Annotated in this window: 206 protein-coding genes, 7 tRNA genes and 3 rRNA genes (2 of these 216 cut by a window edge); 132 read left to right on the top strand and 84 right to left on the bottom strand. The window is 59.2% G+C overall.

Annotated elements, in window-relative coordinates; genetic code table 11:
* Both purU and fdhA read left to right on the top strand, forming a co-directional pair.
* Window positions 1-379, top strand: the end of a protein-coding gene (purU, locus tag AC06G5_RS27955; RefSeq protein WP_085716468.1) for a formyltetrahydrofolate deformylase. 479 nt of this gene lie to the left of the window's left edge; 379 of the gene's 858 nt are visible here — the last part of the coding sequence; the start codon falls outside the window, past its left edge; the stop codon is at window positions 377-379.
* A gap of 129 nt (window positions 380-508) precedes the next feature.
* Window positions 509-1,708, top strand: a complete 1,200-nt coding sequence (gene fdhA / locus AC06G5_RS27950; RefSeq protein WP_413424824.1) for a formaldehyde dehydrogenase, glutathione-independent — start codon at window positions 509-511, stop codon at window positions 1,706-1,708.
* A 70-nt stretch (window positions 1,709-1,778) separates the two neighbouring features.
* On the opposite strand, the gene AC06G5_RS27945 is transcribed toward fdhA, so the two are convergent.
* Genes AC06G5_RS27945 through AC06G5_RS27935 form a run of 3 tightly spaced genes read right to left on the bottom strand, consistent with a single transcriptional unit; the run spans window position 1,779 to window position 3,724 of the window.
* Window positions 1,779-2,453 (bottom strand): anti-sigma factor, encoded by a 675-nt coding sequence (locus AC06G5_RS27945; protein ID WP_413703905.1) that lies wholly within the window; start codon window positions 2,451-2,453, stop codon window positions 1,779-1,781.
* Window positions 2,450-3,076, bottom strand: a complete 627-nt coding sequence (locus AC06G5_RS27940; protein ID WP_413424820.1) for a sigma-70 family RNA polymerase sigma factor — start codon at window positions 3,074-3,076, stop codon at window positions 2,450-2,452. The genes AC06G5_RS27945 and AC06G5_RS27940 overlap by 4 nt, the downstream gene beginning before the upstream one ends.
* A gap of 54 nt (window positions 3,077-3,130) precedes the next feature.
* Entirely contained in the window at window positions 3,131-3,724 is a 594-nt protein-coding gene (locus tag AC06G5_RS27935; RefSeq protein WP_480458614.1) for a fasciclin domain-containing protein, read from the bottom strand.
* Window positions 3,725-4,033: 309 nt separating this feature from the next.
* Here AC06G5_RS27935 and AC06G5_RS27930 point away from each other — a divergent pair, with 309 nt between their 5' ends.
* Window positions 4,034-4,594: a DUF2780 domain-containing protein gene (locus AC06G5_RS27930; RefSeq protein ID WP_413424816.1), complete on the top strand. Its 561-nt coding sequence runs from the start codon at window positions 4,034-4,036 to the stop codon at window positions 4,592-4,594.
* A gap of 1 nt (window position 4,595) precedes the next feature.
* Here AC06G5_RS27930 and AC06G5_RS27925 read toward each other — a convergent pair whose 3' ends face one another.
* On the bottom strand, window positions 4,596-5,483 hold the full coding sequence (locus tag AC06G5_RS27925; RefSeq protein ID WP_413703906.1) for an acyltransferase: 888 nt from the start codon (window positions 5,481-5,483) through the stop codon (window positions 4,596-4,598).
* A gap of 164 nt (window positions 5,484-5,647) precedes the next feature.
* Between AC06G5_RS27925 and rloA2 the strand changes: the two genes are divergently transcribed.
* A complete protein-coding gene (gene rloA2 / locus AC06G5_RS27920) occupies window positions 5,648-6,148 on the top strand; it encodes a retropepsin-like aspartic peptidase RloA2 (RefSeq protein WP_413424813.1) in 501 nt (166 codons plus the stop codon).
* A gap of 12 nt (window positions 6,149-6,160) precedes the next feature.
* Here rloA2 and AC06G5_RS27915 read toward each other — a convergent pair whose 3' ends face one another.
* The 8 genes from AC06G5_RS27915 to AC06G5_RS27880 form a co-directional block, all read right to left on the bottom strand.
* On the bottom strand, window positions 6,161-6,790 hold the full coding sequence (locus AC06G5_RS27915) for a glutathione S-transferase (RefSeq protein ID WP_413424811.1): 630 nt from the start codon (window positions 6,788-6,790) through the stop codon (window positions 6,161-6,163).
* Window positions 6,791-6,917: 127 nt separating this feature from the next.
* Window positions 6,918-7,130, bottom strand: coding sequence for a hypothetical protein (locus AC06G5_RS27910; RefSeq protein ID WP_413424809.1), 213 nt, complete (start codon window positions 7,128-7,130; stop codon window positions 6,918-6,920).
* Window positions 7,127-8,257: a PepSY-associated TM helix domain-containing protein gene (locus AC06G5_RS27905; RefSeq protein ID WP_480458613.1), complete on the bottom strand. Its 1,131-nt coding sequence runs from the start codon at window positions 8,255-8,257 to the stop codon at window positions 7,127-7,129. The genes AC06G5_RS27910 and AC06G5_RS27905 overlap by 4 nt, the downstream gene beginning before the upstream one ends.
* 72 nt (window positions 8,258-8,329) lie before the next feature.
* Entirely contained in the window at window positions 8,330-10,768 is a 2,439-nt protein-coding gene (locus tag AC06G5_RS27900) for a TonB-dependent siderophore receptor (protein ID WP_480458612.1), read from the bottom strand.
* Between the two features lie 176 nt (window positions 10,769-10,944).
* The gene (locus tag AC06G5_RS27895; protein ID WP_413703907.1) at window positions 10,945-11,919 is read right to left on the bottom strand and encodes a FecR domain-containing protein; all 975 of its coding nucleotides are present in this window, start codon (window positions 11,917-11,919) and stop codon (window positions 10,945-10,947) included.
* Window positions 11,916-12,434: an RNA polymerase sigma factor gene (locus AC06G5_RS27890; RefSeq protein WP_413424801.1), complete on the bottom strand. Its 519-nt coding sequence runs from the start codon at window positions 12,432-12,434 to the stop codon at window positions 11,916-11,918. The genes AC06G5_RS27895 and AC06G5_RS27890 overlap by 4 nt, the downstream gene beginning before the upstream one ends.
* Before the next feature lie 227 nt (window positions 12,435-12,661).
* A complete protein-coding gene (locus AC06G5_RS27885) occupies window positions 12,662-13,369 on the bottom strand; it encodes a 3'-5' exonuclease (protein WP_413424799.1) in 708 nt (235 codons plus the stop codon).
* Window positions 13,366-15,306, bottom strand: coding sequence for a putative nucleotidyltransferase substrate binding domain-containing protein (locus AC06G5_RS27880; protein WP_413424797.1), 1,941 nt, complete (start codon window positions 15,304-15,306; stop codon window positions 13,366-13,368). Before AC06G5_RS27880 ends, AC06G5_RS27885 begins: the two co-directional genes overlap by 4 nt.
* A 252-nt stretch (window positions 15,307-15,558) precedes the next feature.
* On the opposite strand from AC06G5_RS27880, the gene AC06G5_RS27875 reads away from it, so the two are divergent.
* Together AC06G5_RS27875 and AC06G5_RS27870 are read left to right on the top strand one after the other, a co-directional pair.
* Window positions 15,559-16,017: a response regulator gene (locus AC06G5_RS27875; RefSeq protein WP_413703908.1), complete on the top strand. Its 459-nt coding sequence runs from the start codon at window positions 15,559-15,561 to the stop codon at window positions 16,015-16,017.
* A gap of 366 nt (window positions 16,018-16,383) precedes the next feature.
* Window positions 16,384-17,295 carry an EamA family transporter gene (locus tag AC06G5_RS27870; protein ID WP_480458611.1) on the top strand — a complete coding sequence of 304 codons (912 nt, stop codon included), beginning with the start codon at window positions 16,384-16,386 and terminating at the stop codon, window positions 17,293-17,295.
* 74 nt (window positions 17,296-17,369) lie between these two features.
* On the opposite strand, the gene AC06G5_RS27865 is transcribed toward AC06G5_RS27870, so the two are convergent.
* On the bottom strand, window positions 17,370-19,547 hold the full coding sequence (locus AC06G5_RS27865; protein ID WP_413424791.1) for a malate synthase G: 2,178 nt from the start codon (window positions 19,545-19,547) through the stop codon (window positions 17,370-17,372).
* Between the two features lie 546 nt (window positions 19,548-20,093).
* Between AC06G5_RS27865 and AC06G5_RS27860 the strand changes: the two genes are divergently transcribed.
* Window positions 20,094-20,612 carry a glycine cleavage system transcriptional repressor gene (locus AC06G5_RS27860; RefSeq protein ID WP_413424789.1) on the top strand — a complete coding sequence of 173 codons (519 nt, stop codon included), beginning with the start codon at window positions 20,094-20,096 and terminating at the stop codon, window positions 20,610-20,612.
* Between the two features lie 215 nt (window positions 20,613-20,827).
* On the opposite strand, the gene rarD is transcribed toward AC06G5_RS27860, so the two are convergent.
* The 5 genes from rarD to AC06G5_RS27835 form a co-directional block, all read right to left on the bottom strand.
* Entirely contained in the window at window positions 20,828-21,715 is an 888-nt protein-coding gene (gene rarD / locus AC06G5_RS27855; protein ID WP_413424787.1) for an EamA family transporter RarD, read from the bottom strand.
* Between the two features lie 199 nt (window positions 21,716-21,914).
* A complete protein-coding gene (locus AC06G5_RS27850; protein WP_108231659.1) occupies window positions 21,915-22,889 on the bottom strand; it encodes a serine/threonine protein kinase in 975 nt (324 codons plus the stop codon).
* 209 nt (window positions 22,890-23,098) lie between these two features.
* On the bottom strand, window positions 23,099-25,000 hold the full coding sequence (locus AC06G5_RS27845) for a PhoX family protein (protein ID WP_413424783.1): 1,902 nt from the start codon (window positions 24,998-25,000) through the stop codon (window positions 23,099-23,101).
* Window positions 25,001-25,066: 66 nt separating this feature from the next.
* Window positions 25,067-25,831, bottom strand: a complete 765-nt coding sequence (locus tag AC06G5_RS27840; protein ID WP_413424781.1) for a TOBE domain-containing protein — start codon at window positions 25,829-25,831, stop codon at window positions 25,067-25,069.
* Window positions 25,832-25,894: 63 nt separating this feature from the next.
* Complete coding sequence (locus AC06G5_RS27835) at window positions 25,895-26,635, bottom strand: ComF family protein (protein ID WP_413424779.1); 741 nt, start codon at window positions 26,633-26,635, stop codon at window positions 25,895-25,897.
* Between the two features lie 92 nt (window positions 26,636-26,727).
* On the opposite strand from AC06G5_RS27835, the gene bioB reads away from it, so the two are divergent.
* The 7 genes from bioB (at window position 26,728) to AC06G5_RS27800 (ending at window position 33,831) form a co-directional block, all read left to right on the top strand.
* Window positions 26,728-27,783 carry a biotin synthase BioB gene (gene bioB, locus AC06G5_RS27830; RefSeq protein WP_413424777.1) on the top strand — a complete coding sequence of 352 codons (1,056 nt, stop codon included), beginning with the start codon at window positions 26,728-26,730 and terminating at the stop codon, window positions 27,781-27,783.
* Between the two features lie 159 nt (window positions 27,784-27,942).
* Window positions 27,943-29,121: an 8-amino-7-oxononanoate synthase gene (gene bioF, locus AC06G5_RS27825; protein WP_413424775.1), complete on the top strand. Its 1,179-nt coding sequence runs from the start codon at window positions 27,943-27,945 to the stop codon at window positions 29,119-29,121.
* Window positions 29,114-29,845 (top strand): alpha/beta fold hydrolase, encoded by a 732-nt coding sequence (locus AC06G5_RS27820; RefSeq protein ID WP_413424774.1) that lies wholly within the window; start codon window positions 29,114-29,116, stop codon window positions 29,843-29,845. The genes bioF and AC06G5_RS27820 overlap by 8 nt, the downstream gene beginning before the upstream one ends.
* Window positions 29,838-30,650, top strand: coding sequence for a malonyl-ACP O-methyltransferase BioC (gene bioC, locus AC06G5_RS27815; protein ID WP_480458610.1), 813 nt, complete (start codon window positions 29,838-29,840; stop codon window positions 30,648-30,650). Before AC06G5_RS27820 ends, bioC begins: the two co-directional genes overlap by 8 nt.
* Complete coding sequence (bioD, locus tag AC06G5_RS27810; protein WP_413424770.1) at window positions 30,647-31,327, top strand: dethiobiotin synthase; 681 nt, start codon at window positions 30,647-30,649, stop codon at window positions 31,325-31,327. Before bioC ends, bioD begins: the two co-directional genes overlap by 4 nt.
* Window positions 31,328-31,450: 123 nt before the next feature.
* A complete protein-coding gene (locus AC06G5_RS27805) occupies window positions 31,451-31,747 on the top strand; it encodes a pyrroloquinoline quinone biosynthesis protein PqqE (protein WP_413424768.1) in 297 nt (98 codons plus the stop codon).
* A 278-nt stretch (window positions 31,748-32,025) separates the two neighbouring features.
* A complete protein-coding gene (locus tag AC06G5_RS27800; protein ID WP_480458609.1) occupies window positions 32,026-33,831 on the top strand; it encodes a phenylacyl-CoA dehydrogenase in 1,806 nt (601 codons plus the stop codon).
* 79 nt (window positions 33,832-33,910) lie between these two features.
* On the opposite strand, the gene AC06G5_RS27795 is transcribed toward AC06G5_RS27800, so the two are convergent.
* Window positions 33,911-35,698 (bottom strand): hypothetical protein, encoded by a 1,788-nt coding sequence (locus AC06G5_RS27795; RefSeq protein WP_413703915.1) that lies wholly within the window; start codon window positions 35,696-35,698, stop codon window positions 33,911-33,913.
* Between the two features lie 1,107 nt (window positions 35,699-36,805).
* Between AC06G5_RS27795 and AC06G5_RS27790 the strand changes: the two genes are divergently transcribed.
* The 4 genes from AC06G5_RS27790 to AC06G5_RS27775 all read left to right on the top strand — a co-directional run bounded on the left by AC06G5_RS27790 (window position 36,806) and on the right by AC06G5_RS27775 (window position 44,299).
* Window positions 36,806-38,947 carry a cytochrome-c peroxidase gene (locus AC06G5_RS27790; protein WP_480458608.1) on the top strand — a complete coding sequence of 714 codons (2,142 nt, stop codon included), beginning with the start codon at window positions 36,806-36,808 and terminating at the stop codon, window positions 38,945-38,947.
* A 151-nt stretch (window positions 38,948-39,098) separates the two neighbouring features.
* Window positions 39,099-40,391 (top strand): GGDEF domain-containing protein, encoded by a 1,293-nt coding sequence (locus AC06G5_RS27785; protein ID WP_413428472.1) that lies wholly within the window; start codon window positions 39,099-39,101, stop codon window positions 40,389-40,391.
* Window positions 40,392-40,476: 85 nt separating this feature from the next.
* Window positions 40,477-42,273, top strand: coding sequence for an acyl-CoA dehydrogenase C-terminal domain-containing protein (locus tag AC06G5_RS27780; RefSeq protein WP_413703916.1), 1,797 nt, complete (start codon window positions 40,477-40,479; stop codon window positions 42,271-42,273).
* Window positions 42,274-42,520: 247 nt separating this feature from the next.
* Window positions 42,521-44,299 carry an acyl-CoA dehydrogenase C-terminal domain-containing protein gene (locus tag AC06G5_RS27775; RefSeq protein WP_480458607.1) on the top strand — a complete coding sequence of 593 codons (1,779 nt, stop codon included), beginning with the start codon at window positions 42,521-42,523 and terminating at the stop codon, window positions 44,297-44,299.
* 227 nt (window positions 44,300-44,526) lie between these two features.
* Here the strand turns inward: AC06G5_RS27775 and AC06G5_RS27770 are convergent, their stop codons facing one another.
* Window positions 44,527-45,456: a LysR family transcriptional regulator gene (locus AC06G5_RS27770; RefSeq protein WP_413703918.1), complete on the bottom strand. Its 930-nt coding sequence runs from the start codon at window positions 45,454-45,456 to the stop codon at window positions 44,527-44,529.
* Between the two features lie 169 nt (window positions 45,457-45,625).
* Between AC06G5_RS27770 and AC06G5_RS27765 the strand changes: the two genes are divergently transcribed.
* Both AC06G5_RS27765 and AC06G5_RS27760 read left to right on the top strand, forming a co-directional pair.
* Entirely contained in the window at window positions 45,626-46,909 is a 1,284-nt protein-coding gene (locus AC06G5_RS27765) for an aspartate aminotransferase family protein (protein ID WP_480458606.1), read from the top strand.
* Between the two features lie 206 nt (window positions 46,910-47,115).
* The gene (locus AC06G5_RS27760; RefSeq protein ID WP_003228885.1) at window positions 47,116-47,274 is read left to right on the top strand and encodes a YqaE/Pmp3 family membrane protein; all 159 of its coding nucleotides are present in this window, start codon (window positions 47,116-47,118) and stop codon (window positions 47,272-47,274) included.
* A 75-nt stretch (window positions 47,275-47,349) separates the two neighbouring features.
* On the opposite strand, the gene AC06G5_RS27755 is transcribed toward AC06G5_RS27760, so the two are convergent.
* From AC06G5_RS27755 to AC06G5_RS27710, 10 genes are all read right to left on the bottom strand, one after another.
* Window positions 47,350-49,176, bottom strand: coding sequence for a S9 family peptidase (locus AC06G5_RS27755; RefSeq protein WP_480458605.1), 1,827 nt, complete (start codon window positions 49,174-49,176; stop codon window positions 47,350-47,352).
* Window positions 49,142-50,314, bottom strand: a complete 1,173-nt coding sequence (gene pqqE, locus AC06G5_RS27750) for a pyrroloquinoline quinone biosynthesis protein PqqE (protein WP_480458604.1) — start codon at window positions 50,312-50,314, stop codon at window positions 49,142-49,144. The genes AC06G5_RS27755 and pqqE overlap by 35 nt, the downstream gene beginning before the upstream one ends.
* Entirely contained in the window at window positions 50,286-50,561 is a 276-nt protein-coding gene (gene pqqD / locus AC06G5_RS27745) for a pyrroloquinoline quinone biosynthesis peptide chaperone PqqD (protein ID WP_008017387.1), read from the bottom strand. Before pqqD ends, pqqE begins: the two co-directional genes overlap by 29 nt.
* A complete protein-coding gene (gene pqqC, locus AC06G5_RS27740; RefSeq protein ID WP_413428556.1) occupies window positions 50,558-51,310 on the bottom strand; it encodes a pyrroloquinoline-quinone synthase PqqC in 753 nt (250 codons plus the stop codon). The genes pqqD and pqqC overlap by 4 nt, the downstream gene beginning before the upstream one ends.
* A gap of 152 nt (window positions 51,311-51,462) precedes the next feature.
* Window positions 51,463-52,374: a pyrroloquinoline quinone biosynthesis protein PqqB gene (gene pqqB, locus AC06G5_RS27735; RefSeq protein WP_480458603.1), complete on the bottom strand. Its 912-nt coding sequence runs from the start codon at window positions 52,372-52,374 to the stop codon at window positions 51,463-51,465.
* An 81-nt stretch (window positions 52,375-52,455) separates the two neighbouring features.
* Window positions 52,456-52,530 carry a pyrroloquinoline quinone precursor peptide PqqA gene (pqqA, locus tag AC06G5_RS27730; protein ID WP_003444522.1) on the bottom strand — a complete coding sequence of 25 codons (75 nt, stop codon included), beginning with the start codon at window positions 52,528-52,530 and terminating at the stop codon, window positions 52,456-52,458.
* 158 nt (window positions 52,531-52,688) lie between these two features.
* Window positions 52,689-55,118 carry a pyrroloquinoline quinone biosynthesis protein PqqF gene (gene pqqF, locus AC06G5_RS27725; RefSeq protein ID WP_480458602.1) on the bottom strand — a complete coding sequence of 810 codons (2,430 nt, stop codon included), beginning with the start codon at window positions 55,116-55,118 and terminating at the stop codon, window positions 52,689-52,691.
* Window positions 55,119-55,166: 48 nt separating this feature from the next.
* Window positions 55,167-55,961: a carbon-nitrogen hydrolase family protein gene (locus AC06G5_RS27720; RefSeq protein WP_413424136.1), complete on the bottom strand. Its 795-nt coding sequence runs from the start codon at window positions 55,959-55,961 to the stop codon at window positions 55,167-55,169.
* Between the two features lie 12 nt (window positions 55,962-55,973).
* Window positions 55,974-57,656, bottom strand: a complete 1,683-nt coding sequence (locus AC06G5_RS27715; protein ID WP_413424138.1) for a flavin monoamine oxidase family protein — start codon at window positions 57,654-57,656, stop codon at window positions 55,974-55,976.
* A gap of 170 nt (window positions 57,657-57,826) precedes the next feature.
* Window positions 57,827-58,288: an Lrp/AsnC family transcriptional regulator gene (locus AC06G5_RS27710; protein WP_413424140.1), complete on the bottom strand. Its 462-nt coding sequence runs from the start codon at window positions 58,286-58,288 to the stop codon at window positions 57,827-57,829.
* A gap of 185 nt (window positions 58,289-58,473) precedes the next feature.
* Between AC06G5_RS27710 and AC06G5_RS27705 the strand changes: the two genes are divergently transcribed.
* Together AC06G5_RS27705 and AC06G5_RS27700 are read left to right on the top strand one after the other, a co-directional pair.
* Window positions 58,474-60,828, top strand: coding sequence for a glucose/quinate/shikimate family membrane-bound PQQ-dependent dehydrogenase (locus AC06G5_RS27705; protein WP_480458601.1), 2,355 nt, complete (start codon window positions 58,474-58,476; stop codon window positions 60,826-60,828).
* A gap of 210 nt (window positions 60,829-61,038) precedes the next feature.
* On the top strand, window positions 61,039-61,656 hold the full coding sequence (locus tag AC06G5_RS27700; protein ID WP_413424144.1) for a zinc metalloprotease: 618 nt from the start codon (window positions 61,039-61,041) through the stop codon (window positions 61,654-61,656).
* A gap of 164 nt (window positions 61,657-61,820) precedes the next feature.
* Here AC06G5_RS27700 and AC06G5_RS27695 read toward each other — a convergent pair whose 3' ends face one another.
* From AC06G5_RS27695 to rpsU, 6 genes are all read right to left on the bottom strand, one after another.
* Window positions 61,821-62,117: a DUF3077 domain-containing protein gene (locus AC06G5_RS27695; protein ID WP_413424146.1), complete on the bottom strand. Its 297-nt coding sequence runs from the start codon at window positions 62,115-62,117 to the stop codon at window positions 61,821-61,823.
* 383 nt (window positions 62,118-62,500) lie between these two features.
* Window positions 62,501-62,577 (bottom strand) — tRNA-Ile (locus tag AC06G5_RS27690).
* A 15-nt stretch (window positions 62,578-62,592) separates the two neighbouring features.
* Window positions 62,593-66,339 carry a bifunctional diguanylate cyclase/phosphodiesterase gene (locus AC06G5_RS27685; protein ID WP_413424148.1) on the bottom strand — a complete coding sequence of 1,249 codons (3,747 nt, stop codon included), beginning with the start codon at window positions 66,337-66,339 and terminating at the stop codon, window positions 62,593-62,595.
* Window positions 66,340-66,463: 124 nt separating this feature from the next.
* Complete coding sequence (gene rpoD, locus AC06G5_RS27680) at window positions 66,464-68,311, bottom strand: RNA polymerase sigma factor RpoD (protein ID WP_413424149.1); 1,848 nt, start codon at window positions 68,309-68,311, stop codon at window positions 66,464-66,466.
* A 67-nt stretch (window positions 68,312-68,378) separates the two neighbouring features.
* A complete protein-coding gene (gene dnaG / locus AC06G5_RS27675; protein ID WP_480458600.1) occupies window positions 68,379-70,346 on the bottom strand; it encodes a DNA primase in 1,968 nt (655 codons plus the stop codon).
* A gap of 480 nt (window positions 70,347-70,826) precedes the next feature.
* The gene (gene rpsU, locus AC06G5_RS27670; RefSeq protein ID WP_002551877.1) at window positions 70,827-71,042 is read right to left on the bottom strand and encodes a 30S ribosomal protein S21; all 216 of its coding nucleotides are present in this window, start codon (window positions 71,040-71,042) and stop codon (window positions 70,827-70,829) included.
* Between the two features lie 199 nt (window positions 71,043-71,241).
* On the opposite strand from rpsU, the gene tsaD reads away from it, so the two are divergent.
* Entirely contained in the window at window positions 71,242-72,267 is a 1,026-nt protein-coding gene (gene tsaD / locus AC06G5_RS27665) for a tRNA (adenosine(37)-N6)-threonylcarbamoyltransferase complex transferase subunit TsaD (protein ID WP_008017404.1), read from the top strand.
* 23 nt (window positions 72,268-72,290) lie between these two features.
* Here tsaD and plsY read toward each other — a convergent pair whose 3' ends face one another.
* Complete coding sequence (gene plsY / locus AC06G5_RS27660) at window positions 72,291-72,860, bottom strand: glycerol-3-phosphate 1-O-acyltransferase PlsY (RefSeq protein WP_007993197.1); 570 nt, start codon at window positions 72,858-72,860, stop codon at window positions 72,291-72,293.
* A 74-nt stretch (window positions 72,861-72,934) separates the two neighbouring features.
* On the opposite strand from plsY, the gene folB reads away from it, so the two are divergent.
* Together folB and folK are read left to right on the top strand one after the other, a co-directional pair.
* Window positions 72,935-73,291, top strand: coding sequence for a dihydroneopterin aldolase (gene folB, locus AC06G5_RS27655; protein WP_008017405.1), 357 nt, complete (start codon window positions 72,935-72,937; stop codon window positions 73,289-73,291).
* Complete coding sequence (gene folK, locus AC06G5_RS27650; protein WP_413424154.1) at window positions 73,282-73,800, top strand: 2-amino-4-hydroxy-6-hydroxymethyldihydropteridine diphosphokinase; 519 nt, start codon at window positions 73,282-73,284, stop codon at window positions 73,798-73,800. The genes folB and folK overlap by 10 nt, the downstream gene beginning before the upstream one ends.
* A gap of 81 nt (window positions 73,801-73,881) precedes the next feature.
* Here folK and AC06G5_RS27645 read toward each other — a convergent pair whose 3' ends face one another.
* The 11 genes from AC06G5_RS27645 to AC06G5_RS27595 all read right to left on the bottom strand — a co-directional run bounded on the left by AC06G5_RS27645 (window position 73,882) and on the right by AC06G5_RS27595 (window position 88,068).
* Window positions 73,882-75,111, bottom strand: coding sequence for a multifunctional CCA addition/repair protein (locus AC06G5_RS27645; RefSeq protein WP_413424156.1), 1,230 nt, complete (start codon window positions 75,109-75,111; stop codon window positions 73,882-73,884).
* A gap of 63 nt (window positions 75,112-75,174) precedes the next feature.
* Window positions 75,175-76,737: a SpoVR family protein gene (locus AC06G5_RS27640; RefSeq protein WP_480458599.1), complete on the bottom strand. Its 1,563-nt coding sequence runs from the start codon at window positions 76,735-76,737 to the stop codon at window positions 75,175-75,177.
* Window positions 76,734-78,005 carry a YeaH/YhbH family protein gene (locus AC06G5_RS27635; RefSeq protein ID WP_413424160.1) on the bottom strand — a complete coding sequence of 424 codons (1,272 nt, stop codon included), beginning with the start codon at window positions 78,003-78,005 and terminating at the stop codon, window positions 76,734-76,736. The genes AC06G5_RS27640 and AC06G5_RS27635 overlap by 4 nt, the downstream gene beginning before the upstream one ends.
* Window positions 78,006-78,211: 206 nt before the next feature.
* Complete coding sequence (locus AC06G5_RS27630; RefSeq protein WP_008051612.1) at window positions 78,212-80,134, bottom strand: PrkA family serine protein kinase; 1,923 nt, start codon at window positions 80,132-80,134, stop codon at window positions 78,212-78,214.
* A 297-nt stretch (window positions 80,135-80,431) separates the two neighbouring features.
* Window positions 80,432-80,761 (bottom strand): thiosulfate sulfurtransferase GlpE, encoded by a 330-nt coding sequence (glpE, locus tag AC06G5_RS27625; RefSeq protein ID WP_413424162.1) that lies wholly within the window; start codon window positions 80,759-80,761, stop codon window positions 80,432-80,434.
* Between the two features lie 33 nt (window positions 80,762-80,794).
* Window positions 80,795-81,676: a symmetrical bis(5'-nucleosyl)-tetraphosphatase gene (locus tag AC06G5_RS27620; protein WP_413424164.1), complete on the bottom strand. Its 882-nt coding sequence runs from the start codon at window positions 81,674-81,676 to the stop codon at window positions 80,795-80,797.
* The gene (gene apaG, locus AC06G5_RS27615; RefSeq protein WP_413424166.1) at window positions 81,676-82,056 is read right to left on the bottom strand and encodes a Co2+/Mg2+ efflux protein ApaG; all 381 of its coding nucleotides are present in this window, start codon (window positions 82,054-82,056) and stop codon (window positions 81,676-81,678) included. Before apaG ends, AC06G5_RS27620 begins: the two co-directional genes overlap by 1 nt.
* Before the next feature lie 115 nt (window positions 82,057-82,171).
* Window positions 82,172-82,990, bottom strand: coding sequence for a 16S rRNA (adenine(1518)-N(6)/adenine(1519)-N(6))-dimethyltransferase RsmA (gene rsmA, locus AC06G5_RS27610; protein ID WP_413424168.1), 819 nt, complete (start codon window positions 82,988-82,990; stop codon window positions 82,172-82,174).
* Complete coding sequence (gene pdxA, locus AC06G5_RS27605; RefSeq protein WP_480458598.1) at window positions 82,987-83,976, bottom strand: 4-hydroxythreonine-4-phosphate dehydrogenase PdxA; 990 nt, start codon at window positions 83,974-83,976, stop codon at window positions 82,987-82,989. The genes rsmA and pdxA overlap by 4 nt, the downstream gene beginning before the upstream one ends.
* Window positions 83,973-85,289 carry a peptidylprolyl isomerase SurA gene (gene surA / locus AC06G5_RS27600; RefSeq protein WP_413703927.1) on the bottom strand — a complete coding sequence of 439 codons (1,317 nt, stop codon included), beginning with the start codon at window positions 85,287-85,289 and terminating at the stop codon, window positions 83,973-83,975. Before surA ends, pdxA begins: the two co-directional genes overlap by 4 nt.
* On the bottom strand, window positions 85,270-88,068 hold the full coding sequence (locus tag AC06G5_RS27595; protein WP_413424174.1) for an LPS-assembly protein LptD: 2,799 nt from the start codon (window positions 88,066-88,068) through the stop codon (window positions 85,270-85,272). Before AC06G5_RS27595 ends, surA begins: the two co-directional genes overlap by 20 nt.
* Window positions 88,069-88,198: 130 nt before the next feature.
* Between AC06G5_RS27595 and AC06G5_RS27590 the strand changes: the two genes are divergently transcribed.
* Genes AC06G5_RS27590 through AC06G5_RS27580 form a run of 3 tightly spaced genes read left to right on the top strand, consistent with a single transcriptional unit; the run spans window position 88,199 to window position 90,655 of the window.
* Window positions 88,199-89,218, top strand: a complete 1,020-nt coding sequence (locus tag AC06G5_RS27590; protein WP_413424176.1) for an aminoglycoside phosphotransferase family protein — start codon at window positions 88,199-88,201, stop codon at window positions 89,216-89,218.
* Window positions 89,215-89,886, top strand: a complete 672-nt coding sequence (murU, locus tag AC06G5_RS27585; RefSeq protein ID WP_413424178.1) for an N-acetylmuramate alpha-1-phosphate uridylyltransferase MurU — start codon at window positions 89,215-89,217, stop codon at window positions 89,884-89,886. Before AC06G5_RS27590 ends, murU begins: the two co-directional genes overlap by 4 nt.
* Before the next feature lies 1 nt (window position 89,887).
* A complete protein-coding gene (locus AC06G5_RS27580) occupies window positions 89,888-90,655 on the top strand; it encodes a TerB family tellurite resistance protein (protein ID WP_413703928.1) in 768 nt (255 codons plus the stop codon).
* 39 nt (window positions 90,656-90,694) lie between these two features.
* Here AC06G5_RS27580 and AC06G5_RS27575 read toward each other — a convergent pair whose 3' ends face one another.
* Window positions 90,695-91,684 (bottom strand): alpha/beta hydrolase family protein, encoded by a 990-nt coding sequence (locus AC06G5_RS27575; protein WP_413424182.1) that lies wholly within the window; start codon window positions 91,682-91,684, stop codon window positions 90,695-90,697.
* Between the two features lie 73 nt (window positions 91,685-91,757).
* Here AC06G5_RS27575 and AC06G5_RS27570 point away from each other — a divergent pair, with 73 nt between their 5' ends.
* From AC06G5_RS27570 to trpE, 10 genes are all read left to right on the top strand, one after another.
* Window positions 91,758-94,154, top strand: coding sequence for a PAS domain-containing sensor histidine kinase (locus AC06G5_RS27570; RefSeq protein ID WP_480458597.1), 2,397 nt, complete (start codon window positions 91,758-91,760; stop codon window positions 94,152-94,154).
* Between the two features lie 46 nt (window positions 94,155-94,200).
* Entirely contained in the window at window positions 94,201-94,854 is a 654-nt protein-coding gene (locus AC06G5_RS27565) for a response regulator (protein ID WP_413424186.1), read from the top strand.
* A gap of 343 nt (window positions 94,855-95,197) precedes the next feature.
* Window positions 95,198-96,322, top strand: a complete 1,125-nt coding sequence (locus AC06G5_RS27560) for an ABC transporter ATP-binding protein (RefSeq protein WP_413424188.1) — start codon at window positions 95,198-95,200, stop codon at window positions 96,320-96,322.
* Window positions 96,323-96,370: 48 nt separating this feature from the next.
* Window positions 96,371-97,414: an ABC transporter substrate-binding protein gene (locus tag AC06G5_RS27555; protein WP_413424190.1), complete on the top strand. Its 1,044-nt coding sequence runs from the start codon at window positions 96,371-96,373 to the stop codon at window positions 97,412-97,414.
* Between the two features lie 182 nt (window positions 97,415-97,596).
* Window positions 97,597-98,844, top strand: a complete 1,248-nt coding sequence (locus AC06G5_RS27550) for an ABC transporter permease (protein ID WP_057396328.1) — start codon at window positions 97,597-97,599, stop codon at window positions 98,842-98,844.
* A gap of 12 nt (window positions 98,845-98,856) precedes the next feature.
* Entirely contained in the window at window positions 98,857-99,681 is an 825-nt protein-coding gene (locus AC06G5_RS27545; protein WP_008017428.1) for an ABC transporter permease, read from the top strand.
* A gap of 242 nt (window positions 99,682-99,923) precedes the next feature.
* On the top strand, window positions 99,924-101,072 hold the full coding sequence (locus tag AC06G5_RS27540) for an iron-containing alcohol dehydrogenase (protein WP_413703930.1): 1,149 nt from the start codon (window positions 99,924-99,926) through the stop codon (window positions 101,070-101,072).
* A gap of 90 nt (window positions 101,073-101,162) precedes the next feature.
* Entirely contained in the window at window positions 101,163-101,837 is a 675-nt protein-coding gene (gene rpe, locus AC06G5_RS27535) for a ribulose-phosphate 3-epimerase (protein ID WP_413424195.1), read from the top strand.
* Window positions 101,834-102,652, top strand: coding sequence for a phosphoglycolate phosphatase (locus tag AC06G5_RS27530; RefSeq protein WP_413424197.1), 819 nt, complete (start codon window positions 101,834-101,836; stop codon window positions 102,650-102,652). The genes rpe and AC06G5_RS27530 overlap by 4 nt, the downstream gene beginning before the upstream one ends.
* 69 nt (window positions 102,653-102,721) lie before the next feature.
* A complete protein-coding gene (trpE, locus tag AC06G5_RS27525) occupies window positions 102,722-104,203 on the top strand; it encodes an anthranilate synthase component I (protein ID WP_413424199.1) in 1,482 nt (493 codons plus the stop codon).
* Window positions 104,204-104,274: 71 nt separating this feature from the next.
* Here trpE and estP read toward each other — a convergent pair whose 3' ends face one another.
* On the bottom strand, window positions 104,275-106,185 hold the full coding sequence (estP, locus tag AC06G5_RS27520) for an esterase EstP (protein WP_413424201.1): 1,911 nt from the start codon (window positions 106,183-106,185) through the stop codon (window positions 104,275-104,277).
* A 408-nt stretch (window positions 106,186-106,593) separates the two neighbouring features.
* Between estP and AC06G5_RS27515 the strand changes: the two genes are divergently transcribed.
* From AC06G5_RS27515 to AC06G5_RS27500, 4 genes are all read left to right on the top strand, one after another.
* Window positions 106,594-107,187, top strand: a complete 594-nt coding sequence (locus AC06G5_RS27515) for an aminodeoxychorismate/anthranilate synthase component II (RefSeq protein ID WP_007980194.1) — start codon at window positions 106,594-106,596, stop codon at window positions 107,185-107,187.
* Window positions 107,188-107,196: 9 nt separating this feature from the next.
* Window positions 107,197-108,246 carry an anthranilate phosphoribosyltransferase gene (gene trpD, locus AC06G5_RS27510; protein WP_223548332.1) on the top strand — a complete coding sequence of 350 codons (1,050 nt, stop codon included), beginning with the start codon at window positions 107,197-107,199 and terminating at the stop codon, window positions 108,244-108,246.
* Window positions 108,243-109,079, top strand: a complete 837-nt coding sequence (trpC, locus tag AC06G5_RS27505; RefSeq protein ID WP_008017435.1) for an indole-3-glycerol phosphate synthase TrpC — start codon at window positions 108,243-108,245, stop codon at window positions 109,077-109,079. Before trpD ends, trpC begins: the two co-directional genes overlap by 4 nt.
* Window positions 109,080-109,225: 146 nt before the next feature.
* Entirely contained in the window at window positions 109,226-109,927 is a 702-nt protein-coding gene (locus AC06G5_RS27500; protein ID WP_413424204.1) for a lipoate--protein ligase family protein, read from the top strand.
* A gap of 10 nt (window positions 109,928-109,937) precedes the next feature.
* Here the strand turns inward: AC06G5_RS27500 and crp are convergent, their stop codons facing one another.
* A complete protein-coding gene (gene crp, locus AC06G5_RS27495) occupies window positions 109,938-110,582 on the bottom strand; it encodes a cAMP-activated global transcriptional regulator CRP (RefSeq protein WP_322615055.1) in 645 nt (214 codons plus the stop codon).
* 228 nt (window positions 110,583-110,810) lie between these two features.
* Here crp and AC06G5_RS27490 point away from each other — a divergent pair, with 228 nt between their 5' ends.
* Window positions 110,811-111,233, top strand: a complete 423-nt coding sequence (locus AC06G5_RS27490; protein WP_007994936.1) for an OsmC family protein — start codon at window positions 110,811-110,813, stop codon at window positions 111,231-111,233.
* 239 nt (window positions 111,234-111,472) lie between these two features.
* Window positions 111,473-112,264, top strand: coding sequence for an adenosylmethionine decarboxylase (speD, locus tag AC06G5_RS27485; RefSeq protein WP_007986012.1), 792 nt, complete (start codon window positions 111,473-111,475; stop codon window positions 112,262-112,264).
* A 194-nt stretch (window positions 112,265-112,458) separates the two neighbouring features.
* Here speD and coq7 read toward each other — a convergent pair whose 3' ends face one another.
* The 6 genes from coq7 to hemJ all read right to left on the bottom strand — a co-directional run bounded on the left by coq7 (window position 112,459) and on the right by hemJ (window position 117,078).
* Window positions 112,459-113,106 carry a 2-polyprenyl-3-methyl-6-methoxy-1,4-benzoquinone monooxygenase gene (gene coq7, locus AC06G5_RS27480; protein ID WP_008051652.1) on the bottom strand — a complete coding sequence of 216 codons (648 nt, stop codon included), beginning with the start codon at window positions 113,104-113,106 and terminating at the stop codon, window positions 112,459-112,461.
* A 210-nt stretch (window positions 113,107-113,316) separates the two neighbouring features.
* Window positions 113,317-113,655: a histidine triad nucleotide-binding protein gene (locus AC06G5_RS27475; protein ID WP_007906873.1), complete on the bottom strand. Its 339-nt coding sequence runs from the start codon at window positions 113,653-113,655 to the stop codon at window positions 113,317-113,319.
* An 80-nt stretch (window positions 113,656-113,735) separates the two neighbouring features.
* Window positions 113,736-114,524 (bottom strand): SDR family NAD(P)-dependent oxidoreductase, encoded by a 789-nt coding sequence (locus tag AC06G5_RS27470; RefSeq protein ID WP_413424207.1) that lies wholly within the window; start codon window positions 114,522-114,524, stop codon window positions 113,736-113,738.
* A gap of 61 nt (window positions 114,525-114,585) precedes the next feature.
* Entirely contained in the window at window positions 114,586-115,551 is a 966-nt protein-coding gene (locus tag AC06G5_RS27465) for a DUF805 domain-containing protein (RefSeq protein WP_413703932.1), read from the bottom strand.
* Window positions 115,552-115,644: 93 nt separating this feature from the next.
* The gene (locus tag AC06G5_RS27460) at window positions 115,645-116,613 is read right to left on the bottom strand and encodes an NAD(P)H-dependent flavin oxidoreductase (protein ID WP_413424211.1); all 969 of its coding nucleotides are present in this window, start codon (window positions 116,611-116,613) and stop codon (window positions 115,645-115,647) included.
* Between the two features lie 33 nt (window positions 116,614-116,646).
* Window positions 116,647-117,078 carry a protoporphyrinogen oxidase HemJ gene (hemJ, locus tag AC06G5_RS27455; protein ID WP_008017444.1) on the bottom strand — a complete coding sequence of 144 codons (432 nt, stop codon included), beginning with the start codon at window positions 117,076-117,078 and terminating at the stop codon, window positions 116,647-116,649.
* A gap of 135 nt (window positions 117,079-117,213) precedes the next feature.
* Here hemJ and argC point away from each other — a divergent pair, with 135 nt between their 5' ends.
* Entirely contained in the window at window positions 117,214-118,248 is a 1,035-nt protein-coding gene (argC, locus tag AC06G5_RS27450) for an N-acetyl-gamma-glutamyl-phosphate reductase (RefSeq protein WP_413424213.1), read from the top strand.
* A gap of 166 nt (window positions 118,249-118,414) precedes the next feature.
* Window positions 118,415-118,765 (top strand): iron-sulfur cluster insertion protein ErpA, encoded by a 351-nt coding sequence (erpA, locus tag AC06G5_RS27445; RefSeq protein WP_007906865.1) that lies wholly within the window; start codon window positions 118,415-118,417, stop codon window positions 118,763-118,765.
* 68 nt (window positions 118,766-118,833) lie between these two features.
* Here erpA and AC06G5_RS27440 read toward each other — a convergent pair whose 3' ends face one another.
* Together AC06G5_RS27440 and AC06G5_RS27435 are read right to left on the bottom strand one after the other, a co-directional pair.
* Complete coding sequence (locus AC06G5_RS27440) at window positions 118,834-119,925, bottom strand: anhydro-N-acetylmuramic acid kinase (RefSeq protein ID WP_413424215.1); 1,092 nt, start codon at window positions 119,923-119,925, stop codon at window positions 118,834-118,836.
* 3 nt (window positions 119,926-119,928) lie between these two features.
* Window positions 119,929-121,347 carry a peptidoglycan DD-metalloendopeptidase family protein gene (locus AC06G5_RS27435; protein ID WP_413424217.1) on the bottom strand — a complete coding sequence of 473 codons (1,419 nt, stop codon included), beginning with the start codon at window positions 121,345-121,347 and terminating at the stop codon, window positions 119,929-119,931.
* 211 nt (window positions 121,348-121,558) lie between these two features.
* On the opposite strand from AC06G5_RS27435, the gene tyrS reads away from it, so the two are divergent.
* The 55 genes from tyrS to bfr all read left to right on the top strand — a co-directional run bounded on the left by tyrS (window position 121,559) and on the right by bfr (window position 164,027).
* Complete coding sequence (gene tyrS, locus AC06G5_RS27430; RefSeq protein ID WP_057396307.1) at window positions 121,559-122,758, top strand: tyrosine--tRNA ligase; 1,200 nt, start codon at window positions 121,559-121,561, stop codon at window positions 122,756-122,758.
* Window positions 122,759-123,252: 494 nt separating this feature from the next.
* A 16S ribosomal RNA gene (locus AC06G5_RS27425) occupies window positions 123,253-124,789 on the top strand.
* Window positions 124,790-124,910: 121 nt separating this feature from the next.
* Window positions 124,911-124,987, top strand: a tRNA-Ile gene (locus AC06G5_RS27420).
* Window positions 124,988-124,996: 9 nt separating this feature from the next.
* Window positions 124,997-125,072, top strand: a tRNA-Ala gene (locus tag AC06G5_RS27415).
* A gap of 239 nt (window positions 125,073-125,311) precedes the next feature.
* Window positions 125,312-128,203 (top strand): 23S ribosomal RNA (locus AC06G5_RS27410).
* Between the two features lie 156 nt (window positions 128,204-128,359).
* Window positions 128,360-128,475 (top strand): 5S ribosomal RNA (gene rrf / locus AC06G5_RS27405).
* Together the 16S, 23S and 5S rRNA genes with 2 tRNA genes alongside form the textbook arrangement of a ribosomal RNA operon.
* A gap of 136 nt (window positions 128,476-128,611) precedes the next feature.
* Window positions 128,612-129,571 carry a bifunctional biotin--[acetyl-CoA-carboxylase] ligase/biotin operon repressor BirA gene (gene birA, locus AC06G5_RS27400; protein WP_413426416.1) on the top strand — a complete coding sequence of 320 codons (960 nt, stop codon included), beginning with the start codon at window positions 128,612-128,614 and terminating at the stop codon, window positions 129,569-129,571.
* Window positions 129,561-130,310: a pantothenate kinase gene (locus tag AC06G5_RS27395; RefSeq protein WP_413426418.1), complete on the top strand. Its 750-nt coding sequence runs from the start codon at window positions 129,561-129,563 to the stop codon at window positions 130,308-130,310. Before birA ends, AC06G5_RS27395 begins: the two co-directional genes overlap by 11 nt.
* Before the next feature lie 7 nt (window positions 130,311-130,317).
* Window positions 130,318-130,758, top strand: a complete 441-nt coding sequence (locus tag AC06G5_RS27390) for a hypothetical protein (RefSeq protein WP_413703933.1) — start codon at window positions 130,318-130,320, stop codon at window positions 130,756-130,758.
* Window positions 130,759-130,901: 143 nt separating this feature from the next.
* Window positions 130,902-130,986, top strand: a tRNA-Tyr gene (locus AC06G5_RS27385).
* A gap of 24 nt (window positions 130,987-131,010) precedes the next feature.
* Window positions 131,011-131,084, top strand: a tRNA-Gly gene (locus tag AC06G5_RS27380).
* Between the two features lie 26 nt (window positions 131,085-131,110).
* Window positions 131,111-131,186 (top strand) — tRNA-Thr (locus AC06G5_RS27375).
* A 172-nt stretch (window positions 131,187-131,358) separates the two neighbouring features.
* Window positions 131,359-131,434: transfer RNA gene (locus AC06G5_RS27370), tRNA-Trp, on the top strand.
* 45 nt (window positions 131,435-131,479) lie between these two features.
* Window positions 131,480-131,848: a preprotein translocase subunit SecE gene (gene secE / locus AC06G5_RS27365; RefSeq protein WP_008018201.1), complete on the top strand. Its 369-nt coding sequence runs from the start codon at window positions 131,480-131,482 to the stop codon at window positions 131,846-131,848.
* 9 nt (window positions 131,849-131,857) lie between these two features.
* On the top strand, window positions 131,858-132,391 hold the full coding sequence (gene nusG, locus AC06G5_RS27360; protein WP_007984405.1) for a transcription termination/antitermination protein NusG: 534 nt from the start codon (window positions 131,858-131,860) through the stop codon (window positions 132,389-132,391).
* A gap of 117 nt (window positions 132,392-132,508) precedes the next feature.
* Complete coding sequence (gene rplK / locus AC06G5_RS27355; protein WP_007933726.1) at window positions 132,509-132,940, top strand: 50S ribosomal protein L11; 432 nt, start codon at window positions 132,509-132,511, stop codon at window positions 132,938-132,940.
* The gene (gene rplA / locus AC06G5_RS27350; protein ID WP_003186095.1) at window positions 132,940-133,635 is read left to right on the top strand and encodes a 50S ribosomal protein L1; all 696 of its coding nucleotides are present in this window, start codon (window positions 132,940-132,942) and stop codon (window positions 133,633-133,635) included. Before rplK ends, rplA begins: the two co-directional genes overlap by 1 nt.
* Before the next feature lie 198 nt (window positions 133,636-133,833).
* Window positions 133,834-134,334 carry a 50S ribosomal protein L10 gene (gene rplJ, locus AC06G5_RS27345; RefSeq protein ID WP_007970413.1) on the top strand — a complete coding sequence of 167 codons (501 nt, stop codon included), beginning with the start codon at window positions 133,834-133,836 and terminating at the stop codon, window positions 134,332-134,334.
* A 75-nt stretch (window positions 134,335-134,409) separates the two neighbouring features.
* Window positions 134,410-134,775: a 50S ribosomal protein L7/L12 gene (gene rplL, locus AC06G5_RS27340; protein WP_007970414.1), complete on the top strand. Its 366-nt coding sequence runs from the start codon at window positions 134,410-134,412 to the stop codon at window positions 134,773-134,775.
* A 220-nt stretch (window positions 134,776-134,995) separates the two neighbouring features.
* Window positions 134,996-139,069 carry a DNA-directed RNA polymerase subunit beta gene (gene rpoB / locus AC06G5_RS27335; RefSeq protein WP_008018199.1) on the top strand — a complete coding sequence of 1,358 codons (4,074 nt, stop codon included), beginning with the start codon at window positions 134,996-134,998 and terminating at the stop codon, window positions 139,067-139,069.
* A 64-nt stretch (window positions 139,070-139,133) separates the two neighbouring features.
* Window positions 139,134-143,333: a DNA-directed RNA polymerase subunit beta' gene (rpoC, locus tag AC06G5_RS27330; protein ID WP_057400628.1), complete on the top strand. Its 4,200-nt coding sequence runs from the start codon at window positions 139,134-139,136 to the stop codon at window positions 143,331-143,333.
* Window positions 143,334-143,549: 216 nt separating this feature from the next.
* Complete coding sequence (gene rpsL, locus AC06G5_RS27325; protein ID WP_003186084.1) at window positions 143,550-143,921, top strand: 30S ribosomal protein S12; 372 nt, start codon at window positions 143,550-143,552, stop codon at window positions 143,919-143,921.
* A 108-nt stretch (window positions 143,922-144,029) separates the two neighbouring features.
* On the top strand, window positions 144,030-144,503 hold the full coding sequence (rpsG, locus tag AC06G5_RS27320; protein WP_007970418.1) for a 30S ribosomal protein S7: 474 nt from the start codon (window positions 144,030-144,032) through the stop codon (window positions 144,501-144,503).
* A gap of 30 nt (window positions 144,504-144,533) precedes the next feature.
* Window positions 144,534-146,639 (top strand): elongation factor G, encoded by a 2,106-nt coding sequence (gene fusA / locus AC06G5_RS27315; RefSeq protein WP_007970420.1) that lies wholly within the window; start codon window positions 144,534-144,536, stop codon window positions 146,637-146,639.
* A 30-nt stretch (window positions 146,640-146,669) separates the two neighbouring features.
* Window positions 146,670-147,863, top strand: a complete 1,194-nt coding sequence (gene tuf / locus AC06G5_RS27310; RefSeq protein ID WP_008018195.1) for an elongation factor Tu — start codon at window positions 146,670-146,672, stop codon at window positions 147,861-147,863.
* A 158-nt stretch (window positions 147,864-148,021) separates the two neighbouring features.
* Complete coding sequence (gene rpsJ / locus AC06G5_RS27305; protein WP_003186070.1) at window positions 148,022-148,333, top strand: 30S ribosomal protein S10; 312 nt, start codon at window positions 148,022-148,024, stop codon at window positions 148,331-148,333.
* Between the two features lie 80 nt (window positions 148,334-148,413).
* Window positions 148,414-149,049, top strand: a complete 636-nt coding sequence (rplC, locus tag AC06G5_RS27300) for a 50S ribosomal protein L3 (protein ID WP_007955641.1) — start codon at window positions 148,414-148,416, stop codon at window positions 149,047-149,049.
* Window positions 149,050-149,061: 12 nt separating this feature from the next.
* Window positions 149,062-149,664: a 50S ribosomal protein L4 gene (rplD, locus tag AC06G5_RS27295; RefSeq protein ID WP_003228735.1), complete on the top strand. Its 603-nt coding sequence runs from the start codon at window positions 149,062-149,064 to the stop codon at window positions 149,662-149,664.
* Window positions 149,661-149,960, top strand: coding sequence for a 50S ribosomal protein L23 (rplW, locus tag AC06G5_RS27290; RefSeq protein WP_002555488.1), 300 nt, complete (start codon window positions 149,661-149,663; stop codon window positions 149,958-149,960). The genes rplD and rplW overlap by 4 nt, the downstream gene beginning before the upstream one ends.
* 14 nt (window positions 149,961-149,974) lie before the next feature.
* Window positions 149,975-150,799 (top strand): 50S ribosomal protein L2, encoded by an 825-nt coding sequence (rplB, locus tag AC06G5_RS27285; protein WP_008018194.1) that lies wholly within the window; start codon window positions 149,975-149,977, stop codon window positions 150,797-150,799.
* A 16-nt stretch (window positions 150,800-150,815) separates the two neighbouring features.
* The gene (gene rpsS / locus AC06G5_RS27280) at window positions 150,816-151,091 is read left to right on the top strand and encodes a 30S ribosomal protein S19 (protein WP_002555486.1); all 276 of its coding nucleotides are present in this window, start codon (window positions 150,816-150,818) and stop codon (window positions 151,089-151,091) included.
* Window positions 151,092-151,102: 11 nt separating this feature from the next.
* Complete coding sequence (gene rplV, locus AC06G5_RS27275) at window positions 151,103-151,435, top strand: 50S ribosomal protein L22 (protein ID WP_003103908.1); 333 nt, start codon at window positions 151,103-151,105, stop codon at window positions 151,433-151,435.
* A gap of 13 nt (window positions 151,436-151,448) precedes the next feature.
* Window positions 151,449-152,135 carry a 30S ribosomal protein S3 gene (gene rpsC / locus AC06G5_RS27270; RefSeq protein WP_007970424.1) on the top strand — a complete coding sequence of 229 codons (687 nt, stop codon included), beginning with the start codon at window positions 151,449-151,451 and terminating at the stop codon, window positions 152,133-152,135.
* A 12-nt stretch (window positions 152,136-152,147) separates the two neighbouring features.
* On the top strand, window positions 152,148-152,561 hold the full coding sequence (gene rplP, locus AC06G5_RS27265; protein WP_003228729.1) for a 50S ribosomal protein L16: 414 nt from the start codon (window positions 152,148-152,150) through the stop codon (window positions 152,559-152,561).
* A complete protein-coding gene (rpmC, locus tag AC06G5_RS27260; RefSeq protein WP_002555481.1) occupies window positions 152,561-152,752 on the top strand; it encodes a 50S ribosomal protein L29 in 192 nt (63 codons plus the stop codon). The genes rplP and rpmC overlap by 1 nt, the downstream gene beginning before the upstream one ends.
* Before the next feature lie 2 nt (window positions 152,753-152,754).
* Entirely contained in the window at window positions 152,755-153,021 is a 267-nt protein-coding gene (gene rpsQ, locus AC06G5_RS27255) for a 30S ribosomal protein S17 (RefSeq protein ID WP_003176419.1), read from the top strand.
* Between the two features lie 23 nt (window positions 153,022-153,044).
* Window positions 153,045-153,413 (top strand): 50S ribosomal protein L14, encoded by a 369-nt coding sequence (rplN, locus tag AC06G5_RS27250; RefSeq protein ID WP_002555479.1) that lies wholly within the window; start codon window positions 153,045-153,047, stop codon window positions 153,411-153,413.
* Window positions 153,414-153,424: 11 nt separating this feature from the next.
* Entirely contained in the window at window positions 153,425-153,739 is a 315-nt protein-coding gene (rplX, locus tag AC06G5_RS27245; RefSeq protein ID WP_003176416.1) for a 50S ribosomal protein L24, read from the top strand.
* 22 nt (window positions 153,740-153,761) lie between these two features.
* On the top strand, window positions 153,762-154,301 hold the full coding sequence (gene rplE, locus AC06G5_RS27240) for a 50S ribosomal protein L5 (RefSeq protein ID WP_003210069.1): 540 nt from the start codon (window positions 153,762-153,764) through the stop codon (window positions 154,299-154,301).
* A gap of 13 nt (window positions 154,302-154,314) precedes the next feature.
* Entirely contained in the window at window positions 154,315-154,620 is a 306-nt protein-coding gene (gene rpsN, locus AC06G5_RS27235) for a 30S ribosomal protein S14 (protein WP_003176414.1), read from the top strand.
* Window positions 154,621-154,829: 209 nt separating this feature from the next.
* On the top strand, window positions 154,830-155,222 hold the full coding sequence (rpsH, locus tag AC06G5_RS27230; RefSeq protein WP_003186040.1) for a 30S ribosomal protein S8: 393 nt from the start codon (window positions 154,830-154,832) through the stop codon (window positions 155,220-155,222).
* Between the two features lie 12 nt (window positions 155,223-155,234).
* On the top strand, window positions 155,235-155,768 hold the full coding sequence (rplF, locus tag AC06G5_RS27225; protein ID WP_003176412.1) for a 50S ribosomal protein L6: 534 nt from the start codon (window positions 155,235-155,237) through the stop codon (window positions 155,766-155,768).
* A gap of 10 nt (window positions 155,769-155,778) precedes the next feature.
* Window positions 155,779-156,129 (top strand): 50S ribosomal protein L18, encoded by a 351-nt coding sequence (rplR, locus tag AC06G5_RS27220; protein ID WP_003186037.1) that lies wholly within the window; start codon window positions 155,779-155,781, stop codon window positions 156,127-156,129.
* Window positions 156,130-156,132: 3 nt separating this feature from the next.
* The gene (gene rpsE, locus AC06G5_RS27215; RefSeq protein ID WP_003186035.1) at window positions 156,133-156,633 is read left to right on the top strand and encodes a 30S ribosomal protein S5; all 501 of its coding nucleotides are present in this window, start codon (window positions 156,133-156,135) and stop codon (window positions 156,631-156,633) included.
* 2 nt (window positions 156,634-156,635) lie between these two features.
* Entirely contained in the window at window positions 156,636-156,812 is a 177-nt protein-coding gene (gene rpmD / locus AC06G5_RS27210; RefSeq protein WP_003176408.1) for a 50S ribosomal protein L30, read from the top strand.
* A 3-nt stretch (window positions 156,813-156,815) separates the two neighbouring features.
* Window positions 156,816-157,253 carry a 50S ribosomal protein L15 gene (gene rplO / locus AC06G5_RS27205; protein ID WP_003228720.1) on the top strand — a complete coding sequence of 146 codons (438 nt, stop codon included), beginning with the start codon at window positions 156,816-156,818 and terminating at the stop codon, window positions 157,251-157,253.
* Window positions 157,254-158,582, top strand: coding sequence for a preprotein translocase subunit SecY (gene secY, locus AC06G5_RS27200; protein WP_003228718.1), 1,329 nt, complete (start codon window positions 157,254-157,256; stop codon window positions 158,580-158,582). It begins immediately after the preceding gene.
* Window positions 158,583-158,606: 24 nt separating this feature from the next.
* A complete protein-coding gene (rpmJ, locus tag AC06G5_RS27195) occupies window positions 158,607-158,723 on the top strand; it encodes a 50S ribosomal protein L36 (protein ID WP_002555468.1) in 117 nt (38 codons plus the stop codon).
* 130 nt (window positions 158,724-158,853) lie between these two features.
* Window positions 158,854-159,210, top strand: a complete 357-nt coding sequence (gene rpsM / locus AC06G5_RS27190; RefSeq protein WP_009045849.1) for a 30S ribosomal protein S13 — start codon at window positions 158,854-158,856, stop codon at window positions 159,208-159,210.
* Between the two features lie 30 nt (window positions 159,211-159,240).
* On the top strand, window positions 159,241-159,630 hold the full coding sequence (gene rpsK, locus AC06G5_RS27185) for a 30S ribosomal protein S11 (RefSeq protein ID WP_002555466.1): 390 nt from the start codon (window positions 159,241-159,243) through the stop codon (window positions 159,628-159,630).
* Window positions 159,631-159,648: 18 nt separating this feature from the next.
* Window positions 159,649-160,269 (top strand): 30S ribosomal protein S4, encoded by a 621-nt coding sequence (gene rpsD / locus AC06G5_RS27180; RefSeq protein WP_003176404.1) that lies wholly within the window; start codon window positions 159,649-159,651, stop codon window positions 160,267-160,269.
* A gap of 22 nt (window positions 160,270-160,291) precedes the next feature.
* Window positions 160,292-161,293 carry a DNA-directed RNA polymerase subunit alpha gene (locus AC06G5_RS27175; protein ID WP_007970428.1) on the top strand — a complete coding sequence of 334 codons (1,002 nt, stop codon included), beginning with the start codon at window positions 160,292-160,294 and terminating at the stop codon, window positions 161,291-161,293.
* Between the two features lie 42 nt (window positions 161,294-161,335).
* A complete protein-coding gene (gene rplQ / locus AC06G5_RS27170) occupies window positions 161,336-161,722 on the top strand; it encodes a 50S ribosomal protein L17 (RefSeq protein ID WP_007970429.1) in 387 nt (128 codons plus the stop codon).
* Window positions 161,723-161,959: 237 nt separating this feature from the next.
* Window positions 161,960-163,414, top strand: a complete 1,455-nt coding sequence (locus AC06G5_RS27165; RefSeq protein WP_413426431.1) for a catalase — start codon at window positions 161,960-161,962, stop codon at window positions 163,412-163,414.
* Between the two features lie 148 nt (window positions 163,415-163,562).
* Window positions 163,563-164,027, top strand: coding sequence for a bacterioferritin (bfr, locus tag AC06G5_RS27160; RefSeq protein ID WP_007970123.1), 465 nt, complete (start codon window positions 163,563-163,565; stop codon window positions 164,025-164,027).
* A 64-nt stretch (window positions 164,028-164,091) separates the two neighbouring features.
* Here the strand turns inward: bfr and uvrA are convergent, their stop codons facing one another.
* Complete coding sequence (uvrA, locus tag AC06G5_RS27155; RefSeq protein ID WP_413703934.1) at window positions 164,092-166,926, bottom strand: excinuclease ABC subunit UvrA; 2,835 nt, start codon at window positions 166,924-166,926, stop codon at window positions 164,092-164,094.
* 191 nt (window positions 166,927-167,117) lie between these two features.
* Here uvrA and AC06G5_RS27150 point away from each other — a divergent pair, with 191 nt between their 5' ends.
* Window positions 167,118-168,515, top strand: a complete 1,398-nt coding sequence (locus tag AC06G5_RS27150; RefSeq protein ID WP_413426435.1) for an MFS transporter — start codon at window positions 167,118-167,120, stop codon at window positions 168,513-168,515.
* Between the two features lie 9 nt (window positions 168,516-168,524).
* Window positions 168,525-169,043: a single-stranded DNA-binding protein gene (locus AC06G5_RS27145; RefSeq protein ID WP_413426437.1), complete on the top strand. Its 519-nt coding sequence runs from the start codon at window positions 168,525-168,527 to the stop codon at window positions 169,041-169,043.
* 100 nt (window positions 169,044-169,143) lie between these two features.
* Here AC06G5_RS27145 and AC06G5_RS27140 read toward each other — a convergent pair whose 3' ends face one another.
* A complete protein-coding gene (locus tag AC06G5_RS27140; protein ID WP_413426439.1) occupies window positions 169,144-169,692 on the bottom strand; it encodes a cysteine hydrolase family protein in 549 nt (182 codons plus the stop codon).
* A 101-nt stretch (window positions 169,693-169,793) separates the two neighbouring features.
* Here AC06G5_RS27140 and AC06G5_RS27135 point away from each other — a divergent pair, with 101 nt between their 5' ends.
* The 3 genes from AC06G5_RS27135 to AC06G5_RS27125 all read left to right on the top strand — a co-directional run bounded on the left by AC06G5_RS27135 (window position 169,794) and on the right by AC06G5_RS27125 (window position 172,850).
* Entirely contained in the window at window positions 169,794-170,786 is a 993-nt protein-coding gene (locus AC06G5_RS27135) for a GlxA family transcriptional regulator (RefSeq protein WP_413703935.1), read from the top strand.
* A gap of 206 nt (window positions 170,787-170,992) precedes the next feature.
* Window positions 170,993-172,102 (top strand): DUF3182 family protein, encoded by a 1,110-nt coding sequence (locus AC06G5_RS27130; protein ID WP_413426443.1) that lies wholly within the window; start codon window positions 170,993-170,995, stop codon window positions 172,100-172,102.
* Window positions 172,092-172,850, top strand: a complete 759-nt coding sequence (locus AC06G5_RS27125) for an alpha/beta hydrolase family protein (protein WP_413426445.1) — start codon at window positions 172,092-172,094, stop codon at window positions 172,848-172,850. Before AC06G5_RS27130 ends, AC06G5_RS27125 begins: the two co-directional genes overlap by 11 nt.
* Before the next feature lie 139 nt (window positions 172,851-172,989).
* Here AC06G5_RS27125 and AC06G5_RS27120 read toward each other — a convergent pair whose 3' ends face one another.
* The 4 genes from AC06G5_RS27120 to AC06G5_RS27105 form a co-directional block, all read right to left on the bottom strand.
* Window positions 172,990-173,976 carry a lysylphosphatidylglycerol synthase domain-containing protein gene (locus AC06G5_RS27120; RefSeq protein WP_480458596.1) on the bottom strand — a complete coding sequence of 329 codons (987 nt, stop codon included), beginning with the start codon at window positions 173,974-173,976 and terminating at the stop codon, window positions 172,990-172,992.
* Window positions 173,963-175,255, bottom strand: coding sequence for a cardiolipin synthase ClsB (gene clsB / locus AC06G5_RS27115; RefSeq protein WP_480458595.1), 1,293 nt, complete (start codon window positions 175,253-175,255; stop codon window positions 173,963-173,965). Before clsB ends, AC06G5_RS27120 begins: the two co-directional genes overlap by 14 nt.
* On the bottom strand, window positions 175,252-176,016 hold the full coding sequence (locus AC06G5_RS27110) for an endonuclease/exonuclease/phosphatase family protein (RefSeq protein ID WP_413426453.1): 765 nt from the start codon (window positions 176,014-176,016) through the stop codon (window positions 175,252-175,254). Before AC06G5_RS27110 ends, clsB begins: the two co-directional genes overlap by 4 nt.
* A 265-nt stretch (window positions 176,017-176,281) precedes the next feature.
* Entirely contained in the window at window positions 176,282-177,493 is a 1,212-nt protein-coding gene (locus AC06G5_RS27105; RefSeq protein ID WP_413703937.1) for an MFS transporter, read from the bottom strand.
* 230 nt (window positions 177,494-177,723) lie between these two features.
* Between AC06G5_RS27105 and AC06G5_RS27100 the strand changes: the two genes are divergently transcribed.
* Window positions 177,724-179,853: a mechanosensitive ion channel family protein gene (locus AC06G5_RS27100; RefSeq protein ID WP_413703938.1), complete on the top strand. Its 2,130-nt coding sequence runs from the start codon at window positions 177,724-177,726 to the stop codon at window positions 179,851-179,853.
* A gap of 108 nt (window positions 179,854-179,961) precedes the next feature.
* Here the strand turns inward: AC06G5_RS27100 and AC06G5_RS27095 are convergent, their stop codons facing one another.
* Window positions 179,962-184,278 (bottom strand): DNA glycosylase AlkZ-like family protein, encoded by a 4,317-nt coding sequence (locus AC06G5_RS27095; protein WP_480458594.1) that lies wholly within the window; start codon window positions 184,276-184,278, stop codon window positions 179,962-179,964.
* 324 nt (window positions 184,279-184,602) lie between these two features.
* Here AC06G5_RS27095 and AC06G5_RS27090 point away from each other — a divergent pair, with 324 nt between their 5' ends.
* Together AC06G5_RS27090 and AC06G5_RS27085 are read left to right on the top strand one after the other, a co-directional pair.
* On the top strand, window positions 184,603-185,487 hold the full coding sequence (locus tag AC06G5_RS27090) for a sugar nucleotide-binding protein (protein ID WP_413703940.1): 885 nt from the start codon (window positions 184,603-184,605) through the stop codon (window positions 185,485-185,487).
* Entirely contained in the window at window positions 185,480-186,409 is a 930-nt protein-coding gene (locus AC06G5_RS27085) for an NAD-dependent epimerase/dehydratase family protein (protein ID WP_413427373.1), read from the top strand. The genes AC06G5_RS27090 and AC06G5_RS27085 overlap by 8 nt, the downstream gene beginning before the upstream one ends.
* A 184-nt stretch (window positions 186,410-186,593) precedes the next feature.
* Here the strand turns inward: AC06G5_RS27085 and AC06G5_RS27080 are convergent, their stop codons facing one another.
* The 5 genes from AC06G5_RS27080 to AC06G5_RS27060 all read right to left on the bottom strand — a co-directional run bounded on the left by AC06G5_RS27080 (window position 186,594) and on the right by AC06G5_RS27060 (window position 190,774).
* Window positions 186,594-187,292, bottom strand: coding sequence for an OmpW/AlkL family protein (locus AC06G5_RS27080; protein ID WP_413427372.1), 699 nt, complete (start codon window positions 187,290-187,292; stop codon window positions 186,594-186,596).
* A gap of 237 nt (window positions 187,293-187,529) precedes the next feature.
* Complete coding sequence (locus tag AC06G5_RS27075; protein ID WP_057400609.1) at window positions 187,530-188,048, bottom strand: DUF3299 domain-containing protein; 519 nt, start codon at window positions 188,046-188,048, stop codon at window positions 187,530-187,532.
* A gap of 11 nt (window positions 188,049-188,059) precedes the next feature.
* On the bottom strand, window positions 188,060-189,325 hold the full coding sequence (locus AC06G5_RS27070; protein WP_413703941.1) for an ABC transporter permease: 1,266 nt from the start codon (window positions 189,323-189,325) through the stop codon (window positions 188,060-188,062).
* A gap of 1 nt (window position 189,326) precedes the next feature.
* Window positions 189,327-190,037: an ABC transporter ATP-binding protein gene (locus AC06G5_RS27065; protein WP_008018167.1), complete on the bottom strand. Its 711-nt coding sequence runs from the start codon at window positions 190,035-190,037 to the stop codon at window positions 189,327-189,329.
* 146 nt (window positions 190,038-190,183) lie between these two features.
* Entirely contained in the window at window positions 190,184-190,774 is a 591-nt protein-coding gene (locus AC06G5_RS27060) for a DUF2796 domain-containing protein (protein ID WP_413703942.1), read from the bottom strand.
* 135 nt (window positions 190,775-190,909) lie between these two features.
* Between AC06G5_RS27060 and AC06G5_RS27055 the strand changes: the two genes are divergently transcribed.
* Entirely contained in the window at window positions 190,910-191,251 is a 342-nt protein-coding gene (locus AC06G5_RS27055; protein ID WP_413703943.1) for a hypothetical protein, read from the top strand.
* 103 nt (window positions 191,252-191,354) lie between these two features.
* On the opposite strand, the gene trxA is transcribed toward AC06G5_RS27055, so the two are convergent.
* The 3 genes from trxA to AC06G5_RS27040 form a co-directional block, all read right to left on the bottom strand.
* The gene (gene trxA / locus AC06G5_RS27050) at window positions 191,355-192,227 is read right to left on the bottom strand and encodes a thioredoxin (protein ID WP_085718203.1); all 873 of its coding nucleotides are present in this window, start codon (window positions 192,225-192,227) and stop codon (window positions 191,355-191,357) included.
* 173 nt (window positions 192,228-192,400) lie between these two features.
* Complete coding sequence (locus AC06G5_RS27045; protein WP_413427368.1) at window positions 192,401-193,054, bottom strand: class I SAM-dependent methyltransferase; 654 nt, start codon at window positions 193,052-193,054, stop codon at window positions 192,401-192,403.
* Entirely contained in the window at window positions 193,051-193,515 is a 465-nt protein-coding gene (locus AC06G5_RS27040) for a hypothetical protein (protein WP_413427367.1), read from the bottom strand. The genes AC06G5_RS27045 and AC06G5_RS27040 overlap by 4 nt, the downstream gene beginning before the upstream one ends.
* A gap of 127 nt (window positions 193,516-193,642) precedes the next feature.
* On the opposite strand from AC06G5_RS27040, the gene nrdR reads away from it, so the two are divergent.
* The 12 genes from nrdR to AC06G5_RS26980 all read left to right on the top strand — a co-directional run bounded on the left by nrdR (window position 193,643) and on the right by AC06G5_RS26980 (window position 202,494).
* Window positions 193,643-194,107 (top strand): transcriptional regulator NrdR, encoded by a 465-nt coding sequence (gene nrdR, locus AC06G5_RS27035; RefSeq protein WP_003228656.1) that lies wholly within the window; start codon window positions 193,643-193,645, stop codon window positions 194,105-194,107.
* A complete protein-coding gene (gene ribD, locus AC06G5_RS27030) occupies window positions 194,104-195,237 on the top strand; it encodes a bifunctional diaminohydroxyphosphoribosylaminopyrimidine deaminase/5-amino-6-(5-phosphoribosylamino)uracil reductase RibD (RefSeq protein WP_413703944.1) in 1,134 nt (377 codons plus the stop codon). Before nrdR ends, ribD begins: the two co-directional genes overlap by 4 nt.
* 47 nt (window positions 195,238-195,284) lie before the next feature.
* A complete protein-coding gene (locus tag AC06G5_RS27025; protein WP_480458593.1) occupies window positions 195,285-195,950 on the top strand; it encodes a riboflavin synthase in 666 nt (221 codons plus the stop codon).
* Between the two features lie 16 nt (window positions 195,951-195,966).
* The gene (gene ribBA, locus AC06G5_RS27020) at window positions 195,967-197,058 is read left to right on the top strand and encodes a bifunctional 3,4-dihydroxy-2-butanone-4-phosphate synthase/GTP cyclohydrolase II (RefSeq protein WP_057400602.1); all 1,092 of its coding nucleotides are present in this window, start codon (window positions 195,967-195,969) and stop codon (window positions 197,056-197,058) included.
* Between the two features lie 91 nt (window positions 197,059-197,149).
* Window positions 197,150-197,626 carry a 6,7-dimethyl-8-ribityllumazine synthase gene (gene ribH, locus AC06G5_RS27015; RefSeq protein ID WP_003228649.1) on the top strand — a complete coding sequence of 159 codons (477 nt, stop codon included), beginning with the start codon at window positions 197,150-197,152 and terminating at the stop codon, window positions 197,624-197,626.
* Window positions 197,623-198,123 (top strand): transcription antitermination factor NusB, encoded by a 501-nt coding sequence (gene nusB / locus AC06G5_RS27010; RefSeq protein ID WP_007970164.1) that lies wholly within the window; start codon window positions 197,623-197,625, stop codon window positions 198,121-198,123. Before ribH ends, nusB begins: the two co-directional genes overlap by 4 nt.
* A 28-nt stretch (window positions 198,124-198,151) precedes the next feature.
* The gene (gene thiL / locus AC06G5_RS27005) at window positions 198,152-199,117 is read left to right on the top strand and encodes a thiamine-phosphate kinase (protein WP_413427365.1); all 966 of its coding nucleotides are present in this window, start codon (window positions 198,152-198,154) and stop codon (window positions 199,115-199,117) included.
* Complete coding sequence (locus AC06G5_RS27000; RefSeq protein ID WP_057400600.1) at window positions 199,114-199,617, top strand: phosphatidylglycerophosphatase A family protein; 504 nt, start codon at window positions 199,114-199,116, stop codon at window positions 199,615-199,617. Before thiL ends, AC06G5_RS27000 begins: the two co-directional genes overlap by 4 nt.
* A gap of 51 nt (window positions 199,618-199,668) precedes the next feature.
* A complete protein-coding gene (locus AC06G5_RS26995; RefSeq protein ID WP_413427364.1) occupies window positions 199,669-200,409 on the top strand; it encodes a substrate-binding periplasmic protein in 741 nt (246 codons plus the stop codon).
* 251 nt (window positions 200,410-200,660) lie between these two features.
* A complete protein-coding gene (gene ribA, locus AC06G5_RS26990; RefSeq protein WP_008018152.1) occupies window positions 200,661-201,278 on the top strand; it encodes a GTP cyclohydrolase II in 618 nt (205 codons plus the stop codon).
* Window positions 201,275-201,694 carry an MFS transporter gene (locus tag AC06G5_RS26985; protein ID WP_480458592.1) on the top strand — a complete coding sequence of 140 codons (420 nt, stop codon included), beginning with the start codon at window positions 201,275-201,277 and terminating at the stop codon, window positions 201,692-201,694. Before ribA ends, AC06G5_RS26985 begins: the two co-directional genes overlap by 4 nt.
* Window positions 201,694-202,494, top strand: coding sequence for a cobalamin-binding protein (locus tag AC06G5_RS26980; protein ID WP_413427362.1), 801 nt, complete (start codon window positions 201,694-201,696; stop codon window positions 202,492-202,494). Before AC06G5_RS26985 ends, AC06G5_RS26980 begins: the two co-directional genes overlap by 1 nt.
* Window positions 202,495-202,591: 97 nt before the next feature.
* On the opposite strand, the gene AC06G5_RS26975 is transcribed toward AC06G5_RS26980, so the two are convergent.
* The 4 genes from AC06G5_RS26975 to AC06G5_RS26960 all read right to left on the bottom strand — a co-directional run bounded on the left by AC06G5_RS26975 (window position 202,592) and on the right by AC06G5_RS26960 (window position 207,745).
* A complete protein-coding gene (locus AC06G5_RS26975) occupies window positions 202,592-204,475 on the bottom strand; it encodes a TonB-dependent receptor domain-containing protein (protein WP_480458591.1) in 1,884 nt (627 codons plus the stop codon).
* A gap of 153 nt (window positions 204,476-204,628) precedes the next feature.
* Window positions 204,629-206,527, bottom strand: coding sequence for a 1-deoxy-D-xylulose-5-phosphate synthase (dxs, locus tag AC06G5_RS26970; RefSeq protein ID WP_413427360.1), 1,899 nt, complete (start codon window positions 206,525-206,527; stop codon window positions 204,629-204,631).
* A 91-nt stretch (window positions 206,528-206,618) separates the two neighbouring features.
* Window positions 206,619-207,506 (bottom strand): (2E,6E)-farnesyl diphosphate synthase, encoded by an 888-nt coding sequence (gene ispA / locus AC06G5_RS26965; RefSeq protein WP_413427359.1) that lies wholly within the window; start codon window positions 207,504-207,506, stop codon window positions 206,619-206,621.
* Window positions 207,503-207,745 carry an exodeoxyribonuclease VII small subunit gene (locus AC06G5_RS26960; protein ID WP_007970180.1) on the bottom strand — a complete coding sequence of 81 codons (243 nt, stop codon included), beginning with the start codon at window positions 207,743-207,745 and terminating at the stop codon, window positions 207,503-207,505. Before AC06G5_RS26960 ends, ispA begins: the two co-directional genes overlap by 4 nt.
* 413 nt (window positions 207,746-208,158) lie before the next feature.
* Here AC06G5_RS26960 and AC06G5_RS26955 point away from each other — a divergent pair, with 413 nt between their 5' ends.
* The 7 genes from AC06G5_RS26955 (at window position 208,159) to AC06G5_RS26925 (ending at window position 219,864) form a co-directional block, all read left to right on the top strand.
* Entirely contained in the window at window positions 208,159-208,950 is a 792-nt protein-coding gene (locus tag AC06G5_RS26955; protein WP_413427358.1) for a YfaP family protein, read from the top strand.
* A 39-nt stretch (window positions 208,951-208,989) separates the two neighbouring features.
* Window positions 208,990-210,702, top strand: coding sequence for a DUF2138 domain-containing protein (locus AC06G5_RS26950; RefSeq protein WP_480458590.1), 1,713 nt, complete (start codon window positions 208,990-208,992; stop codon window positions 210,700-210,702).
* Window positions 210,699-211,337, top strand: a complete 639-nt coding sequence (locus tag AC06G5_RS26945) for a DUF1175 domain-containing protein (RefSeq protein ID WP_413703948.1) — start codon at window positions 210,699-210,701, stop codon at window positions 211,335-211,337. Before AC06G5_RS26950 ends, AC06G5_RS26945 begins: the two co-directional genes overlap by 4 nt.
* The gene (locus AC06G5_RS26940) at window positions 211,334-215,899 is read left to right on the top strand and encodes an alpha-2-macroglobulin family protein (protein WP_480458589.1); all 4,566 of its coding nucleotides are present in this window, start codon (window positions 211,334-211,336) and stop codon (window positions 215,897-215,899) included. The genes AC06G5_RS26945 and AC06G5_RS26940 overlap by 4 nt, the downstream gene beginning before the upstream one ends.
* A gap of 16 nt (window positions 215,900-215,915) precedes the next feature.
* Entirely contained in the window at window positions 215,916-217,520 is a 1,605-nt protein-coding gene (locus AC06G5_RS26935; protein ID WP_480459936.1) for a DUF2300 domain-containing protein, read from the top strand.
* A 3-nt stretch (window positions 217,521-217,523) separates the two neighbouring features.
* Window positions 217,524-218,336 (top strand): YfaP family protein, encoded by an 813-nt coding sequence (locus tag AC06G5_RS26930; protein ID WP_413423585.1) that lies wholly within the window; start codon window positions 217,524-217,526, stop codon window positions 218,334-218,336.
* Window positions 218,337-218,625: 289 nt separating this feature from the next.
* Window positions 218,626-219,864, top strand: coding sequence for a tyrosine-type recombinase/integrase (locus AC06G5_RS26925; RefSeq protein WP_480458588.1), 1,239 nt, complete (start codon window positions 218,626-218,628; stop codon window positions 219,862-219,864).
* 166 nt (window positions 219,865-220,030) lie between these two features.
* Here the strand turns inward: AC06G5_RS26925 and AC06G5_RS26920 are convergent, their stop codons facing one another.
* Entirely contained in the window at window positions 220,031-220,288 is a 258-nt protein-coding gene (locus AC06G5_RS26920) for a hypothetical protein (RefSeq protein ID WP_480458587.1), read from the bottom strand.
* Complete coding sequence (locus AC06G5_RS26915; protein WP_480458586.1) at window positions 220,289-220,621, bottom strand: hypothetical protein; 333 nt, start codon at window positions 220,619-220,621, stop codon at window positions 220,289-220,291.
* A gap of 318 nt (window positions 220,622-220,939) precedes the next feature.
* Between AC06G5_RS26915 and AC06G5_RS26910 the strand changes: the two genes are divergently transcribed.
* On the top strand, window positions 220,940-221,353 hold the full coding sequence (locus tag AC06G5_RS26910; RefSeq protein WP_480458585.1) for a hypothetical protein: 414 nt from the start codon (window positions 220,940-220,942) through the stop codon (window positions 221,351-221,353).
* Window positions 221,353-221,907, top strand: a complete 555-nt coding sequence (locus AC06G5_RS26905) for a hypothetical protein (protein WP_480458584.1) — start codon at window positions 221,353-221,355, stop codon at window positions 221,905-221,907. Before AC06G5_RS26910 ends, AC06G5_RS26905 begins: the two co-directional genes overlap by 1 nt.
* 315 nt (window positions 221,908-222,222) lie before the next feature.
* Here the strand turns inward: AC06G5_RS26905 and AC06G5_RS26900 are convergent, their stop codons facing one another.
* Window positions 222,223-223,116 carry a phage integrase N-terminal domain-containing protein gene (locus AC06G5_RS26900; RefSeq protein ID WP_480458583.1) on the bottom strand — a complete coding sequence of 298 codons (894 nt, stop codon included), beginning with the start codon at window positions 223,114-223,116 and terminating at the stop codon, window positions 222,223-222,225.
* Between the two features lie 1,067 nt (window positions 223,117-224,183).
* On the opposite strand from AC06G5_RS26900, the gene AC06G5_RS26895 reads away from it, so the two are divergent.
* Window positions 224,184-224,534, top strand: a complete 351-nt coding sequence (locus tag AC06G5_RS26895; protein ID WP_480458582.1) for a DUF6694 family lipoprotein — start codon at window positions 224,184-224,186, stop codon at window positions 224,532-224,534.
* A gap of 229 nt (window positions 224,535-224,763) precedes the next feature.
* Here AC06G5_RS26895 and AC06G5_RS26890 read toward each other — a convergent pair whose 3' ends face one another.
* The 3 genes in view from AC06G5_RS26890 to AC06G5_RS26880 are tightly spaced (each overlapping or abutting the next) and all read right to left on the bottom strand, a layout consistent with a single transcriptional unit that may run on beyond the window.
* On the bottom strand, window positions 224,764-225,747 hold the full coding sequence (locus AC06G5_RS26890; protein ID WP_480458581.1) for a hypothetical protein: 984 nt from the start codon (window positions 225,745-225,747) through the stop codon (window positions 224,764-224,766).
* A complete protein-coding gene (locus AC06G5_RS26885) occupies window positions 225,744-227,087 on the bottom strand; it encodes a restriction endonuclease subunit S (RefSeq protein WP_480458580.1) in 1,344 nt (447 codons plus the stop codon). Before AC06G5_RS26885 ends, AC06G5_RS26890 begins: the two co-directional genes overlap by 4 nt.
* On the bottom strand, window positions 227,080-228,566 hold the 3' portion of the coding sequence (locus tag AC06G5_RS26880; RefSeq protein WP_480458579.1) for a class I SAM-dependent DNA methyltransferase. Its footprint extends 61 nt past the window's final position; 1,487 of the gene's 1,548 nt are visible here — the last part of the coding sequence; the start codon falls outside the window, past its right edge; it ends in the stop codon at window positions 227,080-227,082. The genes AC06G5_RS26885 and AC06G5_RS26880 overlap by 8 nt, the downstream gene beginning before the upstream one ends.

Genomic DNA, 228,566 nt, shown 5'->3' with positions numbered 1-228,566 from the left:
CATTGAAGAGTCCGGTGCCGAACTGGTGATCCTTGCGCGCTACATGCAAGTGCTGTCGCCGGAGTTGTGCCGCAAGCTCGATGGCAAGGCGATCAACATCCACCACTCCCTGCTGCCCGGTTTCAAGGGCGCCAAGCCCTATCACCAGGCCTACAACAAGGGCGTGAAGCTGGTGGGCGCCACGGCGCACTACATCAACAACGATCTTGACGAAGGGCCGATCATCGCCCAGGGCGTCGAGGCGGTGGACCACAGCCATTACCCGGAAGATCTGATCGCCAAGGGGCGGGATATCGAGGGGCTGACTCTGGCGCGGGCGGTTGGTTATCACATTGAGAGAAGGGTGTTTCTGAACGCCAATCGTACGGTCGTTCTCTAGGTTTTTGGGGGGGCTTGCCCGCGAAGAGGCCCTCACAAGCAACACAAGAAACAGCATCTGTACCCGAGCATTTAACGCGCTGCCTGCCTGGGCAACGCGGTTCCATAAAAACAACAGCGAGGTGAAAGCATGTCTGGCAATCGTGGTGTGGTGTATCTCGGCGCTGGCAAGGTCGAAGTGCAGAAGATTGACTATCCGAAAATGCAGGACCCGCGCGGCAGGAAGATTGAACACGGTGTCATCCTGCGTGTGGTCTCCACCAATATCTGTGGTTCCGACCAGCACATGGTGCGCGGTCGCACCACCGCTCAGACCGGTCTGGTGCTGGGCCACGAGATCACGGGTGAAGTGATCGAGAAGGGCAGCGGTGTCGAGAACCTGCAGATCGGCGACTTGGTGTCGGTACCTTTCAACGTTGCCTGTGGCCGTTGCCGTTCGTGCAAAGAGCAACATACTGGCGTCTGCCTGAGCGTTAACCCGGCGCGTCCGGGCGGTGCCTATGGCTATGTCGACATGGGTGACTGGACCGGTGGCCAAGCCGAGTACGCGTTTGTACCGTATGCCGACTTCAACCTGCTGAAACTGCCGGATCGCGACCGGGCCATGGAAAAAATCCGTGACCTGACCTGTCTCTCCGACATCCTGCCCACCGGTTACCACGGCGCAGTGACTGCCGGCGTCGGCCCTGGCAGCACCGTGTACATCGCCGGTGCCGGCCCGGTTGGCCTGGCGGCTGCCGCTTCCGCTCGCCTGCTGGGCGCTGCGGTGGTGATCATTGGTGACGTCAACCCGATCCGCCTGGCCCATGCCAAGGCTCAGGGTTTCGAAATCGCCGACCTGTCAACAGACACCCCACTGCACGAACAAATCGCTGCACTGTTGGGCGAACCGGAAGTGGACTGCGCCGTCGATGCGGTAGGCTTCGAAGCTCGCGGTCACGGCCATGCCGGCGTGAAACACGAGGCTCCGGCCACCGTACTCAACTCGCTGATGGGCGTGGTTCGCGTCGCTGGCAAAATCGGTATTCCTGGCCTGTACGTAACCGAAGATCCGGGTGCCGTGGACGCTGCCGCGAAAATGGGCAGCCTGAGCATTCGCTTCGGCCTGGGCTGGGCCAAATCCCACAGCTTCCACACTGGCCAGACACCAGTGATGAAGTACAACCGCCAGTTGATGCAGGCGATCATGTGGGACCGCATCAACATCGCCGAAGTGGTGGGCGTTCAGGTGATCAGCCTGGATCAGGCTCCACAGGGTTATGGCGAGTTCGACGCCGGCGTGCCGAAGAAGTTTGTGATTGATCCGCACAAGATGTTCAGCGCAGCTTGAGTCTTCACGCAAAATGAAACGGCGACCTTCGGGTCGCCGTTTTTTATTGCGATTTTTTGATCTTCTGCTTTCACAGTGCCGCCAACGCCCCTTGGTACAGCACCGGCCCAGTCGGCTGCCCGGTCGGCGAACCGCCCTTCGGTTCCAGACTGACCGCCAGCGCAATCGGCTTGCCGATCAGCGCTTTCTGCGCCTCGCTCAATTCGACCTTGCCTTTGCCTCCAGCCGGAATCACGCCGAGGGAGATCGGCTTGCCGTCCGCCGGAATCGCCCACAACTCCAGGCTTTGCCCGGGTTCGACAGCCGCCAGCGTCAGCGGCTCGACTTGCAGGTAATTCTCATGGGCCTGCACACGCAACGCCGGTTTCGCGTCGGCGTTGACCAGCGTGGCGCTGTAGCGGGCGTCGTCGGAGATGTAGTGAACTCCGAGAATCACTGCAATCAACAGTGAGCAAAGCGCCGCCGACACTCGCAGCCAGTTCCAGAACGGACGCTTCTGCGGCACGTGCAGCACTTGTGGTTCGATCCGTTCGGTAATGCCTTGCCAGACGCGATCCGGCACCGGCTGCTCAGGCAGGGCTTCGGTCAGGCTGACCAGGCTTTCCTGCCACTGTGCCAGTTCGGCGCGCAAGGTCGCATCCTCCAGCAACAGCTGTTCGAAACGACGACGCGCGGTGGCGGGCATCAGGCCAATGGCATAGTCGGCGGCGAGGGCGCGGCGCAGGGTCGGGGTTTTATAGTTCATGATTCAAGGCACCTGCGCAGGCGCTCCATGCCGCGGCGGATCCAGGACTTCACCGAGCCCAGCGGCGCGGCCAGGTGTTCGGCCAACTCGGAACACGACAGTCCCTGGAAATAAGCGACGGTAATCGACTGGCGCTGCATGCCGTCGAGGCTGTCCAGGCAGCGGCTCAAGGCACTGGCCTCACGGGCACTGTCCAGTTGCTCCTGGGCCGATGGACTTTCATCCACAAGCATCTGTTCTTCGAGATCACTCAAGGGCCGATCACGGTGTTTGCGCAACTGGTCGATGGCTTGATTCCGGGTGATGTTGATCATCCAGGTCAACGGCGCCGATAGATGCGCTTCGTAGCGCGAGGCGTTGTTCCAGATGCGCACGAAGCTCTCTTGCAGCACCTCTTCGGCCAGGTCCGAACGGCCCATGAAGCGCAGCGCTACCCCGTGCAGACGCGGGCCGACGCTGCGGTACAGCGTCTCGAACGCGCGGCGGTCACCCAGTGAGCACTGGGCCAGCAGTTGCCTGAGCTGATCGGTGTCGGTGATTGGAATGGCGGTTCTCCCGGAAAGCAGGGCAGGGGGCCGGTTGCAGGCAGAGGTTAGTTCACGGCGCGCAGTTGTTCCATTCACGGCGAACACCTCGGGAGGACCGCCGCCCCCGATGCACGGGGACGGCGGTACGGTTCAGCTTTTCGGCATCAACACCTTGTCGATGACCTGGATCACCCCATTGGACTGGTACACGTCATAGGTGGTGATGTCGGCGACGTCACCTTTTTCATCCTTGATGGTGATGTTGTGCGGGCCGTTCATCATCGCCCACAACTTGCCGCCAGCAACGGTGGTGAGCTCGGTTTTGCCGCCACCGGCCTTGATCTTCTCGGCCAGGGTGGACATGTCGAGTTTGCCGGCGACCACGTGGTAGGTGAGGATTTTGCTCAGGGTGGTCTTGTTTTCCGGTTTGAGCAGCGTATCGACGGTGCCGGCGGGCAGGGCGGCAAAGGCTGAATTGACCGGGGCGAACACGGTGAACGGGCCTTTGCCCTTGAGGGTGTCGACCAGACCGGCGGCTTTTACCGCGGCGACCAGGGTGGTGTGATCGGCGGAGTTCACCGCGTTATCGACGATGTCCTTGCTCGGCAGCATGGCCTGGCCGCCGACGGTCACGCTGTCATGGCTCGTGGTTGCCGCTTGTACGGTATTCAGGGCGAAAGCACCGCCAAGGGCCAGGGTCAGCAGGCTGGCAATCAACGGTGTTTTGATCGTAGTGCGTTTCATGGTGATGATCCTTTGGTGGGGAATCGGCCAGGAATGTCTGTCCGTGCTTGATATACGGGCGTGGGGGCAGGCTGGATGCAGTGCGTGGGAAAATATTCTGCCGAACCTGATCCCTGTAGGAGCGAGCTTGCTCGCGATGGGCTCAAAGGCAACGCGTTTATCCAGACAGCCCGCGTCATCGTTGACGTCCATCGCGAGCGAGCTCGCTCCTACAGGGGATGGGTGGCTGGGAACAATGCCGGGGGATATCAGTCCAAAGCACAGTTTTTCGCCGCCCATTGCCGGGCGGCGTTCATAGAGGATGTCTGAATGAAGATTTCACGCGGTTTTGTCCTGGCATCGCTCTTGACCCTGGTGGTCAGCCCGGCCTTTGCCCAGTTCAACCTGAGCGATGCGGCCAATGCCATTTCCGGCATGAAGGGCGGCAATGCCGCGACCGATACCGCGCCGACCCCGGAAGCGGCGGACCTGCTGGGCGCGCTCACTGAATTGAACATCACCCCTCAGCAAGCCCTTGGCGGCGCCGGGGCGATGCTGGGGCTGGCGAAGAACCAGTTGAGTTCGACCGACTACTCGGAACTGGCCAAAAGCGTGCCGGGTATCGACATGCTGTCCGGCGGTGGCGAGCTGGGTGCGCTTGCCGGACTGCTCGGCTCCACCGGCAAGGCCGCAGGCCTGGATAACGCCTTGGGCAACGTCAAGAACACCAATGACCTGAACAATGCCTTTAGCGCCTTGGGCATGGACAGCGGCATGATCGGGCTGTTTACCCCGGTGCTCCTGCAATACCTCGGTCAGCAGGGCGTTGGCGGTTCGCTGCTGAGCAATCTGGGCAGCATCTGGGGCCCGGGCATCGGCACCGGTAGCTGATTCAGCGGCGCTCGGTGCGCAAGGCGTCGATGTGCCGGTCCTTTTCGATCCAGAGCTGGTTGACCCAGTTCTGGGTTTTTTCGCGAAACAACGGATCGTTTTCGTAGTCGCCCTGCCACAGCGCGGGGTCGAGTTCGCGGGTCTGGATATCGATGATGACCCTTGGCACATTGCCGCTGATCAAGTCCCAGAACCCCGGAATGTTCTGCTGCGGGTAAACCACCGTCACATCGAGGATCGCGTCCAGCTGTTCACCCATCGCCGCCAGCACAAAGGCCACTCCGCCGGCCTTGGGCTTGAGCAGATGATTGAACGGTGACTGTTGCTGGGCACGTTTCGCCGCCGTGAAGCGGGTGCCTTCGAGGTAGTTGACCACCGTCACCGGTTGGCGCTTGAACAGTTCACAGGCCTGTTTGGTGATCTCCAGATCCTTGCCCGCCAGTTCCGGGTGTCTGGCCAGAAACGCCTTGCTGTAGCGCTTCATGAACGGATAATCCAGCGCCCACCACGCCAGGCCCAGGAACGGCACCCAGATCAGCTCTTTCTTGAGGAAGAACTTGAAGAACGGCGTACGCCGGTTTAGCGTCTGGATCAGCGCCGGGATGTCGACCCAGGATTGATGGTTGCTGATCACCAGGTACGAGGTGTCACGGCGCAGATCGTCACCGCCGCGGATGTCCCATCGGGTGGGGATACACAGGCGGAAGATCAGCTTGTCGATCTCGGACCAGGTCTCGGCAATCCACATCACCGACCATGAAGCGTAATCGCGAAAGCGGCCAGGCAGGACCAGCTTGAGCAGGGCAAACACCATCAGCGGTCCGATCAGCACCAGGGTGTTGAGCAGAAGCAGCAGGGTCACGAAACAGCCGGTGAGCAGGCGGCGCATAAGTCACTCGTGGAAGCGGTTGGGCGCGCAATGATAAGCAGCTTCGGGCGACAGGCCAAATCGGTGGTGACGAATGTTTCACCTTTGGGCCGGTAACCTTGTGGGAACGATCAAGCGAACGGCGGTCTAAATTCCCGCTGTTCACTCTCATGGAAGCCCATCACGTGAAATCCCTCCTTGCAGTGCTCTCCCTCATCGCCCTGCCGGTCATGGCCGCTGAACCCACCCTCTATGGGCGTTACGAATACATTGCCCTGCCGGAAATCGGCGGGCAGGTCCTCAAGGCGAAAATGGACACCGGCGCCCTGACCGCGTCGCTGTCGGCCAAGGACATCGAAACCTTCAAGCGTGACGGTGAGGACTGGGTGCGTTTCCGCCTTGGCACCAAGGATGCGAACAACCAGGTCTACGAACACAAGATCGCGCGCATCAGCAAGATCAAGACCCGCTTCGAAGAGGAGGATGACGAGGCGGCAGCACCCACCAAGCGGCCGGTGGTTGATCTAGAATTGTGCCTGGGCAACGTCAAGCGCACGGTCGAGGTCAACCTCACCGATCGCAGCAGCTTCAACTATCCATTGTTGATCGGCGCCAAGGCCTTGCGTGAGTTTGGGGCGGCGGTGAACCCGGCTCGGCGGTTTACGGCCGACAAGCCGGATTGCTGATCTTTTGAAGGCTTAAATCTTCGGCATCGTCGCAATCATCGAAGGTCGCTGACTCACCTCGAAATACCACTGCGCGAGTTGCGGATTCGCCGTACGCCAATCCAGATCCGGGTGGCGCAGATCCAGGTAACCCAGTGCACAGGCTACGCTGATCGCAGCCACGTCGAAATGGCAGGTCAGCTCGGCAATCGCGTCTTTTTCCAGCAGCGCCAAGGCACGGCGGATTTTGTCGCGCTGGCCGTCGAGCCATTCGTCCCAGTGTTTCTCCGGGGCGCGCAGGGCGACTTCGTAGCGCACCAGCACGGCTGCGTCCATGATTCCGTCGGCCAGCGAAGCGAGGGTCAGGCGCCGCCAGCGGGCCGAGCCTTCGCGGGGGATCAGCGGATTGCCGACGTGCTGCTGATCGAGGTAGTCGAGGATGACCCGGCTGTCGTGGATGACATTGCCATCGGCCAGGCGCAGCGCCGGGATTTTACTCAGGGGGTTGTCGTCGATCAGGGTCAGGTCCGGGCTGACAGGGGTGAGTACGCTGTTTTGCAACGCCACGCGGTTCTGTTGACCGGTTTCGTGCAACAGCACCATGACTTTGCGAACGAAGGGAGAGAGCGGGTTGTGGTACAGGGTCATGCTCGGGGCGGACATGGCAACGTCTCGATCGGTGGCAGTGTCGGGCAGCATAGCGCGTTGTGGCGGGAGCTCAATATCCCTTGTAGGAGCGAGCTCGCTCGCGATGCACCCGAGAACACCTCGGGGTATCAGTCTTCCAACATCATCGTTGACGACCATCGCGAGCAAGCTCGCTCCTACAGGGTGGCAGGAGGCCCCGCAGGGCAACAGCGGCGGGGATGCCCAAGCCGAGCCAGCTCAGCGAATCCCACACACCATCCCCGAGCAACGCGGCAAACAACCCTGCCGCGCTGAACAGGGCGATGACGATTGGGGTGCTGAACACTTTCCAGAAGTTCGACTGCCGGGGCTTCATGCCACGCTCTCCGCTTTTTCCAGCACAGGCCGGGCAGCCTTGCGCCGCACTACCCACAGGTACACCCCGCTGCCGAGCACGATGATGGTCAGCACATCCAGGGTCGCCCAGAGGATTTTCATCGGCATGCCGCCGTAGTCACCGAAGTGCAGTGGCTGCGACATGCCCATGACGTCCATGTACCACGGTCGTTCGGCCACGGCGGTGACTTGCAGGGTGCTGGCGTCGATCAGTACGGGTGTCAGCAGGTGTGAAGTCAGGTGCGTGCTGCCTTTCATGAACACCGCGTAATGGTGCTCGCTGGAAAACCGCGTGCCGGGGAAGGCGATGAAGTCCGCCTGCATGCCCGGCGCAACCTCCTCGGCGATGTCGAGCAGACGGGTGGCCGGTGCCAATTGCGTCAGGGGTGGCGCATCGCGGTATGGCGCGACCATCGCGCTCAGGCTGTCGTTGCGCCACGCGGCAATGATCAGGTCGGCGCTGGCACTGACCACACCCGTCACGCCGACCACCAGTGCCCAGGTCAATGTCACCACACCGATCAGGTTATGCAGGTCGAGCCAGCGCAGGCGCGTGGATTTGTCCTGGCGCACGGTGGCGAACTTCAAGCGACGCATGAACGGCAGGTACAGCACCGTGCCGGAAACGATCGCAACAACGAATAGAACCCCCATGAGCGCCAGCAGCAACTTGCCCGACAAGCCGGCGAACATGTCCACGTGCAGACGCAGCATGGTCAGCATGAAGCCGCCGTTGGCCGATGGCGTTTCCAGCGCTTCGCCGGTACGGGCATCGAGCATGAAGGTATGGGACGAGTTCGGCTCGGTGCCGGCGGTCGCGGCCATGATCGTCAGCACCGCGTTGGGCTCATCGTCCTCGAAGCCGAAGTACTGCATGACTTCACCGGGGCGATGTCTCTCGGCCGCCTCTGCCAGTTGCTGCAAATTCAGGTGTGGGGTGTCCGCCGGCATTGCCTTCACTTCGGGTGCATTGCCCAGCAAGTGGTCGATCTCGTGGTGAAAGATCAACGGCAGGCCGGTCAGCGCCAGCAGCAACAGGAACACCGTACAAACCAGGCTGGTCCAGGTATGGACAGCGGACCAGCGGCGAATTGTTTTACTTTTCATTTCATGGCCTTCAGAAAAACCAAAGCCGTCCACGAAGGACGGCCTGGTCGTTGGGCGTGTCAGCTCAAGGCGTTACCACTTGTAGTCGACGCTGGCCATTACGTTGCGACGATCGCCGTAATAGCAGTAGAAACCATCACAGGTCGAAATGTATTCCTTGTCGAATACGTTATTGGCATTGACCGCAACGCTGACGCCCTTGAGCGAGCTGTTCAGGCGACCCAGGTCGTAGTGGACGGCAGCATCGTAGACGGTATAGGAGTCGGAGTGGCCGTCTGATTTATCGCGTACGAACTCCATGCTGCCGATAGCGATGTTGTCGGTTTCTCCGACGTAGCGCACGCCGAAACCAAGTCCGAAACCATCGAGAACCCCGGTATGCCAGGTGTAGTCAGCCCAGGCTGAAGCCTGATTTTCCGGAGTCAATGGCAGAGGACGGTTTTGGTCCAGTGGACTGGTGACTTTGGTCATCTTGGTGTTGGCGTAGGTATACGCGGCAGTCAATTTCAAGTTCTCGTTGACGTTGCCAATTGCTTCCAGCTCGAAGCCACGCACTTTGGCTTCACCCAGTGGACGCGATACGCCGAGAGTGTCATTGAGCACGATGTCTTTGCGGGTCAGGTCATAGGCAGCTGCTGTAAATAGCATATCGCTGCCTGGAGGCTGGTACTTGATACCCACTTCGTATTGCTTGCCAGTGCCAGGGCGGAACGCCTCACCATTGGCGCCACCGGGTTCGGCTTGAAATGACTCGGCGTAGGAGATGTAAGGTGTGAAACCGGAGTCGAAGACATAGCTAAGGGCCGCGTTGCCGGTGAAGGCCGTGTCGTCGCGGGTGTCCTTGGCATTGTTCATGTTGTAGAAAGTCGTATCGGTGTGCAGCCAGTCCTGGCGGCCGCCCAAAGTCAGGCGCCAGTTGTCGAGGGCTATCTGGTCCTGAATGTACAGGCCTGTGTCATGGGTTTTCTGGTTGTAATCATTGAACGCGGTATAGCTGACGTTACTGAAGTCCTGGCCGTAAATCGGAGTGTTGATATTGCTGGGCGGCGCGCTGCCGAACAGCCATTTGTAATTGGTATTCACACGTTGGTGGTCAAGGCCCAGCAGCAGTGTGTGCCTGATTGAGCCGGTGTCGAAGTCTGCCTGGAAATTGTTATCCACGGCGAACTGGCTGATGTCTTCGTTGACGATGTTGGCACCTCGGGCCACCGTGCCATCGTCACTGACCGAACCGTTAAAACCGCCAGCGGTTATGCCTTGGAAGGACAGGTCGCTCTTGGTGTAGCGCAGGTTTTGACGGAACTGCCAAACGTCGTTCATCTGGTGCTCAAATGCATAACCCAGCGCGTAATAGGTTTTGTCGTAGAACTCCCAGTTCGGATCACCGAGGTTCTCGTGGAATTTCACCTCGCCAGCAGGCGTTGAAAGTTTGGTGCCTTGTACTGGAAGGAACTGGCTGGTGTTGCTGGTATCGTCACGATTGAACTGGCTGAGCAAGGTCAATTTCGTGTCCGGGTCAATATTCCAGGTCAGGCTGGGCGCGATGTTGTAACGCTTGTCTTCGTTGTGATCGATGGTGGTGTTGCTATCACGCACCACACCGCTGACGCGGTATAAAAATCGCCCTTCATCGTCAATTGGACCGGTGCTATCGAAACTGATCTGCTTGCGCTGATAGCTGCCAATCTGCAATTGCACTTCGTTGCTTGCAAACTCCTCAGGGCGGCGGCTGACCATGTCGATCAATCCACCGGGAGGTGTCTGGCCGTAAACTGAAGACGCAGGGCCTCGCAGCAAGGCTACGCGCTCCAGATCCCAGGTTTCAATCTTCGGCATGGCGTAAGTGCCCTTTGGCAGCGGCAAGCCATCGAGGAACTGGGTGGGTTCAAATCCGCGCACTTTTAGCCATTCGGCACGGCTATCGCTGCCATAGCTGCTGGCCACAACCCCGGGCATGTAACGCACAGCGTCATCCAGGTTCTGTACTGCGCGGTCCTGCATCTGCTCACGAGTGGCAACAGAGATCGAGCGCGGAACTTCGGCGAGCGTCGTATCGGTTTTGGTCCCGGCTGCTGTGCGATTGGCGAGATAGCCTTGCACGGGGCCCCAAGCACTTTCATCGTCACCGTTCTGTCCGGTAATGCTTGTGACCGGCAAATCAAGGGTGCCTTCCGGTACCGCCACCAGGCTGTAGGTGCCTGCACTGCTCTGCTCCAGTTGCAGGCCGGTACCACGCAGGGCTTCACGCAGGGCGCCGGCTGCGTCGAACTGGCCTTTGACTGGCGCCGAGGTTTTGCCCACAGCCAGGGATGGGTTCAACGCCAGGGCCAAGCCGGCCTGGCTGGCGATCTGGTTCAGGGTGTTGGCCAACGGAGCGGACGGCAAGTTGTAGGCGCGAACGCTGGAAGCCTGTTCAGCGGCGAACAGTGGGCTGCTGGCCAAAGGGGCGCACAAGGCAATGGCGAGCGCCAGCAAACCGGGGCGCAACAGGGTGTCTAGCGAACGGGGCATACGGCGGCTCCTGAATGGAAATATTTCTCAATTGCCTGTGTGCCGAGCGAGAATTGAAAAGTGATAGGGATGGATAAAAATAATTTCGATTCAGTCTTTGGCTTTTGTAGGCGCTGGCTTGCCAGCGATGCGCTCACAAGCACCGCGTAGATCCAGTGAGCGGCGTGGATGCCTGTTCAGGGTTTGTTGCCGGCCTTGGCCACGACCTTCACCCACCATTGCGTGTGCTGTTCGATCTGCACCGGCAGGGTTGGCAGCAGGGCATTGAGCGCCAGGTCGGTATCGCGCAGCGGGAAACTGCCGGTGATGCGCAGGTCGGCTACCTCCGGCGCGACGCCGACGTAACCGTTTCGATAGCGGCCGATTTCATGCACCAGATCTTCCAGCCGCGTGTTGTCTACCACCAGCATGCCGCGGGTCCAGGCATCCGCGCCGAGGTTGACGGCCAGAACCGGGCCCAGGCCGTTGTTGCGGATCAGCACCTGCTGGCCTTCGCGCAGGATCTGTTCGTCCGGATTGGACTCCGGATGAACCGCCACGGCCGACTGCAACACGCTCAGGCGTGTGCCTTCTTCTTCGCGCTTGACCAGAAACCGGGTACCCAGCGCACGCATACTGCCTTCGCGGGTTTCGACGATGAACGGCCGGGGATCGCCATGACCGGTTTCCACCAGGATTTCGCCTTCCTGAAGCACGATGCGTCGCTGCCTTTCATCGAAGCGCACATCCAGGGCACTGTGGGTGTTGAGATTGATCAGCGTGCCATCAGCCAGGCGCAAGGTGCGCTGCTCGCCAACGGCGGTGCTCTGGTCGGCCAGCCAATAGTCGATCGGCAGGTAACGTGGCCCGGTGAACAGCGCCAGGCCGATCACCGCAACGATACCGGCCACACCACTGCCAAGTTTGCGCACCCGTCGACGAATGCCTTCGCGCGATTGCAGCAGGGCCGTGCGAGCCGGGCCGCTGGCCACGCTGAAACGCTGGTCGAGCATGCCCAGTTGGCGCCAGGCGCGGGCGTGTTCTTCGTGGGCCGCGTGCCACCTGGCGAACTCTTCGCGCTCCACCGGGTTGGCGGAATCCATGGACAATTGCCAGGCAATCGCCGCGTCGAGCACCTTGGCCGATACCGGTTTGGAACCGAGCGGATTCATGTCGGCTCACCATATAGCGCGATGTAGCACTGGCGAATACCCTGGGCCAGGTACTGGCGCACCCGCGGCACCGACACGCCGAGACGCTCGGCGATTTCCGCGTGGCCGAGGCCGTCGAGACGGTTGTAGAGGAACGCCGCCCGGGCCTTGCTGGAGAGCTTGCCGAGCAATCGATCGATGTTTTTCAGGTCTTCGAGGATCATTTGCTGTTCTTCCGCCGACGGTTGTTCGGCTTCGGGAACCAGCATCAACTCAGTGAGGTAAGCCTGCTCCAGCGCGGCACGCCGGAAATAATCGAACAGCAGGCCCTTGGCAATCGCCACCAGGAATGCCCGGGGCTCGCGCGGGGCCTTCAGTTCTTCGCGGCCCAGCAAGCGCACGAACGTGTCCTGGCTCAGGTCTTCGGCGCGTTGTGGGCAGGCGACGTTGCGTCGAAGCCAGGCCAATAGCCAACCGCGATGGTCGCGATATAACGCACCGACGAGCTCACTTTGAGGGCTTGGGACTGACGACACGCCGCATTACCGATTGGGAAATATTAACTAACGAGAACTGTTCGCGATTGTGGCAGAGGCAGGGGAGGTAAGCAATTGGCGTTGGTCGGGTGGGAGTTTAGCGACGGCCCCTGTAGGAGCGAGCTTGCTCGCGATGGACGCGAACGGTGACGCGTGCTGTCTGGAAAAATGCGTCGCCTTCAAATTCATCGCGAGCAAGCTCGCTCCTACAGGGGGGGGCCTGAAGGTCAGAAGGAGGGCGCCTGCTGCCGGCGCTTCCACTGACTTAACCGCTGCTGCAAATTCAACGGGCTATGAATCTGCTGCTGCCGCGCGCGGCTGAACAGAATCAGCGCCAGTTCAGCGGTGGCCAGGGCGTCGGCGCTGGCGTGGTGGCGCTCGAAGACTTCAAGCTTGAACCAGTCGATCCAATCGTCCAGCCCCGCCTCGCGAATGTGTGCCTGGGGGCACAGCAGGGGTGCAATGTCCGCCACGTCCAGAAACGGATGCTGCAACTTGAAACCCAGATGATCTTTCAGCGCACGGCCGAGCATGTGCTGGTCAAACGGCGCGTGGAAGGCCAGCACCGGACTGTCACCGAGGTACTCCATCAGGTCGAGCAGCGCTTCTGCCGGGTCGCTGCCTGCCGCAATGGCGCTGGGGCCAATACCGTGGATCAGCACGCTGGGGCCGAGTTTTACTTGCGGGTATTGCAGGGTGCGCTCGAACTGCTGGCGAAAGTCGATGGCCCCGTCCTCGATCACCACCGCGCCGATGGACAACACGTGGTCCTTGTTCAGGTTCAACCCGGTGGTTTCCAGATCGAGCACCACCCAGCGCTGCTCGCGCAGACTGCACTGCGCTAGGTCGGCAGCAGTCGGCAAGCGTTCCAGCCGATGTTGCAGATGGGCAGGCAAGGTGGGTGGCGTCGGGCGCAACCAGGAAAACAGACTCATAGCTGATACCGCAAGGTCAGGCTGCTTTGCAGGCGTTGTGCCTGGCGCAGGGACTCACGCAGGATGCGTCGGTCCAGATGGTTGAGGCTGTCGGGATCGACCCGGTTCGAGTAGGGAAAATTCTCTCGGGTCTGTAGTTGATGTTGCTGCATGCGGGTTTGCTGGATGAAGTGATAGGCCTCTTCGTACGCGGCACCGTCCAGGGGGTCGATGACTTCCCTGGCGACCAACTGGCGAAAACGCTCCAGTGTGTTGTTCGCTTCGATACCGTGAGCCAGGGCCAGCAGCCGGGCACCGTCGACAAAGGGTGCCAAGCCCTGAATCTTCAGGTCCAGGCTGGCCTTTTCGCCATTTTTGCGTGTCAGCACGAACTCGCGGAAACGCCCTACGGGCGGGCGATTGCGCAGCGCATTTTCGGCCATCATGCGCTGGAACAAGCGGTTGTCACCGACCTGATCGAGAATGCCCCGACGCAACTGCTCGCAGCTTTGTTCGCTGCCCCAGACCACGCGCAAATCGAAATAGATGCTCGAACCCAGCAGGTTCTCCGGGGTTGCCTCGCGGATAAACGCCGCAAAGCGTCGCGCCCACTCGGCCCGGGACAGGCACAGCTCCGGGTTGCCGGCCATGATATTGCCCTTGCACAAGGTGAAGCCGCACAGCGCCAGGCTCTGGTTGATCTGCTGGGCAATGGGCAACAGCTTGCCGCGAATCTCGGCGGCATGGGCCGCATCCCTGGCTTCGAACAGAATGCCGTTGTCCTGATCGGTGTGCAGGGTCTGCTCGCGGCGGCCTTCACTGCCGAAACACAGCCAGCTGAACGGCACGCCGGGGTCGCCTTTTTCGGCGAGGGTCAGTTCGATCACCCGGCACACGGTGTGGTCGTTGAGCAAGGTGATGATGTGGGTGATCTGCGTCGAAGACGCGCCGTGGGCCAGCATCCGCTCGACCAACTGGCCGATTTCGCCCCGCAGCGCCACCAGGTTTTCCACTTTCTGTGCATTGCGGATAGTGCGGGCCAGGTGCACCAGGTCGACCCGTTGCAGGGAAAACAGATCGCGCTCGGAAACCACGCCGCACAAGCGTTGGTCTTTGACCAGGCAGACATGGGCGATGTGACGCTCGGTCATGGCAATCGCGGCGTCGAATGCACTGTGATCCGGCGACAGGAAAAACGGCGCCCGGGTCATGTGCCTTTCGATGGCTTCATTGAAATCACTGCTGCCATCGGCCACGGCCTGACGCAGGTCGCGCAGGGTGAAAATCCCCTGTGGCGCCTTGAGTTCATCGACCACCACGATGCTGCCGACCTGTTGTTCGTGCATCAGCGTCACGGCTTCGCGCAACGGCGTCTGCGGGGCGCATGTCACCGGGTGGCGCATGGCCAATTCGCCCAGTCGGGTATTGAGCGAATATTGGGTGCCGAGGGTTTCCACGGCTTTTTGCTGCACTTGCTGGTTGACCTGATCCAGCAGGCTACTGACGCAACGCAGGGCGAAGTTGCGGAAGGTGTCCGATAGCGAAAACAGGCGGATGAACGCCGGCTTGTTCAGTTGCAGGCAGAAGGTGTCCTCGCCGGCCAGGTGCTCGGTGCGGGTCGCCCGCTCACCCAGCAATGCCGCGAGTGGGAAACATTCGCCGGTGGTGATCTCGAAGACCGTCTCGGTGCCACCTTTTGCCGTATGCGGACGTTCGCCCACGACCCGGCCTTGCTTGACGATATAGAAGTGCTCGACCGGGCCGTCGGCGGGTTTGATGATGCTCTCGCCAGGGGCGTAGAAACGCAGCTGACATTGCTCGACCAGATACGCCAGGTGAGCGTGTTCCATCTGATTGAAGGGCGGGAAGCGCTGAAGGAATTGCAACGTGCCCTGGATGTTCTGCAACACCGCGGTTTTCCCTGCCTGTGTGAAGGCGTCCGCTTTACTCATAACCATTACCGCAGTCTTTTTTGAATTGTTGTTGTCGGATGACTCAACCATGGTCGGCCCCTACGGTCAGGGTGCCCATTGGACGTAAGTCTAGGTAGGCAATGAGTGTGACGGAATGTCAGAAAAACCTTACGCAATTGAGAGAAAAATCGCTCTATCCTGCTATAGGAAAAGTCTCCGACGAAGTGCAAATTGAAGGTCTCTTAGCGATGTCTCACCACTGTGCTAGGGAATTGAACTGAACATGTAGGGAACGCCATGTCCGACCACGATATTTTGAGTGACGCCGAGCGGGAAGCGCTCAGTGCCGTCATGCTGGAACCTGACTTGCCGCCGCAACGGGTGCTGATCGTCGACGATGATAAAGACGCCCGGGAGCTGTTGTCAGAGATCCTCGAGTTGCAGGGCGTTCGCTGCATGACTGCAGTCAGCGGCGAAGCGGCATTCAATATCCTGGTGGCTGAGGCAGAGATCAAAAAGCCCTCGATCGGTTTGATGATCACCGACCTGCGGATGGGCCATGTAGACGGGCTGGATCTGATCCGCCAGATACGTGAATCGGTTCGGGCGGCGTTGCCGATCATCATTGTCTCGGGAGACGCCGACGTGAAGGATGCAATCGCCGCGATGCATTTGAGCGTTGTGGACTTTCTGCTCAAGCCGATTGATGCCGAGCACCTGGTGGCACTGGTAAAGCACGAACTGGACATTAAATAACTGATTTTCTGTAATTATTAATTACAGGTTTTAGTTGTTTTTGTTAATTCAAATTGTAAATGAAGTTGTTCGTTTTATTTGCGAAAAAACTCCTCACAAATAGCTTGTATGTTCTTTCGGTGATTCAGTTATCGTGCGCTGCGTTGAAAGCCAATGCAGGCATTTATCTAATGTCGTCCGTGGTTTATGGGAACTGTCGTAGCGCTATAAAAGTTACCGATTTTACTCCCCCTGCTTTAGTGGTTTGAGCATGCCGGTGGTCGTCGTGTATTCAATCTGCGGTTAGTTCGTGCAGACAAAATACTGTCAAAGATCAGGTCATCGCTCTTCCCGGGTTGTGTGGGTGTGTATCGCAATGAGGACGATATGATAAAGAAAATGGAATTTCGCGATCTTGTACTTATTATCGGTGTGACAGTCATGTGGGGCAGCAATTTTACGGTAATTGATATCAGTCTTGACGGTATCGATCCGTTCATATTGACCGCGTTGCGCTTTACTTTCTGTGCGCTGCCGCTGGTGTTCTTCATCCCGAAACCGAAAGGTGTCAGTACGTTTGTAACTATTCTCTACGGTCTGTTGTTTGGTATCGGAATGTGTTGGCTGATGAACTATGGCATGTTTCTTGGCGTTAGTGCCGGCGTGACATCTTTGCTCTTGCAGTTCAGTGCTTTTTTCACGGTCATCTGGGGGGTGCTGCTGTTTGGCGAGAAAATGACGGGAATACAAGTGGCCGGCATTCTCATGGCGTTGCTGGGGCTGATGTTCATTATTCATGTAACAGACGGTTATGCCGAAAGTCTTGGACTTTTTCTGATACTCCTCGGCGCACTGTTCTGGAGTTTGTGCAATGTGCTGGTCAAGAAAAGCAAAGTGGTTGATATATTTTCCTTTGTCGTTTGGTCGAGTCTGTATGCAACACCTCCTCTATATCTGATGACTTACTGGGTCAAGGGAGCGGCCCCTTTCCAGGCGTTGCTAACAGACATGACTGCTCCGGTGCTGGTATCTGTCCTGTTCCAGGCCTATGTGGCGACGGTATTCGGGTATTGGGTGTGGAACCGAATGATTGAGAAGTATCCGGCGAGCCAGGTTGCACCGTTGTCAGTGATTGTTCCGATATCGGGTATCTTGACGTCGTGGTATGTACTCGACGAACCCATTGGTGGCGAAAAACTGTTTGCTCTCGTCATCACAGTCGTTGGAATTGCTTTGTTCATGAATGCATCGAAAATAGGCCATCACATCGCTGCCAGCGCGTTGCGTTACAGGAAGTAGCTCTACATTCTCAGGACGCAGAAACAAAAATCCCCCGGTTTTTCAACCGGGGGATTTTTGTAGAGAGAGCGGGCTTACAACCCGTTCTTCGCTTTGAACTCGCGACGACGACGGTGCAGGACCGGCTCGGTGTAGCCGTTCGGCTGTTTGGTGCCTTCGACCACCAGTTCGACCGCCGCCTGGAAGGCGATGTTGCTGTCGAAGTTCGGGGCCAGCGGGCGGTACAGCGCGTCGCCGGCGTTCTGACGGTCAACCACCGGCGCCATGCGCTTGAGGCTTTCCATGACCTGGTCTTCGGTGACGATGCCATGGCGCAGCCAGTTGGCGATGTGCTGGCTGGAAATACGCAGCGTTGCACGGTCTTCCATCAGGCCGACGTCGTTGATGTCCGGCACCTTCGAACAGCCGACGCCCTGGTCGATCCAGCGCACCACATAACCGAGAATGCCCTGGCTGTTGTTGTCCAGTTCGTTCTTGATCTGTTCGGCGGTCCACTGCGGGTTCACCGCCAGCGGGATGGTCAGGATGTCGTCCACCGAAGCATGCGCACGTTTGGCCAGTTCGGCCTGACGGGCGAACACGTCAACCTTGTGGTAATGCAGCGCGTGCAGCGCAGCGGCAGTTGGCGATGGTACCCAGGCGGTGTTGGCACCGGCCAGCGGGTGAGCGATTTTCTGTTCGAGCATCGCCGCCATCAGGTCAGGCATGGCCCACATGCCCTTACCGATCTGTGCGCGACCTTGCAGGCCGGTGCTCAGACCGATATCGACGTTGGAGTTCTCGTAGGCGCCGATCCATTTTTCCGCCTTCATGTCCGCCTTGCGCACCATGGCGCCTGCTTCCATGGAGGTGTGGATTTCATCGCCCGTGCGGTCGAGGAAACCGGTGTTGATGAACACCACGCGCTCGCTTGCCGCCTTGATGCAGGCCTTGAGGTTGATTGTGGTACGACGCTCCTCGTCCATGATCCCGACTTTGAGGGTATTGCGCGGCAGGCCCAGCACGTCTTCGATGCGACCGAACAGCTCGTTGGTGAACGCTGCTTCTTCAGGGCCGTGCATCTTCGGCTTCACGATATAGACCGAGCCGGTGCGGCTGTTCTTGCGCGAGCTGTTGCCGTTGAGGTTGTGGATCGCCGACAGGCAGGTCACCAGGCCGTCGAGAATGCCTTCCGGCACTTCATTGCCATCCTTGTCGAGGATCGCGTCGATGGTCATCAGGTGACCGACGTTACGCACGAACAGCAACGAACGACCGTGCAGGCTCAGTTCACTGCCATCGACAGCGGTGTAGGTGCGGTCGGCGTTCATGGTACGGGTAAAGGTCTGACCGCCCTTGGCGACGCTTTCGGACAGATCGCCCTTCATCAGGCCGAGCCAGTTGCGGTAGATCACCACCTTGTCATCAGCGTCGACGGCGGCAACCGAGTCTTCGCAGTCCATGATGGTGGTCAGCGCGGCTTCCATCAGGATGTCTTTGACACCGGCGGCGTCGGTCTGGCCGACCGGGGTGCTGGCGTCGACCTGGATTTCGAAATGCAGGCCGTTGTTTTTCAGCAGGATCGCGGTTGGTGCAGTGGCATCGCCCTGGAAGCCGATCAGTTGAGCGTCGTTGCGCAGGCCGGTGTTGCTGCCGCCTTTAAGGGCGACTACCAGTTTGCCATCAACGATCTTGTAGCCGATGGAGTCGACGTGGGAGCCGGCCGCCAATGGCGCCGAGTCGTCAAGGAAGGCGCGGGCGAAGGCGATGACCTTGTCACCGCGTACCTTGTTGTAGCCTTTGCCTTTTTCCGCGCCGCCAGCTTCGCTGATGGCGTCGGTGCCGTAGAGCGCGTCATACAGCGAACCCCAACGGGCGTTCGAGGCATTGAGCGCAAAGCGGGCATTCATCACCGGCACCACGAGTTGTGGGCCGGCCATGCGGGCGATTTCGTCATCGACGTTTTGCGTCGTCGCCTGGAAATCGGCCGCTTCTGGCAGCAGATAACCAATGTCTTGCAGGAAGGCTTTATAGGCCACGGCGTCGTGCGGTTGACCGGCACGCGCTTGGTGCCAGCCATCGATACGAGCCTGGAAATCATCGCGTTTGGCGAGTAGGGCTTTGTTCTTCGGCGCCAGGTCATGGATGACCTTGTCGGCACCGGCCCAGAACTTATCGGCGGTGAGGCCGGTACCGGGAATGGCTTCGTTGTTCACGAAGTCGAACAGGACTTTGGCGACCTGCAGGCCACCGACTTGAACGTGTTCAGTCATTGCTTGCCTCACTCTGCTCAGCTATTTCGCTTTTCAGCTCTTCAATTTAACAATGAAGCCTTTGGCCATTTAAACCACAAACCCCTCTACCAGTACATGCCCATGACGGGCGGCTGGGTTGGGACCAATCAACGGCTTGGGGCCTTGCTGACAGGGCTTTCAGGGTTGCGAACGTGCCTGCGGCAGACATCGATCCAACATTATGTAGTGCGCGCTGCGGCATACTACATGATGAATTGCGGTTGTGAAAATTAGACTAATTACGTCGTTCTGCGACCCCATGACGCATTGCGGTCACGTCGGGGATCGTGATGTTCTCAAAAAACTATTGGATTGTTCCAGTTAAATATCAAAAGTTGTACACGATTTGTTGTGTCTTTCGCCTCGGTGGTGCCTGCATTCGCGAGCAAGCCCGCTCCCACAAGGGCCAGCGCAATCATTGTGGGAGCGAGCCTGCTCGTGAAGGCGCCGGACCTGTCGGCGCAGGTTCAACCCTTGCCTATACTTGTTTTTCCAAAACAGAAAACATGACCAGAGGGCTGCGCCATGGACCATCTCGTACTCACCGTTTTTGCTCCGGACAAGCCCGGGCAAGTCGAGCGCATTGCCCAATGCATTGCCGAGCACGGCGGCAACTGGCTGGAAAGCCGCGTGTCGCGCATGGCGGGACAATTCGCCGGCATTCTGCGGGTGGGCGTACCGGCCGAGGCCTACGACGAATTGGTCGATGCCCTGCAGGGCTTGTCCGCCCAGGGCATTCGCGTGTTGGTCGCCGAAAGCAGCATCGAACAATCCTGCACCTGGAAGCCGATCGCCATGGAACTGGTGGGCAATGATCGACCGGGGATCGTGCGTGACATCACACGCTTGTTGAGCGAGCAGGGGGTGAATCTGGAACGACTGGTCACCGAAGTGCGCCCGGCACCGATGAGCAGCGAGCCGTTGTTCCATGCCGAAGCGATTCTTGCTGTCCCGCTGACGTTGTCGCTGGACGTACTGCAATCGCGCCTGGAAACCCTGGCCGATGATCTGATGGTCGAGTTGGTGCTGCGCAGTGATCCCTGATCAGGTTATCCAAGTTAAACGTGCACCGGCCTGTGGATAACCTGTAGAGACACACCGCCAGGCCACGCCGACCGGGGTTCTTCAGGACTTGATCAAAAAACCAGCAGTTTCAGCCACTTGCGCACAATCGGCGGGGATCACGCTGTGGATAACCTTGGGAAGGATCAACGCAGGCCACGGGAGACGTGGCCTGTAGGGGGTTGTGTGTTTTTTGATCAGCTGCGGCGACGCAAACTGAGCCACGCATCAACGCTGTAAACCGCCAGGCCGGCCCAGATAAACATGAACGCCACCAGGGTGCTGGACGACAAGTGCTCGCCAAACAGCAGGACCGCTTGCAGCAGCACCAGTGTCGGTGCCAGGTACTGGAGAAAACCCAGTGTCGTGTAGGGCAAATGCCGTGCAGCGGCGTTGAAGCAGACCAGTGGCACCAGCGTGATCGGGCCGGCGGCCACCAGCCACCAGGCTTGGGACGTGGTCCAGAATTCGGCCTGGGCGCTGCTGGCCGTCGGGTTGAGCAGCAACCAGCCGAGGGCAATCGGCACCAGCATCCAGGTTTCCACCACGAGCCCCGGCAGTGCCTTGACCGGTGCCTGCTTGCGAATCAGGCCATAGAAGCCGAAGGTCAGGGCCAGCACCAGCGACACCCACGGCAGGCTGCCGACTTGCCAGACCTGTTGCGCCACCCCCACAGTCGCCAGACCGACGGCAATCCATTGCATGCGCCGCAGCCGTTCGCCGAGGATCAGCATGCCCAGCAGCACGTTCACCAACGGGTTGATGTAGTAGCCGAGGCTGGCCTCCAGCATGCGGCCGTTGTTCACCGACCAGACGTAGGTCAGCCAGTTGGCTGCGATCAGCGCACCGCTCAGGGCCAGGATCGCCAGCCGTCGCGGGTTTTCCCGCAGCTCGCGCCACCAGCCGGGATGCTTCCAGACCAGCAGCAACAAGGCACCGAACAGCGCCGACCACAGCACCCGGTGGATGATGATTTCCACGGCGGGCACGCTGGCGATGGCTTTGAAATAGAGGGGGAAAAGCCCCCAGATGATGTAGGCACTCAGGCCTAGAATGTACCCGCGACGCGGGTTGGCGGCTTGCATGCAGAATCCTTGCTTAGGCAGCTAACAAAGAGGGGGATTGTAAGGAGATTTTGTGTGATGTGCTGATACATGTAGGAGCGAGCTTGCTCCGGGCGGCGTTCCGACGATGGTCGTCCACGATAACGCGGGGAACCTGATGCCCCGCGGTGTTCTCTGATTTTTCGCGAGCAAGCTCGCTCCTACAGGGTTTGAGGGTGAATCAGAAGAGTTTGAGTGGCTCTTCATTGAGTGCCGCCAGTTGCTCGCGCAATGCCAGCACCTGATCACCCCAATAACGCTCGGTGCCGAACCACGGAAAGCTGCGGGGAAATGCGGGGTCGTCCCAGCGGCGGGCGAGCCAGGCGCTGTAGTGCATCAGGCGCAAGGCACGCAATGGTTCGATCAAGGCCAGTTCACGCGGGTCGAAGTCGTGGAATTCGTTGTAGCCATCCATCAGTTCCGACAACTGGCTCAGGCAATCCTGGCGATCGCCGGCGAGCATCATCCAGATGTCCTGCACCGCCGGGCCCATGCGGCAGTCGTCGAGGTCGACGATATGGAACATCTCGTCGCGGCACATCATGTTGCCGGGGTGGCAGTCACCGTGCATGCGGATGTTCTGGTGCGGCGTGTTGCTGTAGGCATCTTCCACACGCTTGAGCAGATCGCGGGCCACCGACTCGTAGGCCGGCAGCAGGCTGCGGGGGATGAAGTTGCCGTCGAGCAAGGTATTGAGTGAGTCATGGCCGAAGTTTTTCACCGCCAGTGCTTCACGGTGCTCGAACGGCCGTGTCGAGCCAACCGCATGCAAGCGGCCGAGCAACTGGCCAAGGCGATACAGTTGATCGAGGTTGCCAGGCTCCGGTGCACGGCCGCCACGGCGGGGGAACAGGGTGAAACGAAAACCGTTGTGTTCGTGCAGGGTTTCACCGTTGTGGATCAACGGCGCCACGACCGGCACCTCGCAGTCGGCGAGTTCGGCGGTGAACTGGTGCTCTTCCAGAATCGCTTCGTTGCTCCAGCGTTGCGGCCGGTAGAACTTGGCGATCAGCGGCTCGGCGTCTTCGATACCGACCTGATAGACGCGGTTCTCGTAGCTGTTGAGCGCCAGGATGCGCGCATCGCTGAGAAAGCCGATGCTTTCGACGGCATCGAGCACGAGGTCTGGCGTAAGGGTTTCAAACGGGTGGGCCATGCTGACTCCTGCGCGCAGCAGGTTGCTGCGTCCGGCCAGGCATGGTAGCGCAGACGGCGCGGTTTTAGGGGGTGGGCTTGAGATGTGCGGTGTTTGGGCTGACGCCTTCGCGGGCGAGCCCGCTCCCACACTGGATCGTTGGTGTGCACGCGATCGGTGGCACACCATAGATCACCAGTGGGAGCGGGCTTGCTCGCGAAGAGGGTCTGTCAGGCGCCGACGATCCCGCCGTCTTCCCGGGTAATCGCCATCACCGATGAGCGCGGCTTGCCGTTAGGCAGATGCTCGGGGAAGGTCGAACCGCCATTTTCGCCCGGGTGCTGGATCCCGACAAACAGGGTTTTCTGGTCCGGCGAGAAGCTGATCCCGGTCACCTCACAGCCCACCGGTCCGACCATGAAGCGGCGAATCTCGCCGGTCGCAGGATCAGCGCAGAGCATCTGATTATTACCCATTCCGGCAAAGTCACCGGCGTTGCTCACATCACCGTCAGTCAGGATCCACAAGCGTCCGGCCTTGTCGAAGCCCAGGCCGTCCGGGCTGTTGAACATGTTCTGCGGCGTGATGTTCGACGAGCCGGCCTTCGGTGTACCGGCATGCGCACCCGGGTTGCCGGCCACCACAAACAGGTCCCAGGCAAAGGTGTGCGAGGCGTGATCGTCGCGCTCGGTGCGCCAGCGCAGGATCTGGCCGTAGACGTTCTTCTCGCGCGGGTTCGGTCCGCCCACCGGTTGCCCGTCTTCGCCACGTTTGGCGTTGTTGGTCAGCGTGCAGTAGACCTGGCCATCCTTGGGGCTGACCACGATCCATTCCGGGCGGTCCATGCGCGTGGCTTTCACCACACTGGCGGCGAGACGGGCGTGGATCAGCACTTCAGCCTGATCGGCAAAGCCGCTGCTGGCGTCGATACCGTTCTTGCCGTGGGTCAGTTCGATCCATTCACCTTGGCCTTTCGGGTGATCGGCGTTGCCGTCCCCCGCATCGAAACGCGCCACGTACAAGGTGCCGTGATCGAGAATGTCGCGGTTGGCCTTGGGGTTCTTGTGGTCAATCTTGTCGCGGCTGACGAATTTGTAGATGAACTCACCGCGCTCATCGTCGCCCATGTACACCACGGCATGACCATCGCCAGTTTCGGCCAGGGCGGCGTTTTCGTGCTTGAAGCGCCCCAGGGCCGTGCGTTTGACCGGCGTCGACTTCGGATCAAATGGATCGATCTCCACCACCCAGCCGTGACGGTTGAGCTCGTTGGGGTTCTTGGCCAGGTCGAAGCGCTCGTCGTGCTGGTGCCAGTTGATCTCCTTGCTGGTCGCCACCGCGCCGTAGCGTTTTTGTGCCGGGTCGAATTTCTGCTCCGCGTTGCTGCTGCCGAAACAGTCGGTGAAGTTCTCTTCACAGGTCAGATAGGTGCCCCACGGCGTCTTGCCGTTGGCGCAATTCTGAAAGGTGCCGAGAACGTTCTTGCCGTGGGGATCGGCACTGGTTTTCAACAGGGCATGGCCGGCGGCCGGGCCGCTCATGCTGATCGGGGCATTGCCGTGAATGCGGCGGTTGTAGCGCGAGCCTTGGACGAATTGCCATTGGCCGTTCTTGCGCTGCACTTCAATCACCGACACACCTTCGCAGGCCAGCGCCTTGCGTACATCTTCCGCCGATTGCGGCATGCCGCCGTGAGCGTAGAGGTAGCGGTAGTTGGTGTATTCGTTGTTGATCGCCATCAGCGCCCGGTCTTTTTCGCCCGGGAATTCGAACAGGCTCATGCCGTCGTTGTTGTCGCCGAACTGGGCTTCCTGATGTTCGGCGCTGCCGTTGCCGCTCGGGTCGAACGCCGGGCCATCCTTGTGCAGAGGCTGGCCCCAGCTGATCAGCACCGAGGACTTGTAGCCCGGTGGCAGGGTGATTGCGTCGCTGGTGGCGGCGGGAATGCTGTCGAAACCCAGCAACCGGCTGTTACCGGCGCTGACGCTGGCAGCCATCACACTGCGGCTCAACAGGTTGCCGCCGAGGAACATCGCGGCGCCGCACAGGGCACCTGCGCTGATGAAGCCGCGACGACTGAGGCCGACCATGGTTTCGAGATCGGTGGACTGGTTTTCTTCTAATAGGCTCATTTCAGGCTCCCTGCGGTTTTGCAGACACCTTAATCATGAGTAATGAACCTTTTGTTGCAGTTCTGTTTACAGCGGTGTGCCCAGCAGCACCCTGGACGGCGAAAACTCCACGCGCACCGGCTTGCCGCACGTCAGCCCCAATGCCTGCAGATGCCTCGGTTCGTCCAGGGCACACAGTGTCAGGCCGTTGGGCAGGGTAATGCGCACTTCGCTGGGGCCATCGTCGGCGTCGAGAATTTTTTCGATGGTGCCTTTCAGACAATTGTTTCCATGGGTTTCAACGGAATCGATTCCAAGCACATCGAGCCATCCGGCCTTGATCAATGCCACGACTTCAGTGCCGATTTGCAGTTCCAGGCGCTCGGTGCTGTCGTGGGTGATTTGCGCGTCGACGATCACGCCTTCGGCGACTTCGAGGCGAATCAGGTCGTTGCGTCCCTGAGGTTCGATCGCCATTACCTTGCCGTGCAGCTGATTGCGTGCGCTGGTGCGCAGCATCAAGCGCCCGAGCAGGTCGAGGTCGCTGGCGTCTTCAGCGGCTTCCAGCACTTGAGCCTGTAAGGCTTGCAGCTTCTGGTACAGGCGCAACACGCGCTCGCCTTCGTTGGACAGGCGGGCACCGCCACCGCCCTTGCCACCGACAATCCGCTCCACCAGCGGTTTCTGCGCCAGGTTGTTCAGTTCATCGATCGCATCCCAGGCGGCCTTGTAGCTCAGGCCCGCGCTCTTTGCGGCGCGGGTGATCGAGCCTTGTTCGGCGATGTGCTGCAGCAGGGCGATGCGCTGCGGACGGCGGACAATGTGCTGGGACAACAAGGTGGGCAAAGACATGGCGAGTCGCTTTGGGTGGTGACGATGATGAGGACGTTGGCCGCTTGGGCTGCGCGAGTCAAGTCAGGGTGTCTCGCCGGGTTTGGGCGTGCGGGCCAGGCAATAGACGTCGACCCTCGCCGCACCGGCGTCCATCAGCAGCCTCGCCAGGGCCTGGGCCGTGGCACCCGTGGTCAGTACGTCGTCGATCAGGGCCAGGTGCCGGCCTTTGACGACGGCGCCGGGTGCCAGGGCGAATGCGTTGCGCAGGTTCTTTCGGCGGGCTTCGGCATTCAAGGCCTGCTGGGCGTCGGTGTCCTGGGTTCGCAGCAGCAACCGTTCGTCGCAAGGGATATCGAGACTGGCACTCAACCACTGAGCCAGCATTGCCGCCTGATTGAACCCGCGCTGGCGCAGGCGCCGGCTGGCCAGTGGCACCGGGATCAGCGCATGGGGCCGCTGCAGATCGTCTTCGAAGCGATGTTGCAGGCATTGAACGAGAAGTTCGGCGAGCAGGCGACCAAACGGCCACTTTGCGTTGTGCTTGAAACGGGTGATCAGGCTGTCTACCGGAAAGCTGTAGGTCCAGGGAGCAATCACTTGTTCGAAGGCCGGTGGCTGCTTCAAGCAATGGCCGCAGGTCAGGCCCGCAGCCGGGAGCGGCAGGGCGCAGGTCTGGCAGTGATCGCCGAGCCAGGGCAACTCGGTTTCACAGGCCATGCAGACAGGGAGGGTGCCATCGGCGATTTCATCGCAGAGCAAGCAGTGTTGTTTGTTTTTTAACCAGATGTAAACCGGTCCTTTGTATCGTGGTTGACAGCGCATCGCTCTTCCTTAAATATGCCGAACATCCGTGTCGCGCCTGTGGGTATTCCATTCCCCCGGTCGCCAGCCCAGCATAAATCAAGGAATCGCCCATGAGCGCCAGCACCACTGCAAACCTGCGTCATGACTGGTCTTTGGCCGAAGTCAAAGCACTCTTCGTTCAGCCATTCAACGACCTGTTGTTCCAGGCGCAGACGGTGCACCGCGCGCATTTCGACGCCAACCGCGTCCAGGTGTCGACCCTGTTGTCGATCAAGACCGGCGCCTGCCCGGAAGATTGCAAATATTGTCCGCAGTCCGGTCACTACAATACCGGCCTGGAAAAAGAAAAACTGATGGAAGTGCAGAAGGTCCTCGAAGAGGCCGCTCGCGCCAAGGCCATCGGTTCGACCCGTTTCTGCATGGGCGCGGCGTGGAAGCACCCGTCGGCCAAGGACATGCCTTATGTGCTGAAGATGGTCGAAGGCGTGAAAGCCCTGGGCCTGGAAACCTGCATGACCCTCGGGCGCCTGGATCAGGAGCAGACCGAAGCGCTGGCCAAGGCCGGCCTCGACTACTACAACCACAACCTCGATACCTCGCCGGAGTTCTACGGCAGCATCATCACCACCCGCACCTACAGCGAGCGCCTGCAAACCCTGGCGTATGTGCGTGACTCGGGGATGAAGATCTGCTCCGGCGGCATTCTGGGCATGGGTGAGTCGCTGGACGATCGCGCCAACCTGTTGATCCAGTTGGCCAACCTGCCGGAGCATCCGGAGTCGGTGCCGATCAACATGCTGGTGAAAGTCGCCGGTACGCCGCTGGAAAATGCCGACGACGTCGATCCATTCGACTTCATCCGCATGCTCGCGGTTGCCCGCATCCTGATGCCAAAATCCCACGTGCGCCTGTCCGCCGGCCGCGAAGCCATGAACGAACAGATGCAGGCCCTGGCGTTCTTCGCCGGTGCCAACTCGATTTTCTACGGCGAAAAACTGCTGACCACTGCCAACCCGCAGGCCGACAAGGACATGCAACTGTTCTCGCGCCTGGGCATCCTGCCGGAAGCCCGCGAAGAGCACGCCGATGAAGTGCATCAGGCGGCTATCGAGCAGGCGCTGGTGGAGCAGAAGAGCAGCGAGCAGTTTTACAACGCAGCTATTTGAGCAATCACAGCTTCCACTGGATGAATGCTAAACCCTGTGGGAGCGGGCTTGCTCGCGAAGGCGGTGTATCAGTCAACATCTTTGTTGAATGTCAGACCGTATTCGCGAGCAAGCCCGCTCCCACAAAAAGCTCTATGCCATTTGAAAGTCGAGGCCTGCATGTCTTTCGATCTCGCCGCACGCCTTGCTGCCCGTCGTGCCGAAAACCTCTACCGCCAGCGCCCGCTGCTCGAAAGTCCGCAGGGGCCGCAAGTGGTGGTCGATGGCCAGCCGTTGCTGGCGTTCTGCAACAACGACTACCTGGGCCTGGCCAATCATCCGCAAGTGATCGAAGCCTGGCGCGCGGGTGCTTCGAAGTGGGGTGTGGGCGGCGGGGCGTCACATCTGGTCATCGGCCATAGCACCCCGCATCATGCCCTGGAAGAAGCATTGGCCGACCTGACCGGTCGCCCGCGCGCGTTGCTGTTCACCACCGGTTACATGGCCAACCTCGGCGCGGTCACGGCGCTGGTGGGGCAGGGTGATACGGTGCTCGAAGACCGCCTCAATCATGCGTCGCTGCTCGACGCGGGGCTGTTGTCCGGTGCGCGGTTCAATCGCTATCTGCACAACGACCCGGTGAGCCTGGCCAAACGCCTGGAAAAAGCCACCGGCAATACGCTGGTGGTCACCGACGGCGTGTTCAGCATGGACGGCGATATCGCTGACTTGCCAGCGCTGGCTCGCGAGGCCAAGGCCAAAGGCGCCTGGTTGATGGTCGACGATGCCCATGGTTTTGGACCGCTGGGTGCCAACGGTGGCGGCATCGTCGAGCATTTCGGTCTGAGCCAGGATGACGTTCCGGTGCTGGTCGGTACCCTCGGTAAAGCCTTTGGTACGGCGGGTGCCTTTGTGGCGGGCAGCGAAGAGCTGATCGAGAGTCTTATCCAGTTCGCCCGTCCCTACATCTACACCACCAGCCAGCCACCTGCGCTGGCCTGCGCCACGTTGAAAAGCCTGGAACTGCTGCGCAGCGAACACTGGCGTCGCGAGCATTTGCAGACGCTGATCCGCCAGTTCCGCGCCGGTGCCGAACAGATTGGCCTGGAACTCATGGACAGCTTCACGCCGATCCAGCCGATCATGATTGGTGATGCGGGGCGCGCGGTACGCCTTTCGCAAATGCTGCGCGAACGCGGGTTGATGGTGACCGCGATTCGCCCGCCGACCGTACCTGCCGGCAGCGCCCGACTGCGGGTCACGCTGACGGCTGCCCACAGCGAGGCCCAGGTACAGCTATTGTTAAATGGACTGGCCGATTGCTTTCAACAACTGAAGCCGGAGCCAAGCCATGCGTGATCGTCTGATTCTGCTACCCGGCTGGGGCCTTGGCGTTTCACCGCTGGAGCCTTTGGCGGCGGCCTTGCGCGGCCTGGATGAGCACCTGCATGTCGAGATCGAGCCGTTACCGGAACTGGAGTCGAGCGATCTTCAAGAGTGGCTCGACGAGCTTGATTCGATATTGCCGCAGGACGCCTGGCTTGGCGGTTGGTCCTTGGGCGGCATGCTCGCCTGCGAGTTGGCGGCCCGGCGTGCAGATCGCTGCTGTGGTGTGTTTACCCTGGCCAGCAACGCTTCTTTTGTCGCTCATGAACAATGGGCAAGCGCCATGCCCCGGGAAACCTTCGATGCGTTTCTGGCGGGATGTGGAGCCGATCCGCGCGCGACGTTGAAACGCTTTTCACTGCTCTGCGCCCAAGGCGCCGAAGACTCGCGCGGATTGTCGCGGTTGTTGCTCGGTGGTGCACCGAACACCGCCGCGCCGCTGCTGCTGAGCGGTCTGCAAGTGCTCGCGCAACTGGATACACGACAGGCAATGCAGTCGTTCCGCGGTCCGCAATTGCATCTGTTCGCCGGCCATGACGGGCTGGTGCCAGCGCAAGCGGCGGGCGAGTTGTTGGCATTGCTGCCGGATGTTGAAATCGGTCTGATTGAACAGGCCAGCCACGCGTTTCTCCTGGAAGATCCCCACGGTGTGGCGGGGGCGATCCAGGCCTTTTTGCATGAGTGCGGCGATGACTGATTTATCCCTTCCCAACCTGCCCGGCGCCTTGCCCGACAAGCGCCAGGTCGCCGCTTCCTTCTCCCGCGCAGCGGCGAGCTACGATAGCGTTGCCGAGTTGCAGCGTGATGTCGGCAGCCAATTGCTCAGGCGCTTACCGCAAGACTTCGTACCGCAGCGTTGGCTGGATCTTGGTTGTGGCACCGGGCATTTCAGTCGTGCCCTGGATGAGCACTTTCCGGGCGGTCATGGTGTGGCGCTGGATATCGCCGAAGGCATGCTCAACCATGCCCGGCCATTGGGAGGTGCCACGCACTTCGTGGCCGGCGACGCCGAGCGTTTGCCACTGCAGGATTCGACTTGCGACCTGATCTTCTCCAGCCTGGCGGTGCAGTGGTGCGCGGACTTCGAATCGGTGCTCAGTGAAGCCTTTCGGGTGCTGAAGCCGGGTGGAATTTTCGCGTTTGCTAGTCTGTGTGCAGGGACGTTGTTTGAATTGCGCGACAGCTGGCGGCAGGTCGATGGCATGGTGCATGTCAACCGTTTCCGGGAGTTTGGTGTTTATCAGCAGTTGTGTGCGGCCAGCGGCTTGAGGACGGTCAGTCTGCAAAACCTTGCGCATGTGCTGCATTACCCGGATGTGCGCAGCCTGACCCATGAACTCAAGGCGCTGGGCGCGCACAACCTCAATCCCGGTCGACCGGGTGGCTTGACCGGCCGGGCACGGATTCTGGGTCTGAATGAGGCTTACGAGCAGTTTCGTCAGGCCCAAGGCCTGCCGGCGACTTATCAAGTGGTGTACGCCGTTTTGGAGAAATCCTTATGAGTGCAGCCTATTTCATCACCGGCACGGATACCGATGTTGGTAAGACCACGGTCGCTGCGGGGCTGCTGCACGCGGCACGTTCGGCAGGCTTGAGCACGGCGGCGGGCAAGCCGGTCGCTTCCGGTTGCGATGTGACACCCAAAGGCTTGCGCAATGCCGATGCACTGGCCTTGCTGGCGGAGTGTTCGCTAACACTCACCTATGCACAGGTCAATCCGATGGCCTTCGAACCGGCCATTGCCCCGCACCTGGCGGCGCGAGAGGCCGGGGTGGCGCTGACGGTGCAGTCGTTGCTGGCGCCGATGCGGCAGATTCTGGCCATGCAGGCAGATTTCACCTTGATCGAAGGCGCTGGAGGCTGGCGCGTGCCGCTGGCAGATCAGGACAATCTGTCGGACTTGGCAATGGCGCTGGGTCTGCCGGTGATTCTGGTGGTCGGCGTGCGCTTGGGATGTATCAGCCATGCATTGCTGACGGCCGAAGCGATTGCCCGGGACGGTCTGCAACTGGCGGGGTGGGTGGCCAACATCATCGACCCGAAGACCTCGCGTCTTGAAGAAAACCTTGCCACTCTCGCCGAGCGTCTGCCAGCGCCGTGCCTGGGGCGTGTGCCCAAACTCAAGGCCGTCACGGCCGAAGCGGTGGCCGAGCACTTGCAACTGGACCTGTTGGACTGATGTTTTAGCAATGCGGGCTTTGCCTATGACAAGGCATTGTGCCATTAGTGTTTTTGTCGGGTGTTTTGCCGGCCACTCTGCTTCAATGGCCGCTGTTGATCCTTTGCAAGGACGAGTTCTCCCGTGGAAATCTCAGGAAACAGCGCTTTTTATGCCGGTCTGAGCACTATTCAGACAGGGCAGAACCGTGTCGATCAAGCCGCCGGGCAGATCGCCAACACCACCATTGAACGCTCAGTCACCAGCCAGTCTTCCGAGGCTCAGGTTGATCGCTTGCGTTCTGTCGATCGTAGTCAGCAATCGGACCTGGCCAGCAACGTGGTCGAAATGTCTCAGGGCAAATTTCAGGTGGAACTGGGCGTGAAAGTCGCCAAGGCAGCCGATGAAGTGCTTGGAACCTTGATCGATACCTTCGCTTGATTTTTTACTGAATCCGCACCTTCAAGCGCCGCGCCCGATCGCGGCGTTTTTCTGCGTAAGTCTTTCTTGCTCAACTAATCTTTCCTGTGTGGCGGGCTGCTTCGAACGCGCGGCGGCGTTGCCGTGTGCCTGTGTGTCCAAACCTGCGATGACGAACGGCAAAAGATCGGCGCTTGACAAGATTTGGGCGTAAACGTATGTTTCAAACAACTGTTTGATCGCAACAACAAATCAATGCGGTCGTTCATTCCCGGTTACATCAGCAGAGGTTTATCGCTATGCCTGACTACAAGGCCCCCTTGCGTGATATTCGCTTCGTACGTGACGAACTGCTCGGCTACGAAGCGCACTATCAGAGCCTGCCGGCTTGTGCGGACGCAACTCCGGACATGGTTGACGCCATTCTCGAAGAAGGCGCCAAGTTTTGTGAGCAGGTGCTGGCTCCGCTGAACCGCGTGGGCGACCTCGAAGGCTGCATCTGGAGCGAGTCTGGCGTTAAGACCCCGACTGGCTTCAAGGAAGCCTACAAGCAATTCGTTGAAGGCGGCTGGCCAAGCCTGGCCCACGACGTAGAGCATGGCGGCCAAGGCCTGCCGGAGTCTCTGGGTCTGGCCATCAGCGAAATGGTCGGCGAGTCCAACTGGTCGTGGGGCATGTACCCAGGCCTGTCGCACGGTGCGATGAACACCATCTCCGAGCACGGCACCCCTGAGCAGCAAGAGGCTTACCTGACCAAGCTGGTTTCCGGCGAGTGGACCGGCACCATGTGCCTGACCGAGCCGCACTGCGGCACCGACCTGGGCATGCTGCGCACCAAGGCCGAGCCTCAGGCCGACGGTTCCTACAAGGTTTCCGGCACCAAGATCTTCATCTCGGCCGGTGAGCACGACATGGCCGACAACATCGTCCACATCGTACTGGCCCGCCTGCCGGATGCACCGGCTGGCACCAAAGGCATCTCCCTGTTCATCGTGCCGAAGTTCCTGCCGAACGCTGATGGCTCGGTTGGCACGCGTAACGCCGTGTCTTGCGGTTCCCTGGAACACAAGATGGGCATCCACGGCAACGCCACCTGCGTGATGAACTTCGACGGCGCTACCGGTTTCCTGATCGGCCCGGCGAACAAAGGCCTGAACTGCATGTTCACCTTCATGAACACCGCACGTCTGGGTACCGCTCTGCAAGGTCTGGCCCACGCCGAAGTCGGTTTCCAGGGCGGCCTGAAATACGCTCGAGACCGTCTGCAAATGCGCTCGCTGACTGGCCCGAAAGCGCCGGACAAAGCCGCTGACCCGATCATCGTTCACCCTGACGTACGCCGCATGTTGTTGACCATGAAGGCATTCGCCGAAGGCAACCGTGCGATGGTTTACTTCACCGCCAAGCAAGTCGACATCGTCAAGTACGGTGTGGACTCCGAGGCGAAGAAGAAAGCCGACGCATTGCTGGCTTTCATGACGCCAATCGCCAAGGCGTTCATGACCGAAGTCGGTTTTGAGTCGGCCAACCACGGCGTGCAGATCTACGGCGGCCACGGCTTCATCGCCGAGTGGGGCATGGAGCAGAACGTTCGCGACAGCCGTATCTCGATGCTGTACGAAGGCACCACCGGTATCCAGGCACTCGACCTGCTGGGCCGTAAAGTGTTGATGACCCAGGGCGAGGCTCTGAAAGGCTTCACCAAGATCGTCCACAAGTTCTGCCAGACCAACGAAGGCAACGAAGCGGTTCAAGAGTTCGTCGCTCCGCTGGCTGCACTGAACAAGGAATGGGGCGAGCTGACCATGAAGGTCGGTATGGCCGCCATGAAAGATCGCGAAGAAGTCGGCGCGGCCTCCGTGGACTACCTGATGTACTCCGGTTACGCCTGCCTGGCCTACTTCTGGGCTGACATGGCGCGCCTGGCTGCCGAGAAACTGGCTGCCGGCACTACCGAAGAGGCGTTCTACACCGCCAAGCTGCAGACTGCGCGCTTCTACTTCCAGCGCATCCTGCCGCGTACCCGCACTCACGTTGCAACCATGCTGTCGGGCGCCAACAACCTGATGGACATGAAAGAAGAGAACTTCGACCTGGGCTACTAAGCCTTAACGCAGTGTCTTGAAAAAAACGCCGCTTCCTCCGGGAGCGGCGGTTTTTTTTTGCGCTGTGTTCAGGCCTTGATCACCATGGTGTCGGGTCCAGAGGGCCTACGCCTGTTGGAGTGCTCACACCCTCGCCGTTACGTATGAACGGCAGGTGCCAGAAGTCGTTCGGCACCACCGGGTCGCCAGGCTTGACGCCTTCCGGAAAGATGAACTCGAACACCGGCGCCACATACTGTCCGGCAGTCAGTCCATTGGCGACGGTCAACCTGCCCGCATTCTGGATGCAAGCATCCACGCCGGCCTGGGACAAGCTTAGCTGTGGAACGCAAAGTGACCGGGCAACGACGCGCAAGGTACGTGTCGGCTGGCTAAGCAGCCCAGTGGGCGCTTTGGTCGCACGCAATCTGGCGCGTTGTGGCTGAGCACCCGTGTTCTGGGTCGTGATACCACCCGAGGCTCCCAGGCAACTGGCCGCAAGGCCCAGTCCAGGGTTGCATTCACCCGTCATCTCATAGGGGGTAATCCAGCGATTGGTTTGCACACCTGTCGATGGATTGACATCTATCAGATAGATGTCGACCGGGGTCTTGATGTCGGTGGTCGAGGCTTCAAGGAAAATCCGGTCCTGCGTCTCCTGGGCTACTCCGTTGATGGCCGTTGCGGCCGGGTCGGCCGTACCGATGCCAAATTCCCCGATAGCCATGTAGCTGGGCTGCGAACCAGGCTGAGTGTAGATCCCGACATTCGCCTCGATCGTGTGTGCAGAGACAAAGTCCGGGAGGCCAGTAGTTGCTGACTTGAACAGAGTACCGGACCAGCTGATGAAGTCGCCGACTTCGAAGGGTGCCTGTTGTGTCGGGTCGGGGTCCGTCGCCGTGCGTGTAGCATCGCTGAATCGCTTCATGACGTACTGGCTGCAATAGACCTGCCCCACCGCTGGACCCGAGAGCTCTCCACTGGCCGGAAGCGCGACGCCGGCCTGGCTGAAATTGCGGCAGTTGTTGGTCGTGGTCGGGGTGACCACTTTTGGCCGGTTTTTCTGTGGGCAGAGCGCATCGTCCCCGGAGAGCGTACGTGGCACGCACATCGGGTAGCCGGTGGCAGCATGGATGGTCGGGTTGGCATCATCGACGGAGAAGCGTGGGTCGGGGCTTTGGGCGCGGCCAAAACGGCCATTCGGATCGTTGATCTGAATGATCGTGGGTTGCGTCGGGTTTCCACTGTCAACTTCGATGTTGCCGTTGGTGTAGTCGATCCGGGTGATGACACCGCTACCTGCGTTGACGGATTGCTGGGAGACAAAGATCAGCCCGGCAATTGGCTTGTTGGAGACGGTATTGCCTACCACATGGATCTCGAACGAGGGGTAAGCCGCCGGTGATTTTCCGAGCGCCAGGGTTCCACCCCTGACGAAGTCGGCCCAGGTCAGGGTGTTGGCCGGCATCTGCATTACGGTGTTGCAAGGGACAACAATCGTGACGCCGTTCAACTGGACGGTCCCCCCAAAGCGGCTCGGGTCGCTGGTATTGGGGCAATTCGCATTGGTGGTGTCCAGGGTCATGTCCTGGATAAAACCGGTAACGTCAAACCCATGAATCGCATTCGGGTTGGTAAAAATCGGGTCGGGAAGTGTGGGTGTCGTGAACGGCGAGGGCAATCCCGGGGGCTTGGCAGTCCCGCCGCCACCACCACCGCCGCCGCCACCGCCAGCTCCGTTTTTGGCAAATGCATCTCCACCACCACCAATGGCCAGTGCGACAGCGACGGCACCAGCGAGCAGAGCATGGCGACTGAAGATGCCGTTGAATCGCTTGTGAGGCAGCAGCGGTATGGCGAGCGTTTTTTCGTACAAAGATAAGCTCATGGCTCACTCCAGAATCTTGCAGGACCAATTGCCGGCCGATCGAGATCGCGGATCTGCTGATGCGCTGAATCCTGCGCAAGAAAAACGCAAAGCCGTGAGTGTCGAATTGGGGCTCGATCCGGCCGGAGAAGTGCCTGTGTACGGTCGACACTTGCCGTTCGGATGCTTTCACCTGCGTTGCGTTGGCCGGTTACGGACGCAATCGCGAGAGACATTTCCTTGAGCCTGAGGGGCACATAGCAGTAGTCGTGCCTGATTGGCACAAATGCTTGTCAGCCAGCAAAAATGCGGGCTTCGCTGAGGTTGGTGATATACATGAAGTTATAGTTATGTGATTAGCGCCAAAGTAGGTGGGGATATATACCCAAGTTTGGAGTGCTATAAAAGAGTTTTAGTGGGTGTTTCCAATGGTAGTGGTTGAGAAGTGTTGTCTTTTAAGTACGACTAAAGTCGGAGTTGTGCAAGAGAGAGTATTGAAGAGGGTGGTGAGGAAGTAATCTTGAGTTTAGGTATAAATAAAAAAGGCAATAGCTAACGCAGTGCAACTTGCGCACAAATGGGGTTTGTATGTCTGGTGGATGTTTCTGTTGACGGGTGGTGTGGATTTTCAGGTGTTTTTTTCAAGTGCCGTTCACACCGCGGTGATTGGATTAGCAAATACTCTGCCAGCCTCAAGAGAACTTAGTCTTGTGACGTAAAGTCCTTTAAATACTGGCTTTTAGAGGTCGTCGGTGACCATCCGGTGCGGGCTGTTTGGGGAATGGCACCCAATAATGGGGTGAGATTTAACCAGAACTGAGGAATAGTGCACAGTTGCCGTAATTAGTAGGGTTTCTTGAATTGGCTTGAATAAAATAATATTGAAATTTTCTGTTGAAATGTTTTGTTACGTCTAGAGTTGTATCAAGCGCTACCCAGTGGCGCGAAATATCATTCTTTTAAAAGCCTGGGCAGCGAGAGTGCTTTGCCAGTCAGGCCTCGTCTTGCCCATGCAACTTGAAGTTGATGCGGCTACTCGAGCGGGCAGCAAGAACCATGGCGCTGAGTTCATCTCGCAACAGGGAAATCACGGAGTTGATTACTCCATACTGAATCGGGAACGCTGTCATGTTTGAGTATTTGAACACGTTGCGAACCACCTGCCTGACCCGTGCGATGGCGATGGCTCTTTTCGCCGCCAGCCTGCCTGGCATGAACGTTTTGGCCGCAGACCCCGTCGGGGTCGTTCCGGCCGTGCCGGATGTGCCCAGCCTGCAGTCTCTGCACGGCCTGACACCCCCCGACCCTTCGGGAACCGAAGGCGGGCGCAAAGTCGACCTGATTACCGACTACGTGCTCAATCGCTCGGCTGCAGTGCTTCTGGGCAAGGCACTGTTCTGGGACATGGAGATCGGCAGTGACGGTTCCACCGCTTGTGCGTCGTGCCACTTCCATGCGGGTGTCGATCACCGCACCACCAACCAGATCAACCCGGGACAGGCGAACACCAATGCGAACGTCTCGTCGATCTTCAACAAACCGTTCACCGCCGCCGACATCCCGGGCGACGTGCCGACCTACACCACCAGATCCGGTGGCAAGGGCGGTCCGAACTACCTGTTGAAGAAAGGCGATTTCCCGACCCATGTGCTGGCTGATCCGATGGATCGCAACTCGGCGATTCTCTACTCGACTGACGATGTGATCGGCTCGCAAGGCGTGTTCGACGCCAACTTCGTCAAGCCCCATCAGTCGCGTTTCGATAAGTGCATCCAGCAACCGGACGGCATCTTCCAGGTGGGTGGCATCAATGTTCGCCGTAGCACCGGGCGTAATGCGCCAACGGTGATCAACGCCGCGTTCAACGTGCGCAACTTCTGGGATGGCCGGGCCAATAACGTCTTCAACGGCTTCTCGCCGTTCGGCAATCGCGACCCTGACGCCGGGATTTTCGTGACCAGCGATGGCAGTGGCGTGGCGACCAAAGTCCGGCTGGCGCTCAAGGATGCTTCCGCCGCCTCGCAAGCGGTAGGGCCTCCCGGCAGCCCGGTGGAAATGTCCTGCGGCGGGCGTACCTTCGCCGACATCGGCCGGCGCATGCTCGATACCTTGATGCTCAAGCAGCAACGGATCTCGTCCACCGATTCGGTACTCGGGCCGGTATCCAGTGGTCATCGGCCGACCTACCGTGAACTGATCAAGAACGCGTTCCAGCCACGTCTGTGGAATGCCACGCAACAGGTCTCGCTGGGCGGTGCACCATACACCCAGATGGAAGCGAACTTCCCGCTGTTCTTCGGGCTGGCGATCCAGATGTATGAGTCCACGCTGATCTCGGACCAGGCGCCGCTGGATGCCTATCTGCAGGGTGATCACACAGCCATGAACAACCAGCAGGTCCAGGGCATGAACCTGTTCCTGGGCAAGGGCAAGTGTGTCAATTGCCATGGTGGTGCGGAGTTGACCAACGCCGGCAGCCGGTTGCTGTTCCATCCTCGGGAACGTATCGAGCGCATGGTCATGGCCGACAACCTGACCACACTGTATGACAGCGGTTTCTACAACACCGGGGTGCGTCCAACGTCGGAAGACCTTGCGCTCGGTGGCTCGGATGCCTGGGGCAATCCGTTGTCCTTCACTCGCCAGTACAACACCGTGCTCCAGGGCGGCCAGATCCCTGACCCGCTTGAAGTTGATGTGTGCACCTTCGAAGCGCCTTTGAGCCCGGCCATCCCTTGTGATGCGACGCTCAAGCCCAATGTCGGTTTCCGCGACGCGGTCGATGGCGCCTTCAAGACGCCGACCTTGCGCAATATCGCGTTGACCGGGCCGTATTTCCACAACGGCAGTCGCGCAACGCTGCAACAGGTCATGGAGTTCTACAACCGCGGCGGCGACCGGCGTGGCGAGGATGCCAGCAACACCAGTGGCTTCGAGCACCCGACGGTCAATCAACACAACGGCTCAAACCTCGATCCGGACATTACCCGGCTGAACCTGACCCCGGATGAAGTGGATGCATTGGTCAAATTCATGGAAGTCGGCCTGACCGATCCTCGGGTTGCGTGGGAACGGGCGCCGTTTGACCATCCGTCGCTGGTACTGCCCCAGGGCGAAAAGGGGGATGAAAACTCGGTCGGGCAAAAACCGGCCAGTCCGAAGATCACTACCCGGCAGGCGCAGGACGCCGAAATCCAGCTCAAAGCGGTCGGTGCCGAAGGTCGCACACGTCTGGAAGGGCCACTGCAACCGTTCAACAACGACCTATAACAGGTATTGCCCTTGCGTCACTGGTGACCGATGGACGCCAGTGACGCCTTTTTACAAATACCACAGTATTTCACTCAGCAAATCGGAGTTTCTGCCGTTACAGTGGTTGGCACATTGCCATCAATTGATTTGACCGGTCGGAGCTTTACCCTTGCCGCGTTCTTCCGCTGTACGTTTCAGTCACTTCCTGCCGTCATTACTGCTGTTACTGGCGGGGCTTGCGGCTGCATACATCAAGGATCTGAACGTCTTCTTCACCTCGCTGTTCAACGTGCTGCCCACCCTGGTGTTGTTGCTCGGTGGCGCCTATTGCGCGGTGTACCGACGTCAGCGTGAACTGTTTCTGATGGTCACGGTGTACATCGCCTACTTCTTGCTCGACACCCAGACCGACTATTACCGCGACAACGGCAAGGTGCGCGACGATGCCGCCGTGGTCTTTCATTTGTGTTGCCTGCTGCTGCCGCTGCTGTTTGGCATCTTCGCGGCATGGCAGGAGCGCACCCATCTGTTCCAGGACATGGTGGCGCGTTTCGCCGTATTGCTGGCGGTTGGCAGCGTGGCGCTGGGGCTTGAGCAAAGCTATCCGCACACGCTGCTGATCTGGCTGTCGGAGATTCGCTGGCCCGCCTTGCATGGCGCCTGGATGAGCCTGATCCAGTTGTCCTATCCGGTGTTCATTGCTGCGTTTGTGCTGCTGGCCTGGCAATACTGGCGTAGCCCACGACCGCTGCATGCCGCGCAATTGGTGGGGCTGCTCGGGTTGTTCTGGATGTTGCCGAAAACCTTCATCCTGCCGTTCACGCTGAACATCATGTGCAGCCAGGTGATGCTGATGATCGCCGCCGCCGTTGCCCACGAAGCCTATCAAATGGCCTTCCGCGACGAACTGACCGGGCTGCCGGGCCGCCGGGCGCTGAACGAACGCATGCAACGGTTGGGGCGCAACTACGTGTTGGCGATGAGCGACGTCGACCACTTCAAGAAATTCAACGACACCCACGGCCACGACGTCGGCGACCAGGTGCTGCGGCTGGTGGCCAGCAAGCTGGCGAAAATCGGCGGTGGCGGTAAGGCGTATCGCTATGGCGGCGAGGAATTTGCCCTGGTGTTTGCAGGCAAGACCCTCGAAGAGTGCATGCCACACCTGGAAGTCATCCGCGAGTCCATCGCCACCTACAACATTCAGCTGCGTAATCAGGAGAATCGCCCGCAGGACGATAATCAGGGGCGCCAGCGGCGTGCCGGTTCCGCTGCGTCGAGTGTATCGGTGACGGTCAGTATCGGCGTTGCCGAACGGATCGATCAGCGCACCCCGGAAGAGGTGCTCAAGTCCGCTGACCAGGCGCTTTACAGTGCCAAGGGCGCCGGGCGCAACTGCGTGATGGCGTTCGGGCAGAACCGCCGTGGCGCGGTGCGCATGGACGCGGCTACGGTTGAGTGATGATGACGCATTCAGCGTCTGGACTGTGATTGTGAGGCGTGGTCGGCGGCAGTAGGTTGAAGAAATCTGCCGACGGAGAATGACCATGCCCGAGTACAAAGCTCCCTTGCGCGACATGCGCTTTCTGATCGACCACGTCTTCGACTTTCACGGTAACTACGCTGCGCTGGGGGCCACCGATGCCAGCCCGGATATGGTCAATGCGATCCTCGAAGAAGGCGCGAAGTTCTGCGAAAACGTGCTGTCGCCGCTCAACCGCAGTGGCGATGAAGAAGGCTGCCATTTCGACAATGGCGTGGTCACCACGCCTGCCGGCTTCAAGCAGGCTTTCGCACAGTATGTGGAAGGTGGCTGGCATGGCCTGGCGGCCGATCCAGCGTACGGCGGCCAGGGTTTGCCCAGCTCTCTGGGGCTGGTTATCAGCGAAATGGTGGCTTCCAGCAACACCTCATGGGGCATGTACCCCGGCCTGACCCACGGTGCGATGTCGGCGATCCACGCCCATGGCACCGAGGAGCAGAAGCAGACCTATCTGAAGAAGCTCACCGCTGGCCAGTGGACTGGCACCATGTGCCTGACCGAAGCCCATTGCGGCACCGACCTTGGCATCATCAAGACCCGCGCCGTACCTCAGGCCGATGGCAGTTACGCGATCTCCGGCAGCAAGATCTTCATCTCTGCCGGTGAGCACGACATGAGCGACAACATCATTCACCTGGTATTGGCCAAATTGCCGGATGCACCGGCCGGAACCAAGGGTATTTCGCTGTTTATCGTACCCAAGTTCCTGCCCGATGCTTCGGGTGAAGCAGGGGAGCGCAATGGCGTGTCTTGCGGCTCGATCGAACACAAGATGGGCATCAAGGCCTCGGCCACCTGTGTGATGAATTTCGACGGGGCCAAGGGCTTCCTGATCGGTGAGGCGAACAAGGGCCTGAACTGCATGTTCACCATGATGAACCACGCGCGGCTGGGCACCGGCATGCAAGGATTGTGTCTGGGCGAGGCAAGTTTCCAGGGTGCGATCAAGTACGCCAACGAGCGCTTGCAGATGCGCTCGCTGACCGGCCCGAAAGCGCCGGAAAAAGCCGCCGACCCGATCATCGTGCACCCTGATGTGCGGCGGATGTTGCTGACCATGAAAGCCTTCAACGAAGGCAATCGCGCGCTGACCTACTTCACGGCGCAGTTGCTCGACGTTGCGCACCTGAGTCCGGATGAAACGGCGCGTCAGAATGCCGAAGACCTGCTGGCGTTCCTCACGCCGATCTGCAAAGCCTTCATGACCGACACCGGGCTGGAGGTGACCAATCACGGCATGCAGGTATTTGGCGGCCACGGGTTCATTCGCGAATGGGGTATGGAGCAGTTGGTCCGCGACTGCCGGATCGCGCCGATCTATGAGGGTACCAACGGTATTCAGGCGCTGGACTTGCTGGGGCGCAAGGTACTCGGTAGCCAGGGCAAGCTACTGCGCGGGTTCACCAAAATCGTCCACAAGTTCTGTGTGGCGAATGCCGGGCATCCACAACTGGCCGGGTATGTGGTGCAGCTCGATCAACTGAACCAGCAGTGGGGTGAGTTGACGACCAAGGTCGGCATGGCGGCGATGAAAAACCCTGACGAAGTCGGTGCGGCGTCGGTGGATTACCTGATGTACAGCGGCTACATCATCCTCGGCTACCTGTGGTTGCGCATGGCGCTGGTGGCTCAGGCGCAACTCGATGCTGGCAGCGGTGATGGCGATTTCTGCCGGGGCAAACTGGCGACCAGCGAGTTTTACTTCAAGCGCCTGTTGCCACGTACAGCCTCTCATCGGGCCGCCATCGAAGCGGGTAGTGATTGTCTGATGCAACTGCCGGCGGAGCTATTTGCGCTCTGACATCGCCCCCTGTAGGAGCGAGTTCTGCTCGCGATGGTCGTGAACGATAACGCGTAAAACCAGATGCCGATGGCGTCTCCAGGTTTTTCGCGAGCAAGCTCGCTCCTACACTGCAAAATCCAATGACTAAAAATAACAAAACGGTCATGAGCTGACCCTATGTGTCACAAAAGTTGTTGAGGTACACTCCGATCCAACGAAAACACTCTTCCTGTGAATCACCTGTATAGATCTTGCGAGGTTTGCCATGGCTGACTACAAAGCGCCCCTGCGCGATATGCGCTTCGTCCTCAATGAAGTTTTCGAGGTCGCCAAACTCTGGGCCGAGCTGCCTGCACTGGCCGAGACCGTCGATGCAGAAACGGTCGAAGCCATCCTGGAAGAAGCCGGCAAAGTCACCAGCAAAAGCATCGCACCGCTGAGCCGTGCCGCTGACGAAGAGGGTTGCCATTGGGCGGACGGTGCCGTCACCACGCCGGCAGGTTTCCCGCAGGCCTATCAGACCTACGCCGAAGGCGGCTGGGTTGGTGTCGGTGGCGATCCGTCCTACGGCGGCATGGGCATGCCCAAGGCCGTTTCCGCGCAGGTCGAAGAAATGGTCAACTCTGCCAGCCTGTCGTTCGGTCTGTACCCGATGCTGACCGCCGGCGCTTGCCTGTCGATCAACGCCCACGCCAGCGAAGAGCTGAAAGCCGCGTACCTGCCGAACATGTATGCCGGTATCTGGGCCGGTTCCATGTGCCTGACCGAACCCCACGCCGGTACCGACCTGGGGATCATCCGCACCAAGGCCGAGCCTCAGGCCGACGGTTCCTACAAGGTCAGCGGCACCAAGATCTTCATCACCGGTGGCGAACACGACCTGACCGAAAACATCATCCACCTGGTGCTGGCCAAGCTGCCGGATGCACCGGCGGGTCCGAAAGGCATTTCGTTGTTCCTGGTGCCGAAGTTCATGGTCAATGCCGATGGCAGCCTGGGCGCGCGCAACCCGGCAAACTGTGGTTCGATCGAACACAAGATGGGCATCCAGGCATCCGCCACCTGCGTGATGAACTTCGACGAGGCCGTGGGTTACCTGGTCGGCGAGCCGAACAAAGGCCTGGCGGCGATGTTCACCATGATGAACTACGAGCGACTGGGCGTGGGCATCCAGGGCCTGGCCACTGGCGAGCGCTCGTACCAGAACGCCGTGGAATACGCGCGTGATCGCCTGCAAAGCCGTGCGCCCACCGGCGCACAGAACAAGGACAAAGTGGCTGACCCGATCATCGTCCACCCGGACGTGCGTCGCATGCTGCTGACCATGAAAGCCTCGAACGAAGGAGGCCGTGCGTTCTCCACCTACGTGGCGATGCAACTGGACACCGCCAAGTTCAGCGAAGATGCCGCCACCCGCAAGCGTGCGGAAGACCTGGTGGCGTTGCTGACCCCGGTGGCCAAGGCGTTCCTCACCGACCTCGGCCTGGAAACCACCGTACACGGCCAACAGGTCTTCGGCGGCCACGGTTACATCCGTGAGTGGGGCCAGGAGCAACTGGTGCGTGACGTGCGCATCACCCAGATCTATGAAGGCACCAACGGCATCCAGGCACTGGACCTGGTCGGGCGCAAGATCGTCGGCAGCGGCGGGGCGTTCTACAACCTGTTCGCCGACGAGATTCGTCACTTCACGGCGACCGCCAGTGCGGACCTCGCCGAGTTCACCAAACCGCTGAACGACGCTGTGACCACCCTTGATGAACTGACCGCATGGTTGCTGGATCGGGTCAAAACCAACCCGAACGAGATCGGCGCGGCGTCGGTCGAGTATCTGCAGGTGTTCGGCTACGTGGCCTACGCCTACATGTGGGCGCTGATGGCCAAGGCGGCTTTCGGCAAGGAAGCGCAGGATGATTTCTACGCCAGCAAACTGGGTACGGCGCGGTTCTATTTTGCCCGCCTGTTGCCGCGCATTCACTCGTTGAGCGCGTCGGTGAAGGCCGGCAGTGAGTCGTTGTTTCTGCTGGACGCAGGACAATTCTGATGAAGTAGAGTCGTGTAAGCATTCTCTTACATAACGTGCTGCTGTTCTCCCATAGATGCAAATTGGATCCAGAGCTAATCTACTTTACATGGACGTAGCGCAGGAAGCGCAAAGCAACAACAGGGACACGTAGGATTCTGCCAGGACGGCGGAGTGAAATGGATGTCAGGGAAACAGTCTGCAAAGCCCCGCTTCGGCGGGGTTTTCTTTTGCCCAAAGAAAAGTTTCTAGCTCAGCCCATCCAGGGCCTGCGCGCTGTTCAAGCGCACATCCGGGCCATTTATCACCTCTTCCAGCAATGTCCGCAGCAATGCCAGCGAGGTCTGCTGCCGTTGCACATCCCGACACACCAAACCGACTTTCAGCGGCACTCGCGGTTCGCTCAGGGGTTTCCACAGCAGTTCGTGGTTGCCATGGGTCTTTTGCGAGCGCCCGGGCAGTACCGTCGCCAGACGCGTGTGCGGCAGGCTGTCGAGGATGCCGGCCATGTTGTTGAGTTCGGCTTGCACCTGTGGGCGACGTCCGAGGCTGGCCAGTTGTGCCTGCCAGATCTGCCTTATTTGAAACTCCTCGCCCAGCAGCAACATCGGCAGCTCGGCGGCCTGACTCATGGACACTTTCTTGAATTCACGCAGCGGATGCTCTGCCGGGATGACCAGGGTCAGTTCATCTTCGTACAGCATCACGCCATGTAAACCAGGCTGGCGGGGTGGCAGGTAGCTGATGCCGATGTCCAGAGAACCGTTGAGCAGTCGCCGCTCGATTTCCAGGCCGGTCAGTTCATAGATCTGCACCACCAGATGCGGCTGCGCCTTGCGCACTCGCTCGAGCATCTGCGGAACGAGGCTGGTGTGCACGGTCTGCAATACACCGATGGCCAGGGTGCGCAGCGCCTGACCCTTGAAGTTGCCGAGCGCTTCCCGTGCCCGTTGCAGGCCATCGAGCAGAGGCAGGGCATGGTTGTATAGCGTGTGGGCCGCGAGAGTCGGCAACAGGCGTTTGCTACTGCGCTCGAACAGGCTCACATCGAGGTTTTGCTCCAGGTGGCGGATTTGCTGGGACAGCGCCGGCTGGGAAATTGACAGGCGCTCGGCGGCCCGGCCCACGTGGCCTTCTTCATAGACCGCGACGAAATAACGCAGTTGCTTGAAATCCATAAGTGTTACTTATTGAAAATACTGAGAAATCGAAATGGCTGAACACCTCGTCTGAGCCTAGTCTAACCGCATTCACAGGGCTTACAGGGCCATAGAGCGCGATGAATAGCGTTTGTTTCGATGGTGTTTACATAGGTAAGGCAAAAAACCTCAAAAGAGGTTTTTTCAGATGAACCTGTTCAGTCTGCGTCGCAGTCCTCCCAGTCTTGATGATCTGGTCCTGGACGCCTCCCTGCCATCCCAAGACGATAACCTTTCCAGCGAGTACTTGATGCCCAGTGTCGAGCGGCCGAAACAGGTGTTTGTGCGTGGGCAGGGCTCATGGTTGTGGGACAGCGATGGCCGTGCATACCTGGATTTTTCCCAGGGCGGCGGGGCCAACAGCCTTGGCCACAGCCCTTCGGTACTGGTCAACGCCATCACTGCCCAGGCTCAATCGCTGATCAATCCGGGTTTCGGCCTGCATAACCGCGGCATGCTCAGCCTCGCCGAACATCTGTGTGCCAGCACCGGCAGTGATCAGGCTTACCTGCTCAATACCGGCAGCGAAGCCTGTGAGGCGGCGATCAAACTGGCGCGCAAATGGGGTCAACAGTATCGCGGCGGTGCGTCGCGAATCATTGTGGCCAACAACGGTTGCCATGGCCGGAGCCTGGCGACGATTTCGGCGTCGGACAGTTCGACATTGATCAACCGATTCGAGCCGCAACTGCCGGGTTTCAGCCATGTCCCGTTCAACGACCTTCCGGCCTTGCATGCGGCCGTGGATGAACGGACCGTAGCGATCATGCTTGAGCCGATCCAGAGCGAAGCCGGCGTGATCCCGGCCACCGCACATTACCTCAAGGGTGTCGAACGCCTGTGCCGTGAACTCGGCATTTTGCTGATATTCGACGAAGTGCAAACCGGCATCGGCCGTTGTGGCACCTTGCTCGCGGAACAGTCCTGCGGCGTAACGGCGGATATCGTCGTGCTCGGCAAAGGGTTGGGCGGCGGCGTGCCCTTGGCTGCGCTGCTGGCGCGGGGCAAGGCGTGCTGTTTCGACATTGGCGAAGTGACAGGTACTCATCACGGTAATGCGTTGATGACCGCCGCAGGGCTTTCGGTACTCGCTACGGTGCAGGACAAGGCTTTCCTCAAGCACGTCGCAGAGACCGGTCAACATCTGCGTGAAGGCTTGGGGCGTCTGGCCCATCGTTACGGTCACGGCGAGTTGCGCGGACAAGGGCTGCTTTGGGGGCTGACGCTGTCGGACGATTGCGCCGATGCGGTGGTCAAGGCCGCGCTGTACGAAGGCTTGCTGCTCAATGCCCCGCAACTCGACTGTCTGCGCTTTACCCCGGCGTTGAATGTCAGCAACGCCAACATCGATGAAATGCTCCTGCGCCTGGCGCGCGCCTTCTCCAGAGTACGCACCGCGCAATTGCAGTGCCGCAAAGGGATTTCCGTCTGATCCGACGCGCCCTGCACAATTTCCAGAACCGTCTCGCGGTAAAACGCACGCCTCACGCCTGATTCTTTTGGCGTGGGGCGTTTTTTTATTTGAGAATTTCAATGAAGGGGCGTAGTTCGGGAGTAGAAGGACTGAACGCTGACAAACGGCACAGGTCGACTAGCTGTAGGGCTCGAACGAGCCCACCCCAATCAGGAGTTGCCCCCATGGACTTTATTCGCATCATCATCGCCATCCTGTTGCCACCACTGGGCGTATTTCTGCAAGTAGGATTCGGCGGAGCGTTCTGGCTGAATATTCTGCTGACGTTGTGCGGTTATATTCCGGGGATCGTGCATGCGGTTTACATCATCGCCAAGCGCTGAATCTGCGGCGCTGGATCAATTGCCTTCGACTTGCTCGCGAAGGGAGCACCACCGTTTCGGCAATGAGCGCGGGTTTCAGTCCACTGAATCCATCACCCGCCGATAAAACAGCCACTCCTGCTCCAGCGCATGGGCCTGGTTACCGGCCTTGCGAAAGCCATGGCGCTCGTCGGCGTAGTAATGCGCTTCGACCAGGATGCCGTTGTCCTGCAGTGCCGTGACCATGTCGCGGGTCTGTTGCGGGACGACCACGGCATCCAGCTCTCCCTGAAAGAAGATCATCGGCACGCGGATGTTGCTCGCATGCAGCAGCGGCGTGCGGGCCGCGTAGCGATCGGCATCCAGCTGCGGATCGCCGATCAGCCAGTCCAGATAGTCGCTTTCGAATTTGTGGGTCGCGCGCCCCAGCGCCACCGGGTCGCTGACCCCATACAGGCTGGCGCCGGCGCGGAAGACATTGTGAAAGGCCACGGCGCAAAGGGTGGTGTAGCCACCGGCGCTGCCGCCGCGGATGAAGGTCTTGTCGGCGTCGATCAAGCCGCGTTGGTTGAGGTAACCGACCACGGCGCAGGCGTCCTGCACATCCACATCGCCCCAGCTCAGGTGCAGTGCCTGGCGATAGGCCCGGCCATATCCGCTGCTGCCGCGATAGTTGAGGTCGGCCACGGCGAAGCCCCGCTGGGCCCAGAACTGGATACGCGGATCGAGCATCGGGTAGCACGCCGACGTCGGTCCGCCATGGATGAACACTACCAATGGCGGATTAACCTCGCCGGTCATCGCCGGGTAAAAGAAGCCGTGTGCTTCGCCTGAGCCACTTGGGTAGCGCAAGGTTTGCGGGCGGCTGATCTGTTCGGGAGGAAGCGGTGCGATGCCGCCGGCCATTACGTTCACTTGCCGGCTTTGGCGGTCGATGGCGATGACAGCGGTTGAACTGACGGGCGACGCCGCGATGCAATAGATGAACCGCTCATCCACGGCGAGATGGCGGAAGCGGCTGTAGTCGCCGGTGAAGTCGGCGTTGGAGTCGCCACATATGCCCAATCGGCCAAACCCGCCTTCGGTCCAGCTGGCCAGATAGCTTTCTTCACTCAGCGGCAACCAGGTGCAGCCGCCGAGTTGCCAGGGCGCGGGGCCATGGTCGGCGGCAGCGCTCGGCAATGGGCTCAGGCCTTTTCCGGACTCCCTCCATGGCTGCCAGTAACCGGCGCGGTCCGTCAGGCAATACAAGCGACCGCCGGCATCAAACCGTGGTTGTTGCACAGACTCTTGAACGCCGTCGCCCGCCGCACAACGAGCCTCGGCAAAACCTCCGCTGGCGAGGCGTTCGGCAACCATCAAACGGGTCGCTGTCCATGGCTGATCCGGGCGACTCCACTCGATCCAGGCCAGGCGCAGGCCATCAGGACTGAGTGTCGGCGCGGCGTAGAAATCAGCACCCTCGGCCAGCAGGTGACGTGCGCCATCGTCCAGATCGATTGCCACCAGTCGGTGTTGATCGCGGCGCTCCTCGACCGCCAGTACCTGCCCTTGCGCAAATTGCAGATCGCCGTAACGGCACATGCCAGACGTCAGCCTTTCGGGCGCTTCGCCTTGCAGTGTTTGCCGATACAACTGCTGGTCGGCCTCGTTGACGAAAACGATACCGTCGTCCGTCAGACAAAACGCTCCACCGCCATATTCGTACACACGACTGCGCGCGCTGAAGCCCGGTGGCGTCAGGCATTTCGCTGCGCCGTCGCGCCAATGCCAGATCCGGCACGCCGCGTCTTCGGGGCGGTACTCGTTCCAGAACAGGCCCTGTCGACCGACCTGCAGTTCGGCAAAGTCGATACCGGCCGCGACGGCCTTGGCAGCGCTGAGGGGTTCAGCTCTTGGCGATGAGGCGTGAGTTTCGTTCATTGCGAAAGGCCAGTTGGTCGATGGTCTGGGTTGCGTGTTCGGCTTCTTCGCGAGCCTTGAGGATCACGCCGTGTTGTGGCGACTTGCTGCACACCGGGTCGGCGTTGCTGGCGTCCCCCGTGAGCATGAACGCCTGACAGCGGCAGCCGCCGAAGTCTTGTTCTTTCTCGTCACAGGAGCGGCACGGTTCGGGCATCCAGTCATAACCGCGAAAGCGGTTGAAGCCGAACGAGTCGTACCAGATGTGTTGCATGCTGTGGTCGCGCACGTTGGGAAACTGTACTGGCAGCTGTCGGGCTCCGTGACAGGGCAGGGCGGTTCCATCGGGGGTGACCGTCAGAAAAATACTGCCCCAGCCATTCATGCAGGCTTTCGGGCGCTCTTCGTAATAGTCCGGGGTGACGAAAATCAGCTTGCACGGATGCCCTTCGGCTTCCAGTCTGGCGCGGTATTCATTGGTGATGCGTTCGGCGCGCACCAGCTGTGCCTTGGTCGGCAACAGCCCGACGCGATTGAGCTGTGCCCAGCCGTAGAACTGGCAAGTGGCGAGCTCGACAAAGTCCGCCTCAAGGGCGATGCACAGCTCGATGATACGGTCGATCTGGTCGATGTTGTGCCGATGGGTGACGAAATTCAGCACCATCGGATAGCCGTGGGCTTTCACCGCCCGGGCCATTGCCAGCTTTTGCGCGAAGGCCTTTTTCGAACCGGCCAGCAGGTTGTTCACCTGTTCGTCGCTGGCCTGGAAACTGATCTGGATGTGATCGAGACCGGCCTTCTTGAAGTCGCTGATTTTCTGCTCGGTCAGGCCGATGCCGGAGGTGATCAGGTTGGTGTAGAAACCCAGCTGGCGGGCTTCGGCAATCAGTTCGGCGAGGTCCTGGCGCACCAGCGGTTCGCCACCGGAAAAGCCCAGTTGCGCCGCACCCATTTCCCGCGCTTCGCGGAACACCTTGACCCATTGCTCGGTGCTCAGCTCCTGGCCTTGTTCGGCGAAATCCAGCGGATTGGAGCAGTAGGGGCATTGCAGCGGACAGCGATAGGTCAGCTCGGCCAGCAGCCACAGCGGCAGGCCGACTTCAGGTGTGGGCGGCACCTGCACCGATGCCTCAGGCAAGTTCGATCCAGTGCTGCGCACGGGCCACCTCCATGAATTGCTCGATGTCGTCACCGAGTTCGGGCACGCCGGGGAACTGTTGGTCGAGCTCATTGATGATCGCCGCGACATCCCGTTGCCCGTCAATCAAACCACCGATCAACGCGGCACTTTCGTTGAGCTTGATCATGCCTTCCGGGTACAGCAGCACATGGCCTTTTTGCGCCGGCTCGTACTGGAAGCGGTAGCCGGGGCGCCAGGTCGGGGTCTTGCTGCGATCGAAACTCATAAGGTGATTCCTTTGTGCCAGACCCGTTCCCCGGTCACGCTGTGATACGGCGGGCGTTTCAGTTCGTAGGCCATGCTCATGGCATCGAGCATGCTCCAAAGAATGTCCAGTTTGAACTGGAGAATTTCCAGCATGCGCTCCTGGCCTTCCCGGGTCGTGTAGTGCTGCAGGGTGATCGCCAGACCGTGCTCGACATCCCGCCGTGCCTGACCCAGGCGCGTACGGAAATATTCGTAGCCGGCCGGATCGATCCACGGGTAATGCTGGGGCCAGCTGTCCAGGCGCGATTGGTGGATTTGCGGGGCGAACAGTTCGGTCAGCGAGCTGCTGGCGGCTTCCTGCCAACGGGCGCGGCGCGCGAAGTTGACGTAGGCGTCCACGGCGAAGCGCACGCCGGGCAGCACCAGCTCCTGGGAGCGTAACTGGTCCGGGTCGAGGCCCACGGCCTGGCCCAGGCGCAGCCAGGCTTCGATGCCGCCGTCCTCACCGGGCGCACCGTCGTGGTCGAGCAGGCGCTGAATCCACTCGCGGCGAATCTCGCGGTCCGGGCAATTGGCCAGAATGGCCGCGTCCTTCAGGGGAATGTTCACCTGATAGTAGAAGCGGTTGGCGACCCAGCCCTGGATCTGCTCACGGCTCGCCCGGCCTTCATACATCGCCACGTGGTAGGGGTGATGGATGTGGTAATAGGCGCCCTTGGCGCGCAGGGCCGCTTCGAATTCGGCGGGGGACAGCGGGGTGTCGATCATTGCGGTTCTCCGGGGAACATCCGGTGGGTTCTTTGGTGTCTGGGCGGACGCCTTCGCGAGCAAGCCCGCTCCCACAGGGTTTTGTGTACGCCATAGACCCAATGTGGGAGCGGCGGTGCGGCGATCCGACTTGCTCGCGAAGGGGCCATCCGCTACAGCACAATACTCATGCCGTCATACGCCACTTCAACGTTGCGCCGCTCCAGCTCCGCCCGCTGCGGCGAGTCTTCGTCGAGAATCGGGTTGGTGTTGTTGATGTGGATAAGCACCTTGCGCTGTTCGGGCAGTTGTTCAAGCACTTCGAGCATGCCGCCGGGGCCGTTTTGCGCCAGATGGCCCATCTCCCGGCCGGTGCGGGTGCCGACGCCACGCCGCTGCATTTCATCGTCATCCCACAAGGTGCCGTCGACCAACAGGCAATCGCTGCCGGCCATGATCTCCAGCAGCGGCGCATCGACCTTGCCCAGCCCCGGCGCATAGAACAGCTTGCCGCCGGTGCCCCGGTCTTCGACGATCAGGCCGATGTTGTCGCCCGGATGGGGGTCGAAGCGGTGCGGCGAGTACGGCGGCGCGGCGCTGCGCAGAGGCAGCGGGGTGAAACGCAGGTTCGGGCAGGCGGGAATGGTGAAGCTTTGATCGAGCTCGATGCGGTTCCAGTTCAGCCCGCCGTTCCAGTGCGTCAGCATGGTGAACAGCGGAAAACCGCTGCTCAGGTCTTCGTGGACCATGTCGGTGCACCAGACCTGATGCGGGCACCCTTCACGCAGCATGAGCAGGCCGGTGGTGTGGTCGATCTGGCTGTCCATCAGGATGATCGCGCCGATCCCGGTATCGCGCAGGGCCCGGCCCGGCTGCATCGGGGCGAAGCCCTGGAGTTGGGCGCGGATGTCCGGGGAGGTGTTGCACAGCACCCAGTTCACGCCGTCATCGGAAATCGCGATGGACGATTGCGTCCGCGCGCTGGCCCGCAGGCTGCCGTCGCGAAAGCCTGCGCAGTTCACGCAGTTGCAGTTCCACTGGGGAAAACCGCCGCCGGCGGCGGAACCTAGAATCTGGACAAACATGGGCGCTCCATCGTTTCAACGCTGAAAATAAAACGCCTCGGATAACCGAGGCGTTGTGCTGCACATCTGCCAAAGCAGAGATTAGCGGCTTGCGAAGTACATGGTGACTTCAAAGCCGATACGCAGGTCAGTGTAAGCAGGTTTGGTCCAGGCCATAAATCGAACTCCTTCAGTTAGGGTGGGATAGCGCTATCTATAGATATAGTCCACCTCAAGTCAGAGATGTTCCAGATAGTTAGGTTGCTATGTTACTCAAAATTTCAAAGAAATTGCCCGTGAAACTTTGAGAAAGCTCCTTGCAGCCCCGGTAATGATCATTTTGCCGCTTGCCATGGCTCACCCGGGCTGGCGGCACTGGCCAGGCAGCGCCAGCCGCCCTCGGCCTGATTCAGACGTCGGGCCATGGCCAGTAGAGCAGCCCGGTCGATTTGCACAATGGACTGGGGTAATTGCGTCAAATATTCCGACGAACGGCCGGCCAGCTTGCCCTGCCAGAGCAATTCGGCCGCTTGAGCGGTAGTGAGTGCGGTGCTGGAAAATTGATCCGCCAGAGCCTGGCGTTGAACGCTGAAGGTGCTGTCGTCGAGTGCCTGGATCAGGTCCGGCAATCGATTCAGGAATTGCTCGATGTGTTGCAGCAACTCCATCGGCACAACACTTGGCGATTGCACACCGAACAGCAGCCCGGTCTGCCCGTGGATCTGCCGCAGGGCGCTGAACACCGCATAACCCAATTGCAATTCCACCCGCAGGCGCTGGTAGAACGGCGTCTGGGAGAGGTGCGCGAGCAAACGCCACGCGGCTTCGTCGGCTATCGCCTGGGTGGCTGTCGGACAGAACAGCAGCAGCGCGTGCTCGCTGGAGGCGGTATCGACATGGCTCCACAGACGTTGTGAATGGATCGAAGCGGGTGGCGTCAGTTGATTGTCCGGCGTGCCGGGTACACGGCTCAAGGCCAGGCTCATGGCCGCTTGAGTCTGAGCTGATAACCCGATGGCCAGCCCGTCCCATCGCGCACTCGACCAGAGCTGCTGCAGGTTATCCGAGTTTGCGGAGTGCTCAAGGCTGTGATCGGGCAATGCCTTGAGCAGTTGCCGAATCGGTATTAGCGCCACGCTCGTCGGTTCGGCTTGTGAGACAGCGGCATCAGGTTGTGTCAGTTCTTTCAGCGCATGCTCCAGGACGCTGGGCATCGGCTCTTGTAGGCCGTTCAACTTCAGCAGCCATTCGTTGCCCGACGCACTGAAGGCAAAATCCACACCGGCCTGGCGCGCGTCTTCGCGCAACGGTTGCAGGTTGTTTTCCAGCCGTGATTGAAGGTAGCTGCCGGGAGTCGAGTCCAGTCGCCAGCGCAGATAAATCGCACCTTCAGCACCGTTGTCCGGCCATGCCTGGCTGAATTGCATCGGCGAGCGTTCACGGCGGCTGCGCGAACGGTCCTGGGCAAATGTGCGCAGGCCGCGGTGGGCACTGGTCTGGCCACGAATCAATCCGGCGTTGGGTGTCGGTGCTTCGGAGCGCAAGAACGGGTTGGGTGTCGGCAATTGCCATGGGCCGCTGAAGTTATCCACAGCGCCGATTTGTTTGAGGATCGGTTTGAGGGCTGTAACACCCGGCTCGGACAAGCCGACTTCGCGTTGTTCGCTGTCCAGTCGGGCCAGTTGCAAGGCGCTGCTGACTTGCTGCTGGCGCTGGAGCAGGGTGGCGTACTCTTCGCGCAATGGGCGCCAGTCTTGCTCGGCAAAGAAGCCAAGCCAGTCCATCAGGCGTTCGCGGATGCCCGTTACCGGGGACGCGGCGGGCAGGGTGAATTCGAAATGCAGCAAGGCCTGACCGGCGAATTGGTAAAGCGGCTCGGCCTTCAGGTTATCGGCCAGCCCGCGTTCGCGCAGGTCCGCCAACAAGCCGCCGGGTTTTGCCATGTTCAGCCAATGGCACAGGAACGCCAGCGCTTCGGCAGAGAAGTCGGGCAGGGCTTCAAGGGCAAACAGCAGATCCAGGCGTCGTTCGCCAGCCTGTTGATAACTGTTGGCCGAGGCATCCATCAGCGGCACTGGGGGCTGTTGAACGGCTGTTTCGCCTTTGGCAATGACGTTGCCAAAGGCTTCGGCCATCGCCTTCAATTCATCGAGGCTCTGCGGCCCGACCAGGCTCAAGGTCATTTGCCCGGTCTGGTAAAACCGCTGATAAAAGTCCTGCAACGCCTGCTGAAACTCGGGTTGCTGCAGCGGCAGACTGTCACGATTGCCGGCATGAAATCCCCGCAATGGATGAGCCTCGCCAAGCCCGCTGAACAAAGCAGACTGTTGCTGTGCTGCGGCATCCTGCGACCAGGCGACAAATTCCGCCTGCAACACTTCCCGTTCCCGCTGCTGGTCGTCCGGATTCATACGCGGATGGGCGAGCATGTCTGACAGACGCTCCAGCCCACCGGCAAATGCTTTGGGTGGCAGTTCGAAAAAGTAGTCCGTGGTGCGTTCGCTGGTCCGCGCATTCACTTGCCCGCCATGACTCTGGACGTAGGCCATCAACCCTTGCCCTGCGGGAAAACGCTCAGTCCCCAGAAACAGCAGATGCTCAAGAAAATGCGCAAGGCCGGGCCACGCCAGCGGCACATCATGGCTGCCCGCAGCGACCCGCAACGCTGCTGCGCAGCGCTTCAGATTCGGGGCATGACGCAGGGTCACCCGCAGGCCATTGGCCAGGGTTTCCATAGGGGGGCGAGGGTGATTCAGCGCGGGCATGGGCACTTCCAGAACAGTGAAGTGCCAATGCTAGCGGATTAGAGTGGTTTAGCGCTTGTTCAGGTCGCCGTAAAGCTCAGGGCGGCGATCGAGGAAGTAACGATTGGCGGCGCGGGAGTCGAGCATCAACTGCCGATTCAGCTCGCCGACGATCAATGCTTCATCCAGCCCGGCCTGAGCGATACGGCTGCCATCCGGCGCAGCGATGCTGCTCTGGCCGCAGTAGTGGATGTCGCCTTCGTGGCCGCAGTAGTTGGCGTAAGCCACATAGCATTGGTTTTCGAAGGCGCGGGAGCGCACGGTGACATCGGCGACGAAATCGAACGGAATCATGTTCGCGGTCGGCACTAGGATCAGCTCGGCACCGGCCAGGGCCAGGCGCCGGGCGTTTTCCGGAAATTCCAGGTCGTAGCAGATCAGGAAACCGAGCTTCCAGCCGTTGAGCTCAACGATGGGAAACTCGTCCGCTCCGGCGCTGAACATCGAGTGATCGAGATCGCCAAACAAGTGCGTTTTGCGGTAGTTGCACACGCGCTCGCCATGGGCGTCGATCAGTTGCACGGCGTTGTAGATCTGCCCCTCGGCGGTGCGCTCGGGATAGCCATACAAAATGGCGATCCCGGCAGTCTTGGCAATGCGCGCGATCTGCTGCGCCGACTCACCGTTGTACACCTCCGCAAGCACACTGACGGCATCGACGCCGATGTTGTAGCCGGTCAGGAACATCTCCGGCAGCACCAGCAGGTCCGCACCTTTGGCTTCCTGTGCAAGCTGCTGCATGCGTTGCAGGTTGCCGGCGACGTCCAGAGGCAGCGGCGGACATTGGTAAAGGGCTACGCGCATTTCGGATTCCTCTTACTCGGGCAGGGCGATCGGACCGATCTCGTTGAACACATCTCCTGGACCCGGATTTTCGGCGTGAGTTGCACCGCCGAAGTGTTTCATGATGCCCCACACCGCGTTGAGCGACGTCTGCACCGCGCCCTCAACCCAGGCCGGCGTCCACGAAACGTCGTCGCCGGCAATGAAGATCCCGCGCTGCTCGGGCGGCATGTCATCCTGCATGAAGTGCGCGTACATGCGCTGGTTGTAGCGGTAGTGGCCGGGCAGGGCGCCTTTGAATGCACCAAGGAAATGCGGGTCGGCTTCCCAGGACACGGTAATCGGATCGCCGATGATCCGCGCGGCGATGTCGACTTTCGGGTAGATCTTTTTCAGTGCATCCAGCGCCAGCTTCACGCGTTTTTCCACTGGGTGCGGGAGCATTTTCAGCGCGTCGCTCATCCACGAGTACGACAGGCAAATCACCCCCGGCTTGTCGTCGCCGTTGTCGAACAGGTAGGTGCCGCGGGTCAGGCGATCGGTGAGGGTCATGCTCATCAGGTCGCGGCCGGTTTCCGGGTCTTTGTCCTTCCAGAACGGGCGGTCGACCATCACGAAGGTTTTCGACGACTGCATGTAGCGGGTGCGGTCCAGGGCCATCCACATCTTTTGCGAGAACAGGGTTTCGTCGCATTCGATCTGGGTGGTCAGCAGCCAGCTTTGGCAGGTGGTCAGCACCGCGGCGTATTCGCGGGTGTCGCCGTTGTTGTCGGTGACCGCAAAGCGGCCATCCGGCGCGTGGGCGATTTTCTTCACCCCGGAGCGTGGAGCGCCATTGTGCAGCGACTTGAGGCTGGTGCCTTGCGGCCAATGCACGCAGCGCTCCGGTACATGGCGCCAGATGCCTTGCGGGACTTGTTCCACGCCACCGACCACCAAATGCTGGTGATCGTCACAGTTGGTCATTACTACGCGGAAGATTTCCAGCATCGAGTTCGGGAAATCGGAGTCCCAGCCGCCTGTGCCGAAGCCGACCTGGCCGAACACTTCGCGGTGATGGAACGACAACTTCGCGAAGGCTTTGGAGGTGGCGACGAAATCGTAGAAGGTGCGGTCGTCCCACAGCGGAACGAGGGTGTTCCACAGCTCCTTGAGGCGTGGCACGTCGCGGTCGCGGATTGCTTGCTGGATATCGGAGAATTGTGAACCGGCCTCCAGGGCGTCGGCCCAGGCGTCAGCCACTTCCTGAAAGAGTGCAGGAAGATCCGCCAGTTTTTGTGCGTAATGGGTTTTGCCTTCCAGATCGATGACGGTGCTGCCGGAAGCAGGTGTCAGCGGGTTGGGGAAGGGTTTGGTCTCAAGACCCAGCTTGTCGACGTAGTGATAGAACGCGGTGGACGACACCGGAAAACGCATGCCACCCAACTCCGCGACAATGCCATCGGTGCCGTTGAACGCTTGGGAGCGCAGGCGGCCGCCCAGCTTCGAGGCCTCATAGACCACCGGTTTCAGGCCAAGCTTCATCAGTTCGTATGCGGCCACCAGCCCCGCGATACCGGCGCCGACAATCGCCACTTCGGCGCCGTGATTGTGCTCGGGAATGCTGCCCAGGCCGACCGGGTGTTCGATCCAGTCGTCGAAGGCGAAGGGAAAGTCCGGGCCGAAAATGGTGACTGGTTTTTTACCGTCTGCAGGATGGCGATTGTTCTTGTTCATGGCTGACCTTGCTGGCGACTCGACGCGGAATGCGCATCTGAGTATAGGAAAAGATGCCAGCCATTCTAGAGAGCACAGAACACGTTAATAAGACGCAAAGTGTCGTCGTTTTGCCATTTTACTGGTCAATATGACTATATTGGTGTGCACACTGTCCAGTGTGGGAGTATTCAAACCGGCTGCCCCCGATCAATCTTGCTGCTCAAGATGATCGACGTCGTGGTCTTCTCCACCCCATCCACACTGCCAATCTGATCCAGCAACTGATCCAGCTGCTCCGGCGAGTCAGTGCGCAACCACGCCACATAATCAAATTCGCCACTCACCGCACACAGCTGCTGCACCTGCGCCATCGCGCTCAGGCGTCGCAACACCTCCCTGCCGGAACGCGGTTGCACAGTGATCCCGACATACGCCTGCAACCCGCCATCCACCACCCGCTGCCCGAGGCGCACGCCGTAACCGGTGATCACTTTGGCCTTTTCCAGCCGAGCCAGGCGCGAGGTGACCGTGGTGCGAGCGATGCCCAGATGCCGGGCAAGCATGGCCACGCTCTCGCGGGCGTTGATCTGCAGGGCGGCAATCAATTGGCGGTCGATTTCATCGAGAACGGGGGGGCGAGTGTCAGGCAAAGGGTTATCTCCAGCGGTATGGATCAGTGCGCAAGCATGTTACAGGCAGATTCTGTACGACGCTCGCGACGGATCCCGGATCTAGTCTGAGTACCGTTCATGCCATTTCTGCCTGCGACAAATTGCCATAAGTAACTGGTTAGTACATTATTCGCGCCTTGTCACAAATGGGGAAAATTTCCGACATGAACAATTCTGGGGCTGCCGCCGGCAGCAAATGGTTGCTGGCGGGGCTGGGTGTGCTGATTGCACTGATCGGGCTCGGCCTGGCCGGTGGCGGTGGCTATCTGATCGCGCTCGGCGGCAGCTGGTATTTCCTGCTGATGGGCCTGGCGATGCTGGTGTCCGGGTTGATGATCGCCCGGCGCAAACCGCTCGGTGCATGGCTGTATGGTGTGGCGCTGATCCTCACGGCGATCTGGGCGGTATGGGATGCTGGTCTCGAATACTGGCCGCTGGTCTCGCGGGTACTGACATTCGCCGTGATCGGTCTGGTTGTGGCGCTGATCTATCCGACCCTGGTCCGCGCCTCGGGTGCGACCGGCGGGCGTGGTGCTTACGGTCTGGCCGGCATTCTGGGTGTGGGAGTCGTTGCGACGATGGCCTATATGTTCGTCCCGACCCAGGTGGTCAAGGCTGTCGTTGAGCCTGCGGTAACGCCGGTCGCGCCGGGCACCGAGCAGAAAGACTGGGCTCACTGGGGCAACACCACCGCCGGTAATCGCTTTGCCGCGCTGGACCAGATCAACAAAGGCAACATCGACAAGTTGCATGTCGCCTGGACCTTCCGCACCGGCGACATTCCGCAAAGCACCGGCGCCGGTGCCGAAGACCAGAACACCCCGCTGCAAATCGGCGACACGGTCTACACCTGCACCGCCTACGGCAAAGTCTTCGCCCTGGATGCCGACACCGGCGCCCAGCGCTGGAAGTTCGACCCGCAAGGCACCGCGCCCAACTGGCAGCGTTGCCGTGGCCTGGGCTACTCCGAAACCCCGGCTTCTTCGGACAATCAGCCAACTGCCTGTACGAAGCGTCTGTTTCTGCCGACCGGCGATGCGCGCCTGATCGCCATCAATGCCGACACCGGCAAACCCTGCGAAGAGTTCGGCAACAAAGGCACCGTCGACCTGACCACCGATATGGGCGAAGTGAAGCCCGGTTACTACCAGCAGACCTCGACCCCGTTGGTCGCAGGGGATGTGGTGATCGTCGGTGGCCGCGTGGCCGACAACTACTCCACTGGCGAGCCGCCGGGCGTAGTTCGTGCCTACGACGTGCGCAGCGGTGAGCTGGTATGGGCATGGGATCCGGGCAATCCGAACACCACCAAACGTCCGCCGGAGGGTGAGACCTACACCCGTGGCACGCCGAACGTCTGGTCGGCCATGTCCTACGACGCCAGACTCGGTCTGGTGTACCTGCCGACCGGCAACGCGACGCCAGACTTCTTCGGCGGCCAACGTACCGGGTTCGACGACAAGTGGAACTCGTCCATCGTCGCCATCGACGTAAAAACCGGCCAGGTACGCTGGCACTTCCAGACCACCCACCACGACCTGTGGGACTTTGACCTGCCGGCGCAACCGCTGCTGTACGACGTGCCGGACGACAAGGGCGGCACCCAGCCAGCCTTGGCACAAGTCACCAAGCAGGGTGAGATCTTCCTGCTCAACCGCGAGACCGGCGTGCCGATTGCCCGCGTCGAGGAACGCCCGGTGCCGCAAGGCAAGGTCCCCGGCGAGCGCTATTCGCCCACCCAGCCGTTCTCGGTCGACATGCCGTCAATCGGCAACAAGACCCTGACCGAATCCGACATGTGGGGCGCCACACCGTTCGACCAGTTGATGTGCCGCATCCAGTTCAAGGGCATGCGCCACGAGGGTGTCTATACCCCGCCGGGCATGGACCGCGCCCTGCAATTCCCGGGTTCGCTGGGCGGCATGAACTGGGGCAGCGTCTCGGTCGATCCGAACACCAACTACATGTTCGTCAACGACATGCGCCTGGGGCTGGCCAACTACATGATCCCGCGCGACAAGATCGGCGCCGGGGCCAGCGGCATCGAAATGGGCGTGGTACCGCAGGAAGGCACGCCATTCGGCGCCATGCGCGAGCGTTTCCTCTCGGCGGTCGGCATTCCGTGCCAGAAACCACCGTTCGGCACCATGTCGGCCATCGACCTCAAGACCCACAAGCTGATGTGGCAGGTGCCAGTCGGCACCGTGCAGGACACCGGCCCGCTGGGCATCCGCATGCACTTGCAGATCCCGATCGGCATGCCGACCCTCGGCGCGTCACTCGCCACCCAGTCGGGCCTGCTGTTCTTCGCCGGCACCCAGGACTTCTACCTGCGCGCCTTCGATACCGGCAACGGCAACGAAATCTGGAAGTCGCGCCTGCCGGTGGGCAGCCAGTCCGGGCCGATGACATACGTTTCGCCGAAAACCGGCAAGCAGTACATCCTGCTGACGGTAGGCGGTGCGCGTCAGTCGACTGATCGTGGGGATTATGTGATTGCCTATGCTTTGCCTGATTAAGACTCTGCGACTGCTGTAGGAGCGAGCTTGCTCGCGATGGACGTTAACGATAATGCGTACTTGTTGAATAAACGCGTCGTACTTGAGTTCATCGCGAGCTCGCTCCTACAGAGGCTGCCTGATGCCTTGACTGATCAGCCTTACGCCGTAGCGCGGCTTTTTGTAAGGCATCGACTAGGATTGAGGCAGTCGAGGTGCGAGGTGAAAGACATGGCCACAAAGCTACCTGCCGCTGTACGGGACCGCGCCCTGCAGATCGCCCATCACGAAATGGGCCACTACGTCGTGGCCCGCGCCCTGGGCTTTGCCACGGGCGGGGTGACCCTGACGGTGACCATGGATTTGCGGCACCAGGGTGGAGCCTGCATTACGCTGGTGCGCCCGATTTCGTCGATAGAAGCCATGAAAGAGCATCTGGAAGCCCGGATGATGGTGCTCCTGGCTGGTGCAATGGCGCAGACACTGCCTTCGCAGCCCTCAGCCGGAAAACGCGTCGACAAGCCGAGAGCCACAGCCATCCTCAAAGGCGAGCAGGGGGCGGAACAGGACTACGCAAAAATCAGGGAGCTTCAGTATCTGTTGCGCAACATCGCCTACCCGGATACGGATCCCGTGTCGTCGGGCAGCATCACGACCGAGATGAAAGCGATCAATGATCGCCTGTGGATGCGGACGCAGGAAATCGTCGAGGCGCTCTCCGAGACCATTACTGAACTGGGAGAGACGCTGGTAGACCGCATGGTCCTCGTGGAGCAATGGGGCAGACCGGCGGACACCTATGAGGTCGTATTGACGCGTGAAATGCTTGAACGGTTGAATCCCCTGTAGGAGCGAGCTCGCTCGCGAAGGTCGTGAACGATCACGCGTAAAGCCAGATTCCCAGCGGTGTCCTTGGGTTTTTCGCGAGCAAGCTCGCTCCTACAGGTTCCTTCGCTGACTGGCAGAACTCTTTTTCGGCGTTTTCAATGCTGCTGCAATTACACGTTGCTCAGTCAGGTGGCTTCTTGTTGCGTTCCAACTGAACGTCGCGTCAGCACCTTCACCACATCATCAATCACCGCTTTGCTCATCGTCGTCAGGTAGTGCGCAGCCCAGGCGTGTCGGTCGGAGTCTTGGGCGTAGGCGGCGTCCACGGTCAGGGACTTGGCGAGGAATAGCAGGTCGGAGGCTTGGGTCAAGGCGTCGGCGATGGGGACGTCGCGGCAGACGTGGAACAGGGGTTGATTCGAGAGATACAGGAAGGGCGTGAAGCCGACGGTTTTTAGTTCTGAAGTTGTGGAGGTGGTCATGTTCAAACTCCTAATTTTTTAAGGAGCTGTCACATTCGTTTCCAAGCGAATGGGTGGCAGCTGCGCGCAGGTTGGAAAACCGGGAAACTAGGAAACCGGCACGCCCGAGGGCGTCCCACGCACAGCCGCCATATCTCGAGATTGAGGTAGGCAAACTGTTGCGTCTAATTTCGTCGGGTTTCCAAGCCCGATCACTGAATGGTCAGCGACGTCCGGAGACTATCCCGTCGAAGAAAGGCGCAACAAGGCGGTAAAGTGCCCAACCGCAAGATTCGGAGTTTGCCTACAAGGTCGTTCGGCGTCATCCGATAAAACGACACCTTAAGTAAACGAAACTAAACGCCAGACGAAAAAAAGCCGCGTAAGAACGCGGCTTTCTTGTTTGGTGGGCCCACACGGACTTGAACCGTGGACCAAAGGATTATGAGTCCTCTGCTCTAACCAACTGAGCTATAGGCCCTCAGTAGGCCGCGGATTATAGCGACGGTTTCGCGACTGTGCCATCCGAAAAAGCCATTACGGTTGTACGAAGAAACGTCGCGGCATATTCGTCCGGGGGGAGTGGCGGGCTGACGATGTAGCCCTGGATTTGCTCGCAACCCGCGGCGGCGAGGAATTGCTGTTGCGCCTGGGTCTCGACGCCTTCGGCAATCACGGTGAATTGCATGCTGCGCCCGAGCGCGATGATGGCGCGTACGATAGCCGCATCGTGGGGATCGTCCGGCAGGCCGCGGACGAAGGATTGGTCGATCTTGAGGATGTCCAGTGGCAGTCGCTTGAGGTAACTCAGGGATGAGTAACCGGTGCCGAAGTCATCGATGGCCAGTTGCACCCCCAGATGTTTGAGTTGATGCAGTACTGCCAGCGCTTCTTCGGCCTGGCTCATGATGAAGTTTTCGGTGATTTCCAGTTGCAGGAAACCCGGGTTGAGGCGGTTGTCCTTGAGCAACTGTTCGATACGGCCCAGCAGGTTGGGTTGGCGCAATTGGGCGCCGGCAAGGTTGACTGAGAGCGGGCCGGGATTTTCGTACAGCCGGTGCCATTCGGCCATCTGCCGGCAGGCGGTTTCCAGGACCCAGTCGCCGATTTGCAGGATCATGCCGTTCTCTTCGGCCAGCGGGATGAAGTGTTCCGGTGGCACGTCGCCAAAGGTCGGATGGCGCCAGCGGATCAGGGCTTCGGCACCGACCAGGCTGTAGTCTTCGAGGCTGATTTTAGGTTGGTAGCACAGGTGCAACTCGTTGCGTTCGATGGCGCGGCGCAGTTCGTGTTCCAGTGCCACGCGTTCGCTGGCCTGGGCAGTGAGGTCTCGGGTGTAGCTTTCAACACGGTTGCGGCCCTTGGCCTTGGAGCTGTACATCGCGGCGTCGGCGTTCTTGATCAGTGTGGCAACGTCGCAGCCATCCTTCGGATAGAGGCTGGTGCCGATGCTGGCGCTGATGAAAAACTCGTGTTCACCGGCCTGGAACGGCGCGGCGAAACAATTGAGCAGCTTGGTGGCAATGTGGTCGGCATCGCTGGGTTGTTGCAGGCCCGGCAGCAGGATAATGAACTCGTCACCGCCCAGGCGCGCCACGGTATCGATGTCACGCAACTGCTCTTTGAGACGCACGGCAATGCCCTTGAGCAACAGGTCGCCGACCGGGTGGCCCAGGCTGTCATTGATGTGCTTGAAGCGGTCGAGGTCAAGGAACAGCACGGCACCCTGGCCACCATTTTCCTTTTGGCTATTGAGCGCGGTGAGCAAGCGGCTTTCAAACAAAGTGCGGTTGGGCAGGCCGGTCAGCGGATCGTGATGCGCTTGATAGTCGAGTTTGGCCTGGGCGTGTTTTAGGCTGGAAATATCGGCGAACACCGCAACAAAGTGGGTGATGAAATTTTCGCGGTTGCGTACGGCGCTGATGGTCAGCCAACTCGGGTAGAGCTCGCCGTTCTTGCGTCGGTTGGATATCTCGCCTTGCCAGTGACCCTCGGCAGTCAATTGATGCCACATGGCCGCGTAAAACGCACTGTCGTGCAGGCCCGAGGCGAGCAGGCGCGGCGTATGGCCCAGGGCTTCGCTCTCGCTGTAGCCGGTGATTTCAGTGAACGCACGATTGACCGCGCTGATGTGTTGCTGGGTATCGGTGATCAATACGCCTTCGGCGGTGCTCTCGAACACGGTGGCAGCCTGTTGCAGTTTTTCCTGCATCAGGTGTCGCTCGGTGATGTCCCGGGCGATGGTCAGCATGCAGTCGTCATCGCCAATCGGCAGTGGGCGACTGGACACTTCGCAGAGGCGGATCTGCCCGTCACTGCGGCGGATATGGCAGCTGAAGTCGCGGACGAAACCGTCCCGGTGCAACAGATCAAGCATCTGTTTGCGTTCGTTAAGGTTGACCCAGATGCCGAGCTCCAGCGCTGAACGATCCACCGACATCGCGCTGTTGAACCCGGTAATGCGGCTGAAGCCGTCGTTGACCTCCAGCAGCAAGCCATCGCTTTGTCGCGACAGCAGCAAGCCGTCGGGGGAGGCGTGGAAGGCTTTGGCGAATTTTTCTTCGGAGGTTTGCAGTTGTTGCTGGGTTTCCTTGAGCTGGGTGATGTCCCGCACCACGACCACCAGCGCCGATGTCATGTCGAGATTGAACGGTTCAGCTGAGATCAGGCCGGTAAACACGTGGCCATTGCTGCGACGAAAGGGCATTTCCAGGTTGCGGATGCTGCCGGCCTGCAAGCGTTGCAACAGGCCTGGCCCAACGCCGGGTATTCCCCAGATGTTCAGGTCGGTGGCGGTGTGGCCAATGACGTCCTCGGCCTTGAGGCCGATCTGTTCTTCGAACGCTTCGTTGACTTCCAGCAGGCAACCGTCGCTCAGGCGCGCGATCACCAGAATGTCCGGGCATTGCTGGAACACCGAAGCGAACTTCTGTTCTGACAGGCGCAGCGCTTCTTCGGTGCGCTTGGCGTCGGTGATGTCGATCATCAGCCCGCGCAACACCGGCTCATGTCCGTGTTCGATCAGGCTGACGATATCGCGCACCCAAAGACAGCGGCCGTCGGCGGTGATCACCCGGTAATCGAGGCGGTGATCGCGCCCGGCCAGTATTTCGTGGTCGCAGAAGTTCTGGGCGCGGGTCAGGTCGGCGGGGTGAATGATGTTGCGCCAGAAGCCCGGAATCAGCCAATGGGACAGGGGATAGCCGAGAAGGTCTTCGGCGTGGGGCGATACATAGCTGTAGGTGTAGTCGGTGACCTTTGCTTCCCAGGCGATGGCCGAAAGGCTCTCCACCAGGCCTCGGTAGTGGTATTCGCTGCTGCGCAGTTCCTGTTCAAGATCGACCCGGCGGGCGATTTCCGAACTCAGGCGGCGGTTGATGCGGATAACCGACGCCAGCACGATGGTCAGCAGCAGCAATCCGGGCAGGCCATACATCAACAGGTCACTCCAGAACGTCCGATGATCGAGGACGTTGCCGACCCAATGCTCCTGAATGGCGCTGATTTCGGCGGGGCTCATGTCCGCCAGGACTTTGTCGAGAATACCGACGAGCATTGTATTGTTGCGAGGCACCGCCATGGCCAGTTGATAGCGATAGGGGGTTTCACCGCTGACATACAACCCATCGAGCTTGAGCTGGCGCAAGCTCCAGACGCTGGACGCCAGATCGCCCACCACGGCGTCCACTGCGTCGGTGGCCAGTGCCTGCAACGCTGAGCTGACGTTGGGCATCGCCACCAGGTTCAGGTCGGGGTGGTGGGTGCGCAGCAGTTCGTGGGGGGCGTAGTTTTCCACCACAGCGATTTTCAGGCCGTACAGTTCTTTCAGGTCATGTGGCTGGGGGCCCCCCACATGGGCCAGGATGACAATCGGAAAGTCCAGATAGGGACGGGTGAACGACAGGTATTTCTGGCGTTCCGGGGTCGACATGATGCCCGGCAGCAGGTCCAGCTTGCCCTTTTTGGCTTGTTCCAGGACGGCGGTCCAGCTCACCGGCTCGATGGGCGTGAGCCGGGTTGCCAGCCTTTTGCGGATGACCTCGATGTAATCCGCGGCAAGGCCCTGGTAGCGGCCTTCATCGTCGCGAAACTCGAAGGGCGGCCACGACGCATCGACACCCAGGCGCAAGTCCGGGTGAGCCGCCAGCCAGCTACGTTCATCGTCGGTTAGAGTCAGCGCGCCAGCCGTTGCGGTCCAGGTCATCAGCGACAGCAAAAAAAGCACGGTCGGCAGTCTGGGCATAACGGTCTCGTTATGGCTCTGGGGAATGTTTCGAGTGTAGACGGGCTACGGAGTGGAGGGGGAGGTGCTGAGATATTAATCTGCCATAAAACAAAACCCCCGGCCTGGGCCGGGGGGTCTGGTATCACTCGTCGAGGAAGGAGCGCAGATGCTCGCTTCTCGTCGGGTGGCGCAGCTTGCGCAACGCCTTGGCTTCAATCTGACGAATCCGCTCACGGGTCACGTCGAACTGTTTACCAACCTCTTCGAGAGTGTGGTCGGTATTCATGTCGATACCGAAACGCATGCGCAGTACCTTGGCTTCACGGGCAGTGAGGCCGGACAGCACTTCGCGAGTCGCTTCCTTGAGGCTCTCAACGGTTGCAACATCGATTGGCGACTGCATGGTCGAGTCTTCGATGAAGTCACCCAGATGGGAGTCTTCGTCATCACCGATCGGGGTTTCCATGGAGATCGGCTCTTTTGCGATCTTCAATACCTTGCGGATCTTGTCCTCAGGCATTTCCATGCGTTCGCCCAGCTCTTCCGGGGTCGGTTCGCGACCCATTTCCTGCAGCATCTGGCGGGAAATGCGGTTGAGCTTGTTGATCGTCTCGATCATGTGCACCGGAATACGGATGGTGCGGGCCTGGTCGGCGATCGAGCGAGTGATCGCCTGACGGATCCACCAGGTGGCATAAGTCGAGAATTTGTAGCCGCGACGGTATTCGAACTTGTCTACCGCTTTCATCAAGCCAATGTTGCCTTCCTGGATCAGATCGAGGAACTGCAGGCCACGGTTGGTGTACTTCTTGGCGATCGAGATCACCAGACGCAAGTTGGCTTCAACCATCTCTTTCTTCGCGCGGCGGGCCTTGGCCTCACCGATCGACATGCGACGGTTGATGTCCTTGATTTCGGCGATGGTCAAACCGGTTTCGGTTTCCAGCGCGGTCAGCTTCTGCTGGCAACGGATGATGTCCGGCTGCAGGCGGCCAATGGCTTCAGCGTATTTGCCTTTGCCTTTGGCCAGGGCATCACTCCAGCTTTCGTCGACTTCGTTGCCCGGGAACTGGCGCAGGAAGTCCGCACGCGGCATGCGCGCATCACGAACGCAGAGCTGCATGATTGCGCGCTCTTGCTGACGCAGGCGATCCAGGGCACTGCGAACACGCTCGACCAGGGCTTCGAATTGCTTCGGCACCAGTTTGATCGGCATGAACAGATCGGCCAGGGCCAGCAACTCGGCAATCGCTGCCTTGTTGTGACGACCGTGCTTTTTCAGTGCCTTGCGGGTGATTTCCATCTGATCGGCCACGGCGCCAAAACGCTGGGCGGCGATGATCGGATCCGGACCGCTTTCGGCTTCTTCCTCGTCATCCGAGGCTTCACCGTCTTCGTCGTCGGAATCGTCATCCGCCTTGACGGCTTTCGCGTCAATCGGCGGCGGCACTTCTGCCGCAGGCGGCGCAATGCCGTCGTCCGGGTCGATATAACCGCTCAGGACGTCGGACAGGCGACCACCTTCGGTGGTGACGCGGGTGTACTCGGAGAGAATATGATCAACCGTGCCAGGGAAGTGCGCGATTGCGCTCATCACTTCACGGATGCCCTCTTCAATACGCTTGGCGATTTCGATTTCGCCTTCACGTGTGAGGAGCTCCACCGTACCCATTTCGCGCATGTACATGCGCACCGGGTCGGTAGTGCGACCAATGTCGGTCTCGACCGCAGCCAACGCTGCAGCGGCCTCTTCGGCTGCGGCTTCGTCGGTATCGGCGTCGGCCAGCATAAGGGAATCCTTATCTGGCGCAACCTCGAATACGTTGATCCCCATGTCATTGATCATGCGGATGATGTCTTCCACCTGTTCCGGATCTGAAATATCCTCCGGCAGGTGGTCGTTGACCTCCGCGTAAGTCAGGTAGCCCTGCTCACGACCAAGTGTGATCAACTCTTTGATACGAGACTGCTGTTGCGCTTTTCCGGACATAACACCCTATCCACTGAAGGTCTTGGCGGGCAAAAAACAAGCCGAGGATTATACCTGAGCTATGACCTCACGCGCCAGTTGAGGTCGGGTTTGATGCGGAAACATTGCGACTCAAGAGGTCGCGCAGTTGATTTTTCTCTTCGCTGGTCAATTCGCTTTGACGCGCTTTTCGCAGAAGTTGCTCCAGATTTCGCTCGCGTTGGCGGGCTGACAAGCTAGTAATGGTGTCGAAAAACTGTTGTTCAAGGTTATCTCCATCAATCAGCCATTCCTTTTCCGCCAGGGCCTTGAGCAAACGGCCTTGTTCTGTGCCGTGCCAACGCGCAATCAGTTGAATTGAGTTTAGCTTGGGATTCTTCTGCACGGCTTCGAGCAGCGCCACCAGCAATTGCGTGTTGGTGTGATCCTCGGCGGCGAAGTGCCCGGCATCCTCGACTTTTTCGGCCAGTTGCGGGTGATGCAGCAGCGTGCGCAAGGCGGCGAGGGTCGGCGGTTCTACGGCGGCGGGTATCCGTGGCGCGCGAGGTTGATCGCGATCACCGCCCCGTTTGCCATTCTTGTCCCACGGTTTCTTGTCCCATTTCTTGCCTCCTGCACCGGGTTTCTTCGGCGTCCATTCCTGCTGCGGCACATACATTTCCTGTGCCTGCGGCTGATGATAGTCGCTGTAATCGGGCATTGCGTCGTAATCGATGCCCGGGTCGTAGGCCGGCGGTGCTTCTTGCGGGGCGCTTTGCGCCAGCTGGCTCACCGCCTCACCGCTCAGGCCGGTGATTTCACTCAGGCGCTGACGCATCAAGGTGCGCAGGTTGGCGCCCGGGACTTTGTCGATCAACGGCGCGGCGAGGGTAGCCATGTGGGCCTTGCCCTCAAGCGAGCGTGGGTCGGCTTCTTCTGTCAGTTGCTGGAAGAAGTAATCGGCCAGAGGCTGCGCGTGCTGGTTGATGCGTGCGCGGAAGGCATCGGTGCCTTCGGAGCGGACCAGGGTGTCCGGGTCTTCGCCCTCGGGCAGGAACAGAAAGCGTGCACGACGACCGTCCTGCAAGCTCGAAAGTGTCGCCTCCAGTGCCCGCCATGCAGCATTGCGACCGGCCTGGTCGCCATCGAAGCAGAACAGCACGTTGGGTACGACGCGAAACAGCCGCTTGAGGTGTTCCTCGCTGGTGGCGGTGCCCAGGGTCGCAACGGCATTGCGCAGGCCTTGCTGGGCCAGGGCGATGACGTCCATGTAACCCTCGACGACGATGATCTCGTCGAGGTTGCGGTTGGTCTTGCGCGCTTCATACAGGCCGTAGAGTTCCTGGCCTTTATGGAAAACCGGGGTTTCCGGGGAGTTCAGGTACTTCGGCTTGTCGTCGCCCAATACCCGGCCGCCAAAGGCGATGACGCGCCCGCGACTGTCGCGGATCGGGAACATTACGCGGTCACGGAAGCGGTCGTAACGTTTACCGCTTTCGGCGTTTTCGATCAGCAGACCGGCATCGATCATGGCTTTTTGTTGCAGGGTATCGCTGCTCAAGTGCTTGAACAGGTTATCCCAGCCAGGTGGAGCGAAGCCGAGACCGAAGTCCCGGGCGATTTCGCCGGTCAACCCGCGACCTTTCAGGTAATCCACGGCGGCCTTGCGCGATGGGTGGCTTTTCAGGGCCTGGCGATAAAAGTCGGCAGCTGCGCTGAGTAGCGGATACAGCGGCGAGTCGGTCGGCTGTCGCGGTTTGTGCGGCCGGCCGCTTTCTTCGCGGGGGATTTCCATGCCGGCGGCTTTGGCCAGTTCTTCGACGGCCTGGACGAAATCCAGGTTGTCGTGGTCCATGATGAAGCCGAGGGCGTTGCCGCCAGCGCCGCAGCCGAAGCAGTAATAGAACTGCTTGTCGGGGCTGACGCTGAACGACGGAGTCTTTTCTTTGTGGAACGGGCAGCAGGCGGTGTGGTTCTTGCCGGCTTTTTTCAGTTGCAGGCGCGAGCTGACCACATCGACGATGTCGGTGCGGTTCAGAAGGTCGTCAATGAAGCTCTGGGGAATTAGCCCGGCCATGGCGTTCTCGTCATCTGCGCTGAAAGAAACCCGAAACGTACGGCGACCGAACGCGGTCATTGTTTGAGGCGCGCAAAGTGTGCCGCTCGACCAGTGTCGTCTGCGTAATCGCTGTCGGGAAGTGTATCTGCCGAAAATCCACTGACGTTAATGCCAATCAGTATTCGACTGTTTGAATGTGTTGCGCTGAATCCGCTGTGGCCAATCATAGGCCCCGGATAGCTCATCATCTGGCACGCAAGCAGGTGCCTTGGGCTGATCGTCGTAAGAGGAATCAGTGGGTGTGCTCGTCAGTAGCCTTGAAAGGCTCGTCAGAAAAGACGTGCACCGCTGGCAAAAGAGCCAGGTCTGACGCGGTGAAGCAGATTTGTCTCGGTCGCGTCTGCGGCTTTGACAGTGAAGCATCAAGCGTTTTACGCAAATGCCATAAGCCCGGCTGAGGGCCGGGCTTGGCAGAAGCTTGCTACGATCGTCTGTGTATTAGTACAGACGAACGGCGCGGCGCTGTTCGCGCTGAACTTTCTTGGCGTGACGCTTGACAGCGGCTGCTGCTTTGCGCTTACGCTCAGAAGTTGGCTTCTCGTAAAATTCGCGGCTACGAACTTCAGCCAGTACACCGGCTTTTTCGCAGGAGCGCTTGAAACGACGCAGAGCTACGTCGAAGGGTTCGTTCTCTTTTACTTTGACGGCTGGCATCCAGAGCTACCTTCATTCATTACCGGGGTCAACATCCTCGCGGCAAAAGAGCACTTGAAGACGTCGGTTTTTAAGGGTTGCGGATGTTAACCCCTCATCGCTCGGAATGCAAAGCCTCTGATCGAAAACCGCTGGTCGGGGCATCACGCGACGACTATTATGCGCGCCTTCGAATTCAGCCTAAACAAGGCGCAAACCCATGCTAGTACTGGGATTAGAAACCTCCTGCGACGAAACCGGTGTCGCACTTTACGACAGTGAACGCGGCCTGCTGGCCGATGCGCTGTTCAGTCAGATCGACCTGCACCGCGCCTATGGCGGTGTGGTGCCGGAGCTGGCTTCGCGCGATCACGTCAAACGCATGCTGCCCTTGATTCGTCAGGTGTTGGCCGAGGCCGACTGCGTGCCGACCGAGATCGATGCGATCGCCTACACCGCTGGTCCTGGCCTGGTTGGCGCGTTGCTGGTAGGGGCTTCCTGTGCCCAGGCGCTGGCCTTTGCCTGGGGCATTCCGGCCCTTGGCGTGCATCACATGGAAGGCCACTTGCTGGCACCGATGCTGGAGTCGCAACCGCCGGAATTTCCGTTCGTCGCTTTGTTGGTCTCAGGTGGCCATACGCAACTGGTTCAGGTCGACGGAATCGGTCAGTACACACTCTTGGGCGAGACCCTGGATGACGCTGCCGGTGAAGCTTTCGACAAGACGGCCAAGATGATGGGCCTCAATTATCCGGGCGGACCGGAGATCGCTCGCCTTGCGGAGCAGGGCGTTGCAGGACGTTTCGTTTTCCCGCGTCCGATGTGCGACCGCCCGGGCGTTGATTTCAGCTTCAGTGGCCTGAAAACCTTTGCGTTAAATACCTGGCAGCAGTGCGTCAGCGCCGGGGACGACGGCGAACAAGCCCGTTGCGACATCGCGCTGGCGTTCCAGCAGGCCGTGGTGGAGACTTTGACCATCAAGTGCAAGCGTGCCCTGAAGGCCGCCGGCATGAAGCGCCTGGTGATCGCGGGGGGCGTCAGTGCCAACAAGGCGTTGCGCACTTCTCTGGAGAAAATGCTCGGCGACATGAAGGGCGATGTGTTCTATGCCCGTCCGCAGTTCTGCACCGATAATGGCGCAATGATCGCCTTTGCCGGCTGCCAGCGCCTGCAGGCCGGACAGCAGGAGAGCCTGGCGATCAGCGTCCAGGCGCGTTGGCCGATGGAGCAATTGTCGGCGTTGTGATGAGCGGCGCTCATGTCCGGCAGCTAAAAATGCCGTTCGCGCCCGGCAAACAGGTCGCGTAGATTGCCGCGATGACGCCAGACGATCAGCCCGGTGAGCGTGCTCATGGGCAGTAGGGCTGCCGGTTCTTGCCAGGCCAGCAAAGGCAGGGTCAGCGGCGTGGCGATCAGGGCGGCCAGGGAGCTGGTGCGGGTCAGGTAGAACGTCAAGAGCCAGGCGCAGACCGCCAGAAGGGCTGCGGGCGGGTACAGTCCCAGTAACATGCCGGCAGCGGTTGCGACACCCTTGCCGCCGCGAAAGCGGAAGTACAACGGAAACAGATGGCCGATGACGGCATAGACGCCGATCCAGGCTTGCTCCTGCTGCGAAAGGCCCGCAAGACGCGCAATCAGTACCGGCAGCAGGCCTTTGCAAAGGTCGCCGAGCAGGGTCAGGATGGCGAGTTTCTTGCCGGCCAGGCGCAACATGTTGGTGGCGCCGGCATTGCCCGAGCCACTCATTCGCGGATCGGGGTTACCGGTCAGGCGGCTGAGCAAAATGGCGAAGGACAGAGAGCCGAGCAGGTAGGCGAGGATCGCCAATAACCAAAACATGCTAACTATTCCGGGCGAGGAAGCCCTGATTCTAACGGCGCATTGCGCCCTTGTCGTGTAGCGGAGAGAAGTGCTTGGACAGAGTGTTTATCGAGGGCCTGGAAGTCGACACGGTGATCGGTGCCTACGACTGGGAACGAGGCATCCGACAGTGCTTGCGTCTTGATCTGAGCTTCGCCTGGGATAATCGCCCGGCCGCAGCCGGTGATGACCTGACCTTGGCGCTCGACTACGCCAGTGTTTCCTCGCGCATCCAGGCATTTGCCGAGCAGGCGCAGTTCCAGCTGGTCGAGACCTTTGCCGAGCGTCTGGTTGAAGTGCTGATGAGCGAATTCAAGATCACCTGGATGCGCCTGAAGCTGACCAAGCCCGGCGCCATCCCGGCTGCCACTGGCGGTGTGGGCGTGGAGATCGAGCGCGGATGTCGCTGACTCAGGTATACCTAGGGCTCGGTAGCAATATCGAGCGTGAAACCCATTTGCGGGCGGGGCTCGATGCATTGGCGGGCTTTCTTGTCGATATCCGCTGTTCGGCGGTGTTCGAAAGTCAGCCGGTGGGTATCAAGAGCGGGCCGTTCTTCAATTTCGTGGTGTCGGCGTATACCGATCTGCCGCTCATGGAACTGGATCGCCGGTTGAAGTTCATTGAGGCCGATAACGGCCGATATGCACCGGATCGCCGAGGTTTGCCGCTGGATATCGACGTATTGTTGTTCGGTGATCTGGCGGGCAACTTCGATGGCTTGATCTTGCCGCGGGCAGAAATTCTGAAAAATGCTTTTGTTCTGTGGCCGCTGTCATTGATAGCGCCGGATCGCGTGCACCCGGGCGTAGGCAAAAGTTTCGCCACGTTGTGGGCTGAATCGCAGATCGATCAGGTGCTGGCGCCAGTGGCTTTCGAATGGCGCGGTGAGCAACTGACACCTTTGAATTTGTTGTGATTTGACTGACGCCTTCGCGAGCAGGCTCGCTCCTACAGGTGCGATGCAATCCCTGTATGAGCGAGCCTGATCGCGATTTTTTCAAGCTGACGCCGCTTCCTTGTAGGCCTTCAGCGCTTTCAGTCGCTCGCGCTTGATCGCCTCCCCCAGTTCCGGTCCCTTGAAGCCTTTCTCCAGCAACGGCTGAACCGCCACGCTGCGGGCAGCGGTTGCCGCGCCGCGCAAATAATCCGCCTGTGGATAACTTCTTTCTTCCAGCCCTTTGCGCCCACGCGCATCCATCTCGCATGCCGCGATGAACTCCTCGAACCGCTGTGGCCGACGGTAAACGTCGAAGCTTTGCAGCAATTCCAGCAATGTCGATGGCTTCAGTTCAAGGGCGCGATGCCCGTGGGTGTGATACTCGCCCACCAGCAGGGCCAGTTCCTGGCAGTCTCTGGGCACCTTGAAACGTTCATTGACCGCTTTGATCAGCTTCAGGCCCTTGAACTCGTGGGCAATGTGTTGCGGCCACTCCTCCTCCAGCGTCAGGCCCTTGCCCAGGTCGTGCAGCAGGCAGGCCCAGCGCACGGTCAGTGGCTGTTTGTGTATTGCGGCCTGCTGCAAAACGCTCAGGGTATGTGCGCCTGTATCGATTTCCGGGTGGTGGGCTGGTGGTTGCGGTACGCCAAACAGCGCGTCGACCTCTGGCATCAGTACCTTGAGGGCGTCGCATGCGCGCAAAACCTCAACAAACACCTGTGGCTGATCTTCCATCAGGGCGCGGGAAATTTCCTTCCAGCTGCGCTCCGGGGTCAGCGCCTCAAGCTCGCCTGACGCGCTGAGTTGGCGCATCAGTTCCAGGGTTTCCGGGGCGACGGTAAAGCCCAGCGCCGCATAGCGCGCCGCAAAGCGGGCAACACGCAGGACCCGGAGCGGATCTTCGGCAAATGCCGGGGAAACATGGCGAAGCAGGCGTGCTTCGAGATCGCGCTGGCCGTGGTAGGGGTCGGTCAGGTTCTGCTGATCGTCTTCGGCCATGGCGTTAATGGTCAGGTCGCGACGGATCAGGTCTTCTTCGAGGGTGACTTCAGGGCTGGCGTGAAAAGTGAACCCGCCGTAGCCTCGTCCGCTTTTGCGCTCGGTGCGGGCGAGGGCGTATTCCTCACCGCTTTTGGGATGAAGAAATACCGGGAAATCCGCACCTACCGGGCGGAAACCCTTGGCGAGCATTTCTTCGGTGGTGGCGCCGACCACGACCCAGTCGATGTCGGTGACCGGTTTGCCCAGCAAGCGATCGCGTACCGCGCCGCCGACTTTATAGATCCGCATAAAAAACCTCCGTTAGCTCGACAGGATAACCGTTGCGTCGGGCTTTCGGAGGCCGGAACAGTATCAAAGATGAATGACAGCCAGGTCCAGGCGGCCGTAATCGCCGTCGCTGTGCTCGCTTCTGGGTGGAACATGATGGGTTTTCATCACCTGGTCTCCTTGCAGGGTCTCCAGGTGAATGTCGAAGCCCCACAGGCGGTGCAGATGCTTGAGCACTTCCTCGGTGGAGTCTCCCAGCGGTTTGCGGTCGTGTTGCTGGTGACGCAGGGTCAGAGAGCGGTCACCGCGCCGGTCAATGCTGTAGATCTGCACGTTGGGTTCTCGATTGCCCAGGTTGTACTGCGCTGCGAGGGTTTCCCGGATGATGCGGTAGCCGCCTTCGTCGTGAATGGCGGGTACCAGCAGGTCGTCCTTCTGGTCGTCATCGAGAATGCTGAACAGCTTCAGGTCACGGATCACCTTGGGTGACAGGTACTGCAGGATGAAGCTCTCATCCTTGAAGCTGCTCATGGCGAACTTGATGGTCGACAGCCAGTCGGAGCCGGCAATTTCCGGGAACCAGCGGCGATCCTCTTCCGTAGGGTGTTCGCACATGCGCCGGATGTCGCGGTACATGGCAAAACCCAGTGCGTACGGATTGATACCACTGTAGTAGGGGCTATCGAAGCCCGGCTGGAACACTACGCTGGTGTGGGACGTCAGGAACTCCATCATGAAACCGTCGGTGACCAGGCCCTCGTCGTACAGGTCGTTCATCAGGGTGTAATGCCAGAACGTGGCCCAGCCCTCGTTCATCACCTGGGTTTGACGCTGTGGATAAAAATACTGGGCGATCTTGCGCACGATGCGCACGATTTCCCGCTGCCATGGCTCCAGCAGCGGCGCATGTTTTTCGATGAAGTACAGGATGTTTTCCTGAGGTTCGGCGGGAAAGCGTGCGCTGTCCTTGTCGCTGAACTTGTCCGCGCCCTTGGGAATGGTTCGCCACAGATCGTTGATCTGTTTCTGCAAATGCTCTTCCCGGTCCTTTTGCCGGCGGCGCTCTTCTTCCGCGGAGATCGGATACGGGCGTTTGTAGCGGTCGACACCATAGTTCATCAGCGCATGGCAGGAGTCGAGCAAGTCCTCGACTGCGTCGATACCGTGGCGTTCTTCGCATTGCATGATGTACTGCTTGGCAAACACCAGGTAGTCGATAATCGAGCTGGCGTCGGTCCAGGTGCGGAACAGGTAATTGCCTTTGAAAAAGCTGTTGTGGCCGTAGCAGGCATGGGCCACCACCAGCGCCTGCATGCAGATGGTGTTTTCCTCCATCAGGTAGGCGATGCACGGGTCGGAGTTGATCACGATCTCGTACGCCAGACCCATCTGGCCGCGAGTGTAGGATTTTTCAGTACTGAGGAAATGTTTGCCGTAGGACCAGTGGTGATAACCCAGCGGCATACCGACGGAGGCATAGGCGTCCATCATCTGCTCGGCGGTGATTACTTCGATCTGGTTAGGGTACGTATCGAGGGCGTAGCCGGCCGCAATACGACTGATTTCGCGGTCATACGCCTGAATCAGCTCGAACGTCCATTCGGAGCCGGTGGAAATGGGTTGGCGCTTCTGCTCTTTGGCGGTCATGTCACTAACCTGCGCTGGAAGAGTTCACGGAAGACCGGATAGATATCGCCGGCCGAGACCAGTTGTTGCTGGGCAAACGTGTCGGAAAAGGCTTCGGCTATGCGCTCGTATTCGAACCACAGGGCCTGGTGTTCGCGAGGGGTGATCTCAACGTAAGTGTAGTACTGCACGAATGGCATGATCTGGTTGATCAGAATGTCGCGGCAGATCGGAGAGTCGTCGTTCCAGTTGTCGCCGTCGGAGGCCTGGGCGGCGTAGATGTTCCACTCGTTGCTCGGATAACGCTCGGCCATGATCTCCTGCATCAGCTTCAAGGCGCTGGAGACGATGGTGCCACCGGTTTCCCGGGAGTAGAAAAACTCCTCTTCATCCACTTCGCGGGCGCTGGTGTGATGGCGGATGAACACGACGTCGATCTTTTCGTAGTTACGCTTGAGGAACAGGTACAGCAGGATAAAGAAGCGTTTGGCGATGTCCTTGGTCGCCTGGGTCATCGAGCCGGACACGTCCATCAGGCAGAACATCACGGCCTTGGAGCTGGGGTTCGGTTGCTTGATGAGCAAGTTGTACTTGAGGTCGAATGTGTCGAGAAACGGTACGCGGTGAATGCGTGCGCTGAGTTTTTCGATTTCGGCTTCTATTTCCTGAATATCGCCGAAGTTGTCCGGTTCTTCCTGCTTGAGTCGCAGGAGTTCTTCCTTGGCTTCGCGCAGTTTTGCCCGGCTGCTGCCGGACAGGGCGATACGCCGGGCGTGGGCTGAACGCAGGGTGCGGATGATGTTGATCCGCGACGGGTTGCCCTCGTTGCTGATCCCGGCACGTACGGTCTTGAAGGTATCGGTGCCGGTCAGGTTGCGCTTGACCAGGTTTGGCAGTTCGAGATCCTCGAACATGAACTCGAGGAACTCTTCCTGGGTGATCTGGAAGACGAACTCGTCCATCCCTTCACCGGAATTGCCCGCCTTGCCAGGGCCTCGACCACCACCGCCTCCCGGTGGACGGGCGATATGCTCGCCGCTGGTGAACTCCTTGTTGCCCGGGTGCACGATCGTCTGCTTGCCGCCGCGACCGTGGTGAAGTACCGGTTCGTCGATGTCGCGGCCGGGAATGCTGATTTGTTCGCCGTGTTCCATATCGGTAATGGAGCGCCGGCTGACCGCCTCTTCGACAGCCTTTTTAATGTGATCACGGTAGCGCCGCAGAAACCGCTGGCGGTTCACCGTGCTCTTGTTCTTGCCATTGAGACGTCGGTCGATCACATAGCTCATGACTGCTCCTTAGAAGCTGTCCTGAAAGGGGCGAGCGGTGATACAGCATCGAACCGAGAAGCCGAGGGATATTTGAACGCTCCCCCAAGCGCCTTGGATGCTGCCTGAACTCGCTACCGACTTTCGAACACCTTCCAGAGGCCTGTGTATCAGAAAAAGCGCACACAGGTCTCTGGCTGACGACAACCGGTCTGACCGGCAGCGGGTTATTGTGATTTTCTGACCCGCAGGTACCACTCGGACAGCAGTCGTACCTGTTTGTCGGTGTAGCCCCGCTCGACCATCCGTGTGACGAAGTCGTTGTGTTTTTGCTGGTCCTCCTTGCTGGCCTTGGCGTTGAAACTGATGACCGGTAGCAGGTCTTCGGTGTTGGAGAACATTTTCTTCTCGATGACCACCCGCAGTTTTTCGTAGCTGAGCCAGGTCGGATTCTTGCCATTGTTGTTGGCCCGGGCACGCAGGACGAAGTTGACGATTTCGTTGCGGAAGTCCTTCGGATTGCTGATGCCAGCCGGTTTTTCGATTTTCTCCAGTTCTTCGTTCAAGGCTACGCGGTTGAGGATTTCTCCGGTTTCCGGGTCGCGGTATTCCTGGTCCTGGATCCAGAAGTCGGCGTACAGCACATAACGATCGAAGATATTCTGGCCGTACTCGCTGTAGGACTCGAGGTAGGCAGTCTGGATCTCCTTGCCGATGAATTCGATATAGCGCGGTGCCAGGTACTCCTTGAGGAAGCGCAGGTAGCGTTCGCGGGTTTCCGCCTGGAACTGTTCCTGTTCGATCTGTTGTTCCAGTACGTAGAGCAGATGCACCGGGTTGGCGGCGATTTCGTGTGGATCGAAGTTGAACACCTTCGACAGGATCTTGAACGCGAAACGGGTCGATAGGCCGTTCATGCCTTCGTCGACACCCGCATTGTCGCGGTATTCCTGGATCGACTTGGCCTTCGGATCGGTGTCCTTGAGGTTCTCGCCGTCGTACACGCGCATCTTCGAGTAGATGTTGGAGTTTTCCGGCTCCTTGAGGCGCGAGAGCACGGTGAACTGGGCCAGCATCTTCAGGGTGTCGGGCGCGCAATGGGCCTTGGCCAGCGAGCTGTTGAACAAGAGCTTGTCGTAGATCTTCACTTCGTCGCTGACCCGCAGGCAGTACGGCACTTTGACGATGTAGATCCGGTCGATGAAGGCTTCGTTGTTCTTGTTGTTACGGAAGGTGTGCCATTCCGATTCGTTCGAGTGGGCCAGCAGGATCCCGGTAAACGGAATCGCTCCCAGACCTTCGGTACTGTTGTAGTTGCCTTCCTGAGTGGCGGTCAGCAATGGGTGCAGCACCTTGATCGGCGCCTTGAACATTTCGACGAATTCCATCAGGCCCTGGTTGGACCGGCACAGTGCGCCCGAATAGCTGTAGGCGTCGGCGTCGTTTTGCGGGAATTCTTCCAGTTTGCGGATATCGACCTTGCCCACCAGTGCCGAGATGTCCTGGTTGTTTTCATCGCCAGGTTCGGTCTTGGCCACGGCGATCTGGTTGAGGATCGACGGGTAGAGTTTCACCACGCGGAACTGACTGATGTCGCCACCGAACTCGGCCAGGCGCTTGGTCGCCCATGGCGACATGATGGTGTTGAGGTAGCGCCGTGGAATGCCAAAGTCTTCCTCGAGGATCGCTCCATCTTCAGTGGAGTTGAACAGACCCAGGGGGGACTCGAAAACCGGCGAGCCCTTGATCGCATAAAAGGGCACTTTTTCCATTAGTTGCTTGAGCTTTTCGGCCAGGGAGGATTTACCGCCACCGACAGGGCCGAGCAGGTACAGGATCTGTTTCTTCTCTTCCAGGCCCTGAGCGGCATGGCGGAAATACGACACGATCTGGTCGATGCATTCTTCCATCCCGTGGAAGTCTTCAAAGGCCGGATAACGGCGTATCACCTTGTTGGAGAAGATGCGTGACAGTCTCGAGTTGGTCGAGGTGTCGAGCAGTTCCGGTTCACCGATGGCCAGCAGTAGACGCTCGGCGGCGGAAACGTAGGCGCTGCGGTCCTTTTTGCACAGCTCAAGATACTCTTGCAGAGAGAGTTCTTCCTGGCGTGTGGACTCGAAGCGTTGTTGGAAGTGGCTAAAGATACTCATGACGTCACCTCGCTCGATACGTGGAGCCGACGCCGGATCACTCAGTCGATGCTGGCAGCAACCGAACAGGCGATTGCTGTTTACCCCCCAGAACTCTCCCGGAGCTGACTACTCCGAAAGCTACTCCCGATGACCCGTGCGCCGGTGTACCGGCTCTCCCCTGTTTTGGATGGCCTGGGCTTAAGGATAGTTGGGAATTCGGGAGGTAAAGGCAAGATACGTAATTAGTTGTGGCAGACCGTTCGTCTGCCACCGCGCTAGCCCGCGGGAGCCGGGGCCTGCAACGTTACAAAAAAATTATTCGGAGGTGCCTTGCGCCGTTTCCGCAGGAAAGGTCGTACGCCACAACTCGAATCCGCCGTCCATGCTGTAGACGTCGGAGAAGCCTTGGCTGATCAGGTAGGCGGCCGCGCCCTGGCTGGAATTGCCGTGGTAGCAGACCACTACGGTCGGTGCATCGAGGTCGGCGCCCTGGATGAAAGCGTGCAGGGAATGATTGTCCAGATGCTTCGAGCCTGCGATGTGCAGGGCGGCAAAAGTGGCCGGGTCGCGGACGTCGACCACTACTGCGCCTTGTTCGCGCAGGGCCTGAGCCTGTTCGGGGGGGATACGTTTGAATTCGCTCATGGCGGGCTCCTGTGGCTCGGCAGAATGGGCAGTCTAGCGCGGGGCGCTGGCTGGCGATGATTGTGGAATGGATGAGGCGACTGGCGGCACGGCATGACCGTGTTCGTCGCATTTGCAGGACAGGCGCTCAAAGTTGTCGACGTTCATCAGGGTCAGGGCGCCGCCCCAGACGCAACCGGTGTCGAGGGCCGAGATACCCGGCTCGTCGCACTTGCCTTCCAGTGCCGCCCAGTGACCAAAGAGGATTTTCACATCCCTGGTCTTGCGTTCCTTGTGCTGGAACCAGGGCTTGTAGCCAGGTGGTGCAGTACCGAGGCCTTCCTTGCTCTTGAGGTCGAGTTTGCCTTCGGCAGTGCAAAAACGCATGCGGGTGAAATAGTTGGTGATCACCCGCAGGCGCGTGACGCCTTTGAGGTCGTTGTCCCATTTCGCCGGATCGTTGCCATACATGCCATCGAGGTAGGGCGGCAACAGGTTGTCGTCGCGCAAGGCAGTCTCGACTTCGGCAGCACATTTCAAGGCTTTGCGCAGCGACCACTGGGGTGGAATGCCGGCATGGACCAGTGCGACGTTGCGCTGTTCGTCGTAGTGCATGAGCTTTTGCTGGCGCAGCCATTCGAGCAGCTCGGCACTATCTGGCGCTTCGATGATCTCGCGCAGGGTATCGGCCTTCTTCAGGCGTTCGATGTTGCGTCCGGCCGCCAGCAGGTGCAGGTCGTGGTTGCCGAGCACGCACACCAGCGATTCGCGGATGCTAAAGAGGAAGCGCAGGGTTTCCAGAGATTGCGGGCCGCGGTTGACCAGGTCGCCCACCAGCCACAGGCGATCCCGTTGTGGGTCGAACGCAACTTGTTTGAGCAGGCATTGCAGGGCTTGAAGGCAGCCTTGCAAGTCACCGACCGCGTACGTTGCCATCAGTGCAGGGCTCCGGGCACCGCCAGGCGGAAGGGCGCGATGATGGCATCGAAATGTTTGCCGTCGTCGGAAAGCATCTGATAGGTGCCTTGCATGGTGCCGACCTTGGTGGTCATGACCGTGCCGCTGCTGTAGGTGTGGCTCTTGCCGGGGTCGATCAACGGCTGCTGGCCTACCACGCCTGCGCCGCGCACTTCTTCGACATGCCCGTCACCATCGGTGATGACCCAGTGCCGTGAAAGCAGTTTGACGGGTTTTTCGCCATTGTTTTGCACGGTGATGGTGTAGGCAAAGGCAAAGCGGTCGTGCTCGGGTTGCGATTGGTCTGCCAGATAGCGGGTGACGACGCTGACGTCGACCTGATAACGAGGATCGGACATGCAAGGGGCCTTAAAAACGAAGCGGGACGCGGGGCGTAGCTGATGGAGTTCAGTCTAGGCCAAGTATCGGGTAGTAGACCAGAGTGGCGTCCTACCCGATAGCGTTCATCGCCTGTCAGTCAGCGGCGGGCTTTAGTGTTGCTTGTTCACTGAGCTTATCGGCCAGGCGCACGAAGGCGGCCAGGTCGAGTTGCTCGGGGCGCAGGCTGCCATCGACGCCGGCGGCTTCGATTTCGGCATTGCTCAGCAGCAGCTTGAGGGTGTTGCGCAGGGTTTTGCGGCGCTGGTTGAACGCTTCGCGAACGACGCGCTCCAGCAGGCGGTGATCCTTGGCCGGGTGCGGCAGTACCGCGTGAGGCACCAGGCGCACGATGGCCGAGTCGACTTTCGGCGGCGGGTTGAACGCGCCCGGGCCGACGTTGAACAGGTGTTCGACCCGGCAGTGGTACTGAACCATGATCGACAGGCGGCCCCAGTCACCACCACCCGGGCCGGCAGCCAGGCGCTCGACCACTTCCTTTTGCAGCATGAAATGCATGTCGCGGATCAGGTGCGAGTTGTGCAAGAGGTGAAAAATCAGTGGCGTGGAGATGTTGTACGGCAGGTTGCCGACCACTCGCAGGCTGCCTGGCGCGGCATTCAGGCTGTTGAAGTCGAACTTCAGTGCATCGCCCTGATGCAGGTTGAAGTTGCTCTTGCCGGCAAACTGCTGGTTGAGGATCGGGATCAGGTCCTTGTCCAGTTCCACCACGTCGAGTTGGGCGCCGCTGCTGAGCAGGCCTTGGGTCAGTGCGCCCTGGCCCGGGCCGATTTCCAGCAGGCGGTCTTCTGCCTTGGCATGAATGGAGCGCAGGATGCGGTCGATAACGCCGGCATCGTGCAGGAAGTTCTGGCCAAAGCGTTTGCGCGCCTTGTGTTGGTAGTGCTCGGTCATAAACGGGTCTCGGCCATCTGGTAGGCGGTTTCCAGGGCGACTTGCAGGCTGCCGGTGTCAATTTTGCCGCTGCCGGCCAGGTCCAGGGCAGTGCCGTGGTCGACCGAAGTGCGGATGATCGGCAAGCCGAGGGTCACGTTGACTGCCGCGCCGAAGCCTTTGTATTTCAGCACCGGCAGGCCCTGGTCGTGGTACATCGCCAGCACTGCATCGCAGTGCTCCAGATATTTGGGGGTAAACAGAGTGTCGGCGGGCAGGGGACCTCGAAGGTCCATGCCCTCGCCGCGCAAGCGCTCTAATGTGGGTTCGATGATATCGATTTCTTCATGGCCCAGGTGTCCACCTTCGCCGGCGTGGGGGTTGAGCCCGCAGACCAGGATGAGTGGCTGGGCGATGCCGAATTTGTTTTGCAGGTCGGCGTGCAGGATTCGCGTAACGCGCTCCAGGCGCTCCGGCGTGATTGCATCGGCAATCTCGCGAAGGGGCAGGTGAGTGGTCACCAGGGCCACGCGCAAGCCGCGTGTGGCCAGCATCATCACCACTTGCGCGGTGTGGGTCAGGTCGGCGAGGAATTCGGTGTGCCCGGAGAAGGCGATACCGGATTCGTTGATCACGCCTTTGTGCACCGGCGCGGTGATCATGCCGGCAAAATCCCCGTTCAGGCAGCCTTGGCCAGCCCGGGTCAGGGTTTCCAGCACGAAGGCAGCGTTGGCCTTGTCCAGTTGCCCGGCGACGACCTTGGCATTGAGCGGTGTATCCCAGACATACAGGCTGTTGGCTGGCGCGGGTGCATCCGGCCAGTTGTCCGGCGCGACCGGCAGCAAGTCGACAGCCACGCCCAGTTGCGCGGCCCGCTCAATGAGCAGGTCGCGGCTGGTAATGGCAATCAGGGGGTGGGGCTGTGCTTGCGAGGCGAGCAGCAGGCACAGGTCGGGACCTATGCCGGCTGGTTCACCGGGTGTCAGCGCGAAACGTTGCGGTTTCACTGCGCTGCCTGGTCGGCGCCAGGGAGTTTGATTTCCACGTACGCTTCGTCACGGATCTGACGCAGCCAGGTTTGCAGCTCTTCGTCGTATTTGCGGTTACGCAGAACGGTCATTGCTTGCTGCTCGCGGGCCTGTGTGGTGCTGTCGGTGGCGCGACGACCAAGAACTTCCAGGACGTGCCAGCCGTATTGAGTCTGGAACGGCTTGGACAGCTGACCTTGCGGGGTCTTGGCCATCACTTCGCGGAACTCGGGCACCAGCGCGTTCGGGTCGATCCAGTTCAGGTCGCCGCCGTTGAGGGCGGAGCCCGGGTCTTCCGAGTAGCTTTTCGCCAGTTCGCCGAAGTCTTCGCCAGCCTCGATACGGCTGTAGAGCGACTGGGCCAGGGCCTTGGTTTTCGCTTCGTCGCGGATCGGGCTTGGTTTGACCAGGATGTGGCGCACATGCACTTCATCGCGCATCTGGGTCTCGCCGCCACGCTTGCCGAGGATCTTCAGGATAATGAAGCCGCCCGGCGTGCGCATTGGCTGGGTGACGTCACCCACTGGCATGGTGCTCAACAGGCGATCGAACGGCGGTGGCAGTTGAGCGGCCTTACGCCAGCCCATGTCGCCACCTTCCAGAGCGGTTTCGCTGGCGGACTTGGCGATTGCCAACTGACCGAAGTCAGCGCCTTGCTTGAGCTGCTGGTAAATCGCATCGGCCTGTTTGGCTGCATTCTGAATCGCGTCGGAGTTGGCGCTTTCCGGTGTAGGAATCAGGATGTTGGCCAGATGGAACTCTTCGGACAGCTGCATTTTGCCCAGGTCGGAGGCCAGGAAGTTCTTCACTTCCTGCTCAGAGACCTGAATGCGCTCGGCAACCCGACGCTGACGTACACGGCTGATGACCATTTCGCGGCGAATCTGCTCACGTGCGTCGTCATAAGACAGGCCGTCGCGAGTCAGGGCGGCGCGGAATTGCTCGACCGACATGTTGTTGCGCTGGGCAATGGTGCCGACCGCCTGGTTCAACTCTTCATCGGTAATGCGGATACCGGAGCGCTCGCCGATCTGCAGTTGCAGGTTTTCGACAATCAGGCGCTCAAGTACCTGCTGCTCCAGCACGCTGGCCGGCGGCACGGCGGAACCACGCTTGGCAATGGTTTGCTGAACTTCACGAACGCGATGGTCCAGTTGGCTCTGCATGACCACGTCGTTGTCGACGATGGCCACCACTTTATCGATGGACTGTACGGCGGCACTGGCCGCCGTACTCAGGAACAGCGCGCCCAGCATCAGCGGGCGCAGACAATCAGAAAGCTTGGTCTTCACGTTCACGATAACCTTGAATGCCTTTGTCGAGGAAGCTCTCTACCTTGGCGCCAGTCAGGCCGCCGAGTCCCTTCAGAACAATTTGGAGGAAGACGCCATGGTCGCCTTTTTCGTTTTGCGGTGCTTCCTGACTGAACTCGTCATAGGAAACAAAGTAACGGTTGATCAGGCGCAGTTTCCAGCAGCAGTTGTCGTACTCAAAGCCACCGAAGGCTTCCAGGGTACGGCTGCGGTTGTAGTCATACTGCCAGCGGCTGATGGCGTTCCATTGCGGCACGATCGGCCAGATCACCGAGAAGTCGTGCTGTTTGATCTTGTAGTAATCCTTCACAAAACCAGGCTGGCCGGGGACGCCGTAATCGCCCCCACCCACGGTCCACTTACCAGTGTTCTGGTCATAACGGACCTGGTCATTTCGATAGCGATAGCCGGCGTTGATGACCTTGTTCGGGTTGTCTTCAGGTTGGTAGTGAAACATCGCGCTGCCCGAACGAGGGCTGCGGCTGTCCGGGTCCCAGTTATAGTCGGCCGTGGTGCGCCAATCTCGGTTCCAGCGGTATTCGTATTCCAGTGCGTACGGCGAAACGTTGGCTTGCGTATCCTTGCGGGTCTTGGCATCGATACCCGGCAACTGAACTTCGCGGTCCTTGAAGTACATGGCCTGACCGACGCTGACACGTTGACGTTCGAAACCGTTGTCTTCGATCCACCGACTGGTCACACCCAGGGACAGTTTGTTCTCGTCGCCGACACGGTCGGAGCCGGAGAAGCGGTTGTCACGGAACAGCGACGTGTAGTTGAAGGTGGATTCGCTGGTGTCGAATACCGGGATATCTTCCTGGTCGACTTCAGGCACGTACAGGTAGAACAGGCGCGGCTCGAGGGTCTGGCGGTAGTTCTTGCCGAAATACTGGGTATTGCGATCGAAGTACAGGCCGCTGTCGATGCTGGCGATTGGTACGCCGCGGTTCTGGTTGCTGTCGAACGTTCCCAGGAGCTTGTCCTGTTCTGCGGTCTGATTGGCAATCTGACCTTTGCCAGTGCTGTCCAGGTCCAGTTGGTACTGGGTGTACTGGTACTTGAGCTTCGGTGTCAGGAAACCGTACGTCGTGTTCATCGGCAAGCTGATGGCGGGCGCGAGATTCAGGCGGTCACCCGTGGCGCGTGCCAGACCTACAACGTTGGTGTCCAGGCGTGGGGTTACAACACCGTCTTCATCGGAGTAATTGCCGTTCTGCAGATCCCGGTCAAACCGCACGATTTCGGTGTTGTACGAAAAACTCAGACCGTTCGGATGATACGGCAGTGCACCATCAAAGGTGATCTGCGGTAAGCGGTCATACGGCGTAATGTTCGACACGGTCGCCAGCTGATAAGCCTGAGCATTCACGCGAGCCACATAGCTGTCGCCACGATAGCTGACGGAACCCTGCTGGTTCACGAAGTCAGCACTTTTCACGCCGATCTGGTCAGTTTGCAGATCCTGGAAGTAATACGGATCGCTGATTTTGGTGTAGTCGACTTGTGTGTAGACACGTGAGTCGAGGCCACCCTTGTGCTGCCAGTTGTACATGTAGCGGGTTTTTTCGGCGTCGGACTGCTTGTCGCGCTCGTCGCTTTCGTCGTTGAGGTACGACGCACCGAACTGGCCTTCGCTGGACTTGGTCAGGTAGCGGAATTCGCCTTCCATCAACAAGCCGTGCTTTTCCATGTAGCGCGGGTACAACGTGGCATCGTAGTTCGGCGCCAGGTTGAAGTAGTACGGGGTAACCAGCATGAAGCCGGTATCGCTGCCGGTGCCGATGCTCGGCGGCAGGAAGCCGGACTGACGACGGTCGTCGATCGGGAAATAGATGTACGGCGTGTACAGGACCGGAATGTCCTTGACCCGCAGCGTCACGTTGGTCGCCGTACCGAAACCGGTGGCCGGGTTAAGGGTGATGTTGTTGCCCTTGAGCTGCCAGGCGTTGCTGTTCGGTTCGCACGTGGTGTACGTACCATCCTTGAGGCGGATGATCGCGTTCTCGGCACGCTTGGCGTACAACGCATTACCGCGGATGCGCGATTTGTGCATCACGTATTCGGCGTTGTCGACCTTGGCTTCACCGGTGTCGAGCTGCACATCGGCGTGGTCGCCGACGATCAGGGCGCCGTTGTCGCGAATGCGCACGTTGCCGTTCAGGTCGCCACGGCTCTCGGCCTGGTACAGGTTGGCTTCGTCGGCTTCGACCTGCATGCTGCCCTGACGCATGACAACGTCGCCGGCCAGGGTCGCAACCTGCTCATCCTGCTTATAGCGGGAGGCTTTTGCGCCGATAAAGGTTGGAGCGTCACTTTTATTCGTCTTGTCATTCATGCCAGGACGAATCGGTTCGACATAGGAACCAGAGCAATAAGGACCGGTTTCGGCCAATTGTGCGGCGGTGAGCTGCTCGCGGGGAACCCAGTCGAGGTGACTGTAGTCTGCGCTACGCGACTTCAGGCCACGGCCTTTGGATTCGGTGACCAGCACTGGCTTGGCGCCGGTGTCTTCGCTGGAACCGTTCTCGGCCGGGGTTTCGCCGGTAGCGGAGACTGCGCTGCCCTCATGGACGGGACGCGGTGGCAATGCAGCCGCCGGCGTCTTTGGCGCGCAGTCCCAGGAACCCGAAGCAGAGACTGAGCAGTCAAACTGTTCCGCAGCGACCACGTAGGAAGTGGCAAGGGGTTGCAGCGCCAGCAAACTGCCGGTAACCAACAACGGAAATTTTTTACGAAACGCGGGGGATTTCAATGCCATCTTATTAGTCCGGGCTTCCTGCGTGCCATCTGCCCGCGGTGTGGGCCGCACGCCTCTCGATGGTCTGAAAAAGATGCTGGATAATAAAGCATGACCCGCTTGACGGCTAGCGCCGTCGGAGACCCTTGCAATGCCTGATCAAGATGTACGCTTGCAACACCTGAAAGTTTGGCTCGATGAGCAATTGACAACCCTTTTTGCCGAGCAGGGTTGGGGCACAGTCCCCCCGGCCACGTTGACTGCGGCCAGTAGCGACGCGAGTTTCCGGCGGTATTTCCGCTGGGAAGGCGATGGCAGAAGTTTCATCGTGATGGACGCGCCGCCGCCCCAGGAAAATTGCAAACCCTTCGTGGATATCGCCTTTTTGCTGGCGAAATCCGGAATAAACGTGCCGAAAATTTATGCCGAAGACCTCGAGCGCGGTTTTCTTTTGCTCAATGACCTGGGCAACAAGACCTATCTGGACGTCATCGACAGCGAAAACGCCGATGATTTGTTCGAGGATGCCCTGCAAGCGTTGCTGGCTTTCCAGCAGTTGCCGATGGTTGCGCCGCTGCCGAGCTATGACGTGGCGTTGCTGCGACGTGAACTGGAACTGTTCCCCGAGTGGTACGTGAAGCGCGAATTGGGTATCGAGTTCGACGCGGCGCAGCAAGTACTCTGGCAGCAGGTCAGCGATCTGTTGATCGACAGCGCCCTGGCACAACCCAAAGTTCTGGTGCATCGCGACTACATGCCGCGCAACCTGATGCTCAGCGAGCCCAATCCCGGCGTGCTGGATTTCCAGGATGCGGTGTATGGCCCGGTGACCTACGACGTGACCTGCCTGTTCAAAGACGCTTTCCTCAGCTGGCCCGAGGAACGAGTGCATGGCTGGCTCGAAAGCTACTGGCGGCGGGCGGGCGCCCTCGGTATTCCGGTTCAACCCGGGTTCGAGGACTTCCTGCGTGCCAGTGACCTGATGGGTGTGCAGCGGCACCTGAAAGTGATCGGCATCTTTGCCCGTATCTGTCATCGCGACGGTAAACCGCGCTATCTGGGCGATGTGCCGCGTTTCTTTGCCTATATAGATGCAGTGATCGCTCGCCGTCCTGAACTGGCCGAGCTGGATGTGCTGTTGGCCAGTCTGCGTGCCGGAGTGACAGCATGAAGGCAATGATTCTGGCCGCGGGCAAAGGCGAGCGCATGCGCCCCTTGACCCTGACCACCCCCAAACCGCTGGTTCGTGCCGGCGGGGTGCCGCTGATCGAGTATCACCTGCGTGCGCTGGCGGCTGCAGGGTTTACCGAGATCGTGATCAACCATGCCTGGCTCGGTCAGCAGATCGAAGACTATCTTGGCGATGGATCGCGCTATGGCGTGAGCATCCGGTACTCGGCGGAAGGTGAGCCCCTGGAGACCGGCGGCGGGATTTTTCGCGCATTGCCGTTGTTGGGGGATGAAGCGTTTGTCGTGGTCAACGGCGACATCTGGACCGATTACGACTTCAGCGTGTTGCACCAGCCCATCGTCGGGCTAGCTCATTTGATTTTGGCGGACAATCCGGCGCATCACCCGAGCGGGGATTTCACCCTGGTCGATGGCCATGTGCAGGATAGTCAGCCGGATACATCAACCCTGACCTACAGCGGCATCGCCGTGTTGCATCCGCAGCTGTTCGACGGTTGCGCCGCGGGTGCCTTCAAGCTCGCGCCGCTGTTGCGTAAAGCCATGGCTGACGGCCAAGTGACCGGCGAGCAACTGAAAGGGCACTGGGTCGATGTCGGCACCCACGAGCGTCTGGCCGAAGTTGAATCATTAATAGAAGCGAGCCGCTGACATGCTGTGGCCAGGGACTCTGATTGGAGCCGGAGCAGGCTATGCCATAGCCAGCATTCCGGGGGCCTTGCTCGGCGCGTTGTTGGGGCAGGCGCTGGACCGGCGCCTGCACCTGCAGAGCTGGGGGCACTTGCGGGAAAAGCTGGGCGGTCGCCCGGTGTTGCGTAACGATGAATTGCTGTTTGTCCTGTTGGGGCGCCTGGCCAAGTGCGACGGCCAGGTGATGGCCGGGCACATCGATCAGGCCCGGGCGGAAATGCGCGCGCTGGACATGTCCGAGCCGGCCCGGCGTCGTGCGATTGCCGCGTTCAATCGCGGCAAGTCGGGCCGCGACCGGCTACGCGGTTATCTGCGTCGCCTGAGTGCCCAGCCCCATGCGGCGGAAGGTGTGTTGCGCGCCTGCTGGCGAATGGTGTGGGCCGATGGTCGTGCCGGCAGCAGTGAGCGTGAATTGATCGGCCAATGGGGCAAGTGGCTGGGCTGGACGCCCCATCAGGTGCAGGCACTGGCTCACGACTATGAGCCGCAGAAGCGGCCATTGGCCAACAACGTACCAAGTTATCAGGATGCGTTAAGGCTTCTGGGGGTGTCGGCCACCACTGAACCGGCACAGATCAAGCGTGCTTACCGGCGCCTGCTCAGTCGCCATCATCCGGACAAGATTGCCGGCAGTGGCGCGACGGCGACGCAGGTTCGTGAGGCCACCGAGCGAACGCGTGAACTGCACAACGCCTATACGCTGATTCGGGAGCGGCGCGATTTTCGCTAGCTCTGGCTGAGGTGTTGTTTGTGATGGCGCCTCGGTCTGTCAGTCCGCCGGGGGCTGCGGATTCAACCAGCCCCGCACCCGCCGGAACAGTTGCTCCTGTTCTGCCTTGGTATCCGGCAACGCCTTGAGCGCGACCTGGCTGAATGCCGATGACTTCAAGCGCTTGCTGGCTTGCAGGCGTTCCAGTGCCGCGTTGCGGTCCGGCGCTTTGTCTTTGTAGTAAATATCGGCGGTCGGCAGTTTCAGGGTCGAGGTCAGTTCCGTCAGCTCGGGCTTCACTGTCACCGGTGTCCGGGCGGCAACCATCACCAGCTTTTCGACTTGCGACGGCTGCTTCTCGCTCAGGTAGCGCGCGGCCCAATAAGCACCGGTGCCGTGCCCCAACACCACGATGCTGCGGGCGTTTTGCTGTTCGGCGAAGGCGAGCGCGGCGTCGATCCGGGCGAAGATGCGCTCGGCATCTGCCCTGGATTGTTCTTCGGTGGTTTCGGCGACGGCCTTGTCGGTCACTTCGGCCTCACCACCGGCCGCCTGCTCGATGGGGGCAGCGGTGGTCGAGTCTTTACTGCCGGTTTCGGGAGCCTTGGGAGCCGGCGCTGCTTCCACGATTCGTGGCGCAATGGCATCGCTTTGCAGGTCCGGCAAGGTGATACTCAGGCTGCTCCATTCGGCGTCCGGCAATTTGCGCCGCAAAGGACCGACCGCTTGCGGCCAGTCAACGGTTTCGCCGGCGCCCGGGATGATAATCACCGCACCTTTGGGTTCGGCGGTATTGGCCGGTTTCCACAAGGCCAGAAACGTGTCGGTGCCCGCTTGCAGTTGTTGCTGTTCCAGAGCCGGGACTTTTCGCTCAAGTGCAGTCGCTTCTTCCTGACTACGCTCAGGCAGCGGCTGACGTTCGAGTGGTTTTGCTTCGGCAGTTTTTTCTGCTGCGCCAGGTGCCGGGTCGGCCGCCTCGACGGAAAAAGCGCAAGGCAGGATCAGCGACAGGCACAATGCTGGCAGTGCCAGGCGGTAGACAGGGGGCATTGGATATTCCAGGCCAGAAGTTGTTCCGGCAGCCTAATGGGTTGGTGAGTATTTGTCTGTGTGTGAGAGTTCAATGATGCGTTTTCGCTGCCTGTGGGGTATCGGCTGTTTGTGGTTTCCCTTGATGGGTTGGGCGGCGCCCGCGCCCCCGGCGCATGTTGCGCAGCTGACCCCGAAACAACAGCACTGGCTGACGCAGCAGAGCGAGTTGCGGGTCGGTCTGGTGTTGCAGGCGCCCTATGCGCAATACGATCGCCGCTTGCAGCGCCTGTCCGGGGTGAATGTCGATTTGATGAAGTGGCTGGCAAAGACCCTCAACGTCGAACTGAGCTGGCGCAACTTTCCCGACCTTGAACAATTGGAAGCCGCGGCCCGCGAGGGCGAAATCGACATCGCCCCGGGGCTGACCCAAACCCCTGGCGGGTTGCGCCTCTGGCAGTTTTCCGACCCCTACATGCGGGTGCCGCAACTGGTGGTCAGCGACCAGAAAAGCGCCGGCGCGGTCGAGCTGGAAAAGCTCGACAACCAGACCCGCGTTGCTGTGCGCATGCCCAGCGCCATCGCTGATTACCTGCACGGCAACTATCCGCACCTGAACCTGCAAGGCGTCCCGATGGAGCGCCAGGCATTACAGTTGCTGACGGGCCAGCAGGCGGCTTATGCGGTGGTCGATGAGGCGCAATTGGGGCGCCTGTCCGTCGAGCCGGAGTTCGCCGGGTTGGTGGTGGTCGGGGATGTCGGCCTGCCGCAGCTGCTGCGGGTAGCCACGCGCCGCGACAAGCCGGAACTGGCGGGCATCGTCGAAAGTGCATTGCGGGCGATCCCGGCCAAGGATCTGGAACAACTGCACAATCAATGGCTGCAACCCAAGTATCCGCGGCTCACCGAGTCCCCCGGGTTCTGGCAAAACCTCTGCCTGTTACTGGTCGTGCTGACGATGAGCTGCATGGCTATCGTGTTCTGGCAGCGCCGCCAGCAGCACAACCTGGAGCAACGCTTGATGGCCGCGCAGGAAGACATTGCCTTGCGTGCGGCCAGCGAAGAGGCGCTGCGGCTCACCCAGTTTTCCATTGACCAAAGCACCGTCGGCATCCTCTGGGTCAACTGGGACAGCCACGTGCGCTATGCCAACCGCGCGGCGGAAAGCATGCTCGGCTATCCACCCGGCGGGATCATCGATCGGCCCTTGATCGATTTCGAACCCGGTCTGCACATGGACCGCTGGCTCAATCTGTGGAAGCGCGCCAGGGCCAGTGAAGAGGGCCCGCAAAGCTTCGAAACCAACTGTGTGCGCGCCGACGGCAGCACTCTGCCGGCCGATGTCTCGTTGAGCTTTCTGCGCTTTCGCGATGGCGAATACCTGGTGGTCTACCTCAACGACGTCACCGAGCGGCGCCGCGCCCTGGCCGCCTTGCAGGAAAGCGAGGCGCGGCTGCAGGGTATCGCCGCCAACGTTCCGGGCCTGGTTTTCCGACTGGAGCGGGCGCCGGTGACCGGTCAGATCGACTTTGCCTACATCAGCGAAGGCAGTGAAAGCCTGGTGGGTTACTCGCCGGCCACGCTGGCGCATCGCGATAAAGGCCTGCGCAGCCTGGTGCATCCGGATGACAAGGCCAGCTATCACCAGACCCAGGATCATGCGCTGGATACCGACAGTGACTGGTCGTGGCAAGGGCGGATCCTCACCCGTCAGGGCGAGCAGCGCTGGGCGGAAATCAAGGCCATCACGCGTCAGCTGGAAGACGGCGCCTATGTCTGGGACGGGATCGTCTGGGACATCAGCGAGAGCAAGCGCATCGAACTTGAACTGGCCAGCTCCCGGGAACAACTGCGTGAGTTGTCCGCGCACCTGGAAAGCGTGCGCGAAGAAGAAAAGGCGCGCATCGCCCGGGAAGTTCACGATGAACTGGGTCAGATGCTGACGGTGCTCAAGCTGGAAACCTCCATGTGTGAACTGGCTTACGCGCAACTCGATCCGGGCCTCAACGAACGCCTGGGCAGCATGAAGCGCCTGATCGCTCAACTCTTCCAATTGGTTCGCGACGTGGCGACCGCATTGCGCCCGCCGATTCTCGACGCCGGCATTGCCTCGGCTATTGAATGGCAGGCCCGACGATTCGAGGCGCGTACGCAGATTCCGTGTCTGGTGCAGGTGCCGGATAATCTGCCGGTGCTCAGTGACGCCAAGGCCATTGGCCTGTTCCGGATCCTTCAGGAAGCGTTGACCAATGTCATGCGGCATGCCCAGGCGCATACTGTTGAACTGACGCTGACGCTGGAAGGCGACGAGTTGTGTCTGACGGTCAGCGATGATGGCGTAGGATTTGTCGCTGCGCCTGGCAGGCCAACGTCCTTTGGGATTGTCGGAATGCGCGAGCGGGTGTTGATCATGGGGGGTGAGTTATCCCTTGAGAGTGAGCCGGGTGAAGGCACGACCCTGAGTGTGCGCGTTCCGCTGGATGCAGCCTGAACAGGTTGTGTTGACTGTACCGACGCTTTCGCGGGCTTGCTCGCGAATGATCTTGAAACTGGAGAAAAACGTGATCCGTGTACTGGTAGCCGAAGACCACACCATCGTCCGTGAAGGCATCAAGCAGCTGATTGGCCTGGCCAAGGACTTGCTGGTGGTGGGGGAGGCGAGCAACGGCGAGCAGTTGCTCGACACCTTGCGTCATGTGCCCTGCGAAGTGGTGTTGCTGGACATCTCCATGCCGGGCGTCAATGGCCTGGAAGCCATTCCGCGAATTCGCGCCCTGAACAATCCGCCGGCGATCCTGGTGTTGTCGATGCACGACGAAGCACAGATGGCCGCCCGGGCGCTGAAGGTCGGGGCCGCCGGTTATGCAACCAAGGACAGCGATCCGGCACTGTTGCTGACGGCCATTCGCAAAGTGGCGTCAGGCGGGCGTTACATCGACCCGGAACTGGCCGACCGCATGGTCTTCGAGGTCGGCCTGACCGACTCGCGTCCATTGCATTCGTTGCTCTCCGAGCGCGAATTCTCCGTGTTCGAACGCCTGGCCCAGGGTGCCAACGTCAACGACATTGCCCAGCAGCTGGCACTGAGCAGCAAGACCATCAGCACCCACAAGGCGCGGCTGATGCAGAAGCTCAACATCACCTCGTTGGCCGAGTTGGTGAAGTACGCAATGGAACACAAGCTCCTCTAAACCACACCAAAATCCAGTGTGGGAGCGGGCTTGCTCGCGAAAGCAGTATGTCAGTCGACATATCCGGGTCTGACACACCGCTTTCGCGAGCAAGCCCGCTCCCACAGGTTCTGTGGTGGCATATCCATTTACGACATCCTGCAAATCCGCTTTTGCCTTTGCTCATGGCTTGTAGCTGACCGCTCGCCACTGCACTTGCCAAACCGCGCCATCCTTGTAGGGCAATCCCTACCCCCGGCCTTCCATCCGGCTGAGGCGAATCTCTCTTGCGCCCCGATTTGCGTGGTCCCCAGCGTCCACTAGGCTTAACCCCACAGCAGTCATCAATAACAAAGGTGTGGGTATGAGCCAGGTCGATTCAAGCGCAGGGGCCAATGATGTTCTGGTCAGCTTTCGTGGAGTGCAGAAGAGCTACGACGGCGAGAACCTGATCGTCAAGGACCTCAACCTGGACATTCGCAAAGGCGAATTCCTCACCTTGCTCGGGCCGTCCGGCTCCGGCAAGACCACCAGCCTGATGATGCTCGCCGGCTTCGAAACGCCGACCGCGGGCGAAATCCTGTTGGCCGGGCGCGCCATCAACAACGTGCCGCCGCACAAGCGCGACATCGGCATGGTGTTCCAGAACTACGCATTGTTCCCGCACATGACGGTGGCCGAGAACCTGGCGTTCCCGCTGACCGTGCGCGGCATGAACAAGAGCGACGTCAGCGCCCGGGTCAAGCGCGTGCTGAGCATGGTCCAGCTCGATGCCTTCGCCCAGCGTTACCCGGCGCAGCTTTCCGGCGGTCAGCAACAGCGTGTGGCATTGGCCCGCGCGCTGGTGTTCGAGCCGCAACTGGTGCTGATGGACGAACCCCTCGGCGCACTCGACAAACAACTGCGTGAACACATGCAGATGGAGATCAAGCACCTGCACCAGCGCCTGGGCGTAACCGTGGTCTACGTGACCCACGATCAGGGCGAAGCCTTGACCATGTCCGACCGTGTGGCGGTGTTCCATCAGGGCGAAATCCAGCAGATCGCACCACCGCGCACCCTCTACGAAGAGCCGAAAAACACCTTCGTCGCCAACTTCATCGGCGAGAACAACCGCCTCAATGGCCGTCTGCACAGTCAGACCGGCGACCGCTGCGTAGTCGAACTGGGGCGTGGTGAAAAAGTTGAAGCGCTGGCGGTGAATGTCGGCAAGACCGGCGAGCCGGTGACCCTGTCCATCCGTCCGGAGCGCGTGAGCCTCAATGGCTCCAGCGACCAATGCGTCAATCGCTTCTCCGGGCGAGTCGAGGAATTCATCTATCTGGGCGACCACGTCCGGGTTCGCATGGAAGTCTGTGGCAAGACCGACTTCTTCGTGAAGCAACCGATTGCCGAGCTTGATCCCGGGCTGGCGGTTGGTGATGTGGTACCGCTTGGCTGGCAGGTCGAGCACGTTCGTGCACTCGACCCACTTCTAGAGGCGAATTGATCGCCCCGGCTTCAACAACACCAACCCTGCACGTGGAGAGAACAATAAATGTTGAGATCCCTGAAATTCACCGCTCTGGCACTGGGCATGATGGGGGCAGCAAGCGCAATGGCTGCTGGCCCGGACCTGACCGTGGTGTCCTTTGGCGGGGCGAACAAGGCGGCTCAGGTCAAAGCCTTCTACGCACCGTGGGAAGCGGCAGGCAACGGCAAGATCGTGGCCGGTGAGTACAACGGCGAAATGGCCAAGGTCAAGGCTATGGTCGACACCAAGAGCGTGTCCTGGGATCTGGTAGAGGTTGAATCTCCGGAACTGTCCCGTGGTTGCGACGAAGACATGTTCGAGCAGCTTGATCCGAAGTTGTTCGGCAAAACCGAAGACTACGTCAAAGGCGCGATCCAGCCATGCGGCGTGGGTTTCTTCGTGTGGTCGACCGTGCTGGCCTACAACGCCGACAAGCTGAAATCCGCACCGACCAGTTGGGTGGATTTCTGGGACACCAAGCAGTTCCCGGGCAAGCGTGGCCTGCGTAAAGGCGCCAAGTACACCCTGGAATTCGCACTGATGGCCGACGGCGTTGCGCCGAAAGACGTCTACAAAGTACTGGCTGGCAAAGATGGTCAGGACCGTGCGTTCAAGAAGCTCGATGAGCTCAAGCCGAACATCCAGTGGTGGGAAGCTGGCGCACAGCCGCCGCAATACCTCGCTTCCGGCGACGTGGTCATGAGCTCGGCCTACAACGGCCGGATCGCTGCCGTGCAGAAAGAAAGCAACTTGAAAGTGGTGTGGAACGGCGGCATCTACGACTTCGACGCATGGGCCATCCCGAAAGGCCTGGACAAGGCGCGTGCCGAAGCAGCGAAGAAGTTCATCGCCTACTCGGTGCAGCCACAGCAGCAGAAGACCTACTCGGAAAACATCGCCTACGGTCCGGCCAACACCCAGGCCGTACCGCTGTTGGCCAAGGATGTCCTGAAAGACATGCCGACCACCCCGGAAAACATCGCCAATCAGGTGCAGATCGACGTCAGCTTCTGGGCGGACAACGGCGAGCAACTGGAACAGCGCTTCAACGCCTGGGCTGCCAAGTAAGCCCGCTCCGCGGGCTTACGCTGTAGGAGCGAGCTTGCTCGCGAAGACGTCAGCACATTCAGCATCGTTGATGACTGACACTCCGCCTTCGCGAGCAAGCCCGCTCCCACATTAGGGTTGTGTATTAAACGATCGAGGTGGTTTCCCGCCTCTGCAATGATCAAAGATTTCCGGAGTACGCCATGGCTATCGCCGTTCCCGTGAACGCGGGCACTGACCCCACCTTGAAGCAGCGGCTCAAGCACGCCGAGCGGGTCAACCGCTGGAAGGCCCAGGCGTTGATTGCGCCGCTGGTGCTGTTTCTGTTGCTGGTGTTTCTGGTGCCGATCGTGGCGCTGCTCTACAAAAGCGTTGGCAACCCGGAAGTGGTCGGCGGCATGCCGCGCACCGTGACGGCCATCGCCAGTTGGGACGGCCGCGGCCTGCCCGCTGAACCGGTTTACAAAGCGGCGGCCGAAGACCTCGCCGACGCTCGCAAGAATCAGACCCTGGGTGATCTGTCCAAACGCCTGAACATGGAGCTGGCAGGTTATCGCAGCCTGCTGACCAAAACCGCCCGCGCCCTGCCGCTCGCCACTGAGCCGGCTTCTTATAAAGAAGCGCTGGAAGGCCTCGATGAGCGTTGGGGCGACCCGGCCTACTGGCAAGCGGTGCGCCGCAACACCAGCAGCATCACCCCGTATTACCTGCTGGCCGCTGTCGATCATCGCATCGATGACCTCGGTGAAATCGCCCCGGCCACCCCGGATCAGGCGATCTACCTCGACATCTTCGCCCGCACCTTCTGGATGGGCCTGATCATCACGGTGATCTGCCTGGTGCTGGCGTATCCCCTGGCTTACCTGTTGGCGAACCTGCCGTCGCGGCAGAGCAACCTGCTGATGATTCTGGTGCTGTTGCCGTTCTGGACCTCGATCCTGGTGCGGGTCGCGGCGTGGATCGTGTTGCTGCAATCGGGTGGCCTGATCAACAGCGGCCTGATGGCGATGGGCATCATCGATAAGCCGATCGAGCTGGTGTTCAACCGCGTCGGTGTCTACATCTCCATGGTGCACATCCTGCTGCCGTTCATGATCCTGCCGATCTACAGCGTGATGAAAGGCATTTCGCCGACCTACATGCGTGCCGCGATTTCCCTCGGCTGCCATCCGTTCGCCAGCTTCTGGCGGGTGTATTTCCCGCAGACCTATGCCGGTGTCGGCGCCGGTTGCCTGTTGGTGTTCATCCTCGCCATCGGCTACTACATCACCCCGGCATTGCTGGGCAGCCCGAATGATCAGATGGTCAGCTATTTCGTCGCCTTCTACACCAACACCAGCATCAACTGGGGCATGGCGACCGCACTCGGTGGGCTGCTGCTGTTGGCGACCGTGGTGCTTTATCTGATTTACAGCTGGCTGGTAGGCGCCAGTCGCCTGCGCCTGAGCTAAGGAGAGAACGAAATGCTGAGTCCTTATATGTCGCCCATCGAACGGGTGTGGTTCTACAGCTTGCGGATTCTCTGCGGCTTGATCCTGTTGTTCCTGATTCTGCCGGTGTTGGTGATCATTCCGCTGTCGTTCAACTCCGGCAGTTTCCTGGTGTACCCGCTGCAAGGTTTTTCGCTGCACTGGTATCAGGACTTCTTTGCCTCGGCGGAATGGATGCGTTCGTTGAAGAACAGCATGATCGTGGCCCCGGCAGCGACCGTGTTGGCGATGATCTTCGGTACGCTGGCGGCGATCGGCCTGACTCGGGGAGACTTCCCGGGCAAGGCGCTGGTGATGGCGCTGGTGATTTCGCCGATGGTGGTGCCGGTGGTGATCATCGGTGTGGCCAGTTACCTGACCTTCGCTCCACTGGGATTCGGCAACAGCTATACCTCGCTGATCGTGGTGCACGCCGTGCTGGGCGTGCCGTTCGTGATCATCACGGTGTCGGCGACCTTGCAGGGGTTCAACCACAACCTGGTGCGGGCCGCTGCGAGCCTGGGTGCTTCGCCGCTGACCACGTTCCGCCGGGTGACCTTGCCGCTGATCGCGCCGGGCGTGATCTCGGGGGCGTTGTTTGCCTTCGCGACTTCGTTCGATGAGGTGGTGGTGACGCTGTTCCTCGCAGGTCCCGAGCAAGCGACTCTGCCACGGCAGATGTTCAGCGGCATCCGCGAAAACCTCAGCCCGACCATCGCCGCCGCCGCGACGCTGCTGATTGCCTTCTCGGTGATCCTGCTGCTGACCCTGGAATGGCTGCGTGGGCGTAGCGAGAAATTGCGTACTGCGCAGGTCTGAAGCCACACACCGATCGGCTGTAACTGTAGGTGTAGGAGCGAGCTTGCTCGCGATGTACCTTAGAGCGACGCGGGCATTCAGAAGGCCCGCGTTATCGTTGGCGACCATCGCGAGTAAGCTCGCTCCTACAGTGTTTTTTGGTGTCCCCGGAAACCTTGGTCATTCATGACCTGAATACCAGCCAACCCCAAATCCCCAGCTACTCTTGTGCCCAGCTCCCCTACCTATAAGAGGCTGCGCACATGAGTCTTTCCTCTTTCAAAATCGCTCACAAATTGATCACTGGCGCAGGTGCCATCGAGCAACTGTCCGCCGAGCTGGCACGCCTGGACATCGACAACCCGCTGATCGTCACCGATGCCGCCCTGGTCAAGTCCGGCACCGTGGAGCTGGCACTGGCGCAGTTGGGCGAACGCAGCTACGAGATTTTCGACCGGGTACTGCCGGACCCGGAAATCGCCATCGTCGAAGACTGCATGCAGGTCTATCGCGACGGCGGGCATGATGGACTGATCGGCCTGGGCGGCGGCAGCGCCATCGACATTGCCAAGAGCGTGGCGGCCTATGCCGGCTACCACGGCGCGCTGGAGGATCTGTTCGGTATTGATCAGGTTCCGCGCAAAGGCCCGCCGCTGATCGCCATCCCGACCACGGCGGGTACCGGCTCGGAGGTGACCAACGTCGCCATCCTTTCCGACAAGGTTGCGCAACTGAAGAAGGGCATTGTCAGTGACTACCTGCTGCCGGACGTGGCGCTGGTCAGCCCGCAAATGACCCTGACCTGTCCGCGCAGTGTCACCGCCGCCAGCGGCGTCGATGCACTGGTGCATGCCATCGAGTCCTTTCTGTCGGTCAATGCATCGCCGATTACTGATGCGCTGGCTATCGGCGCGATCAAACTGATCGCCAAGGCTTTGCCAAAGGCCTATGCCAATCCTTCCAACCTGCAGGCCCGTGAAGACATGGCCACCGCCAGCCTGATGGCGGGCATGGCGTTCGGCAATGCCGGGGTTGGCGCGGTGCATGCGCTGGCGTATCCGCTGGGCGGGCGTTTCAACATCGCTCATGGTGTCAGTAATGCCTTGTTACTGTCCCATGTCATGACCTGGAACAAGATGGCCTGCATCGAACGCATGCAGGATATAGCCGAGGCCATGGGCGTGAAGACCGCGCATTTGAGTGCCAATGAAGCGGCCGACAAAGCCGTGGAGGCCATGAGCGCATTGTGCGCTGCAGTGGAAATCCCGTCTGGTTTGCGCAGTTTCGGGGTTCCCGAGGATGCAATCCCGGCCATGGCCATGGAAGCCGCGGAGATCGAACGTCTGATGCGCAATAACCCGCGCAAACTGAGTGCTGTCGATATCGAGAAGATCTACCGCGCGGCTTATTAGGCCACCCCAATCATCGCGGTCACGGTGCGCGCGTCAAAGCATGAGGTATACAATGCGCGCCATCGTGATTCTGCTCAGAAAAGGTGCGTCATGCAGCCCTTCGTAATTGCTCCGTCGATTCTCTCCGCCGACTTCGCCCGCCTGGGTGAGGAAGTGGACAACGTCCTGGCCGCCGGCGCCGACTTCGTGCACTTCGATGTCATGGACAACCACTATGTGCCGAACCTGACCATCGGCCCGATGGTCTGCTCGGCGCTGCGCAAGTACGGCGTGACCGCGCCGATCGACGCGCACCTGATGGTCAGCCCGGTGGACCGCATCGTGGGCGACTTCATCGAAGCCGGCGCGACGTACATCACCTTTCACCCGGAAGCCACCCGGCACGTTGACCGCTCCCTGCAACTGATCCGCGAAGGCGGCTGCAAGTCGGGCCTGGTGTTCAACCCGGCGACCCCGCTGGACGTGCTCAAGCACGTGATGGACAAGGTCGACATGATCCTGCTGATGAGCGTCAACCCGGGCTTCGGCGGGCAGAAGTTCATCCCCAGCACCCTCGACAAATTGCGTGAGGCACGGGCGTTGATCGATGCGTCCGGTCGTGACATTCGCCTGGAAATCGACGGCGGCGTGAACGTGAACAACATTCGCGAAATCGCAGCGGCCGGTGCCGACACCTTCGTCGCCGGCTCGGCCATCTTCAATGCGCCGAACTATCAGGAAGTCATCGAAAGGATGCGTTCCGAACTGGCGCTGGCTCGCCCATGAGTGGTTTTGAGCAGCTGTTCCCGGGCCGCCTGCCGCGTCTGGTGATGTTCGATCTGGATGGCACGCTGGTCGATTCGGTCCCGGATCTCGCCGCGGCAGTGGACAACATGCTGCTCAAACTCGGGCGCCAGCCTGTCGGCATCGAGTCGGTGCGTGACTGGGTCGGCAACGGTGTGCACATGCTGGTACGCCGGGCGCTGGCCAATCACATCGACGCCGAGGGTGTCGATGAGATCGAAGCCGAACATGCCCTGGAACTGTTCAACGGCTTTTATGAGGACGGTCACGAGCTGACGGTGGTTTACCCCGGCGTGCGCGATACTCTCAAATGGCTGCAAAAGCAGGGCGTCGAGATGGCGCTGATCACCAACAAGCCGGAGCGTTTCGTCGCGCCGTTGCTGGATCAGATGAAAATCGGTCGTTATTTCCGCTGGATCATCGGCGGCGATACCCTGCCACAGAAAAAACCCGATCCGGCCGCGCTGTTTTTCGTGATGAAAATGGCCAACATTCCGGCTTCGCAGTCGTTGTTCGTTGGCGATTCGCGCAGCGATGTGCTGGCGGCGAAAGCGGCGGGGGTCAAGTGCGTGGCCCTGAGTTATGGCTATAACCACGGCCGGCCGATTGCCGAAGAGTCGCCGGCGTTGGTGATCGACGATCTGCGCAAGCTAATTCCCGGTTGCCTGGATCCGGCCGCTGAGATAACGTTGGTCGACGCTGTCAAACCCCCTTCTGGAAACGCCATCGTGGTGGTCACTCGCAAACTCTGGATGAAAGTCATCAAGGCCCTGGCCCGCTGGCGTTGGCGCGCCTGACTTGATCCTGGCCGGTTTCCGGCGCGTTTGCATACCTGACTGTTCGACCCTCAAGCCACGAGGCACCTCATGATCCGCGAAGAATTCCTGCGTTTGGCCGCTGCCGGCTACAACCGCATCCCGCTTGCCTGCGAAACCCTGGCCGACTTCGACACGCCGCTGTCGATCTACCTGAAGCTGGCCGACGAGCCTAATTCCTACTTGCTGGAGTCTGTACAGGGCGGCGAGAAGTGGGGGCGTTACTCGATCATCGGGTTGCCGTGCCGCACCGTGCTGCGGGTTCACGACCACCACGTGAGCGTGACCGTCGATGGTGTCGAGACCGAAAGCCACGACGTGGAAGACCCGCTGGCCTTCGTCGAAGCCTTCAAGGCTCGCTACAATGTGCCGACCATTGCCGGCCTGCCGCGCTTCAATGGCGGCCTGGTGGGCTACTTCGGTTATGACTGCGTGCGTTACGTGGAAAAGCGTCTGGGCAAGTGCCCGAACCCGGATCCGCTGGGCGTGCCGGACATTCTGCTGATGGTCTCCGACGCCGTCGTGGTGTTCGACAACCTCGCTGGCAAGATGCACGCCATCGTACTGGCCGACCCGGCTCAGGAAGACGCCTTCGAGCAAGGTCGCGCTCGCCTGGAAGAGCTCCTGGAAAAGCTGCGTCAGCCGATCACCCCGCGCCGTGGCCTGGACTTCAGCAAGCAGCAAGCGGCTGACCCGGTGTTTCGCTCCAGCTTCACCCAGGACGATTACGAAAGAGCCGTCGACACCATCAAGGAATACATCCTGGCCGGTGACTGCATGCAGGTCGTGCCGTCCCAGCGCATGTCGATTGATTTCAAGGCAGCACCCATCGATCTGTATCGCGCGCTGCGCTGCTTCAACCCGACGCCTTACATGTACTTCTTCAACTTCGGCGACTTCCACGTCGTCGGCAGTTCGCCGGAAGTGCTGGTACGGGTCGAAGACAACCTGATCACCGTGCGTCCGATTGCCGGCACCCGTCCGCGCGGGGCCAACGAAGAGGCTGATCTGGCACTGGAAAAAGACCTGCTGTCGGATGCCAAGGAAATTGCCGAGCACTTGATGCTGATCGACCTCGGTCGTAACGACACCGGTCGCGTATCGGAGATCGGTTCGGTGAAGCTCACCGAGAAGATGGTGATCGAGCGTTACTCCAACGTGATGCACATCGTGTCGAACGTCACCGGGCAGCTGAAAGCCGGGCTGACGGCAATGGACGCGCTGCGAGCGATTCTGCCGGCGGGCACTTTGTCCGGTGCGCCGAAGATTCGCGCGATGGAAATCATCGACGAGCTGGAGCCGGTCAAGCGGGGTGTCTACGGCGGTGCGGTCGGTTACTTCGCCTGGAACGGCAACATGGACACCGCCATTGCGATCCGCACGGCGGTGATCAAGAACGGCGAACTGCATGTGCAGGCCGGTGGCGGCATCGTCGCCGACTCGGTGCCGGCGCTGGAATGGGAAGAAACCCTGAACAAGCGCCGCGCAATGTTCCGTGCCGTTGCCCTGGCCGAACAAACGCCGAACGCCTGATTCCACAAGGGTTACACCCCCATAAAAAACGCGGCGCCTGTGAGGGCGCCGCGTTTTTTATTGCCTGCACATCAGAAGTCCAGCGCAACACCTACGTTGATGCCTTGTTGGGTGAAGTCGTCGTCCTTGCGAATGTTGTAGCTGGCGCGCAGTGCCAGGTCCCGGGTGAGGTTGTGGCTCACGCCCAGGTTCAGGCGGCTCAGGTGCGATTGCGGGGTGTAGCCTTGCAGCGTGAACTGATTGTTCGGCAGGCTGTTGAGGTTGATGCCCACGTTCTGGGTGTCGTCGTTGTACTCGCGCTCGACAGCCACTTCGCCGAAGACCTGGGTTTGCGGGGTGAACTGGTATTTGCCCTGCAGACCAGCGCCCAGGCGGCGGGAAATGCGGTCCTGATCGGCGAAGGTCAGCGCCGTGGAGTCGTTGCCGTCTTCAGAGTAACCGTCGACTTGCACCTTGGCGAAATCGGCGCTGACAAACGGCGACAGATGCCAGGGGCTGCTGGCCTGTTGTGCAATGTCGTAACCCAGGCGAGCGCTGAAAGCTTCGACGTAGCCGCTGGTATCGCCTTTTTCGCCGCGTTCATTGACGCCCAACTGGAATTTGCGCTTGAGGCTGTCGTAATCCAGATGCCCGGCCGTCAATGCCGCGTCGGCCCACACACGGTTTTGCTGGTATTGGGCGAATACCGTGCCCAGGTAAGTGTTGAGCTTGTAGTCGGAATCGTTGCTGCCGGCTTCGAGCTTCTGGTTATAGAAGCCGGCCGCCAGACCGACGCGCCAGGCATCATCAAGACGATAACTGCCACCGATGTTCAGGTTGGCTCCGTTGCCGTCGGCACTGACCGCGCTGTCCTGACCGTCAAAGTCCTGATGCTGTCCGCCGCCGGCAACAATGGCTCGCCATTGGCCGACGCCTTGCCAGTTTTCCCAATCGGCCAGCCACTGATTGCGCAATTCATCCTGATGCGCGCGCACGGTGCCCTGGGCCATTTCCGGCAGCAAGGTCAGCTCCCACGGCGCTGCCAACAGGGAGTACGCGTAATCGGCAATCAGGCGTTGCCCGGCTTCGGTGGGGTGCACAGAGTCGTTGAAGATCAGCTTGGTCGGGTCCGGCGTGGCGCTGTTGATGCCGTATCGGGCATTCTCGGTGCAACCGTTGCCGCTGAAGCAGGTGGTGATGAGGTTCTGGTCGGTGGCCAGGCCAAACTGTGCCGGGTTGGCGAACGTCTCTTTGAGCAGTACCGGAATGTTGAGCGGGATGACTGAGGCATTGATGTTTTGCAGTCGGCTTACCAGTTCAGTGTTGAACTGGGTGCTGAGCTGGGACGTGAACGCTTGCAGCGGGGTGCCATTGAATGCCGGGGTAAAGCCGATATCGGGCAGCAACCAGACCATGACGTATTTGGCGCCGGCGGTTTGCAGCGCCTGCACGCTGTCGGCCAGTCTGTCAGCTGCGGCGCTGGCCTGGGGCAGGCTGGTGACGCGCCCCTGGAGGAAGTCGTTGCCGCCGCCTGACAGGTAATACAGCGCATTCGGGTCGGCGCGGAAGTTGTTCGACGGCAGGTATCCGGCTCGGGTGCGAGCGCCGGTGTCGGAAGTGCTGGTGATCGAATCCAGAATCTGATCCGTGCGGTAGCCGCCGACGGCCCAGTTGTTGCCATCCGGCTGGCCGTTGCTGGCGCGCACTGCCGAAGATGAGGACGCGGTCTGGTCCGCCGAGAATCCCAGTTTTCCACCCAGTATCTGCGTGGAGTTGAGCGAGCGGACTTCGCCGCTGCCATCCAGGTACACCGGCCCCGTACGGTTGGTAAAGCGTTGTGTCGCCCCGGCAGGCCCGCCAGTGTCGGCAAAGGTCCCGGCGTCGTTGAGGCTGTCCCCGAAGACAATGTAGCTTGTATAAGGATTGGGAGCGGCGTTCGCCTGGGCGCATGCCATAGCGAGCAAGCATCCTGCGAGCGGTACAAACAACGACTGTTTGATCATGAGCAAGTCCGTTTATTTATTGTTGTAGTGAACGAAACGACAGTACCAAAAACTTTCGGCCTTTTGCCATCTGTCGCGAAGCCTTTAAGAGTTTCGCGGGCAGTACCCCCGGCGATATTGCACGCTCTGCTAAGCTAAGTTACTGTGCCGGGACGTACGAATGAGACCTTCCCCGTGTTGATCATCAGTAAACTCCTGGATCAAGTCATCAAGGCACACGCCCGCTGGCGTTGGCGCGCCTGAATTCTTTTGCCGGCCTGGCCGGACCTGTACCGCTTTGCCTTCTTTACCTGTTTGAAATGCCGCTTTGCTGGCGCTACTCCGGCACCTGACAAAGTGCAGCGCTCTGCGGGTCAATCATTCGAAGGCCATCTTTAAAGTCAGTGAATTCAAGAGGTTCTTAACGCCATGTTGCTGATGATCGATAACTACGACTCCTTTACCTACAACGTTGTGCAGTACCTGGGCGAGCTCGGCTCCCAGGTCAAGGTCGTGCGCAACGATGAACTGACCATCGCTGAAATCGAAGCCCTCAATCCTGAGCGTATCGTTGTGTCCCCCGGTCCTTGCACCCCGACCGAAGCCGGTATTTCGATTGAAGCGATCAAGCATTTCGCCGGCAAACTGCCGATTCTTGGCGTCTGCCTTGGCCACCAATCCATCGGCCAGGCCTTTGGCGGTGACGTGGTGCGTGCCCGTCAAGTGATGCACGGTAAGACTAGCCCGGTATTTCACGAGGACAAGGGCGTATTCGCAGGCCTGAATCGCCCGCTGACGGTGACCCGCTATCATTCATTGATCGTCAAGCGTGAAACCCTGCCCGATTGCCTGGAGCTGACGGCCTGGACCCAGCTCGAAGACGGCTCGGTCGACGAGATCATGGGCCTGCGTCACAAGACCCTGAACATCGAGGGCGTGCAGTTTCACCCGGAATCGATTCTCACCGAGCAGGGCCACGAACTGTTCGCCAACTTCCTCAAACAAACCGGCGGCACGCGCTAAGGACTTTTCATGAACATCAAGACAGCCCTGAGCCGCATCGTCGATCACCTCGACCTCAGTACCGATGAAATGCGCGACGTCATGCGCGAAATCATGACCGGGCAATGCTCCGACGCGCAGATTGGCGCGTTCATGATGGCCATGCGCATGAAGAGCGAAAGCATCGACGAAATCGTCGGTGCCGTGTCGGTGATGCGCGAGCTGGCGGACAAGGTCGAACTCAAGACACTCGACGGTGTGGTCGATGTGGTCGGCACCGGCGGTGACGGTGCGAACATCTTCAACGTGTCGACCGCGGCTGCGTTCGTGGTTTCCGCTGCTGGCTGCACCGTGGCCAAACATGGCAACCGTGCAGTCTCGGGCAAGAGCGGCAGTGCTGATCTGCTGGAGGCGGCCGGCATTTACCTGAACCTGACGCCGGTGCAAGTGGCGCGTTGCATTGACAACGTTGGTATTGGTTTCATGTTTGCCCAGACTCATCACTCTGCGATGAAATACGCTGCAAGTCCGCGCCGTGAGCTGGGGCTGCGTACATTGTTCAACATGCTCGGCCCGCTTACGAATCCGGCCGGTGTGAAGCATCAGGTGGTAGGCGTATTCACCCAGGCCTTGTGCCGGCCGCTGGCGGAAGTATTGCAGCGCCTGGGCAGCAAACATGTGCTGGTGGTGCATTCGAAGGATGGCCTGGATGAATTCAGCCTGGCAGCACCGACCTTCGTGGCAGAGTTGAAAAACGACCAGATCACCGAGTATTGGGTCGAGCCGGAAGACCTGGGCATGAAGAGCCAGAGCCTGCATGGCCTGGCGGTGGATAGCCCGGCGGCTTCCCTTGAGCTGATTCGTGATGCCCTGGGCAAGCGCAAGACGGAGAACGGTCAGAAAGCGGCCGAAATGATCATGCTCAATGCCGGTGCTGCGCTGTACGCCGCTGACCATGCCAGCAGTTTGAAAGAGGGAGTTGCACTTGCGCACGATGCGCTGCACACCGGTCTCGCTCGAGAGAAGCTCGAGGAACTGGGTGCGTTTACCGCGGTATTCAAAGTGGAGAATGAGGGATGAGTGTACCGACGGTTCTGGAAAACATTCTGGCCCGCAAGGTTCAGGAAGTCGCCGAGCGTAGCGCCCGTGTGAGCTTGAGCGAGCTGGAAAGTCTGGCCAAGGCGGCCGATGCACCCCGTGGTTTTGCCAAGGCATTGCTGGAGCAAGCCAAGAAAAAACAGCCAGCGGTGATTGCCGAAATCAAGAAAGCCTCGCCGAGCAAAGGCGTGATCCGCGAGAACTTCATTCCCGCCGATATTGCCAGAAGCTACGAAAAGGGCGGCGCGACCTGCCTGTCGGTACTCACCGACATCGACTACTTCCAGGGCGCCGATGCCTATCTGCAGCAGGCCCGTGCCGCGTGCAACCTGCCGGTGATCCGCAAGGACTTCATGATCGATCCGTACCAGATCGTCGAAGCCCGTGCGCTGGGCGCCGATTGCGTGCTGTTGATCGTCTCCGCGCTGGACGACGTGAAAATGGCCGAGCTGGCGGCCGTGGCCAAAAGCGTCAATCTCGATGTGCTGGTTGAAGTGCACGACGGCGACGAACTGGAGCGCGCGTTGAAAACCCTCGACACGCCGCTTGTCGGGGTCAACAACCGTAACCTGCACACCTTTGACGTCAGCCTGGAAACCACTCTTGACCTGTTGCCGCGTATCCCGCGTGATCGTCTGGTCATCACCGAGAGCGGCATCCTCAACCGTGCCGATGTCGAGTTGATGGAAATCAGCGACGTCTACGCGTTCCTGGTCGGTGAAGCGTTCATGCGTGCCGAAAGCCCGGGTACCGAGTTGCAGCGCCTGTTCTTCCCTGAGCGCGGTGTGCCCGTCAGCGGTTCTACACTCGACTGATTACCCGCAGATCGAGTTGACCCCTCCACGAGCAAGCCCGCTCCCACACAGAAATTTGCTAACACCAGAAATCCAGTGTGGGAGCGGGCTTGCTCGCGAAGGCGGCATAAGATGCACCACAGACTTCATGTCCTACGGAATAGCTTATGACCTCACCCATCCCCCTGACCATCGAAGCCGGCCTGCAAGCCGAGCAGGATCTGTTGGCCTCGGTCTGCGCCGGCGACGCCGAGTTCGGCCTGCTGTTCTGGCAGCCGACCGATCGGGCACTGGTCATGCCGCGCCGCTTGAATCGCTTGCCCGGTTTCGAAGCCGCGTGCGAAGTGTCGGCGGCGGCAGGTTGGCCGGTGCTGTTGCGTGAAACCGGTGGTGAGCCGGTGCCGCAATCGGCCTCGACCATCAACATCGCACTGGTTTACGCGCCGCCGCGCAGCGAAGGGGATTTGAACCGTATCGAGACCGGTTACCGGCGCTTGTGCGATCCGATCTGTCAGTTGCTCGATGAGTTGGGTGGCACTTCATCTCTGGGTGAAATCGAAGGCGCTTTCTGTGACGGTCGCTTCAACGTCAACCTCGATGGACGCAAAATGGTCGGTACCGCCCAGCGCTGGCGCCAGAGTCAGGGTGGGCAGCGTCCGGTGGGGCTGGTACATGGAGCGATGCTTCTGGATAACGAGCGAGAGTCGATGGTCGCCGCGGTCAATCGTTTCAATGAGGCCTGCGGTCTGGAGCAACGAGTCCGCGCCGAAAGTCACATTGCGCTGCATGAGAAGTTCAAGGCGCCCGATGCATTGGCGCGCCTCGATAAACTCTACCGGTTGATGCTGGCGCAGATGTTCAGCGGCTAGGTTTTCGAGCTTATCGCGTACCGAAGACCACCATGGTCTTGCCTTTGACGTCCACCAGGTTGCGTTCTTCCAGATCCTTGAGCACGCGACCGACCATCTCCCGGGAACAACCGACAATCCGCCCGATTTCCTGACGGGTCACCTTGATTTGCATGCCGTCGGGGTGAGTCATGGCGTCTGGCTGTTTGCACAGCTCCAGCAGGCAGCGGGCAACGCGGCCAGTCACGTCAAAAAATGCCAGGTCACCGACCTTGCGCGTGGTGTTGCGCAGGCGCTGTGCGATTTGTCCGCTGAGGACGTAAAGAATGTCCGGATCCTGCAGGGATAACTCGCGGAATTTTGCGTAGCTGATTTCCGCAACTTCGCATTCAACCTTGGCCCGCACCCAGGCACTGCGTTCCTGCTCCAGGCCGGCTTGCTCAAACAGGCCCAACTCGCCGAAAAAGTCCCCGGCGTTCAGGTAGGAAATGATCATTTCCCGGCCGTCGTCATCTTCAATCAGGATGGTGACTGAGCCTTTGAGGATGAAAAACAGCGTTTCCGAGCGGTCGCCAGCACAAATGATGTTGCTCTTGGCCTGATAACGGCGGCGCTGGCAATGCATCAACAGCTTGTCGAGGTTCTTGATCTTGGGGTTGGGGGCAATAGCAACCATGGTTGTATCCCGAAAAGACTGCACGGTATGTTTGGTTTTTATGAATAGTGAACGCTGGAGTAAAGCTGGCCATGCGCCATTGAATTGGCGTCAGCTTAACAGACACTTCCTGAAATATTCGAGCATTTACCTACAAGTTGGTGGGATATGTCCTAGGACGCCGGACGCTGTCAATCACGGGGCCTGTGCTAAGCTGGCGACCCTTTTTTATACAGTGGAGTCTTGGCGATGAAGGCACGCATCCAATGGGCTGGCGAAGCCATGTTCCTCGGCGAATCCGGTAGCGGTCATGTCGTGGTCATGGACGGTCCGCCCGATGCCGGTGGACGCAATCTGGGTGTCCGGCCGATGGAAATGCTGCTGCTGGGTGTCGGCGGTTGCAGCAATTTCGATGTGGTCAGCATCCTCAAGAAGTCCCGCCAGGCGGTCGAAAGCTGTGAAGCCTTCCTTGAAGCCGAGCGTGCGACCGAAGATCCAAAGGTGTTCACCAGGATCCACATGCACTTCGTGGTCAAGGGCCGCGGCCTGAAAGAAGCCCAGGTCAAGCGCGCCATCGAATTGTCTGCCGAGAAGTATTGCTCGGCCTCGATCATGCTCGGCGCGGCAGGCGTGGCAATCACCCACGACTACGAGATCATCGAGCTCGGTTGAATCGACATTCAACTATCATAAAAGCAGTGCAGACTCTGGCGAACACAAGCTGACGTCTGCATAATGCGCCACTTTTTTCAGGGTAGTGGCCCGTCAGCCGACAGGCCTCGTACCCGAACAGACAACCAAAATCGCCATCGCGAAGAGGTGTTAACCGTCCTACGCAGCTGCGTTGTTCGCATCTGACGGGCATGCTTGATCACGCGGCCTGGCCGCAAACACATAGAGAGTTTTTAACGGTGAAAAGCAAACTCAAGCTCCACGGGTTCAATAACCTGACAAAGACCTTGAGCTTCAACATCTATGACATCTGCTACGCGGAAACCCCGCAAGACCAGCAGGCTTACGTCGAGTACATCAATAAAGAGTACAACGCGAAGCGCCTGACGCAGATTCTCACGGAAGTTGTCGATATCATTGGTGCCAACATCCTGAACATTGCCAGTCAGGACTATGAGCCGCAGGGCGCCAGCGTCACGATCCTGATCTCCGAAGAGCCGGTAACCCCGACCGATAGTCAGATCGAAGAATCCCCGGGCCCGCTGCCCGAAATCATTCTGGCCCACCTCGACAAGAGCCACATCACGGTGCACACCTACCCGGAAATCCATCCGGTCAGCGGTATTGCAACTTTCCGTGTGGACATCGACGTGTCGACTTGCGGGGTCATTTCACCGCTTAAAGCGCTCAACTTCCTGATTCACCAGTTCGATTCGGACATCGTGACCGTGGACTACCGTGTGCGCGGCTTCACCCGTGACGTTGAAGGCAAAAAGCACTTCATCGACCATGAGATCAATTCGATCCAGAACTACCTCTCCGACGACACTTACGACGCGTACCAGATGACCGACGTGAACGTGTACCAGGAAAACCTGTTCCACACCAAGATGCTGCTGAAGAACTTCGAACTGGATAACTACCTGTTCGGCGATGCCACCAGCAACCTGTCCTCTGAGCAGCGCGCCCAGGTGACCGAGCGGGTGAAACACGAAATGCTCGAAATCTTCTACGCGCGCAACATGGCGTAAGCTTTTCAAGCACAAAAAAGGCGACTCCCTCACGGCAGTCGCCTTTTTTATTCTGGCTGGTGGTTCTTGTAGGAGCGAGCTTGCTCCGGGCGGCGTTCCGACGATGGACGTCAACGATAACGAGTGTTTGCTGCATTAACGCGTTGCCCTGACGTTTTTCGCGAGCCGGCTCGCTCCTACAAAAAAAAACAGAGTCAGATCCGGTAAGTACTCTTGGTCATCACCTTGGCCATCAGGCTCATCCCGAATTTCACCGGCGCCGGAAAACGGAACCCGCCAGCATCCAGTGCACTTTCGGCATGCTGTTCTTCATCGATACGCATCTGCTCAAGAATTGCCCGGGACTTTTCATCCTCGGCCGGCAATTGTTCCAGGTGTTCGTTCAGGTGTTTGCACACCTGGTCTTCCGTTGCCGCAACGAACCCCAGGCTGACTTTATCGCTGATCAGGCCTGCCACTGCGCCAATCCCGAAAGACATGCCATAAAACAGCGGATTGAGGATGCTGGTGTGGCTACCCAGTTGATGGATGCGTTGTTCGCACCAGACCAGGTGATCGATTTCTTCTTCGGCGGCATGTTCCATGGCAGCACGCACTTGCGGCAGTTTGGCGGTCAGCGCCTGCCCCTGATACAACGCCTGGGCACAGACTTCGCCGGTATGGTTGATGCGCATCAGGCCGGCAACGTGGCGTGTGTCTTCATCGCTCATTTTTGCATCCGGCTGCACGATGGCGGGCGACGGACGGTACGGCTGGCCGCTGAAGGGCAGCAGGGTACGCATCGCGGCATCGGCTTGCAGCAGAAGGCGGTCAATCGGCGAGTAGTGACGTTGGGTAGTCATGCTGACCTCCGGGGGAATTTCGGTGGCCAGTTTAACCCAAACGGCCGGGGAAGGATTGCGCTGGGTCATTGTGATGCAGAGGCTGTGACAGTCCTGTGATGCCCTTGTGGGAGCGGGCTTGCTCGCGAAGAGGGACTGACATTCAGCATCTATGCTGGCTGATACTCCGTCTTCGCGAGCAAGCCCGCTCCCACAAGGTGAGGCAGTAACTCAGCCCGGCGGCCAGTGCATCTGGCGCTGACCCAACACGTGCATATGAATGTGGTAGACGGTTTGTCCACCCAATTCATTGCAGTTCATGACCACCCGGAAACCTTCTTCACAGCCCAGTTCCAGGGCCAGACGCTGCGCGGTGAACAGAATGTGCCCGGCCAGCGCCTTATCGTCCTCGGTGAGGTCGTTGAGGGTGCGCACCGGTTTCTTCGGGACTACCAGGAAATGTACCGGTGCCTGTGGGGCGATGTCGTGGAAGGCCAGTACCTGGTCGTCCTCGTAAATGATCTTCGCCGGGATTTCCCGGTTGATGATCTTGGTGAACAGAGTATCCACAGCTGTTTTCTCCGTTGTTTGGGCTGGCCTGAGTGTACTCATGGCTTATGCCAGCGCCCAGCCTTTTACCTTGAGTTGGATCAGCGCGGGCAGTAAGCCTTGTTGACCATGCCGGCGATCGTGCGAGTCAGCCAGCGCGAGCCGAGCCTTGGCAGGAAGGCAAGCCAGCGGTTGCGCCGCCCCGGAATAATGATCGCGCGATTCTTTTCCAGTGCGCGTACGGTGTAGAGCGCCACTTCCTCGGGGCTCATCAACAAATTGCTGTTGGTCAGTTTGTCGCTGTTGAGTTGCGCGGTGCGGAAAAACGCCGTGCGGGTCGGTCCGGGGCAGAGCACGGAAACCTTGACCGCGCACTTTTTCAGCTCGACGCGCAATCCTTCGGAAAAGTGCAGCACATAGGCCTTGCTGGCGTAATAGGTACTCATCCACGGTCCCGGTTGAAACGCCGCCACCGAGGCCACATTCAGAATCTGCCCGCCGCCTTGCAGGGCCATGCTGTTGCCGATGGCGTGACACAGGCGGGTGAGGGCGAGGATGTTCACTTCGATCAGGTCTTGCTCGGTCATCCAGTCCTGGGCCAGAAACGGGCCGCATGTGCCGATACCGGCGCAGTTGACCAGCAGGTCGATCTGCCGGTCGCCTTCTTCCAGCTCCAGCAGGAATCCGGACAGGCGCAGCGGTTCGCCCAGGTCGCAGGCACGGAACAACACTTCCACACCGAACCTTTGGGTCAGTTCAATCGCAATGCTTTCCAGCTGATCACGTTGTCGGGCCACCAGAATCAGGCTGCGGCCGCGCCGGGCCAGCGCTTCGGCCATTGCCAGGCCGATGCCGCTGGAGGCGCCAGTGATCAGAGCGTAACGGGTCATGCAGTTCTCCATCGCAACAGCTCCGCGCCGCGACGCAGGTGTCACGGGCCAGGAGCGCTGTTCATTCTTTCGCAGAGTCTACAGGGGGCTGGGCCTCTTCGGCTGCATCGTTGGCGGAATTTGGCAGCGGTTCGACCTCGACGTCGATTTCATCCGTGATGACCGAACTGCTTTCGTAGCTACTCTGTGCGGCGCTTTTGTATCCTTCCCGTATCGCCGTGAGACCACCGGCCAGCGAGCCGAACAGAATCAGCGCGATAACAATCAGCCACAGCGAAGACAATACCTTGACCGCGGTACTGTTCGGCGGAGGCGGCGGGCCGTAGCGGTTGGCGGTGTCGTTGCCCGGTACGACCATGATCACGAACGGGAAGAAACTGCCAACGAACGGCACCAGGTTCAGCAGCCACAGCCAGCCGGACCAGCCGACATCGTGCAAACGTTGAACGGTGATCTGGATGCTGACGAATACAAATCCGACGAACAGGATCAAGGCCAGCATGCTGCCCAATATCAGGCCGGCGGTCGAATCCGCGCCGATGAGAGCCAGAGCGACCAATGCAAACACCCCGCAAACAGCCAGGAGCACAGTTGACAGCACCAACGTCCAGGCGAGGTAACGCAAGCGGCCGATTCGGCCATCGAAACTGAATGGCTTGAGTATGGCGAATTCCGCCACGGCTTCGCCGACGGGCGCGCGAGGTGGAGCGTAAGGAGACAGCGGATCTGCCAAAGGGGCCTGATTGCTGGCCGGAGTATGGTCATGCACGTCGGCGAGGTTCAACTCGATCGGTGTTTCGGCTTCGATGCGGGCGTCGATACCGGTTTTGCTCAGTGCCTGGAGGTAGGTCTGGGCATCGGCCTGCGACAGGTTGCGTTTGAGCGCTACCGGACGCCCGCTGAACAGGCGTTCGATGGCCGCGACATCGCTTTTGAACAAGTCGGCGAGGTTGAGCTTTGCAGTGGTGGTGTCGACACCGGGCAGCAAGCCACCCTCGAAGACGATCTTGAAACGGTTTTCGTCCATATTCGAGGCATCCTTGTCGCGAGCGGTTGAAAGAAGAATGTTGTGTCCGGGCGAGTGTAAGGCCAGCCGGGTGAGGCTGGCCAAGTTTTACTGTCAGCGCGGCCAGCGTTTGGGCAACCGGGCCGCATGCTCCAGGGCCTGGCGGTACTCGGCGTCGAGACGTGCAATCAACTGCTCGACGCTCGGCAAGTCCTCGATTTCTCCCACGCCCTGGCCTGCGGACCAAACGGTCTTCCAGGCTTTGGCTTCATCGCTCACGGGCTTGAGCTTGGAGCCGAAGTTGATCTCGCCCTTGCCTTGCAAGGCGGCCATGTCGAAACCGGCGGCCTCCAGGCTCTTGCGCATGAAGCTCGCGGGGACACCTGACACGGCTGGAGTATGGATGATGTCTGCCGCTTTGGAAGACAGCAGCATTTCTTTGTAGGCGTCGGGTGCGTGGCTTTCGGTCGTGCCGATAAATCGCGTGCCGAAGTAGGCCAGATCCGCGCCGAGCAATTGGGCGGCAAGAATTTCATGGCCGTGGTTCAAGCAACCGGCCAGCAACAGGGTCTTGTCGAAGAACTGGCGGATCTCGGCAATCAGCGAGAACGGGCTCCAGGTCCCGGCGTGCCCACCGGCACCGGCCGCCACGGCAATCAAGCCATCCACGCCCGCTTCGGCCGCTTTCTCGGCATGACGACGGGTTGTCACATCATGGAACACCAGGCCACCGTAGCCATGGACCGCGTCGACCAGTTCCTTTACGGCGCCGAGGCTGGTGATCACGATCGGCACTTTGTGTTCGACGCAGATCTGCAGATCTGCCTGTAAGCGTGGATTGCTGTTATGGACGATCAGGTTCACGGCATAAGGCGCGGGGTTTTCCAGTGTCGCAAGCCCCGCTTCGATTTCTTCCAGCCAGGCCTTGAAACCACTGCTTTCACGCTGATTCAGCGCCGGGAAGCTGCCGACCACGCCCTGGCGACAACAGGCGAGTACCAATTGCGGATTGGAAATCAGGAACATCGGCGCTGCCACTACGGGCAGACGCAAACGTTGTTCGAGCAGAGCGGGCAGCGACATTGGAAGTACCCCGGTGAGTTGTGCCTATTGGATTTAGAACGGCCGAACGACGACCAGAATTACGATTGCCAGCAATATCAGAACCGGAACCTCATTGAACCAGCGATAAAAGACATGGCTGCGGGTGTTTTCGCCACGGGCAAAACGTTTTACCTGCGCGCCGCACATGTGGTGGTAGCCGATCAGAATCACCACCAGCGTCAGCTTGGCGTGCATCCAGCCACCCTGAGTGAAATACGCACTCGGATTGAGGCTGATCAGCCAGCCGCCAAAGATCAGCGTCGCGATCATCGCCGGGCCCATGATGCCTCGGTAGAGCTTGCGCTCCATGATGCTGAAGCGTTCCTTGCTGACGGTATCTTCGCTTTGAGCGTGATAGACGAACAGCCGCGGCAGGTAGAACAGGCCGGCAAACCAGCTGACGACGCTGACGATGTGAAGCGCTTTGAGCCACAGATAAAGCATTTTTAGTTATTCCCCAATTCACGGTAGCCGGAATAGTAGAGGCTTGAGGCTCCGCACGTCACCTTGACGGTTGTCGCAGGGGCGCGCGCCCCCTATTATCGACGGCTTTCCAGTGGGTTCGTTGAGGGCAGGTTTATGGTCAAGGTCGGTATCGTCGGCGGCACGGGTTACACCGGTGTCGAACTGCTGCGTCTGTTGGCGCAACATCCGCAAGCTGAAGTGGTTGTCATCACTTCCCGATCCGAGGCCGGCCTGGCCGTAGCCGACATGTACCCGAACCTGCGAGGCCATTACGACGGCCTGGCGTTCAGCGTTCCGGACATCAAGACCCTCGGTGCTTGCGATGTGGTGTTCTTCGCCACGCCGCACGGTGTTGCCCACGCCTTGGCGGGTGAACTGCTGGCGGCCGGGACCAAGGTCATCGACCTGTCGGCCGACTTCCGTCTGCAAGACGCGGATGAATGGGCCAAGTGGTACGGCCAGCCGCACGGCGCACCGGAGTTGCTGGACGAGGCGGTTTACGGCTTGCCGGAAGTCAATCGCGAGCAGATCAGGAAAGCACGCCTGATCGCCGTGCCTGGCTGCTACCCGACTGCAACGCAATTGGGTTTCCTGCCATTGCTCGAAGCCGGCCTGGCCGATGTTTCGCATCTGATTGCCGACTGCAAATCCGGCGTCAGCGGTGCCGGTCGTGGTGCCTCCGTAGGCTCGCTGTATTCCGAGACTTCGGAAAGCATGAAGGCCTATGCCGTCAAAGGTCACCGTCACCTGCCGGAAATTCGCCAGGGGCTGCGTCGTGCAGCGGGCAAGGATGTCGGCCTGACCTTCGTTCCACACCTGACACCGATGATTCGCGGCATTCACTCGACGCTCTACGCCACTGTTGTTGATCGTTCGGTGGATCTGCAGGCGCTGTTTGAAAAGCGTTATGCCAACGAACCGTTCGTCGATGTGATGCCTGCCGGCAGCCATCCGGAGACTCGTAGCGTACGGGGTGCCAACGTCTGCCGTATTGCCGTGCATCGCCCTCAGGATGGCGATCTGGTGGTAGTGCTGTCGGTGATCGACAACCTGGTCAAAGGGGCGTCGGGGCAGGCGGTGCAGAACCTGAACATTCTGTTCGGGCTGGACGAGCGTCTGGGCCTGTCTCACGCAGGCATGTTGCCGTAAGGTTTATCGAGTACAGCAAAAGGCCCGTCTGACGGGCCTTTTTGCATTCCGGGCCGGCGATTGGATTGGTTGATATACCATAACAATAGTTGACCGCTTTTCTAGGAGAAGCGGATAATGCGCGTCATCACGCAATATGACGGCGTAACGCCGGGAGATAGTCAGCATGAGCGTCGAATCCTTCACCCCCACGGCTTTGCAATTCACCCACGGTGCCGCGCACAAGGTGAAGAGCCTGGTCGATGAAGAGGGGAATGATCGCTTGAAGCTGCGCGTATTCGTTACGGGCGGCGGTTGTTCAGGTTTTCAGTACGGCTTCACTTTCGATGAGGAAGTGGCCGATGACGACACCATCGTCGAGCGCGAAGGTGTGAGTCTGGTGGTCGATCCGATGAGCTTCCAGTATCTGGCGGGTGCCGAAGTGGACTACCAGGAAGGTCTGGAAGGTTCGCGTTTCGTCATCAAGAACCCGAATGCGACCACCACCTGTGGCTGCGGTTCTTCGTTCTCGATCTGATCAGCGCACCTGTTCCACAAAACGCCGCACGGCCTCATGGTCTTGCGGCGTTTTGCTGTGTGGAGGATTCAGGCGGGGTAGATGGCGCCGAGTACGCGCAAACCACGGGCACCGGTAACGCTCGGGCGGTTTGCAGCGATGCCTTCGAGGCAGCAATGAGCCAGCCACGCAAAGGCCATGGCTTCGACCCAGTCGGGGTCTACACCGTAAGTAGCGGTGCTGCTGACACTTGCGTTTGGCAACAGGTTGGCCAGGCGACTCATCAGCGCGGTGTTGTGGGCGCCGCCGCCGCAGACCAGCAGTTCCTGCGTGTCTGCCTGGGCACTTTGCAGTGACTCGATGATGGTCAGCGCGGTCAGCTCAAGCAGCGTCGCCTGAACATCCTCGGCGCTGAAGGCTGGCAGTTGTGCCAGATGCTGCGTCAGCCATGGCAGGTTGAACACTTCCCGGCCGGTACTCTTCGGGCCTTTGGTGACAAAGAACGGATCGCTGAGCAGCGCATTCAACAGCACCGGTCGGACGTTGCCACTGGCAGCCCATTGGCCGTCACGGTCAAAGTGATCGCCGCGTTGCTGATTAATCCAGGCGTCCAGCAGCACATTGCCTGGGCCGCAGTCGAAACCGGCAACCGGCTTGCCGGGCTCGATCAGGCTGAGGTTGCTGAAGCCGCCTACGTTCAGCACCGCGCGGTTGCCGGCCCGTTTTTCAAACAGGGCTTCATGAAAGGCGGGAACCAGCGGTGCGCCTTGCCCGCCGGCAGCAACATCGCGGCTGCGGAAATCGCTGACCACGGTGATGCCAGTCAGCTCCGTCAGCAGGGCCGGGTTGCCGATCTGCACGGTAAAACCGCGAGCCGGTTCATGACGGATGGTCTGGCCATGGCTACCGATTGCCCGAATGTCGTCAGGCTTCAATTGCTGTTGAGCGAGAAGGGCATGAATCCCTTGGGCTGCCAGTTTCACCCAGTTCTGCTGGGCGACGGCGGAGCGGGCAATTTCGTCCGGGCCACTGGCGCACAAGCCAAGTAGCTCGGCGCGCAGGGAATCGGGCATCGGGATGTAGTGGGAGGCAATCAGCCTGATCGCCGGGGCTTGCTCGATCAGCGCGATATCCAGGCCATCAAGGCTGGTCCCGGACATCACACCTATATAGAGCGCCATGACTTAACGCTTGCTCGAAGCCAGCAGGGTGGCTTTTTCCTGTTCCATGCGCGCCATCAGCGGCTGGCTTTGGGCGAGGAAGCGTGCGCGTTCGGCCTTGGCAATCGGATCGGCCATCGGCAGTTTCTGGCCCAGCGGGTCGACGTGCACGCCATTGACCTGGAACTCGTAGTGCAAGTGCGGCCCGGTGGAGAGGCCGGTAGTGCCGATATAGCCAATCACCTGGCCCTGTTTCACCGTGCCGCCAGTCTTCACGCCTTTGGCGAAGCCTTGCATATGGCCATAGAGCGTGGTGTAGGTATTGCCGTGCTGGAGGATCACGGTATTGCCGTAGCCACCACGGCGGCCGGCGAGCAACACCTTGCCATCACCGGCCGCCTTGATCGGCGTACCGCGCGGCGCAGCGTAGTCGACACCTTTGTGGGCGCGGATCTTGTTCAGGATCGGGTGTTTGCGGCCCATGGAAAACTTCGAGCTGATGCGGGCAAAGTCCACCGGTGTGCGGATGAACGCCTTGCGCATGCTGTTGCCGTCAGCGGTGTAGTAGCTGCTGTTGCCCTGTTTGTTGGTGTAGCGAACCGCGGTGTAGGTCTTGCCGCGGTTGGTGAAACGCGCCGACAGGATCGGGCCGTTGCCGACGGCTTTGCCGTTGACTACCTTTTGCTCGTAGATCACGTCGAATTCGTCGCCCTGGCGAATATCCTGGGCAAAGTCCACGTCGTAGCCAAACACGCTGGCCATGTCCATGGTCAGGCTGTGGGACAGGCCTGCACGGGCCGCGGACTGCGACAGCGAGCTGTTGATCACGCCGTGAACGTAAGCGGAGCGCACGCTCGGTTTCGCGGTAATGCGGTTGAACGTGTAGCCCTTGTCGTTCTTGGTCAGGCTGATGCTTTCGAGGTCGTTGAGCTTGCTGTGCAAGTTGCTCAACTGGCCGTCAGGGCTCAGTTCGAATTCGAGTTTTTGCCCATGCTTGAGCTGGCTGAACTGCTTGGCCTGCTTGTCGCTGGCCAGTATTTCATGCACTGAGGTGGTGGGGAGGCCGACTTTCGCGAACAGAGTAGAGAGGGTGTCGCCCTTGGCGACGATCACTTCCCTGTGGCTTGCCGGCTTCTTTTCTTCGACGACCGGCGCCGGCTCGGCCAGAGCTGTTTCCTGGGTGTCCTCGGCGCTGTTGTCGATCTGCGCGAAGGGAGATGTTGCTGGTTCATTTGTGGCTTGAACGGCGTCAGCAGCGTCTTGATCTTGTGTCAGTTGTTCAGCAGGACTTTCCAGTTCAAGACTGAGGGTCGTCTTTTTGGCTTCAACATCGCTGGAAGGGAATACCAGGAGCGCCAGGCTGAGAAGGGCGGCGATGCCACTTGCGGCGAGCAGGTGGGTTTTCGGGTAAAGCGGCGGCGCTTTAGACGATTCTGTGGTCATAAGTGGTTTTGACTTTGAAAAAGATGAATTGGAAAAGATGAATGACATGATGAAGATGAAATAACTGTATAAAATATAACCAAATCATCTTTGAAGCAAGTCCGCAGGCACCCTGTCTGCGGATTGGCGTCCGTGCGCCGGGCAAACCTTGTATTTGACGCGCGATCTTGTATGGTTGGTTCCCTTTGAATCTGAGCCTTGCGGGTCTGTTATGAAGTCGGTTGAAGAGCAGCTAGCGCTGATCAAACGTGGTGCGGAAGAACTGTTGGTCGAGTCCGAGCTGATTGAAAAGCTCAAGCGTGGCCAGCCGCTACGTATTAAGGCGGGCTTCGATCCAACGGCTCCGGATCTGCACTTGGGTCACACCGTGCTTATCAATAAGCTGCGCCAGTTCCAGGAACTGGGGCATCAGGTGATCTTCCTGATTGGTGACTTCACCGGGATGATCGGTGATCCGAGCGGCAAGAGTGCTACGCGCCCGCCGCTCACTCGCGAGCAGGTTCTCGAGAACGCCGAGACCTACAAGACTCAGGTCTTCAAGATTCTGGATCCGGCTAAAACCGAGGTGGCATTCAACTCCACCTGGATGGATCAGATGGGGCCGGCCGACTTCATTCGCCTGACTTCGCAGTACACCGTGGCTCGCATGCTCGAGCGCGATGACTTCGACAAGCGCTACACGACCAATCAGCCGATCGCCATTCATGAGTTCCTCTATCCGCTGGTTCAGGGTTACGACTCGGTAGCTCTGCGCGCAGACGTCGAGCTCGGCGGCACCGATCAGAAGTTCAACTTGCTGATGGGGCGTGAGCTGCAGCGTGGTTATGGTCAGGAAGCCCAGTGCATTTTGACCATGCCGCTGCTTGAAGGCCTGGATGGCGTGAAGAAGATGTCCAAGTCCCTGGGCAACTACGTCGGTATCCAGGAAGCGCCGGGCGTGATGTACAGCAAGCTGGTCTCCATTCCGGATGTGCTGATGTGGCGATACTTCGAGTTGCTCAGCTTCCGCTCCATGGATGAGATCAATGCGTTTCGCGCTGATGTGGAGGCGGGCGCCAATCCGCGCGATATCAAGATCAAGCTGGCTGAAGAGATCGTTGCGCGCTTCCATGGTGAGGAGGCTGCGGCCAATGCTCATCGTGCAGCCGGTAACCGTATGAAGGAAGGCGAGCTGCCGGATGATCTGCCAGAGATCGAATTGACGGCTGCCGAAGATATGCCGATCGCTGCCGTCCTTAATAAAGCGGGCCTGGTGAAGAACTCGGCGATGGCGCGAGATCTTCTCGGTTCGGGTGGCGTGCGTATAGATGGTGAGGTGGTTGATCGCACCTTTATATATGCGTTGGGTGCAACCCATGTTTGCCAGGCCGGCAAGAAGGCATTTGCGCGTATTACGCTCAAGGCTGAATAAAGTTGAAATAAAGTGTTGACGGCGAATTTTAGAAGCCTATAATTCGCCCCACTTCCGGCGCAGTCGAAACGGAAAACTCCTTGGAAAACAAAGAGTTATGTAGGTTTCGGCAGCAGGTTGCTTCAGGTCATCGAAGCCGAAAGGAAGTTGAAAAAGAGGTGTTGACAGCAGCGTGTAACGCTGTAGAATTCGCCTCCCGCTGACGAGAGATCGGAAGCGCAAGTGGTTGAAGTTGTTAAGGATTCCTTGAAAACTTCTGAAAAAAATCACTTGACAGTAAATGAGGCTGCTGTAGAATGCGCGCCTCGGTTGAGACGAAAGATCTTAACCAACCGCTCTTTAACAACTGAATCAAGCAATTCGTGTGGGTGCTTGTGGAGTCAGACTGCTAGTCAACAGATTATCAGCATCACAAGTTACTCCGCGAGAAATCAAAGATGTAACCAACGATTGCTGAGCCAAGTTTAGGGTTTTCTCAAAACCCAAAGATGTTTGAACTGAAGAGTTTGATCATGGCTCAGATTGAACGCTGGCGGCAGGCCTAACACATGCAAGTCGAGCGGATGACGGGAGCTTGCTCCCGAATTTAGCGGCGGACGGGTGAGTAATGCCTAGGAATCTGCCTGGTAGTGGGGGACAACGTCTCGAAAGGGACGCTAATACCGCATACGTCCTACGGGAGAAAGCAGGGGACCTTCGGGCCTTGCGCTATCAGATGAGCCTAGGTCGGATTAGCTAGTTGGTGAGGTAATGGCTCACCAAGGCGACGATCCGTAACTGGTCTGAGAGGATGATCAGTCACACTGGAACTGAGACACGGTCCAGACTCCTACGGGAGGCAGCAGTGGGGAATATTGGACAATGGGCGAAAGCCTGATCCAGCCATGCCGCGTGTGTGAAGAAGGTCTTCGGATTGTAAAGCACTTTAAGTTGGGAGGAAGGGCATTAACCTAATACGTTAGTGTTTTGACGTTACCGACAGAATAAGCACCGGCTAACTCTGTGCCAGCAGCCGCGGTAATACAGAGGGTGCAAGCGTTAATCGGAATTACTGGGCGTAAAGCGCGCGTAGGTGGTTTGTTAAGTTGGATGTGAAAGCCCCGGGCTCAACCTGGGAACTGCATTCAAAACTGACAAGCTAGAGTATGGTAGAGGGTGGTGGAATTTCCTGTGTAGCGGTGAAATGCGTAGATATAGGAAGGAACACCAGTGGCGAAGGCGACCACCTGGACTGATACTGACACTGAGGTGCGAAAGCGTGGGGAGCAAACAGGATTAGATACCCTGGTAGTCCACGCCGTAAACGATGTCAACTAGCCGTTGGGAGCCTTGAGCTCTTAGTGGCGCAGCTAACGCATTAAGTTGACCGCCTGGGGAGTACGGCCGCAAGGTTAAAACTCAAATGAATTGACGGGGGCCCGCACAAGCGGTGGAGCATGTGGTTTAATTCGAAGCAACGCGAAGAACCTTACCAGGCCTTGACATCCAATGAACTTTCCAGAGATGGATTGGTGCCTTCGGGAACATTGAGACAGGTGCTGCATGGCTGTCGTCAGCTCGTGTCGTGAGATGTTGGGTTAAGTCCCGTAACGAGCGCAACCCTTGTCCTTAGTTACCAGCACGTAATGGTGGGCACTCTAAGGAGACTGCCGGTGACAAACCGGAGGAAGGTGGGGATGACGTCAAGTCATCATGGCCCTTACGGCCTGGGCTACACACGTGCTACAATGGTCGGTACAGAGGGTTGCCAAACCGCGAGGTGGAGCTAATCCCATAAAACCGATCGTAGTCCGGATCGCAGTCTGCAACTCGACTGCGTGAAGTCGGAATCGCTAGTAATCGCGAATCAGAATGTCGCGGTGAATACGTTCCCGGGCCTTGTACACACCGCCCGTCACACCATGGGAGTGGGTTGCACCAGAAGTAGCTAGTCTAACCTTCGGGAGGACGGTTACCACGGTGTGATTCATGACTGGGGTGAAGTCGTAACAAGGTAGCCGTAGGGGAACCTGCGGCTGGATCACCTCCTTAATCGACGACTCAGCTGCTCCATAAGTTCCCACACGAATTGCTTGATTCATTGAAGAAGACGATAGAAGCAGCTTTAAGCTCCAAGCTGATAGCTCACGCTAACAGTTACAAGCTCGAAATTGGGTCTGTAGCTCAGTTGGTTAGAGCGCACCCCTGATAAGGGTGAGGTCGGCAGTTCGAATCTGCCCAGACCCACCAATTTTGTATGGGGCCATAGCTCAGCTGGGAGAGCGCCTGCCTTGCACGCAGGAGGTCAACGGTTCGATCCCGTTTGGCTCCACCATAAACTGCTTCACGTGTCGAAGAGTTTAGAAATGAATATTCCGCGATGAATATTGATTTCTAGTCTTTTGATTAGATCGTTCTTTAAAAATTTGGGTATGTGATAGAAAGATAGACTGAACGTTACTTTCACTGGTAACGGATCAGGCTAAGGTAAAATTTGTGAGTTGCTCTTAGAGCAAGTGCGAATTTTCGGCGAATGTCGTCTTCATAGTATAACCAGATTGCTTGGGGTTATATGGTCAAGTGAAGAAGCGCATACGGTGGATGCCTTGGCAGTCAGAGGCGATGAAAGACGTGGTAGCCTGCGAAAAGCTTCGGGGAGTCGGCAAACAGACTTTGATCCGGAGATGTCTGAATGGGGGAACCCAGCCATCATAAGATGGTTATCTTGTACTGAATACATAGGTGCAAGAGGCGAACCAGGGGAACTGAAACATCTAAGTACCCTGAGGAAAAGAAATCAACCGAGATTCCCTTAGTAGTGGCGAGCGAACGGGGACTAGCCCTTAAGTGGCTTTGAGATTAGCGGAACGCTCTGGAAAGTGCGGCCATAGTGGGTGATAGCCCTGTACGCGAAAATCTCTTGGTCATGAAATCGAGTAGGACGGAGCACGAGAAACTTTGTCTGAATATGGGGGGACCATCCTCCAAGGCTAAATACTACTGACTGACCGATAGTGAACTAGTACCGTGAGGGAAAGGCGAAAAGAACCCCGGAGAGGGGAGTGAAATAGATCCTGAAACCGTATGCGTACAAGCAGTGGGAGCCCACTTTGTTGGGTGACTGCGTACCTTTTGTATAATGGGTCAGCGACTTATTTTCAGTGGCGAGCTTAACCGAATAGGGGAGGCGTAGCGAAAGCGAGTCTTAATAGGGCGTCTAGTCGCTGGGAATAGACCCGAAACCGGGCGATCTATCCATGGGCAGGTTGAAGGTTAGGTAACACTGACTGGAGGACCGAACCGACTACCGTTGAAAAGTTAGCGGATGACCTGTGGATCGGAGTGAAAGGCTAATCAAGCTCGGAGATAGCTGGTTCTCCTCGAAAGCTATTTAGGTAGCGCCTCATGTATCACTGTAGGGGGTAGAGCACTGTTTCGGCTAGGGGGTCATCCCGACTTACCAAACCGATGCAAACTCCGAATACCTACAAGTGCCGAGCATGGGAGACACACGGCGGGTGCTAACGTCCGTCGTGAAAAGGGAAACAACCCAGACCGTCAGCTAAGGTCCCAAAGTTATGGTTAAGTGGGAAACGATGTGGGAAGGCTTAGACAGCTAGGAGGTTGGCTTAGAAGCAGCCACCCTTTAAAGAAAGCGTAATAGCTCACTAGTCGAGTCGGCCTGCGCGGAAGATGTAACGGGGCTCAAACCATACACCGAAGCTACGGGTATCACGTAAGTGATGCGGTAGAGGAGCGTTCTGTAAGCCTGTGAAGGTGAGTTGAGAAGCTTGCTGGAGGTATCAGAAGTGCGAATGCTGACATGAGTAACGACAATGGGTGTGAAAAACACCCACGCCGAAAGACCAAGGTTTCCTGCGCAACGTTAATCGACGCAGGGTTAGTCGGTCCCTAAGGCGAGGCTGAAAAGCGTAGTCGATGGAAAACAGGTTAATATTCCTGTACTTCTGGTTATTGCGATGGAGGGACGGAGAAGGCTAGGCCAGCTTGGCGTTGGTTGTCCAAGTTTAAGGTGGTAGGCTGAGATCTTAGGTAAATCCGGGATCTTAAGGCCGAGAGCTGATGACGAGTTACCCTTTGGGTGACGAAGTGGTTGATGCCATGCTTCCAAGAAAAGCTTCTAAGCTTCAGGTAACCAGGAACCGTACCCCAAACCGACACAGGTGGTTGGGTAGAGAATACCAAGGCGCTTGAGAGAACTCGGGTGAAGGAACTAGGCAAAATGGCACCGTAACTTCGGGAGAAGGTGCGCCGGTGAGGGTGAAGCATTTACTGCGTAAGCCCACGCCGGTCGAAGATACCAGGCCGCTGCGACTGTTTATTAAAAACACAGCACTCTGCAAACACGAAAGTGGACGTATAGGGTGTGACGCCTGCCCGGTGCCGGAAGGTTAATTGATGGGGTTAGCTAACGCGAAGCTCTTGATCGAAGCCCCGGTAAACGGCGGCCGTAACTATAACGGTCCTAAGGTAGCGAAATTCCTTGTCGGGTAAGTTCCGACCTGCACGAATGGCGTAACGATGGCGGCGCTGTCTCCACCCGAGACTCAGTGAAATTGAAATCGCTGTGAAGATGCAGTGTATCCGCGGCTAGACGGAAAGACCCCGTGAACCTTTACTATAGCTTTGCACTGGACTTTGAATTTGCTTGTGTAGGATAGGTGGGAGGCTTTGAAGCGTGGACGCCAGTTCGCGTGGAGCCATCCTTGAAATACCACCCTGGCAACTTTGAGGTTCTAACTCAGGTCCGTTATCCGGATCGAGGACAGTGTATGGTGGGTAGTTTGACTGGGGCGGTCTCCTCCTAAAGAGTAACGGAGGAGTACGAAGGTGCGCTCAGACCGGTCGGAAATCGGTCGTAGAGTATAAAGGCAAAAGCGCGCTTGACTGCGAGACAGACACGTCGAGCAGGTACGAAAGTAGGTCTTAGTGATCCGGTGGTTCTGTATGGAAGGGCCATCGCTCAACGGATAAAAGGTACTCCGGGGATAACAGGCTGATACCGCCCAAGAGTTCATATCGACGGCGGTGTTTGGCACCTCGATGTCGGCTCATCACATCCTGGGGCTGAAGCCGGTCCCAAGGGTATGGCTGTTCGCCATTTAAAGTGGTACGCGAGCTGGGTTTAGAACGTCGTGAGACAGTTCGGTCCCTATCTGCCGTGGACGTTTGAGATTTGAGAGGGGCTGCTCCTAGTACGAGAGGACCGGAGTGGACGAACCTCTGGTGTTCCGGTTGTCACGCCAGTGGCATTGCCGGGTAGCTATGTTCGGAAAAGATAACCGCTGAAAGCATCTAAGCGGGAAACTTGCCTCAAGATGAGATCTCACTGGGACCTTGAGTCCCCTGAAGGGCCGTCGAAGACTACGACGTTGATAGGTTGGGTGTGTAAGCGCTGTGAGGCGTTGAGCTAACCAATACTAATTGCCCGTGAGGCTTGACCATATAACACCCAAGCAATTTGACTACTCGAAAGAGCATCAGATTGCGGTGTGTGAAGACGAAAGAACCGAAAGTTCGACGCTCACAAAACACCGATTTCCATCACATACCCAATTTGCTGAAGCGAGGCCAGCCGGCCACGACTCAGTACCCGAATTTCTTGACGACCATAGAGCGTTGGAACCACCTGATCCCATCCCGAACTCAGCAGTGAAACGATGCATCGCCGATGGTAGTGTGGGGTTTCCCCATGTGAGAGTAGGTCATCGTCAAGATTAAATTCCGAAACCCCTATCTGCGCACGCAGGTAGGGGTTTTGTTTTTGTCTGCGGGAAATCCGTAACGCCGGGTTTCTATGCAAGTGCTCGGGGCGTGGCTATCATGCGGGCCTCATTGTGAGGCGAGACTTGCATGCTGACGTTGTTAGAGCTTCTTAAAGATGGCCGATTCCATTCGGGTCAGGCACTGGGTGCTGCCTTGGGCATCAGTCGCAGTGCGGTATGGAAGCAGCTCCAGCATTTGGAGGCTGAGCTGGGTCTTGCCATTCATAAAGTCAGGGGGCGGGGCTATCAATTGGCGACGCCGCTGACATTGCTTGATCCTGCCGAGATCGGGAGACTTGCGCCTTCTTGTGACTGGCCTGTCCTGGTCTTCGATTCCATCGACTCCACCAATGCCGAGGCACTGCGTGCTATCGAGCGGCTTCAGGCTGCGCCTTTCCTGGTGCTGGCTGAGCGGCAGACTGCCGGGCGCGGGCGGCGTGGGCGCAAGTGGGCGAGTCCTTTCGCGGAAAACGTCTATTACAGCCTGGTACTGCGTATCGACGGTGGAATGCGTCAGCTCGAAGGTTTGAGTCTTGTTGTCGGGCTTGCCGTCCTGCAGGCCTTGCGCGAGCTTGGTGTCCCTGGGGTGGGGTTGAAATGGCCGAATGATGTCCTGGTCGGCCAGAAGAAAATTGCCGGGATATTGCTCGAGCTGGTCGGCGATCCTGCTGATGTGTGTCACGTGGTGCTGGGTGTGGGGATAAACGTGAACATGCAGATGACCGATGAGGTGGACCAGCAGTGGACGTCCATGCGTCTGGAGTCGGGTAGGATGTTTGATCGCAATCACCTGGTGGCAACGCTTGGAGTGATGCTGCAGAGATACCTGGTGCGTCATCGGGCTGGTGGGTTTTCGGCGGTCCAGGCGGAGTGGGAGCAAAATCATCTGTGGCAAGGGCGTGCAGTCTCATTGATTGCGGGCGTTAACCAGATAGATGGCGAAGTGCTGGGTATTGATAGTCAGGGCGCCTTGCGCTTGAAGGTGGATGGTGTGGAAAAAGTCTTCAGTGGTGGCGAGCTGAGTCTGAGGTTGCGTCATGATTCTTGAGCTCGACTGTGGCAACAGTTTTATCAAGTGGCGCGTGCTCGATGCGAATGCCCGGCTGGTGGTGGGGGAAGGGGTTGTCGATTCTGACCTCGCGTTGCTCGCGGACTTGAAGGCGCTCCAGGGGCTTGCTCTCAAGCATTGCCGATTGGTCAGTGTAAGGACTGTCGAAGAAACCGGGATGTTGATCGCCCTGTTGAAGGAGTCCTTCGATGTGTCGGTCGTCAGTGCGTCGCCCGCGCGGGAAATGTCCGGAGTCCGTAACGGCTATGAGGAGTTCGAGAAGCTGGGCCTCGATCGTTGGCTGGCCTTGCTTGGCGGATTCCATTTGGCGGGCGGTGCGTGCCTTGTGCTTGATTTCGGTACAGCCGTGACCGCGGACTTCGTTGCTGAGGATGGAGGGCATCTCGGTGGGTTCATATGTCCAGGGATGCCGTTGATGCGCAATCAGCTGCGCACGCATACCCGCAAGATTCGTTACGGTGATCTTGCTGCCGAGCGTGCTCTGGAGAGCCTCGACCCTGGTCGCACAACCGTTGAGGCTGTCGAGCGCGGTTGCCTGTTGATGCTTCAGGGGTTTGTGCTGACTCAGCTTGAGTTGGCTCGTAGCCATTGGGGTGAGGATTTCGCTGTTTTCCTCACGGGTGGTGATGCCGCCCTGGTGTCCGGGATAGTGCCCGAGGCCAGGGTGGTTCCGGATCTGGTGTTTGTCGGCTTGGCTATGGCGTGCCCTTTGTCCTGAGGTCTTTATGCGTTGGTTGTTTCTGCTGCTGCTTGTTCTCAATGTGTTTTATTACATCTGGCATCAACAGGAGGCTCCTCTGCGCGCGAAGGATGTAACGCCCTTGAGTCTGTATCGTGGGTCTCAGCAGGATATCCGTCTGTTGAGCGAGGCGGGGGAGGCGGCCAAGGACAAGGGCAAGGCAGCCCAGCCGGATTCCGGCTGCCTTTATCTGGGCGGTTTTACCCGTCAGGACGTGGCCCAGGGGCTTGAGCGCAGATTGACTGGTATGGATGTCAAGTTTCAGGCGTTGCCCCGGGGTGGCTCCGAAACTGCCGGTTATTGGCTGCGTGTGGCCCCGGAAAGCCGGCGCTGGCTGGACGATCTTCAGCTGATAAACCTTTCTAAAGAATTCAATGAGTTAAAACATAAAATAATGCCGTGCGAGGGGGTTGCACCCATCGAATAGTTTGCATAGAATGGCGCCCGCTCCACAGCGAACACCGGAAACGGTTAACGGTGTGAAGCGAGGTCAACGCAGCTAAGCTCAGGTTTTTAATGAGAAAAATGCTTGACAGAAGGCTGGCATGATGTAGAATGCCGGCTCGCTTAGGAGGGGTTCCCGAGCGGCCAAAGGGATCAGACTGTAAATCTGACGTCTACGACTTCGAAGGTTCGAATCCTTCCCCCTCCACCATTTTTAGCGAGAGCTGTAAGCCTCGCGGGTATAGTTTAGTGGTAGAACCTCAGCCTTCCAAGCTGATGATGCGGGTTCGATTCCCGCTACCCGCTCCAAGTTTACAGGTTTTGCACAGCGTTACGCTCTTGTAGCTCAGTTGGTAGAGCACACCCTTGGTAAGGGTGAGGTCAGCGGTTCAAATCCGCTCAAGAGCTCCATATAACAAGGCAGATATGAAAATATCTGCCTTTGTTTTAAGTGGTTCATGTTGCCTTTGGTTGTTTGTAGCGGTGGTTGGGCCATCGCTGCGGATGTCGTAACCAGGGTTGCAGAGTAAATTGTTGTAAAGTCTCCTTCAGGCCGGCATAATGGTCGGCCTGATTTTGTTTTAGGTCAGTAGCTCAATTGGCAGAGCGACGGTCTCCAAAACCGTAGGTTGGGGGTTCGATTCCCTCCTGACCTGCCAGATTCACTTGGTGTGTCTGGCTTTCTTTTCACAGGATCTTCATAGATGACTCCTAAAGCTGAAGCTCAAGGCTCTCGCTTCGATCTCCTCAAGTGGCTGGTAGTAGTCGCTCTGGTGATTGTTGGCGTTGTTGGAAATCAGTATTTCTCTGCTTCGCCGATCCTGTACCGTGTACTCGCATTGCTCGCCATTGCTGCTGTAGCTGCCTTTGTAGGCCTGCAGACCGCGAAGGGCAAGTCTTTCTTTGTACTGGTTAAGGAAGCTCGTACCGAGATTCGTAAAGTCGTGTGGCCAACTCGCCAAGAAACCACGCAGACCACCCTGATTGTGGTGGCTGTTGTTCTGGTTATGGCGTTGCTGTTGTGGGGGCTTGACTCCCTGCTCGGTTGGCTTGTTTCCTTGATCGTCGGCTAAGGGTGTCCCGTGGCTAAGCGTTGGTATGTTGTGCATGCTTACTCCGGTTACGAGAAGCATGTAATGCGCTCGCTGATCGAGCGCGTAAAGCTGGCCGGTATGGAAGATGGCTTCGGCGAGATTCTGGTTCCCACTGAAGAAGTGGTTGAAATGCGCAATGGCCAGAAGCGCAAAAGCGAACGCAAATTCTTCCCTGGCTACGTGCTGGTGCAGATGGATATGAACGAGGGTACCTGGCACTTGGTCAAGGATACTCCTCGGGTGATGGGTTTTATCGGCGGTACCGCCGACAAGCCTGCACCGATCACCGACAAAGAGGCAGAAGCGATTCTGCGCCGCGTTGCTGATGGTAGCGACAAGCCGAAGCCGAAGACACTGTTCGAGCCGGGCGAATCGGTACGAGTCAACGACGGCCCGTTCGCGGACTTTACCGGTGTTGTTGAAGAAGTTAACTACGAAAAGAGCCGGATCCAGGTCGCGGTGCTCATTTTCGGTCGCTCTACTCCGGTGGAGCTCGAGTTCAGTCAGGTCGAAAAGGTCTAACTGAGCAAAAATCCCAACCCCGCAGCCGTAGGCTGTGGGGTTTTGTCGTCACTGGGATAAACGCGCAAGTAACCGGGGAGCCTCTCGAGGCGTTCGAACCCGTAATTGGAGTGCCTCATGGCCAAGAAGATTACCGCTTACATCAAGCTGCAAGTGAAGGCCGCTCAGGCTAACCCAAGCCCACCTGTTGGTCCTGCTCTGGGTCAGCACGGCGTGAACATCATGGAATTCTGCAAGGCTTTCAACGCCCGTACTCAGGGTCTTGAGCCAGGTCTGCCGACTCCAGTGATCATCACTGTCTACAGCGACCGTAGCTTCACTTTCGAAACCAAATCCACCCCTGCTTCGGTTCTGCTGAAGAAGGCGGCCGGTCTGACCAGCGGTTCCGCTCGTCCGAACACCGTTAAGGTTGGCACTGTGACTCGTGCTCAGCTGGAAGAAATCGCGAAAACCAAAAACGCGGATCTGACTGCAGCTGATATGGAAGCAGCCGTGCGTACTATCGCCGGTTCTGCTCGTAGCATGGGCCTTAACGTGGAGGGTGTGTAATGGCTAAGCTGACCAAGCGTCAAAAGGCTATCGCCGGCAAAATCGAAGCAGGCAAGGCCTACAACTTTGTAGACGCCGCTGCTCTGCTGGCCGAGCTGTCGACTGTCAAGTTCAGCGAGTCGTTCGACGTAGCTGTAAACCTGGGTGTTGACCCGCGTAAATCCGACCAGGTCGTTCGTAGCGCTACTGTGCTGCCACACGGCACTGGCAAGACTGTTCGCGTTGCTGTGTTCACTCAGGGTCCAGCTGCTGAAGCCGCTCTGGCTGCCGGCGCTGACCGCGTAGGTATGGATGACCTGGCTGCCGAAATGAAAGGCGGCGACCTGAACTATGACGTAGTGATTGCATCCCCGGATGCAATGCGCGTTGTGGGTCAGTTGGGTCAGATCCTCGGTCCACGTGGCCTGATGCCTAACCCTAAAGTCGGCACCGTAACCCCAGACGTAGCTACCGCGGTTAAAAACGCCAAGGCTGGTCAGGTTCGTTATCGCACCGACAAAAACGGCATCATCCACACTTCCGTTGGCAAGATCGGCTTCGACGCCGTCAAGCTGAAGGAAAACGTTGAAGCCCTGATCGCTGATCTGAAGCGTATCAAGCCAGCTTCCTCGAAAGGCATTTACGTCAAGCGCGTTACCCTGAGCACCACTATGGGCCCAGGTCTGGTCATCGACCAAAGCTCGCTCGACGCGTAAGACACAGATTGGCGCAAGCGATTGCGCCAATTGAAAAATTGGGGTCCCTGCCTGGCGGGGGCTATCCAAGACCGTAGGCGACGCGAGTCTTAAACCACAAGCCTACGCAGATGGTGCTCCCGGTTCCTTACCGAATCAGACACCAAAACGACATCCGGTTTCGACCAGATGAAACGGTAACAAGCAGGAGTTAAACCCGTGGCAATTAAACTCGAAGACAAGAAGGCCATCGTCGCTGAAGTCAACGAGGCTGCCAAAGTCGCTCTGTCCGCTGTCGTGGCTGATGCCCGTGGCGTAACAGTAGGCGCGATGACCGGACTCCGTAAAGAGGCTCGTGAAGCTGGCGTTTACGTACGTGTCGTACGTAACACCCTGCTCAAGCGCGCTGTTGCTGACACTGAATTCAGTGTCCTCAACGACGTGTTCACCGGCCCTACCCTGATTGCGTTCTCCAAGGAACATCCAGGCGCTGCTGCCCGGATCTTCAAGGAATTCGCAAAGGGTCAGGACAAGTTCGAGATCAAGGCAGCTGCGTTCGAGGGCAAGTTCCTCGCAGCTAACCAAATCGACGTACTGGCAACTCTGCCGACCCGTGACGAAGCAATTTCTCAGCTGATGAGCGTGATTCAAGGCGCTACCAGCAAATTGGCTCGTACTCTGGCGGCAATTCGCGACCAGAAAGAAGCTGCTGCAGCCTAAGGCTCGTCAACTTCTCGCGTTTTTTGTTTTTTTCGATGGTCGCGTAGGCCGTCCCCAATATCAGGAATTAGATTCATGTCTATCTCTCAGAACGATATCCTTGAAGCAGTTGGCAACATGTCCGTAATGGAAGTTGTTGAGCTGATCAAAGCTTTCGAAGAAAAATTCGGTGTTACCGCTGCTGCTGCATCGGCTGGTCCAGCTGTTGCTGCTGCCGTTGCTGAAGAGCAAACCGAATTCAACGTCATGCTGACCGAAGCTGGCGAGAAGAAAGTTAACGTGATCAAGGCTGTACGTGAACTGACCGGTCTGGGCTTGAAAGAAGCCAAGGCTGTAGTTGACGGCGCACCTGCCATGGTTCTGGAAGCTGTTGCCAAAGACGCAGCTGACAAAGCCAAAGCAGCTCTGGAAGAAGCAGGCGCTAAAGTCGAGCTGAAGTAAGCATCGACTTTGCTCCTCCAGCCCGAGCGTTAAGCGACAGGCTGATGGCTGGTGGCTCTTGCCACCGGCCTTTTTCCGTTATTGGCAGCCGACTGGGTCGGTGCCGATAACGTGCTGTAACCACCCGATGCGGTGGCGCAAACCATGGGGTTTGCACGATTTTCTGGCTGCTCCCGTCGGGAGGGGCCAAACAAGCAGGTGACCAAGCTGGGGAACGCTGATGGCTTACTCATATACTGAGAAAAAACGTATCCGCAAGGACTTTAGCAAGTTGCCGGACGTCATGGATGTGCCGTACCTCCTGGCCATCCAGCTGGATTCGTATCGTGAATTCTTGCAAGCGGGAGCGACTAAAGATCAGTTCCGCGACGTGGGCCTGCATGCGGCCTTCAAATCCGTTTTCCCGATCATCAGCTACTCCGGCAATGCTGCGCTGGAGTACGTCGGATATCGTCTGGGCGAACCGGCATTTGATGTCAAAGAATGCGTATTGCGCGGTGTAACTTACGCCGTACCTTTGCGGGTAAAAGTGCGCCTGATCATTTTCGACAAAGAATCGTCGAACAAAGCGATCAAGGACATCAAAGAGCAAGAAGTCTACATGGGTGAAATCCCCCTGATGACTGAAAACGGTACCTTCGTAATCAACGGTACCGAGCGTGTAATCGTTTCCCAGCTGCACCGTTCCCCGGGCGTGTTCTTCGACCACGACCGTGGCAAGACGCACAGCTCCGGCAAACTGCTGTACTCCGCGCGCATCATTCCTTACCGCGGTTCGTGGCTGGACTTCGAGTTCGACCCGAAAGACTGCGTATTCGTGCGTATCGACCGTCGTCGCAAGCTGCCTGCCTCGGTACTGCTGCGCGCGCTGGGCTATACCACTGAAGAAGTGCTGGATGCGTTCTATACCACCAACGTATTCCACGTGAAGGGCGAGACCCTGAGCCTGGAGCTGGTGCCTCAGCGCCTGCGCGGTGAAATCGCTGTCCTCGATATTCAGGATGACAAAGGCAAGGTTATTGTCGAGCAAGGTCGTCGTATCACCGCTCGCCACATCAACCAGCTGGAAAAAGCCGGGATCAAAGAGCTGGATGTGCCTCTGGACTACGTCCTGGGTCGCACAACCGCCAAGGTCATCGTGCATCCGGCAACCGGCGAAATCCTGGCAGAGTGCAACACCGAGCTGAACACCGAGATCCTGGCGAAAATCGCCAAGGCCGGCGTTGTTCGCATCGAAACTCTGTACACCAACGATATCGACTGCGGTCCGTTCGTCTCCGACACCTTGAAGATCGACTCCACCAGCAACCAACTGGAAGCGCTGGTCGAGATCTATCGCATGATGCGTCCTGGCGAGCCGCCAACCAAAGACGCTGCCGAGACCCTGTTCAACAACCTGTTCTTCAGCCCTGAGCGCTATGACCTGTCTGCGGTCGGCCGGATGAAGTTCAACCGTCGTATCGGTCGTACCGAGATCGAAGGTTCGGGCGTGCTGTGCAAGGAAGACATCGTCGCGGTACTGAAGACCCTGGTCGACATCCGTAACGGTAAAGGCATCGTCGATGACATCGACCACCTGGGTAACCGTCGTGTTCGCTGCGTAGGCGAAATGGCCGAGAACCAGTTCCGCGTTGGCCTGGTACGTGTTGAGCGTGCGGTCAAAGAGCGTCTGTCGATGGCTGAAAGCGAAGGCCTGATGCCGCAAGACCTGATCAACGCCAAGCCAGTGGCTGCGGCGGTGAAAGAGTTCTTCGGTTCCAGCCAGCTGTCCCAGTTCATGGACCAGAACAACCCGCTGTCCGAGATCACCCACAAGCGTCGTGTTTCTGCACTCGGCCCTGGTGGTTTGACTCGTGAGCGTGCCGGCTTTGAAGTTCGTGACGTACACCCGACCCACTACGGTCGTGTTTGCCCGATCGAAACGCCGGAAGGTCCGAACATCGGTCTGATCAACTCCCTGGCTGCCTATGCGCGCACCAACCAGTACGGCTTCCTGGAAAGCCCGTACCGCGTGGTGAAAGACGCTCTGGTCACCGACGAGATCGTGTTCCTGTCCGCCATCGAAGAAGCCGATCACGTGATCGCTCAGGCTTCGGCCACGATGAACGACAAGAAAGTCCTGATCGACGAGCTGGTAGCTGTTCGTCACCTGAACGAATTCACCGTCAAGGCGCCGGAAGACGTCACCTTGATGGACGTTTCGCCGAAGCAGGTAGTTTCGGTCGCTGCGTCGCTGATTCCGTTCCTCGAGCACGACGACGCCAACCGTGCGTTGATGGGTTCGAACATGCAGCGTCAAGCTGTACCAACCCTGCGTGCCGACAAGCCGCTGGTAGGTACCGGCATGGAGCGTAACGTAGCCCGTGACTCCGGCGTTTGCGTCGTGGCTCGTCGTGGCGGCGTGATCGACTCCGTCGACGCCAGCCGTATCGTGGTTCGTGTTGCCGATGACGAAGTCGAAACCGGTGAAGCCGGTGTCGACATCTACAACCTGACCAAATACACCCGCTCCAACCAGAACACCTGCATCAACCAGCGTCCGCTGGTGCGTAAGGGTGATCGGGTTCAGCGTAGCGACATCATGGCCGACGGTCCGTCCACCGACATGGGTGAACTGGCACTGGGTCAGAACATGCGCATCGCGTTCATGGCATGGAACGGCTTCAACTTCGAAGACTCCATCTGCCTGTCCGAGCGTGTGGTTCAGGAAGACCGCTTCACCACGATCCACATCCAGGAACTGACCTGTGTGGCCCGTGACACCAAGCTTGGCCCAGAGGAAATCACCGCCGACATCCCTAACGTGGGTGAAGCGGCGCTGAACAAGCTGGACGAAGCCGGTATCGTTTACGTAGGTGCTGAAGTTGGCGCAGGCGACATCCTGGTCGGTAAGGTCACTCCGAAAGGCGAGACCCAACTGACTCCGGAAGAAAAACTGCTGCGTGCGATCTTCGGTGAAAAAGCCAGCGACGTTAAAGACACCTCCCTGCGTGTACCTACCGGTACCAAAGGTACTGTCATCGACGTACAGGTCTTCACCCGCGACGGCGTTGAGCGTGATGCTCGTGCCCTGTCGATCGAGAAGTCCCAGCTGGACGAGATCCGCAAGGACCTGAACGAAGAGTTCCGTATCGTTGAAGGTGCTACTTTCGAACGTCTGCGCTCCGCTCTGGTCGGCCACAAAGCCGAAGGCGGTGCCGGTCTGAAGAAAGGCCAGGACATCACCGACGAAGTTCTCGACGGTCTTGAGCACGGCCAGTGGTTCAAACTGCGCATGGCTGAAGATGCCCTGAACGAGCAGCTCGAGAAGGCCCAGGCCTACATCGTTGATCGTCGCCGTCTGCTGGACGACAAGTTCGAAGACAAGAAGCGCAAACTGCAGCAGGGCGATGACCTGGCTCCAGGCGTGCTGAAAATCGTCAAGGTTTACCTGGCAATCCGTCGTCGCATCCAGCCGGGCGACAAGATGGCCGGTCGTCACGGTAACAAGGGTGTGGTCTCCGTGATCATGCCGGTTGAAGACATGCCGCACGATGCCAATGGCACCCCGGTCGACGTTGTCCTCAACCCGTTGGGCGTACCTTCGCGTATGAACGTCGGTCAGATCCTTGAAACCCACCTGGGCCTCGCGGCCAAAGGTTTGGGCGAGAAGATCAACCGCATGGTTGAAGAGCAGCGCAAGGTTGCCGAGCTGCGTAAGTTCCTGCACGAGATCTATAACGAGATCGGCGGTCGTCAGGAAAGCCTCGATGACTTCTCGGACCAGGAAATCCTGGATCTGGCTCAAAACCTGCGTGGCGGCGTTCCAATGGCCACTCCAGTGTTCGACGGCGCCAAGGAAAGCGAAATCAAGGCCATGCTGAAACTGGCAGACCTGCCAGAAAGCGGCCAGATGCAGCTGACTGACGGCCGTACCGGCAACAAGTTCGAGCGCCCGGTTACCGTTGGCTACATGTACATGCTGAAGCTGAACCACTTGGTAGACGACAAGATGCACGCTCGTTCTACCGGTTCGTACAGCCTGGTTACCCAGCAGCCGCTGGGTGGTAAGGCGCAGTTCGGTGGTCAGCGTTTCGGGGAGATGGAGGTCTGGGCACTGGAAGCATACGGTGCTGCTTACACTCTGCAAGAAATGCTCACAGTGAAGTCGGACGATGTGAACGGCCGGACCAAGATGTACAAAAACATCGTGGACGGCGATCACCGTATGGAGCCGGGCATGCCCGAGTCCTTCAACGTGTTGATCAAGGAAATTCGTTCCCTCGGCATCGATATCGATCTGGAAACCGAATAACACGTGACGCGAATCGAGAGCGGGGCAGGATTGCCCGCTCTCTGCTCCGCCAGGAGGAAAGGCCTTGAAAGACCTACTGAATTTGCTGAAAAACCAGGGTCAAGTCGAAGAGTTCGACGCCATCCGTATCGGATTGGCATCGCCTGAGATGATCCGTTCGTGGTCGTTCGGTGAAGTTAAAAAGCCGGAAACCATCAACTACCGTACGTTCAAGCCTGAGCGTGACGGCCTGTTCTGCGCCAAGATCTTTGGCCCGGTAAAGGATTACGAGTGCCTGTGCGGTAAGTACAAGCGCTTGAAGCACCGTGGCGTAATCTGCGAGAAGTGCGGCGTTGAAGTCGCGCTGGCAAAAGTTCGTCGTGAGCGCATGGCTCACATCGAACTGGCCTCGCCGGTTGCTCACATCTGGTTCCTGAAATCGCTGCCGTCCCGTATCGGCTTGCTGATGGACATGACCCTGCGTGATATCGAGCGCGTTCTCTACTTCGAGAGCTACGTCGTTATCGATCCAGGCATGACCACCCTTGAAAAAGGTCAGCTGCTGAACGATGAGCAGTACTTCGAAGCGCTGGAAGAGTTCGGCGACGATTTCGATGCCCGCATGGGTGCCGAAGCTGTCCGCGAACTGCTGCACGCTATCGACCTGGAGCACGAGATTGGCCGTTTGCGTGAAGAGATTCCGCAAACCAACTCCGAAACCAAGATCAAGAAGCTGTCCAAGCGTCTGAAGTTGATGGAAGCCTTCCAGGGTTCCGGCAACCTGCCAGAGTGGATGGTGCTGACCGTTCTGCCGGTTCTGCCGCCAGATCTGCGTCCACTGGTCCCGCTGGATGGCGGTCGCTTCGCGACTTCCGACCTCAACGATCTGTATCGTCGAGTGATCAACCGTAACAACCGTTTGAAGCGCCTGCTGGATCTGTCCGCTCCGGACATCATCGTGCGCAACGAAAAGCGTATGTTGCAGGAAGCCGTCGACGCATTGCTCGACAACGGTCGTCGTGGCCGCGCTATCACCGGTTCCAACAAGCGTCCTCTGAAATCCCTGGCTGACATGATCAAGGGTAAGCAGGGTCGTTTCCGTCAGAACTTGCTCGGTAAGCGTGTTGACTACTCCGGCCGTTCGGTAATTACCGTAGGTCCGACCCTGCGTCTGCACCAGTGCGGTCTGCCGAAGAAAATGGCTCTCGAGCTGTTCAAGCCGTTCATTTTCGGCAAGCTGGAAATGCGTGGTCTCGCTACCACCATCAAGGCTGCCAAGAAGATGGTCGAGCGCGAACTGCCAGAGGTTTGGGACGTTCTCGCTGAAGTGATTCGCGAACACCCGGTTCTTCTCAACCGTGCACCGACCCTTCACCGTCTGGGCATCCAGGCGTTTGAACCGGTACTGATCGAAGGCAAGGCTATCCAGCTGCACCCTCTGGTCTGCGCCGCGTACAACGCCGACTTCGACGGCGACCAAATGGCCGTGCACGTACCGCTGACGCTGGAAGCCCAGCTGGAAGCGCGTGCGTTGATGATGTCGACCAACAACATTCTGTCGCCAGCCAACGGTGAGCCAATCATCGTTCCGTCGCAGGACGTTGTATTGGGTCTGTACTACATGACTCGTGAAGCGATCAACGCCAAGGGCGAAGGTCGTGTGTTCGCGGATCTGCAGGAAGTTGACCGTGTGTTCCGTGCCGGCGAAGCCGCACTGCACGCCAAGGTTAAAGTCCGGATCAACGAAACCGTCAACGACCGTGACGGCGGCAGCGTGACCAACACCCGTATCGTCGACACCACTGTCGGCCGTGCGCTGTTGTTCCAGGTTGTGCCAAAAGGTCTGTCGTACGACGTCGTCAACCTGCCGATGAAGAAAAAGGCGATCTCCAAGCTGATCAACCAGTGCTACCGCGTGGTTGGTCTGAAAGAGACCGTGATCTTCGCTGACCAGTTGATGTACACCGGTTTTGCCTATTCGACCATTTCCGGCGTATCCATCGGTGTTAACGACTTCGTTATCCCGGATGAAAAAGCCCGCATCATCGGTGCAGCCACCGACGAAGTGAAAGAGATCGAAAGTCAGTACGCCTCCGGCCTGGTAACCCAGGGCGAGAAGTACAACAAAGTGATCGACCTTTGGTCCAAGGCGAACGACGAAGTTTCCAAGGCGATGATGGCCAACCTCTCGAAAGAGAAAGTCATCGACCGTCATGGCGTCGAAGTCGACCAAGAGTCTTTCAACTCGATGTACATGATGGCCGACTCGGGTGCGCGGGGTTCCGCAGCACAGATTCGTCAGCTGGCCGGTATGCGTGGCCTGATGGCCAAGCCGGACGGTTCCATCATTGAAACGCCGATTACTGCGAACTTCCGTGAAGGTCTGAGCGTACTCCAGTACTTCATCTCCACTCACGGTGCTCGTAAAGGTCTGGCGGATACCGCGTTGAAAACCGCTAACTCCGGTTACCTGACTCGTCGTCTGGTAGACGTGGCGCAGGATCTGGTTGTAACCGAGATCGATTGCGGCACCGAACACGGTCTGCTGATGACTCCGCACATTGAAGGCGGTGACGTTGTAGAGCCGTTGGGTGAGCGCGTATTGGGTCGTGTTATCGCCCGTGACGTATTCAAGCCAGGTACCGAGGACGTCATCGTTCCTGCCGGCACCCTGGTAGACGAGAAGTGGGTCGAGTTCATCGAGCTGAACAGCATCGACGAAGTGATCGTGCGTTCGCCGATCAGCTGCGAAACCCGCTACGGCATTTGCGCCAAGTGCTACGGCCGCGATCTGGCTCGTGGTCACCAGGTGAACATCGGTGAAGCGGTCGGCGTTATCGCTGCCCAGTCCATCGGTGAGCCGGGTACCCAGCTGACGATGCGTACGTTCCACATCGGTGGTGCGGCAAGCCGGACCTCCGCAGCCGACAGCGTTCAGGTGAAGAATGGCGGTACCGTCCGTCTGCACAACCTGAAGCACGTAGAGCGCGTGGATGGTCACCTGGTTGCTGTGTCCCGTTCCGGTGAGCTGGCCATCGCTGATGACTTCGGTCGTGAGCGTGAGCGTTACAAGCTGCCGTACGGTGCTGTGATCTCGGTTAAAGAAGGTGACAAGGTCGACGCTGGCGCAATCGTGGCCAAGTGGGATCCGCACACTCACCCGATCGTTACCGAAATGAAAGGTACCGTGACCTACGTGGGCATGGAAGAAGGCATCACGATCAAGCGTCAGACTGACGAATTGACCGGTATGACCAACATTGAAGTACTCGACGCCAAAGATCGTCCAGCTGCCGGCAAGGACATCCGTCCAGCCGTGAAGATGGTCGACGACAACGGCAAGGATCTGTTGCTGCCAGGCACTGACGTTATCGCTCAGTACTTCCTGCCAGCCAACGCCCTGGTCGGTGTAGCGGACGGTGCGAAGATCGCGATCGGTGATGTTATCGCTCGTATCCCGCAAGAAACTTCGAAAACCCGTGACATCACCGGTGGTCTGCCGCGTGTTGCCGACCTGTTCGAAGCCCGTCGTCCGAAAGAAGCGTCGATTCTGGCTGAAGTCAGCGGCACCATCGCGTTCGGTAAAGAGACCAAAGGCAAGCGCCGTCTGGTCATTACCCCGAACGACGGTAGCGATCCGTACGAAGAGCTGATTCCGAAGTGGCGTCACCTGAACGTGTTCGAAGGCGAACAGGTAAACCGCGGCGAAGTTATCTCCGACGGTCCGAGCGATCCACACGACATCCTGCGTCTGCTGGGTGTGAGTGCGCTGGCGAAGTACATTGTTAACGAGATCCAGGACGTTTACCGTCTGCAAGGCGTGAAGATCAACGACAAGCACATCGAGACCATCCTGCGTCAGATGCTGCGTAAAGTTGAAATCGCTGAATCCGGCGATTCCAGTTTCATCAAGGGCGACCAGATGGAATTGACTCACGTTCTGGTAGAGAACGAGCGTTTGAGCGGCGAAGACAAGTTCGTCTCCAAGTTCACTCGCGTTCTGCTGGGTATCACCAAGGCGTCGTTGTCCACCGAATCGTTCATCTCGGCGGCTTCCTTCCAGGAAACCACTCGCGTACTGACCGAAGCGGCGGTAACCGGCAAGCGCGATTACCTGCGCGGCCTGAAAGAAAACGTTGTCGTGGGTCGTCTGATCCCGGCTGGTACCGGTCTGGCTTATCACAGCGAGCGTAAGCGCCGCCGTGATGCAGACAAGCCGTTGCGCGTAAGCGCCAGTGAAGTGGAAGCTGCACTGACCGAAGCGCTGAACTTGAGCGGTAACTGAGTTCTGCGGTAAATGAGTGTGAGGCCCTGGTCGCTCCGTTCATCGAATCGAGACAAATTGTCGAGATTGGATGAGCGGGGAGGGCGGGGCCTTGCCTTGACTGGGGACAAGATCCTCTTTAGACTCTTGTACCCCTAAATTTGGCGGGAACTCGTTCCTGCCATTTTGCTTTTCTTGCAAGACAATAGCGTCGCAAGACAACAGTGGAGCTAGTAGATGGCAACTATCAACCAGCTGGTACGTCAGCCGCGTAAGCGTATCGTCGAGAAATCCGACGTGCCTGCGCTGCAGAACTGCCCGCAACGCCGTGGCGTGTGCACCCGTGTGTACACCACCACGCCGAAAAAACCTAACTCGGCACTGCGTAAAGTATGCCGTGTGCGCCTGACCAACGGTTTCGAGGTTTCCTCGTACATCGGTGGTGAAGGTCACAACCTGCAAGAGCACAGCGTGGTACTGATCCGCGGCGGTCGTGTAAAAGACTTGCCAGGTGTTCGTTACCACACCGTTCGCGGTTCGTTGGATACTTCCGGTGTTAAAGGTCGTAACCAGGGTCGTTCGAAGTACGGTACCAAGCGTCCGAAGTAATCGGTCGTTTTGCAGTTTTTAATTTTATTGAGTCGATAAGAGTAAGGTCGGGCACGTATCCACAGGATCTGTCCCGGGCTAACCTGAAGACCGTTTGAGGGCTTATCAATGCCAAGACGTCGCGTAGCAGCCAAGCGTGAGATTCTGGACGATCCGAAATACGGAAGCCAAATCCTCGCCAAATTCATGAACCACGTAATGGAAAGCGGCAAGAAAGCCGTTGCCGAGCGTATCGTTTATGGTGCCCTGGATACCGTGAAGGCTCGTAAGGCCGGCACCGATCCCCTGGAACTCTTCGAAAAAGCACTCGACGCCATCGCTCCGCTGGTCGAAGTGAAGTCGCGCCGCGTTGGTGGTGCTACTTACCAGGTTCCGGTCGAGGTTCGTCCTTCCCGTCGTAACGCTCTGGCAATGCGCTGGCTGGTAGACTTCGCCCGTAAGCGTGGCGAGAAGTCCATGGCTCTGCGTTTGGCTGGCGAACTGTTGGACGCCGCCGAAGGTAAAGGTGCTGCAGTTAAGAAGCGTGAAGACGTGCACCGTATGGCTGAAGCCAACAAGGCTTTCTCGCACTACCGCTTCTAATTCTAGCGTCACTCATTTTGCGAGGGCTTTATGGCTCGTACTACACCGATTAATCGCTACCGTAACATCGGTATCGTTGCTCACGTGGATGCTGGTAAAACCACCACCACCGAGCGCGTCCTTTTTTACACTGGCAAAAGCCACAAGATGGGCGAAGTGCATGACGGCGCTGCGACCACTGACTGGATGGTTCAGGAGCAGGAGCGTGGTATTACCATTACTTCTGCTGCCATTACCGCCTTCTGGCAGGGTTCCGCCAAGCAGCACAAGGACCAGTACCGCTTCAACGTCATCGATACCCCGGGCCACGTAGACTTCACTATTGAAGTTGAGCGTTCCCTGCGTGTACTCGACGGCGCGGTCGTTGTGTTCTGCGGCACTTCCGGCGTTGAGCCTCAGTCCGAAACCGTATGGCGTCAAGCCAACAAGTACGGTGTTCCACGTATCGTTTACGTGAACAAGATGGACCGTGCCGGTGCGAACTTCCTGCGTGTGATCGCTCAGATCAAGCAGCGTCTGGGTCACACTCCGGTGCCGATCCAGTTGGCTATCGGTTCCGAAGACAACTTCCAGGGTCAGATCGATCTGATGACCATGGAAGCGGTTTACTGGAACGATGCTGACAAGGGCATGACTCCACGTCGCGAAGCTATCCCTGCTGAACTGCAGGAACTGGCTGAAGAGTGGCGCAACAACATGGTAGAGGCTGCGGCCGAAGCCAGCGAAGAGCTGATGAACAAGTACCTCGAAGGCGAAGAGCTCTCCATCGAGGAAATCAAGGGCGCTCTGCGTCAGCGTACTATCGCTGGTGAGATCGTTCTGGCTGTTTGCGGTTCTTCCTTCAAGAACAAGGGTGTTCCCCTGGTTCTCGACGCCGTTATCGACTACCTGCCGGCTCCGACCGACATTCCTGCCATCAAGGGTACTGACCCGGATGACGAGGAAAAGCAAATGGAGCGTCATGCAGATGACAACGAGCCGTTCTCGGCTCTGGCGTTCAAGATCGCTACCGACCCATTCGTGGGTACCTTGACCTTCGTCCGCGTTTACTCGGGCGTGTTGGCCTCCGGCGACGGCGTGATCAACTCGGTCAAAGGCAAGAAAGAGCGCGTGGGTCGTATGGTGCAAATGCACGCAAACGCCCGTGAAGAGATCAAGGAAGTGCGCGCTGGTGACATCGCGGCCCTGATCGGCATGAAGGACGTCACCACTGGTGAAACCTTGTGCAACGCTGACAAGCCAATCATCCTGGTTCGCATGGACTTCCCGGAGCCGGTTATCTCGGTTGCCGTAGAGCCTAAGACCAAGGATGACCAGGAAAAAATGGGTATCGCTCTGGGCAAACTTGCTCAGGAAGACCCGTCTTTCCGCGTCAAGACTGATGAAGAGACTGGTCAAACGATCATCTCCGGCATGGGCGAGCTGCACCTGGACATCCTGGTTGACCGGATGCGCCGTGAGTTCAACGTCGAAGCCAACATCGGTAAGCCTCAGGTTTCGTATCGTGAGCGCATCACGAAGAACTGCGAAATCGAAGGCAAGTTCGTTCGTCAGTCCGGCGGTCGTGGCCAGTTCGGTCATTGCTGGATTCGCTTTGCTCCTGCTGACGAAGGTCAGGAAGGTCTGCAATTCCTGAACGAAGTAGTGGGTGGTGTGGTTCCTAAGGAATACATCCCGGCTATCCAGAAGGGTATCGAAGAGCAGATGAAGAACGGCGTTGTTGCCGGCTATCCGCTGATCGGCCTGAAGGCTACCGTGTTTGATGGTTCTTACCACGACGTCGACTCGAACGAGATGGCGTTTAAGGTGGCTGCTTCCATGGCGACCAAGCAACTGGCCCAGAAGGGCGGCGGTGAGTTGCTTGAGCCGATCATGGCGGTAGAGGTTGTTACGCCTGAAGACTATATGGGTGACGTGATGGGCGACCTTAACCGTCGTCGCGGCATGATCTTGGGTATGGAAGACACGGTCTCCGGTAAAGTAATTCGTGCCGAAGTTCCGCTGGGCGAGATGTTCGGTTATGCGACCGACGTTCGTTCCATGTCCCAGGGTCGCGCAAGCTACTCTATGGAATTCAAAAAATACAATACGGCTCCGTCGCACATCGTCGAAACCGTTACCAAAAAACAAGGCTGATTCAGTCCTTTAGGCAAGGAGTTAATTGTCGTGGCTAAAGAAAAATTTGATCGTTCCCTACCGCACGTCAACGTTGGCACCATCGGTCACGTTGACCACGGTAAAACCACTCTGACCGCAGCTCTGACTCGCGTCTGCTCCGAAGTTTTCGGTTCGGCCGTAGTTGAATTCGATAAAATCGACAGCGCGCCAGAAGAAAAAGCTCGCGGTATCACCATCAACACCGCGCACGTCGAGTACAACTCGAACATTCGTCACTACGCTCACGTTGACTGCCCAGGTCACGCTGACTACGTGAAGAACATGATCACCGGTGCTGCCCAGATGGACGGCGCGATCCTGGTTTGCTCGGCCGCTGATGGTCCGATGCCACAAACCCGTGAGCACATCCTGCTGTCCCGTCAGGTAGGCGTTCCGTACATCGTGGTCTTCCTGAACAAGGCTGACCTGGTAGACGACGCTGAGCTGCTGGAACTGGTTGAGATGGAAGTTCGCGACCTGCTGTCCACCTACGACTTCCCAGGCGACGACACTCCGATCATCATCGGTTCGGCTCGTATGGCTCTGGAAGGCAAAGACGATAACGAAATGGGCACCAGCGCTGTTCGCAAGCTGGTTGAAACTCTGGATACCTACATCCCAGAGCCAGAGCGTGCTATCGACAAGCCATTCCTGATGCCAATCGAAGACGTATTCTCGATCTCGGGTCGTGGTACTGTTGTGACTGGTCGTATCGAGCGCGGTATCGTTCGCGTTCAAGATGCACTGGAAATCGTTGGTCTGCGTGACACCACCACCACCACCTGCACCGGTGTTGAAATGTTCCGCAAGCTGCTCGACGAAGGTCGTGCTGGCGAGAACTGCGGCGTTCTGCTGCGTGGTACCAAGCGTGACGACGTTGAGCGTGGCCAGGTTCTGGTTAAGCCAGGTTCGGTTAAGCCGCACACCAAGTTCACCGCAGAAGTTTACGTTCTGAGCAAGGAAGAAGGCGGCCGTCACACTCCGTTCTTCAAAGGCTACCGTCCACAGTTCTACTTCCGTACTACTGACGTGACTGGTAACTGCGAGCTGCCAGAAGGCGTTGAAATGGTAATGCCAGGTGACAACATTCAGATGACTGTTACCCTGATCAAAACCATCGCGATGGAAGACGGTCTGCGTTTCGCTATCCGTGAAGGCGGTCGTACCGTCGGCGCTGGCGTCGTAGCCAAAATCATCGAGTAAGCTTCTCTTTTGAGATAGCTTCGATGCTTTGAAAAAGCCCCCGCTCAGCGGGGGCTTTTTTATTGGGTTGACACCTATCTGGGGCGTCTATAGAATTGCGCCTCCTTTTAACGGGCGTATTGCGCCCGGTGGGAATAGCAGCCGGAGTCTGAAATCCAATGCAAAATCAGCAAATCCGTATCAGGTTGAAGGCTTTCGACCATCGCCTGATCGACCAATCCACCCAGGAAATCGTGGAAACCGCGAAACGTACTGGTGCTCAAGTGCGTGGTCCAATTCCACTGCCTACCCGTAAAGAGCGGTTCACCGTTCTGGTCTCCCCGCACGTCAACAAAGACGCGCGTGACCAGTACGAGATCCGTACTCATAAGCGCGTTCTGGACATCGTCCAGCCAACGGATAAAACCGTTGATGCTCTTATGAAGCTTGATCTTGCGGCCGGTGTGGAAGTGCAGATCAGCCTCGGCTAAGACTCGGTCTTAGTCGTGTAACGCTCTGAAATGGGCGGCCATAGCGGGTGAAAGCCCCGTACACTCATGAGGTTTACAACATGACTATTGGTGTAGTCGGTCGTAAAGCGGGTATGACCCGTATTTTCACCGAAGAAGGTGTCTCCATTCCGGTCACGGTCATTGAGATCGAGCCGAATCGCGTCACCCAGTTCAAAACTGAAGAAACCGATGGCTATCGTGCAGTGCAAGTCACTGTCGGCGAGCGTCGTGCTTCGCGTGTAACAGCAGCTCAGGCTGGCCACTTCGCTAAAGCGAACGTTGCCGCTGGTCGTACCGTAATGGAATTCCGCCTTGAAGAAGGCGAGTACCAGGCCGGCGATCTGATCAACGCTGAAATCTTCGCCGCTGGTCAACTGGTTGATGTAACCGGTCAGTCCAAGGGTAAAGGCTTCCAGGGTACGATCAAGCGTTGGAATTTCCGCGGGCAAGATAACACCCACGGTAACTCCGTATCCCACCGCGTTCCAGGCTCTATCGGCCAGTGCCAGACTCCTGGTCGTGTATTCAAGGGCAAAAAAATGTCCGGTCATATGGGCGCTGAGCGCGTGACCGTGCAGTCCCTCGAAGTAGTGCGCGTGGACGCTGAACGCAATCTGTTGTTGGTCAAGGGCGCTGTTCCTGGCGCTACTGGCGGCAACTTGGTTGTACGTCCAGCAGCCAAGGCTCGCGGTTAAGGGGAAGCTGACATGCAATTAAATGTAAATGACGCTCAAGCGATCGAAGTTTCCGAACTGACATTTGGCGGCGAATTCAACGAGACGCTGGTTCACCAAGCAGTCGTGGCCTACATGGCCGGCGGCCGTCAAGGTAGCAAGCAGCAAAAGACCCGTTCCGACGTTCGTGGTGGCGGCAAGCGCCCATGGCGTCAGAAAGGTACTGGCCGCGCTCGTGCCGGTACTATCCGTAGCCCAATCTGGCGTGGCGGCGGTACCACTTTCGCAGCTCGTCCTCAGGATCACTCCCAGAAGCTGAACAAGAAGATGTACCGCGCAGCAATGCGTTCCATCCTTGCTGAGCTGGTGCGTACTGATCGTCTGGTCGTGGTTCAGGATTTCGCCGTTGAAACGCCGAAAACCAAAGACCTGCTGGGCAAGCTGAACAACATGAGCCTGACCGACGTTCTGATCGTGTCGGACGCTGTTGATCAGAACCTGTACCTGGCTGCTCGTAACCTGCCACACGTAGATGTACGTGACGTGCAAGGTTCCGATCCAGTTAGTCTGATCGCATACGACAAGGTGTTGATCACCGTGTCGGCCGTGAAGAAATTCGAGGAGCTGCTGGGATGAACCAGGAACGCGTATTTAAAGTTCTGCTTGGCCCGCACGTTTCCGAGAAGGCTACGGTTCTGGCAGACAAGAAAGGCCAGTTCGTTTTCAAGGTTGCTACCGATGCAACCAAGCTGGAAATCAAGAAGGCCGTCGAAAGCCTGTTCAGCGTGAAAGTAGAGCGTGTTACTACCCTGAATGTTCTGGGTAAGAGCAAGCGCACTGCTCGCGGTCTGGGCAAGCGTAATGACTGGAAGAAGGCAGTTATCTCCCTTCAGCCAGGCCAAGATCTCGATTTCAGCAGCAGTGCTGAGTAAGGAAGGGGTGCATCATGGCAATCGTTAAATGCAAACCGACTTCCCCTGGCCGCCGTTTTGTGGTCAAGGTGGTCAACCAGGAGCTGCATAAAGGCGCTCCTCACGCACCGCTGCTCGAGAAGAAATCGAAGACTGGTGGTCGTAACAACAATGGCCGTATTACCACTCGTCACATCGGTGGTGGTCATAAGCAGCATTACCGTATGGTCGATTTCCGTCGCAACGACAAAGATGGCATCGTCGCCACTGTCGAGCGTATCGAATACGATCCAAACCGTACTGCTCACATCGCACTGCTCTGCTACGCAGACGGCGAGCGCCGCTACATCATCGCCCCTAAAGGCGTGAGTGCTGGCGACACGCTGATCGCAGGTGCCCTGGCTCCAATCAAGCCAGGCAACGCTCTGCAACTGCGCAACATTCCAGTCGGTTCTACCGTACACGGCATCGAACTGAAGCCAGGTAAAGGCGCACAGATCGCTCGTTCCGCTGGTGCTTCGGCTCAGCTGATCGCTCGTGAAGGTGTGTACGTTACCCTGCGTCTGCGTTCCGGTGAAATGCGTAAAGTCCTGGCTGAATGCCGTGCGACCCTGGGCGAAGTCTCGAACTCCGAGCACAGCCTGCGTTCGCTGGGTAAAGCTGGTGCCAAACGCTGGCGTGGCGTTCGCCCAACCGTTCGTGGTGTTGCCATGAACCCGGTTGACCACCCACATGGTGGTGGTGAAGGTCGTACCTCTGGTGGTCGTCATCCGGTATCGCCATGGGGCTTCCCGACTAAGGGCGCGAAGACTCGTGGTAATAAGCGTACCGACAAAATGATCGTCCGTCGTCGCAAGTAAATAGAGGGATACGACAGTGCCACGTTCTCTGAAAAAAGGTCCTTTTATCGATCTTCACCTACTGAAGAAGATCGAAGTGGCGGCGGAAAAGAACGATCGCAAACCGGTGAAAACCTGGTCGCGTCGTTCGATGATCCTGCCACAAATGGTCGGTCTGACCATCGCAGTACACAACGGTCGTCAGCACGTCCCAGTTCTTGTGAACGAAGACATGGTCGGCCACAAACTGGGCGAGTTCGCCGGTACCCGCACTTATCGCGGGCACGTGGCAGACAAGAAAGCCAAGCGTTAAGGGGTTAGGAAATGGAAGTAGCCGCTAAGTTGTCGGGCGCTCGAATCTCCGCCCAGAAAGCCCGCTTGGTCGCCGACCAGATCCGCGGGAAGAAGGTGGGCGAAGCGCTCAACCTGTTGGCTTTCAGCAGTAAGAAAGCCGCCGAGATCATGAAGAAAGTGCTGGAGTCGGCCGTAGCCAACGCCGAGCATAACGAAGGCGCAGACGTTGATGACCTGAAGGTCAGCACTGTTTTCGTCAACGAAGGGCGTTCGCTGAAGCGCATCATGCCACGTGCCAAAGGCCGTGCTGATCGCATCGTCAAGCGGTCTTGCCATATCACTGTCAAGGTTGCTGACAAGTAACGGAGTCGAAGAGATGGGTCAGAAAGTACATCCCATTGGCATTCGCCTGGGAATCGTCAAGGAGCACACCTCCGTCTGGTACGCAGACGGTCGGACTTATGCGGACTATTTGCTCGCAGATCTGAATGTGCGTGAGTACCTCCAAGACAAACTAAAAAGCGCGTCCGTAAGCCGTATCGATATCCATCGTCCGGCCCAAACTGCACGCATCACCATCCACACCGCTCGTCCAGGTATCGTTATCGGGAAGAAAGGTGAAGATGTTGAGAAACTGCGTCAGGACCTGACCAAGCAAATGGGTGTGCCTGTGCACATCAATATCGAAGAGATCCGCAAGCCGGAGCTCGACGGTATGCTGGTTGCGCAGAGCGTAGCTCAGCAGCTGGAGCGTCGCGTAATGTTCCGTCGCGCTATGAAGCGCGCTGTACAGAACGCCATGCGCATTGGTGCCAAAGGCATCAAAATCCAAGTGAGCGGTCGTCTCGGCGGTGCTGAAATCGCACGTACTGAATGGTATCGCGAAGGTCGTGTGCCATTGCACACCCTGCGTGCCGACATCGACTATGCCAACTACGAAGCTCACACCACTTACGGTGTGATCGGTGTAAAGGTTTGGATCTTCAAAGGCGAAGTAATTGGTGGTCGCCAAGAAGAACTGAAACCACAAGCACCAGCGCCTCGTAAAAAAGCTGCTAAGTAAGGGGTACGCCAAATGTTGCAACCAAAGCGTACGAAGTTCCGCAAGCAAATGACTGGTCACAACCGTGGCCTGGCATTGCGCGGTAGCAAAGTCAGCTTCGGCGAGTTCGCGCTGAAGTCTGTTGCTCGTGGTCGTCTCACCGCTCGTCAGATCGAGTCAGCGCGTCGTGCTCTGACCCGTCACGTAAAACGTGGCGGCAAGATCTGGATCCGTGTATTCCCGGACAAGCCGATCTCCAAAAAACCTCTCGAGGTTCGGATGGGTAAAGGTAAGGGTAACGTGGAATACTGGGTAGCCCAGATTCAGCCAGGCAAAGTCCTGTATGAAATCGAGGGTGTTTCTGAAGAGCTGGCGCGTGAGGCTTTCGCCCTGGCTGCTGCAAAGCTGCCGCTCGCCACCTCCTTTGTTAAACGGACGGTGATGTGATGAAAGCGAATGAACTTCGTGAAAAATCCGCACAGCAGCTGAACGAGCAACTGCTCGGCTTGCTGCGCGACCAGTTCAATCTGCGTATGCAGAAAGCAACTGGCCAGTTGGGGCAGTCTCATCTGCTCTCGCAAGTTAAGCGTGACATCGCTCGCGTGAAGACTGTGCTCAACCAGCAGGCAGGTAAGTGATCATGGCTGAAGCCGAAAAGACTGTCCGTACGCTGACTGGCCGTGTTGTCAGCGACAAGATGGACAAAACCATCACCGTTCTGATCGAGCGTCGCGTTAAGCACCCGATCTACGGTAAATACGTTAAGCGTTCGACTAAGCTGCACGCGCACGACGAAACCAATCAGTGCCACATCGGCGACAAAGTCACTATTCGTGAAACTCGTCCTTTGGCCAAGACCAAGTCTTGGGCGCTGGTTGATGTTCTCGAACGCGCTGTGGAAGTCTAAGGACTAGGGGTCGGAGAAATTATATGATTCAGACTCAATCCATGCTCGATGTGGCCGATAACAGCGGCGCTCGCCGCGTTATGTGCATCAAGGTGCTGGGTGGCTCCCATCGTCGTTACGCTGGTATCGGTGACATCATCAAAGTTACCGTCAAGGAAGCAATTCCTCGCGGTAAAGTGAAAAAAGGCCAAGTGATGACTGCTGTTGTAGTCCGCACTCGTCACGGCGTACGTCGTGCTGATGGCTCCATTATCCGCTTTGATGGCAACGCTGCTGTTCTTCTGAACAACAAGCAAGAGCCGATCGGCACCCGTATCTTTGGGCCAGTGACCCGTGAACTTCGTACTGAGAAGTTCATGAAGATCGTCTCGCTCGCCCCAGAAGTGCTGTAAGGAGATCCGACATGCAAAAGATTCGTCGTGACGACGAGATCATCGTGATCGCCGGCAAAGACAAAGGTAAGCGCGGTAAGGTGCTTAAGGTTCTCGCTAACAACCGTTTGGTTATTGGTGGTCTGAACCTGGTCAAGCGTCATACCAAGCCTAACCCGATGTCGGGCGTGCAGGGCGGTATCGTCGAAAAAGAAGCTCCACTGGATGCTTCTAACGTCGCCATTTTCAACGGCGAAACCAACAAGGCTGACCGCGTTGGTTTCAAAGTAGAAGACGGCAAGAAAATTCGTGTCTTCAAGTCGACCCAAAAAGCGGTTGATGCTTGAACACTGCTAGGTAGATGAGACCATGGCACGACTAAAAGAGATTTACCGGAAGGAAATTGCTCCGAAACTTAAGGAAGAACTTAAGCTTTCGAACGTGATGGAAGTTCCGCGCGTTACCAAAATCACCCTGAACATGGGTCTTGGCGAAGCGATCGGCGACAAAAAAGTCATCGAGCACGCTGTTGCCGACCTGGAAAAGATCACCGGCCAGAAAGTCGTTGTGACCTACGCTCGCAAATCCATCGCTGGCTTTAAAGTCCGTGAAGGTTGGCCGATCGGCGTCAAAGTGACCCTGCGCCGTGAGCGTATGTACGAGTTCCTGGATCGTCTGCTGTCGATCTCCCTGCCTCGGGTTCGCGACTTCCGCGGCCTGAATGCCAAGTCCTTCGATGGTCGTGGCAACTACAGCATGGGCGTGAAAGAGCAGATCATCTTCCCGGAAATCGACTACGACAAGATCGATGCTCTCCGCGGTCTGGACATCACCCTGACCACCACTGCCAAGAACGATGATGAAGGCCGCGCTCTGCTGCGTGCATTCAAATTCCCGTTCCGCAACTGATTGGAGTAGGACCATGGCCAAGATGAGCATGAAAAACCGCGAGCTGAAGCGTCAGCTCACGGTTGCCAAGTACGCCAAGAAGCGTGCAGCACTGAAAGCTATCATCGTTGATCTGAACGCAAGTCCAGAAGCGCGTTGGGAAGCTACAGTTGCTCTGCAGAAGCAGCCACGTGACGCAAGCGCTTCGCGCATGCGTAACCGCTGCCGCCTGACCGGTCGTCCACACGGCGTTTACCGCAAGTTCGGCCTCGGCCGTAACAAACTGCGTGAAGCGGCAATGCGTGGTGACGTACCGGGTCTGGTTAAAGCCAGCTGGTAAGTACTGTCAAAGTCTCGGTGTCCAGGGTCGCAAGATCCTGACCACCGGTGGCCTTGAATCTGGATCAAGCCCCTTTTGGGGCTTGATTCATTTCTGGGGTGTGTCTAGAATACCCGGCTCGCCTGAGCCCGTGTTTTTCATGCCCGGAGATTCTCGGCGACACGTAATAGCCGCAAGGCTAATTTTTTTGTATTAGGAGCGTCTAGCCCATGAGTATGCAGGACCCGTTAGCGGACATGCTAACTCGTATCCGTAATGCCCAGATGGCTGAAAAGTCCGTCGTAAGCATGCCATCTTCCACGTTGAAGGTAGCTGTTGCCAAAGTCCTGAAGGACGAAGGTTACATTGCGGGTTATCAGATCAGCAGCGAAATCAAGCCACTGCTGTCCATCGAGCTGAAGTACTTCGAAGGCCGTCCGGTTATCGAAGAAGTGAAGCGCGTTAGCCGTCCAGGCCTGCGTCAGTACAAGTCCGTCGATGATCTGCCAAAAGTTCGTGGCGGTCTCGGTGTGTCTATCGTCTCCACCAACAAGGGTGTGATGACTGATCGTGCTGCGCGCGCTGCCGGTGTCGGCGGCGAAGTTCTTTGCACTGTGTTCTAAGGGGGGATAAGCATGTCTCGCGTCGCTAAGAACCCCGTTAAGCTGCCAGCCGGTGTCGAAGTAAAATTCGCAGGCCAACAGCTTTCGGTGAAGGGTGCCAAGGGCACTCTCGAACTGAACATCCATTCGTCCGTTGAGATCGTTGAAGAAGCTGGTGAGCTGCGTTTCGCTGCTCGCAATGGCGATCAACAGACTCGCGCAATGGCTGGTACCACTCGTGCGTTGGTAAACAACATGGTCCAAGGCGTAAGCCAAGGCTTCGAGCGCAAGCTCCAGCTGGTCGGTGTTGGTTACAAAGCGCAAGCAAAAGGCACAGTGCTGAACCTGGCTCTTGGCTTCTCGCACCCAGTGGATTACGAACTGCCGGAAGGCATCACCGCTGAGACTCCTAGCCAGACCGATATCCTGATCAAGGGCATCGACAAGCAGCTGGTAGGTCAAGTGGCCGCCGAGATCCGCGACTTCCGTCCACCAGAGCCGTACAAAGGCAAAGGTGTGCGCTACGCGGACGAAGTCGTCCGTCGTAAAGAAGCCAAGAAGAAGTAGGGCATAGCAAATGACCGACAAAAAAGTTACTCGACTGCGTCGCGCTCGCAAAGCACGCCTGAAAATGCACGAACTCGAAGTCGTGCGTCTCTGCGTGTTCCGCTCTTCGCAGCACATCTACGCCCAGGTCATTTCGGCCGACGGCAACAAAGTCCTGGCAAGCGCCTCGACTTTGGATAAAGAACTGCGTGATGGTGCCACCGGCAACATCGACGCGGCCACTAAGGTTGGCCAGCTGGTCGCTACGCGTGCTAAGGCCGCTGGCGTCTCGCAGGTGGCTTTCGACCGCTCTGGCTTCAAGTACCACGGCCGCGTTAAAGCGCTGGCTGATGCTGCTCGTGAAGCTGGGCTGGAGTTCTAAGTTATGTCAAATAACGACCAAAAGCGCGACGAAGGCTACATCGAGAAGCTGGTTCAAGTTAACCGCGTAGCCAAAACCGTTAAAGGCGGCCGTATCTTCACTTTCACCGCGTTGACCGTGGTTGGTGATGGTAAAGGCCGTGTTGGCTTCGGCCGTGGCAAGTCGCGTGAAGTGCCTGCTGCGATCCAGAAGGCAATGGAAGCTGCTCGCCGCAACATGATCCAGGTTGATCTGAACGGCACCACTCTGCAGTACGCAATGAAGTCCGCTCACGGCGCTTCGAAGGTGTACATGCAGCCTGCTTCTGAAGGTACCGGTATCATCGCTGGCGGCGCTATGCGTGCTGTCCTCGAAGTTGCTGGCGTTCAGAACGTTCTGGCCAAGTGCTACGGCTCGACTAACCCGGTAAACGTGGTTCACGCCACTTTCAAGGGTTTGAAAGCAATGCAGTCTCCTGAATCCATTGCCGCCAAGCGTGGCAAAAGCGTCAAGGAGATCTTCTGATCATGGCTACCGTAAAAGTTACGCTGATCAAAAGCATGACCGGCCGCATCCCTAACCACAAACTGTGCGTTAAGGGTCTGGGTCTGCGTCGCATCGGTCACACTGTAGAAGTCCAGGATACTCCCGAGAATCGCGGGATGATCAACAAGGCTTACTACATGCTGCGTGTCGAGGGTTAATCGATGAAACTCAATGATCTGAGTCCAGCGCCGGGTTCCCGTCGCGAAAAGCATCGTCCGGGCCGTGGTATCGGTAGCGGTTTGGGTAAGACTGGTGGCCGTGGTCACAAAGGTCAGACCTCTCGCTCCGGTGGCACCATTGCTCCAGGCTTTGAAGGCGGTCAACAGCCGCTGCATCGTCGCCTGCCGAAGTTCGGTTTCGTTTCCCTGAAAGCCATGGACCGCGCAGAAGTGCGTCTGTCCGAGCTGGCCAAAGTGGAAGGCGACATCGTCACCGTGCAGTCCCTGAAAGATGCCAACGTGATCAACGTCAACGTACAGCGTGTGAAAATCATGCTGTCCGGTGAAGTGACTCGCGCTGTCACTATCGGCAAGGGAATCGGCGCCACCAAAGGTGCGCGTGCGGCTATCGAAGCAGCTGGCGGCAAGTTCGAGGAATAAATGGCTAAGCAAGGTGCTCTCTCTGCGCTCGGCAAAGGCGGTATGTCTGAACTCTGGGCTCGTCTGCGTTTTCTGTTCCTGGCGATTATCGTCTACCGAATAGGCGCACACATCCCGGTTCCAGGTATCAACCCGGACCGACTCGCGGACCTGTTTCGACAGAATGAGGGGACCATTCTTAGCTTGTTCAACATGTTTTCCGGCGGCGCGCTGGAACGGATGAGCATCTTTGCACTGGGGATCATGCCGTACATCTCGGCATCGATCATCATGCAACTGATGACCGCCGTCAGCCCGCAGCTGGAGCAGTTGAAGAAGGAAGGTGAAGCTGGCCGTCGCAAGATCAGCCAGTACACCCGCTACGGCACTGTCGTCCTAGCTCTCGTCCAGGCCATTGGCATGTCCATTGGTCTGGCGGGGCAGGGCGTTGCGTTCACTGGTGACTTTGGCTTCCATTTCGTCGCGGTATCCACGTTTGTGGCTGGTGCGATGTTCATGATGTGGCTGGGTGAGCAGATTACTGAGCGTGGTGTTGGCAACGGTATCTCGATGTTGATTTTTTCGGGTATCGTCGCCGGTCTTCCGAGAGCGATCGGGCAGTCTTTCGAGTCTGCGCGTCAGGGTGATATCAACATCTTTGCCCTGGTTGCCATCGGTTTGCTGGCAGTAGCGATTATCGGTTTCGTGGTGTTCATTGAGCGTGGTCAGCGTCGTATCGCTGTTCACTACGCCAAGCGTCAGCAGGGCCGCAAGGTCTTTGCCGCGCAGACTAGCCACTTGCCGCTGAAGGTGAACATGGCCGGTGTTATTCCGGCTATTTTCGCGAGCAGCATTTTGCTGTTCCCGGCTTCGTTGGGTGCCTGGTTCGGTCAGTCTGAAGGTATGGGCTGGTTGCAGGACATCTCGCAGTCGATCGCTCCTGGTCAGCCGTTGAATATTCTGCTGTTTAGTGCAGGGATTATTTTCTTCTGCTTCTTCTATACGGCGTTGATGTTCAATCCGAAAGACGTAGCGGAAAACCTGAAGAAGTCCGGTGCCTTTATTCCGGGCATCCGTCCAGGTGAGCAGTCTGCGCGCTACATTGATGGCGTTCTGACTCGCTTGACCATGTTCGGTGCTCTTTACATGACGGCCGTCTGCCTGTTGCCCCAGTTCCTGGTGGTTGCAGCCAACGTACCGTTCTACCTTGGCGGGACCTCGTTGCTGATCGTGGTCGTGGTTGTGATGGACTTCATGTCCCAAGTACAATCGCACCTCGTTTCGCACCAGTACGAATCCCTGATGAAGAAAGCCAACCTGAAGGGTTACGGCAGCGGCATGCTGCGCTGACCCATAAGGTTCGAGGAGTTGGTGATGAAAGTTCGTGCATCGGTGAAAAAGCTGTGCCGTAACTGCAAGATTATTCGCCGCGAAGGTGTTGTTCGAGTAATTTGCAGCGCGGAACCGCGTCACAAACAGCGCCAAGGCTGAGTGTGATTGTGCTTCAAGCCCGGCAGCTAGTGCGCTGCCGGGTTGATTATTTGTTATTACAGCGATATTATCTCGCGCCCTATTTCTTGGCTTCCGGGGCGTAGGTAGCTGTCAATTGGAGTCCCACTGAATGGCCCGTATTGCAGGCGTTAACATTCCAGATAACAAGCATACTGTTATCTCGCTGACCTACATCTATGGTGTTGGTCGCACTACTGCACAGAAAATTTGTGCAGAGACTGGGGTAAACCCAGCCGCAAAGATCAAGGATCTGAGCGACGAGCAAATTGAACAGCTGCGTGGCGAAGTGGCGAAGTTCACCACTGAAGGTGACCTGCGTCGCGAAATCAACATGAAAATCAAGCGCTTGATGGACCTCGGTTGCTATCGCGGTCTGCGTCATCGTCGTGGTCTGCCAGTACGCGGTCAGCGTACCAAGACCAACGCGCGTACCCGTAAAGGTCCGCGTAAGCCGATCCGCAAGTAATCGCCCCAGCGAATCGACAGGAATTTAATCATGGCAAAACCTGCTGCTCGTCCTCGTAAAAAAGTTAAAAAGACAGTGGTTGATGGCATCGCCCACATCCATGCATCTTTTAACAACACCATCGTGACCATCACCGACCGTCAAGGTAACGCTCTTTCCTGGGCTACCTCCGGTGGTTCGGGTTTCCGCGGTTCCCGCAAGTCCACCCCGTTCGCTGCTCAGGTAGCTGCTGAACGTGCTGGTCAAGCTGCGCTGGAATACGGCCTGAAAAACCTCGACGTCAACGTCAAAGGTCCAGGTCCAGGTCGTGAATCCGCAGTCCGCGCTTTGAACGGCTGTGGCTACAAGATCGCCAGCATCACCGACGTGACGCCAATCCCGCACAACGGGTGCCGTCCGCCGAAGAAGCGCCGCGTGTAATCCAGGAGATTGTAAAGAATGGCTCGTTACATTGGTCCAAAATGCAAACTCGCTCGTCGCGAAGGCACCGATCTCTTCCTGAAGAGCGGCGTGCGCGCGATCGAATCGAAGTGCAACATTGAAGCAGCACCTGGTATCCACGGCCAACGCCGCGGTCGCCAGTCCGACTACGGCACCCAACTGCGTGAAAAGCAGAAGGTCCGTCGTATCTACGGCGTTCTCGAGCGTCAATTCAGCGGCTACTACAAAGAAGCTGCTGGCAAGAAAGGTGCAACTGGTGAAAACCTGCTGCAACTGCTCGAATGCCGTCTGGACAACGTTGTATACCGTATGGGCTTTGGTTCGACTCGTGCCGAATCCCGTCAGCTGGTATCGCACAAGTCGATCAGCGTAAACGGTCAGACCGTTAACGTTCCGTCCTACCAGGTTCGTGCTGGTGACGTGGTTGCTGTTCGCGAGAAAGCAAAAAATCAACTTCGCATTGTCCAAGCTCTCGATCTGTGTGCCCAACGTGGCCGCGTAGAATGGGTAGAAGTAGACACTGAGAAGAAGTCGGGCGTTTTCAAGAACGTTCCAGCTCGCAGTGATCTGTCCGCCGACATCAACGAAAGCCTGATTGTCGAGCTCTACTCCAAGTAAGGGCTAGAAAATAGGTGCATCCATGCAGATTTCGGTAAATGAGTTCCTGACACCCCGCCACATTGATGTGCAGGTTGTCAGTCCAACCCGCGCCAAGATCACTCTCGAGCCTCTCGAGCGTGGTTTCGGCCATACCCTGGGCAACGCGCTGCGCCGCATCCTGTTGTCCTCAATGCCCGGCTGTGCAGTAGTCGAGGCCGAGATTGACGGTGTGCTCCACGAGTACAGCGCCATCGAAGGTGTACAGGAAGACGTCATTGAAATCCTGTTGAACCTTAAAGGTCTGGCTATCAAGCTGCACGGTCGTGACGAAGTTACGCTGACCTTGTCGAAGAAGGGTTCGGGGGTGGTTACCGCTGCCGATATTCAGCTGGATCATGATGTCGAGATCGTTAACCCCGATCACGTAATCGCTAACCTGGCGTCTAACGGCGCCCTGAACATGAAGCTCGTAGTAGCTCGTGGTCGTGGTTATGAACCGGCAGACTCGCGTCAGAGCGATGAGGACGAAAGCCGCAGCATCGGTCGCTTGCAGCTTGACTCTTCGTTCAGCCCGGTTCGCCGTATCGCATACGTGGTGGAAAACGCCCGTGTCGAGCAGCGTACTAACCTGGACAAGCTGGTTATTGATCTGGAAACCAACGGTACCCTGGATCCTGAAGAGGCGATTCGCCGTGCTGCAACCATCCTGCAACAGCAGTTGGCTGCGTTCGTCGACCTCAAGGGTGACAGTGAGCCAGTGGTTGTCGAGCAGGAAGACGAGATCGATCCGATCCTGCTTCGCCCGGTTGACGATCTGGAACTGACTGTACGTTCGGCTAACTGCCTTAAGGCGGAAAACATTTACTACATCGGTGACCTGATTCAGCGTACCGAAGTGGAACTGTTGAAGACTCCGAACCTGGGCAAGAAATCCTTGACTGAAATCAAGGACGTTCTGGCCTCCCGCGGTCTGTCCCTCGGCATGCGCCTCGACAACTGGCCGCCTGCAAGTCTTAAGAAGGACGACAAGGCGACTGCCTGATCGTCGTAATCACCGAACGTAGTGTTTGGTAAGGAATGAACCATGCGTCATCGTAAAAGTGGTCGTCACCTGAGCCGCACCAGCTCGCACCGCAAGGCCATGTTCCAAAACATGGCGGTGTCGCTGTTCGAGCACGAGCTGATCAAAACTACTCTGCCAAAAGCCAAAGAACTGCGCCGCGTTGCCGAGCCGCTGATCACTCTGGCCAAGACAGACAGCGTTGCTAACCGTCGTCTGGCTTTCGACCGTACTCGTTCGAAAGCTATCGTTGGTAAGCTCTTCAACGACCTGGGCAAGCGTTACGCTACCCGTGAGGGTGGCTACCTGCGCATCCTCAAGTGCGGTTTCCGCGCTGGCGACAACGCGCCTATGGCGTACGTCGAGTTGGTTGATCGTGCTACTGCCGGCGAAGCTGTATCTGCCGAGTAAGACGTCAGTCTGAAACAAAGAACCGGGCCTAGTGCCCGGTTTTTTGTGCCTGTAAGAAATGCATCGTTTGTACAAGCGTCTCCTTCGTTCACATCGTCATGATGTGATGGGGATGATCATTAGTTTTTCTCTATCGATGTCTGCAGGTTAATGAATTTGTAGCTGTCATATTGATGATCAATACTCCCTCTCAGCCGATAGCCGGCAGTTCAAGACCGACAGAGGAAGGAAGATCGCATGAGCCAGAACACAACGCTAACCACCGCCAGCGGCGCTCCTGTTGCCGATAACCAGAATTCCCGTTCCGCCGGCCCTCGGGGCCCGCTGCTGCTCGACGACTTTCACCTGATCGAGAAGCTTGCCCATTTTAACCGTGAAAACATCCCTGAGCGCCGTGTGCACGCCAAAGGCTCGGGGGCTTACGGTACGTTCACCGTGACGCGCGATATCACTCAATACACCAGTGCCAGGTTGTTTGACGCAGTCGGCAAGCAGACCCCCACGTTCCTGCGGTTTTCCACCGTGGGTGGTGAGCGTGGTTCGGCCGATACCGAGCGCGATCCGCGCGGGTTTGCCTTGAAGTTTTACACCGAGGAAGGCAACTGGGACATCGTCGGCAACAACACACCAGTATTCTTCATTCGCGATCCACTGAAGTTTCCAGACTTTATCCACACCCAGAAGCGCTTGCCGCAAAGCAACCTGAAGAGCGCCCAGATGATGTGGGACTTCTGGTCGCATTCGCCTGAGGCGCTGCACCAGGTCACCATCCTGTTCTCCGACCGGGGTATTCCTGACGGGTATCGTCACATGCACGGCTTTGGCAGCCACACTTACAGCCTTATCAACGCTCAAGGTGAGCGTCACTGGGTTAAGTGGCACTACAAGACCAAACAGGGGATCAAGAACCTGGCTCCGGCCGAGGCTGCGCGCCTGGCGGGTACTGATCCGGATTACGCCCAGCGCGACTTGTTCAATGCCATCGAGCGCGGTGACTTTCCAAAATGGAGCGTGTGCATTCAGATCATGAGTGAGGCTCAGGCGGCGGCGCACTACGAGAATCCGTTTGATGTCACCAAGACCTGGTCGCAGAAAGAGTTTCCACTGATTGAAGTCGGAGAGCTGGAGCTCAATCGCAATCCGCAGAACTACTTCGCGGAAGTCGAGCAAGCGGCGTTCGGTCCTAGCAATATGGTTCCAGGGGTTGGTCTCTCGCCGGATCGCATGTTGCAAGGTCGGGTGTTCGCCTACGCGGATGCTCACCGCTACCGCGTCGGTACCAACCACCAGCAACTGCCGGTGAACGCGCCTCGCAGCCCGGTCAATACTTACCAGCGCGACGGTTCGATGGCCTTTGGAGGTAACGGGGGCGCAGCGCCGAACTACGAGCCAAACAGCTACGTCGAGTCACCGAAGCAGGCGCCTCGTTACGCAGAGCCCGCGTTGGCCCTCAGTGGTGCCGCCGATCGTTACGACCACCGTGAAGATACTGATTACTACAGTCACGCCGGCGCGTTGTTCCGCTTGATGTCTGAAGAGCAGAAATCATTGCTGGTCAGTAACATCGCCGGTGCGATGGCGGGAGTGTCGAGTGATGTGGTTGATCGCCAGTTGCAGCATTTCTTCAAGGCCGACCCGGCGTATGGAGAAGCAATCGCAAAGCTGCTCAACGTACAGCTTAACGAAGTCTAAATGAGAAGCAGAACCGCCCTTGTTTGGGCGGTTTTTGCGTTATTTCAGCTGGTTTTCTCAGAATATCTTCGCTTTTATTGCGGCTTTCGGGTGACGATATGAGGATGTTGGTTCAAACTACAACTTTCAAGCAGGGAGATGTAGGGCGATGCAAGGCCACCCGGATGTGATCGATTACCTCAACACGTTGCTGACCGGCGAACTGGCCGCGCGTGATCAATATTTCGTCCACTCGCGGATGTATGAGGACTGGGGTTTCACCAAGCTCTACGAACGAATCAACCACGAGATGGAAGAAGAAGCAGGGCACGCCGATGCCCTGATGCGCCGGATTCTGATGCTCGAAGGCACGCCGCGCATGCGTCCGGACGATCTCGATGTCGGCACCACGGTGACCGAGATGCTCGAAGCGGATTTGCGCCTGGAATACAAGGTCCGTGCCGCGCTGTGCAAAGGCATCAAGCTATGCGAGCAGCACAAGGACTATGTCAGCCGCGAAATGCTACGGGTTCAATTGCATGACACTGAAGAAGATCACACCTATTGGCTCGAAAAGCAGTTGGGGCTGATCAAGCTGATCGGGCTCGAGAACTACCTGCAGTCCCACGCCTGATTCAGCAGAAACGAAAAAGCCCCTGTCATTGATGAAATGACAGGGGCTTTTTCATGGCGCCCGGTCAAGCCCGATCACGCTCCAGCAGCGGCTTGAGGTAATAACCGGTATGGGATTGCGTCATCTCTGACACTTCCTCCGGCGTGCCGACGGCAATGATCTGCCCGCCCTTGGAACCGCCTTCCGGTCCCAGGTCCACCAGCCAGTCAGCGGTCTTGATCACGTCCAGGTTGTGTTCGATCACCACCACGGTGTTGCCGTGGTCGCGCAGGCGATGCAACACGTCCAGCAGTTGTTGGATGTCCGCGAAGTGCAGCCCGGTGGTCGGTTCATCGAGGATGTACAGGGTCTTGCCGGTATCGCGTTTGGAAAGCTCGCGGGAGAGTTTCACCCGCTGGGCTTCACCACCGGAGAGCGTGGTCGCCGATTGCCCCAGCTTGATGTACGACAGGCCGACGTCCATCAATGTTTGCAGCTTGCGCGCCAGGGCCGGTACGGCATCGAAGAACTCCCGTGCTTCCTCGATGGTCATCTCGAGGGTTTCGTGGATGCTCTTGCCCTTGTACTTGATCTCCAGGGTTTCTCGGTTGTAGCGCTTGCTCTTGCACACGTCGCACGGCACGTAGATGTCCGGCAGGAAGTGCATCTCCACCTTGATCAGGCCGTCGCCCTGGCAGGCTTCGCAACGCCCGCCCTTGACGTTGAAGGAGAAGCGCCCCGGCCCGTAGCCGCGGGAGCGGGATTCCGGCACGCCAGCGAACAATTCGCGGATCGGTGTAAACAACCCGGTGTAGGTCGCCGGGTTGGAGCGAGGTGTGCGACCGATCGGGCTCTGGTCGATGTCGACGACCTTGTCCAGGTGCTCAAGGCCCTTGATGCTGTCGTGGGCGGCCGCTTCAAGGGTAGTGGCGCCATTCAGCGTTGTAGCGCTCAAAGGGAACAGCGTGTTGTTGATCAGTGTCGACTTGCCTGAGCCGGATACGCCGGTCACACAGGTCAGCAGGCCAATCGGAATCTCCAGATCGACATTGCGCAGGTTGTTGCCGCGCGCGCCCTTGAGCGACAGCGTCAGCTTCTTGTTGCGCGGCGTGCGTTTGGCCGGGACTTTGATCTTCACCCGGCCCGACAGGTATTTGCCCGTCAGCGAGTCCGGATGCGCCATGACCTCGGCCGGTGTGCCTTCGGCGACGATATGCCCGCCGTGCACGCCAGCGCCCGGGCCGATGTCCACCACGTAGTCGGCCAGGCGAATGGCGTCTTCGTCGTGCTCGACCACGATCACCGTGTTGCCGATATCGCGCAGGTGCTTGAGGGTGCCCAGCAAACGGTCGTTATCGCGCTGATGCAGGCCGATGGAGGGTTCGTCGAGGATGTACAGAACGCCCACCAGGCCGGCGCCAATCTGGCTGGCCAGACGGATACGCTGGGCCTCGCCACCGGACAAGGTGTCCGCACTGCGATCCAGCGACAGATAATCGAGGCCGACGTTGACCAGGAACTGCAGGCGCTCGCGGATTTCCTTGAGGATCTTGTCGGCAATCTCGCCACGCCGGCCGGTGAGCTTGAGCCCGCCAAAATAATCGGACGCATCGCCTATCGGCAGGTTGGTCACCGCCGGCAGGGTTTTCTCGCCGACCCACACGTGCCGCGCCTCACGCCGCAGGCGGGTGCCGCGGCAGTCCGGGCAGGCTTGGGTGCTGAGGAACTTGGCCAGCTCTTCACGTACCGACGCCGATTCGGTCTCGCGGTAGCGTCGCTCCAGGTTCGGCACGATGCCTTCGAACGGATGCGAGCGTTTGACGATATCCCCACGGTCGTTCAGGTATTTGAAGTCGACGTTTTGCGAGCCGCTGCCATGCAGGATGAATTTCTGCTGATCGGCAGGGAGTTCGTTGAACGGAACCTCAAGACTGAATTTGTAGTGGGAAGCCAGCGAGCCGAGCATCTGGAAGTAATAGACATTACGCCGATCCCAGCCACGAATCGCCCCTTCGGCCAGGGTCAGCTCGCCATTGACCAGGCGCTTGATGTCGAAGAACTGCTTGACCCCTAGACCATCGCAGGTCGGGCAAGCGCCGGCCGGGTTGTTGAAGGAGAACAGCTTGGGTTCCAGTTCGCTGATCGCGTGGCCGCAGATCGGGCAGGCGAAGCGTGCGGAGAAGATCATCTCTTCACCCGGTTCGTCATCCATCGGTGCCACCAGGGCGATGCCGTCTGCCAGCTTCAGCGCGGTCTCGAAGGATTCGGCCAGGCGTTGTTGCAGGTCGGCGCGAACCTTGAAGCGGTCGACCACGACATCGATGGAATGTTTTTTCTGCTTGTCGAGCTTGGGTGCTTCGTCCAGCTCGTAAAGCTTGCCGTTGATCCGGGCACGGACGAACCCTTGGGCGCGCAGTTCTTCGAAAACCGACAGGTGCTCGCCCTTGCGCTCGCGGATAACCGGAGCCAGCAGCATCAGCTTGCTGCCCTCCGGTTCGGCGAGGACCAGGTCGACCATCTGGCTGACGGTCTGCGCTTCCAGCGGGATGTCGTGATCCGGGCAGCGCGGAATACCCACGCGTGCATACAGCAGGCGCAGGTAGTCGTAGATTTCGGTAATGGTGCCGACCGTCGAACGCGGGTTGTGCGAGGTGGATTTCTGTTCGATGGAGATCGCCGGCGACAGGCCTTCGATGGTGTCGACGTCAGGCTTTTCCATCATCGACAGAAATTGCCGGGCATAGGCCGACAGCGATTCGACGTAGCGGCGCTGACCTTCGGCGTACAGGGTGTCGAAAGCCAGGGACGACTTGCCGGAGCCGGACAGGCCGGTGATGACAATCAGCTTGTCCCGTGGCAGGGTCAGGTCGATGTTCTTCAGGTTGTGGGTTCGAGCCCCACGAATCAGGATCTTGTCCAAGGTGGCCTCGCTCGGCGGGCGTCGAAAACGTAGGAGTATACGGCCAAATACTGGATGGATGCACACTATCAAACGAGAGGGTTACTGTCTTACATGAAGACTGTGTCAGCAATGCGCGTCAAAGCGTCGCGATATACCCTGCCAATCGATGGGACTGGTAGAATCGCCGCCGGTTCACATGAGGTTTTTCCATGCACGATCCCCACAGCGAGCGCATGAGTGGCGGTGAGACCCGCGCAGCAAGCGGTCTGGCCCTGGTGTTCGCCTTCCGTATGCTTGGCATGTTCATGGTGTTGCCGGTACTGGCGACCTATGGGATGGATCTGGCTGGGGCCACGCCGGCCCTGATTGGCTTGGCGATTGGCGCTTATGGCCTGACCCAGGCCATTTTCCAGATTCCGTTCGGATTCATTTCCGACCGCATCGGTCGACGCCCGGTGATTTACCTGGGGTTGATCGTCTTTGCCCTCGGTAGCCTGCTAGCAGCCAATGCCGATTCGATCTGGGGTGTGATCGCCGGGCGAATCCTGCAGGGCGCCGGGGCGATTTCGGCGGCGGTCATGGCCTTGCTGTCCGACCTGACCCGCGAGCAGCACCGGACCAAGGCCATGGCCATGATCGGCATGACCATCGGCCTGTCGTTTGCGGTGGCCATGGTGGTCGGTCCGCTGTTGACCCGTGCCTTCGGGCTGTCCGGGCTGTTCCTTGCCACCGGTGGCATGGCGCTCTTCGGCATTGTGATCGTGATGTTCATGGTGCCGCGCTCCACCCACCCGTTGCAGCATCGAGAGTCCGGTGTCGCGCGCCAGGCGCTGATCCCGACGCTCAAGCACCCGGACCTGCTGCGTCTGGACCTGGGCATTTTTGTGTTGCACGCGATGTTGATGTCCAGCTTCGTCGCCTTGCCGCTGGCACTGGTCGAGAAGGCCGGGCTGCCCAAGGAGCAGCACTGGTGGGTGTACCTGACTGCGCTGCTGATTTCTTTCTTCGCCATGATCCCGTTCATTATTTACGGCGAAAAGAAACGCAAAATGAAACGAGTTTTACTCGGTGCCGTCGTGACACTGATGCTCACCGAGCTATTCTTCTGGCAGTTCGGCGACAGCTTGCGGGCTCTGGTGATCGGTACAGTGGTGTTCTTCACCGCGTTCAATCTGCTGGAGGCTTCGTTGCCGTCGCTGATCAGCAAGGTTTCACCGGCAGGCGGCAAAGGCACGGCGATGGGGGTTTATTCCACCAGCCAGTTTCTCGGATCGGCACTGGGCGGGATACTCGGCGGCTGGTTGTTCCAGCACGGCGGTTTGTCGGTTGTGTTCCTCGGATGCGCCGGTCTGGCTGCCCTCTGGCTGGCCTTTGCTGTTACCATGCGTGAACCTCCCTACGTGACAAGCCTGCGCTTGCCGTTGTCGCCCGAGGCGATCCGCGAAGCGGGTCTGGTCGAGCGCCTGAAGGCTGTCGTAGGGGTAACAGATGCAGTGATAGTCGCTGATGAGGCGGCCATTTACATCAAATTGGACACCGAACTATTGGATCGCACCACCCTTGAAAGCCTGGTGAACAACCCGGCCGGGGCAGCGTGCGTAGCCTAGGAGAACGTTATGGCCCGTGGGGTTAACAAAGTCATATTGGTCGGCACTTGCGGCCAGGATCCCGAAGTTCGCTACTTGCCTAACGGTAATGCCGTGACCAACCTGAGTCTGGCGACCAGCGAACAGTGGACCGACAAGCAAACCGGTCAGAAAGTCGAAAAGACCGAATGGCACCGTGTTTCGATGTTCGGCAAGGTTGCGGAAATCGCCGGCGAATACCTGCGTAAAGGTTCGCAGGTGTACATCGAAGGCAAGCTGCAGACCCGCGAGTGGGAAAAAGACGGTATCAAGCGTTACACCACCGAAATCGTGGTCGACATGCAAGGCACCATGCAACTGCTGGGCGGCCGTCCACAGGGCGACCAGCAGGCTCAGGGCGGCGGTAACAACTACCAGCAATCCGCTCCGCGCCAGCAGGCTCCGCGTCCACAGCAGTCGGCACCGCAACAGTCGCGCCCGGCTCCACAGCAGGCTGCTCCTCAGCCGGCTCCGGATTTCGACAGCTTTGATGACGATATTCCGTTCTAAGCAGCTGTAAGCCCCCGAGCTACAAGCGGCAAGCTGAAAAACAAAACCCGCACTTCGGCCTGAAGTGCGGGTTTTTTATTCGTGGTGAAACGCCGTTGCTTCAGGCCGCGAGGTAGTCGGTGGTCGACACCACGCTGGCATACGCAAACGCCAGGGCCGCCATGAACGCCGCATGAACCTGCGCCGCCGGAACCGTCACGCCATTGAACTCCAGGTCGAGGGTGGCACAGGCGTCGTGGATCACGGTGACTTTATAGCCAAAGTCCGCCGCCGCACGGGTGATGCCGTCCACACACATGTGGCTCATGCTGCCCACGACCACCAGCTCCTTGATGCCTTGCTCGTCGAGGATCGACTTCAAGTCGGTTTCGCGGAACGAGTTGACGAAGTGCTTGAGTACCACCGGTTCGTCGGCGCGGTTGAGCACTTTCGGGTGCAGCTTCGCGCCTTCGGAGTCGGGGGTGAAGAACGGTGCATCGTTGGAGGTGAATTCGTGGCGGATGTGCACCACTGAATCGCCGGCAGCGCGAAAGGCCTCGATCAGGCGGGCGGCGTTGTCTGCGGCGGCGTCAGCACCGACCAGCGGCCACTTGCCTTGGGGGAAGTAGTCGTTCTGGATATCGACTACGATGAGCGCTTGCTTGGCCATGACTGTTTCCTTGAAGTGTGTGTTGGTGTGGAATGCAGTATTGGCGCTGGCAGGCGGTCCGGGGATTGGCCGCACCGACAATAAGAGGGGGAAAACTGACAATGGACGCAGAAAGGGCAATCGCCGAACTCGGTGTGCTGATCTATCCCGGCGCGCAGATGGCGGCGGTGCATGGCTTGACGGACTTGTTCGGGGTGGCCAACCGGATCGCCGCCGAGCATCAGACTGCGCAGTTGCCGCTGCTGCGGGTCAGCCATTGGCAGGTCGAAGGTGATCAGCCGCCGGTGCGGGTCTTCGACAGCCATCCCGGCCCGGAGCGCGCCCTGGTGGCCGTGCTGATTCCGCCGTCGATCGGCGGTTTTTCCGAGGGCCAGGCGCCACAGGGATTGATCCGCTGGTTGCGCGAGCAACACGCCGGCGGCGCGACACTGGGCGGAGTTTGCGTGGGCTCGATCCTGTTGGCTGAAAGCGGTCTGCTCGACGGTCGCAGCGCCACCACCCACTGGACCTCGGCCAAAGCCTTCGCCGAACGTTATCCGGCGATCAGGCTCAAGGCCGATACGCCGATTGTCGATGACGGCGACCTGATTACCACTGCCGGGCTGATGGCCTGGTCCGAACTGGGTTTGCGCCTGGTCAACCGGCTGCTGGGACCGAGCATCGCCACCAATACCGCGCGTTTTCTGGTGGTGGAGCACAGCGACAGCGCCAGTGAGTGCGGCAGCAATTTTGCGCCGATCCTCAGTCACGGCGATGCGGCGATCCTCAAGGTGCAACACTGGCTGCAAAGCACCGGGGCGACCGATGTATCGCTGGCGGCGATGGCCGAAAAGGCAGGCCTTGAAGAACGCACCTTCCTGCGCCGATTCCGTGCGGCCACCGGGCTCAAGCCCACTGAGTATTGCCAGCATCTGCGAGTCGGCAAGGCCCGGGAAATGCTCGAATTCACCAACGGCACCATCGACCATATCGCTTGGACCGTGGGTTATCAGGACCCCGGGGCGTTTCGTGCGACATTCAAGAAAATCACCGGGCTGGCGCCGAGTGATTATCGGACGCGGTTCGGGGTGAGCCCTGGATCGGTTGCACGGTAGTTACATCACCTCGGCTCCCTCAGGGTTGGGCTTGAGTCGTGCAAAATGCCGGAATCACTAAGGGCGTCGTGCAGAATAAAACAGGCCCCATGCCATCATCTCCTGTGCAAAGGGCTGATTTGAAATACGTTTCCCCTGAAGCCGCCTTGGCCTGATCCCTGCACCCCTTCAGCTACATTCATCAAGCGTCGATTGAAGGGGGATGCATGACCCCGACAAACCGCAAGAAACTGGTGGTCGCCCATTCGGTGATCGCCGATGCGCCACTGCACGAAGTCGAGACCAACCGTGCGCTGGCCCGCTGGCTGGCGCAGATACTGGGGCTCAAGTACGGCGGCAGTTACGACCCGCAACGGCACGGCGGGCGGGACCTCTACCTGCTGCCGACCCAGACCCTGGTGGGTGCTGCGGCTGCCCGGCGCCTGGGGGTCAAGGGGCCGGAGGATTTGTGGGGCGGTTATGTCGACCACGACTTCATCTGCACCAAAGCCATCAGTCATGGATTGCTCAATCACCATGCCCATGCACCGCAAGGCTGGGCACCCTTGTTTTCCGAGCGGGTGCGCAGCGTAGTACTCGACGGTCTCAGCGTGTTCTCACTCGCGGATGCGCGCCCGGCGGCGGAGCAATTGTTGCAGGCCGGGCCGATCCGCCTGAAGCCGATTCATGCCTGCGCCGGACGCGGTCAGGAAGTGATCAAAAGCCTCGACGAGTTCGATCAAGTGCTTGCCAGGCCAGAGGCTGGGGCCCTGTTCACCGAAGGCGTGGTGCTCGAGCAGGATCTGGACCAGGTGATCACCCACAGCGTCGGCCAGAGTTTTATCGGCGACAGGGTGCTCAGTTACTGCGGAGAGCAATACCTCACCGAAGACGCACAGGGCGAGTCGGTGTATGGCGGTTCCGATCTGCTGGTGGTGTCCGGTGACTACGACCAATTACTGAAACTGGATCTGCCGCAAGACGTGCGCCTGGCGATTCGTCAGGCACAAGTGTTCGACAACGCGGCCGATGAAGCCTATCCCGGCTTTTATGCCTCGCGGCGCAATTACGACATCGCCCAGGGCCTGGACAGCAACGGCCAGCCGCGCAGTGGTGTGCTGGAACAGTCCTGGCGCATGGGCGGTGCCAGCAGTGCCGAGGTAGCGGCCTTGCAGAGTTTCGTCAACGAACCGGGGATGTGCGCGATTCGTGTGTCTTCGGTGGAAACCTATATCGACCAGCCGCTGCCGGCAGACGCCATCGAGGTGTTCCGCGGGCCGGCGCACACCAGTGACTTTCTCCTCAAGTACGTAACGGTTGAATCCTATGACGGCTAGAAGCGAATCCATTCAGATCGACATCGACAACGAACAGATGAGCGGGACGTTTCTGAGCCCCAAATCGAAAGTCCCCGGCGTGCTCTTCGTGCACGGTTGGGGCGGCAGTCAGGAGCGGGACCTGGAACGCGCCAAGGGCATCGCCGGGTTGGGCTGCGTGTGCCTGACCTTCGACCTGCGCGGACACATCGGCGGCACCGGCATTCCATTGTCCCGGGTGACTCGCGAAGATAACCTGCGGGATCTGCTGGCAGCCTATGACCGCTTGCTCGCGCACCCGGCCCTCGATACGTCGGCGATTGCCGTGGTCGGCACCAGCTACGGGGGGTATCTGGCCGCGATCCTGACCTCGCTCAGGCCGGTACGCTGGCTGGCGCTGCGGGTGCCGGCGCTGTATCGCGATGAGCAATGGCACACGCCGAAACGCGATCTGGACAAGCTGGATCTGCATGATTACCGAAGCACCCTGGTGAGTGTCGACGGCAACCGCGCCTTGCATGCCTGTTCGCAATTTACCGGGGACGTCCTGCTGGTGCAGTCCGAGACCGACGACCACGTGCCCCACGCGACGATCATGAGCTACCGGGCGGCCTGCCAGCAGACGCACTCACTGACCCACCGTATCATCGACGGCGCCGATCACGCTTTGAGCGACCCGGTTTCACAGCAGGCGTACACTTCGATCCTCGTCGACTGGATTACCGAGATGGTGGTGGGGGAGCGGTTGAGCATTATTCAATCATCCTGATATTTGTGGTGTTCTTGCAGGCCCCTTCGCGGGCAAGCCCGCTCCCACAGGGTTTTGGGTTGTTCCCAAAAAATGTGTTCACCCTGGATCCTTGTGGGAGCGGGCTTGCCCGCGAAGGCGGACTAGAACACACCACAGATCACTTGGGTTTCCTGGTAATCCGCAATGACTTGGCCTTGGCTTCCACCAGCAGGTACATCACCAGGGCAATCAATAGCGGCACAATGAAATAAATCGCCCGATAGGCCAGCAGTCCCGCCACCAGGCTACCCCGCGAAACCTCGTGTTGCAGCAGCGCCACGAACACCGCCTCGAGCACGCCGAGCCCGGCCGGGATGTGCGTGATGACCCCGGCGATGGCGCTGATCAACAGCACACCCAGTACCAGTGGATAGTCCAGTTTGCTCGGCAGCAACGTGAAAATCACCGCCGCCATCAGCGACCAGTTCAGGGCGCCGAGGGCCAGTTGCAGCACCGCCATGTGCAGTGAGGGCAAGTCGATCTCCACGCCGCGAATCGCCCACTCCCGACGTTTGGCAAACCGGCATGCAGCCAGGTACCCGGCGCTCAGCAGCAGTAACAAAACCCCCACGCCTTGCAGTGCACTGCTGCTGAGTCTCCAGCCCGGCGGCATGCGTACCAGGCCGCTGCAGAACACGGCGCCGGCATTGACCATGTAGCCGAACCAGTTGGTCGCCAGGCTCAGGCCAAGGATTTTCGCGATGTTGCTCTTGCTGACCCCGAGCCGCGAATACAACCGGTAACGCATGGCGATGCCGCCGACCCAGGCGCTCAGGTTCAGGTTGAAGGCGTAGCTGATGATCCCCACGGGCAGGATCTGCTTCCATGTCAGATTCTGGCGAATGTAGGTGCGGCCGATAAGGTCGAAGCAGGCGTACACCAGAAAACTCACCAGGGTCAGCGCCGAGGCAATGATCAGCGTGCGTACCTTGAAATCGGCCAGGTTGTCGAACACTTCGTTCCATTCGATACGCTGGGCGAGCATCGTGAACAGCACGATCAGCATCAGGAAAAACAGCATCGTCAGCGGTCGTTTCCAGCGCTTGAAGTGCGACTTGCCAGCGCTTCTGGCGTGAGTTGCCGTGTGGGTCTCAGCGCGGTTCATGGTCAGCGCTCCCGGTCGGAGGGGGGACAGGTTTCAGGCGAGGTTTATGCGCCGGCAACCAACCGGCCCACGCCGGGAAATGCCGCAGGAAGTGAAACACCAGAAAACCGATGGTCATGTGCCAGACACGTCCGCGTGGCGCGATGTCGGGAGACATGACCTTGCAGTGGTGGTCGCTGAGGTCTTCCAGGCGATCGAACAGATGACGATTGAAGGCTTGGTCGCGGATCAGCACGTTGGCTTCCAGATTCATCGACAGGCTCAACGGGTCGAGGTTGCTGGAGCCGACGGTGCTCCAGTCTTCGTCCACCAACGCGACTTTGCCGTGCAGCGGGCGGTCGCAATACTCGTAGATCTTCACCCCGGACCTGAGCAGGTAGTCGTAGGTCATGCGCGCTGCGAGCCTGGCCACCAGCATGTCTGGCTGCCCTTGCAGGATCAGCCGTACATCCACGCCTCGACGGGCCGCGTTACGGATCTCGCGCAGCAGGCGGAAACCGGGAAAGAAGTAGGCGTTGGCGATCACCACCCGCCGTTGTGCCTGGCGCAACACCTGGCGGTAAACCTCTTCGATGTCGGACGGGTGTTCTCCGTTGTCGCGATACACCAGCCGCACCTGGCCATCGTGATCGCTCAAGGCCAGTTCCGAACGCCGCATCCGGCGCCTTTGCCACCAGTATCTGGCCCGCACCGGGCGACCGCATTGCAGCAGGGCGAAGTGATGGATGTCGGCCACCGCCGGGCCTTGCACCTCCACGGAATAGTCCTGTTTGGCCTCGGGGCCGAAGTCGGCCAGATGATCGGCGGAAAAATTGATCCCGCCGATGAAGGCGATGCTGCCGTCCACCACCACTATCTTGCGGTGCAGACGCCGGAACCAGTTGGTGCGGATGCCCAGGCGTTTCGGTGCCGGGTCGAACATTTGCAGGTGCACGCCGGCCGCGGTCAGGGCGCTGAGGAACCCCGCACTCAGTTCGCCGCAACCAAACCCGTCGAGACTGACGGTGGTGCGCACGCCGCGCTGAGCGGCTTCGATCAGAATCTGTTGCAGCTCATTGCCAACCTTGTCCTCGAACACAATGAACGTTTCCAGCAGGATTTCACTTTGCGCCCGACGCAGGGCTGCAAATACCCGGGGGAAAAACGCTTCGCCGTTTTCCAGCAACTCGACGCGATTGCTGCCTTGCCAGCCGTATTCGACATCGACCGCTGCCGGTTCGCGGATCGGCGGGGCGGGGATGTCTTGCAACGTGGTTTTTTCCATCGACTGGCTGCTCATAGCTCGATCTCCACCGACAGCGGGGCGTGGTCGGAAAGGTGCGACCAGGGCCGGGTGGTCAGCACTTGCGGATGGCTGGCCTTGAGGTTGCGCACGTAGATGCGGTCCAGGCGCAATGTCGGCAAGCGCGCGGGGAAACTGCGCGCCGGTTTGCCATGGTGCGCGGCGAAGACTTCGCGCAAACCGCTTGGCTTGAGCAATGCATCGGCGCGCTGGCGCCAGTCGTTGAAATCCCCGGCGACGATCACTGGGGCGTCGACCGGCAGGGCGTCCAGGCGCTGGGCAAGCAATTTCAGTTGCGCCGTGCGGTGGCTTTCGCGCAGCCCCAGGTGCACGCAAATGGCATGCACTTCCCGGCCGTCGTCGGGCATGCGCAGCACACAATGCAGGAGCCCGCGGTTCTCGTGACCGCCGATGGACACGTCGAGGTTGTCGTGGCGGATGATCTGGAATTTCGACAGCAGCGCATTGCCGTGATCGCCCGCCGGATACACCGCATTGCGTCCATAGGCGAACTGCGGCCACAGGGTGTCGGCGAGGAACTCGTATTGCGGCATCGTCGGCCAGTTGGTGTAGCGCTTGGGGTGCTGTTCGTGGGTGCCGTGGACTTCCTGCAAAAACACCACATCGGCAGACACACTGCGCACCGCTTCACGCAGTTCCGGCAGGATGAAACGCCGGTTGAGTGCGGTGAAACCTTTATGGGTATTGACCGTCAGCACCTTGAAACGACAAGTGACGGACGGCCCCTGTACCTGCATGTCGGTTGCGTTTGAGTGTGCGGGAATATCGGTGTGATTCGCTGTCATGTCGCCTCCCGCCTGACGGCCCCTGTTTTTGGATGACTCCGGGGCGGCGGCGAAAGTTTCGATGGGGCTACGGACGGTACACAGTCTTGAACTCACATCCATCCAATGTGGGAGCGGCGGTGCGGCGATCCGACTTGCTCGCGAAAGGGGCGTATCAGTCACATCAATGCTGGATGTGCCGACGCCTTCGCGAGCAAGCCCGCTCCCACAGGGTGTATCAGTGGCCGGTGATAACGCGGGCAGAACCCTCGGCCTGTTCGGCGAACACCGGGCCGAGGCGGTCAAGGCGTCCACTCCACGCGGTCAATGCCAGCGCCAGCAACACCACCAGGCCGCCGATCCATGCGGTGTGAATCAACCCCATGTGGGCGACGATCAGGCCGCCGCCCCACGCGCCGCCGGCAATGCCGAGGTTGAACGCCGCGATGTTCAGGCCGGATGCTACGTCCACGGCCTGCGGAGTGTGATGTTCGGCCTGGCGCACCACGTACACCTGCAATCCCGGCACGTTGCCGAATGCCACGGCGCCCCAGACCAGCACGGTGACCAGCGCGAGCCAAGGATTGCCGGCAGTGAAGGTCAGCACGAACAACACGGCGGCGAGCAGGGCAAAAATGATTTTCAGGGCGCTGATCGGGCCGTGTTTGTCCGCCAGCTTGCCGCCCCAGATGTTGCCGACGGCCACGGAGATGCCGTAGACCAGCAATACCAGGCTGACGGTGCTGGCGCTGAAACCGGAGAGGTCCTGGAGAATCGGGGCGAGGAAGGTAAAGGCGATGAACGAGCCGCCGTAGCCGACGGCCGTCATGGCATACACCAGCAACAGGCGCGGTTTCTTGAGCACCTGCAATTGTTGCAACAACGACGCGGGTTTGCTGTGGGCGATGTTGTTCGGCACGTAAATCAGGCTGCCAACGAAGGCGATGACACCCAATGCCGAAACAGCGAGGAAGGTTTCACGCCAGCCGAAATGCTGGCCGATGAATGTCCCCAGTGGCACGCCGGTGACCAGCGCCACGGTCAGGCCGGTGAACATGATGGCAATCGCGCTGGCGGCTTTTTCCTTCGGCACTAGACTGGTGGCGATGGTCGAGCCGATCGAGAAAAACACCCCGTGGGCCAGGCCGGTGACGATCCGCGCGAGGATCAACGACTCGTAGCTCGGTGCTTGCCACGCCAGCAGATTGCCGAGGGTGAACAGCACCATCAGCGATAACAGCAGCAACTTGCGTGGAACCTTGCCGGTGAGGGCGGTCAGCACCGGGGCGCCGACGGCAACGCCAAGGGCATACAGGCTGACCAGCAGGCCGGCGGATGGCAGGCTGACCCCGAGGTCGGCACCAATGGTGGGTAACAGGCCAACGATGACGAACTCGGTCGTCCCGATGGCAAAGGCGCTGAGGGTCAGCGCGAGCAAGGCAATGGGCATTTCTGCAACTCCGGAGATTGATTCGATGGAGCGCAGTGTCGGGGTTCGGGTTGTGCGGAAAAATACAGGGACGGACATTTGATATTTGCCTTGGACGCAAAGATCGCGAGCGCGAGTGCTAGTCTGTGCCACAGGAAGGCATCGTCGTCCTGCTATCTGCGGGCAATAGCCGAACTTGCCCGGCATTTCTCGATCAGTTCCTTACCGACACAGCCAAAGGAGCGGGTGCTTTGATCAGGCTCAAGACCGCGATACTGCTGGGGGCGTTGCTGTTTCTGGGCAGCGAGCAACTGGAAGCCGCCGCGATACCGGGGCTGCCGGCCACCGCGACCGCCGCGACGCCGCCGGCACACCCCGAGCCGCTGGTGCAAGGCGGGTTACTGGGGGCCATCAGTTCAAGCATCGACGAGGTCCAGTCCAGGCTTGATCTCAATCAGAACCTGGTCGACGCCTGGCGCCTGCGTGCCGACCGCGCGGCCGATGAAGTGGATCAGTTGGTCAATCAGCCTTCGGCCCGTTCGGCCTGGAGCGTCGCCAGCGATTTCCTGCTGTTGACCTGCGTGTGGGCGGCCGTGTTTGCCTGTCTTTGGCTGCTAGGGCGGATGATCGCCAGGCGCCTGTGCGAGCACCGTTTACTGCTCAGTCGCGAACGGGGCCAGGCGTTGCTCGGTTACGTGCTGCCCTACACCTTGCCGGCGGTGGTCAGTCTGCCGTTAACGATTTATGCCAGCCAGTTTTTGCCGATATCGGCCGGTCGGGCGCTGGCGCTGTGTCTGGCTTATGCCGCGAGCGCGGGGATATTTTCCGCGTCATTGGTGATGTCGCTGGTGGTGGCGTTCAATGCCGGGCACAAGCGGCGGGCGGTGCAGATCATCCGCGAGAACAGTCCCCGGCCGTTATTCGGTATCGGCTTTCTGGTGGCCTTGAGCGATGCCCTGACCAGTCCGCAGATCGCCCATCAACTGGGCAACAATCTCACCAGCAGCATCGCCGTGTTCACCGGGTTGGCGGCGTCGATTGCCTTCGGCTTGCTGGTGATCCGCATGCGTCGCCCGGTGGCCCATGTGATCCGCATCCTGCCGCTGGCCCAGCGCCTCGGTCAGCCGGCATTGCGTGAAACCCTGCGGATATTTTCCGGGCTTTGGTATTGGCCGATTCTGTTGATGGTACTGGTGTCGATCGTCAACCTGATCGGTGCCGGGGCGGACAACCAGAGAGTGCTGCGCAGCGCCTTGTTCACCACGGTGTTGCTGATTGCCACGGTGTTTCTCAGCACCACGCTGCACCATCTGTTCAAGGCGCGCAGCGCAGCGGACCTGCGCCGCAGCGGCGCCTACAAGGAGCGTTTTCTCAACTTGTCCCATGCCTTAGTGCGCATCGGCATGGCCATCGTGTTCATCGATATCCTCGGGCGGATCTGGGGCGTGTCGCTGTTCGAATTCGCGGTGAGCAATGCCGTGGGCCGGGCGATCAGTGATTCCCTGAGCCACATCGGCCTGATCCTGCTGGTGACCTGGATGGTCTGGGTGGTGCTCGACACGGCGATTCAGGAAGCCCTGAAACCACCGGCCAACAAGCGCTCGGCGCGCCAGCCCAGTACGCGGGTGAAAACCATCCTGCCGCTGCTGCGCAACGCGATCAAAATCATCCTGGTGGTGATTTGCGCGATCACCACCATGGCCAACCTGGGGATCAACGTCGCGCCGTTCCTGGCCGGTGCCGGGGTCATCGGCCTGGCAATCGGTTTCGGCTCCCAGCAGCTGGTGCAGGACGTGATTACAGGGTTGTTCATCATTATCGAAGACACCCTGTCCATCGGCGACTGGGTGGTGCTGGATTCCGGGCATGCCGGCACGGTCGAAGGCCTGACCATCCGCACCTTGCGCCTGCGCGACGGCAAGGGTTTCGTGCACTCGGTGCCGTTCGGGCAGATCAAGGCCGTGACCAACCAATCGCGGCAATTCGCCTATGCGTATTTCTCGGTGCAATTCACCTATGACACCGATGTCGACAAAGCCATCGAGCTGATCCGCGAGGCCGGGCATTCCATCAGCAGCGACCCGTTCCTGCGCTACAACCTGCAAGGGCCGCTGGATGTGTTTGGCGTCGACAAGATGGACCTCAACGGCGTGGTGCTGACCGCGCAATTCCGCACGGTGTCCGGTGGCCAGTATGCCGTGAGCCGGGCCTTCAACCAGCGCCTGAAAAAGCTTGTGGATAACTGCCCGTGGGTGCATTTCGCGCAGACTTATCCACAACAGGCGCTGGTACCGAGGCATCCGGTCGAGCCACCACTCGAGGCCGTGCATGAGCCGGATCATTCGGCGGTGCTGATGCCGGATCGGCCGCGGTCGCAGTAAGTCGTCAAGGAAATCTTCGGAGGCTGTGATGGCCTCAGAGGGATTTATGAACGACACAGATCAACTGTGGGAGCGGGCTTGCTCGCGAAGGGGGCAGACCAGACAACCTCAATGCCGGATCAGTTTGCTGCGCACCCCGGCACCCGCCTGCTGATCCAGCTCCACCCAGATCTGCTGCTTGCCGGCAATCTCTGCGGCGACTGGCAACCCGTCGCGATACACCAGCCGATTGCTCGCCAGTGCCGGCACCTTCGCTCCCGGCAACAACGTGCCGGCGAGATTCAGCGGATCGACCCCGCACACCGCGACCAGACTGCCGTCATGAGGCTTGCGCCGCACCTCCCGCAACAATGGAATCGCCTCGGGCAAGGCGAATTGCTCACCCGCCAGGCCGCTGACAAACCGTCCGCCACGAATCTCACCGCGTGCCTCCAGACGATGGAACGTACGCAGCAGTTCGCGCCAGCCCGGTAGCCAGTCCGCCTCTCGTTCCAGCAAGCGCCAGAACACCACGCCGTAGCGGCGCAGCAACGTCATGGCGATGTGTTCCAGCGTTTCGGCCGGTGCTGGCGCGGGACGCTGGTTTTCCGCCACCGGTGCGGCAGGCGCGCGTCGCAACAGGGCCCAGCGCCCGGCATCGTCCATGCCTCCGATGAATGCTCCGCGCCCACGCCGACTGTTGCGTGGCTGGCGCTTGCTGGCCGGGGTGATCAGTGCGCGCAACCCGGCGAAGCTGTCGGCGTTCACCAGCCCGGCGCCCACCAGTTCCTGCAGGGCGATTTCCAGTTCCGAACGCAGCAGATGGGCCTCATGGATCAGCTCATCGAAAAACAGCGCGCCGTGCTGGCTGAGGGCGGCGTGGACCTTTTGCGTTTTCGGCGACAGTTCGCTGACCGGCGTCTGCTCGGTCAAGCCGCTCCAGAGGCCGACCCGGTTGCGTGGCAACAAGACAATCGGCGTGCTGCGCAGGGCGGTGCTGGCGCTTTTGTTGTGTGCAGTCAGGCGTGTCCACACCAGTCTGCCGCTGCGGCACAACTCATCCAGCCAGGACGCCGAGTAGTCCTTGATTCGCGCCGGCAGGATGTCGCTGTCCCAGGCTGAAGCGGCGGCGGGGTAGCCCTCGAATTGCGCGACGACGGCTGGCAATACCGCCGCGCCCCGGCCCTGGCTTGCGCTCGACACATGCTGCCAGTCGAACAGGAATCGCATGAAATCCTGCAACGCCACCGGTTCGATTTCCCGACGCAGGCGCTTGACCGTATAGCGGTGAATCCGCGCCAGCAAATGTCGCTCGCACCATTCTTCCTGAGCGGTGCCCGGGGTGAAGCGGCCGCGCAGCACGTAGCCTTCGCGTTCCAGTTGCGCCAGGGCTTGATTGACCTGCGCGGCGGGCAAGGCGAGTGGTTCGGCAATGGCATTGAGTGGGAGCGGTCCGAAGGCGCTGAGCCTTGCGCGGATCAGTTCGAGTACGGCTTCCTCGGGCGCCCAGGCTTCATCGAAGTCCGGTAGCACTTGCAGGGGCGGCGTCATTTCGGCCTGTGGATAAATCGCCCGCAGGCAGGTCAGGCGCTCCAGCGCCAGCCACAGCGATTGCCCGGCGTTGATCTGCATACGGCTCGCGCGTCCGCTGTCGGCCAGGGTATCGAGCCAGTCGAGCCATTGCGGATTGGCGCTGGCCTCGGCATCGCTGATGCACGCCAGGCTCATCAAGGCCTCGTGCATTTCATCGACACCGGAGGGTGCCGGCCAGGCTTCGTCGCGCACGGCGGCAATCGCTTCGGTGTCCAGCGCGCTGAGGTCGTCAGTGGATTGCGGGTCGCTCCAGCGGCGATTGAGCACCGCTTGGGTACGGCGTTCCTCCAGCGGCGCATCGTCGAGAAAGGTATAGGGCCGGGCGCTGAGAATCTCCGCCGCCAGCGGCGAGGGCGTCGGCAAGTCGCGGCTGATCAGGCGAATGTCGCCGCGCTCCATGCGCCGCAACAAGGCCAGCCAGCCTTCACTGTCCATGGCATCGTGCAGGCAGTCGTCGAGGGTTTGCTCTACCAGCGGATGGTCGGGAATCTCCCGTTCGCCGGCGAGGTTTTCCACGCAGGCGATTTGATCGGGAAACACGCTGGCAATCAGGTCTTCGCTTTTCATCCGCTGGATCTGCGGCGGGACTTTGCGTCCGCCGCTGTAGCGCGGTAGCGCCAGGGCCACCCCGGCATTCCAGCGCCAGCGCACGCCGAACAGCGGCGCGTCGAGCACGGCCTGAATCAGCAGGTGCTCGGCGCTGTTGCTGTGCAGGTAGCGCCAGACATCGTCCAGTTCAAAACTGTGGCTGGTGGACAGCGACAGCACGATGGCGTCTTCGCTGGCGGCGGCCTGCAATTCGAAGTTGAAGGTGCGACAGAAACGCTTGCGCAGGGCCAGGCCCCAGGCACGGTTGATGCGGCTGCCAAACGGCGTGTGAATGACCAGTTGGGTGCCGCCGGATTCGTCGAAAAAACGCTCCATCAGCAGCGTGTCCTGTGATGGCAGGGCGCCCAGCGTTTGCCGTGCACGGGCCAGGTAGTCCACCAGTTGTCCGGCGCTGGCGAGGTTCAGGCCCAGGGTGTCAGTCAGCCAGTCGAGCGCTGGCTGCAAGTTGCCAGGCGCGGCACCCAGCAGGTCGTCGAGTTGAGCCTGCAAGCGTGCCACCGCCGAAGACAATTCGGCACTGCGCCCCGGCGCCTCCCCAAGCCAGAACGGAATGGTCGGTGGCTGGCCCTGGGCATCCTCGACCCGCACCTTGCCGGTTTCCACGCGCAGGATCCGATAGGACGTATTGCCCAACTGGAAGATATCCCCGGCGATGCTTTCCACCGCGAAGTCTTCGTTGATGGTGCCAATGTTCAGCCCTTGAGGCTCCAGCAATACGCTGTAGTCGGCGTTGTCCGGAATGGTCCCGCCACTGGTCACCGCCGTCAGTTTTGCGCCCCGGCGACCGCGCAGGGTACGGTTCACGGCGTCGCGGTGCAGGTAGGCGCTGCGCATGCCTTGTCGCCCGTTGTAGCCCTCGGTGAGCATGTGCAGCAGCGCCTGATAGTGTTTGTCGTCGAGTCCGGCGTAGGGCGCGGCGCGGCGCAGCATCTCCAGCAGCGCCTGTTCCGACCACTCCTGGCAACTGACTTCGGCGATGATCTGTTGTGCCAGCACATCCAGCGGCGCTTGCGGGATCAACAAGGTATCGAGTTCGCCCCGGCGCACGCAGTCGAGCAGCGCGGCGCATTCGATCAGGTCGTCGCGAGTGGTGGCGAACAAACGGCCCTTGGGCGTACCGCCGACCTGGTGCCCGGAGCGGCCGACCCGTTGCAGAAACCCGGCAATCGAACGCGGCGAGGCGATCTGGCACACCAGGTCGACGTCGCCGATATCGATCCCCAGTTCCAGCGACGCCGTGGCAATCAGCACTTGCAAGTCGCCGCGCTTGAGTCGCTGCTCGGCGTCCAGGCGAAACTCCTTGGCCAGGCTGCCGTGGTGGGCGGCCACGGCGTCCTTGCCCAGGCGTTCGCTCAGGTGACGGCTCAGGCGTTCGGCCAGGCGCCGCGTGTTGACGAAAATCAGCGTGGTCCGGTGTTCCCGGGCGAGGGCGGCGAGGCGGTCGTAGACCAGTTCCCAGACATCGTTGGCCATCACTGCCGACAGCGGCACGGGCGGCACTTCGATGTCCAGGTCGCGGGGGCGGGCGTGGCCGATGTCGACGATCTCGCACGGACGCTCGCGACCGACGAGGAAGCGCGAGACGGCTTCGATCGGTTTTTGCGTGGCCGACAGACCGATGCGCAGAAGTGGTTGTGCGCACAGTGCCTGCAGGCGTTCAAGGCTCAGCGTCAGATGGCTGCCGCGTTTGTTGGCGGCCATGGCGTGGATTTCGTCGATGATCACCGTTTGTGTCGTGCCGAGCATCTGCCGACCGGAATCGGAACCGAGCAACACGTACAGGGATTCCGGCGTGGTCACCAGAATGTGCGGTGCCGTCTTGCGCATCGCCGAACGATCTTTTTGTGGTGTGTCGCCGGTGCGCACGGCCGTGGTGATCTGCAATTCGGGCAGGCCCATCAGACGCAATTGCTCGGTAATGCCGGCCAGCGGGTTTTGCAGGTTGATCTGGATATCGTTGGACAGCGCCTTGAGCGGCGAGACGTAGACCACCAGGGTGGCGTCGGGCAGGCCTTCGGGGTTTTCCAGGCCGCGATGCACCAGGTCATCGATGACGGCGAGGAAGGCGGTGAGGGTTTTGCCGGAGCCGGTGGGCGCGGCGATCAGGGTCGAGCGCTGCTGGCGGATCAACGGCCACGCCCGGGCCTGGGCGGCGGTGACCGCTGCGAACGTGTGGCTGAACCAGGCGCTGACGGCAGGGTGAAAGCCGCTCAGCGCACTGTCTGCGGGGATGGGCAGGTTCATGCAGCAAGTTATGCGGGTGGGGGCGAAAGATGCAAGTACCACTCAGGGATCTCTATTGGCTGACAGGGCCCCTTCGCGGGCAAGCCCGCTCCCACAGTGTCCGTGTCGTTCACAAATTACCTATTCACAGAAAATCCCTGTGGGAGCGAGCTTGCTCGCGATGAGGCCAGTGGCAGCACCACAAATCCCTGACATCTACACTTTACGGATGACGGTTGCGCACTAAACCCGCAAAATGCAACGATTCCGGCAATTACCAACGACATCGCCTGGGCGCGGTGTCGATAAAGCCATTGTTTCAATCAGACTGGGCCTGCTGACTCTATGCGAATGCGCCTTATGTTACTGGGCGGCGGAAATGCCCTTGGGCAGGCGCTGATTCGCCTCGGTGCGGAGGAAGACATCGGCTTCCTCGCCCCCCGCCCGCCGCAAGACGGCTGGGATGCCGCGAGCCTGACACAACTGCTCGACGACACCCGTCCCGATGCATTGATCAACCTTGCCTACTACTTCGACTGGTTTCAGGCAGAGGCGGTGAGCGAACAGCGCCTGGCCGGCCAGGAGCGTGCGATCGAGCGTCTGGCGGAACTGTGCCAGCACCACAACATCGTTCTGCTGCAACCTTCCAGCTATCGCGTGTTCGACGGTTCCCGCGCCACGGCCTACAGCGAAAAAGACGAACCCGTGCCACTGGGCCTGCGGGGCCAGGCGTTATGGCGGATCGAACAGAGCGTTCGCGCCACCTGCCCGCAACACGTACTGCTGCGTTTCGGCTGGCTGCTGGACGACAGCCCGGACGGCACCCTTGGCCGCTTCCTCGCCCGTGCCGAACAACCCGAAGAACTGCTGATGGCCGACGACCGGCGCGGCAATCCGACGCCGGTCGACGACGCCGCCCGTGTGATCATTTCAGTCCTCAAGCAACTCGATTGCGCTGCGCCGCTGTGGGGCACCTACCACTACGCCGGACATGAGGCGACCACGCCGCTGGCGCTGGGGCAGGCTATTCTGAGCGAAGCCCGCAGCCTGCATCCGCTGGCCATCGAAGCCCCGACCGCCCAGGCCCACGCCGCGCGTCCGGATGCTGCCGAAGAACCGCAACATGCGGTATTGGCCTGCAAAAAAATTCTGCACACCTTCGGGATCAAGCCGCGCGCCTGGCGTGCGGCGCTTCCCGCTCTACTGGACAGGTTCTATCGCCATGGCTGACGGTCCCGTTTTGATCACCGGTGGTGCCGGTTTCATTGGTTCGCACCTGACTGACGCCCTGCTTGCCAAGGGCCATGCGGTGCGAATTCTCGATGACCTGTCCAGCGGCAAGCGCAGCAATCTGCCGCTGGACAATCCCAAGGTCGAACTGATCGTCGGTGACGTCGCCGATGCGACGCTGGTTGCCCAAGCGATGGCCGGTTGCAGCGCCGTGGCGCATCTGGCGGCCGTGGCCTCGGTTCAGGCGTCGGTGGACGACCCGGTGCGCACGCACCAGAGCAACTTCATCGGTACGCTGAACGTCTGCGAAGCCATGCGCCAGGCCGGGGTCAAGCGCGTGCTGTTTGCCTCCAGCGCGGCGGTGTACGGCAACAATGGCGAGGGCGAGTCGATCGACGAAGACACGCCTAAAGCGCCGCTGACGCCCTATGCGGCGGACAAACTGGCCAGCGAGCACTACTTCGATTTCTACCGCCGCCAACATGCGCTGGAACCGGTGGTTTTCCGCTTCTTCAACATCTTCGGCCCGCGCCAGGATCCGTCCTCGCCGTACTCCGGGGTGATCAGCATTTTCAGCGAGCGCGCGCAAAAGGGCCTGCCGATCACCGTGTTCGGCGATGGCGAGCAGACCCGGGATTTTGTCTACGTCGAAGACCTGGTTGACTTGCTGGTGCAGGCCATCGAGAAGCCGATGGTCGAAGTCGGTGCAGTCAACGTTGGCTGGAACCAGGCAACGACCCTCAAGCAAATGCTCGAAGCGCTCGAAGCCGTGGTTGGCAAGCTGCCACCGGTGAGCTACGGCCCGGCGCGCTCCGGTGACATTCGTCATTCCCGGGCGAACAACCGGCGTCTGTTGGAACGCTTCACTACCACAGAGCAGACACCGATGCGTGTGGGGCTGGCGCGGTTGCTGGGGCGATAGATCACTTGCATGCGGACATGAAAAAGGCGCCTTTTTACAGGCGCCTTTTTCACGGCCGGAATTTACCTTGAAGCGGATAGATTCCCTGTGGCGAGGGGGCTTCCCCCGTTCGACTGCATGGCAGTCGCCGTCAGTTTCAAGTCTGCTCGCCACCAAGCCTCATTCACCACCACGTGAACGTTCTTTAGAACTTGTAGCCCAGGCCAACCATGTACACAAACGGATCGACGTCCACGTTGACCTTGGCGCGGGTGCCTGGGGCAATGGCGTTGTTTTCCACCGTGGCGCGGGTGTCGATGTCGATGTAGCGCACCTGGGCGTTGAGCAGGACATTGTCGGTCAGCATGTAGTCGGCACCCACCTGCCAGGCCAGACCCCAGGAGTTTTTCGCCTTGAAGTTGCTGAAGCCGGCGGACTCGGCATCGCTGCTGAGGTTTTCGTCGTAGATCCAGGTGTAGTTGATGCCACCGCCGACGTACGGCTGGAACGCCGACTTCGAATCCAGCGGGTAGTAGACCAGGCTCAGGGTGGGCGGCAGGTGTTTCAGGGAGCCGAGTTTGCCGTTGGCAGCAGGCAGGGCGGTACCTTTGAGTTTCACGTCATGCTCGAACGGGGTGGCCGCGAGCAGTTCGATCCCCCAGTTGTTGGTGATCATGTAGGCGAAGTTCAGGCCCAGCTGTGTGTCGCTGTCCATGGTCGCCTTGCCGCCCAGGTTGGTGCCGGCCAGTGGACCTTGATCGACCTTCACGCTGGAGCTGTCGGCTTTCGGGTTAACCGTGATGGCGCCCGCACGAAGGATGATGTCACCGGCCTCGTGGGCGTGGGCGAGCGGGGCTGCGAGCGCGAGGGCAACCAGCGAAGCGCTGAGCATGGACTTGTTCATGGGGGCTCCAGAGGACGTTAAAAATTTTGATGTCCAATGGTAAGCCGGCTAACTATTCGGTCTTTTGATGCAGCTCAAGGAAAGTGGGAAGGGGGTGGATTTTGTGGTGTTTTTGCTGGCCTCTTCGCGAGCAAGCCCGCTCCCACACTGGAATGTGTTCCCCCCTGTGGGAGCGGCGGTGCGGCGATCCGACTTGCTCGCGAAGGCGGCATTTCCGACAGCACAAAACGACCGGTTTCACTCCGGCAGTTCATACAGATAAATCTTGTCCGCCTCCATCTGATATCCGGCATCCGCCAGCTCACTGGTGGATGCCTTGACCTGCAACGCGCCTTCGATCCAGTACGGCTGATACAGCTCGTCGAGCTTCACGCCGACCTCGCTCTTGACGTGCACGATCTGGTTCGACGGTGGTGGCGGTACGTGGATGCAGGCGCCGAAATACGGCACCAGCAGAAACTCCGTGGTACGTCCTTCCTCGCTCACTTCCAGCGGCACGATGTAGCCCGGCAGGCGAATGCTCTGGCCATCGAGGGCCTTGACCACTGGTGCGTTGGGCAGGTCCTGCTTGGCGGCCGGTGCCGACTCGGCCGACAGGGCATTGCTCATCTGCGACAGGTCATGCAGCGGCGTCATGTTCGGCACTTCTTTCGGCGCATCCGGCGGGATCATCTCCGACCAGGTCAGGTCTCGCGGCTGGGCGGCCCACAAGGGCAGGGCGACCAGCATCAACAGCGCAAGTACAGCGCGGGGCATTTTCAACGTCCTCATAAACGGATCGACAGGCCATCGGCCAGGGATTGGCGATAGGCGCGCCAGGCCGGCACGCTGCCCATCAGCAGCGCGGCGACGAGGATGCCACCGAGTAGCGTCCATTCATACTCGCTTGGCCAGGACAGCGGCAGGAACAGGCCGTAGTTGGCTTGCACATAACCCTGGGCCGCCGCGATGCACACATACAGCAACGCCACACCGGCGATCACGCCCGACAGCGCGAGGGCAAAGGCTTCGAGCACCAGCAGCGTCGCGATATGCCACGGTCGCGCCCCCACCGAACGCAGGATCGCCATTTCCCGGCGGCGTTCGTTGAGGCTGGTGAGAATGGCCGTCAGCATGCCGATCAGTCCGGTCAGCACCACAAACAGCGAAACCACGAACAAGGCTTTTTCCGCCGTGCCCATCAGGCTCCACAGCTCTTGCAACGCCACGCCCGGCAGGATCGCCAGCATCGGCTCCCCGCGGAACTCGTTGATTTCCCGTTGCAGGGCAAAGGTCGAAATCTTGTTGTTGAGGCCGAGCATGAACGCGGTGATCGCCTGCGGCGTGAGGTCCATGTTGCGCGCTTGATCGGCCGTGATGCGACCCTCGCCCCGGGCCGGTACGCCGTTATGCCAGTCGATATGAATCGCTTCCATGCCGCCAAGGCTGATGTGCAGCGTGCGGTCCACCGGGGTGCCGGTGCGCTTGAGAATTCCAACCACGGTGAACGGCTTGTCGTCGTGCTTGACCAGGCTGATCGCCGCCACGCCGTGGGCCAGCACCAGTTTGTCGCCGAGTTTGTAATGCAGTGCGTCGGCCACTTCGGCACCGAGCACCACTTCGAACGGGTCGGTGGCGAAGGCCCGGCCATCGGCCAGCTCCAGGTGTTGCTGGCGTCCGTACTGGTAGTGCTCGAAGTAGGCTTCGGTGGTGCCCATCACCCGGTAGCCGCGATGGGAGTCGCCGAGGGACATCGGGATGGCCCACTTCACTTTCGGGTTGTTGGCGAAGTGCTCGAAGCTGTCCCAACGGATGTTGTTGGTGGCGTTGCCGATGCGGAACACCGAGTACAACAACAGGTTCACCGAGCCGGAGCGGGCGCCGACGATCAGGTCGGTGCCGCTGATGGTGCTGGCGAAACTGGCCTTGGCTTCGGTGCGCACGCGCTCCACCGCCAGCAGCAGGCACACCGACAGGGCGATGGCGAACGCTGTGAGGATCGCGGTGAAGCGGCGGTTAGCCAGGCTGGCCATGGCTAGACGAAACAAATACATCTCAGACCTCGGACGGGGTGGCGGCGCGATTGAGTTCGGCCAGCGACAGGTTGTGATCGAACAACGGCGCAAGGCTCTGGTCGTGGCTGACGAACAACAGGCTCGCCCCGGCTTCGCGGCACTCGGCGAACAGCAGGCGAATGAAGTTCTCGCGGGCGTCGTAATCGAGGGCCGAAGTCGGCTCGTCAGCGATCACCAGTTCCGGTTGACCGATCAGCGCGCGGGCGGCGGCGACCCGTTGCTGCTGGCCGATGGACAACGAATCGGCACGGCGACCGAGGATGTTTTCATCCTTCAAACCCAGGTGGGCAAGCAGCGTCGCGGCCGCTTTGTCGACGCTGCCGTGGCGTTGTTTCGCCCGTTCGGCGCGCAGTTTCGAGAAGTGGCAGGGCAGTTCGACGTTTTCACGCACCGACAGAAACGGCAGCAGGTTGAATTGCTGAAAGATGTAGCCGGTGTGATCGACGCGGAAGTGGTCGCGGGCACCGGCCGAGAGTTGCGTCAGTTCCTGGCCGAGCAGGCGGATACTGCCGCGATCAGGTTTTTGCACGCCGCCGAGCAAGCCGAGCAGGGTGGTCTTGCCGCTGCCGCTGGGGCCTTTGAGGAACAGGGTTTCTCCGCGCTCCAGGCGAAACGCCGGGATGTCCAGCAGTGGCGGGTGACCGGGCCAACTGAAGCCCAGGTCGGACAGTTCGATGAGTGCTTGGGTCATGTGAAACCGGTGTGGTTGGTGGTGAACCCTTGTAGGAGCGAGCTTGCTCGCGAAAAACCTGAGAGCACAGAGGTGAATCAGGTTTCCCGCGTTATCGTTGACGTCCATCGCGAGCGGGCTCGCTCCTACAAGGGGAACGAGGTGATTTAGAATTTCAGCGCAGCAGCCTTGTCCGTCACTTCAACGCCTTGCTGCCCGCTCGGGCTGATCAGTTGTACCTGAATTTTCCGGGTGGCCGGGAAGCTGGTGAAAATATTCGCAAGGTCCAGCGACTTCAGTGCCGCCGGCGTGGCGCAGGTGAACTGATAGCGAGCGTGGATTTCGCTGTGATCATGGTGATGTTCGTGGCCGTCTTCGTCCTTGGCGTCTTCATCGTGATCATCGTCGGCATCGGGTTTGTCGCCGAACAGCGGGCTTTCCAGTTCCTGGTTTTCCACCACGCAACCAGCGGCTTTTGGCAGGTTGAACAGGGCCAGCGGTTGCTCCAGTCGGGCGCGGGCGGCGGAGACTTTGGCCTTGTCTGCGTCGCTGGTGGCGACGTGCTCGAAACCCACCAGGTTCATGGCCGGGCTTTCCAGCTCCAGTTCCAGGGTCTGCCCGTCCAGCGCCGCGTTCAGGCGTCCCACGCCATGTTCGTGGGCGCCCAGGCTGCCATGCTCATGATCGTGTTCGTCGGCGGCATGGGCGACAGCCAATGGCAGCATGGCAAACGGCAGGGCAAGAAGCAGACGACGCATGACGAGTCTCCGAAAAGTAAAATGAAGAATATGTTATGTAATCTTATAACGTTGGTGCGGAGAGTTTGACTGCCTGCTTGGCGTTGCACAAGTCCCATGGGAGCATGCAGGGAAGAAATGTGCGGGAGCAGACCTATGTTGCGAATTCGCGGAAGCATCGGCGACTGGCCGGTGGATTTGACCCTGGAGATGGACGACGCGGACTGGGCGCGACTAGGGGCGCAGCTGCAGGTGGAAAAGTCCGCAGTCAGCGCGCCAGCGGCGAAACCGCTGAATCAGGATGATGCGCTGTGGCAGATCGCCCGGGATTTGTTGCGCACGGCCGGGCAGCTCAGCGGACCGGATCTGCTCGATCAACTCGAAGGCCTGACCGGCAGCGCGGCGGCGGGCAAGCGTCTGTTGGTGCGGTTGCGCCACAGTCCGGACGTGAAGGTGGAAAGCGGCACCGATACACCGCTCTATCACTGGCTGTTGTAGGAGCGAGCTTGCTCGCGATGGGCGTCAACGATAACGCGGGAAACCTGATTCACCTCGGTGCTCTCAGGTTTTTCGCGAGCAAGCTCGCTCCTACAGGATCGGCTTAGTACAGCGCGGCAAACAACTTGCGGCGGTACGTGCTGACCAGCGGGTGGTCATTGCCCAGCAACTCGAACACCTGCAGCAAGGTCTTGTGCGGCAAGCCTTCGCTGTAGCTGCGGTTGCGGATGAACAGCTTGAGCAAGGCATCCAGCGCGGCGTCGTACTGCTGACGAGCCAGTTGCTGGATGGCCAGTTGATACACCGCTTCATCGTCCTGGGGATTTTTCGCCAGCCGGGCCTTCAGGTCGGCGGCATCGGGCAAGTCCCTGGCCAGGCCGAGAAACTTGATTTGCGCCTTGGCACCGGCCAGCGCGGCCTTGTGCTCGTCGCTCTTGACGGCATCCAGCACGGCTTGGGCTTCGCCCAGTTCACCACGCTCGGTCAGGCAGCGGGCGTACAGGATCAACGCCTTGGCGTTGGTGTTGTCTTCACCCAGCAGCACTTTGAGCAGGGCTTCGGCATCGGCAAAGCGGCTGTCATCGAACAGTGCCTGGGCCTGTTCGAACGGATCGGCGGCGGCCGGTGGCGGCATCTGCACATGGGGTTCGAGCAGGGCGCGCACGGCGGATTCCGGCTGGGCTCCGGCAAAACCGTCGACAGGCTGGCCGTCCTTGAACAGCACCACGGTCGGCAGGCTGCGGATGCCGAAGCGGGCGACGATGTCTTGCTCGATGTCACAGTTGACCTTGGCCAGCAGCAGCTCACCCTGATAGCTCTCGGCAATGCTTTGCAACATAGGCATCAGCACTTTGCAGGGCGCGCACCATTCGGCCCAGAAATCCACCAGCACCGGTTTGTGGAAAGAGTTCTCGATCACCGACTGGTCGAAATCGGCAGTCGTGGCGTCGAAGATGTACGGCGTTTCCTGACTCATGGGCAATCTCGTAAAAGCGTGAATGGGGCAACTATACGGCTTGGTGGGGTCGGGCCGGAAGCGGGGTAGTCGTGAGAGGTGTGTTGCCTGAACGGGCGCCTTCGCGGGCAAGCCCGCTCCCACAAGGCGAACGCATTCCAATGTGGGAGCGGGCTTGCTCGCGAAGCTCTTGGCTAACGCCGCGCGTGGTACAGGCTCACATGCCGAAACTCTTCCGGTTCAGCCAGATCCGGCAAGGTCATCGCTTCGAGCATTTCAATGCGCTGATACAGCGGGTGACGAAAATCCCTCACGCGCGAATCGGCTACCAACGCCTCCCGGCCACGACTCAAAAACTCATCGAGCAACGGCAGGTTCGCCCGGTCATACAACACGTCCGCCACCAGAACCAGATCAAACCGATCGGCTTCGGCAAAAAAATCCGTCGAATAGTTGAGTTGGACATCATTGAGCTCGGCATTCGCCCGGCACGCGGCAATCGCCAGCGGGTCGAGGTCGCAGGCCACCACTTCCAGCGCGCCGGCCTTGACCGCGGCAATCCCGGCCACCCCGGACCCGGCGCCGAAATCCAGCACGCGCTTGCCTTTGACCCACTCGGGGAATTGCGCAAGATAGCGGGCCACCGCCAGGCCGCTGGCCCAGCAGAAGCTCCAGTACGGTGGCTCATGCAGAATGCGCCGGGTTTCTTCCGGGCTGAAGGCGCGGTCCATGTTGTCGCCGTCGATCAGCCACAGTTGCAAATCGGTTTCCGGCAACGGGCAGGCCACCAGTTGTGCGTCGCCGAGCAGTTCAGCCAGGGCCCGTTGCAGGTCGATCGGTGCACTCATGGGGCTTTGACGAATTGCAGTTGGCCCAAGGCCTGGGTGGTCGGCTGGGTGATCAGCAGCGACGGCAGGTGCAGGATCAACTGGCCGGACTGACTGGCGCGGCCTCGCAGTTCCACACGGGCACCGACCGGAAAGGCATCCGGGTTGAAACGCAGGTGAAACGGCAACACCTGGTTGTTGCCGATCAGGCTGGAGCTGGCGAGCAATTGTTGCGGGCGGCCTTTTTCGTCGATGACCAGCAAAGCCAGTTCGACTTCGGCACCTGCCGGCACGCCTTGCAGAGTGCCGCTCAGTTCACGTTGATAGGCAGGCAAGGGGCCGAGCTCAGCCGCCTCCCTGGCCTTCTTCTGCGCCTGTTGCGGCGCCGGGCCTGGCGTTGGCGGCTGGGGCTTGGGCGCATCGCTGCCGCAAGCCACCAGCAGGCTGAAAACACTGAGCAAAACGAGCGGACGTAACGACATCGGTGGCTCCATAAAGCTGAATTCCATGGATCAAGTGATCATTGCGTCTGTATACCGCAAACCCTATGGCTTGTCTTGCCACCGGGATGCGCTACCATGGCCCTCCCTTTTTTTGTTGCCTGCCACCATGCACTGTCCCTTCTGCGGTGCCAACGACACCAAGGTCATCGACTCGCGTCTGGTCGCCGAGGGCGAACAGGTGCGCCGCCGGCGTGAATGCCTGGCCTGCGGCGAGCGTTTCACGACGTTCGAGACGGCTGAACTGGTGTTGCCGCGCCTGATTAAAACCGACGGCAGTCGCCAGCCGTTCGACGAAGAAAAACTCCGCGCCGGCATGCAGCGCGCGCTGGAAAAGCGCCCGGTGAGCGTCGAGCGCCTCGAATCGTCGCTGGTGCACATCAAACACAAACTGCGAGCCACCGGCGAACGCGAGGTCAAATCCCTCGTGGTCGGTGAACTGGTGATGGCCGAGCTGCAGAAGCTCGACGAAGTCGCCTACATCCGCTTCGCCTCGGTGTATCGGCGCTTCCAGGACCTCAACGAGTTCCGCGAAGAGATCGACCGCCTGGCCCGTGAACCGGTGAAAGAATGACCACGCCCGCAGAACTTGCCATCCTCGATGCTCATTTCATGGCCCGTGCCCTGGAGCTGGCGCGTAAGGGACACTACACGACGCACCCCAATCCGCGGGTTGGTTGCGTGATCGTGCAGGGCGGGCAGATCGTCGGTGAAGGCTGGCATGTTCGCGCCGGCGAGCCTCACGCTGAAGTCCACGCCTTGCGCGCGGCCGGTGAGCAGGCTCGTGGCGCGACCGCCTATGTGACGCTCGAGCCGTGCAGCCACCACGGCCGCACGCCGCCCTGTGCCGATGCGCTGGTGAATGCCGGAGTGGCCCGTGTGGTCGCGGCGATGCAGGACCCGAACCCGGAAGTCGCCGGTCGCGGTCTGCAGCGTTTGGCCCAGGCCGGCATCGCCACTGAAAGCGGCGTGCTGGAAGGCGAGGCACGCCGGCTCAATCAGGGTTTCCTGAAGCGCATGGAACACGGCCTGCCCTTCGTGCGGGTCAAGTTGGCCATGAGCCTGGACGGTCGCACGGCGATGGAAAGTGGTGAAAGCCAGTGGATCACCGGTACAGCCGCACGTTCGGCGGTACAGCGCCTGCGCGCCCAGGCCAGCGTGGTGCTGACCGGCGCCGACACGGTGCTGGCGGACAACGCACGGTTGACCGTGCGGGCCGATGAGTTGGGACTGGATGCCGAGCAAACAGCCCTGGCCATGAGCCGCCCGCCGCTGCGGGTGCTGGTCGACGGACGTTTGCGGGTGCCGCTGGATGCGCCATTCTTCAAGGCGGGGCCAGCCCTGGTCGCCACCTGTGTCGCCGTGGAAGAGCAGTACGCCAACGGCCCGGAATGCCTGATCGTGCCCGGCTATGACGGCCAGGTCGATCTGCGTCAGCTGCTGGTCGAGCTCGCTGCCCGTGGGGTCAATGAAGTGTTGGTCGAGGCGGGTCCGCGTCTGGCGGGTGCGTTTGCCCAGCTCGGGCTGGTGGACGAGTTCCAGATTTTCATCGCCGGCAAGTTTTTGGGCTCTTCGGCACGGCCGCTGCTGGACTGGCCGCTGGCGCAAATGAAGGATGCACCGGAACTCAAAATCACCGAAATTCGTGCGGTTGGCGATGACTGGCGAGTCATTGCCATTCCCTCTCCAGTAGCAAGCGTATAATTTCTGGCCATCGCTACAGCGCTGGCTTTGTTCTCGAGGAGAACCTCATGTTTACCGGCATCATCGAATCCATCGGCAGTATTCGTGCATTGACCCCAAAGGGCGGTGATGTGCGGGTACACGTCGAAACCGGCAAGCTCGACCTGAGCGACGTCAAACTGGGCGACAGCATCGCGGTCAACGGCGTGTGCCTGACCGCTGTCGAGTTGCCCGGCAACGGCTTTGCGGCAGACGTCAGTCGCGAAACCCTCGACTGCACCGCCATGAACGACCTGAAAAGCGGCAGCCCGGTCAATCTGGAAAAAGCCCTGACCCCGACCACTCGTCTCGGTGGGCATCTGGTCAGCGGTCACGTCGATGGCGTGGGCGAAGTGGTTGCCCGTACCGAAAACGCGCGCGCCGTGGAGTTTCGCATTCGCGCGCCGAAGGACCTGGCCAAGTACATCGCCCATAAAGGCTCGATCACCGTCGATGGCACCAGCCTGACCGTGAACGCAGTCGATGGCGCCGAGTTCCTGCTGACCATCATTCCGCATACCCTGAGCGAAACCATCATGGCTTCGTACCAGCCGGGCCGCCGGGTGAACCTGGAAGTGGACTTGCTGGCCCGTTATCTGGAGCGTCTGTTGCTCGGCGACAAGGCCGCAGAACCGACAACCGGCAGCACCATTACCGAAAGCTTTCTGGCCGCCAACGGCTACCTCAAATCCTGACTCAAGGGGGTGCCTTGTGGCGCTCAATAGCATCGAAGAACTGGTTGAAGACATCCGCCAAGGCAAGATGGTCATCCTCATGGATGACGAAGACCGCGAGAACGAAGGCGACCTGATCATGGCCGCCGAGTGCTGCAAGCCCGAGCACATCAACTTCATGGCCAAGCACGCCCGTGGCCTGATCTGCATGCCGATGAGCCGCGAGCGTTGCGAACTGCTCAAGCTGCCGTTGATGGCGCCGCGCAACGGTTCCGGTTTCGGTACCAAGTTCACCGTCTCCATCGAAGCGGCCACCGGTGTGACCACCGGCATCTCCGCCGCAGACCGTGCACGCACTGTACAAGCGGCTGCCGCCCGTGATGCCAAGGCCGAAGACATCGTCAGCCCGGGCCACATCTTCCCGCTGATGGCCCAGGCCGGCGGCACCCTGGCCCGCGCCGGCCACACCGAAGCCGCCTGCGACCTGGCGCGCATGGCAGGTTTCGAGCCGAGCGGCGTGATCTGCGAAGTGATGAACGATGACGGCACCATGTCCCGTCGCGCCGAGCTGGAAGCTTTTGCCGCCGAACACGACATCAAGATCGGCACCATCGCCGACCTGATTCACTACCGGATGATCCACGAACGTACCGTTCAGCGGATTGCCGAGCAGCCACTGGACAGCGAACTGGGCCAATTCAACCTGGTGACCTATCGTGATTCGGTGGAAGGCGACGTGCACATGGCACTGACCCTGGGCAACGTGTGTGCCGAAGAACCGACCCTGGTTCGCGTGCACAACATGGACCCGCTGCGCGACCTGCTGATGGTCAAGCAACCGGGCCGCTGGAGCCTGCGCGCCGCCATGGCCACGGTTGCCGAGGCCGGCAGCGGCGTGGTGCTGTTGCTCGGTCACCCGCTCGATGGCGACGTGTTGCTGGCGCACATCCGCGAAACCGCCGACCACCTGACGGTGAAAAAGCCGACCACCTACAGCACCGTGGGTGCCGGTTCGCAGATCCTGCGCGACCTTGGCGTACGCAAAATGCGCCTGATGTCGGCACCGATGAAATTTAATGCGATATCCGGTTTCGATCTGGAAGTTGTAGAATACGTGCCCTCCGAATAATGACCGGTCGTTTCCGGGCTTGAATTCGCGGCAAATAAATCACCGAGGGGCGCGTACGAGACGCGTCCCGGCTCTTTAAGAGATCTAACGAATGACCCTGAAGACCATCGAAGGTACCTTCATCGCCCCTAAAGGCCGCTACGCTCTGGTAGTGGGCCGTTTCAACAGCTTCGTCGTTGAAAGCCTGGTCAGCGGTGCAGTTGATGCCCTGGTTCGCCACGGCGTAAGCGAAAGCGACATCACCATCATCCGCGCACCTGGCGCCTTCGAAATCCCGCTGGTTGCGCAGAAAGTCGCTCAAAAGGGCGAGTTTGCGGCAATCATCGCCCTGGGCGCAGTCATTCGTGGCGGCACTCCGCACTTCGAATACGTGGCTGGCGAATGCACCAAGGGCCTGGCCCAGGTGTCCATGGAGTTCGGCGTACCGGTTGCATTCGGCGTGCTGACCGTTGACTCCATCGAGCAAGCCATCGAGCGTTCCGGCACCAAGGCCGGTAACAAAGGTGCTGAAGCTGCCCTGTCCGCTCTGGAAATGGTCAGCCTGCTGGCGCAGTTGGAGGCCAAGTGATTAGCGACGATAGCGATCGTTTCAACCCGCGCGATCCAAAGCCTGCGGATGCCGGCAAGCCATCGAAAAGCGCCAAGCGTCGCGAAGCCCGTCAGCTCGCGACTCAGGCGCTGTACCAATGGCACATGGCCAAGCAATCGCTGAACGAGATCGAAGCGCAGTTCCGGGTCGATAACGATTTCAGCGATGTCGACGGCGCGTACTTCCGCGAAATCCTGCACGGGGTTCCGCAGTTCAAGACCGAAATCGACACCGCACTCAAGCCTTGCCTGGACTTGACCATCGAAGAGCTGGACCCGGTTGAACTGGCGGTTCTGCGCCTGTCCACCTGGGAACTGCTCAAGCGCGTCGACGTGCCATACCGCGTTGTGATCAACGAAGGTATCGAACTGGCCAAGGTCTTCGGTTCCACCGACGGCCACAAGTTCGTCAACGGTGTGCTCGACAAGCTGGCCCCGCGTCTGCGTGAAGCTGAAGTGAAGGCGTTCAAGCGCTGATCGGCGCTTGTAACGTCGGCACGAAGCCATGGGCGAGTTTGAGCTGATCCGCAATTTCTTTGCCGCCGCGCCTTGTGCGCAGGGCGGCGAAGGCGTTGCCCTCGGGATTGGCGATGACTGCGCCTTGCTGGCTGTTCCTCCCGGGGAGCAGTTGGCGATTTCTACCGACACCCTCGTGGCCGGCGTGCATTTTGCCGATCCGTGCGATCCGTTTCTGCTCGGTCAGCGCTCGCTGGCTGTGGCCGTCAGCGACCTGGCTGCCATGGGCGCCACCCCCGTTGCCTTTACCCTTGCCCTGACCTTGCCGACGGTGACCGCCGATTGGCTGCAAGCCTATGCCCGTGGTTTGAACCGGATGGCGCAAAGTTGTGGCGTGGCGCTGGTGGGTGGCGACACGACCCGTGGGCCGTTGAGCCTGACCATGACCGTGTTCGGACGCGTGCCGGCCGGTCTGGCGCTGACCCGCAGCGGTGCGCAACCGGGCGATCTGCTGTGTGTGGGCGGCGAGCTGGGCAATGCCGCCGGTGCCTTGCCATTGGTGCTCGGCCAGCGCACGGTCGAAGCGAGCATTGCCGAGCCGTTGCTGGCGCATTACTGGTCGCCGCAACCGCAGCTCGGCTTGGGTCAGGCGTTGCGTGGCAAGGCCACTTCGGCAATGGATATCTCCGATGGTCTGCTCGCTGATTGCGGGCATATCGCGCTGGCCTCGAAGGTCGGTATCGAAGTCGAGCGGGATCGATTGCCGCTGTCGCAGAGCCTGGTCGATTTTCTCGGTCAATCGGACGCACAGGTTGCGGCCCTGAGTGGCGGCGACGATTACGTCCTGGTCTTCACCTTGCCGTCCGTCGAGTTACCGCTATTGCTTGCCGACGGCTGGCCGATTCATGTGATTGGGCAGGTTGTGACGGGGCAGGGCGTGAGGCTGCTGGACGCCGATGGCAAAGACATCACCCCGCAAACCCGGGGTTATCAACATTTTCGGGAGTCACCGTGACAGATCACCCCAAACAGGTCCCGGCAGAACACGTTCCGCCGTCGGTCTGGCGTAATCCGTGGCATTTCCTGGCGTTCGGCTTCGGCTCGGGCACCTTGCCAAAGGCACCGGGCACTTGGGGGTCGTTGGTTGCGCTGCCCTTTATCCCGTTGTGGCAGATGCTGCCCGATTGGGGTTACTGGCTGATGCTGGGCATCACCATGCTGTTCGGCTTCTGGCTGTGCGGCAAAGTGGCCGACGATTTGCGGGTGCACGACCACGAAGGCATCGTCTGGGACGAAATGGTCGGGATGTGGATCACCCTGTGGCTGGTGCCGGAAGGTTGGCAGTGGTTGCTGGCGGGCTTCTTGATGTTCCGCTTCTTCGACATCCTCAAGCCGTGGCCGATTCGCTGGATTGACCGGCATGTACATGGCGGCGTTGGCATCATGCTCGATGATGTCCTGGCCGGAGTGTTCGCCTGGCTGGCGATGCAGGGACTGGTGTGGTTTTTCGCCTGACCGCGGATTTCCACGCGTTATCAGGAGAGCGGTTAATCGGGGGTAGCAGGGATGGCTTTACGCGGTTTGATGGTGATGGCGTTGGCGATGTTTTGCTCTTTTGCCCAGGCGGGAGGAGGGGGTGCTACGCCGCCGTCAGTGATTCACCTGGCCAGCGAAGACTGGGAGGACTACACCGCTGCTGACGGTCATGGACTGGGTTGGGACGTGCTACGGCAAGTCTTCGAACCGGTGGGCGTCAAGGTCGACATCCGCAGCGAGCCCTACGTGCGTTCGCTGGGCCTGGCCAAACGTGGCGAAGTCGATGCCTGCGTAGGCTCCTACCGTGATGAATCCGAGGATGTGCTCTATCCTCATTGGAACTTCGACACCGATCATATCTATGCCTTGGGCCTGGCCAGCGGTCCGGTACCCACCCTGGAAACCCTGGGCAATTATCGACTGGCCTGGGTCCGTGGCTACGATTACCAGCATTACTTGCCCAATGTGCGCCACTTCGACGAAGTGATGCGGCGTACCGGCATCGTGTCGATGCTGACCCACAATCGCGCTGATTTCTATATCGATGCCCTGACCGAAGTCGATGATGTCATCAACCGCGCCAAGGATCCGTCCCAGCTGCGGCGCACCCATATCGCAGAATTGCCGCTGTACCTGTGTTTCGCCAAGACCCCGAAGGCGCGCACGTTAATGGCCCTGTTCGACCAGCGCATGGAGCAGTTGGTGAAAAGCGGCGAACTGAAACCGATCTTCGAGCGCTGGAAACAGCCTTATCCGTTTGATTCGAATTGATCGCGATCTCGAGCTTGGTGATTGGTCCCTGTGGGAGCGGGCTTGCTCGCGAAAGCGTTGTGTCATACAAAATCGATGTCGACTGATACGACGCCTTCGCGAGCAAGCCCGCTCCCACAGAGGACAGTGTCAGCCCGGATATCAAACTTTTTGATAGTTATCGCCGATAATTCAGCCTAAGCGTCGCCCGGAACCTGCTGTTACAATGCCGGCTCTGCGAATCTTCAGACTTTTAGATCAGGAGCACACCGGTGCCTGTCGTTTTTGTCGCCGCTTCCAAGCTGCCAACGCCTTTTGCGCAATTCACCATGCACGGCTTTCTCGATGAAGCCTCCGGCCGCGAGCACGTTGTGCTGAGCCTGGGTGATTTCGCCGACGGTGCCCCGGTACTCGGCCGGTTGCACTCCGAATGCCTGACGGGTGATGCCCTGTTCAGCCAGCGTTGCGACTGCGGCTCGCAACTGGAAGCTGCCTTGCAGGCGATTGCCCGTGAAGGTCGTGGCGTGTTGCTGTACTTGCGTCAGGAAGGCCGTGGCATTGGCCTGCTGAACAAGATCCGCGCCTATGAGCTGCAGGACGGTGGCGCCGATACCGTCGAAGCCAACGAGCGTCTGGGCTTTGCCGCTGACCAGCGTGACTATGCCATGTGCCTGCCGATGCTGGAGCACCTGGGCGTGAAGTCATTGCGCCTGATGACCAACAACCCGCGCAAGGTCAAAGCCTTGACCGACATGGGTATCGTGGTCGCCGAGCGCGTGCCGCTGCACACGGGCCACAACCCGCATAACCGACTCTACCTGGCGACCAAGGCCAGCAAGCTCGATCACATGATGGGCAACGAGCATCAGGGCGAGGTAGACCGGGCGTGACCCGCGGTCAGGTTCGGCGGCGACTGTCCGTCAGCTGGTGGCAGTACCTGGCACTGGCCTTGATGCCGCTGTTGGTGATCAACGCGCTGTTCGGCCAGAGCGAAGCCATCCTGCCGGTGCTGGCGATGCCGTTGTTCATCGCCGGAGTTGCCTCGATGTTTGTCAGCCTGAAGTTTTTCGGCGCTTACAAGCACGCGCTGATCGCCACTCAGAAAGCCCTCGATACCCCTGAAGAATCTGGCGCCTGGATCAGTCTGGCGGCCAAGCGGCGCACGGCATTCCTCGCCGCCGGCCTGCCGGCCTGGATTGCTGCCCTGGCGGTGTTCGTCGGTCTTGAGGCAGTGCCGCTGATGCTGCTGGCGCTGTCGACCGCGGTGCTGTTCTACCTCTACCGTATTCCGCGTCAACTCGGTTGATGCGCGCGCTCTGGCTGGCGGTTTTGCTGCTGGCCGCCAGCAGCTCGGCCATTGCGCTCGAGCGGGTTGTCAGCCTGGCACCGTCGCTCTCTGAAATCGTCGTTGAGCTGGGTTCTGCCGACCTTCTGGTCGGAGTGCTGGACGCCGGTGAGCGACCTGCCGAACTCAAGAACCTGCCCTCCGTTGGCCGCTATGGCCAGTTGGACGTGGAGCGCTTGCTCAGCCTGAACCCCGATCTGTTGCTGCTATGGCCCGGCAGCGTCGGCCCCGCCCAGCGCGACCAGCTCAAGCGCCTGAGTATTCCCACCTACGTCGCCGAACCCCACAGCCTGGACCAGCTCACCGCGCAGATCGAGGCCATTGCCGCTCAGCTCGGCCGGCCTGAACGCGGAATTTCATTGGCCAGCGATTTGCGCCAACGACTGGGTGAGCTGCGTCAGCGCTACCGACGGGATAAGCCGTTACGCGTGTTCTATCAGGTCTGGGATCGGCCGCTGTATACGGTGGGCGGCGAGCAGATCATCAGCGATGCGCTGGAGGTCTGCGGTGCCCGGAACGTGTTTGCCGACCTGAAACTGCCGGCACCGCAAGTCAGTGTGGAAGCTGTGTTGCAGCGTAATCCCGAGGTGATTCTGGCCAGCGAACAGACGCAGCTTGATGCGTGGAAAGCCTGGCCACAGGTGGCGGCGGTGGCGAACGGACAATTGCGCCTGGTGGTGGACAAGGGGTTGGAGCGGCCGAGTGGGCAGATGATCGAGGCCACTGCAAAGCTTTGCCAGTTGATCGCGCCCGACCGCTAAGATCGCGGCGTCTGCAATCGCGGGCAAGCCCGCCCCTACAACCTGTGGGAGCGGGCTTGCCCGCGAAGCGGCCAGTCCAGACAGTACAAGTTACGGGTCAGATTCCAGGCGTCCACGTCACCCCGAACATCCACGCCCGACCTTCCTCGCGATACCCGAACTGGCTACCCTGGTGGCGGTACAACGCCCGGCTGTAACCCTTGTCCAGCAGGTTATCGACCTTCAGCGCCAGCCTGATTTCACGACTGAGTTCCCAACTGCTGCGCAGTCCCAGCAAGGCATAGCCGCCGAGCGGCTGTTGATTGTTCAAGTCGTCATAGCTGCTGCTGACCGCTTGCCAACTGGCGCCGAGGCCCAGTCGATCGAACTGGCGGTCCAGATCCCAGCTCAAAGTGCGCCGCGCACGACGGGCCAGGGTATGTCCGGTGTCGCGGTCACGCGGGTCGATGATCGCCACGCCGAGATTGCTCTGCCAGTCGAACAGTTCCTGCTTCAGCGCGGCTTCGAAGCCGTTGATTCGCGCCGAGGCAACGTTCTCGGGGCGCGAGTTGCTGCCGAAGATGATCGCGTCTTCAAGGTCGGTGCGATACAGCGACGTCTCCAGGCGACTGCTCTCGGTCAATTGGCTGCGCCACTGCAGCTCATAGCTTTTCGAGGTTTCAGGCTTCAGGTCCGGGTTGCTGAAGCCGGGGTAGTACAGATCGTTGAACGTCGGCGCGCGGAAGCCTTCGCTGTAGGTCAGCAGCACTTCGTTGTCCGGGGTCAGCGGCAGAGTGAAGGTGCCACTCCAGGTATTCTGGCCGCCGAACTGCTGGTTATCGTCGTGACGCAGGCCCAACTCCGTGGAAAAACTGTCCGCCTGAAAGCGATGCTGGATAAACGCGGCACGGTTCCAGCGACTGTCTTCGTCGAATGCCGTGCTGCTGTTGATCCGGTCTTCATACCAGTCGCCGCCGAGCATCAGGCTGTTGCGCTCGTTGAGCGTCAGGTCGTTCTGCCAGGTCACCGAGTCGCGATAGGTGTTGAACACCGTGTGTTCATCGCTGAGTTTGTCGAGGGTCTTCTCGCGGTTTTCACTGTGGCCGACATCTATGCGGGTTTTCCAGCGGTCGTTGATCCGCGCATCGACATAGCTGCTGACGCTGCTCACGTCGAACTCGCTGTAGGGCTGTTGCTGGACCGACTCGAACGTACTCATGTCGAAGCGGCCGAACGGGTTGTCGAACTCGCTCTTGCCACGGTTATCCAGCACGTTGGCGCCGATCTCGATGTCATCGCTGAGCGCGTGGCTCAAGCTCAGGCTGAGCGACTTGTTGCGGTATTCGTCATGGTCGCCGTCGCTAGGGAATGACTCGTGGGTGCGATTGATCCCGGCGGTTTCGTCGAGGCTGGCGCCGAGGTTGAAGCGGGTTCGCTCATCCCCACCGGACAGGCCAAGGCTGCGCTCCCACGTCTGGTGGCTGCCAAACCCAATGTGCAGTCGAGGTTGCAGGCCCTGTTCGCCGCCACGGCGGGTGAAGATCTGGATTACCCCGCCAATCGCATCGCTGCCATAAATCACCGAACGGGAGCCACGCAGCACTTCCACGCGCTCGACCTGCTCGATGTTGATGTGTTGCAGGTTGCTGTCGCCGGAGGTCGAACTGCCGATGCGCTGGCCATCCACCAGCACCAGGCTCTGGGCCGACTGGGTGCCGCGAATGTAGACCCCCGGAAGACTGCCGCGTCCGCCGGTCTGCGAGACCTGCACGCCAGGCACCCGACGCAACAGATCAGTGACGCTATCGGGCTGCAGGCGATCAATGTCTTCGCGGGTGAAAACGGTGTTGGCGGCACTGCTGTCGTTGCGTGCTTCGACCTGGCGGTTGGCGCTGATCAGCACGTCCGGCAGCTTCAGGGCCTGGTCGCGTTCGAAGGTATCGGCGAGGGCGTTGACGGTGGGCAGCAGAAACAGAGGCAGGGCGAGGCGGGAAAACTTCATGGGTAGTCCGATGGTGTTTCGTGGAGCACACAAATCAAATGTGGGAGCGGGCTTGCTCGCGAAGGCGGAGTGTCAGTCAACGTCTCAGTTGAATGATCCGACGCTTTCGCGAGCAAGCCCGCTCCCACAAGGGTATTGCATGCATCCAGAGATTTAGCGGTTGAGCAGTTGCAGGCGCTCGCGAATGGACGCTTCGATCCCGGCCTCGTCCAGCCCGCACTCGGCCAGCATTTGCGCAGGCTTGGCGTGTTCGACGTAAATGTCCGGCAAGCCCAGGTGCAGCACCGACTTGAGGATGTTTTCACGGGCGAGGAATTCGCTGACAGCGCCGCCAGCGCCGCCCATGATCGCGTTTTCCTCGACAGTGACCAGTAGCTCATGGCTGCCGGCGATTTCGCGAACCAGCGCTTCATCCAGCGGTTTGACAAAACGCATGTCGACCACGGTCGCGTCCAGCGTCTCTGCGACTTTCAGGGCTTCGGCCAGTTGCACGCCGAACACCAGCAGGGCGACTTTGCTGCCCTGGCGGCGGACTACGCCTTTGCCGATCTCGATCGGTTCGAGGTCTTTCTCGATGGTCGCGTTCGGGCCATTACCGCGTGGATAACGCACGGCCGCCGGGCCTTCATACAGGTGACCGGTGGAGAGCATTTTGCGCAGCTCGTTTTCATCGCTCGGGGTCATCACCAGCATGCCGGGGATGCAGCGCAAGTACGAAAGATCGAAACTGCCGGCGTGGGTCGGACCGTCTTCGCCCACCAGGCCTGCGCGGTCGATGGCGAACAGTACGTCGAGGTTCTGCACGGCGACGTCATGCACCAACTGGTCGTAGCCGCGCTGCAGGAAAGTCGAATAAATCGCTACCACGGGTTTGGCGCCTTCGCAGGCCATGCCGGCCGCGAGGGTGACGGCGTGCTGCTCGGCAATGGCCACGTCGAAGTAACGCAGCGGGAAGCGTTCGCTGAACGCGACCAGATCCGAGCCTTCCTTCATCGCCGGGGTAATCCCGACCAGACGCGGATCGGCAGCCGCCATGTCGCACAACCATTCGCCGAACACACCGGAATATTTCGGCCCACTGGCCTTTTTCGGCGCGGCAGCCGGGGCGTCCAGCGGTTCGAGCTTGGTGATGGCGTGGTAACCGATCGGGTCGACTTCCGCCGGGGCGAAACCTTTGCCTTTCTTGGTGACGATGTGCAGGAACTGCGGACCTTTCAGATCGCGCATGTTGCGCAAGGTGGCGATCAGGGTCGGCAGGTCGTGGCCATCGATCGGGCCGATGTAGTTCCAGCCCAGCTCTTCGAACAGGGTGCCGGGAACCAGCATGCCCTTGGCATATTCCTCGGTGCGACGGGCGATTTCCCAGGCGCCGGGCAGGCGCGACAGCACTTTCTTGCTGCCTTCGCGCATGCTCGCGTAGGTGCGGCTGGAAAGGATCTTCGCCAGATAGTTCGACAGGCCACCGACGTTGCGCGAGATCGACATGTCGTTGTCGTTGAGGATCACCAGCATGTTGGCGTCCACTTCCGGCGCATGGTTCAGTGCCTCGAACGCCATGCCCGCGGTCAACGCACCGTCGCCGATCACCGCGATGGCCTTGCGATCACTGTTTTGCAGGCGGGCGGCAATCGCCATGCCCAGCGCGGCACTGATCGACGTGCTGGAGTGGCCGACGCCAAAGGTGTCGTACTCGCTCTCGGATCGGCGCGGGAACGCCGCGACGCCGTCCTTCTGGCGCAGGGTGGCCATGCGTTCGCGGCGACCGGTGAGGATCTTGTGCGGATAAGCCTGATGACCCACGTCCCACACCAGCCGGTCGTCCGGGGTGTCGAACACGTAATGCAGCGCGATGGTCAGCTCGATGACGCCCAGGCCTGCACCGAAATGCCCACCGGTCTGGCCGACCGTGTAGAGCAATTCCAGGCGCAACTCATCGGCCAGGGTTTCCAGCTCGGCTTCGCCTAACCGGCGCAGGCCGTCCGGCGTGTTCGCGCGGTCGAGCAGGGGCGTGGTCGGGCGCTTGCGGGGAATCTCATGAAACGTCGTGGGCATCAGGCGAATCGTTATAGGTATAAAAGATGCGGCAGTTTACCTGATGCATCGTCCCCTGCCCACGCGTTGGTCTTTTTTGACGGATTCGCCGTCAGCTGCGGCGATCGACGATATACCGGGCCAGATCACGCAACGGCTCGGCGGCTGCGTCAAACGGTCGCAGGGCGTGCAGGGCCTGGTCGCGCAGTTCCAGGGCATAGGCCTTGGCGGCGTCCAGACCGAGCAGGGCCGGGTAAGTCGGCTTGTCCCGGGCAATGTCGGCGCCCTGGCGTTTGCCGAGGGTCTCGGTATCGCTTTCGACGTCGAGAATGTCGTCCTGCACCTGGAATGCCAGGCCGATGGCCTGTGCATAAGCCTGCAGGGACTTGAGTTCGTCTTTCTCGGCACGGCCGCTGGCCAGGGCGCCGAGTTTGACGCTGACCTCGATCAATGCGCCGGTCTTGTGCCGGTGCATGTACTCGAGGGCTTTCTGATCAAGCTTCAGACCGACCGAACCGAGGTCGATGGCCTGACCGCCGACCATGCCCGCCGGGCCTGCCGCCAGTGCCAGGGCGCTGACCATTTGCAGGCGGATTTCGGCATCCGACGCGCTCAGACGTGGGTCGAGCAGGGCGCTGAAGGCCAGGCTCTGCAAGCCGTCGCCGGCGAGGATCGCGCAGGCTTCATCGAATTTCTTGTGGGTGGTCGGCTGGCCGCGGCGCAGATCGTCATCGTCCATCGCCGGCAAATCGTCATGCACCAGCGAATAAGCGTGGATCAATTCCACCGCACAGGCCGCACCGTTGGCTTGCTCGGCCTTGCTGCCCAACGCTTCGCACGCGGCATAGGCCAGCAGTGGCCGCACGCGTTTGCCGCCATTCATCACGCTGTAGCGCATGGCTTCGTACAGCCGCGCCAGCTCGGGGCTCGGTGCGGTGAACAGGGTTTCCAGCGCTGCGTTGACGCGGGCCTGGCTGGTGGCGGAGTACGCTGCAATCATTCTGGCTGATCCGCGTCGAAGGGTTCCTCGGCCAACTCGCCATCACGCTCGAGCAGCACCTGAACCTTTTGTTCGGCCTGGGCCAGCGCCGCCTGGCAATCGCGGGTCAGGCCAATGCCTTGCTCGAAAGCGGCCAGCGAGTCCTCCAGCGACAATTCGCCATTCTCCAGACGCTCTACCAGCGTTTGCAGGTCGGCGAGGGACTGTTCGAAATCCAGTGCAGCTTTTTTGCGGGCCATGGCGGCGATTTCCGGTTGACGTTAAACCGGCGCGACACTAGCAGATAGGGGGTTTATGGGCAAATGAGAGGGGATCGGCTGTTTGGCTCAACTCCCTGTAGGAGCGAGACTGCTCGCGATGGTCGTTAACGATGACGCGTACTGTCTGATTTGACGCGGTGTGCTTGCGTTCATCGCGAGCAAGCTCGCTCCTACAGGGTGGCAGATGCATTTCGGTTCATCGTCCACCCAGCGCTGTGATTCCTCCCGCAAATCCAGATGCGTCCGATTGTTAAAAAACACCTGCACGTCTAACCTTCGCATCATATTCGACTCGGCAAGATACGGGTCTTTCAGACGAAACGCAGTATCCCCATCTGTAATGCGCCCAGGATCAGGCGCAAGGTTTCGTCATGCATGGCAGGAGGCGTCACATGCGCTCATTTCTTTTGCTGCTGATCGGGTTGGCAACCGCGCCGGTGATTTTGGCCGCGCCGAATGCCGAGCTATCGGAACCGGTGGGCGGCTGGCGTTTCAACGGTCTGTTGGACCGTAGCGAAAACCCGCAAGTCGCCTACCCCACGCCGCCGATCGACCGGGGCGTGCAGCGCAATCGCACGATGATCGAGGGCCGACTCAAGGCCATCGGCACTCAGCGCGGGCCGCACACGTTGGCGGTCAACGGCAATCCGCTGAATCTCTATACCGACGAGCAAGGGCGTTTTGCCCGGCCCTATGCGTTTGGTGCCGGTTCCAACAGCGTTGAAGTCCGCAGCGCCGAAGGCCAGTCCCTCAAGCGCGTTCAGTTTTACGAAGCCAACAACCTGCGCACGCCGGCAAAGATTCGCGTGGTGCTGGGTTGGGACGATCCGAAGGCCGAACTCGACCTGCACATCGTCACGCCCGATGGCCAGCATGCCTTCTGGGCGCACCCGGCCTTGACCAATGGTGGCGGCCTCGACCCTGACGGCGTCGATGGCCCGGGTCCGGAAATGTTCACCATGACCGCACCGCTGCATGGCACCTATCTGGTTTACGTGAACTATTGGGGCAACTTCGGCAGCGGCGGCTATAACTTCGATGAGGCCAGCAACCAGAACGAGGTGATTACCTCGCAGATCAATCTGGTGCTCAACGAAAACACCGTCGATGAAAAGCGCGAGACATTCATCGTGCCCCTGCGCGCAATCGGCGACCTGCTGCTGGTCAAGACTTTCAACTACTAAGCATCCCCGCTCCACGGATGAACATCGGGTTTTGTGAACATGAGTGATAGCACTGTTACCCCAGCCGCTGGCGCCCCCGCGGCCAAATCTTCTGTGCATTGGCCGACGCTGCTGATCGGGTTATGCCTGGTCGTAGTCGTGGCCGGTGGGATCGGGTGGTTCATGCACAAGCCCAAGGCCCCGGCGCCTGCGTTGGCCAGTGACAAGCTGGGTATGAGTCGCCCTGATGGCTTGCTGGAAACCCATTCCTTGAGCCAATTGCCCAAGGACCTGCTGGCAGTGCCGTTCCTCAAGGAAACCCTGACCGAAGATTTTGTCTTCTATTACGAAACCCACGCCGATCGTCTGGGGTTGATCGGCAGCCTGCGGCGGATCATCTACGAACACGACCTGAAACTGCAGGACACCTTGATCGAGCAGCTGTTCGATCAGCCTGCCGACGTAGCGTTGTGGCGCGGGGCGGATGGGCGGCTCAAGGATTTCCTGCTGGTGATGGATCGCGGCGGGCTGGCCAAGGTGCTGGAGCCGCTGGCCAAAGTCGCGCTGGACGACTCGCAGCTGAGCAAAGTCGCTGACCTGAAGGTCGGCATCGAAGGCGTGGCGCTCTATCAACTCAACTACAACGCCAGCAAGGCGCTGCTGTTCGCATCCCATGGCGACAAACTGGTGGTGCTGTCCAATCCGGCGAAACTCTACGATCCGCAAAGCGGTGCAATGGAGGAACCGGGTAGCGTGTCGACCACGGCCATTGCTGCGCTGCTCAATGGCGAAAAACTGTTTCCCGAAGCCTTCGGCCTGGCGCCTCGTGAACCGCAAGTGAAACAGCGCCTGTCGGTGAATGCCAGCGTGCTGGCCATGGGTTACCAGCGTTTTATCCCGAACTTTGCCGGCCTGCGCTTCGACATGGACGACAAGGGCTGGCACAGTTTTCTGGCCATGGATGAACTGGAGAATCAGCTGGACTTCGATTTCAAACCGATCTGGCAAGCCATGCCCATGGGGGCCAGCGCTTGCGTGGCGTTGCCGCTGGCGGCCGAACAACAGAAACCGCTGCTGGTGAAACTCGGTGCCGAGGAGAAGGTAGCCCAGGCGCTGACAGAACACATGGCCGGTGCGGCGGGCCTGTGCTGGTATGCCGATTCACGGTTGTACACGCCTTTGCTGGTGGCCAGCCTCAACGCTGACGACAGCGGCAAACTCGATGGGGATTTGGGCAACCTGTTCGGCTCGATGGTCGGTGCCTACGAGAACAACGTCGAAGACGGTGCCTTCCCGGTGGTGGAAAAACAGGCAGGCCAGAGTCGCCAGTGGCAACGCCAGGTCAGCTCCAGCTTCGGTCCCTATGCGGCCAAAGAGGCCGAAAACCCCGACGCCATCACCGGCAAGGCGTTCATGAAAGTGAGCCTGGCGCGCCACGGTTCAACGTTGCTGTTTTCCCTCGACGACAAGCTGGTGGACAAGGCCCTCGGTACCCTCGACAAACGCTTCCCGCCGATGGCCGACGTGGTGCCCAAAGACCTGCTGATGCCGGTGTATTTCGGCCCGGACTCCATGGCGCAACTGATGCAGCAGGAAACCCTCGACAGCCTGCCCCAGGACATGGAACCGGTGTTCTACAACGCTGCGCAAACTTACCTGATCCCGAAACTGCGCAAGCTCGGCGGTTACGGCAAATACGCCCTGACCTTGCCCGAAGGCAGCGAGCCCGACGGCCATTGGCAGTGGCTGCCGCTGGAGTGGAAAGCCCTGTGACGGCATTGATCCGCAGTCTCGGCCTGCTGGCGTTATTGCTGAGCGCGGGCGCCCGAGCCGTCGAGACACCACCGCTCGACCCACAGCAATCCCAGGTATTTCGCGCCTGGTTCGTGCGCATCGCCCAGGAGCAACTGAGCCAGGGCCCGAGCCCGCGCTGGTATCAGCAAGACTGCGCCGGGCTGGTGCGCTTCGCGGCTAACGAAGCGCTGAAAGTGCATGACGACAAATGGCTGCGCAGCAATGGCCTGTCCAATCGCTACCTGCCGCCGGAGCTGCAGTTGAGCGATGCCCAGCGCGGTCTCGCCCAGCAATGGCAGCAGGGCGGCGGCAAGGTCGGGCCGTACGTCAATGCGATCAAATTGATCCAGTTCAACAGCCATCTGGTCAGCCGTGATGTGGCTCAAGCGCGCCCTGGCGACCTGATGTTTTTCGATCAGGGCGACGACCAGCACCTGATGATCTGGATGGGCCGTTACATCGCCTATCACACCGGCACCACCACTCCCACCGACAACGGCATGCGTTCGGCAAGCCTGCAGCAACTCATGACATGGAAGGACACCCGATGGATACCCGACGCAGCCAACCCCAACTTCATCGGCATCTATCGACTGAATTTTCTCTCCCAATGAACGGAGCCCGCATGCTGCGCCTGTGCTCGAAATTGCCGTTGCTGCTAGTCCTGTTTTTGTCCGTGTCGGCGGTCCGTGCGGATGATTCCGTTGCGCCTAGCGGTTATACACCGGTGGCCGGCGAGAGTTTTTTCCTGCTGGCCGACAGCAGTTTTGCCAGCGACGAACAGGCGATGGTGCGCCTCGAAGCGCCGGGTCGCGACTATCGCCGGTTTCGCATGGAACCCTACGGCGGCGCCGACATTCGCGTGTATCGCATCGACAAGCCGCTGGATTTCCTCAAGCGCCAGAAGAACCTGCATCGGGTGGTCAGTGATGGCCAGTTCAAGGGTGAAGGTCTGTCCAACACCCTCGCTTACCTGTGGGACAACTGGTATCGCAAATCCCGTCGGGTGATGCAGAGGGCGTTTTCATACGAGTCGCGTAAACAAGTCACCGAGCAAGTGCCGGAACTGAAGATGGGCAATGCGATGGCCGCGCCAACGCCCTACGATGCACAGCCGCAATTCGCGCTGATACCGGGTTTGCCGGTGGTCAGCCAGTTCCGTTATCCGCTGTGGCAGGCCAAGCCGATCCAGCCACCTGCCGGGGTGAACCTGGCCGGTTCTTCCAGTGAGTTCGTCAGTGTCGCGCCGGGCAACCTGTACATCCCGTTGGGCAATCTCAAACCGGGTCTGTATCTGGTGGAAGCGCTGATCGGCAAGTACCGCGCGACGACCATGGTGTTCGTCTCCAACACCGTGGCGGTGAGCAAGGTTGCCGGTGACGAATTGCTGGTGTGGGCTGCGCGCAAACACGAAGGGAGTTCGGTGCCGAAGGTCAATGTGTTGTGGACCGATGGCCTCGGCGTGATGAGCAGCGGCGCCACGGATAGCGACGGCTTGCTGCGCCTGAAACACGTCAGCCCCGAGCGTTCGTTCGTGATCGGCGAGGACGAAGAGGGCGGGGTGTTCGTCTCCGAAAATTTCTACTACGACAGCGAAATCTACGACACCAAACTCTATGCCTTCACCGACCGGCCGTTGTATCGGCCGGGGGATTGGGTGTCGCTGAAAATCGTCGGACGTGAATTCAAGAACGCGCGGGACTCGGTGCAGCCAACCGCTGCCGACATCAACGTGACCGTGCTCGATGCGACTGGCACGGCGCTGCAATCCCTCGATTTGAAGCTCGATTCCAGGGCCGGCACCCAGGGCCGTTTCCAGTTGCCGGACAACGCCGTGGCCGGTGGTTATGAACTGCGTTTCAACTACAGGGATCAGGCCTACAGCAGCGCCTTCCGCGTCGCCGAATACATCAAGCCGCACTTCGAGATTTCGCTCAATCTGGCCAAACAGGATTACCGTACTGGCGAACCGGTCAAGGGTAGCCTTGTGTTGCTGTACCCGGACGGAAAACCGGTGGCCAATGCGAAATTGAGCCTGAGCCTGCGCGCTCAACAGCTGTCGATGGTCGACAACGAACTGCAATACCTCGGGCAATTTCCGGTGGAGCTGACCAGTACCGAATTGACCACCGATGCCAAGGGCAACGCGTCCCTCGATTTGCCGGCCGCCGATAAACCGAGTCGCTACATGCTCACGGTGTTTGCCAGCGACGGCGCGGCGTATCGGGTCAAGACCACCAAGGAAATCCTCATCGATCGCGGTGCGGCCAATTTCCGCTTGAGTGCGCCCCGGCGCTTCAGCGCGGTGGGTGACAAGGTAGCCTTCAGCTATACTCGCGAAGGCGAGCAGGTCGAAGCCGTTGCGCCTGGCAGTTACGGCTGGGTGCGCCTGGAGGACCAGAGCACCGGCGAAGGCAAACTCGCGGCAACCGACAAAGGTTTCACCCTGGCCTTTGACCGGCCGGGCACCTACAACCTGATGCTCAAGGATGAGCACGGTCGTGTGGTCGGCGCCACCGGGCATTCGGTCACCGGCGAAGGTGTCAAGGCCGTACCCGGCACGGTGGAAATCGTCCTCGACAAACCCGAGTACCAGGCCGGCGATGAAGCGCTGGCGTTGATCACTTTCCCGGAACCGGTCAGCGATGCCTTGCTGTCACTGGAGCGCGACAAGGTCGAGGCGACCGCGTTGCTGTCCAGGGGCGGCGACTGGCTGAAGATGGAAAAACTCAGCGATACCCAATACCGCGCGCGCATCCCGGTGAAGGACGGTTTCGCACCGAACCTGACCTTCTCGGTGCTGTACACCAAGGGCGGCCAGTACAGTTTCCAGAACGCCGGCATCAAGGTGATCACGCCACAGATCGACGTGGCCATCGCCACTGATAAGGAAACCTACCAGCCGGGTGAAACCGTCTCGGTGGACCTGACCACCCGGTTCGCCGGCAAGCCGATGCCCGCGCACCTGACGGTCAGCGTCGTCGATGAAATGGTCTACGCCCTGCAACCTGAAGTCGCGCCGAGCATCGACCAGTTCTTCTATCACCCACGGCGTAACAACGTGCGCACCAGCGCCAGTCTGTCGTTCATCAGTTATGACGTCGCCTTGCCGGGCAGCCCCGGTGCACCGGGCAAGGCCAATCGCAGCGAGCGCGGCGTGAAGGTGCTGGAGCGGCCGCGTCGCGAGGACGTCGACACGGCTGCGTGGCAGCCTGAATTGCTGACCGATGCCAACGGCAAAACCCGCTTCACCTTCAAGATGCCCGACTCCCTGACCCGCTGGCGCATCACCGCCAGGGCCATCGCCGATGACGGTCAGGTCGGGCAGAAGAAGCAATTCGTCCGCTCGGAAAAACCGCTGTACCTGAAGTGGAGCGGGCCGAGCCGATTCCGCGCCGGCGACAAACCGGACCTTGGCGTATTTGCTTTCAGCCAGACCGAGAAACCGGTCAAGGCCGAACTGGTGACGCATTACGCCGGCAACGAGCAGCGCGTGCCATTGACCTTGAACAGCGGCATCAACTACATCCCGTTGCCGGCCTTTGAGCTGGCGAATGGCGAGTGGAGCGCCGAGCTGGTGCAGGACGGCAAAACCGCTGATGCCCTGGCGGTGCGCCTGACCGCGACCGGTGAAGGCTGGCAAGTGACGCAATCGCAGAGTCTCGAAGTGGGCGGGGGCGATACGCCGCTGACGTTGCCGGCAGACGCCAGTGATGTTCGCCTGCGTCTGGATGACAGTCCGCAAGCATTGTTCCGTTCTGCCCTCGACGACCTGTTGAGCTACCCCTACGAGGGCGTCGAGCAGACGGCCAGTCGCCTGTTGCCGTTGAGCATCGCCTACCCGACGCTGGCGACGAATCCGCAGATCCGCGATCGCTTGCGCCTGATCATGCAAAACAGTCGCCTGCGCCTGATACAAATGGCCGGCCCTTCGGCATGCTTCACCTGGTGGGGCATGGACGGCGAGCCAGATGCGTTCCTCACCGCCTACGCCTATTACGCCGACTGGCACGCCAGTCAGGTGCTGGAACTGAGCCTGCCGCCGGAGCATTGGCAGCGGGTGCTGGAGGTCTACGCCAAACAGGCGAACAACACGCCGCTGTTGCAGCGGGCGCTGATTCTGTCGTTTGCCAAACAGATGCAATTGCCGGTGAACACCTTGCTCAGCGGTTTGATGGACGATCTGGCGAAGGCCGGCGAGGGTAATGCCGCCAACCTGCTGGAGGACGGCGAAGACAGCCTCGTCATGAGCGATCCGGATTCGGCGCTGGGCCTGGCCGCAGCACGCGTCTTGACCGCCTCGTTGGCCAAGCAGTCGAAGGTCAATCTGCCGGACGCTTTCAAGCGGCAACTGGCCGACGCACAACAGCGTCTGGCAGTCAGTTCCCAGCCGTTTGCCGAAGCGCTGAACCTGTCGCTGCAACCCTTCGATCAGGCTCACGTTCAGGCATTGCTGCAGCGTTTGCTGCCGCAGCAATCCACGCTGGAACGTGCGTTGGCGTTGACCTGGCTACAACACAGCATCGAGCAGGCCGCGCCGGCCGTTGCTTTGAAACCGGGCGAGGGCTGGAAGCCGGAACAGGGCGCTACCGGCGAGACCTATTGGGTTTGGCAAGGCGCACAGTTGCCGAACGTGTTGTCACTGACCGGCGCGCAAGAGCGTCCGCTGCGTGCAGCATTGAGCTACCGGAGCCAGCAGCCTGTGGTCGATCCGATGGCCGTGACCATCACCCGTCGCCTGTCGCGTCTGGTACCGGGGGATGAAGCCTTCACCTTCAAGCTCGAGGCGGTCGGCAACGCGCCGCTGTCCAGCGATAACCTTTATCTCGACGAAGTGATCGTCACCAGCAAAGCCACCAGACCGCTGCGCTACGGCCTGCTGGAAGTGCCGTTGCCACCGGGCGCGGATGTCGAGCGCACGACCTGGGGCATCAAGCTCATGGGCAAGGCCGGCACCGAGCCGACAGCGCTGGAGAAGGCGCGGTTCGAACCGGGGCAAATGGCTTATGCCGTTCCGGTCGACGCCTTGAGTGGCGAATTGCGTCTGCGGCATCTGGTGCGATTCTCGCAGAAGGGGCAGTTCAACTTGCCGCCGGTGCGATTCACCCAAGTGTATGCGCCGCAGCATCAGGCGATGGAACAAAAGCCAGCCCTTGGCCAGGTCACGGTTCACTGACGTGCACAGGCTTCTGATGGCTTGTCTGCTGTGTTTGATCCCTGCGCTGGCGACAGCGCAGGACGAACCGCTGCGCCTGGCTTTCAAGGATGATTTGCTGTCGTTGAATCGAACTCAGGTGATCAGCCGCGAGCCGCTGCCGCAGACGTTGCAGACGCCGCTGGGCAGCGTGTGGAAGTTGTTCGTCTACGCCTGGCTGGTCGATAGCGGTGCACACGAGTCGCCTTATGAATGTCGCGGCCAGTCGAAGGACGAGGTTTATTGCTGCACGGCAGGCGGCAGGATCGAGCGCGATCAGGCGTTGGTGAAGTCATGCGGTTTGTATTTCGAACCCGCGCGGTTGGGCATCAGCGATGCCGACTGGCGAGCCTATTGGCAGACGCGGCAGGCGCCGCGATGGTTGCTGGACTTGCCTAAGCTGCAACCTGCTACTCGGGTTTCAGTGGCAGAGTTGTTGAAGGTGCTTTCGGTACTGCCAGCACAGGATCAAGCCCGGCGTGTGTTGCTCGATGTGGTGCTTAATGCCGCTGATGGCCATGTCGTCGGCGAACTCGGAAGCCGCCTGCGGGTGAAGACCTGGAGCTGGTTGGCGGATCAGGATGCAACCTCGCGCCAGGGTGGGTTTGCCGGTTGGGTGGCGGATGGCACTCCGGTCTGGGCCGGAGGACGGGGCACCAGTCAGCGGGTACTGCGTGATTACGCACAGGCATTGTCTACGGCGATGCCTGTTGCATGGCCTGCGGATGCAGGGAAATGCGTAGAAGTCGACCTGTTCTCCCGCTACCCGCTTCGGCGCGTGCTTTCGGAGGGCACCGCGGTGACTTCCGGAGCGTTGCAGGGCGACTACCGCGTTGAATTCGCCAACGGTAATGCGCTGGATATCCACAGCGACGGCGAACTGTTTCTGCTGAACGACAAGCTCGTGGCTCGCCTGGATCGCGAAGAGTACGTTGCCCGTGTTCTCCAGCGCGAAGCCAGCGCCGAACCGGTCGAAGCCGCCAAAGCCCTGGCCGTGGCCATCCGCACGTACCTGCTGCAAAACGCCACGCGCCGTGGTGACTGCCTGAGCATCGACGACAGCAGCAGCCGGCAGCGGGTCGCGCCGCGTCCGGCGGCGCCCGGGGCTCGCGACATCGCCGCGTGGACCAGCGACCTGGTTCTGGCCGGCAGCGCCGTCACCTACCATTCCGATCAACCCGGCCCGGACAGACTGTCCTGGCAGCAAGCCGTCACTCAGGCCCAGGCCGGTCAGCGCTACGACGCCATCCTGATGCACGCCTACCCGCGCGCCAGTCTCAGCCGCTGGGACAACCCGGTCGCGTCCTGCGAAGCATTGCCCGCCGCACAGGAATGGCTGCAGAAACAACGGCGCGGCTGGCGCCCAATGCTTGAAAGCGAAACGGGCTACAACGAAGTCAGCACCTTCGCCGTATGCCGCCTTGCCTTCGGTCGCCCCTATGTCGACCGCGAACGTCAGCGAATCTACGTGCGTGGCGCGCAGACACTGCAAGACCGCCTCGACCTGACCCACGAATACCTGCACCTGGCCTTCGAAGCACACCCCAACGGCCAGGATGAAACCTACATCGAAGGGCTCGCCCGCCACCTCTTGCTGGAATAGGCCATGAAACTCCGTTATCCACAGGTCTTGCTGTTGCTCTGTTCGCTGGTGGCGCTGTCATCGGTGATGGCGGCCGACAGCGTCAAGCTCGACACCCCCGCAGGTGGCTGGCGCACCGGCGCGCCCGAGGGCGAAGGGGAAAGCTTCCGGCAAACCGTCAACTACCCGGCCTCGTCGGTGAACACCCCGACAGGGCAGGCCAATACCGCTCGCATCAGCGGGCAGATCAAGGCCACAGCCAAATCGACAGAGCCCGGTCGACTGATCGTCAACGGGGTGAGCATGCCGCTGAAAATCGACCCGGCCGGCCGTTTCGACCGCCCGTTTTCATTCCCCAACGGCAGCAACAGCGTCGAGGTTCGCAGCCCTGATGGCCAACAACGTCACCGCACGCAATTGCTCAACAGCAGCGGTGGCGCGACCCCGGCCAAGTTGCGCGTATTGCTGTCCTGGGACAGCGACAATACCGATCTCGACCTGCACCTCATCACCCCCGACGGCGCGCACATCTGGTACGGCGACCGCGTCGTCCCCAACGGCGCAGCGCTCGACGTCGACGTCACCACCGGCTACGGCCCGGAAATTTTCGCCATGCCCGCGCCGATCAAGGGGCAATATCTGGTGTATGTGAACTACTTCGGTGGCGGGTACAGCAGTGATGAGGAGGGGCAGGAAGACGCGGTGCAAGCGCTGACCACGGCGCAGGTAACGGTGATTACCGAAGAGGGGACGCCGAGCGAGAAGATGGAGACGTTCCTGGTGCCGATGCGTGCGGTGGGGGAGCTGACGTTGGTGAAGGGGTTTAGTTATCCGTGAGGGGGATAGTGACAGCAGTGCTGACACTATTCGTTTTACTTGTCGCAGCAGTGCTGCGACAAATTCAAGTGCTGAGCAGTTCACTTTCTTTCAGGCATTAAAAAGCCGGCTTGTGGCCGGCGTTTTGTTTGTTCGCTGCTGTTCGCTATTTTCCGTAAATGATAGATTTAACAGGGGTTTGAGGCTAGGCTTCGTCCGCAGGTGTCCATTTTTAATCGTTTATTTCCGGATGAAAGTGGGGGATCAATTGGGGGAACAATTGATGTTCCCCCACTGGGGGGAGAGTCTAATGGGTAAGCTGAATCCAAAGCAGGTCGAGAATCTGGCAGCGCCAGGCACCTATGAAGATGGAGATGGGTTGCGCTTGGTGGTGAAAGCGAGCGGGCGCAAATCTTGGGTCTTGAGATTCCAGATTGCTGGTAAGCGTCGTGAGATGGGCTTAGGTAGCTATCCCGAGATTGGTTTGAAGGCGGCACGTGTAGAAGCCAGTGCCAAACGTGGGCAGTTGATGGCAGGTACTGACCCCTTGGCAGCTCGTGATGCAGAGCGCGAATTGCAAAAGCAGGCGCAGCGAATAAAGGATGCTCGGCAGATCTCATTCGAAGGATTGGCGATCGAATACCGGGACGCACATGGAGCGGGTTGGTCGGATAAGTGGCGTAGAGGATGGCTGCGCAAGCTGGAGCTTTATGTGTTTAGCAGTATCGGTAAATTGCCCGCCTGCGATATCCAGACCGAACACGTCCTCAGGGTGCTGCAACCCATATGGGCGAGCAAAACACGTACAGCCGACGAGGTCCGAGGGCAGATTGAGCAAGTGCTGGACGCTGCGAAGGCAAGAGGCTTAAGGGAGGGAGAAAACCCCGCACGGTGGCGCGGACACTTAGAAAATTTGCTGAGCAAGTCTGAAAAGAAGAGGGCTCGGAAACGCCAGAATTTCCCGGCAATGGAGTGGAAAGAGGTACCAATGCTCATGCGCAAATTGGCGCAGAGCAACAATTCGCGAGACTCAGTCGCAGCGCGCTTGCTGATCATGACCGGGGCTCGTTCGCATATGGTACGTCTGGCTACTTGGAGTGAGTTCGATCTTCAAGAAGGAGTTTGGTCGCTTTCGTCTGAACGCATGAAAGCCGGTAAAGCGTTCAATATCCCCCTGGCTCCCGAAGTCATTAAGATGCTTCAAACTCTGCCGCGAGTTGAGGGAAGTCAGTTCTTGTTTCCAGGTCAGGGCAAAAGCGGAGCGATGCACGCGAACGCTATTCGCAACCTATTGCATGGGTTGGGACATAACGATATTACCCGGCATGGCTTTCGCAGTTCGTTTCGGGATTGGGCGGGAGAGCGAACCAATTTTCCACGCGAGGTTTGCGAGCTTGCACTGGCCCATGACGAGCGCGGCCAAACCGAAGGTGCTTATTCAAGGTCAGACTTTTTCGAGAAGCGTCGCGCGCTGATGAATGCTTGGATTAAGTACATCACTTCGAAGCCAGCGGCGAACGTCATCAGTGCAGACTTCAAACGTGCCTGAGGGGGCTGTCGCACGCCATAAAGCCCCGGATGTTTGAGGAAAAGAAAAAGCGGGCTCCAAAATCACCCGCTTTTTCGAATGGGTCAGCGGCCAACTTCCAGCAGCTCACGGCGGACAAATCTTTACATCAGTCCGCTAGCCGGAACAACGGCTATCCATGGTGATATTAGAGTCGGCCCGCAAACCAATTTCCGAATAGTCCAGCTGACATGCTAATCACGACCAGTAGCAAAGTGCGGGCTGTCTCTGAATAGCCTCGCCTATTCAGAAGCAGAGCAATCCAGCTGGTGTGAATAGCACAAATGATGAGTGCTATCACCTCAGGTATGGGCAGGATATTTTTAAGTAAGCCGACTGTGGAAAAAGTCAGGAACAGCAGCGACACCCAAAGCAGCAGCAACCGCTGGTGGGGCTTAATGCTCATTTACGCTCTCCCTGTATATTCCACAGACGCCTGGGGGAGGGCGGCGATCTTTGTCGCCAAATTTTGCTCGGTTAGAGCGCGGATGTGTGCATCCCAGCCGCTGCGCCGATTTAGCTCGGTGACCAAGAGTTCGATCTGAGCATCAGGCAGGGCTGGATGTGGTGGAAGGACTTCGAGGGGCATTCCCAGCAGCCAAGGAATAGCCACCAGTTGGAGATGTGCCAGACTCTCTGCTCTGCGTGCTGACCATACCCGCCAGCCGTCTCGGCCATAGGGCATGAGCTGTTTGATCAACTCTTCGATTTCTGCAGATGTTGCATAGGCGTTCAACATTAAAAAGCCCTCGATCATTGTGATGAGGGCTTAGTTTCGAGGCATAAATAGTGTGTCACTAGCCTTTAATGTGGATCGCAGCTGGCACTGATAAATCATGGTGGACGGGGGGGCAATCATCGATCCTGCAGCTCTGATTGGGAAATTGCACAGACTGCCCCACCTGTTTGCATTCGACCTGACCAGCCATTTGCATCGGACGTGACCACCACGCCTCGTGGCAATGATCGGCAGAGAAAGCTATCTTTGAAACGATGCCACGCTTACAATTCGCCACCATATCTATCTTCTCTTTCTTGTCTCGGCGCTAGAAAAACGATGGCTAAACCGTTTGTCAGGTCACAAGCATTCACGCACTGGCTTGTGTGCGTGTTCGTCACGCTCCTACTTCCCTTGGCTCCGCTAGGCATTGAAGCTTTTGCCTATAATGGCCATATCTCACTCACAAGCCTGATGCTTGCCGCCGGTATTTACACGATCAGCACCGGCTTGATCTCTAGAGATTCGCTTTTGGCCTCGTCTTCTTTAGTCGTGGCGGTTGTTTTTATGGGCATGTATGGAGTCATACTTGCCCGAGGTGGAGACATGACATACAAGTCGTATTTCACGAGTGAAACATATTTCTCCGATGTAGTGATACTTTTAGCTATGATTTGCAATGCACTGGTTAAGTTTAAGTATCATGTAATTGAAGTAAGGCCTTTTGATGATTTTTCCTTGGGGAAAAGCTAATGGAAGACTTTTTGAGTGTCTCCGCTTTGATTCCATTAATAGTATCTATATTTGCAGTTGCGGTGTCATCTTTCAAGGTTAAATCGAGAATTATGGCGGAGAAGCATTTTATTAGTGCGATTAGATCGCAAATAGATGATAGTGTTATTGAAGTGCCTGCTAAGACGACAACTGCTTCTACGTCTCAAGATGGCTCTGAAAGACATTCTCCCCTACCTGATCCCCAGTTGTTAAATGACTGGAAGGCCTCAGATGGTCATGGCGCGGTTACTATAGTGTGGAAGAATGGCGATGACCATTCTGTATATAGAATGCCGCCGTCATCCGCTCTTGATAAAGAAGAGTTGCGCAAAAAATATAAACTTATCTATGGCGCACTTCTTAGGTCTTCAATGGATGGTGCGAACGAGTTTTCTTTGGTGCAAGACGCGCTTCACACACTAAATGAAAGTGACAGGAAGAAAATCGAATCGACTTTGGAGAATAATACCAGTAAAGGTCGGCGGCGCTACTTGAGCACGGTTTTTAGAGATGCAATGAAAACAGCGCATTGACTTAAAGAGAGCGGGGTGAGCCGCTCTCTTTTCGTTCAGTATATACAAATTTTTTCAGGGCTTGTTTTAGTCGAAAGCATACTGCGGCGACTGACAGCAAGTGACCGTTTGTAGCCGTACTCTGCCGATCATGGTTACATCCGATCCGGAATCACTTCAAAATTCATTTCCCGGCCCATCGCCAGGATTGTCGTTTGGCTTGGTTGGTTTCCGTGAATCATCGCGACTCAGTCGCTCAACAAGACGAAGTGTCTGTTGGAACCCTGGCCTCTTGTTCCGACGGGGACGCTCTAGTGGTGGACGTCGCATGATCATTTACCTCCCTAGGTAAATAGTTGTGATTTGAACTCGTTCATGGCCTAGCTCACGGGAAATCAACTGGCGAGCGTCTGCGTCCGAGAGTTTTCCGGTCATTGCAGTCTTGCTGCTGATACTGGAATCATCGAGTTGCACGCGCAGAGCCACAGGGGCGGACTGGCCAGTCAGCTCCCGGTAACGGGCTTGGGCATATGCATGGCGTAAACCATGCGCGCGGCTAATGCGAGCGGTCGACAATTGCCGCTCGTAAATTTTCAGATGCTGGATGTAACTTCGTTGCGCTGGAATGAGTGATCCTTTCCCGGTCAGGGCGCGTACCTGATTCAGGAGCTCACGCTGCTCTGGCATGCGAACCTCAAGCTCTCTGGGACGTCCCCCTTTGGTCCAGCTGGCCTGCAGGACTAATCGGTCACCCTGCCACGCCTGGTTGACGATTAGCTTGAGGCTTTCTTCGCGGCGCAGTCCGAATTGCTCCTGCAGGCGCAGAGACAGTTGGATATGCGGATCAGTGATTTTGTCCATCTGAGCCTCGCTGAGGCTGATGGCCTTGGACTCCTTGGCGACGTACTGGCGCTTCTCAATCCCTAGCTGCTCGTTGGTGATTCCTGCAACACCAAACTTGGCTACCTTTTCGGCTGCCCAGCGCAAATGGGCTACCCGGTTTTTGATCGTGCCAGCAGTCAGTTTTTCTGATTGCCAGTGCCTGACCAGCGCCGCAATGTGACGCTGAGCAATGCCGTTGGCGCGCAGGTTGCGAAATCCCAACTCACGCTGTAGTTGGTTTGCCGCTTGCTTCAATACAGCGCGGCGAGCCGCCTGAGTGGCATGCGATCCGTCGCGGTTACGGGAGCACAACTTTATCCAGTCGTGACGTAGTGTGTTGTTGCTCATTTGATGTCCGTCGGTTTATCGATTCGGTAAGTGATAAGCCTCTGTCCATCCACGAATATGGCTGGAGGCACGCTAGGCAGCATGCAAATGAGGCGCGACGACACGGGGTGGCTGATAAGCCAGTCATCTGGTCAGCCCCTGTTGGGTGCTGCAGGTGACGAGAGGGCGCGACTACGTCAGCAAGCCCTGGCCCGGTTCCGCCGGGGGCGGGGTCTTGAAGTACTACAACCCTAGCCGACCAGCCAGAGAGGCTCCTGCGTTGCTGCATATCGCGCCGGAGAGATCGCGAAATGCCCTAAGTAACGCCCAGGGATACGGCTCATTGGGCTAGAGCTCGCCTGCGCAAGTTACTTCTACTGATTCGCGCGATTCAGTAGCCCAACAATCCAGTCGGCGGGCCCTTGGGTAATCCATTCCCGATCTTGGGGATTGGGAATGCCGCTGTTTTAACGACCGACGGGGTCGGGCGGATACCTCCGTTCTGACGCGCCAAGTCAGAACGCCCCTCTTGCCATCTGCCGGTATCGGGGGTACCGGTGTGTTGCTGTCAACGATCACGAATGGCGTGCTCGCTGGCAGCGATGGCGGTCGTCCGAGAATGGCTCGGATATTCCGCCACCTCTCATCTGCTGGATACCGAATGGCGGTATTTTGCAGATGACTAAGGTTCGTTGGTCTCTCATCACTACCTCGTCACCATTCAGTAGTTACCTGAGTGATGATCCTCGGCGCGCGATCTAGAGAAGAGAATAATTGCTAAAAAAATAAAAATCGAGGACACGATGTCCACAAATCAACAAAAAATTGGTTGGTTTTTGCGATCGGATAGTTTGTGCATTGCGAGGATTTTCTGGTCGTGCGGAGCCACCGCGCTCGCCAATGCTTCGCGTCACTACCCGGCCCGCGGCCTACTAGTGACGCGAAGCCATAACAGGCTGTACCCCTACATGCGGTTTTTCAGATGCAAGCAGAGTATGTGGCGGTTCGTGAAAATTACCCATTGCGGGCTTCTGACACAGAGAAACCAGCCCTAGGCTTTTGGCTCAACATTGAATTGGAGATAATTAATGAGCCTGGCTGATGTCGATATGTTGAAGAAGACCTTGGTGCTGCTAGCGCTGACATTCGCGCTGGCATTCATGCTGCGCGGATGTGGTGGAGATAGTGTCCTCGAAAGCGGGCCGCCTAGGTTCGACAGCACCAACAAAGCTGCAATAGACGCTTCTGTAAAAAAGGTTCGCGACAGCCTGACCGCACATGATGCAGTGGCTTTGAGGGAGGATTTTGAGCTTCTCGCGCGATATTTCAATTCGCCGAAGAACCAGCTGGGCACCACGTTAGATAAGTGGATTAACGGGAAAACAGCTGAGGAAACACACCTGTTGGCGTTAAGAGTTCGCGCTGGTGGATTCCGCTAATCCCTGAGAACGGCTTTCGGATGGCTGGTGGCGAATTTTCATTCACTAGAAACAGTAAAGCCCACGATTCGTGGGCCTTACTGTTTTAGCAATCCGCGTGTAATGCCTGGAAAGGCGGCGACAGACCGCAGTTACGGAAGCTTGGGCAGCTACTGCGAGAGCAGGGCGAATGGCGCAATAGCCTGTCGTGTTGATTCAGTTGCTCAAGAACCGCTCTAGGCCATAAGGCCTAGAGGTTGGTGGTGCTTCTGATCAGGCTAATCAAGCGCATGAAGTCAGCGTTGTTACTGTCGCTTTTCCAGCGATTGGCAAAGCGGCAGACGATCTGCAGGTTGCCAGGGGCATAGTGGCCATCGCTGTTGATGCGGTCGAGAGAGCACAGCCGTTCGTCATCGTCCTGCGCCCGGTCCAGCTGCATCGGTATGCCCGTGAGCGCGCACAGGCCTTCTTGCATGTGGTAAAGCTCTTCAATGTAGAGCTGTAGTTCTTCTTCGTCTGGGAAGCCGAAATCTTTGTTCTTGGCCCAGCGGACTACTTCTTGGCCGTTGGACTGTTGTGTGGTTTCCCACGCGGTGCGTGCCATCCGGTATGCAGCAACTTTGAGGTTGCTAAACGAGCTCACAGGTCCCGCTTTACGCACGGCCGTTTTTTCTCGCCACTCTCGGCGCTCATGCCATGGGGTCAGGTCGTTCCCATGGACAAGTGCCAATGCATATTCCGCATAATCGGGGGATAGCTGCTGAAGGGTGGCTTCGGTTGAAAGGAAGTCCCACGCCTTAGGATGCAGCGCGCTCCATTCCAGTCGACTACCGATCAAGCTGATTTTTGCCCAGGGTTTGCAGGGCTTATGGCACAAGTAGACAGGCTTGGGAGGCTTGCCGCTGGGGTCTTCGCCAAGTTCAAAGGCTGGGGCGTCAGGTAGCGACTCGGTCCACCACAGATCATTCTTCTCGCGGTGAATCCAGATATCGCCGGATGTTTGCGCAATGATGGTCATCAAGTTGAACCAGCGTGATACCACCCCCAGTGTCGGAACCATGCCTCGAGCGGTTTTCTCATGTTTCAGTGTGGTCTCGATAAAGCCTTCACGGTCGCCCGCAGCCCAGAAGCTATGGGTCTTTTCGGCGTTCATGGTGGCAACGGTCGAACGACGAAGGCAGTTGGGCCACTCGTAGTTTTCACGGCCGAAATTGGCGATGAACACCCGCTTCATTTGCTTTTTCTTCCTCGCTTGGACTTGGGCGCGGCGGCGCGTTGGGCTTGGATGCGTGCCAGCAGCACGCTAGCCGATTCGTCGTTGGGGTCTTGTGGCACCAATTCGCCACGAAAGGCTTTGGCCAGGATGCTTTGGCTCAGGTGGTCGATACGGTTTTTGGCTGTGTCTACTTTGGCTTCGAGTTGGTCGGCATAAGCGAACAGTTGTTCGACGCGACGGACGATTTCGGATTGCTCTTGAATTGAAGGGATGCTTACTTGGAACTCGCGGATAATTTTCGCCGGTAGCTGAGGCTGAGCTGATCCGCTTCGTTGAGTGTCAATTAGCTTCTGGAATGAAGGGGACGCGATTAACATCTTGAAAAACTCATTTTCCAAAGCGGGTTCAATTTTTCTGAGAATCAACATTCCGGAATTTATGCGTACAACGTCGAATGGTACGTTTGCGTCATACGAAGCAACATTGCCCAGTGTTCCTCGGGTCGTTATTACAATATCGCCGCGAGAAAGTGTTCCACTTCGCAAAAGCTCGTGTTTTTTCTTTGAAATGAAGGCGTTCTCTTGGAACTCAAAGCCGTATTTCCTCACGTTTTTGGTTGAAAGAAATAAGCAGTATTCGCTTTCTTGATAGTCTTCTTTTTTGGGGTAGTTGGGGCCCCTGTCGCCATCAATGAGCTTGAATAGTTCGCCGATTGTTCGCTCTTGGAAATCTGGTGCATGGTTATCTTCATGCCACTCCTCCGTCAACCTCCCAGATACCGCAGCAGCAAGGACGGATTGGCGGAAGCGTTTTAGCAAAGCTGGAATGGCGTCGATGCGGGTTTTGAGGGGGTCGACCTGGGCCAGCAGTTCATCGAGTTTTTGGGCGATGCGTTTTTGTTCGGCAAGTGGCGGCAGCGGGATTTCATGTTCACGAATATCTGCTGACTTGACCGCCGGATAGAGCGCCCCCTGAACTTTTGCGCACATGGCATCAACAAAATGAATCGATCTCACGGCAGAAAAAATCCAGCGAGGTTCTATTTCAATGGGTTTCAACACATCGAAGCCAGTCGAGGCGATGCAGCCGTTGTGTTGTTCACCAATTAACGCAACAGCATTCAAGTTGGGTCGAGTCATTGAAACGATGACATCGCCTTTCTCAACAAGCTTACGTGCTCGACTTGGAGCGTCAGCACCAAGTAGCTGCTGCGGTTTCGATACTTTTTTTAGATCCCGGTCAATGCTTGTGATATCGATGTAGGTGATCACCTCATCTGCGTGGGGTATGTGCTGCACTGGTAGCTTGCAAAGGTCACTTAGGGCCGCAAGAGCCCATCCGCTTGGTAACTTACTCATCCCCAACCTCCTGAGTCATCACCAACCCCATCACTTCCGCCATCAACTGCTTCTGCGCCGCCGCTTCATCACCGGCACCCAACGCCTTCATCAATTCTTCCAGCTCATGCAGGGCCTCGGTTAGTTCGGCCATGGCTTCGCCGGCCAGCACTTCTGGGGCGGGCAGGTTGTTGGCGTCGAGGCTGTCGGCGTCTTTGAGCCAACTCATATCCAGTGAGTCGCCGCGCTCGCGAATCTGCTCGCGGGTGAATACGCGGAAGCGGCTGAGTTCGCCAAGGCCTTCAACGTTCTCGGCGCGCGGACTATTGCCATTCGGATCATCCCCGTAGGCATCCTCGAATGGCTTGAGATGGGCGGCGCCGAACGGGGTGCGCTTACCGAAGTTGGGCATATTGCTGCGCAGGTCGTAGACCCATACTCGTTTGGTGCAGCTTTCATTCTGTTGTGGATTGTCCGGGCTGCCTTTTTGGAAGAACAGCACGTTCGTCTTCACGCCCTGGGCGTAAAAGATGCCGGTAGGCAGGCGCAAGATGGTGTGCAGGTTGCACTTGTCCAACAGGTCGCGGCGCACGTCTGTGCCGACGCCGGCTTCGAACAACACGTTGTCGGGCAGTACTACGGCCGCGCGGCCGCCGGGTTTGAGGCCGCGATAGATATGCTGGAGGAAGGCCAGCTGCTTGTTGCTGGTGCGGTAGGTCAGGTCGTCGCGGGTCGGGCCGCCGCCGCCCTTGGCGGTGCCAAACGGTGGATTGGAGAGAATCACATCGACCCTGGGCAGGCCCGCGCCCACCTGGCCGAGGGCGTTGCCCAGGTGGACGACGCCCTCGTCATCGCCTTCCATGCCGTGTAGCAGGGTGTTCATCAGTGCCAAACGGCGGGTGCCGGGCACCAGTTCTATGCCGACAAAGGCGCGACTGCGCTGGAAGCGGCGGGCCTTCTCATCCAGCGTGTAGAGGTCGTCGGTGTGGCTCTTGATGTAGGCGTCGGCGGCAATCAGGAAGCCGGCGGTACCGGCGGCCGGGTCCTGGATGGTTTCGCTGGGCTGTGGGCGGATGCAGCGGATGATGCTGTCGATCAGTGGGCGTGGGGTGAAGTACTGGCCTGCGCCGGATTTGGTTTCGCTGGCGTTCTTTTCTAGAAGGCCTTCGTAGAGATCGCCAAGTCCGTCTTCACGGGCGCTGAACCAGTCGATGCCATCAAGGCTCTTGATCAGTTGCTCAAGGTGGCGCGGTTCCTTCAGACGGGTCTGGGCGTCGGCGTATATGGCGGCGATCAGCGGGTCGCTGTTCTTACCCAGATCCAGCAGCATCTGCCGGTAATGGTTGAGCAGGGTGAGCCCGGACTTCCCTTCGAGGTCGGGCCAGCGGGCACCGACGGGCAACTTGTGGGCGAAGTCGGAGTTGTTCTGCACCTGCTCGTATTCCATCTTGATGAACAGCAGCAGAACCAGCTCGGTGACGTAGTCGCTGTAGTTGATGC

The sequence above is a fragment of the Pseudomonas sp. WT-JTC genome (assembly GCF_056711565.1).
The sequence above is the reverse complement of the archived record's forward strand: the minus strand, read 5'-3'. Positions and strand labels throughout refer to the sequence as shown.

Excerpts from the sequence above, each read along its gene's own strand:
- fdhA (WP_413424824.1), top strand. The coding sequence starts at position 509 with ATGTCTGGCAATCGTGGTGTGGTGTATCTCGGCGCTGGCAAGGTCGAA.
- AC06G5_RS27945 (WP_413703905.1), bottom strand. The coding sequence starts at position 2,453 with ATGAACTATAAAACCCCGACCCTGCGCCGCGCCCTCGCCGCCGACTAT.
- AC06G5_RS27935 (WP_480458614.1), bottom strand. The coding sequence starts at position 3,724 with ATGAAACGCACTACGATCAAAACACCGTTGATTGCCAGCCTGCTGACC.
- AC06G5_RS27930 (WP_413424816.1), top strand. The coding sequence starts at position 4,034 with ATGAAGATTTCACGCGGTTTTGTCCTGGCATCGCTCTTGACCCTGGTG.
- AC06G5_RS27925 (WP_413703906.1), bottom strand. The coding sequence starts at position 5,483 with ATGCGCCGCCTGCTCACCGGCTGTTTCGTGACCCTGCTGCTTCTGCTC.
- AC06G5_RS27915 (WP_413424811.1), bottom strand. The coding sequence starts at position 6,790 with ATGTCCGCCCCGAGCATGACCCTGTACCACAACCCGCTCTCTCCCTTC.
- AC06G5_RS27910 (WP_413424809.1), bottom strand. The coding sequence starts at position 7,130 with ATGAAGCCCCGGCAGTCGAACTTCTGGAAAGTGTTCAGCACCCCAATC.
- AC06G5_RS27905 (WP_480458613.1), bottom strand. The coding sequence starts at position 8,257 with ATGAAAAGTAAAACAATTCGCCGCTGGTCCGCTGTCCATACCTGGACC.
- AC06G5_RS27900 (WP_480458612.1), bottom strand. The coding sequence starts at position 10,768 with ATGCCCCGTTCGCTAGACACCCTGTTGCGCCCCGGTTTGCTGGCGCTC.
- AC06G5_RS27895 (WP_413703907.1), bottom strand. The coding sequence starts at position 11,919 with ATGAATCCGCTCGGTTCCAAACCGGTATCGGCCAAGGTGCTCGACGCG.
- AC06G5_RS27885 (WP_413424799.1), bottom strand. The coding sequence starts at position 13,369 with ATGAGTCTGTTTTCCTGGTTGCGCCCGACGCCACCCACCTTGCCTGCC.
- AC06G5_RS27880 (WP_413424797.1), bottom strand. The coding sequence starts at position 15,306 with ATGGTTATGAGTAAAGCGGACGCCTTCACACAGGCAGGGAAAACCGCG.
- AC06G5_RS27875 (WP_413703908.1), top strand. The coding sequence starts at position 15,559 with ATGTCCGACCACGATATTTTGAGTGACGCCGAGCGGGAAGCGCTCAGT.
- AC06G5_RS27870 (WP_480458611.1), top strand. The coding sequence starts at position 16,384 with ATGATAAAGAAAATGGAATTTCGCGATCTTGTACTTATTATCGGTGTG.
- AC06G5_RS27865 (WP_413424791.1), bottom strand. The coding sequence starts at position 19,547 with ATGACTGAACACGTTCAAGTCGGTGGCCTGCAGGTCGCCAAAGTCCTG.
- AC06G5_RS27860 (WP_413424789.1), top strand. The coding sequence starts at position 20,094 with ATGGACCATCTCGTACTCACCGTTTTTGCTCCGGACAAGCCCGGGCAA.
- rarD (WP_413424787.1), bottom strand. The coding sequence starts at position 21,715 with ATGCAAGCCGCCAACCCGCGTCGCGGGTACATTCTAGGCCTGAGTGCC.
- AC06G5_RS27850 (WP_108231659.1), bottom strand. The coding sequence starts at position 22,889 with ATGGCCCACCCGTTTGAAACCCTTACGCCAGACCTCGTGCTCGATGCC.
- AC06G5_RS27845 (WP_413424783.1), bottom strand. The coding sequence starts at position 25,000 with ATGAGCCTATTAGAAGAAAACCAGTCCACCGATCTCGAAACCATGGTC.
- AC06G5_RS27840 (WP_413424781.1), bottom strand. The coding sequence starts at position 25,831 with ATGTCTTTGCCCACCTTGTTGTCCCAGCACATTGTCCGCCGTCCGCAG.
- AC06G5_RS27835 (WP_413424779.1), bottom strand. The coding sequence starts at position 26,635 with ATGCGCTGTCAACCACGATACAAAGGACCGGTTTACATCTGGTTAAAA.
- bioB (WP_413424777.1), top strand. The coding sequence starts at position 26,728 with ATGAGCGCCAGCACCACTGCAAACCTGCGTCATGACTGGTCTTTGGCC.
- bioF (WP_413424775.1), top strand. The coding sequence starts at position 27,943 with ATGTCTTTCGATCTCGCCGCACGCCTTGCTGCCCGTCGTGCCGAAAAC.
- AC06G5_RS27820 (WP_413424774.1), top strand. The coding sequence starts at position 29,114 with ATGCGTGATCGTCTGATTCTGCTACCCGGCTGGGGCCTTGGCGTTTCA.
- bioC (WP_480458610.1), top strand. The coding sequence starts at position 29,838 with ATGACTGATTTATCCCTTCCCAACCTGCCCGGCGCCTTGCCCGACAAG.
- bioD (WP_413424770.1), top strand. The coding sequence starts at position 30,647 with ATGAGTGCAGCCTATTTCATCACCGGCACGGATACCGATGTTGGTAAG.
- AC06G5_RS27800 (WP_480458609.1), top strand. The coding sequence starts at position 32,026 with ATGCCTGACTACAAGGCCCCCTTGCGTGATATTCGCTTCGTACGTGAC.
- AC06G5_RS27795 (WP_413703915.1), bottom strand. The coding sequence starts at position 35,698 with ATGAGCTTATCTTTGTACGAAAAAACGCTCGCCATACCGCTGCTGCCT.
- AC06G5_RS27790 (WP_480458608.1), top strand. The coding sequence starts at position 36,806 with ATGTTTGAGTATTTGAACACGTTGCGAACCACCTGCCTGACCCGTGCG.
- AC06G5_RS27780 (WP_413703916.1), top strand. The coding sequence starts at position 40,477 with ATGCCCGAGTACAAAGCTCCCTTGCGCGACATGCGCTTTCTGATCGAC.
- AC06G5_RS27775 (WP_480458607.1), top strand. The coding sequence starts at position 42,521 with ATGGCTGACTACAAAGCGCCCCTGCGCGATATGCGCTTCGTCCTCAAT.
- AC06G5_RS27770 (WP_413703918.1), bottom strand. The coding sequence starts at position 45,456 with ATGGATTTCAAGCAACTGCGTTATTTCGTCGCGGTCTATGAAGAAGGC.
- AC06G5_RS27765 (WP_480458606.1), top strand. The coding sequence starts at position 45,626 with ATGAACCTGTTCAGTCTGCGTCGCAGTCCTCCCAGTCTTGATGATCTG.
- AC06G5_RS27760 (WP_003228885.1), top strand. The coding sequence starts at position 47,116 with ATGGACTTTATTCGCATCATCATCGCCATCCTGTTGCCACCACTGGGC.
- AC06G5_RS27755 (WP_480458605.1), bottom strand. The coding sequence starts at position 49,176 with ATGAACGAAACTCACGCCTCATCGCCAAGAGCTGAACCCCTCAGCGCT.
- pqqD (WP_008017387.1), bottom strand. The coding sequence starts at position 50,561 with ATGAGTTTCGATCGCAGCAAGACCCCGACCTGGCGCCCCGGCTACCGC.
- pqqC (WP_413428556.1), bottom strand. The coding sequence starts at position 51,310 with ATGATCGACACCCCGCTGTCCCCCGCCGAATTCGAAGCGGCCCTGCGC.
- pqqB (WP_480458603.1), bottom strand. The coding sequence starts at position 52,374 with ATGTTTGTCCAGATTCTAGGTTCCGCCGCCGGCGGCGGTTTTCCCCAG.
- pqqF (WP_480458602.1), bottom strand. The coding sequence starts at position 55,118 with ATGCCCGCGCTGAATCACCCTCGCCCCCCTATGGAAACCCTGGCCAAT.
- AC06G5_RS27720 (WP_413424136.1), bottom strand. The coding sequence starts at position 55,961 with ATGCGCGTAGCCCTTTACCAATGTCCGCCGCTGCCTCTGGACGTCGCC.
- AC06G5_RS27715 (WP_413424138.1), bottom strand. The coding sequence starts at position 57,656 with ATGAACAAGAACAATCGCCATCCTGCAGACGGTAAAAAACCAGTCACC.
- AC06G5_RS27705 (WP_480458601.1), top strand. The coding sequence starts at position 58,474 with ATGAACAATTCTGGGGCTGCCGCCGGCAGCAAATGGTTGCTGGCGGGG.
- AC06G5_RS27700 (WP_413424144.1), top strand. The coding sequence starts at position 61,039 with ATGGCCACAAAGCTACCTGCCGCTGTACGGGACCGCGCCCTGCAGATC.
- AC06G5_RS27695 (WP_413424146.1), bottom strand. The coding sequence starts at position 62,117 with ATGACCACCTCCACAACTTCAGAACTAAAAACCGTCGGCTTCACGCCC.
- AC06G5_RS27685 (WP_413424148.1), bottom strand. The coding sequence starts at position 66,339 with ATGCCCAGACTGCCGACCGTGCTTTTTTTGCTGTCGCTGATGACCTGG.
- rpoD (WP_413424149.1), bottom strand. The coding sequence starts at position 68,311 with ATGTCCGGAAAAGCGCAACAGCAGTCTCGTATCAAAGAGTTGATCACA.
- dnaG (WP_480458600.1), bottom strand. The coding sequence starts at position 70,346 with ATGGCCGGGCTAATTCCCCAGAGCTTCATTGACGACCTTCTGAACCGC.
- rpsU (WP_002551877.1), bottom strand. The coding sequence starts at position 71,042 with ATGCCAGCCGTCAAAGTAAAAGAGAACGAACCCTTCGACGTAGCTCTG.
- tsaD (WP_008017404.1), top strand. The coding sequence starts at position 71,242 with ATGCTAGTACTGGGATTAGAAACCTCCTGCGACGAAACCGGTGTCGCA.
- plsY (WP_007993197.1), bottom strand. The coding sequence starts at position 72,860 with ATGTTTTGGTTATTGGCGATCCTCGCCTACCTGCTCGGCTCTCTGTCC.
- folK (WP_413424154.1), top strand. The coding sequence starts at position 73,282 with ATGTCGCTGACTCAGGTATACCTAGGGCTCGGTAGCAATATCGAGCGT.
- AC06G5_RS27645 (WP_413424156.1), bottom strand. The coding sequence starts at position 75,111 with ATGCGGATCTATAAAGTCGGCGGCGCGGTACGCGATCGCTTGCTGGGC.
- AC06G5_RS27640 (WP_480458599.1), bottom strand. The coding sequence starts at position 76,737 with ATGACCGCCAAAGAGCAGAAGCGCCAACCCATTTCCACCGGCTCCGAA.
- AC06G5_RS27635 (WP_413424160.1), bottom strand. The coding sequence starts at position 78,005 with ATGAGCTATGTGATCGACCGACGTCTCAATGGCAAGAACAAGAGCACG.
- AC06G5_RS27630 (WP_008051612.1), bottom strand. The coding sequence starts at position 80,134 with ATGAGTATCTTTAGCCACTTCCAACAACGCTTCGAGTCCACACGCCAG.
- glpE (WP_413424162.1), bottom strand. The coding sequence starts at position 80,761 with ATGAGCGAATTCAAACGTATCCCCCCCGAACAGGCTCAGGCCCTGCGC.
- AC06G5_RS27620 (WP_413424164.1), bottom strand. The coding sequence starts at position 81,676 with ATGGCAACGTACGCGGTCGGTGACTTGCAAGGCTGCCTTCAAGCCCTG.
- apaG (WP_413424166.1), bottom strand. The coding sequence starts at position 82,056 with ATGTCCGATCCTCGTTATCAGGTCGACGTCAGCGTCGTCACCCGCTAT.
- rsmA (WP_413424168.1), bottom strand. The coding sequence starts at position 82,990 with ATGACCGAGCACTACCAACACAAGGCGCGCAAACGCTTTGGCCAGAAC.
- AC06G5_RS27595 (WP_413424174.1), bottom strand. The coding sequence starts at position 88,068 with ATGGCATTGAAATCCCCCGCGTTTCGTAAAAAATTTCCGTTGTTGGTT.
- AC06G5_RS27590 (WP_413424176.1), top strand. The coding sequence starts at position 88,199 with ATGCCTGATCAAGATGTACGCTTGCAACACCTGAAAGTTTGGCTCGAT.
- murU (WP_413424178.1), top strand. The coding sequence starts at position 89,215 with ATGAAGGCAATGATTCTGGCCGCGGGCAAAGGCGAGCGCATGCGCCCC.
- AC06G5_RS27580 (WP_413703928.1), top strand. The coding sequence starts at position 89,888 with ATGCTGTGGCCAGGGACTCTGATTGGAGCCGGAGCAGGCTATGCCATA.
- AC06G5_RS27575 (WP_413424182.1), bottom strand. The coding sequence starts at position 91,684 with ATGCCCCCTGTCTACCGCCTGGCACTGCCAGCATTGTGCCTGTCGCTG.
- AC06G5_RS27570 (WP_480458597.1), top strand. The coding sequence starts at position 91,758 with ATGATGCGTTTTCGCTGCCTGTGGGGTATCGGCTGTTTGTGGTTTCCC.
- AC06G5_RS27565 (WP_413424186.1), top strand. The coding sequence starts at position 94,201 with ATGATCTTGAAACTGGAGAAAAACGTGATCCGTGTACTGGTAGCCGAA.
- AC06G5_RS27560 (WP_413424188.1), top strand. The coding sequence starts at position 95,198 with ATGAGCCAGGTCGATTCAAGCGCAGGGGCCAATGATGTTCTGGTCAGC.
- AC06G5_RS27555 (WP_413424190.1), top strand. The coding sequence starts at position 96,371 with ATGTTGAGATCCCTGAAATTCACCGCTCTGGCACTGGGCATGATGGGG.
- AC06G5_RS27550 (WP_057396328.1), top strand. The coding sequence starts at position 97,597 with ATGGCTATCGCCGTTCCCGTGAACGCGGGCACTGACCCCACCTTGAAG.
- AC06G5_RS27545 (WP_008017428.1), top strand. The coding sequence starts at position 98,857 with ATGCTGAGTCCTTATATGTCGCCCATCGAACGGGTGTGGTTCTACAGC.
- AC06G5_RS27540 (WP_413703930.1), top strand. The coding sequence starts at position 99,924 with ATGAGTCTTTCCTCTTTCAAAATCGCTCACAAATTGATCACTGGCGCA.
- rpe (WP_413424195.1), top strand. The coding sequence starts at position 101,163 with ATGCAGCCCTTCGTAATTGCTCCGTCGATTCTCTCCGCCGACTTCGCC.
- AC06G5_RS27530 (WP_413424197.1), top strand. The coding sequence starts at position 101,834 with ATGAGTGGTTTTGAGCAGCTGTTCCCGGGCCGCCTGCCGCGTCTGGTG.
- trpE (WP_413424199.1), top strand. The coding sequence starts at position 102,722 with ATGATCCGCGAAGAATTCCTGCGTTTGGCCGCTGCCGGCTACAACCGC.
- estP (WP_413424201.1), bottom strand. The coding sequence starts at position 106,185 with ATGATCAAACAGTCGTTGTTTGTACCGCTCGCAGGATGCTTGCTCGCT.
- AC06G5_RS27515 (WP_007980194.1), top strand. The coding sequence starts at position 106,594 with ATGTTGCTGATGATCGATAACTACGACTCCTTTACCTACAACGTTGTG.
- trpD (WP_223548332.1), top strand. The coding sequence starts at position 107,197 with ATGAACATCAAGACAGCCCTGAGCCGCATCGTCGATCACCTCGACCTC.
- trpC (WP_008017435.1), top strand. The coding sequence starts at position 108,243 with ATGAGTGTACCGACGGTTCTGGAAAACATTCTGGCCCGCAAGGTTCAG.
- AC06G5_RS27500 (WP_413424204.1), top strand. The coding sequence starts at position 109,226 with ATGACCTCACCCATCCCCCTGACCATCGAAGCCGGCCTGCAAGCCGAG.
- crp (WP_322615055.1), bottom strand. The coding sequence starts at position 110,582 with ATGGTTGCTATTGCCCCCAACCCCAAGATCAAGAACCTCGACAAGCTG.
- AC06G5_RS27490 (WP_007994936.1), top strand. The coding sequence starts at position 110,811 with ATGAAGGCACGCATCCAATGGGCTGGCGAAGCCATGTTCCTCGGCGAA.
- coq7 (WP_008051652.1), bottom strand. The coding sequence starts at position 113,106 with ATGACTACCCAACGTCACTACTCGCCGATTGACCGCCTTCTGCTGCAA.
- AC06G5_RS27470 (WP_413424207.1), bottom strand. The coding sequence starts at position 114,524 with ATGACCCGTTACGCTCTGATCACTGGCGCCTCCAGCGGCATCGGCCTG.
- AC06G5_RS27465 (WP_413703932.1), bottom strand. The coding sequence starts at position 115,551 with ATGGACGAAAACCGTTTCAAGATCGTCTTCGAGGGTGGCTTGCTGCCC.
- AC06G5_RS27460 (WP_413424211.1), bottom strand. The coding sequence starts at position 116,613 with ATGTCGCTGCCCGCTCTGCTCGAACAACGTTTGCGTCTGCCCGTAGTG.
- hemJ (WP_008017444.1), bottom strand. The coding sequence starts at position 117,078 with ATGCTTTATCTGTGGCTCAAAGCGCTTCACATCGTCAGCGTCGTCAGC.
- argC (WP_413424213.1), top strand. The coding sequence starts at position 117,214 with ATGGTCAAGGTCGGTATCGTCGGCGGCACGGGTTACACCGGTGTCGAA.
- erpA (WP_007906865.1), top strand. The coding sequence starts at position 118,415 with ATGAGCGTCGAATCCTTCACCCCCACGGCTTTGCAATTCACCCACGGT.
- AC06G5_RS27440 (WP_413424215.1), bottom strand. The coding sequence starts at position 119,925 with ATGGCGCTCTATATAGGTGTGATGTCCGGGACCAGCCTTGATGGCCTG.
- AC06G5_RS27435 (WP_413424217.1), bottom strand. The coding sequence starts at position 121,347 with ATGACCACAGAATCGTCTAAAGCGCCGCCGCTTTACCCGAAAACCCAC.
- tyrS (WP_057396307.1), top strand. The coding sequence starts at position 121,559 with ATGAAGTCGGTTGAAGAGCAGCTAGCGCTGATCAAACGTGGTGCGGAA.
- birA (WP_413426416.1), top strand. The coding sequence starts at position 128,612 with ATGCTGACGTTGTTAGAGCTTCTTAAAGATGGCCGATTCCATTCGGGT.
- AC06G5_RS27395 (WP_413426418.1), top strand. The coding sequence starts at position 129,561 with ATGATTCTTGAGCTCGACTGTGGCAACAGTTTTATCAAGTGGCGCGTG.
- AC06G5_RS27390 (WP_413703933.1), top strand. The coding sequence starts at position 130,318 with ATGCGTTGGTTGTTTCTGCTGCTGCTTGTTCTCAATGTGTTTTATTAC.
- secE (WP_008018201.1), top strand. The coding sequence starts at position 131,480 with ATGACTCCTAAAGCTGAAGCTCAAGGCTCTCGCTTCGATCTCCTCAAG.
- rplK (WP_007933726.1), top strand. The coding sequence starts at position 132,509 with ATGGCCAAGAAGATTACCGCTTACATCAAGCTGCAAGTGAAGGCCGCT.
- rplA (WP_003186095.1), top strand. The coding sequence starts at position 132,940 with ATGGCTAAGCTGACCAAGCGTCAAAAGGCTATCGCCGGCAAAATCGAA.
- rplL (WP_007970414.1), top strand. The coding sequence starts at position 134,410 with ATGTCTATCTCTCAGAACGATATCCTTGAAGCAGTTGGCAACATGTCC.
- rpoB (WP_008018199.1), top strand. The coding sequence starts at position 134,996 with ATGGCTTACTCATATACTGAGAAAAAACGTATCCGCAAGGACTTTAGC.
- rpsL (WP_003186084.1), top strand. The coding sequence starts at position 143,550 with ATGGCAACTATCAACCAGCTGGTACGTCAGCCGCGTAAGCGTATCGTC.
- rpsG (WP_007970418.1), top strand. The coding sequence starts at position 144,030 with ATGCCAAGACGTCGCGTAGCAGCCAAGCGTGAGATTCTGGACGATCCG.
- fusA (WP_007970420.1), top strand. The coding sequence starts at position 144,534 with ATGGCTCGTACTACACCGATTAATCGCTACCGTAACATCGGTATCGTT.
- rpsJ (WP_003186070.1), top strand. The coding sequence starts at position 148,022 with ATGCAAAATCAGCAAATCCGTATCAGGTTGAAGGCTTTCGACCATCGC.
- rplC (WP_007955641.1), top strand. The coding sequence starts at position 148,414 with ATGACTATTGGTGTAGTCGGTCGTAAAGCGGGTATGACCCGTATTTTC.
- rplD (WP_003228735.1), top strand. The coding sequence starts at position 149,062 with ATGCAATTAAATGTAAATGACGCTCAAGCGATCGAAGTTTCCGAACTG.
- rplW (WP_002555488.1), top strand. The coding sequence starts at position 149,661 with ATGAACCAGGAACGCGTATTTAAAGTTCTGCTTGGCCCGCACGTTTCC.
- rplB (WP_008018194.1), top strand. The coding sequence starts at position 149,975 with ATGGCAATCGTTAAATGCAAACCGACTTCCCCTGGCCGCCGTTTTGTG.
- rplV (WP_003103908.1), top strand. The coding sequence starts at position 151,103 with ATGGAAGTAGCCGCTAAGTTGTCGGGCGCTCGAATCTCCGCCCAGAAA.
- rpsC (WP_007970424.1), top strand. The coding sequence starts at position 151,449 with ATGGGTCAGAAAGTACATCCCATTGGCATTCGCCTGGGAATCGTCAAG.
- rplP (WP_003228729.1), top strand. The coding sequence starts at position 152,148 with ATGTTGCAACCAAAGCGTACGAAGTTCCGCAAGCAAATGACTGGTCAC.
- rpmC (WP_002555481.1), top strand. The coding sequence starts at position 152,561 with ATGAAAGCGAATGAACTTCGTGAAAAATCCGCACAGCAGCTGAACGAG.
- rpsQ (WP_003176419.1), top strand. The coding sequence starts at position 152,755 with ATGGCTGAAGCCGAAAAGACTGTCCGTACGCTGACTGGCCGTGTTGTC.
- rplN (WP_002555479.1), top strand. The coding sequence starts at position 153,045 with ATGATTCAGACTCAATCCATGCTCGATGTGGCCGATAACAGCGGCGCT.
- rplX (WP_003176416.1), top strand. The coding sequence starts at position 153,425 with ATGCAAAAGATTCGTCGTGACGACGAGATCATCGTGATCGCCGGCAAA.
- rplE (WP_003210069.1), top strand. The coding sequence starts at position 153,762 with ATGGCACGACTAAAAGAGATTTACCGGAAGGAAATTGCTCCGAAACTT.
- rpsN (WP_003176414.1), top strand. The coding sequence starts at position 154,315 with ATGGCCAAGATGAGCATGAAAAACCGCGAGCTGAAGCGTCAGCTCACG.
- rpsH (WP_003186040.1), top strand. The coding sequence starts at position 154,830 with ATGAGTATGCAGGACCCGTTAGCGGACATGCTAACTCGTATCCGTAAT.
- rplF (WP_003176412.1), top strand. The coding sequence starts at position 155,235 with ATGTCTCGCGTCGCTAAGAACCCCGTTAAGCTGCCAGCCGGTGTCGAA.
- rplR (WP_003186037.1), top strand. The coding sequence starts at position 155,779 with ATGACCGACAAAAAAGTTACTCGACTGCGTCGCGCTCGCAAAGCACGC.
- rpsE (WP_003186035.1), top strand. The coding sequence starts at position 156,133 with ATGTCAAATAACGACCAAAAGCGCGACGAAGGCTACATCGAGAAGCTG.
- rpmD (WP_003176408.1), top strand. The coding sequence starts at position 156,636 with ATGGCTACCGTAAAAGTTACGCTGATCAAAAGCATGACCGGCCGCATC.
- rplO (WP_003228720.1), top strand. The coding sequence starts at position 156,816 with ATGAAACTCAATGATCTGAGTCCAGCGCCGGGTTCCCGTCGCGAAAAG.
- secY (WP_003228718.1), top strand. The coding sequence starts at position 157,254 with ATGGCTAAGCAAGGTGCTCTCTCTGCGCTCGGCAAAGGCGGTATGTCT.
- rpmJ (WP_002555468.1), top strand. The coding sequence starts at position 158,607 with ATGAAAGTTCGTGCATCGGTGAAAAAGCTGTGCCGTAACTGCAAGATT.
- rpsM (WP_009045849.1), top strand. The coding sequence starts at position 158,854 with ATGGCCCGTATTGCAGGCGTTAACATTCCAGATAACAAGCATACTGTT.
- rpsK (WP_002555466.1), top strand. The coding sequence starts at position 159,241 with ATGGCAAAACCTGCTGCTCGTCCTCGTAAAAAAGTTAAAAAGACAGTG.
- rpsD (WP_003176404.1), top strand. The coding sequence starts at position 159,649 with ATGGCTCGTTACATTGGTCCAAAATGCAAACTCGCTCGTCGCGAAGGC.
- AC06G5_RS27175 (WP_007970428.1), top strand. The coding sequence starts at position 160,292 with ATGCAGATTTCGGTAAATGAGTTCCTGACACCCCGCCACATTGATGTG.
- rplQ (WP_007970429.1), top strand. The coding sequence starts at position 161,336 with ATGCGTCATCGTAAAAGTGGTCGTCACCTGAGCCGCACCAGCTCGCAC.
- AC06G5_RS27165 (WP_413426431.1), top strand. The coding sequence starts at position 161,960 with ATGAGCCAGAACACAACGCTAACCACCGCCAGCGGCGCTCCTGTTGCC.
- bfr (WP_007970123.1), top strand. The coding sequence starts at position 163,563 with ATGCAAGGCCACCCGGATGTGATCGATTACCTCAACACGTTGCTGACC.
- AC06G5_RS27150 (WP_413426435.1), top strand. The coding sequence starts at position 167,118 with ATGCACGATCCCCACAGCGAGCGCATGAGTGGCGGTGAGACCCGCGCA.
- AC06G5_RS27145 (WP_413426437.1), top strand. The coding sequence starts at position 168,525 with ATGGCCCGTGGGGTTAACAAAGTCATATTGGTCGGCACTTGCGGCCAG.
- AC06G5_RS27140 (WP_413426439.1), bottom strand. The coding sequence starts at position 169,692 with ATGGCCAAGCAAGCGCTCATCGTAGTCGATATCCAGAACGACTACTTC.
- AC06G5_RS27135 (WP_413703935.1), top strand. The coding sequence starts at position 169,794 with ATGGACGCAGAAAGGGCAATCGCCGAACTCGGTGTGCTGATCTATCCC.
- AC06G5_RS27130 (WP_413426443.1), top strand. The coding sequence starts at position 170,993 with ATGACCCCGACAAACCGCAAGAAACTGGTGGTCGCCCATTCGGTGATC.
- AC06G5_RS27125 (WP_413426445.1), top strand. The coding sequence starts at position 172,092 with ATGACGGCTAGAAGCGAATCCATTCAGATCGACATCGACAACGAACAG.
- AC06G5_RS27120 (WP_480458596.1), bottom strand. The coding sequence starts at position 173,976 with ATGAACCGCGCTGAGACCCACACGGCAACTCACGCCAGAAGCGCTGGC.
- clsB (WP_480458595.1), bottom strand. The coding sequence starts at position 175,255 with ATGAGCAGCCAGTCGATGGAAAAAACCACGTTGCAAGACATCCCCGCC.
- AC06G5_RS27110 (WP_413426453.1), bottom strand. The coding sequence starts at position 176,016 with ATGCAGGTACAGGGGCCGTCCGTCACTTGTCGTTTCAAGGTGCTGACG.
- AC06G5_RS27105 (WP_413703937.1), bottom strand. The coding sequence starts at position 177,493 with ATGCCCATTGCCTTGCTCGCGCTGACCCTCAGCGCCTTTGCCATCGGG.
- AC06G5_RS27095 (WP_480458594.1), bottom strand. The coding sequence starts at position 184,278 with ATGAACCTGCCCATCCCCGCAGACAGTGCGCTGAGCGGCTTTCACCCT.
- AC06G5_RS27090 (WP_413703940.1), top strand. The coding sequence starts at position 184,603 with ATGCGAATGCGCCTTATGTTACTGGGCGGCGGAAATGCCCTTGGGCAG.
- AC06G5_RS27085 (WP_413427373.1), top strand. The coding sequence starts at position 185,480 with ATGGCTGACGGTCCCGTTTTGATCACCGGTGGTGCCGGTTTCATTGGT.
- AC06G5_RS27080 (WP_413427372.1), bottom strand. The coding sequence starts at position 187,292 with ATGAACAAGTCCATGCTCAGCGCTTCGCTGGTTGCCCTCGCGCTCGCA.
- AC06G5_RS27075 (WP_057400609.1), bottom strand. The coding sequence starts at position 188,048 with ATGCCCCGCGCTGTACTTGCGCTGTTGATGCTGGTCGCCCTGCCCTTG.
- AC06G5_RS27070 (WP_413703941.1), bottom strand. The coding sequence starts at position 189,325 with ATGTATTTGTTTCGTCTAGCCATGGCCAGCCTGGCTAACCGCCGCTTC.
- AC06G5_RS27065 (WP_008018167.1), bottom strand. The coding sequence starts at position 190,037 with ATGACCCAAGCACTCATCGAACTGTCCGACCTGGGCTTCAGTTGGCCC.
- AC06G5_RS27060 (WP_413703942.1), bottom strand. The coding sequence starts at position 190,774 with ATGCGTCGTCTGCTTCTTGCCCTGCCGTTTGCCATGCTGCCATTGGCT.
- AC06G5_RS27055 (WP_413703943.1), top strand. The coding sequence starts at position 190,910 with ATGTTGCGAATTCGCGGAAGCATCGGCGACTGGCCGGTGGATTTGACC.
- trxA (WP_085718203.1), bottom strand. The coding sequence starts at position 192,227 with ATGAGTCAGGAAACGCCGTACATCTTCGACGCCACGACTGCCGATTTC.
- AC06G5_RS27045 (WP_413427368.1), bottom strand. The coding sequence starts at position 193,054 with ATGAGTGCACCGATCGACCTGCAACGGGCCCTGGCTGAACTGCTCGGC.
- AC06G5_RS27040 (WP_413427367.1), bottom strand. The coding sequence starts at position 193,515 with ATGTCGTTACGTCCGCTCGTTTTGCTCAGTGTTTTCAGCCTGCTGGTG.
- nrdR (WP_003228656.1), top strand. The coding sequence starts at position 193,643 with ATGCACTGTCCCTTCTGCGGTGCCAACGACACCAAGGTCATCGACTCG.
- ribD (WP_413703944.1), top strand. The coding sequence starts at position 194,104 with ATGACCACGCCCGCAGAACTTGCCATCCTCGATGCTCATTTCATGGCC.
- AC06G5_RS27025 (WP_480458593.1), top strand. The coding sequence starts at position 195,285 with ATGTTTACCGGCATCATCGAATCCATCGGCAGTATTCGTGCATTGACC.
- ribH (WP_003228649.1), top strand. The coding sequence starts at position 197,150 with ATGACCCTGAAGACCATCGAAGGTACCTTCATCGCCCCTAAAGGCCGC.
- thiL (WP_413427365.1), top strand. The coding sequence starts at position 198,152 with ATGGGCGAGTTTGAGCTGATCCGCAATTTCTTTGCCGCCGCGCCTTGT.
- AC06G5_RS26995 (WP_413427364.1), top strand. The coding sequence starts at position 199,669 with ATGGCTTTACGCGGTTTGATGGTGATGGCGTTGGCGATGTTTTGCTCT.
- AC06G5_RS26980 (WP_413427362.1), top strand. The coding sequence starts at position 201,694 with ATGCGCGCGCTCTGGCTGGCGGTTTTGCTGCTGGCCGCCAGCAGCTCG.
- AC06G5_RS26975 (WP_480458591.1), bottom strand. The coding sequence starts at position 204,475 with ATGAAGTTTTCCCGCCTCGCCCTGCCTCTGTTTCTGCTGCCCACCGTC.
- dxs (WP_413427360.1), bottom strand. The coding sequence starts at position 206,527 with ATGCCCACGACGTTTCATGAGATTCCCCGCAAGCGCCCGACCACGCCC.
- ispA (WP_413427359.1), bottom strand. The coding sequence starts at position 207,506 with ATGATTGCAGCGTACTCCGCCACCAGCCAGGCCCGCGTCAACGCAGCG.
- AC06G5_RS26960 (WP_007970180.1), bottom strand. The coding sequence starts at position 207,745 with ATGGCCCGCAAAAAAGCTGCACTGGATTTCGAACAGTCCCTCGCCGAC.
- AC06G5_RS26955 (WP_413427358.1), top strand. The coding sequence starts at position 208,159 with ATGCGCTCATTTCTTTTGCTGCTGATCGGGTTGGCAACCGCGCCGGTG.
- AC06G5_RS26950 (WP_480458590.1), top strand. The coding sequence starts at position 208,990 with ATGAGTGATAGCACTGTTACCCCAGCCGCTGGCGCCCCCGCGGCCAAA.
- AC06G5_RS26940 (WP_480458589.1), top strand. The coding sequence starts at position 211,334 with ATGAACGGAGCCCGCATGCTGCGCCTGTGCTCGAAATTGCCGTTGCTG.
- AC06G5_RS26935 (WP_480459936.1), top strand. The coding sequence starts at position 215,916 with ATGGCTTGTCTGCTGTGTTTGATCCCTGCGCTGGCGACAGCGCAGGAC.
- AC06G5_RS26930 (WP_413423585.1), top strand. The coding sequence starts at position 217,524 with ATGAAACTCCGTTATCCACAGGTCTTGCTGTTGCTCTGTTCGCTGGTG.
- AC06G5_RS26925 (WP_480458588.1), top strand. The coding sequence starts at position 218,626 with ATGGGTAAGCTGAATCCAAAGCAGGTCGAGAATCTGGCAGCGCCAGGC.
- AC06G5_RS26920 (WP_480458587.1), bottom strand. The coding sequence starts at position 220,288 with ATGAGCATTAAGCCCCACCAGCGGTTGCTGCTGCTTTGGGTGTCGCTG.
- AC06G5_RS26915 (WP_480458586.1), bottom strand. The coding sequence starts at position 220,621 with ATGTTGAACGCCTATGCAACATCTGCAGAAATCGAAGAGTTGATCAAA.
- AC06G5_RS26910 (WP_480458585.1), top strand. The coding sequence starts at position 220,940 with ATGGCTAAACCGTTTGTCAGGTCACAAGCATTCACGCACTGGCTTGTG.
- AC06G5_RS26905 (WP_480458584.1), top strand. The coding sequence starts at position 221,353 with ATGGAAGACTTTTTGAGTGTCTCCGCTTTGATTCCATTAATAGTATCT.
- AC06G5_RS26900 (WP_480458583.1), bottom strand. The coding sequence starts at position 223,116 with ATGAGCAACAACACACTACGTCACGACTGGATAAAGTTGTGCTCCCGT.
- AC06G5_RS26895 (WP_480458582.1), top strand. The coding sequence starts at position 224,184 with ATGAGCCTGGCTGATGTCGATATGTTGAAGAAGACCTTGGTGCTGCTA.
- AC06G5_RS26890 (WP_480458581.1), bottom strand. The coding sequence starts at position 225,747 with ATGAAGCGGGTGTTCATCGCCAATTTCGGCCGTGAAAACTACGAGTGG.
- AC06G5_RS26885 (WP_480458580.1), bottom strand. The coding sequence starts at position 227,087 with ATGAGTAAGTTACCAAGCGGATGGGCTCTTGCGGCCCTAAGTGACCTT.